This window comes from Burkholderia diffusa (genome assembly GCF_001718315.1).
In the GTDB taxonomy this organism is placed as follows: Bacteria; Pseudomonadota; Gammaproteobacteria; order Burkholderiales; family Burkholderiaceae; genus Burkholderia; species Burkholderia diffusa_B.
Genome location: NZ_CP013363.1, coordinates 1,713,011 through 1,937,972 on the forward strand (window position 1 = coordinate 1,713,011; position 224,962 = coordinate 1,937,972).

Consider the following 224,962-nt stretch of genomic DNA (forward strand, 5'->3'; position numbering starts at 1 on the left):
CCCGCAAATCCCCTGCCTTCGCTCGCCACGAGTTCTTGGTTTTTTCCTTCGGCACGGTCCACCATAGGCCGTCCGCCTCGTCGGCGATTTCGTGCGACTCCATCGAAATGATTTCGCCGCCGCGGGCGCCCGTCCACAGGTACAACGTGATCGCGTCCGAAACCGTTAGGCTCATATTCGGCAGCCAGCGGAGCAGCGTGCCGACCTCATCCTCGCTCAATACCCGCTTTTTTGTGCCCATGGTGACGCCGTCGATCGTGCGCCCCTTGCTGCGAAGCTTGCCGCGCAGGATCATTCGCCACCAGTTCGGCGTGCCATCAGGCAGTCTCCCAGCGTCCATCGCATAGTCCCACGCTCCGCCCAGCTCCATGCGGAGGCGCGCAGCGAGCGCTGGTGTGGGACGATAGGAATTCAAGAATTCGAACGCCTGCGCACGGGTTATCGACGCGGCCGGAATGTTCTCGATCGGGCCGAGCATCGCCTTGAACATCCGCCTAACCTCGATCACGCCCTTGTCCTTGCGGTTCGGCTCCAGATAGCCGCCCATATAGTCGAAGCACACCTGCTTGACGGTGTATGCGTCGACGGCGCGCGAACAGGCAACCGCAGCGCGCTTCTCGCGCTTTGCAGCAGCAGGATCGGCCCCAGCATCACGCTCCGCTCGCTTTTGCTCCCATTCGGAAATCGCCGCGGGGAACCCCATGGCCGGCCATTCGCCGAGCTTCACCTGGCGCATTCGGTCATCAATGGGGGATTTGTATCGGTAGATCCAGGAACGACGGCTCTCGCTGGCCTGGAAGCGGAGCCCCGGGAATCCGTCAAAGGTCATGTGCTGGCCCGCAGGCAGCTTGCTCGCGGTTCGTGCGTCGAATCTCATCAGCGGTCGGCGTAGGTTTTTGTTGGAGGCCGAGACCGCAGCGTAGCTTTTCGGTCTGGCGTAGGAAAATGTTACGCCAGAGTGCCAAGTTTTCGCCTATTTCGTCAAGTGCAGACAAGCCACCTGACAAACGCAACTTTCGGCTCAAACCCTTTGCCAGAAAGGCTCTGGTGTGCAAGAGCCAGATGGAGCAAGGGGCTCCGCAGAGCCCCTTGGTTTCGTTACTCGTTTTCCTCGAAGTAATGCCCGAACTTCGCCTGCTTGGTCCGGATGTAACGTTCGTTTTCCTCGCGTACAGGCACCGCAAGCGCCACGCGTTCGCAGACGGGAATGCCGTGTTTCACGAGCGTGTCGAACTTCTTCGGATTGTTGCTCATCAGTCGCACCGACGTCACGCCAAGGATCCGAAGGATGGCTGCGGCCGAGTCGTATTCGCGGGCGTCATCGGGCAAGCCGAGGTCGAGATTCGCCTCGACGGTGTCGCGCCCCTGCTCCTGCAACGCATATGCACGAATCTTGTTGCTCAGGCCGATGCCGCGCCCTTCGTGACCGCGCAGATACAGCAGCACGCCGCGGTCTTCCGCCGCGATGTAACGCAGCGCGAGATCGAGTTGCTCTCCGCAATCGCAGCGGTAGGAGCCGAACACGTCGCCGGTCAGGCATTCGGAATGAAGCCGCGTCAACACGGACTGCTCGCCAGTGACGTCACCCATCACGAGCGCGAGATGTTCGGCATCGCTGCCCGATACGCGGAACGCGTATGACGTGAACGTACCGTAGCGCGTGGGCAGCGACGCGGTGGCGACGAGTGTCACGCACTCGTCGGCCTGGCCATTGCCCTGCGTGGGCGATTGGGGACGCGAAGACATCATGAATTCAATCGAAACGATCAGGAATGTAGGAGTTGTGTGGATAGTGCGTGACCGGAGTTTACCGCTAATCTGGAAACGTCACGCGACTGCCGCAGCAGGCCCGGCTATACTGGGCCCGTCGGGTGCCGCGCATCACGCCCTGCCTTCCCTGCATCGTCTTGCACACGGAGAAAGCAAATGAGCACGACTGTCGCGCAAATTCTCAAAGCCAAGCCGGATTCCGGCCGCACGATCTACACCGTCACGAAAGCCGATTTCGTCTATGACGCCATCAAGCTGATGGCGGAAAAGGGAATCGGCGCATTGCTGGTCATGGATGGCGACGACATCGCGGGCATCGTTACCGAGCGCGACTACGCGCGCAAGGTCGTGCTGCAGGACCGTTCGTCGAAAGCCACCCGCGTTGAGGAAATCATGACGGCAAAGGTGCGCTACGTAGAACCGTCGCAATCCACCGACGAGTGCATGGCGCTGATGACCGAACACCGGATGCGCCACCTGCCCGTCCTCCAGGACGGCAAGCTCATCGGCCTGATCTCGATCGGCGACCTCGTCAAGAGTGTGATCGCCGACCAGCAATTCACGATCAGCCAGCTCGAACACTATATCCACGGCACCCCGACGGTCACGTCCGCCTGACCCGTCTCAGCAAAAAAGGCCCAAACGCGCGAGCGTCTGGGCGGAAAAGCCGCCGGAATGCGGCGACGGAGGTTCTGCTCGGCTGACGCAGACGCGCGCGACTAGCGCGCGTCCGGTCGGTCACATGCTGTGCTCGGGCAGACCCGGGAATGTTCAGTTGCCGAAGTAGACGGAGTTCACGGGGTTCGGCGCTTCACGCGTCATGCGGCGGCCCGACTGGCCTGCGCCCGTCGCCACCGCACCATAGCCGCTCGTGTCGGCTTGGGCGAGCATCGGCTGGTTCGGCTGGATCCGTTGTTCTGCGGCCTGGATGTTCTGCGGATATTGCGCATCGCTTGCGAGCGGCTTGTAGCCGTTCTGTTCGAGTTGCACGAGTTCGGCCCGTACCTGATCGCGGGTCAAGCCCTGCTCGGACTGCGCGAACGATGCGATCGGGGCGGCAAGGACGGATGCAGCGATCGCTGCGTAGATGATCGACTTCATGATGGACCTCCGAAATATGTTCTCTTTTGGCGTCGCTTCCGGCGGGACTGTCTGAAGCGATGGATCAAGTGTAGTGCTCGCAATACCAAGGGGAAACCCTTGGTTTGAACATACAGCGTTGCATTTTCGGAAAAAATTGGCCACTACCATCATGCAGGATCACTATTACTTAAATCATTTCCACAACAATACCTGACGAAAGGCCGACACCCCGATCACCGATCCGGAAGGTTGTGTTGTAAAATCGTAAGGTTTTATTCGCCTGTCGATACCCTGTCCACCATGCACGCGCCCACGCCTCCCTCGGTTTCGCCGTCCGGCCCCGCCGGCGTGCGCGCGCGCGCCGGCCATCCGGCGCACCCCCGCCTTCGACGCACGGCCCAGGCTCCGCTCGCCCCTGCCCGGCGCCTGATCTGACGGCACGGCCTCCTTCCGGAGCCAGGTCAGACAGGCTCCGGGCGATCCCCATAGGCACGCCACGCCTGCCCCTTGCCGATCATTTGGAGAACTGCCATGAAACAACGCCTTTACCAGTTGACCGAACTCGACGTCGCTCGTCTCGAGAAGCACGCCGAACACAACCCGCGTTTCCAGACGATGCTCGACACGCTGCTCGAGCGCGCAGATATCGTGCGGCCCGACGCCATCAAGGCGAACGTCGTCACGATGAACTCGCAGATCACGCTGCTCGACGAAGCGTCCCAGGAACAGACCACCTGGACGATTGTTTATCCGGATGCCGCCAATCTGGAACTCGGACGCCTGAATGTGTTTTCGCCCGTCGGTATGGCGCTACTGGGCACGCAACGCGGTCAATTGGTGAAGGTGCTGCAGCCGAGTGGCGCCGAAAAACTGATGAAGGTCGCGGCGATCGTGTTCCAGCCGGAAGCCAACGGCGAATATACGCGCTGACCCATCGGGCAGCCGCAATCTGCGCGGAAAGCAAAAAAGCGAGGTCTGTGCCTCGCTTTTTTATCGCAACCATCCGGATGGTCGTCATCGCATTTCACGGAGTCGAAAAAAAGGCGCCCGAAGGCGCCTTTTTCGATGCTGCGAAGCTGGTTACCCAGCCGTCACGCTTAGAAGCGGTGACGCAGACCAACCGTTGCTGCGGTTTGGTTGATCGACGAGCTTGCCGGCGTCGTGTTGTCGCCGTTGTAGATCGACGTGCCGATCGCGTTGCCCTTCGCACCACGCTGGTACACAGCTTGTGCGTACACGTCCGTGCGCTTCGACAGCGAGTAGTCAGCTTGCACGCCGAACTGGTTCCAGTGCGAGCTGCCACCGTCGACCTTCGTGTTCGTGTACGTGTAAGCTGCGCCCAGGCCGAGAGCCGGCGTCAGGTTGTACTTTGCGTTGACTTCGTAGTTGTCCGTGCGGAACGCGCCGGTCAGACCCGGGACGTTATCGATACGCGATTGCGTCCATGCAGCACCGACTTGTGCCGGGCCGAATGCGTAGCCAGCACCTGCACCGTACGTGCGGATACGGCCTTGCGAAGCGATGTTCGTCGCGCCATTGGCGTTGGTACCGTCACCGAGGTTTGCTTGCGAGTACGCTGCACCCAGCTTCAGGCCTTGGAACTGATACGACAGACCGCCGCTGTAAGCGCGGTTGTTGCCGAAGTTCTGGTTGTTCGAGAACGAGTACGTGCCGCCGAACTGCAGGCCAGCGTAGTTAGCGCTCGTGAACTTGACCGAGTTGTTCAGTGCGACGTCGCCGTTCGTGCTCAGGCGGTCGTTGTTGCCCGGGTGCGCGAAGTACGTGCCGCCCCACGTGCCCGTTGCCGTCAGCGGCGCGAGGTAGTCTTGCGTTGCGTCGTACTGCTTGCCCAGCGTGACCGTGCCGTACTGGCTCGACAGGCCAACGAATGCTTGACGGTTGAACATGCCGCCGTTGTTGCCCAGCTTGCCGTTACCGATGCCGAAGCCGCTTTCCAACGTGAAGATTGCCTTCAGGCCGCCACCGAGGTCTTCCGAACCACGCAGGCCGAAACGGCTCTGGTCGATACCCGAGCCCATCGACCACAGCGACTTGCCGGCGACGTTGCTTTGGTAGGTGATGCCTGCGTCCAGCACGCCGTACAGCGTGACGCTGCTTTGCGCGTGAGCGACGGTAGCGAACGATGCTGCAGCTGCTGCAACGATCAGAGTCTTGTTCATTCGTGGAGCTCCCTTCTAAAAAGAGGCAGGTCTCGCGACCTTGTTCATAAACGGTCTGCAACCGCCCGGGAACGCCATCGGTCCTTCTGGCCGCGCCCGGATAGTTGCCCGTTTGGGAACCGTGAGTTTAGGGGTGTACCCTAGGGGCGCGATCTGCAAATAAAGAAATAAGCTTTTCCAGAACTAGAAATAATGAAAGTGGTGATTCGTTATAAGTATTTGTTTTAACGTGTTTTTTTGACCGATTGACGGATGCTTTTTGGTGCCTTTCATCCCACCATTCTTTCGTGTCATCGTCTTGACGGTTGCATAGAAACAACAAGCGGAATCGATGGAACCACGCAAAAACGGCAATTTTTACTCAAATCGATCTCAAATATTGGGCCTGCTGACCTAAAACGCTGCGATCGAGCTGTAAACACTTGGGGCGGGCGGCCGTAGCCGACCCTATTGGCCCGGCAGCGACTGCAGCGTGGGACCGGTGTGGGCGCCCCGGCTGCCAGGGGAGCAGGTCGTCGTGACATGCAGTAACAGCCTTAACGGCCCGCGTAACCCGGCAGCGGAATCAGCAAGCTAATGTAAGGCAGCCCCGATTACAGATCAGATAGAGGACCTGCCATGCATCGACGCTCGCTGCTGCACGCCATCGGACTGGCCGTCGCCCTCGCCGCCGCCGGCGGTTGGCTGCGCACCGCCTCGGCCCAATCCGCACCGCCCGGATACCGCCCTCCCGGACCGCCGCCGGACCCCGGCAGGCCGCCTTATTCGGATCGCCCGCGCTTCGCGCCGCCTGCACTGCGGCATGATCGCCGGCCACCGCCGCCGCGGCCGCACGGCTATGTTTGGACCGACGGCTACTGGCGTTGGCAGCGCGGCCGCTATATATGGGTGCCTGGACGCTGGGTTGCCCGCCGCCCCGGGCATGGATGGGTGCCCGGATACTGGCGGCGCCAGGGGCAAGTGTGGGTCTACGTCGACGGTACCTGGCGATGAGTCGCCCCGCGCCGGCCGCCGGTCGGCGCGGAGCCGTCGCTTCCAAGCCCTTGTCACTCGACACGCCGCCCCGTCCGGCACATGAACTGGCCGGCCGGGTGAATACGGATTGCGCCGGCCGCAGCCGCGACAGTTCATGTTCTTCAAACGCCGATTGCCGCGCGTGTGTCACGCCCTTCTTCGCGACGCCGCACACGTAAGCAACGCGCTCAAAACGTTTGGATAACGAAATCGTTCGATGCTGCCGCAACACGCGCACACAGTTGCGGATCGCCACACGCCCGCACGACGCACTCCGCTCAAGGCCCGCTGCTCTCCAGCCCGCGCGCACGGCGACGTGCGGCGCATATCGCACGATGATGTGCGTCGGCCGAGCCGATAATCGCGCCCATCGGCGTCGGGAACGAACACGTGAGATCCGTCAACGCTTAATCGACGCGCGGCGGCACCTCGGCATACAGCGTGCGGCTGACAAAGCCGTGGCGGACTCGCCATCACGTGCCGCATCGCACGCGGGCATCGCGCCGGTCGCCCCACGCCAACCCGAGCTCGAGCGATGCTCGAACCCGGGCGCGCGTATCAGGCGACGTCGAGCGCGAGCACCTGCTCGGTCGTCAGCACGTCGCCGAACGTGTCCGACAGCGCGCCGAGCGTGGCGCGATGGAGGTCGCGGTGCGGCACCGTGCCGCCGTCCGCGACATCGAGGTCGCGTGTTGCACACGCGTCGTCGACAACGATCACCGCGTAGCCCAGCGGCACGGCATCGCGGGCCGCGCCGGCGACGCACGCATGCGTCATCAGCCCGGTGACGATCAGCGTGTCGACGCCGGCCTCCCGCAGGCGCGCGTCGATGTCCGTCGTCGGGAACACGCTCACCGACGTCTTCTTCACGACCGCGTGATGCGGCGCAGGCTGCAGGTCCGGGTGAAAGCGGAAGCCGTCGCTGCCATCTGCAAAGAGCGGGCCGTCGGCCGCGCCCACGTGCTGGATGTGGAATACCGGGATGCCCGCGCGATCGGCGAACGCAATCACACGCTGCGCATTGCCGAGCGCGCGCGGCCCGTCGGGAATCGGCAGGCGGCCGCTGAAATATTCATTCTGGAAATCGATCACCAGCAGCGCGGTGCGGCCGACGTCGATCGACGTCGGCGCGCTCGCGCCGGCCAGGGTACGGATGGTCGGATGTTGCATAGGTCGCTCTCTGCTCCAGGTTGGCACATCGAACGGAACGGCGCCCAGCAGGCCGGCGCTGCCGCATGCGGCCCGCTGGGCGTTGGATCCTGCCTTGACCGCGAGGCGTCAGTGTCGGGCCATGCGACCCCGCGCGACAGCGGCCCGCAGGACAACGTCCGACAGGATCGGGCCAACCTGCATCAGAAAGCACACCACTGCCGGCAACGCGATGTTGCGCCGGCGCGCGGCGTCCCGAATGGCGGCCAAGCGGCCGGACGCGCCCACTCGCGTCTCGTCCATCGCGCCGGGCCCGCCGCTAGTCCGTTTGGATGGCACGAAGCGCCAGGTTTATTGCCATCATGGCCATCATTCGCCGCATGCCCTATCGAACGGCGCAGCGCACGCTCGCGCATGCCATTGCCGAAACACGCGCATGGGATCGCGCCGATCCGGTCCGCATCGTCGACGCGTCGGCCACCGCACGAGCGAGCTCGTGCGTCCCTTTCACTCCATTGGAGCAAACACGATGAAACGACTCGAAGGCAAAGTGGCGCTGATCACGGGCGGTGCTCGCGGCCAGGGCGAGGCGGAGGCGCGCCGGTTCGTCGCCGAAGGCGCACGCGTGGTGATTGCCGACGTGCTGGACGACGCCGGCCAACGCGTCGCCGCCGAACTCGGCAGCGCCGCGCGCTACCAGCATCTCGACGTGACGAGCGAAGACGACTGGCACACCGCCGTTCATGCCACGCTCGCACACTTCGGCCGGCTGGACATCCTCGTGAACAACGCAGCGATCCTGAAACTCGTGCCGATCGAGTCCTGCTCGCTCGACGACTATCGCAAGGTAATCGACGTCAACCAGGTCGGCTGCTGGCTCGGCATGAAGTCTGCACTGGCCGCGCTGAAGGACGCGGGCGGCGGCTCGATCGTCAACGTGTCGTCGACGGCCGGAATGGAAGGCGTGGCCGGCGGCACCGCGTATGTGTCGAGCAAGTTCGCGGTGCGCGGGATGACGAAGGCCGCCGCGCTCGAATTCGGCCGCCATGGAATCCGCGTGAACTCGGTTCATCCCGGCGGCATCGACACCGTGATGGCACGCCCGCCGGAATACGCCGATTTCGACCCATCGTCGATCTACAGCGGGCTGCCGATCGCGCGCATCGGCAAACCCGACGAAGTGGCGAGCCTAGTGCTGTTTCTCGCGTCCGACGAATCCGCGTATTGCACGGGCTCGGAATTCATCGTCGACGGCGGGATGCTCGCGGGCAGCACGTTCCACTGATCCGCAGCGGCATCAACGAACTGGTCCGGCCTCTCATCCGCCCCCGTCATCACGCATCCGGGAACGATCATGCCGCCGCCGGCATTCCCTCGCAGCGGCACGATGGCTTCCGAACGGAAGCGGCAAGCGATGCGACGCTCAATACCCCTTCGGCTGGATAGCCGGCGCGCCGACACCGCGCGCCGCCTGCCTGCAGCCGCGCACGAGGAAGCGGCCGTGCGGGCCGTACACACCTTCCGCTTCCGGATGCACCATCAGCAAGACTAAATACAGCAATCCGCCAACCAGCAGCGACACCGGCACGCTGAGATCGAGCCCGCCCGCCAGATTGCCGAGCGGCCCGACGAACTGGCCCGGCAGGTTCACGAACGACAGCCCGATGAACGCCGCCGGCAACCACGCGCCCATCGCGCGCAGGTTCCAGCCGTGCGTGAACCAGTAGTGGCCGCCGCGCAGCCCGCGGTTGAACACCTGCAGGTCGTCGGCGAGATAGAAGCCGCGGCGCGTCACGTAGCCGATCACCATGATCGCCATCCACGGGCAGCTGAACGTGTCGATCAGCGTCGAGAACGTCGCGACGCTTTCGACGAGGTTGAACCAGAAACGGCCGACGAAGATGAACGCGATCGCGATCGTGCCGATCAGCAGCGTCGCACGCACGCGGTTCAGGACGTGCGGAAACATGCTCGACACGTCGAGGCCCGTGCCGTATAGCGCGGTCGTGCCGGTCGACATCCCGCCGATGATCGCGATCAGGCACATCGGCAGCAGGAACCAGCGCGGCGACACGGCGAGCAGCCCGCCGACGTAGTCGTTCGACGCGATGAACGCGGGCGCCTTCGACGCGATGATCGTCGCGGTCGCCAGGCCGAAGAAGAACGGCACGAAGGTCGCGATCTGCGCGGCGAACACGGCGCCCATCACGCGCCGCTTCGGCGTCTGTTGCGGGATGTAGCGCGCCCAGTCGCCGAGCGTCGACGCGAACGACACCGGGTTGCTCAACGCGACCAGCACCGCGCCGACGAACGCGGCCCAGAAACCGGCACTGCCCCGGCTCAGCGTGCCCGCATAGTTCATGTCGAACATCCCCGCGAACGCAAGCAGGCCGGCGACGAACAACAAGCTCGCCGCCCACACGGCTATCTTGTTGACCCACAACATGAAGCGGAAACCGTAGATGCAGACGATCAGCACGAGCACCGCGAACACCATGTACGCGGCGCCGAGCGTGAAGCCGTTGACCGGCACGCCGACCATGTTGTGCGCGCCGCCGACGAGCGCATCGCCGGAACTCCACACCGCGAGCGAGAAGAACGCGATCGACGTGAGCAGCGCGAGGAAGGAACCGACGATCCGGCCGTGGATGCCGAAATGCGCGCCGGACGACACGGGGTCGCTCGTACCATTGCGCGGACCGAACAGGCTCATCGGCGCGAGGATGCAGGTGCCGGCGAGCACGCCGAGCACGATCGCGCACACCCCCGCCTTGAACGACAGCCCGACCAGCACGGGGAAGCTGCCGAGCACCGACGTGGAAAATGTATTGCAGCCGCCGAACAGCAACCGAAACAGATCGATCGGACGCGCATAGCGCGATGCGTCTGGAATCCGCTCGAAACCGAACGATTCAACTTGCGTAATCCTGCCTTCAGCCATTTGTCTCCGACTCCTCTGGTGCATCGGTACGGCACGCGACTTCGGCCATACGACACATCGTCATCAATTTGCGGCCACTCTAACCCTGATCGGGCGGCGCAAATATCACGCATTCGAGACGTTTACGACGAAGGGGAACAATGTTTCGCAGCGGGGAATCGGCCGGTTGCCGCACCGCGCATGCGGTGCGGGCAATGCAAGGCAAGTGCGATGGCGAAGCGTGGAACTGCAGCCGGCGGACCTCGGTTCGGTGCTCGGCAATGCGCTGGCCGCGCCCAAATGCAACTTCCGGCGCGGGGATGAGAACAGCATGATGCCTTGCGACGGGTTAAACTGCCGCGCAGCATAAAAGTTGAAGTTAACTTCAAATCAAGCATTCCCGGAGGGCGTCATGGGTACCGACGAAACGCCGCAATGGCCGCTGATGTCGATCCGCGAAGTGGCCGCGCGCAGCGGCGTGCCGGCATCGACGTTGCGCTTCTACGAGAAGCGCGGGCTCATCAGGTCGCATCGCAACGGCTCGAGCCATCGCCACTATTCGCGTGCGGTGCTGCGACTGATTGCGTTCATCGTGTTCGCGCAGAAGATCGGCTATTCGCTCGACGAGATCGCCGAACAACTCGCGAGCCTGCCGGAAGACACAGCGCCGACCAACAAGGACTGGCAGCGGCTATCGCGCGGCTGGAAGCAGCGCGTCGCGAACCGGATCGAGGAATTGCAGCGGCTTTACATCAACCTCGACGAGTGCATCGGTTGCGGCTGCCTGTCGCTGAAGCGCTGCAAACTGGCCAATCCCGATGACCGCGCGGGCCGCAACGGGCCAGGCGCACGGCGCTGGCTCGGTGATAAACCGCTCACGGACCGCAAATGACGCGCGGCACGCAGTGAGCGAACTGGAGCGGGTTGCCGCGAAGCCGTCGCGCGTTGCACGCGGCACTCAGTCGCCGACGAGATTGAACACGACGTCGACCACGGCCCGCCGGAACGCGTCCCGCTGCGTGGGCAGCGACGTGAACGCCAGCATCATGTGACTGTACGACACCGTCATGCCGATCGCGCTTGCGATCATGAAGAACAGCACGTTCGGATCGACCGCGCGGATCGCGCCGGCCTCGACGGCGTCGGACAGCAGCGGGAACATCACATCGTGATACGGCCGCACGAGGCGCTCCTGAAGCCGGTCGAGCCGCGCTCCCTCCTCGGTCGCCGCGGTCGAGAAGAACATGCCCATGTCGGGCTCGTCGAACTCGTGATCGACGCACAGCTCGATCGCACGCCGCACGCGCTCGCGATGCGGCAATGACGACGTACGCAGCGCGCGCAATGCGTCGAACATCGGCTCCGCGAGATCAACGATCTGCTCGACGACGGCCAGCCACAGCGTTTCCTTCGTGCCGAAATGATGGGCGATCAGCGCCGCGTCGATGCCCAGCTCGCGCGCGACCTCGCGCACGCTCGTCGCATCGTAGCCGCGCTTCGCGAACGTGCGGCGCGCGGCACGCAATATCACGTCCGGACCGACGGACGCCTCCGCCAGCGGCCGCCCGCGCGTACGCCGCTTCGACGGCGCGCGCTCAGTGACTTCAGCCACGTTTTCCTGCTCCCGTTGAATGAATCGAATGCCCGTGTTCCGGCCCCGCTTCCACATCGCCGAACCGGGCTGCCTGCCCGCTCCGTTGACACGCGAAGCCGGGAAGCGCTAGGATCATACCTTATTCATCACGTGATGATTTATCCATGACAACCCGTACTCGCATCGTGATCGTCGGCGGCGGCATCGCCGGGTTGCAGCTCGCGACCCGCCTTGGCGAGCGTCTCGGCCGCACCGGGCACGCCCAGGTCACCGTCGTCGACCGCAGCCCGACCCATGTCTGGAAGCCGATGCTGCACACGCTCGCGGCCGGTACCCGCGACGTGCAGCAACAGCAGGTGATCTTCCTTGCCCATGCGCGCGATCACGGCTACACGTACCAGCCTGGCGAATTGAAAGGGCTCGATCGCGCTCGCCGTCGCGTGCAGCTCGGCGAGATTCGCTCGCAGAGCGGCGAACGGGTGATCGACGCGCGCGAACTCGAATACGACGTGCTGATCCTCGCGCTCGGCAGCCAGGCCAACGATTTCGGCGTGCCGGGCGTGCGCGAGCACTGCTACTTCATCGACAGCCAGCAACAGGCCGAGACCTTCAACGAAGCATTGCGGATGCGCGTGTTTCGCAGCGTCGCGCACGACGAGCCGTTTCGCGTCGCGATCGTCGGTGCGGGCGCAACGGGCGTGGAGCTCGCAGCGGAATTGAGCCGGCTGCTGGAAGTGGCGCAGGCGTACGGCGACGAGACGGTGCGTGAACGGCTGCAGCTCACGCTGCTCGAAAGCGGCCCGCGCATCCTCGCCGCGTTTCCGCCGAGGATTTCCGCGTCGGCGCAGCGGCGGCTCGAGCAGATCGGCTTTCGCGTACTGACGTCGACGCGCGTGACGGCGGCCGATGCGAACGGGTTTCACTATGGCGACGGCTCGTTCGCGGAAGCAGATCTGATGGTATGGGCGGCCGGCGTGAAGGCGCCGGATTTCATGCAGGCACTGGGCGGGCTCGACACGAACCGCGCGAACCAGATCCTGGTCGGGCCCACATTGCAGGCCACGGCCGACGAGCACGTGTTCGCGATCGGCGATTGCGCGAGCCTGCAGCCCGACGGCCACGAGCGGCCGCTGCCGCCCACCGGGCAGGTCGCGGCCCAGCAGGCCGAGCATCTCGCGAAGCACTTGCCTGCATGGCTCGACGGCAAACCGCTGCCGCCGTTCGCGTTCCACGATTTCGGCGCACTCGTGTCGATCAGCGACTACGACGCGTTCGGCACGCTCGGGCAATTCGGCTTCTTTCGCGGCGGCTTCATTCAGGGGCGTTTCGCACAATTCAGCCACCTGATGCTGTACCGGCGCCACCAGCAGGCGCTGCACGGATTTTCCAAGGCGACGCTGCTGTGGATCGCCGAACGGATCAACGGCTGCGTGCAGCCGCGCATCCGCTTGTCGTGATGCCGCATGTCGCGTCATCACGTAACGTTTCGAGGGAAATAAGGATGAGCAACAGTGCAATTGCCTGGCTCAAGACGGTCGCCGCGATCGGCAGCTTCGACATGCCGTCTGTTTCATTGGCCGCGCCGCGTCGGCGTACCGTCACACGCGATCGCCTGCCGTCGTGGGACGCGACGAGCCAGCCGACGATCAGCGTGCTCGAGCGCCCCACGGCCGACACCGTGATGATTTCGTGGTGCGACGCATGCACCGGCCACTATGGTTACCAGAAGTGGCGGCTGTTCACGACGCGCAAGCGCGGCGTCTGTGCGCTGTCGGGGCAGCCGATCGCGCCAGGCGACAGCGTGTATGCGCCGCAATTGCTGGGCTCGGCGCCGGGCAACGCCGCCGCGATGGTGCTGGCGGCGTCCATCGACGAGGCGTGTGCCGCTTAAGCGGACGTCGCCTGACCGGCACCATAGGCCGGATCGCAGTTCTGCCGATCCAGTTCCGCGTCGAGATGCGCGGCATGCGCGAGCGCTTCGGACTCCGACATCAGTTCGCCCTCCCACTTCGCGACCACTGCGCTCGCAATCGAATTGCCCACCGCATTGGTGGCCGAGCGGCCCATGTCGAGGAACGTGTCGACGCCGAGGATCAGCAACAGCCCCGCTTCCGGGATATCGAACTGGTGCAGCGTCGCCGCGATCACGACGAGCGATGCGCGCGGCACGCCGGCCATCCCCTTCGACGTCAGCATCAGCACCAGCAGCATCGTGATCTGCGTGCCGAGCGACAGGTGGATGTTGTACGCCTGCGCGATGAACAGCGACGCGAACGTGCAGTACATCATCGAGCCGTCGAGGTTGAACGAATAACCCATCGGCATCACGAAGCTCGAGATCTTGCGCCGCACGCCGAACCGGTCGAGCGCGTCGAGGATCTTCGGGTACGCGGCTTCCGAGCTGGCCGTCGCGAACGACAGCATGAACGCTTCCTTGATCAGCACCAGCAGCTTGAATACGCGCCGGCCGAGGAACAGCAGGCCGGCGAGCACGAGCGTGCTCCACAACAGGAACAGGCTCACGTAGAAGTCGCCCATGAACACCGCGAACTTCAGCAACACCGACAGCCCGTTAACCGCGACGGTCGCGGCCATCGCCGCCAGCACCGCGAGCGGCGCGAGCTTCATCACGTAGCCGGTGATCTTCAGCATCACGTGCGCCAGCTGGTCGATTGCGGCGACGAGGATCTTGCCGCGCTCGCCGAGCGCGGCGAGCGCCACGCCGAAGAACATCGAGAACACGACGATCTGCAGGATCTCGTTGTTCGCCGGAAACACTCGCCAACGCCGAAATCAACGCTGCCGAGGTTTCTCGATTCTTCACTGGTTAGCGGCGTGATGGTTGGTCTTTCACGCCGGAATTTATCGAAACACCTACGCGCACAGTATCCGAAACTGAAGTATTACGGAAAATTTCTTAACTATTGTCACGACGATTTCAGGCCATCACTCAACTGAAATCGGCAAATCAAACAGTCCACTCAATATCTCGCGCTCAAACAGCCGGAGCGATTGACACTTTGAATACATCTTCAAAAGAATAATCGTGGCGTCGGCAACGATATTCCCGTTTCTTTCGCCGCCTCTGCCTCGCACCTTCCAGAAGCGGCAATTGACATTTCACTTCACCATCGATTCTCGATTTGCCTCGCAACCGCTGCGCCCGTCCATCTCAAAAATGGCGTGTCCAATTTGCAACATCGCATCGACGTCAGGTTGCGATTCAGAGAAACGAGAACCATGGATTTCTGAAAAAAGCAGGGACGGACGCGCTGCAAATGTCCCGGCTTCCTGCTTCGAACCGTGGCACGCGTCCGAACCGGAACCGGACGCATGCCCCAATCGTCTGCATCCGAATCAGTTCTCGACGTCCTCGAGGCTGAACACTTCCGTCTTGTCGTTGTACGAAAAGACTTCGCCGTAACGCCCCCAGTCGATCACCGCGTCGAGCGTTTCCTCGGCTGCCTCGTCCGACAGGAAATCCTCGAGTTCCTGCTCGAAGCGCACGCGCGGCGCGCGATGGCCGGGGCGCTCGTTCAGCACCTTCCTGATTCGCGCCGCGAGCGGCACGTGCTTCAACAGATGATCCGCGAACATCAGCTTGCGCTCCTGCGTGCCGAATTCCGCAAACACGCGCGCGGGCGGCGTGAGAAACACGTCACCTTCGCGCACGTCGGCAAAGCCGAGGTACTGCAGCACTTCGGCGATCGGGAACAGTTCGTCCACTTCCAGATGCAGCGTACGCGCGATTTCCGGCATGTCGGCGCGGCCGTGATACGGTGCCATCGCGAGCGTCTCGATCAGGCCGGCCATCAGGTTGGTCGACACGCGCGGCATCCAGCTGCCGAGCTCGAGCCCCTTCTTCGTCGCCTCGCCGGTCTGGCGTGCGGTCATCTTCGCGTAGATGTCGTCGACGAGCTTGCGGAAATCCGGATCCAGCCGGTTGCGCGGATGCTTGAACGGCACCTTGATCTCGGCGATCACGCGGCCCGGATTCGACGACAGCACCAGAATGCGGTCACACATGAACACCGCTTCCTCGATGTTGTGCGTGACGATCAGCACCGACTTGATCGGCATGCGGCCTTGCGTCCAAAGGTCGAGCAGGTCGGTGCGCAGCGTTTCGGCCGTCAGCACGTCGAGCGCCGAGAACGGCTCGTCCATCAGCAGGATCGTCGGGTCGACGACGAGCGCGCGCGCAAAGCCCACGCGCTGGCGCATGCCGCCCGACAGCTCGCGCGGATACGCGTTCTCGAAGCCGTCCAGACCGATCAGGTCGATCGCGGCGAGCGCGCGCTCGCGACGCTCGCGCGCACCGACGCCGAGCGCTTCCAGACCGGCTTCCACGTTCTGCAGCACGGTCAGCCACGGGAACAGCGCGAAGGTCTGGAACACCATCGCGACGCCTTCGGCCGGCCCGGTCAGCGGCTTGCCGAGGTAGGTCACTTCACCGCCGGTCGGTTCGATCAGCCCGGCGATGATTCGCAGCAGCGTGGATTTGCCCGAGCCCGAACGGCCGAGCAGCCCGACGATCTCGCCTTCGCGCAGCGACAGGTTCGCGTCGTCGAGCACCAGCAGTTCGCCCTGCGACTTGTTGAAGCCGCGGCAGACGTGATCGACGCGCAGGATCTCCTCGCCGAGTCGCGGCGGATGAAGCGGCTGGGACGTCTGGGCGGGGGCGTTGATTACGGTCGAATTTTGCATCGCGCTTACTCTCAATCGAGACGGAGCCGGGATTCCGCATAGGCGTACATCGGACGCCACAGCAGACGGTTGAACAAGGTAACGAACAAGGACATCACGGCGATGCCCAGGATGATCTTCGGAAAGTCGCCGGCGGCCGTCGTCTGTGCAATATACGAGCCGAGACCATGCGCGACGACCTTCGTGTCGCCCCACTGCACGAACTCGGACACGATGCTCGCGTTCCACGCGCCACCCGACGCGGTGATCGCACCGGTCACGTAATACGGGAAGATGCCGGGCAGCATCGCCTGCCGCCACCACTGCCAGCCGCGAATGCGGAAATTCTTCGTCGCTTCCTTGTAGTCGTTCGGATAGGACATCGCGCCGGCGATCACGTTGAACAGGATGTACCACTGCGTGCCGAGCACGATCAGCGGCGACAGCCAGATGTCGGCATTCAGATGGAAGTGGACGATCACGATCACGAACACCGGGAACAGCAGGTTCGCCGGGAACGCGGCGAGGAACTGCGCGAGCGGCTGGATCTTCTCGGCCAGCGCGGGGCGCAGCCCGATCAGTACGCCGAGCGGCACCCACACCACCGACGCGATCGCGATCAGCACGATCACGCGCAGCAGCGTGATCAGCCCGAGCGTCAGCACGTGGCCGACCTCGCTCATCGTCACGCCGGTCGCGACGAAACTGACGACGCGCCACGCAACGTACACGGTCAGCAGGATCACGAACGCGCCCCATACGATGTCGCCGATCCGCGACGGGCGGCGGCTCGATACGCCGCGGACGCCGACACCGCCGAACGACGGCACGCGCAGCGGAATCCGCGCGGCCTGCGACAGCAGCCAGCCGGCCGGCACCAGCAACTGATGGATCAGGTGCGTGCGGCGCAGCATGTCGAGCAGCCAGGATTGCGGCGCGTCGCCTGACGCGGTGTTCTCCATCCGGAACTTGTCGGCCCATGCGACGAGCGGACGGAACAGGAACTGGTCGTACGCAAGGATCACGACCGACATCGCGACGATCACCCAGCCCACCGCGCCGAGGTTCTTGTCGGCGATCGCCTGCGCGAGATACGCGCCGATGCCGGGCAGCGTGATGGTCTGGTTGCCGACGGTGATGGCCTCCGACGCGACGACGAAGAACCAGCCGCCCGACATCGACATCATCATGTTCCAGATCAGCCCCGGCATCGAGAACGGCACCTCGAGCTTCCAGAAGCGCTGCCACGACGTCAGGTGAAAGCCGCGCGACACTTCGCTCAGATCGCGCGGCACCGTGCGCAGCGACTGGTAGAAGCTGAACGTCATGTTCCACGCCTGGCTCGTGAAGATCGCGAAGATCGCGGCCAGTTCAGCGCCGAGCACGCGGCCCGGAAACAGTGCAAGGAAGAACGTGACCGTAAACGAGATATAGCCGAGCACCGGCACCGACTGCAGGATGTCGAGGATCGGGATCAGCACCATGCCGGCGCGACGGCTCTTCGCGGCGAGCGTGCCGTAGACGAGCGTGAACGCGAGCGACGCGACCATCGCGGCGAGCATTCGCAGCGTGGTGCGCAATGCGTATTCGGGCAGGTTCGACGGATCGAGCGAGATCTTCTGCGTCTGCAGGGTGGCGATCGGCGCCATCGTCTCGTGGAAGCCGACGATCGCCATCGCGAGTATGCCGATGATCAGCGGAAACGCGACCGCATCCCAGCGGTTGGGGAGCACGCGCCACGCGGACGCGTTGGCGGTGCGATTCGGATCGAAGAAACTGATATCCATCGGTAGCGTCTTGGTCGAATTGAAAATCGATGGGGCCGGCCGCGTGCCGCGCGACCGCGTATGACATCGGCCGGCGCGGCTCAGAACAGCGTGTGCAGCGCCCGATACCGTGCCGCCGACGGCGCGACGGCGAGCAGCACGAACGGCAGGACCAAGCTTGCCCGGACCGAACCGTGATCCACGCTCGGCTGAGCGCCGACGTGGACGATGCCGCTGGCAACGATCAGAAAGAACAACGCGAGGCTGAGGGTGCGCGTGCTTCGACCGCCCGCACGACTGATTTCCGTTGCCGCGAGATTCGGCATGAGGGGCTCCGGAGAAGTGATTCGGTGTCGCAGGCTATCGGGCGGACATGACGCAAACGTGACGTGTCACTTACAGGACATTGACAAGTCATCCGCGAACGATCCGTCATTGCTCGCAAGACTCGAACGGCCGCCTTCCGCGCAAGCAAGCGGGAATAAACCCGTCACCGCATCGGTATGGCATGCGAAAGCGCCGGCTAATTCCAGGACGATCCGGCCGTCCGGTTCCGTCATACGAATGCGAGGCTCACATGTCTTCATCGACTCCCACCCGCCCGTCGCGCCGCAAGGCCCTGCAATGCATGGCATTCGGCGGCCTCGGCACGCTGTTTACGCTGTCGGGCGGCATCCTCACGCCGTTCGATCTCGCGCTGGCGCAAAGCGGCGCCGCACTCCCCGCGAACGCGGGCCGGCCGCTGTTCGTGCAGATCAGCGACACGCACATCGGCTTCAACAAGGACGCGAATCCCGACGTCGCGGCCACGTTGCGGCAGACGATCGATCTGGTCAACGGGATGCCTGCCGCGCCCGCGCTCGCGATTCACACCGGCGACATCACACACCTGTCCAAGGCGGAAGAATTCGACCACGCGTCGCAACTGCTGTCCGCGCTGCGCGTGCCCGAGCTGCATACGGTGCCCGGCGAACACGACGTGACCGACGGCTCGGGCGCGGAATATTTCAGCCGATTCGGCAAGGCGTCCGACAACCGCGGCTACTACAGCTTCGATCATGCGGGCGTGCATTTCGTCGCGCTCGTCAACGTGATGCATTTCAAGCCCAACGGGCTCGGCAGCTTCGGCGACGAGCAACTCGCGTGGCTCGCGCAGGATCTGAAGGGGCAATCGTCGAGCACGCCGATCGTCGTGTTCTCGCACATGCCGATGTGGACTATCTACGAGCCGTGGGGCTGGGGCACCGGCGACGCGCCGCAAACGATGGCGCTGCTGCGCCGCTTCGGCTCCGTCACCGTGCTGAACGGGCACATCCACCAGATCGTGTCGAAGGTCGAGGGCAACGTGACGTTCCACACCGCGCGCTCCACCGCGTTCCCGCAGCCGACCGCCGGCAACGGCCCGGGTCCGGTGCCGCTCACGGTGCCGCACGACCGGCTGCCCGCGATGCTCGGCGTGACGACCGTCGATTTCGCCGGCCATCCCGTCGCCGCGTCGCTGCACGACACGACGCTCGCCTGATCCTGATACGCAAGGAGACCGACATGACCATCCTCAAGCGCTCGACGCTGGCCGCCGCGCTCCTGTGCGCGGCCGCGGCCGGCACGCCGCTCGCCGCCCTCGCGCAAACCCCGGCCGGCCCGCTCGTGACGATTCGCAATTTCATGTTTTCGCCGATGTCGACCACGATCAAGGCCGGCACGACGGTCACGTGGAAAAACCTCGACGCCGAACCGCATACCGTCGTCAACGACGCGGGCATCTTCCACTCGAAAGCGCTCGACCAGGACGAGACCTACTCGTTTCGTTTCGACAAGCCGGGCGTCTACAAGGTGTTCTGCGGGATTCATCCGTACATGAAGGAGACCATCACCGTGGAATGACGCGGCGCGCCGCATGGCCCGCGAACGTCCAACCGCGCGGACGCCGCCCGACGATCGCCTACACTGGTTCCATCCGGCCGGCCCCCCGCCGGCCGTCACCGACCACGAGGCAAGCGATGACGGCAAGTCAACCCGCACATCCGGCACTGCCGGGCCAGGTCGTGCTCGTGCTCCAGGGCGGCGGCGCGCTGGGCGCATACCAGCTCGGCGTATTCGAGGCGATGGACGCGGCGGGCATTCAGCCCGACTGGGTCATCGGCACGTCGATCGGCGCGATCAACGCGGCGCTGATCGCCGGCAACGCGCCTGGACACCGCGCGCAACGGATGGGCGAATTCTGGCGTCACGTCACCGAACGGCCCGCCGTGAACGTGCCGGGCTTTCCCACGAGCTGGGACAAGATCGGCTCGGAACTCGCGGTCATCGGCGCGGGCCTGCCGGGATTCTTCCGGCCGAATCCCGCTGCATGGCTCGGGCCGCTCGCGCGGGTCGGCGTCGAGCGCGCGTCTTACTACGTGGTCGAGCCGCTGCGCGACACGCTTGCGTCGCTCGTCGACCTTGACCTGATGAACGCGGGCCGGCCACGACTGACCGTCGGCGCGGTCAACGCGTGCACGGGCACGATGCGCTATTTCGATTCGCGCGAGCGGCCGCTCGGCATCGAGCACGTGATGAGTTCGGGCGCGCTGCCGCCCGCGTTCCCCGCCGTGCGGGTCGACGGCACGCCCTACTGGGACGGCGGCATCTACTCGAATACGCCGGTCGAGGTCGTTCTGGACGACGCCCCGCGTCGCAGCTCGGTGATTTTCTCGGTGCAGATGTGGAATCCGGTCGGGCCGGAGCCGCAAAGCATCTGGCAGGTGTCGGAGCGGCAGAAGGACATCCAGTATGCGAGCCGCACGGACAGCAACATCGCGCGGCAGCAGCAGATTCACCGGCTGCGCCACGTGATCCGTGAACTGGTGATGCGGCTGCCGGAGGCGGAGCGCACGACGGCCGATGTGAAAGCACTCGCCGCGTGGGGATGCCAGACCACGATGCACGTGATCAAGCTCGCGGCGCCGCGACTCGACGGCGACGATCAGTGGAAGGACATCGATTTCACACCCGCCGGTATCGCGGCGCGCCGGCAGGCCGGGTTCGACGCGACCATGCAGGCGATCGCCGCGCGGCCCTGGGATCTGCCGATGGACCCGACGGAAGGGCTCAGCGTCTGGAGTCCGGAAGAAAACCGGATCGGCGAGCGGCATAACTGACGCCGCGGGCGCCGTGCCGCGCGTTGCGCTTACAGTGCGCGCACGATCCCGCCGTCGACCCGAATGTTCTGGCCGGTGATGTAGCCGGCGCCTTCCGACAGCAGAAACGTCACCGTCTGCGCGATCTCCTGCGTTCTGCCGAAGCGGCCGACCGGAATGCGCGCGACGATCTCGGGCGTCTCCGGCCAGCTGTCGATGAAGCCGGGCAGCACCGAATTGATGCGGATGTTGTCCTTCGCATATCGATCGGCGTACAGGCGCGTGACGGAACTCAGCGCCGCGCGCAGCGCGGACGACACCGGCATCGCCTGCTCGGGTGCATCGGCCGCGAAGCTCGAGATGTTGACCACCGCGCCGCCGCCCTGCTTCAGGAAGACGGGCGTCACCCGGCGCAGCACGCGAACGACGTTGAGCACGATCAGGTCGAGCCCCGCGTGCCATTTGTCGTCCTCGATCGCGAGCAGGTCGCCCTTTGGCGGATGCCCGGTGTTGTTGACGACCGCGTCGATGCGGCCGTACTTCGCGAGCGTCCCGTTCACGAAACGCTCGATGTCGGCATCTTCCGTGACGGAGCCAGCCATGCCGAAACCGCCGAGTTCCCCGGCAAGCTCTACCGCGCTGCCGGACGGCGACATCAGCGCCACGCGATAACCGCTGCTCGCAAGATCCCGCGCGATTGCAGCGCCCATGCCCTTGCCCGCCGCCGTCACCAATGCCACTTTCTCTACAGTCATGCTGTTCTCCCGGATAGGTCGGCTCAGCGCCGCGATGTTCGTCATGAAGCGCTACTCTAGGACTCTATAATCGCCCTGTCGAACGATGATTTCTCCACACACACTGTAGATTTTCTACTGCATGAAGGTTCTGTCGCGTACCCGTCGGTTCCCGCCGCTCAATGCACTTCGCGCGTTCGAGGCCGCCGCGCGTCACCTCAATTTCCGGCTGGCCGCCGACGAACTCGGCGTGACCCAGGGCGCGGTGGCGCAGCAGGTCAGGCATCTGGAGGACGTCGTGGAGATTCAGCTGTTCCGGCGGCTGCCCAGGGGGCTGGCGCTGACGCGCGAAGGGCTCGAGTACTTTTCGTCGGTCCAGCGCGCGCTTCAGATCATCGCCGATGCGACGGACGCCCTGGGCCAGCGTCCCATGGTCCTGACGGTCAGCACGACGCCATCGTTCGCGTCGAAGTGGCTGATCCCGCGCCTGTCGGACTTCGGCCGCCTGCACCCCGACATCGAGGTTCGCGTCATCGCCGACGAACGCCTTGCGTCGTTCCGGGCCGACGGCGTCGACATCGCGATCCGGCTCGGCAAGCCGCCGTTCCCGGCCAGCCTCGTCGCGCAATTGCTGTTTCCGCTCGACATCTTCGCCGTCGCCAGCCCGACACTGCTGGACAGCGCCCCGCCGATCCGAACACCCGTTGATTTGTCGAAGCATGCGCTGTTGCACGACGCGCACGACCTGTGGCCGGAGTTCATCGAGAAGCTCGGCGGAAAGGGGCAGACCGATCCGACGAAAGGGCCGCGGTTCAGCCAGTCGCTGCTCGCCATCGACGCCGCCATCGCGGGTCAAGGCATCGCGCTGACCAGCGAGCCGCTCGTCGAACGCGATATCGCGGAAGGCCGGCTGCGCCGCGTGTTCGATTTTTCGTTTCCGATGTCGCTCGGGTTTTACGTCGTCTTTCCGCAGGCCAGCGCCCATTCGGAAGCGCTCGAGGCCATGCGCCGCTGGCTGTTCGCGCAATACGCGGACGCGTGACGCGCTGATGCCCCGACCGATCAACAACCCCACTCGCGTCAGTGCCTTCGCGCATATCGCATTTTTCCGATATATGATTCGCCCATCGACGATACCCGTTTGCACCGGTTTTCCAGCAGAACGCCCCGAACGCCATACCCTTCCATGCCGACCGAACTCGACATCGACGCGATCCTGAAAGCGCTTTCGAACCCCGTGCGCCGGGAAATCCTCGTCTGGCTGAAAACGCCGGGCGCGCATTTCCCGGAGCAGACGCTGCCGTACGACCACGGCGTCTGTGCCGGACAGATCGACGCGCGCTGCGGGCTGTCGCAGTCGACCGTCTCCGCGCATCTGGCGACGCTGCAGCGCGCCGGGCTCGTGACGTCGACGCGGATCGGCCAGTGGGCGTTCTTCAAGCGCAACGAGGCCGTCATCGACGCATTTCTCGACGCTCTGCGCCGCGAACTCTGACCCAGGCCATGCGGGCCGCACGCCGCGCACGACGCGGCGGTCATCCCGCCTTTCTGAAGAGGTTATCTGCCATGCCCACCCTGTTCGATCCCGTTACCCTCGGCGACCTGACCCTGCCGAACCGCGTCGTGATGGCGCCGCTCACCCGTGCCCGCGCCGGCAGCGCGCGCGTGCCCAACGACCTGATGGCCCGCTATTACGCCGAGCGCGCGTCGGCCGGCCTGATCATCAGCGAAGCGACCTCGGTCACGCCGCAAGGCGTCGGATACGCGGACACGCCGGGCATCTGGTCCGACGAGCAGGTGGAAGGCTGGAAGCGCGTGACGCAGGCCGTGCACGCGGCCGGCGGCCGCATCGTGCTGCAGCTCTGGCACGTCGGCCGGATTTCCGACCCGATGTTCCTGAACGGCGACCTGCCGGTCGCGCCGAGCGCGATCGCCGCCGGCGGCCATGTGAGCCTCGTGCGGCCGCCGCGCCCGTTCGTGACCCCGCGCGCGCTCGAACTTGATGAAATTCCGGGCATCGTCGCCGCGTACCGCAACGGTGCCGAGAATGCGAAGAAGGCCGGGTTCGACGGCGTCGAGATCCACGGCGCGAACGGCTACCTGCTCGACCAGTTCCTGCAGGACAGCACCAACCACCGCACGGACGCATACGGCGGCCCGATCGAGAACCGCGCGCGCCTGCTGCTCGAGGTGGTCGACGCGGCGATCGACGTGTGGGGCGCGGGCCGGGTCGGCGTGCATCTCGCGCCGCGCGGCGACGCGCATACGATGGGCGATTCCGATCCGGCCGCGACGTTCGGTTACGTCGCGCGCGAACTCGGCCGCCGCAAGATCGCGTTCATCTTCACGCGCGAATCGTATTCGGGCGACCAGTTGAGCCCGCGTCTGAAGGAAGCGTTCGGCGGCCCGCTGATCGCGAACGAGCAGTTCACGCTCGACTCGGCGCAGGAAACGCTCGCGAGCGGCCAAGCCGACGCGATCGCGTGGGGCAAGCTGTTCATCGCGAACCCGGACCTGCCGCGTCGCCTCGAGCTCGGCGCGCCGCTGAACAAGCCGGTGCCGGAGACGTTCTACGCCGAAGGCGAAACGGGTTACACCGACTACCCGGCGCTCAGCGACGCGGCCTGACGGCCGGCGACACGTTCATGCGCGCACGTCCGCGCGCATGAACACGCGCTGCGTCTCGTCGAGCCCGCGTGCAACGTGATGCGCGCGAATGGCGCGCAGCGTGTCGTCGAGCGACGCGTCATCGATGATGTCGAAGCCGAGGCGCACGTAGTACGGCGCATTCCAAGGCGCGGCGCGGAACGTCGACAGCACGACTTCGGCGATGCCGTCTTGCGCGGCGCGCGTCATGACCCGTTCGATCAGGCGCGCGCCGATCCGCTGCCCGGCGTGCGACGGCGCGACATCCACCTCCTCCAGATAAAGCCGCCGCGCATCGAGCAGCCGGTAGAACGCAAAGCCCACGCACGCCCCCGCTTCGTCCGTCGCGACATACGCACGACCGTCGTCAATGCGCATCCGCACGTCGGCCGCGTCGGTCGGCTCGCCTTCTGCGATGTCGGGCATGCCGATGTCGCGAAAGCGCTGGGCGGCGGCCACTTCCACGACGGCCATCGCGGCCGCGTCTTCCCGCGTGGCGGGACGAATCCGGATCGATATTGTCATCACGACGAGGTAGGCAGGCAGGAACGGCCGTCACTATAATCGAAAGCTCATACGTTTCGAACGCCCTGCCCACGAGGTTCGTCATGACGCTGTCCGCGCTCGCCGTGTTCGCCATCGCCCTGCTCGTCACCGCCGGCACGCCCGGCCCAAGCGTCGCCGCGCTCGTCGCGCGCGTGTTGACGAACGGCGTGCGAGACGTGCTGCCGTTCCTCGCCGCGATGTGGATCGGCGAGGCGCTGTGGCTCACGCTGGCCGTCACGGGGCTTTCCGCGTTCGCGCGCACGTTCGAGACCGGCCTGCTCGTGCTCAAGCTGCTCGGCGTCGCATACCTGCTGTTCCTCGCGTGGAAGATGTGGACCGCGCCGACCGACACGCCGGCGGGCGACCTGCCGCGCGGCCAGTCGCCGTCGCGCATGTTCGTCGCGGGCACGCTGGTCACGCTCGGCAATCCGAAGATCGGTCTCTTCTATCTTGCGCTGCTGCCGACCATCATCGACGTGACGCGCGTCAGCATCATTGGTTGGGCCGAACTCGTCGCCACGATGCTCGCCGTGCTGATCACCGCGGATTGCGCGTGGGCGTTCGTCGCGACGCGCGTGCGCAAATTCATCATCACGCGGCGTGCGATCAAGATCGCAAACCGCACCAGCGCCGCCGCAATGGCGGGTGCCGCCGTTTCCATCGCCACGCGGTAATCCACCACGGCGAAGCAACCGAAGTGCAAGGTCTACAGCCGCCTCCGTTTTTTCTGACGCGAAGCAGGCTGCGGGGCAGCAGCGCCGAATGACTCGATGGTTGTCATCAGCCAAGAGCAGCGGAAGCATTTGCAGCGTTGGTTTGCGGTCGTCGACACGAAGAATCATCTTCATGATCCACATCAATAGTTAGGAACGCAAATATTCCCCCGGGCTCGCAAACCGATTCTGGTTTGCCTCCTGGTTTTCGTGCGCACCAGTGTTGCGACACAGACGATAGCCGATGAGAAGATGATCCGTGCCACGTATCTTCCGACGGACGGAAAGTCCAAAAAGCAAAGAATCGAGCGAGGTCGCGAATCACATACGCTCGGTGATCTCGCTGAATGACGAGTTGGAAGTAGACCGCGAGGAGGTGACGAGACCGGTGCGTCGCCGCGACGCATAGCGCCTGGCGATGGGGCTGTGGAGGGTCGGGCGGCCCTCCAAGCGAACAAGTGTTGCCTTTAACCGCGCGCGTCAACCCAGTTACGTGCCCAGCGTGCCGAGTGCTGCAACGCCTGCTTCTCACTCGAGAAATAATCGAGCGAATAGAATTGGTAGCGGTCTTCACCGCACGCGCTGCCAGTGCGTTCGAGCAGCAAGTTGGATGAAAAACTACCGTCCGGCAAGCGATGTGCCGAGGGTTGGACGGCATAGCCGTTGTACTGTTGAATTCGTTTGTGTTGCATTGTAATTTTAATGATTGTCGAGTGCGCGCGTGCCCGATGAAATGTGCACCGGTTCAGAGCCATTGCGAGCTGAATCCGAAGCAGTCGGGGAGCGCAAAAGAGACGCTGCTGCCAGAGCGGAGTGTGACGTGCAGCGAGGTATGTGGCGCGTGGAAAGCTGCGGAATAAGCTGAAGCAGCTGAAAGCGATTGCGCCAACTTTAGGAGTCGATGCTCCGTGAGGGTGTCGCTGCGGCCCGGCGTCCGTCGTGGGAGGCCGGGCGCTTCAAACTTACAGCGGCTTGATATTGGCCGCTTGCAACCCCTTCGGGCCTTGCTTCGTTTCGAAGCTCACTTTTTGATTTTCAGCGAGCGTCTTGAAGCCGTCGGCACGAATTTCGGAGAAGTGTGCGAAAAGATCGTCGCCGCCGTTGTCCGGAGCGATGAAGCCAAAGCCTTTGCTGTCGTTGAACCACTTAACGATACCGGTATCCATGATGAATCCTTGAGTTAGATATAAGAAAATTTGCTCGGGTGAAGAGCACATGAAGCGTCAAGGAGGGAAAGGACAACGAATACCGCTGAGGAGGAGCGAGAAATTGATGAGCAGCAATCGGACTTCTTGGAACTTCGAAACGAACACTAACTGCCGATGACGGCAGAGTCAATAACTATCTTGTAACTGTGTCGCTAGCCAGCACGCATCGAGGACGAGGCGATATGGCACTACGCATCGCCAACGCGTCGTCGAGAGGACAACCGCTCCGACCCCACGTCTCGATCGCTACCGACCGTTCACTATCATCCGGAGCATCCCTCCTCAGTGCGGTCCGCCCCTCTTCACCGTGACGCGCTTCTTTCCGAAAAACCGATGGTAAATCAGGCGCGCAACGGCGCGGTTCACTCAATTGCCTTGGCACCCTGGCAGGGTTTTCAAAAATCGACGACCGAAGCTCCGGTTACCTTTCCGTCGATGATGTCCTTTCCCTGCTGCCGGGCGGCACGCCTCGCGACTCCAAAATCGGAGAATGTGTCGGCTTGGTTCAGCCGGAAAACGCGGCTTGCGGACGAGCCTGTGATCGAGGCCGGGCGGCATATTCGCACCGCAATGTCGTACCCTTCCACGTAACGAGAATGCCTGTCAAAGCGCTTGAATGTACGGGGGAAGACGAGAGGGTGAAGTTCGTACCCCTTGTAGAGAAGAAACGGATATGTCGGCATGGCGGTCACTCCACAGGGGGGAAGCTCACTATACATGGGAACAGGTAACGTAGGGCGGGTGGATTTTCTGAATTGGATTGACGGAAGATGCCCTCGCGCGTATCGCGATCGCCCAGTCTGCAAGCGGGGGCCATCACAGATGACGCCAGCCATCAGCCAGCGCTGCCCCATACGCATGGAGTCAGATCGGCGATCGTCGGCGCCTGCAAGCAGCAGCAATCGAGGTTATCGAGCTGACATGCCGCTCCGTCGACCTCGATGTGCCACGTACATCCAGATCGCCTAAGACTTTCCGCGCCCTGTCATCGCCGAGCAGCCCGCGCACTATATCGCCCCATTTCCGCAACGGGTCGTCGCGGGTCAGGCTCGCTCATTTTCGTCCGAGTGTCGCGCCATATTTGTTAGCAGTCTTTCAGAAATAGCCTGTCACGCACGCAGAAATCGGAGACGGGCGCTTCGATGATGCTTCGCGACATACCTCTCCTCCGCCTTGCGACGATGACGACCCAAAGCCTACCGTTGAAGAAACGAAATCGGCTCGCGCGTATGCACTGGCATCGATCGACGAAGCCATGGACGCTGTTTCGGCCAGCAAACAACGACTAGCGCGATAGCAGACGAGAAAACAAAGCACTCCATACGATCATGTTTTACCCTCCTCCAAGAGCACGCTCCTTGACTAAACTGGAATGGCGCAAGCAGACACGGAACCCGGCATGAACGGACACGAAGCATGTTCGACTCGACCGAAAACGCTTGACACCATCCTTGACGGCGCGTACTGTCGGCCACGAAGTACTCAAGAAGCGCGACTGCCACCCATCCTCGACCGCAGCCTGCGGTATTCGTTGCTCTTTCCCTCCTTGATTATTTTTTCGCGTCGATTCGCGACGCGTACGCTCGTCCATTTTCAGGAGATCTAACATGGATACCGGTACCGTTAAGTGGTTCAACGATGGCAAGGGCTTCGGCTTCATCACACCCGACAGCGGTGGAGACGATTTGTTCGCTCACTTCTCCGAGATTCGCGGCGACGGTTTCAAGACGCTAGCCGAAGGACAGAAAGTCAGCTACGAAACCAAGAGCGGGCCCAAAGGCCTGCAGGCGTCGAACATTACCCCGCTGTAACGGTTTCAGGCGCCGACGCCACTGACGGAGCGGCGCGATACTGCCGCTCCTTTGTCTTTGTATCAGGCACTGCCCGTGCACAAGGCCCCTCGTAGTGAGTATGTTCAACCAACCATGCGCGGTTCGATGAATCATGCTCAGTGGGTCGCGCACGCGACGCAACAGGAGAACTTCCATGACCGGAAATCGGTCTAGTGGCAAGAAGGTGCCTCCACGCGCCAAACAGCTGATGATGTTGCCCAGGCTCGGAACGGCGTTGAAATGGGTGCCGCCCAAACAGCCGTCGAACGCGAAAGTCCATCAAAAGAAGCGCACGACGTCTGTGCGATAGCAATCGAGATCACTGCCGCACAAGCAGCGGCGGGCTTCGTGCAATGCGGCTTCAACGTGGCGCGAAGCCGGCTTCTCAGTCTGACTTCATGTGCGATGGCATAACGCTCGCGCGTCCTTGGAGGCAGCACAGAATATGTTGGACGCCCAACAAACGATGCGCGTATGATGGACTCATCCGAGCGATCACAAGCATTCCGAGCGCTCCCCCACCGCCATCCGCATGCGGCATCGCCGCGCCCTGCATTACCACGTTATCCTCTTCACCTCCCGGTTCGCCCGATGACGGACGAATACCGGCCGGACCAGTTCGGCCATGCCATTCGCCTGGTCGAACGTCAGGAGTTTTCATGAGCATTCACTTCTACCGTGGATTCGAAATCCATCCACTGATTTACCCGCATGTGCCTGCATTGAATGGCGCCCCGCACAACTACGACGCCGGCTTCGACGCGGCAGTCAAGATTTTTCTTCGAGACGCCACGGATACGCTAACGCAAAGCCAGACTTTCAGGCTTCGTGCCAACGCGCCCTTCAATACCGCCGGGGACGCACGCCGTGCATCGCTGCGCTATGCCGAGAACCTTATCGACGACAATCGTGAAACACACGAGTTCTTCCCAAATGCGGCCTGAAGCGGCTCGCGATGTCGGTCCGACATACCGACATCGTGGGATGTCGAAACGCTAGTCGATGAATTGTGCGACTTGGTAAGACGGCACGAAATCGCGTGGACCGACGCGGCCTCGCTCACGGGGATGTCGGCTTCGACGCCGTGTCGTCGGCAAGAACCGCACATGGACGTAGCGGTTCATGCGTGCCGATTGGCGCCCGATCTTCGGAGTTCAAAGCGGACGAGATAGCGAGTGCCGTCGTCACGACACGACTCGACCAATTTTTCATTGGAACATTTGTACACAGGAATCCATGACGACCGTTACCTTGAAAGTCAACGAACCCATCGACGTCGCGCTGCGACGATTCCGCCGCAGCATCGAGAAAATCGGCTTGATTCGCGAATTGCGCAGTCGGACCAGCTACGAGAAGCCCACGACGGAACGCAAGCGCAAGAAGGCCAGTGCCGTGTCCAGGCAGCGCCTGCTGGCGAAGCGCATGTTACCGCCCCGCAAAATGTACTAGGAGAACATCGTGTTCAACTTGCCGGCCGACGTCCCTCCGTTTTTCCCGCTGACGAAATGCGAAGTGGATTTCGATCGAAAGAAGGACATGGTGACGCTACTGCCGAGCTTCTATGCGTTCGGATGTGAGTACACCAGCCGCGGCCTCCTGATCGGCCGCGACGACGCATTCAAATTGATCGCGGCAATAGAGAAGGCGCTCAGTACGCACGGATGATACGGGTACGGGCGCATTCACGAATATCGAAACAAGAAGACCATCATGCGCTTTGCGACCAGGTACGTGGATTTGCTCTGTTTCCTTGTTGCAATGCAACTCGTCACCAAAAGGAAAACTCGTGAGTGGCTGTCGCCGTTTCAGCTTGTTGAATCGTTGCAGGCATGGCTTGTCGTCCATCGCGCGAAATGCGAGTGGCGTGATCGTGTCTGGATAGGTCACGCCTCTCTTCAGATCGCGAAGTCAGTCAGCTCCGTGGACAAAACCGCGTGCGCGGAACAGTTTCTCGGCATGGAAGATGGCTCGCCAATCCGCCCGCGAAGCGCGTTCGCGAATCGGCTGAGCCTGCGGTCGAAGTGTATCCACTACCTTCGGGAACACGTCTGATCGTGACCGCACTTGCACGGGGCCAAACTTCCGGGCAACAGCAGCCAGCCAGCGAGATGCCGTCCTCATCGCCGGCTCGATCGTCGCGCATAGGACAACAGCTCGTTATGCCGGGTTCTATTTCCGACTGTTCCGTCGACGCGTAGTTCGCCGCGACAACGCAATCTGGAGGCGTATGCTCTTCAATTCGACACGATTCCGCATCGATCCGGCGCCACGCAGGGCTGACGGGCAGTACGTCGCACACGCGAGAATTACCACGATACTTGTAGACGGATCCGAATGGGAAGTACATGCTAGTGGCGATCTGGCCGCCTTCAATCGTCGCGACGATGCAGTTGAGTACGCAACGAAATGGGCGGAGGGGTGGCTGACGTCACAGTTTGGTTGAAGAACCGCAATGTCGGCCCACGAACGGAAAAAAAACGGCATACCTCCTTCTTCTTCCGCATCGCAACCCTATATCGATGGCCGTATCGGAAGGGATCTGACTTGCTAACGCCATCTCGAGAAAAGGTAACGCCGGTGATGACAATCGACCAAAGTTCCATACCCCACTACGTAGTTGTGTTGGGCGGCTGGCGGCCCTATGTGTTGGATATGGACCGTATCGTTATCCGACGCGACGCAAGCCGGTTGTTGCTTGCCTTTGCGCGCACCCGCGGAAAACTCGAGCGTATCGACGGTGACGAATGGAACATGTTTTCCGAGACGCAGAATCTTTCATTGCTTGAGCGTCGCGAGGCACGGTTTTACGCACTCGTAAACGGGACCGAGACCCTGCACCAACTGCGGCTGCTTGCGATTCTCTGACATCAGCATCGCGGATGGGGACAGGGTGCCCTACACCTGAAAGTGTTCGAAGCGTGACGATGGCGCCGGTGCAGTCGCTAACGGGCATGCATTCGCGACTTCCGAATTCGGGTCTTTGTCTAACGTCCATCAAGAAGCTACGCTACTCGACACAATCGGCCCGCCCGCCCTGCCAGTCCCTCACCCACACCCCGCTGGCCTGCACCCGTTACCCGGCTCGGGCACGTGATCGTTGCACTCGACCAACGCCCGCACCAACGCCCAGTCATCGTCGTCGCAGAAGTCGAGCAGCATCGCGCCATACGAACCAGGTTGCGCGCGCAACCGCTGCGCGAGCCGCGCGTGAATCCCGTGCACCCTGCCGTCGCCACGCGCGACCACCGACGGATTCGCGCCCATCCCCGTACCGCTGCAGAAATTGATCGCCCAACGGCTGCTTTCCGGCGACGGCATGCCGGTCAGCAGCGCATCGATCACGCGCCACTTGTAGTTGATCGACCCGGCAACAGGCACGCGGTATTCGTCCTGGATCACGAACGCCGCATCAGGATGATCGATCGTGAACGTCGCGTTGTCGGGCCACGCGGTCAGGTCGATGCCCAGCGGCCGGCTGCTGCGGAACCGCCGCAACAGCACCACCGCGCCGCGCACGTCGCCGAGCGCCGGCAGCGCGCCACCTCCATGCCAGCGCAATCGCGGATGCCGCGCACGATGCGCATCGAACGTTGCATCGAAACTGCGCGTGCACGCCTGGCCGGGCCATTCGTCCTTCACCGACATCACGATGCACTCGCCCGGATGCGCATCGAGAAAGCGCGTACAGTCCGCGAGCACATCGTCGAACGACACGCCGAGCGCGATTCCACCGTGATGGATGTCGAACGCATCGCACCGGTGCCGGCAGCGGATGTCGAGCAGCCGCACGCCGTGCGCGAGCTGCGCGGCAAGCGGCGCGCGCTGCGTGCGCACGAGGGGATCGTCGACCGTATACGCACAGGTGTCATGGCTGCCCGGTAGGGTCAGCGTATGCAGCGGCCGCGCGTCGTCGAGCGCCGACATCCAGTCGGCCAGCGGCGTGGAAGCTTCGTGTCGCGAAGGGATCATGAATCGATGACTGACAAGGAAAGAAAAACGTGGGTGACCGCATCGGATGTCGCCGCGCGGGCCGGCGTGTCGCGCTCCGCGGTGTCGCGCGCGTTCTCGCCCACGGCGAGCATCGCACCCGAAACGCGCGAACGTGTGATGGTGGCCGCGCGTGCGCTGGGCTACCAGGTCAACCTGATCGCGCGCGACATGATCACGCAGCGCAGCAGCATGATCGGCGTCGTGACGGCCGGGTTCGAGAATCCGTTCCGCGCGCGGCTGCTGTCGGACCTGATGGCCGCGCTCGGTCAGCGCGCGTTCACGCCGCTCGTCACCAATGCGGACGATCCGCACCAGGTCCGGCAATCGCTCGAACGCCTGCTCAGCTATCGGATCGCGGGCCTCGTGATGACGTCCGCGTCGCCGCCGCTGTCGGTCGCGCGGCAGTATCTCGATCACCGGATTCCCGTCGTGATGATCAATCGCGAAGCGAACCTGCCGGGTGCGGATGTCGTCATCAGCGACAACGCGGCGGGCGCGGCCCATGCCGCGCAACGGCTCGTGCGCGCCGGCGCGCGCCGGCTCGCGTTCGTCGGGCCGCGTAGTACGAGCTATAGCGCGCGCGCCCGGTCGGACGCGTTCGAGCAGGCACTTCATCGCGGCGACGTGTTCGATGCGACGCTCGCACGCATGATCGATACGCGCTCCGACACGCATGCGTGCGGCATCGACGCCGCGCGGCAACTGTTCGCATCCGGCGAGCGCCCGGACGGCGTGTTCTGCTCGTCCGACCTGCTCGCGCTCGGCGTGATCGACGCCGCCCGCGACGCATTCGGCCTGCGCGTGCCCGGCGACCTGCGCGTGATCGGCTTCGACGACATCCCCGCCGCCGAATACGGCGCGTATCGACTCACGACGTTGCGCCAGGACACGCAAGGCCTCGCGCATGCGGCCGTCGATCTGCTCGCCGACCGGATCCAGACGTTCGACGGCGCATCGCGCATGCGCGTCGTGCCCGTTACGCATGTGGTCCGGCACAGCTGCACGTAACGCGACGCGTCACTTCAGCCCGCCCGCGAAGCCGCGCAGCAGGTAGCGCTGAACGTAGCCGGCCACGGCAAGCGTTGGCAGCGACGCCAGCAACCCCGCGCTCATCAGGTCGCCCCAGTCGATGCCGTTCTCCGTCACGTAGCCGGCAATCGCGAGCGGCAGCGTGAAGCGGCTCGGCGTCGACATGAACAGCAGCGCAATCAGGAACTCGTTCCAGGCGACGATGAACACGAAGATCGCGGTCGCGATCAACCCCGGCGCGCACAGCGGCAGCACGATCTGCACAAGCCGCCGCGCGAGCCCAGCCCCGTCGATGCACGCCGCCTCCTCGTATTCGAGCGGCACGTCGCGCACGAACGCGAGCAGCATCCAGATCGCCATCGGCAACGCGTAGATCTGGTAAGCGAGCATCAGCCCGAGCGTCGAATCGAGCAGATGCAGCCGCTTCGCGAGCGCGAACAGCGGCACCGCGATCGTGATCGGCGGCATCAGCTTCAATGCCAGCACGAGCATCAGGAACAGCACGTCCAGCCGCGCCGGAAACCGCAGCCGAACGAGCGCATACGCGGCCGGAAACGCGAGCGTCAGCGCGAGCAGCGTCGTGCCGAACCCAACCAGCAGCGAATTGGCGAGCGGCGCGCCGATGCCGTTCGACCAGACCGACGCGAAATGCTCGAGCGTCGGCGCGGTCGGCAAGATCCGCAGCGGATGATCGAGGCGTTCGAGCGTCGGCATGAACGCCGCGCCGGCCATCCACAGGCACGGCAACAGCAACAGCGCGAGTGCGATGGCGCGCAGAATCCAAGGCATCGCACGGCCGAATGCGGCCCCCGCTCGCGCGTGCACGATGCCTGCGGATCGCGCCGTCATGCGCGCCGCTTGCGAACCGTCTGCCATACGTACCCCGAAACAAGCAGCGCGGACGCCGCGAGCATCAGCACCGACGCGGCACTCGCCGGCCCGACGTTGAAGAAGCGGAAGCCCGTGTCGTAGATGTAGGTCGACAGCGTCTGCGTCGCGTTGCCGGGGCCGCCCCCCGTCAGCGCATAGACCTTATCGAACAGCTTGAACGTGTCGATCGAGCGCAGCAGCAGCGCAAGGCCGATCTGCGGCGCCGCGAGCGGCAACGTGATGTCGCGCAGACACTGCCACTCGCTCGCGCCGTCGGTGCGCGCGGCTTCGTACAGCTCCTGCGGGATCGACTGCAATCCGGCCAGCACGATCAGGAACGCCATCGGCGTCCACTGCCACACGTCGACGAGCGCGAGCGACCACAGCGCGAGATGCGGATCGGACAGCCAGCGCACGCCTTCGACGCCGCACGCGGCGAGCAGCGCGTTGAGAAACCCGTCGAAATTGAGCCAGTTGCGCCAGATCGCCGAGCACACGAGCGTGGACAGCATCATCGGCAGGATCGCGAGCGGCAACGCAATGCGCCGCCCCGGAAAAGCGCGCACGAACAGCAGCGCGAGCCCGAAGCCGAGTGCGACTTCGACGAGCGACGCCGCGATCGTGAAGCGCAGCGTGTTGCCGAAGCCGGCCGCGAATGCGTCGTCGCCGAGTACCGCGCGATAGTTCGCGAACCCTGCGAACGCGCGTCGGCCGGCCGTGTAGTCGACCTGGCAGAACGAGTCGATCAGCACCTGCGCGACGGGGTACAGCGCGAGCGCGGCCAGCACCAGGAGTGCTGGCCCGAGCAGCGCGACGAACGGCATGCTTCGGCCGAGGGCTTTCATGCGCGGATTCCTGACGATACGCGGCGGCGAGCCGTCACTTGCCGGCCGTGGCCATCGCCTGCGCGATCTTCTGCTGCGCCTGGCGCAGCGCGGCATCAGGCGCGGCCTGCCCGGTCAGCGCGAGCTGCAGCTCGTCGCCGAGAATGCTCTCGACCTGCTGCCAGTCCTTCACGCGCGGCCGCGCACGGCCGGCCTCGAGCGCCTTCAGCTGATCGGGATACCAGCGGTACTGGCGCACCAGCGCAGGATCGGCGAACACGCTGCGGCGCGTCGGCGGAATGCCGATTCCGGCGAGGCGCGTTTGCGTGTCGCGCGAGCTCAGGTAGGCCAGGAAGTCCTGTGCGAGCTTCGCGTGCGGCGCATCCTTCGGAATGCCCATCTGCCAGATGCCAAGCATCGGTGCCGGCCCGGCCGTCTGTCCGGGCGGCGGCTGCAACGCGATCTGCCCGACCACGCGCGACTGCTTCGGATCGTCGAGCGCCGGAATCCACGCCGGCCACACCTCGATCGACTGCGCGGCCGTGCCGCGCTGCAGCGCATCGCGCACTTCGGCGGCGCCGTACACGTCGACATCCTTCGGTGCGGAGGCCTTCAGTGCGAGAAAGGTCTTCAGCGCAGCCTGCGACTCGCGCGAATCGATCGTCACGTTGCCGGCACGGTCGAACACGTCGCCGCTATACGCCCACAGGATCGGCAGGAAGCCTGTCACGACCGGATTGCCCTTGGTACCGCGGAACACGACGCCCGACATGCTCTTGTCCGCGCCACCGACGGTCTGCGCGATCTTCAGCACGTCGTCCCAGTTGCGCGGCGGCTGCAGCTTGTATTTCGCGAGCAAATCCTTCCGGTACGCGAACATCTCGACGTTGCCGACGATCGGCAGCGCGTACAACGCGCCCGCCGCGTTGCGGCCGAGCGCGACCGCCGACGGCACGAGATCGGCGTCCGCGAGCGATGCCGGCAGCGGCTTCAGCCAGCCGTTGCCGATGAATTCGGGCGCCCACGTGTCGTCCATCATCACGAGGTCGTACGTGCCGGTGCCTTCGCGCATCGACAGTTTCAGCTTCTGGTACAGGTTCGCGTTCGGCAGCTTGAGCAGCTCGACGTCGGTGCCCGGATGCAGCTTGATGAAGCCTGCGACGGCGTCGGCGAGCCCCTTGCCATAGATGTCGTCGCGGCCCGCGATGACGAGATCCGCCGCGAAGGCGTGCGAGGCGGCAAGGGACAGCGCAACGGCGGCGGACAGCGCGCGCAGGCGGCTCAGCAGGGTCATGTGGTCTCTCTCGATCGGCGTGGTGGCGGGTCGGCCTCGCGTTGCACACGTGTGCAACGCGAGGCGTCGCTTCGGGCGCCCCGAAGCGAACGCCATTGTTCACGTCGATCGTTAAGAATTTGTGGCACGCGGCGCCACTGGCCGGCCATCGCAGCCGGCCGCTGCGCCCGCTTCGCCACATGCGCGCCGTCAGAAATTCACGCGAATCCCGGCCATCACCGCGAGCTGCCGGCTCGAATTGCTGTTCGCGAGCACCGGAATCTGCGCGTAATTCACGGCATTGCCGTTTGCGTCGCTGCCGAGCCCCGTGCCGCTCGCGATCTGGCCGATCGCGACCGCATACAGCGCGGTGCGCTTCGACAGGCTGTAGTTCGTGCCGACGTTGACCTGATGGAAGCGCGTCGCGCCGCGCCCGTCGGTGTGCGCGGCATTGAAGATGTACGCGACGCCGCCCTGCAGCGCGGGCGTGAACATGTACGTGACATTCAGCTCGCCGATGTCGAACGTGAATGCTTGCCTGCGTGGCTGCGCGTCGGTCGAGAAATAGCGGCTGTCGCCCAGGCGTGTGTGCGTGTAAGTCAGCGCGATCGTCGCCGCGCCGAGCGTCACCGAGCCACCGGCGCCGAACGCGCGCATCGAGCCGGCGTCCTGCAACAGGCAGTACATCGCGCCCGGGTTGCTGCACGCGAAGTCGCCAATGTAGCCGCTCGCGCCGCCGAGCGCCGCGTCGAGCGGCTGGTGCAGGTCGAGATAGCCGACCGAGAACGCGACCGGCGCACGCGTGTAGGTCGCGGCGACCGCATAGCCGCGCTTCGCGGAAAAATCGCCGGCCTGCCCGCCGAAGCTGAACGTGCCGCCGAACGTGAGGCCGTTGAAGTCCGCGCTGGTGAACTTGACCGCGTTGTTGAAGTTGAATGCGGCGTTCAGGTTGTCGACGTCGCCGAGATGCGAGCCGTACGGCGTCGCCCAGTTGTTGCTCGACACGTACGCGCCGAGCATGTCCGTGTACGAGTCGTATTGCCGGCCGAAGCCGAGCGTGCCGATCGAATCCTGGCGCAGCCCGACCCACGCCTGCCGGCTGAACGCGGTGCCGCCCTGCAGCGCCTGCCCGTTCGCGGACAGGAATTGCTGCTCGAGCGAAAACACCGCGTCGAGCCCGCCGCCGAGCGGCTCGGCGCCCTGAAAGCCGAAACGGGACGGCACGAGGTTGCCGCCGCCCATCTGCCACGCATGACCGCTGCCCGTGCTGCCGTCGGCCCGCGTGAACTGCTGGTTGGTCGAATAGATGATGCCGGTGTCCACGGTGCCGTACAGCGTCACGCTGCCGGAAGTCTGCGCCTGTGCGTGCATGCAACCCAGCGTGGCCGCGGCCGCCGCCAGGCTTCGTCCGATCTTCATGTCCCGCCCCTCTGATGTCATCGATTCGCAGTGCAGACCGATGGAGTTGTCGATATGGGTGACAGGACTCTATCCAGCGAAAATTCCGGACCTCTATCCCAAATCAGCAAACGGTGCAGCGAACGGACGCCATGCGGCGGCGGCCGCACCGTCGCGATACGCGGACGTCATTCCGGACGCAAGGTTTGCGACGGCAGCTCGCCGAACAGGTCGCGATACTCGCGTGCGAAATAGCCGAGATGGGTGAAGCCCCAGCGGGCGGCGGCCTCGCCGACGCCGAGTTGCCGCGCCGAGGTCGTGCGCAGCAGGCGCCGCACCGCATTCAGCCGGATCGTGCGCAGATAGCCGACGGGCGTGACGTCGGCGACGCGCTGAAAGCTCGTCTGCAGCGTGCGGCGGCTGCAGCGCAGTGCGCGGCACAGTTCGAGCACGGTGACGGGTTCCTCGGGTCGCTCGCGGAGGTGTTTCTCGCAACGGCTGACGATATCGCTGTAGGTCGCGTGCGTGATGTCGCGGCGCTCGGCGCCGATGCCCTGATCGAGGGCATCGAGGAACATGCCGAGCATCGCGTCGCGGAACATCTTGCGGGTGGCCGCGTATTCGAGGCAGTCGGGATTGCGCTGCGCATCGTCGATCAGCGACGACAGCCGCACGCCGAGCGCGACGCCTTGCGCATCCGACAGCCGCGTGACGTGCCGCAGCTTGCGCGCGCCGGCCGCGCCGAACTCGGCTTCGCAGAGCTCTTCGATCATGTCCGACGCGGCGCTGATCCCGACCAGCCCCATCCCTTCCGGCGTGTGGAATTCGAAATCCTCGCCGGCGCGCAGCGCGAGCAGCGCATAGCCGTCGACCGGCTGGCTCTGGAACGTGCCGGCGAGCGGCATCGACAGCGGCACCGCGAGCGACGTGCGTCCGGCCGGCGCGACACCGGTTTGCGCGACCCGCCGATTGGTCGTCTCGCGGAAGAAATGGAACTCGTCGTACAGCACCTGCGTGACGGTGCCCCTGAACCGGCCCGGCGTCATCTGGCGGTAGACCTGATGCCAACCCGCGATCGCGAGCCCGTGGTCGTGCACGTCTTCGTGTGAGCGTGACTGGAACAGCATCGGCATCTCCGGTGAAACCCTGAATCCACGTTGCGCCCGCACGGCGCGCAACGGCACAGCTTACCCTTGCAAAATTCCGTGCAGCGCAGTTTCGAATGCAACGCAAGCCGCCGACAGCGCGGCGGCCTGGTCGCCGGTCAGCCGAACATAACGGCGAAACGACGGCATCCGGTTCACGACCTCGCTGCCGCCGAACGGCACGACGGCGAGCGTCCAGCGCCCATCGCGCGCGGCGATCGTGCAGTCGGTCAGGTGCAGCGGACGCAGCGCGTCGGCAAGTGACGAATCGGCGACGAGCGCGGCCACTGCCCGCATGAAGCCGGGGTCGCATCCCGGCGCGGTCTCGGCCGCGATGCCGGTGCGCCGCAGCCAGCCGGTCTGCAGCACGCGCGCATGGCCGTGCCCGGCCGGGCCATCTGCGTCGATCGACACCCGTACCGCGACCGTATGCATCAGGAACTGACGGTCGACGCATTCGTCGATACGCACGCGCACGCCGTTCGGCAGCCGGGCCAGCGCTTCCGCAGTGCCTCCGTTCGCATCGCGTACCGCACCGAGGTCCGCCAGCACGCGCGCGGCGACCGCGCCTGGCCGATGGCCGGGCGGCGGGGAGTCGGGCGCCCTGCGCCACCGGGCGAAGGCGAGCCTCACGACGCGACGTGCTCGTTGCGCAGCACTTCCTCGACCGGCACCGGTTTGAACGGATGCCGGCGCTGCACGACGACCGTCCAGAACAGCGCATACAGCGCGGTGAGCCCGAGCATCGCGCCGAACGGCACGTAGATGTCGCGCGCGTTCATGCCGGGCGGCGTGATGTACCAGATCGCGAGCACGATGCCGACGCTCGACACGATCTGCGGCAGCGGAAACAGCGGCGAGCGATACGGGCGCGGCAAGTCCGGGCGACGAATGCGCAGCATCACGACCGACGCGGTGACGAGCAGATACGCGGTGCCCCACGCGCAGGTCGCGGCGAGCACGAGGTGCAGGATGCTGTCGAGGTTGCCGTTGATCAGCCACGCATGGAAGATCGGCACGATCGCCGACGCGACGATGCCGACCACCGGCGTCTTGAAGCGCGGATGCAGATACGCGAAGCAGCGCGGCAGCGCGCCGTCGATCGCCATCCCGTACAGGATGCGCGGCAGCCCGGCCATCAGCGTGTTGATCGTCGCGGCGCCCGCGCACAGGAACGCGATGCCGAACCACACGCGGCCGAAGGGCCCGAGCACCTGCAGCGCGAATGCGGGAATCGCGCCGGGCGTATCGAGCAGATGCGTGAGGCCGTCGGCGCTCACCGGCACGTTCGCGACCTGGCGGCGGATCGCCGCGCCGTACAGGAACATGCAGATCGCGACGCCGACGAGGCCGAGCGCCATCGCGCGCGGGATCGTGCGGCCGGGCGCCTTCATTTCCGGCGCGAGCGGTGTGACGAATTCGCAGCCGACGAACATGAACATCGCCATCCCGACCAGCGACAGCACGGCCGGCACCGACGTGCCGACTTCCGAGCCGCCGAACCAGCCGTCGAGATGCACGGCCGGCGCCGCGGCGAGCCCGAGGATGCCGAAGATCATCAACGAAAGCCACATGCCGGCCGTCAGCACGATCTCGAGCTTGCTGAACACCTTGATGCCGATGATGTTGGTGATCGCGAACGTGACGACGAGCCCGACGCCGACCAGCCACGAGCTGTTGTGCTTCTCGAACGCGGCGTTCAGCGACTCGAAGTTCACGAGCGCCATGATGCCGCTGAGGATCGTCTCCGCCGTGCCGGCGAACACGTGCACAAGGAAATACGCGGAAATCGTGCCGGTGATCGCCCAGAAGCGGCCGAGCCCGCACGACAGGTAATCGTAAACCGAGCCGGCGGTCGGCAGCATCGCGGCGGCTTCGGAGAACGTCGTCGCCTGCGCCTGCATCATCACGAACGCGATGATCATCGCGACCGCGAACGCCCAGCCGCCCATTCCGAAGCCCGACGTCGCGGTGAGAATCACCGGGCTCGCCATGATGAGGCCGACGGCGCTCGCCAGCGCGGTCGGAAAACCGACCGCGCCCGCCTTCAGCACCGTGCCGCCGCCTGCTTCAGCCGACGCACCGGCGGGCGTATCGCCTGCGGCGCCGGTCACTCCAGACCATCCCGACATCTTCGTCTCCTTCCTTTTTCAGGCCGGAGCGCGCGCCACGGCGCCCGCTCCGTTCCATGCTTCGCGATTGGCCCGGGGTGGCGCTTCAGCGCGTCACCACCCGGCCCCTGTCGATCCAATCCTGATCCGATGTCGAAAAAATACGCAGGCAAAATAATCCGTTCATAGCGCAAATCGGCAAACCGGCGATGGCGCACGGGTTATCCCGCCCCCACCGCCGGTTCGGCGTCATGCGATTTCCGCGTCACGGCCTCACGCGAACGGCACGGCCTCGAAGCCTGCCGCGAGCGCATCGACGATCCTGTCGAGCTGCTCGCGCTGGATCACGAGCGGCGGCGACAGGATGATCTTCGTGCCGACCGGGCGCACCAGTACGCCGTGCTCGCGCGCCACTTCCGCGACCGCGTTCGCATAGCCGGAAAGCGGGTCGATCGGCTCGCGGGTCTGCTTGTTCGCGACGAGATCGAGCGCGAGCATCAGCCCCTTGCCACGCACCTCGCCGACCGCCGCGAAGCGTTCGGGGAACGATCGCAGCGCTTCGAGCAGATACGCGCCCTGCTTCGCCGCATTCGCCGGCAGGTCTTCCTTCACGACGATGTCGAGGCTTGCGATCGCGGCCGCACATGCGACCGGGTGCCCGGCGTACGTGTAACCGTGCATGATCGCGCCGCCGAAGTCGGCATTCGCGGCGAACGCATCCTCGATCCGCGCGTTCACGGCCGTCGCGCCGAGCGGCACGTAACCGGACGAGATTCCCTTCGCGAGACACATGATGTCCGGGCGCACGCCCCAGCCGCGGCTGCCGAACAGGCTGCCGCTGCGGCCGAAGCCCGTCACGACTTCGTCGGCGATCAGCAGCACGCCGTAGCGGTCGCACACCTCGCGCACGAGCGGCCAGTAGTTGGCCGGCGGCACGATCACGCCGCCCGCGCCCTGCACCGGCTCGGCAATGAACGCGGCGACCGTGTCCGGGCTCTGGAACTGGATTTCGCGCTCCAGCATTTCTGCGCAGATCCGGCCGAGTTCCTCCGGATCCTGCGTGAACGGATTGCGGTACAGCCACGGCGTCTCGACGTGGAAGCAGCCGGGCAGGTTCGGTTCGTAATTGCGGCGGAACACGGTATTGCCGTTCACCGACGCGCCGCCAAAGTGCGTGCCGTGATACCCCTGCTTCAGCGAGATGAACTTCGTGCGATCGGCCTGGCCGCGCACCTTCCAGTACTGGCGCGCGATCTTCAGTGCCGTCTCGATCGAATCGGAGCCGCCCGAGCTGTACAGCACGCGCCGCATCCCTTCCGGCTCCAGCATGTCGATCAGCTTCTTCGACAGCTCTTCCGCGCGCGGATGCGAGATGCCGTCGAACAGCTGGAAGTATTCGAGCTCGTCGAGCTGGCGCACGATCGCGTCCTTCACTTCCTGGCGGTTGTGGCCGACGTTCACGTTCCACAGCCCCGCGACGCCATCGACCAGCTGCTTGCCGGTTTCGTCGAACACATAGCAGCCGTCGCCGCGCACGATGCGGATCGGCTTGCGCCGTTTCATTTCGTTCGGGTGCAGCATCGGGTGCCAGAATTTTGCTTCGTTGTAGCTCATTGCAGTCTCCACTTTCGGATAGTTCGAGCCCCGATCGAGCGATCGAGGATTGAAGTTCGAGGTTGCCGGGATGTTCGGAACGGGCGCCGCGCGTCAGTGCGCGATGCACACGGATTTGGTTTCGGTGAAACCGTCGATCGCGTACTGGCCGAATTCGCGGCCGATGCCCGACTGCTTGTAGCCGCCGAACGGCATCGACGGGTCGAGCGGAATGTGGCAGTTCACCCATACGGTGCCGGCTTCGATCTGCGGCACGAGGTTCATCACGCGTTTCAGGTCGTTGCTCCAGATGCTCGCGGCGAGGCCGTACGGCGACGCGTTCGCGAGACGCACGGCGTCGGCCGCATCGTCGAACGGCACGACGACGATCACCGGGCCGAACACCTCGTCGCGCACGATCGCGCTGTCGGGATGCGGATCGGCGATCACGGCCGGCTTCACGTAGTAGCCGGGCAGGTCGTCGGCCGGCGTGCCGCCCGCGAGAAACGTGAGGCCCGCGCGGCGCGCGCCCTCGATGTGCTGGACGACCTTGTCGCGGTGGTGCGCGGAGACGAGCGGGTTGATCTGCGCGGTGGTGTCGAGGCCCGCGCCGAGCTTCATCGACTGCGCGACGCTCGCGAGGCCGTCCGCGAGCTGCGCGAACTTGCTGCGGTGCACATAGATGCGCGACGCGGCCGCGCACACCTGCCCCTGGTTGAAGAACGCGCCAGCGGCGACGCCGTCGAGCGCCTGCCCGACGTCGACGTCGTCGAGCATCACGATCGGGTTCTTGCCGCCGAGCTCGAGCGAGAAGCGCGTCATGTTCTGCACGGCCGCCGCGCCGACCAGCTTGCCGGTCGCGGTCGAACCCGTGAACGAGATCTTCGCGATCGACGGGTGGCTCGACAGCGCGGCGCCACACGTGCGCCCGCCGGTGACGACGTTGAACACGCCGGGCGGCACGCCGGCGTCGCGGGCGAGTTCGGCCAGGCGCAGCGCGGTGAGCGGCGTTTCCGGCGACGGCTTCAGCACGATCGTGCAGCCGGCCGCGAGGGCTGGAATCAGCTTCCACACGGCGATCATCAGCGGAAAATTCCACGGCACGATCGCGGCGACCACGCCGACCGGCTCCTTGCGCGTATAGGCCGTATAGCGCGCGCCGGGCGGGAACGGGATCGACACGTCGAGCGTCTGGCCCGTGATCTTGGTCGCCCAGCCGGCCATGTAGCGCACGTATTCGACGCTCGCGCCGACCTCGATCGCGCGCGACACGTGGATCGACTTGCCCTGGTTCAGCGTTTCGAGCTGCGCGAGCGTTTCGGCGTCGGCTTCGATCAGGTCGGCGAGCTTCAGCAGGATGCGCTCGCGGTCGGCCGGACGCAGCCCGCTCCACACGCGCGTGTCGAATGCATGCTTCGCGCTGGCGACCGCGCGTTCGACGTCGTGCGCGTCGGCGTCCGCGACCGTCGCGAGCCGCTCGCCCGTCGCCGGGTCATGCACGTCGAGCCGCGCGGCCGCGTGCGCGGGCTGCATTTGACCGTCGATGAAGAGGCCGAAGTCGCGTGCGACAAAGGTGCGCACGGTGTCGCTGACCGCGACGAAGTTCGTGGTGCTCATGGGCGTCTCGATGATTGTCATGGCTGGGCCGCGTGCGCTTCGGCATGCGGGTGTCGAACCACTGTATCGACGAGGGATCGCGCCCGGTGAGCGCAAATTGGCAAGCGCGTGAGGATCGAAAAGCAGGTGAGCCAGGAACGTGGAATGGCGGCGTGCGAGCGCCGCGCTATCGTCGGATGAATCGCGCGGGGGGCATGCGGGTGCGGCGCGGAAAGAACTACAGGAACAACGCGCCGACGAGCTCGGTGCGGTTCGACACGCCGAGCTTCCGGTACATGCGCATGAGATGCGTCTTGATGGTCGGCTGACCGAGCGCGAGATCGCGCGCGATCTCCTTGTTCGAGCGGCCGTCGCGCACGAGGCGGGCGATCTGCTCCTCGCGATAGGTCAACCGCTCGTCGCAACCGATCCGGTGAATCCCGCGCCGCGCGCGCAGCAACGGGGCCAGCGCGGCTTCGGCGACTGGCTGCAACCGCGCCAGCGCATCGATCTCGCCCGGCGCGAACCGGCCCGCCGTGCCGTTGCCGGGGCCGCCGCCCGCATTGATCTTCCCGAAGCGCAGCAGCGAAAACGCGCCGACCGTCCGGCCCGCGTCGTCGCGCAGCCAGATCTCGACAACGTCGGCGACATCGTGCCGCCGCAGGAAACGGGTCCAGTACGCGGACGCATCGCGTCTTTCGTCAGGCAATTGGGAAGCAAGCGTCACGACGGCGTGAGCGCCTGCCGCGCAGCGCGACGGATGCAGCGGATCGAGCATCCGGTAGCGCGCGATGTAGGTGCGATGCATCGACTCGGGCATGCCGAACAGCTCGAAATCGGCCGGCTCTCCGCTCAGGTCGAGCCGGTAGAACACGATCGCCGACGGGCTCGCGAACGCGTCGAACGCGTCGACGCACGCGCGCAGCGCACGCTGCCAGTCGGCGGCTTCTTGATCGGCGGAAACGGGTGAGGTCGGCATGATGGCAGCGGCCGGCGGCCGAACGCGTCGAAGTTCCGGCCAGCCTACCGGCGCCGAAATGGGCCGGTGAGCACAAATCGGCAATTCATCCGTGCGTGGCGGAAGGATCCCCGCCGTATCGCGACGACGCCGAAAATCAGCGATCGCCCCGCCGGCAGCCGCATGCTCGGCGGGTCGGCGCTTCGGCGCTTCGGCGCTTCGGCGCTTCGGCGGTTCGGCGCTTCGGCGGTTCGGCGCTTCGGCGGTTCGGCGCTTCGGCGGTTCGGCGGTTCGGCGGGTCAGCGGGTCAGCGGGTCAGCGGGTCAGCGGGTCGGGACGGCAATCGTGCCGTGTGACACATCGCGCACGCGAACCGCGCGCGATCAGAACGATCGGCGAATTGCGCGCAAGCGCCTGCACTCGCCGCCTCGCGACGCAAGCGCGGCGAACGCGCCCGCCCTGTCCGCGTCAGTGCGCGTTCGCGGCGAACGTGTCGCAGGCGCTCAGTTCGCCCGATTCCATCCCGCGCCGCAGCCAGTACACGCGCTGCTCGCTGGTGCCGTGCGTGAAGCTTTCCGGCACGACGTAGCCCTGCCCTTGCTGCTGCAGCCGATCGTCGCCGATCGCGGCGGCCGCCTTCAGCCCCTGTTCGAAATCGCCGGGCTCCATCAGCCGCTGGTTCGCGCGCTGCGCGTTGTTCGCCCACACGCCGGCGAAGCAGTCGGCCTGCAGTTCCATCCGCACCGACAGCGCGTTCGAGCGCGCTTCGCTCGAACGGCGGCGCGCGGCATCGACCTTGTCCGAAATGCCGAGCAGGTTCTGCACATGATGGCCGACTTCGTGCGCGATCACGTAGGCCTGCGCGAAATCGCCGCCCGCGCCGAATCGCTTGCGCAGTTCGTCGTAGAAGCCGAGATCGATGTAGACATTGCGGTCGCCCGGACAGTAGAACGGCCCCATCGCGGTCTGACCGGTGCCGCATGCGGTCGGCGTCGAGTTCGTGAACATCACGAGCTTCGGCGGTTGGTACTGCGCATGCAACTGGGTGTTGAAGACGTCCGTCCACGTGCGCTCGATGTTGCCGAGCACCTTGCGCGTGAACACCGCGCCGGGATCGTTCGCCGGTGCACCCTGGCGCTGCGTGGGCGCGGGCTGGGCCTGCTGCTGCCGGCCCTGCAGCGCGGAGGCGCCCTCCAGCACGACGCGCGGGTCGATCCCGAAGAAATACGATGCGGCCAGCGCGACCACGATCGTGCCGATGCCGATCGTCGCGCGCCCGCCGCCGAACCCGCCGCCGCCGCGTCGATCTTCGACGTTCACGCTTTCTCTTTCGTCGTCCAGCCTCATTGCCGGCCCCTCCCTGTTCTTGTCGATGGTCCGGCCGCGCGATGCGCGACCGGGCGATCAGCCACCGCGCCCTGCGCCACCGGCAGACGCGATGCATCCGGATCGGGCGCGTTCGCACGCCGATCTTGCCGCCCGCCGCTCCGCTTGCACGACGGAATCGGCCGGCCGTCGCGCCACGCACCGATGCGCGGGCGCGCCCGCGCCATTTTGCCGGGCTTTTGCGACTTATCGCAAAAATACGGAGGATAGAGCGATTCGGCGCCGAACATCGTCAGCCTTTGCAAAATGATCGCGACCTGGCGAATCGGCCCCGTGCGGGATACCGCCCTCGACCGTTCGGCCGGTTCGCGTTCATCCTTTCGGCGGATACCGGCGTGCGGCGGCGCGGCCTAAAGTGACCGGAAACGATGCTCTTCCGGAGAACGACATGACGCACCCGCAACCCCGTACGATCGCGATCACCGGCGCAGGCACCGGCATCGGCGCCGCGTGCGCGCGCCGCTTCTCCGCCTGCGGCGATCGCGTCGTGCTGATCGGGCGGCGTCGGGCGCCGCTCGACGCGCTCGCCGCCGAGACGGGCGGCCTCGCGCTCGCCGGCGACGCCGCGAGCACGGCCGACTGGGCCCGTTTCCTGCCCGAGATCGCCGCACGGTTCGGCCCCGTCGATGCGCTCGTCGCATGCGCGGGCGGCCACGGTCTCGGCCGCGCGGACGAAACCGGCGACGCGCAATGGCGCGACGCGATGCATGCGAACCTCGACACCGCGTTCGTCAGCGCGCGCGCGTGCCTGCCCGACCTGATCGCGCGGCGCGGCAGCATCGTGCTCGTCGCATCGATCGCCGCGCTGGCGGCCGGGCCCGGCGTATGCGGCTATACGGTCGGCAAGCATGCGCTGCTCGGGCTCACGCGTTCGCTTGCACGCGACTACGGCCCGCATGGTGTGCGCGCGAACGCGGTGTGCCCGGGCTGGGTTCGCACGCCGATGGCCGATGCGGAAATGGAACCGCTGATGTCCGCGTACGGCGACACGCTCGACGGCGCTTATGCGCGCGTCAGTGCCGACGTGCCGTTGCGGCGCGCGGCCGATCCGGACGAGATCGCGGCCGTGTGCGCGTTCCTGGCCTCGCCCGACGCATCGTTCGTGACCGGCGCGACGCTCGTGGCCGACGGCGGCGCGATGGTCGTCGATGTGCCGACGCTCGCGTTCGACAAGCCGTGACGCCTGGAGACACGAAGCCCGCGTGACACCTCGTTGCAGGCGGCCGCGCGACGTTGGGCGCGTGCATTCCTGCACTCGAATGCCCGCTCCCCTGCTCCGACACACGCCGCGCACGTCTCCCGCCCCGGAAATCCGCTAACATCGGCCGATCCCGCCGCCCCCGCGCGGCCCTGCCTCACCGCTCGGAATGCGATGAACATCCGGTTTCTTGAAACCTTCGTCTGGCTCGCGAAGCTGGAGAATTTCCGGCTCACGGCCGAGAAACTGCACACGACGCAGGCGGCCGTATCGAGCCGCATCGCGTCGCTGGAAGAGGCGTTCGACGTGCGTCTGTTCGACCGCAACACGCGCTCGGCCACGCTCACGCCCGCGGGCCGGCGCATGCTCGCGTACGCGGAGCGGATCGTGCGGCTCGACAGCGAGATGCGGCGCGACATCGACGCGGCGAGCGACGCGGGCCTGATCCGGATCGGCGTGATCGAGTCGATCGTGCACAGCTGGTTTCCGGCGTTGATGGCGCACTTGCGCGAGCGCTATCCGCGCCTCGACGTCGAAATCACGAGCGACACGACGCTGCACCTGATCCGCCTGCTCAGCACCGACGGCGTCGACCTGATCCTGCAGACCGACCCGGTGCCGGGCCCCGACTTCACGAATCTGCCGCTGTGCGAATTCCCGGTGCGCTGGGCGGCGAGCCCGCGCCTCGGGCTCGGCGGCCAACGGCTCGACGTCGCGCGGCTTGCCGCGTACCCGATCATCAGCTTCTCACGTCATTCGGGGCCTCACGCAACGATCGAACGGCTGTTCGCGGCCGTCGAACGGCCGGCCAGCATCAATTGCATCACGTCGGTCGCCGCGATGATCCGGCTCGTCGCCGACGGCTTCGGCGTGGCTGCGCTGCCGCCCGCGATCATCGGGCGCGAACTGCAGGAAGGCGCGCTCGAACTGCTCGACGTCGAACCCGAGTTCCCGGCGCTGCCGCTCGTCGCGTCGTATCGCACGCAGGGCCTGCCGGTCGCCGCGCGCATCGCCGAACTGGCGAGCGAAGTGGCGCGCGCGATGCCGGCCGCATCGGGTCATGCGAAGACGGGCGCATCGGCAAAGGCAAGAGCCGATGTCGATGTCGCCAACGCTCCGGCCCGCTCGGCAAGAAAAACCGGGACCGAGGCGGCAAAACGCACGCCGAAATCCGCACCGCCCGCCACCCCGGCGAAACGCCGTCCGCCCCGCTCATAAGAAAACCTGTTCACCGCGAATTTGTTTTCTTGTTGGACGGGTGCGGCCCGTCTTCGGGACACTGCGGTTCCAGACACACCCCGTCACGAAGAACCCGCAATGACCCGCCTTTCCCTTCCACACGGCCAGCTCTGCGTCTGGACGGACATCGACCCCGCGCACGAAGCCGATTTCAACGCGTGGTACGACCGCGAGCACATGCAGGAGCGTGTCGCGATTCCCGGCTTCACGCATGCGCGGCGGTTTCGCGCGACCGACGGCGGCCCGCGCAAGTATCTGGCGCTGTACGTGACGGACACGCTCGACGTGTTCCGCAGCGACGCGTATCGGCGCGCATTCACCCAGCAAACCGCGTGGTCGCTCGCGAATTTCGAACGGATGACGGGCACGCAGCGGCGCGTCGGCGACCTGACGATCGAGGCCGGCGACGGCGAAGGCACGCATCTCGCGCTGTTCGTGCTGCCGCCCGAGCGCATCGACGTGCCGCACCTGCGCGAGCGCTTCGATGCGGTGCTGACAGAAACCGGCATCCATGCGGCACGGCTGTTCCGCACCGTGCCCGACCTGTCCGCGCCGATCGGCGCCGATGCGGCCGCGCGTCCGGCGGCCGACGCGCTCGTGCTGATCGAGGGCAGCGATGCGGCGGCCGCGCGCCGCGTCGCCACCGCCATCGCCGGTCACGACGAGGTGCGCAGCTTCGACCTGCTGTGGCGCGCCGCCGCGCCGCTGCCGGCTGCCGGCCGCGATGCCGCAACGAAGCCGGCGGCCACCGCGCTGCCCGCCTGAACGCCGATTTCGCCACCGGCCGCGTCGTCGGTCATCGGCACGCGCGCCATCCCGTCATCCTTCACGACATGCCCGACATCATGAGCACTCTCGCCCAGCCCGCCGCTCACGCACCCCGCCGCGTCCGCAACAGCCGACTCGCGACCGCGAGCATGATCGGCACGTCGCTCGAGTGGTACGACTTCACGATCTACAACACGCTCGCCGCGCTCGTGTTCAACCATCTTTTCTTTCCGTCGGTCGATCCGCTGGCCGGCACGATCCTCGCGTTCTCGACCTATGCGGTGGGCTACGTGTCGCGTCCGCTCGGCGGCTTCGTGTTCGGCAACCTCGGTGACCGCATCGGCCGCCGCGCGGTGCTGATGCTCACGCTCGTGCTGATGGGCGTGACGACCGCGCTGATGGGCGCGCTGCCGACCTATGCGCAGGCCGGCATCCTGAGCCCGATCCTGCTCGTCGCGCTGCGCTTCGTGCAGGGCGTCGCGCTCGGCGGCGAATGGGCCGGCGCGGTGCTGCTGTCGGTCGAGCACGGCGACCAGAAGCGCCGCGGGCTGTCCGCGTCGTGGACGCAGATCGGCCCGTCGTTCGGCACGCTGCTCGGCACCGGCTGCATCGCGCTCGTCACGCTTTCCACCACGTCCGACACTTTCCTGTCGTGGGGCTGGCGCGTGCCGTTCGCGGCCAGCGCGCTGCTCGTCGTGTTCGGTTTCTGGCTGCGGCGCGGCGTCGACGAAACGCCTCAGTTCGAGCAACTCGCGCAATCGCACGCGACCGCCGAGGTGCCCGTCGCCGAAGTGCTGAAGTGTCACTGGCGGCGCCTGCTGATCGCCGGCGGCTCGCGGATCGGTTCCGACGTGCTGTACGCGCTGATCGTCGTGTTCACGCTGACCTACGTGACGACCGTGCTGCACCTGTCGCGCCCGGTCGCGCTGACGGCCGTGATGGTCGGCACGGCCTGCAACGCGCTCGCGGTGCCGTTCTTCGGCGCACTGTCGGACCGCTTCGGACGCCGCCCGGTGTACCTCGCCGGCGCGATCGCCGGGATCGTGTGGGCGTTCGTGTTCTTCACGATGCTCGATTCGGCGCGGCCCGGCGCGATCGTCGCGGCGGTGGCGATCGGCCTCGTGATCCATGCGGTGATGTACGGCCCGCAAGGCGCGTTCGTCACCGAACAGTTCCCGACGCGCGTGCGTTACGCGGGCTCGTCGCTGGCCTACACGCTCGCGGGCATCGTCGGCGGCGGCTTCGCGCCGCTCGTGATCGCGACCCTGTTCCGCCAGACGGGCACGACGACGGCCGTGTCGCTGTACGTCACCGCGGCGCTCGTCGTCACGTCGATCGCACTGCTGGCCGCGCGCGAGACCGCGCACCGGCCGCTCGCGGATTGACCCTCCTGCCGATCGTCTCGTTCATTCGCACTTCAAACGGATACCCGCATGCAAGCCCTGTCGTTCAACGTAATGTCCGCGCACGGCGCACCGGCCCAGGTGGACGTCGAGATCGAACGCGCCGTGATCGCCGGCTGGGCCGGCCGCGATCCGGACGCGATCCGCGCGCACATCGACGAACTCGCGGCGCTCGGCGTCGCGCCGCCGTCGACCACGCCGTGCTTCTACCGCGTGTCGTCCGCGCTGCTCACGCAGGCGCCGTCGATCGGCGTGCTCGGCGCGCGCTCGGGCGGCGAGATCGAGTGCGTGCTGGTCGACAGCCCGGTCGGTACGCTGGTGACCGTCGGTTCCGATCATACGGATCGGGAAGTCGAGGCCTACGGCGTCGCGGTGTCGAAGCAGGTATGCGCGAAACCGCTCGGCCGCGATGCGTGGCGCCATGCGGACGTCGCCGAGCACTGGGACGCGATCGAAATGCGCTCATGGCTGGTCAAGCCCGGTGGCGAACGCGTCGTGTATCAGCACGGCGCCGTCAGCGGGCTGCTTGCGCCCGATTCGCTGTGGCAGCGCTTCGACGACCGGCGCACGATGCCCGCGCGCTGCGCGATGTTCGGCGGCACGGTCGCCGTGCACGGCGCGATCGCGGCGATGGGCGACGGTGATGCGTTCGAGATGGAGCTGCACGATCCGGTGCTCGGGCGCAGTCTTCGGCATCGATATGCGGTCGAGGTGTTGCCGGTCGTCGCGTGACGAACGGTGGCCGGTGCGCCTGCGATCAACGACATGAACCGCATGCACGCGCGCCATCCGCCTGCGCGGCTCGATGTCATCGCAAGCAGCCCAGCCCGGCCAGCGTCGCCTCCACCGCGGTATCGAGCGGCGTCATCGGCTCGTGGCCCAGCACCGCCGTTACCCGCGCGTTGTCCATCCGGAGCGGCTCGCGCCACAGATAGCGCATTTCGAGCATCTCGCGCATCGTCGTGACGAACGGTGCCGCGGCCCACACGAGCCACCAAGGGAACCGCCGCACCGTCGGCCGCATCCCGTACCGCTGCGCGACGCGGCGCACGGCCTGCGCCATCTGCGTGCCATCGGCATCCCAGTGCCCGCCGAGATGGAAGCGCGCGAACGGCTCCAGCGTGTCGCGTCGCTCGAGCAGTTCAACCATCGTGCGCGCGACGTCAGGCAGGTACGCCCATTGATGGCCGACGCCGGGCCGGCCCGGCACGCTGATGGCCGCGACGGGCCGGCCGGCCTTGACGAGCCCCTGCCCGAACCAGTTGTTGCCCGCGTGCGCCCCGAAGAAATCGCCGGCCCGCACGATGATCGTGCGGACGCCGTGCGCGGTCGCCGCCTGCAACCGCCGCTCCATCTCGACGCGGATCGCGCCCTTGCGCGTCACCGGATGCTGCGGCGCCTCTTCGCGCAACACGGGAAACGCGTCGGGACCGTAGTTGTAGATCGTCCCCGGCAGCACGATGGTCGCCTGAGCCGCCGTCGCCGCCGCGATCGTGTTGTCGAGCATCGGCAACACCTGCGTCGACCAGTTCCGGTAGCCGGGCGGGTTCACCGCGTGCACGATCACAGTGCAGCCGCGCGCCGCGCGGACCACCGCGCCGCGGTCGAGCGCGTCGCCGCGCATCCATGCGATCCCGTCGCGCTCCGCCGTCTCGGCGGCGAGCCCGCGCTTGAGCGCGCGCACCTGCCAGCCGGCATCGCGCAACTGGCGCGCGACCTCGCCGCCGATGCCTCCGCTCGCGCCGAGCACGAGTGCCTGTCGTTGCGTTCCGCCTGCGTTCACCGCCATGGCCGTTCTCCGTGAATGAACCGTTGTCTGCACGCATTCTGGCGTGGGCCGGCCTGACAAGGAATTGCCGAACCCAATGGATCGGCTATACATTTATGCATGACCACCGATCTGAACTGGGAACGCTACCGCACCTTCCTCGCCGTGCTGACGGAAGGCTCGCTGTCGGGCGCGGCGCGGGCGCTCGGCATCACGCAGCCGACGGCCGGCCGGCACGTCGCGGCGCTCGAGGCCGCGTTCGGCCAGACGCTGTTCACGCGCTCGCCGTCGGGGCTGCTGCCGACCGAGGCGGCGCTCGCGCTGCGCGGTCACGCCGAGGCGCTGCGCAGCGCGGCCGCCGCGTTCGAGCGCGCGGCCGCGAGCCACGGCGCGGGCGTGCGCGGCACCGTGCGGATCTCGGCCAGCGACGTGATCGCGGTCGAGGTGCTGCCGTCGATGCTTGCGCAGTTGCGGCGCGACCATCCTGGGCTCGTCATCGAACTGGTGCCGACCGATCGCATCCAGGACATCCTGAACCGCGAGGCCGACATCGCGGTGCGGATGGCGCCGCCCGCGCAGGAAGCGCTCGTCGCACGGCGCATCGGCGAGATCGACGTCGCGCTGCATGCCCGCGACGACTACCTGGCGCGCAACGGAACGCCGTCGTCGGCGGACGAACTCGCGCATCACGCGCTGATCGGCTTCGATACGGTGACGCCGTTCATCCGCTCGGCGGGGCGCGCGATGCCGCTGTGGAAGCGCGATGCGTTCGCGCTGCGCACCGACAGCAATCTCGCGCAGCTCGCGATGATTCGCGCGGGCTGCGGGATCGGCTTCTGCCAGAACCGGCTCGCGCAGCGCGATGCGCGGCTCGTGCGCGTGCTGCCGGACGGACCCGCGATGAAACTGGAAACCTGGGTGGTCATGCACGAGGATCTGCGGGCGAGCCCGCGTTGCAGGGCCGTGTTCGACGCGCTGGCGAACGGGCTGCGCGCGTATGCCGAAGGGACGGCCGACTAGGCCGTTCGCACTCGCCGCGCACGGGCATCGTCGCGACGCGCGCTATTCGTAAATCTTGCCGGCGAACAGGATGTCGGCCATGCGTCGCCACGGGTTGTCGGGCACGTCGTAGCCGCGCAGCCCGTCCTCGGACGCCTCGGCCCAGTCGACCATCGCCTCCAGGTACTCGCCGATCGAGCGGTTTTCCCAGCCGAGCGCGGCTGCCGCGAACGGCGACGGCGGCACGTCGGCGTCGAGCTGGCGCTCCTTGTGCCAGTCATGGCCGAGCACGCGCAGGAAATGAATCAGCGTGCGTTCGTCGATCACCCGCTCGAGCGCGTGCTGCAGCCGCGCGGCCATCTCGCCTTTCAGTTCGTCGTTCATGCGTATCGCCCCTGCTACGCAACGTTCAGAAAGCTTCCACCTCGCACCAGCCGGGATACGTTTGCTCGACGATGAAGCAATCGTCGAAGCAGACGTGCCCGAGGCGCTCGAGCGACCTCATGCACGCATCCGCAGCATCGCCGCCGAAGAACGGGCCGAGCGACACCAGCCGGTCCGACTCGTCGAAACAGTCGGCGAAATTGAATTCGCGCATGACCGCGGACAGGTCGACCGCTTTCTCGGCCAGCGCCGCGCGCCGAGCGACGATTCCGAAATCTCTCGATATTTTCATCGGCACCGACTCCCGTCGAATACGTTCTTGCGCGCCGACGCGCATGCCTGCTTCACATCAGCAATTGCCGCGACAGCACCTCGCGCGCCTGCGTGACCGTCTCGCGTTCACCCGGCATCGGCGGCGTCAGCGAGAACACGGCGTCGGGCAGCGCCGGCAGCCGGTATTTCGCGCCGAGCCGCACGAGGCCCTCGCCGATCGCCGACGCGCACAGGCAGCCGACACCGAGCCCCGCCGCCAGCATCGACTGCAGCCCCGCGACGCCCGACGCGCTGTGCACGAGCACGTACGGCGCATGCTGCTCGTCAAGCGAGCGCACGGCGATCTGATGCATCATGCAGTCGTCCGGCAGCAGCACGAGCGGCAACGGCTCGGGCAACTGCTCGGCGAGCGCGGGCGATGCGACCCACGACAGCGGCTCGCGTCGCAACACCCAGCGCGTATCGGCCGACGCGGGCCGGAACGGGCCGCTCGACAGGTTCATGACGACGCCGAGATCGATCTGTCCGCGCGCATGCGCGGCTTCGATTTCCGCGCTCTTCATCGCGCTCACGTGCAGGCTCAGTTGCGGGTAGCACTCCCGCAACCGCGCGAGCAGGCCCGCGACTTCATGCGTCCGGTAGTAATCGGTGATCGCGACGCGCAACTCGCCCTTGATCGCCTGTCCGCGAACTTCGTCGAACGCTGCCTCGTTCAATGCAACGATGCGCCGCGCATGCTGCAACAAACGTGCGCCGGCCGGTGTCGGCTCCACGCCGCGCTTGCTGCGCACGAACAGCGGCACGCCGGCGCGCGATTCGAGCTTGCGCACCTGCTCGCTCACCGTCGACTGTGACAGATGCAGCAGCGGCGCGGCCGCCGTAAGGCTGCCCGCATCCGCCACCGCCGCGAAAGTGCGCAACTGATCCAGGTCGAAACCACGCATCGCCCTCTCCATCCATCGAGTAATCCGATGGATGCTACCACCAATTCCCGCTTTTCCGATTCATCGGCAATCCGCAGAATGTTGGTTCAACGGCCCGCGCGCGCCCGATCCAACGGTTTCGACCTGCGTTGCAGCCCTCATCCTTCCGGACTTCCGTTCATGACCGACAACACCCTCGCCCCTTGCGCGCCGGCCGGCACGGCCGCCGCGGCACCGCCGCGCAGCCATCATGGCTGGGCGCTCGTGGTCCTGCTGGTCGGCGCCATTCTGCCGCCGCTCGACTACTTCATCGTGAATCTCGCGCTGCCGGCCATCCGCGACGGCATCGGCGCACGACCGGCCGAGCTGCAGCTCGTCGTGTCGGCCTATGCGTGCGCGAACGCGGTCGTTCAGATTACCGGCGGGCGTCTGGGCGACCTGTACGGCCGCAAGCGGATGTTCATGATCGGGATGGCCGGTTTCGTCGTCGCATCGACGCTGTGCGGGCTCGCCGGCAGCGGCGCGGTGCTGGTCGGCGGCCGCGTGCTGCAGGGCCTCTTCGCAGCGATCCTCGCGCCGCAAGTGCTCGCGACGATCCGCAGCGTGTTCAGCCCGCAGGAGCAGGTGCGCGTGATGGGTTTCTACGGTTTCGTGTTCGGCCTCGCGGCCGTGATCGGCCAGCTGGGCGGCGGCGCATTGATCAGCCTGCACCCGTTCGGGCTTGGCTGGCGCGCGATCTTCCTGGTCAACGTGCCGATCGGCATCCTCGCGCTGCTCGGCAGCTGGCGCTTCATCCCGGAAAGCCGGCCGCCGCGCGGCCAGCGCATCGACGCGCCCGGCATGGCGCTGATGTCGCTGTTCCTGCTGATGCTCGTCTATCCGCTCACGCACGGACGCGAGGCGGGCTGGCCGCTGTGGATGGTCGCGTGCGTCGCCGGCGCGCTGCCGATGCTCGGCGCGCTGCTGGCGGTCGAAGCGCGCCGGCTCGCCGCCGGCGGGGAGCCGCTGCTCGACGTGCGCCTGTTGCGCAACCCGGTCGTCGCGCTCGGGCTCGCGCTCGCGTTCCTGTTCTACATGCTGAGCGCATTCTTCCTGAGCTACGGAATCTATCTGCAGGGCTGCCTGAACTGGTCGCCGCTCGCGTCGGGGCTGGCGATCCTGCCGCTCGGCATCGGCTTCCTCGCGAGCCCGCTGCTGATGCCGCGCCTCGTCGACCGGTTCGGCGGCCACCGCGTGCTCACACTCGGCTTCACGATGCTCGCGGCCGGCGTCGCGACCGCCGCCGCACTGGCCGGCGAACGCGCGCCCGGCCCGGGCTTTTACGCGGGCATCGCGGCGATCGGCATCGGGCAAGGTCTCGTGCTGCCGTCGGTCGTGCGGATCGTGCTCGCGGAAGTCGACGCGGCGCGCGCCGGGGTCGCATCGGGCATGGTCAGCACGATGCTGCAGATCGGCGCGGCCGTCGGGGCGGCGACACTCGGCGGGCTGTTCTTCGCGCGGCTCGGCGCGCAGCCGGGTGCGCCCGACTATGTGCGGGGGTTCAGCACGGCAATGTGGGCGCTGACGGTCGTGCTGCTCGTGTGCGTCGCGTTGTCGGCAGCGCTCGGGCCGCTGCATCGTCGGGTGCGGGCCGGCGCGTGACGACACGGGCCCGATGACGGATCGCCGGCAGCCAATCAGGGCAAGCGCGGCCGCTTGCCCGCATCAAACTCACTTGTGGTGCTTGCGTTGCGCGTGCCGCGCTTCCCATTCGGCCAGCTCGACGCGATAGCGCGCGAGCGCTTCGTCGTACAGATCGAACACGCACGGCGAGCAGCCGCTGTTGCAGCAGTCTTCCAGTTCGGGTTGTTCGGGCGGGGTCGGACGCGGATCGTCGGCGAGCGTATCCGCGGAGGCAGGCTTGGTCACGGCTTCAGTCACATGATGTCGAACGATCAGTATACGGTGATGGTCGGCGGCATGCAGGCATGCCGGCCATACGCGGCGGAGCAACCCGCCGATCGAAAGCGCGGCGATCGCGGCAATTCCGCGTGTACTTCGCGCGCTCTCGCGTCGTACTCGGGTGCGATCGCCCGCCAACCGCTACGCCACGCGACCACTCACGGGAATCGATGCGCCGGTGATCGCCTGCGCGTCCGTCGACAGCAGGAATCCGATCGTCGCGGCGATCTGTTCGGGCCGGACCCAGCGCGTGAAATCCGCATCGGGCATGTCCGCACGGTTTGGCGGCGTGTCGATGATGCTCGGCAACAGCGCATTGACGGTCACGCCGCGATCGAGCAGTTCCGCCGCCAGCGCCTCGGTGAGTCGCGCGACGCCCGCCTTCGCGGCCGCATACGCGCCCATCCCCGCGCCGGCCTTGAACGCCGCGCCCGCGCCGATGTTGACGATGCGGCCCGCCGGGCTCGCCACCAGGTACGGCAGCGCGGCCTTCGACGCGTTCAGCGCCGTCTTCACGTTCAGTTCGTACATGCGGTCCCACGTGGCCGCGTCGCCGTCGGCGATCGTCTGCCACACGAACGCGCCTGCAATGTTCAGCAGCGCGTCGACCCGGCCGAATTCGCGATTCACGGTGTCAAGCGCGCGCGCAGCTGCCTGCGGATCGACGAGATCGATGCCGCCAATGCGCAGCGCATCGGCCGGCACGCCGGGCAACGCCTGCGCGTCCGGCGCTGCGCCACGGCCGATCAGCGCGACGCGAGCGCCGTGCTGGCCAAGCCACGCGGCTGTTGCGCCGCCGAGATGGCCGAATCCGCCGGTAATCGCGACTGCCTTGCCTTTCAGGTCGTGTTCCATTGAAGTGCTCTCCTGGATCGAAGGGAGGTGGATGATACGCGGTTCGGTGCGCGGCCGGCCGCGACACGGACGTGCCCGGCGGCGTTTCGACAGCGTAGCGCCGTTCGCGCTGCCCTGCGTTCTGCGACAGATGCGTCACCGTCGACGAAATCGCCCGGTTGATCCGCCGCAGGCCTGCATGTGCTCATCGCGCATGACGGCATGTGGCCGGGCATAATGCGCGATCACGGTGCGGCGCGCCATGCGCCGTGATCGCGTCGGAACCTTGAACGGCCCGCGCCGTTTCCGTATCGAAACCCGAACCTCGAATCCGTCTACCCCATGCAAGTACTCGTCGTTGGCACCGGCAAGCTGGCAACCGAGCTGCTCGGCTCGCACCGGCTCGACCCGGCAACCTGTCGCGTGATGGCCTGGTCGGCCCCCGCACGTGGCAACGACCGTTCGATCGTCGTTCACGCCGGATCCGGCCGCGAGCTGCCTGCCGCGATCGAATTCTGCCGCGCAACCGGCTCGACGCTCGTCGAGCTGTCCACCGGCTCCGACCTCGAAACCGGATCGCACGACTTCCCCGTCGTGCTCTGTCCGAATACGAACATCCTGATGCTCAAGTTCATGAGCATGCTGGAAACCAGCGGCCATCTGTTTCGCGACTGCCGCATCAGCGTGACGGAGTCGCACCAGGCCAGCAAGACGTCCGTGCCCGGCACCGCGGTCGGCATCGGTCAGTCGCTCGGCGTTCGGGCGCAGGACATCCGTTCCGTGCGGGACCCCGCCGAGCAGCGCGATGCATTGCAGATTCCCGACGATCAGCTCGGCCGCCATGCGTTCCACCGGATCCGCATCGAGGACGGCGCATGCAGCCTTCAATTCGAATCCCGCGTGTACGGCGCGTCGCCTTACGCGGACGGCGTGTCGCGGATCGTCGAGGCCGTCCGGCAGCACGAACTCGAACCGCGCCGGTATTCGATCGTCGAGTTCATTCACAACGGCTGGCTGTAGGCGCGACGGTGCGCGGATCGCGCGGACGGCCCCTGCCGACACGCTCGACGGCCGTGATCGCACGATCGCGCATGCGCGCCCTTACCCGTCACCCAGCACGGCCCCGCTCTCCGGCAACGTCGCGCCGCCGTCGACGACGATCGTCTGCCCGGTGATATACGCCGCATCGGCCGACGCGAGAAACAGCATCGCGTTCGCGATGTCCTCCGGCTCGCCCATCCGCGCGAGCGGAATGTCGCGCGCGATCTGCGCGGCGACCGACGCATCGCCGAGATTGCCGGCCGCCGGCGTGCGGATCATCCCCGGCTCGACACCGTTGACCGTCACGTTGCGGCGCGCGAGTTCGAGCGCCGCTGCGCGAATGAAGCCGTTCACGCCTGCCTTCGACGCCGCGTAGTGCGCGAGCCCCGGATAGGCCACGCGCGGCCCGGTCACCGACGACGTGACGAGCAACCGACCCGCCCCCGCACGCTCGAATGCCGGCAGCGCGGCCTGGGCGAGCCAGAACAGCGCCGACAGGTTGACCGACAGCGTGCGCTCGAGCACCGGTGCATCGATCTGCTCGAACGGAGTCAGCGGGAAGTACGCGGCGTTGTGAACGACGATGTCGAGCCGTTCGCTGTCGCGCTCGACCGCCGCGACGAGCGCGACGAGTTCGTCGCGGCTCGCGGCGTCGACGCGATACGCGCGCGCATCGCCGCCCGCGCAGACGAGCGCGTCCGCCTGAGCGGCAGCGGCATCGATGTTGAGATCGGCGAGCGCGACGCGTGCGCCGGATTGCGCGAAACGGCGCGCGATTGCCGCGCCGATCCCCTGAGCGGCGCCCGTGACGAGCACGACTCGGCCGCTGAAATCCGCACGCAGGCGGCCGCTGCCCAGCACGGCGTTCATCACTGCGCCTCGCCAGCGAGCCGATGCACGGTTTCGTTCAGCACCTGCGCATGCGCGCCGATCGGGAAGTTCGACAGCGTGCCGAAATCGGTGCCCTGGTATCCGAATATCTTGCCGTCCGTCTTGCATTGCGCGAGGTCGATCAGTACGACGCCGAGCGTCGGCACCACCTTCTCGCGCCATACGAACAGATACAGCTGCTCGGCGAGCCTGAAGTAATGGCAGCGGTCCACGTCGGCCAGCCCGCCTTCGACGCCCTGCAGACATTGCCATGCATAGAAGTTCTCGTTCAGGTAGATGTGCTCGTAGCATTCGGTCGGGCTGTAGCGATACATCGTCCGCTTGCCGATCAGTTCGCGCGTGGGCCCGTGCAGCGGGCCCGGTTGCGCATGGCCACCGAGCGTGCCGTGCCGGAAAGTCGCATCGACGCCTGTCAGCGGCAGCCCGCGCTTGACGCGCGTGAACGCGTCGACATGCGTATCGGTTTCGGTCGGCAGCGTGCCGATCACCGACGTCCACACGCCGTCGCCGACATCGATCACGAGACTGACCGACGTCGCGCGTGCTGCCGGGTCGATGTAGTCGACGAAGTACAGGTCGTCGCGCAGCCGCGTGACACGGCAACGCGCACGGCCGCCCGCGCCGGTCGCCGCGTCGCGCCATTTCAGCGCGCCCGCCTCGAACGTATAGATGCGCCATGCGCCCGCTGCGTCGCCGAGGGTCAGCGACCGCCCGACGAGCGCGTCCACGGGCGCGAGGACGTTCGCGTCCGGCGCGAAGCCGTCCGCGAGCGCGCCAACCTGAATGAATACCGGATCCAGTTGTTCCACCTGCCGTCTCCTGCGCAGCTTCATGCCCGGCGGGCCGTGTACGCTGCTCGTGTGCACATGGTGCGGGCTGCGCGCGACGCGCGGTATCGGCCAAAAGGATGAAGGGCGCGCGGCGCCGGAACGCGCTAAAGTGCACGTGATCCGCGCCGCTGCCGGCGCGAGGAGCGCCCATGCACCGTGTCACCCATTACCGACGCACCGATGAAGGCATCGAGGCGATCAGCCTCGAGTCCGACCGCGCGTTTCCGCGGCATGCGCACGACGAATTCGGGGTCGGCGTGATCGTCAGCGGCGCGCACCGGTCCTGGAGCGGCCGCGGGCAGGTCGATGCACTGGCCGGCGACGCGATCATGGTCAATCCTGGCGAGATGCACGACGGCATGCCAATCGAAACGGGAACCGGCCGGCGCTGGCGGATGCTGTATCTCGCGCCCGCGCTGGTCGCGGGCGTCGCGGCGGAAGAAGGCCTCGGCGGTGTCGAGCTCGCGCATCCGGCCGTGCGTGATGCTCGGCTCGCAGCCGCGTTCGGCCGGCTGCACGCACGGATCGTCGCAAGCAACACGCTGCCGCTCGCCCGCGACGAGGCGCTCGTGACACTGGTCGCCGGGCTGCTTGCGCGGCACTCCAATCGCGTGCTGCCGCCCGCCGGCGTCGCACCGGCGATCCGCGTCGCCCGCGAGCGGCTCGATGCCGCACCGGCCGTACCCGTTTCGCTGGCCGAACTCGCCGGCCTGAGCGGCGTGAGCCGCTTCCAGTTGCTGCGCGGATTCGCACGCGAGCTCGGCATCACGCCGCACGCGTATCTGATGCAGTCGCGCACGCGGCTGGCGCGCGCGCTGCTCGCAAACGGCCGGCCGATCGCGGATGCCGCGGCCGAAGCCGGTTTTGCCGACCAGAGCCACCTGACGCGCGCATTCGCACGTCAGTTCGGAATCACGCCCGGACGATTCACGCAGGCCGGCTGACGAGCCTCGCGGTCGCGTCGTGGCACCTGGCGCACGACGATGTCGCTCGTCGCCGTTCGGCGGCAGCGGCTCCCGATGAGCGCGCGACCGGTCAGCCGGCGACACCGGACACATCGCCGTTCCGCTCACCCGGCTTACCCGCCGACGCCGCTGCAATTTCGTTCAAGACGCCCGCGCCGCCGCACGAGACGATGCGGCACATGAAAACACGACTGATCGGCTATCTCTATCTCGCCGCTGCAATGGCGGGCGTCGGCAGCACCGTCATCGCGAGCCGCCTCGCGGCCGGCGGCCTGCCGCCGTTCGCGGCCACCGCGCTGCGCTTCCTGATCGCAACCCCGCTGCTGTTCGCGCTGATGCGCGCGCAGCGAATGCGATGGCCCCGGGTCTCCACACGCGACGCCGTGCTGCTGCTCGTGCAGGCTGCAGCGGGCGGTGTCGGCTATACGGTGCTGCTGATCAGCGGCACGAAGCTGTCGTCGCCCGTCGATGCAGGCGTGATGCTGGGCACGCTGCCGGCGATGTCGACGCTGATCGCGGCGGTCGTGCTGCGCGAGCGGCAAACGCCGCGCGACTGGGGCGCGGCCGCGCTCGCCACCGCCGGCGTCCTGTTCGTCACGTTCGCGCCCGGCCAGGCCATGCCGTCGCTCCGGACGCTCGCCGGCGACGCGCTGGTGCTGGCCGCCGTCGCCTGCGAGGCCGTGTTCATCCTGCTCAACCGGCGGCTGTCGGCGCCGTTGCCGCCGCTCGCGCTATCGACGGCGATGTCCGGCCTCGGCTTCGTGCTCGCGCTGGTGCCGGCCGCGTTCGAATGGCACGCGCTGACGACCGGCTGGAACATCGGCGCGGTGTTGGCGATCGCGTACTACGCGCTGGTGCCGACCGTGCTCGGCTATCTGTGCTGGTACGCGGGTTCGGCTCGCACGAGCGGCACCGAAGCCGCGCTGTTCACGGCGGTCGCGCCGGTCTCGGCCGTGCTGTTCGCGGTCGCGCTGTTCGGCGAGACGCTCGGCGGCACGCGCCTGCTCGGCATCGCACTCGTCGTCGCGGGGATGCTGGTGGGTGCGACGCGGCGACGCGCGCCGCCGGCACGCGTCACGTCAGCCGGTTGTCTCGATGGCTAGCCCGTTCGTCAATCAACAACGACTGTAGGAATGTGTCCGCTCGCGGCAAAATCGTTGCGTACCGTCGCGCAAGATGCAATATTCGCGTGGCCGGGCCATATATACGACAACCATCGAACAACAATTCGCATCGCCATGAACAAGAAGGAAGCCAAAACAAGAATCGCGGCGCTGCTGTCCGCGGGCGCGAGGAAAGCCGACGTGCTGGCCGAACTGGCCGGACAGGGCCTCAAGGAGAGCGTGCTCGCGCGCCTGATCGCGTCACGCCCCGACCCGGAACTGTGCAGGAAGAACAAAGTGCATACCCGGGTCCTGATCGCGCTTGGCATCGCGCAGTTGTTGATCAGTCTCGCGCTCGCCTATCTCCTCCGGACGGAGGGGCTCAGCGCCGGCGCCGTGATGCTGTTCCTCGCCCTGACGGTACCGCTGTCGCTGCTGTTCATCTGGGGCTTTGCAACCCATCGCGTCGGTGCGTATCACGCGTTCATCATTCTGTCGCTGCTGCAAGTGCCGAAAACTATCGCCGATCTCGGCCGCGATCCGTCGGCCGCGCTGCCGACCCTCGCGGTGACGGTCATCCTGGTCGGCTACGTCTGGTTCGTCCGCAACCGGCTGTTTCCGGACTTCGTCTGGTTGACGCCGCGCAAGGTCGAGGGTCGCTACGCGTTCGTGGAAAGCGCCTGACGCCGCCGCGTACCATGAAAAAGGCGCCGGGCCGTTCCGCGATCGCGGAACGGCCCGGCGCCTTCTGCATTCCGGAACCCGGTGGTTTACTTGGCCTTCTCGGCCGTATCGCTAATGGCCTGGCCACCCTTCGAAATGTCCTGCCCCATGCCTGCAACGGTATTGCAACCGGCGAGCGCGGCGGTCACTACCAGTAGCACTGCAGCAATCGTACGCGTCATTCTCATTCTCCTTCGAGTCAACATGCCCGACCGGGCGAATCGTATGCGGCGTGGTGGCCTGCGGCGCGCAGGACACGGGGCCTGACCTGATTATACGGAGACAACCGCCGCGCGCCAGTATCGGCCAAGCCGACGTGATGCAGGCCACACGCGCCGCCGCGCAGATTTTCCTTGACTTCAGCCGGCCGCGAACTAATATACGCATCGCGTATATTTTTCATCAGGTGCCGCCGATGACCGTTCCCCAGCAAGCCTTCCTGCGCGACGCGATGCGCCGCCTCAACATGACCCGCGAAGCGTTCGCGAACCGTATCGGTGTAAGCCGTCGTGCACTGGATACGTGGCTGTTGCCCGACGATTCGCAGGAATCTCGCGGCATGCCCGAGATCGTCGAGCGCTTCGTGTCCGAAATCGTCGAACGCCCGGCACCGGAAGGCATGGACTATACGCAAAGCGTAGAAAAGCAGGGGCTCGCTAAGCAATTTCTGTTCGAAGGCAAGCCGCAGCTGATTTCCGTGGATCAGTTCTCACGGGATTCGGTCGAGGCGCTGTTCCGCGTCGCCGACGTGATGCAGCCGATCGCGCGCCGCCACAAGATCTCACGCGTACTCGAGGGCGCCGTGCTCGGCAACCTGTTCTTCGAGGCCAGCACGCGCACGCGCGTGTCGTTCGGCGCGGCCTTCTGCCGGCTCGGCGGCTCGGTGTGCGACACGACCGGCTTCACATTCTCGTCGATGGCCAAGGGCGAATCGATCTACGACACGAGCCGCGTGATGGCCGGCTACGTCGACGCGCTCGTGATCCGCCATCCGGAGAAAGGCTCGGTCGCCGAGTTCGCGCGCGCGACCAACCTGCCGGTGATCAACGGCGGCGACGGCCCGGGCGAACACCCGAGTCAGGCGCTCCTCGATCTCTATACGATCCAGCGCGAGTTCTCGCGGCTTGGCAAGATCGTCGACGGCGCGCATATCGCGCTCGTCGGCGACCTGAAATACGGCCGCACCGTGCACTCGCTCGTCAAGCTGCTCGCGCTGTACCGCGGGCTGAAGTTCACGCTCGTGTCGCCGCCGACGCTCGAAATGCCCGCATACATCATCGACCAGATCGCGACGAACGGGCATGTGATCGAGCAAACGAACGACCTCGCGGCCGGCCTGCGCGGCGCGGACGTCGTCTATGCGACGCGGATCCAGAAGGAGCGCTTCACCGACGAGTCGTTCGAGGGCTACACGCCGGATTTCCAGATCAACCAGGCGCTCGTCGACTCCGTGTGCAAGCCCGACACGCTGATCATGCACCCGCTGCCGCGCGACAGCCGGCCCGGCGCGAACGACCTGTCGGTCGACCTGAACCGCGATCCGCGGCTCGCGATCTTCCGGCAGACCGACAACGGCATTCCGGTGCGGATGGCGATATTCGCGGTACTGCTCGGCGTCGAGAACCTGGTTCAACATTCGATGCGCGACGCGACGTGGCGCCCGCCTGCGTACCTCGGGCCGGAGGATGCGGTGTTTCACGGAATCGATTGACGCGCATCCGGTGTCGCGCGCAGACGTAACGCATACAACGCGCCGCCTTGCACGGCGCGTTTTTCATTTCGACGCGGATGATGCAGGGAGCCGCCAACCTCGCGTCAGCCGGCCCACGGATCGATCACGCGCAGGCCCGCAGCTTCGAACGGCTTGACGTCGTGCTTGCCGTCAAGCCCTCTGCAACATTCGTCAACATTCCCATCACAAACGCGAACAAGAACGCTTCTCATTTAACAAGAAATTACATAGAATGCCGGCTGAAAACAAATCGTAATAATTCCCGGCGGCATGCACATTTCCGTTGCGAGTCGTTCCCGGGACCACACCGCGAGGTCGAAGCGCACCATGAAGTCCCGTCCTGAAGAGCTGAAACTCGGCAAATTCACCACCCTGTGCAGCGTGCTCGCCGCGAGCCCCGCGTTCGCCGACGGCACGCCGCCGGCCGCCCCGGTCGGCACCGAAGGCCATCTCGCGCCGATCGAGGTCCAGGGCAAGACCGAGCACAGCTACAAGGCCGACTTTTCCGCATCCACGAAATTCACCGCGCCGCTCGTCGACACGCCGAAGTCCGTGACCGTGATCCCGCAGGAGCTGATCCAGAACAGCGGCGCGGCAACGCTGACCGAGGCGCTGCGCACCGTGCCCGGCATCACGTTCGGCGCCGGCGAAGGCGGCAACCCGCTCGGCGATCGTCCGTTCATCCGCGGCTACGACACGCAAGGCAGCATGTTCGTCGACGGGATGCGCGACACGGGCGCGACCACCCGCGAGATCTTCAACACCGAGCGCGTCGAGATCACCAAGGGCTCCGACGGCGCATACGGCGGCCGCGGCGGCGCGGGCGGCAGCATCAACCTGATCACGAAAGCGCCGCACCTCGGCACGACCGCGGCCGCGAGCGCCGGCCTCGGCACCGACCGCTACCGCCGCTTCACCGCCGACGGCAACTGGCAGTTCGCCGATCACGCGGCGTTCCGCCTGAACCTGATGAGCCACAACAACGACGTCGCCGGCCGCGACGCCGTCAACAACGAGCGCTGGGGCGTCGCGCCGTCGATCGCGTTCGGTCTCGGCACGCCGACGCGCGTGACCGCGAGCTACTACCACCTGTCGACCGACGACATGCCCGACGGCGGCATTCCGTACTTCTACACGACGTCGAACAAGCCCGCGAACGTCGACACGATTTATCCGGCGCCCGTCGATCGCCACAACTTCTACGGCCTGATCGACCGCGACTTCCGCAAGACCACGTCGGACATCAGCACGATCAGGATCGAGCACGACATCACGTCGAACCTCACAATGCGCAACACCACGCGCTACACGGAATCGACCCAGGACTACATCTGGACGCAGCCCGACGACAGCCAGGGCAACGTGGTCAACGGCAAGGTCTGGCGTCGCAACAACAACCGCAACAGCTCGATCAACAGCCTCGCGAACCTGACCGAACTGTTCGGCGAATTTCGCACCGGCCCGTTCAAACATAGCTTCACGACGGGCATCGAGCTGTCGCGCGAATGGGGAAAGCGCGATTCGTACACCGTTGCGACCGACAAGGGCACGATCTGCCAGCAAGGCATCGGCGCGCCGTCCGGCTACAACTGCACGAGCCTGTGGTCACCCAACCCGAACGATCCGTGGGCCGGCGCCATCACGCGCAACAACGACTATGCGCATGCGCGCACCACCACCAAGTCGATCTACGGTTTCGACACGATCGAGCTCACGCCGCGCTGGCAAGTGAACGCCGGCGTGCGCGTCGACGACTACTCGACCCGCTTCACCGACACCCGGGCGAACGGCGGCAAGACCTACACGCGCGACGACACGCTCGTGAACTGGCAGGCAGGCCTCGTGTTCAAGCCCGCGCGCAACGGCAGTATCTATGCGTCGTATGCGACGTCGTCGACGCCCGCCGGCATGCTGCTGGGCGAAGGCAGCGAAACGCAATCGCTCACGCCCGGCCGGGGCGGCGTCGGCTCGAACGCCGATCAGCTGTCGCCCGAGAAGAACCGCAGCATCGAGCTCGGCACGAAGTGGAACGTGCTCGACGACAAGCTGTCGCTGACCGCCGCGCTGTTCCAGATCGACACGACGAATGCACGCGTGACGCTGCCGAACAACCAGTACGCGATGGTCGGCAACAAGCGCTTGCAGGGTCTCGAGTTGGGCGTCGCCGGACAGATCACGAAGCAGTGGCAGGTATTCGGCGGCTATACGTACATGAAGAGCGAACTGCGCGACAACGGCAAGGATGCCGCGAACAACGGCCACCGGTTCCCCAATACGCCGAAGCACAGCCTGACGATGTGGTCGAATTACGACGTGACGCCGAAATTCACCGTCGGCGGCGGCGCGTTCTACATGTCGGAAGTGTTCGGCGATCCCGCGAACCTGCGTGCGGTGCCTTCGTACTGGCGCTTCGACGCGATGGCGCAATACCGGATCAACAAGAAGCTCGACCTGCAACTGAACGTGAACAACCTGTTCAACCGCACGTACTTCGATCAGGCGTACCCGGCGCATTACGCGTCGATCGCGCCGGGCCGCTCGGCGTTCGTCACGCTGAACGCGCGCTACTGATCGATGGAAACCGTCTCGCTGAAAGCGCTCGCGTCGGTGTCGCCGCGCGCGTTCGCCGACATCCTCGCCGGGCCGCCCGCGCGCGCCGCCGCGTGGGTCGCGGCAGCCGCCGATAACGGGATCGTCGATGCGCAGGCCGTCTACGGCCAGTACCTGCTCGACGGGCACGGCGTCGCGCGCGATCCGGCCGCCGCATTCGGCTGGTTCCGGCATGCGGCGCGAGCCGGGCACCCGATGGCGATGAACATGCTCGGCCGATGCTACGAGTTCGGCTGGGGCACAGCCGCGTGCGCGGCGGTAGCGGTGTACTGGTACCGGCTCGCCGCGCAGGCCGGCCTTGATTGGGGCATGTACAACTATGCGACGGCGCTCGCACTCGGCAACGGCATCGACGAGGATCGCACCGCCGCGCTCGACTGGTTTCGCCGCGCCGCCGCGCTCGGCCATGCGAAATCGATCAACCTGATCGGCGGCTTTTACGAGGACGGCTGGGTCGTGGCCGTCGATGTCGATGCCGCGTTCGACCACTATCGTCGCGCCGCCGAGGCAGGCGATTTTCGCGGCCAGTTCAACTACGCGCGGCTGCTCGCCGATCGCGGGCGCGTCGACGAAGCCCTCGTCTGGCTCGCGCGCGTGCCGGCCACCGCCACCCCCGCGTTCGTCGCGAAGATGCGCGCGTATCTCGCGTCGTCGCCGCTCGATGCGTTGCGCGCGGCGGCGATGCAATTGCCGTCTCATGGCATGGAATCCGAATCATGATGCTTCATATCCCCGGCGTACTGACCTGCGCACAGGTCGCGCAATGCCGCGAGATGCTCGATGCCGCCGAGTGGATCGACGGCAACGCGACGTCCGGCACGCAGTCCGCACTCACGAAACGCAACCGGCAGTTGCCGGAAGGCTCGCCGGCCGCGCGCGCGGTCGGCGATGCGATCCAGGATGCGCTCGCGCGGCATCCGCTGTTCTTTTCGGCGGCGCTGCCGCTGAAGGTGTTTCCGCCGCTGTTCAATCGTTACGAAGGCGGCGAGACGTTCGGCACGCACGTCGACAACGCGATCCGGCTGCTGCGCGGCACGGATTTTCGCGTGCGCAGCGACCTGTCGGCGACGTTGTTTCTCGAGGAACCGCACGCGTACGACGGCGGCGAGCTTTGCGTGGAAGATACATACGGCGTGCATCGCGCGAAGCTGCCGGCGGGCGATCTCGTGCTGTATCCGGCGTCGAGCCTGCATCATGTGACGCCGGTCACGCGAGGCGAGCGCGTCGCGTCGTTCTTCTGGATTCAAAGCATGGTGCGCGACGACGGCGACCGCACGCTGCTGTTTCAGCTCGATACGCAGATTCAGGCGTTGTCGGCGGAAAAAGGCGCGCAGGATCCCATGGTCATTTCGCTGACGGGGATTTATCACAACCTGTTGAGGAAGTGGGCGGATGCGTAATCGCGGCAATCATGCCCGATACGCATGAGCCATGCGCAAGCATGTGGGCCAACGCCCCTACCCGCGCGCCGGCATTCATCTAACGAAATCGCCCATGACGAACCACGCGCGGTGCACCGCACTCACCGACGCCGGTTTCATCGATTGCCCGTCGGAATGGTCGGCATCGATCGTTCGGCGACCGCCATCGACTCGCGATGCAGGGCGAATCGCCCGCCATACGCCCCCCGTCGAGGAAACCTTCCCCGACGAACGCACCCGCCGACATTCTTTCCGACGACAACACGCCCTCATCGGTAACATCCGCACTTGCCGATCTCCGCCCGCTCCCGCACAATCGGGCCACCTGCCTCCCTCCCCCCGCGCCGATGTCCTATGCGTCACTCGCCACCGGCGTCCTGCTCGCCGGCGGTCTCGGTCAACGCTTCGACCCAAGCGGTCTGCACAGCAAACTGCTCGCGCTGCTTCCCGACGGCACGCCGGTTGCGGTCGCGGCTGCCCGTCGCCTCGCCGCGGCCACGGCCGACGTGATCGCCGTCGTGCGTCCCGGCGCGGAAAAACTCGCGATTCTGCTCAACGAAGCCGGCTGCCAGGTCGTCTATGCGCCCGACGCGATGCGCGGCATGGGCGCAAGCCTTGCAGCCGGCGTCCGCGCGACGCCGGAAGCAACCGGCTGGCTGGTCGCGCTCGGCGATATGCCCTGGATCGCGGCATCCACCTACGAAGCGGTCACGCGCGCGCTCGACGCCGACGACGCATCGATCGTCGCCCCCGTCCATCGCGGCGTACGCGGTCATCCGGTCGGCTTCGCCGCGCACCATTACGATGCGCTGGCCGCGCTCGACGGCGATACGGGCGCCCGCGCGTTGTTCGCGAGCGCACCGGTCAACCTGCTCGCCGTCGACGATCCCGGCATCCTGCGCGACGTCGATACGCCCGCGGATCTACGCTGACATCGGAACGCGCAGGCCGCACTGCGCATCGCGGATGCCGCCTTCGCGCGATCCGGCGCGATACCTGCGCAGGCTCGCATGTCGCCGGCAATCCGCATGCCGCCGCGAGAATCCCGCTGCAAACACCCGCCCGATTGCCTATAACGGAGACGAGGCGCACCCGCCGCGCCACCGCCACCACGCATTGCGCGAGTTCCTCATGGACCACACGACCCCGATGCCCGAGCCCCCGGCCGATCCGAACCGCGATCCGGAAGACGATCCGTTGTCGCCACCGCCGCCGGGGCATCCCCACGACAATCCACAGCAACCCGACGGACCGCCGAGCAAAGACCCGGTCTAGGCGGCATCGACCCACGCGATCTGGCCGGCGCCGGCACTCGGCCGACAGCCGCCTGCGGCCAGCCGTGCCTGTGGCGCCGCGAGCGTCCGCTACCGCGCCGTATACCCGCCATCGATTGCCAGCGACACGCCGCTGATCATCGATGCCGCGTCGCTGAGCAGGAACAGGATCGGCTCGACCACCTCGTCCGGCTCCGCGAAGCGCCCGAGCGGAATCGCCGCGAGCATCGGTGCGCGCTTCTCCGGCTCGCTCCACGCGAACTGCGCCATTGGCGTGAGCGTAACGGTCGGGTTCACGCTGTTCACGCGAATCCCGTGCGCGCCGAGTTCGATGCAGAGCACACGCGTCATCGCGTCGAGCGCCGCCTTCGACGCGCAATAGCTCAGATGCGCGGGCAGGCCGACGAGCGCGGCCTGGCTCGACACGTTGACGATGCTGCCCCGCGCGTGTGCCGCGCCTCGCCCCGCGCGTTCGATCATCTTCCGCGCGACGGCCCGCGCGACCAGCGCCGCGCCGCGCGCATTGACGGCCATCACGTGATCGAAGTGCGCCGCACTGACCTCGAGCGCCGGTTCGAGCGACGCGACTCCCGCGCAATTGATGAGCCCGTCGAACGCATCGTGCACGGCGAGCGCCGCATCGATCGCGTGTTCGTCGCCGCCGATATCGATGCGCAAGGTTTCGCATGCGATCTCGCTGGCCAGCGAATCGAGCGCGGCCGTATCGCGCCCCGCCGCGACGACCCGCGCGCCTGCATGGGCCAGCGCAACCGCGCAGGCGCGCCCGATCCCGCTCGACGCACCGGTAACGAGCACCCGCGCACTGCTGAAATCGAATCGTGTCTTCATGATGCCGCGCGCAGTTGGTGCATGATCGGCTTGAGTGCCGGATACAACGCCGTGTAAAGCGCGAAGCGCGCCGCATACGCATTCGCGCGCGCGGCATCGGGACGCGCGCGTTCGACGAGCGTGACCCAGCCGCCCTGCGCGTCGCCGTGCGACACCAGCCCGGCGCCGACGCCCGCGAGCAGCGCGGCGCCCATCGCGGCTTCGACGTCCTGCTCGATCGTCCATACCGGAAAGCCCGTCACGTCCGCGATGATCTGCATCCACAGCGCCGAATGCGCGGCACCGCCGACGACGATCAACCGGTCGTCCAGCGCCACCGCACCGCGCCGGCCGGCCTCGATGTTGTGCCGCAGCGCGAACGCGACGCCTTCGAGCACCGCGCGATACAGGTGCGCGCGCGTGTGCGCGAGGCTCAGCCCGACGAATGCGCCGCTCGCCTTCGCGTCCCACACCGGGCTGCGTTCGCCCATCAGGTATGGGAGGAACAGCACGCCGTCCGCGCCGGGCGGCACGCTTTCGGCCGCTTCCTCGAGCAGCACGTGCGGATCGCCGTGCGGCAGCAATCGCGCCGCGTCGATCTCCGCATGACAGAACTGATCGCGGAACCACGCGACCGATGCACCGGCGGTGATCGCGCCGCCGAACACGTACAGGTCGCGCTGACCATTGAACACGTGCGGCATGCTGACGAGCCCGTGCCGCGCATCGACGTGCTGGTTCACGTAGCCCCAGCACATGCTGGTGCCGATCATCGCGACATGCTGGCCGGTGCGCGTCGCGCCAGCCGCGAAGGTCGCGACGGCCGCATCCACACCGCCCGCGACGATCGACGTGCCGGCGGGCAGGCCGAGCTGTTCCGTCCATTGCGACAGCAGCCCGCCGACGACGTCGGTCGATTCGACGAGCCGCTCGGGCATCATCGTCGCGGGGATGCCGAGCATGTCGAGTGCATCATCGGACCACTCGCGGCGCGCGATGTCATACACGCCGCCGATGTTGCCGGCCGAACTGTGGTCGACCGCGACTTCGCCGGTCAGCAGATAGATCACGTACGCATTCGGCGGCAGGAAATAACGCACGTTCGCCCATACGTCCGGGCGCTGCTCGCGCAGCCACAGCATCTTCGTGAACCCGTAATAGCTGTCGACGCCGTTGCCCGTGATCACGCGCAGCCGCTCGACGTTCACGTTCTCGTTCACCCAGTCGACCTCCGCGGTCGCGCGCCGGTCCATCCAGATCAGGCACGGGTGCAGCGGACGCATGTCGCTGTCGACCGGAATGCCGGAGCCGCCGTACAGGCTGCTCACGCACACGGCGCGGATCGAGTCGGCCGGCACGCCTTGCGCGCGCGCGTCGCTCACGCAGCCCGCGACGCAGTCGCGCACCGCATCGAACCACACCTGCGGCCACTGCTCGGCCCACAACGGGCGCGGCGTATCGGGCTGGTAGCCGGCCGAACGGCGCGCGACGATCGTGCCATGCCGGTCGACGAGCAGCGCCTTGGTGCTCTGCGTGCCGATGTCGACGCCTATCACGTATTCCATGATGTCTCCGGTGAGAAGTCGCACGCGCGTCGTTCAACGCGCCGGCTTCAGCAGCACCTTGATCGATTCGGGCGACTTCGCGACGCGGATCGCGTCGTCCCAGTCCTCGAGCGCGAAGCCGTGCGTGACGATGCCTTTCGACGTGACGAGCCCGCGCGCGAGCAGGTCGATCGCGACCGGATAGCAGTACGGCCCCAGATGCGCGCCGCGCACGTCGAGCTCCTTGCGGTCGCCGATGATCGACCAGTCGGCGGTCGTGTCCTCGCCGAACACGCTGAACTCGACGAAACGGCCGAGCTTGCGGATCAGTTCCAGCCCCTGGTTCACGCCGACCGGCGCGCCGGTCGTCTCGATGTACACGTCGCATCCGTAGCCGTCGGTCAGCGCGCGTACGATCTCGCGCGCATCGTCGCGTGTCGGATTGATCGTCACGTCCGCGCCGTATTGCCGCGCAAGTTCGAGCCGCTCGTCGATCAGGTCGATCACGACGAGCTTCTTCGGCGTCTTCAGGTGCGCGACCTGCGTCATCATCAGGCCCAGCGGGCCCGCGCCCGCGATCACGACGACGTCGTCGAGCTGAAGGTCGCCACGGTTCACGGTATGGATCGCGCACGACAGCGGCTCGATGATCGCTGCATCCTCCAGCGACACGCCAAGCGGAATCTTGTGCACGATCGCGGTCGGCGGAATGCGCATGTACTCGGCCATCCCGCCGTCGGCAACCTCGCGCTGGAAGCCGAAGATGTTATGCACCTCGCACATCCAGTATTGGCCCGACTTGCAGTAGCGGCACTTGCCGCACGGCACGATCTGCTCGGCGATCACGCGGTCGCCCGACGCGACGCCGAAATGCTCGGCCGCGCCGTCGCCGAGCGCCTCGACGTAGCCGAAGAATTCGTGGCCGGGAATCACGGGGGCCTTTACCCACGGGCTCGGGCCACCCCAGAACATCTTCGCGCCCGTATAGCACTTGCAATCGCTCGCGCAGATTCCGCACGCGGCGATGCGGATCACGAGCTCGTTCGCGCCCGCGCGCGGCTTCGCGACCTGCTCGACGCGATAGTCCTCGGGGCCGTGGCAAACCACCGCGGTCATGCGCGGCTGGGTTTCGGGTGTCGTCATGAGTTGTCTCTTCCGTTGATGATTCGGATGGCTGATGAATGAATCGTTACCGCGAACGTTCGCGGCTGATGTAGATCGCGAGCAGGATGATTCCGCCCTTGATCACGTTCTGCACATACGGGTTCACGCCGATCATGTTCAGCCCGTTGTTGAGCACGCCGAGCAGCAGCGCACCGACGAGCGTGCCGAGAATCGCGCCGCGCCCGCCGGAGATCGACGTGCCGCCCATCACGACGGCCGCGATCGCGTCGAGCTCGAAGCCGACGCCGGCGTTCGGCTGCCCGCTCATCAGACGCCCGGTCAGCACGATCGCGGCAAGCGCCGACGTGAGTCCGGCCAGCGTGTAAACGATCAGCTTCACGCGCGCGACGCGCACGCCGGTGAGCCGCGTCGCCTGCTCGTTGCCGCCGATCGCATACACGTAGCGGCCGAACGGCATGCGATCGAGCAGCAGCCACGCGATCGCATAGACGACCAGCATGATCAGCACCGGCGCCTGGATGCCGAGCACCTTGCCGCTGCCGAAGAACGCGACCCAGTCGGGCAGCCCGTCGATCGGATAACCGCCCGTATAGATCAGCGCGAGGCCGCGCGCGATGCCCATCGTCGCAAGCGTGACGATGATCGGCGGCATCCCGGCGAACGCGACGAACACACCGTTCAGGAAGCCGAATCCGAAGCCCACCGCGATGCCGATCGCGAGCGCGGCGACCGCATTCATGCCGGCGACCATCAGCCCGGCCGCGAGCGTGCCGGACAGCGCCATGACCGAGCCGACCGACAGGTCGATCCCGCCGGTCAGGATCACGCAGGTCATGCCGACCGCGATGATCGCGTTGATCGACACCTGGCGCAGCACGTTCTCCAGGTTCGCGGCGGACAGGAAGCTGGGGCTCGCGATCATCATCGCGACGCACACGACGATCAGCCCGACGAGCGGATAGAACAGCGTCGAACGCCGAAATTGCGTCCACGTCGCGCGTGGCGGCGGCGCGTCGCCGGGCGCGGCCGCGAGTGTCGGGGAAGACGGGGAAGAAGAATCAGGCAGGTTCATGGGTCGCTCCTCGCGTGCCGGCCGTGGCATGGGTCATGACCGTGTCGGGATCGATCTCGTCGCCTTCGAGCGTCGCCTCGATGCGGCCCTGCCGGAACACGGCGACGCGATCGCACATGCCGACGATCTCCGGCAGCTCGGACGAGATCATGATGATGGCGTAGCCGCGCGCGGTGAGTTCGCGCATCAGCCCGTAGATTTCCGCTTTCGCGCCGACATCGATACCGCGTGTCGGCTCGTCGAAGATCAGCACCGTCGCGTGGTGATTCAGCCAGCGCGCGATCACGACCTTCTGTTGGTTGCCACCCGACAGCGTCGCGACCTCGGTGTGGATCGACGGCGCCTTCACGCCGACGCGCCGCATCACGTCGTGCGTCGTGCGCGCTTCGCCGCGGCGATCGATCAGCCAGCGCATCGACCGGTACTTGCCGAGATTGTTCAGCGAAATGTTGTCGCGAATCGAGAACGACGTCACGAGCCCTTCCGTCTTGCGGCTCTCCGGCAGCAGGCCGATGCCCGCGCGCAGCGCGTCGGCCGGATCGGCAAGCTTCGCCGCCGCGCCGCGCACGCGCACGTCCTTGCGGTGCGCGCGCGTCGCGCCGATCACCGCGAGCGCGGTCTCCGTGCGGCCCGAACCGACGAGCCCCGCAAAGCCCAGAATCTCGCCCGCATGCAGCGCGAATCGGTTGACCGGGCCATCGCGCTCGATCTGCAGCGCGTCGACTTCGAGCACGGCGGGCGCATCGGCGGCGCGCGCCGGCTTCGGCGGGAAGCTGCTTTCGAGCCGGCGGCCGACCATCATCCGCACCAGTTGCTCGACATCCGTGCGCGCGACGTCGGTGGTCGCGACATACTGGCCGTCGCGCAGCACCGTGATGCGATCGCACACCGTGAAAATTTCGTCGAGGTGATGCGAGATGAAGATCATCGCGACACCCTGCCGCTTCAGCTCGCGCATGATCGAGAACAGGTGTTCGGCCTCGGCCGGCGTGAGGGTTGCGGTCGGCTCGTCGAGGATCAGGATTCTCGCGTCGAGCGACAGTGCCTTGCCGATCTCGACGAACTGCTGCTGCGCGACCGACAGCGTACGCAGCGGCGCGTCGAGATCGATCGTCACGCCGAGCCGTGCGAAGATGCCGGCCGCCACGCGCCGCATCCGCGCGCGATCGCGCACACCCCAGCGGGTGCGCAGCTCGCGACCGAGGAACAGGTTATCGACGGCATCGAGGTGCGGGATCAGGCTGAATTCCTGAAACACGATGCCGATGCCGGCCGCGACCGCGTCGTGATAACTCGCGAAATGCCGCGCGCTGCCGTCGATCTCGATCGTGCCGGTATCCGGCTGGTGGATCCCGCAGAGAATCTTCATCAGCGTCGACTTGCCGGCCCCGTTCTCGCCGAGCAGCGCATGAATCTCGCCGCGCGCGATCTCGAGGTGAATGTCCGACAGCGCCTTCACGCCCGGAAAGCTTTTCGTGATGTGACTGAGCGTCAGTATCGTGTCCATCGGCTTCTCCGTGTGAAGGACGCCGGCCCGGCCGCCGCCCTTCACGTCGCGTTGCGCGTCGCTCACCAGCTGAATCCCTTCGCGTTGCCGCGATCGACGACCTTCACGTCGACTGGAATCGCCTTCGGCACCGTCGCGCCCCACTTGCGCGCGATCGCGATGCCGAGCGCGATGCGCACCTGGTCGGCCGGAAACTGCGCGGTCGTCTCGATGAACTTCGAGTTCGGCTTCTGGATCGCCGCGATCGCCTCGGGCGCGCCGTCGACGCTGGTGAGCCTGATGTCCTTGCCCGATCCCTCGATTGCCGCGAGCGCGCCCATCGACCCGCCGTCGTTCACGCTGAAGATGCCCTTCAGGTTCGGATGCGCGGAGATCATGTTCTCCGTCACCGACAACGCGGTCGCGCGCTCCTGCTTGCCGTTCTGCGTGTCGACCAGCTTCACGTTCGGGAATTTCGCGAGGCCGGCCTTGCAGCCACGCACGCGTTCGAGAATCGGCACGACCGGAATGCCGTCGAGAATCGCCACCTCGCCACTGCCGCCGATCGCCTTCGCGAGGTATTCGCACGACATCACGCCCGCGTCGTAGTTCTTCGAGCCGACGAACGAATCGACCGGGCCGTTCGCATTCGCGTCGACGGCCACGACCACCGCGCCGGCCTTCTTCGCCTGCGTGATCGCCGACTGGATACCGGTCGAATCGGTCGGATTCACGAGCAGGATGTCGATCTTCTTCTGCAGCATGTCCTCGACGTCGCTCACCTGCTTGCTGACGTCGTGATGCGCGTCCGTCACGACGACCTGCGCGCCGATCGACGCGGCCGCGTCGTTCAACGCCTTCTGCATCGTCACGAAATACGGATTGTTCAGCTCCTGGAAGGTCATGCCGATCCGCAGCGGCGCCGCATGCGTGACCATCGGGAACCAGGTTGCGGCGGCGGCCGCGGCAACGGCCGCGAGGCGGGCGGCGCGGCGGCGGGATGAAGCGGGCGATGCGTGCGTCATGACGGTGTCTCCGGTTATGTGCGGTTTTTTCGTGGATGAGCGAGCCCCTCGCGACGCGAACGGCGCGATCGGCCTGGTAAAACGGCAGGAAAAGTCAGGTGGGCGAGCGCCCGGCGATCATCCGGGTTGCGGCGCGAGCCCGCGTGCGCCTGCCGCGACCACGCGCGGCGGCGTCGGATTGCCGGTAAGCGGCGCGTGCAGCGCGAGTTCGCGGCTGCGTGCATTCAACCGCTGCAGCGCGCGAAACTCGGACGGTGCCATCCCCTTCACCGCGCGGAACTGGCGGTTGAAGTTGGACACGTTGTTGAAGCCGGCCTGGAAGCAGATGTCGGTGATGTTCGCGTCCTCGGCGAGCAGCATCTGGCACGCGGATTCGATCCGCAGCCGGTTTACGTACTGGACGAACGGCAACCCGGTATGACGATGGAACGCGCGCGAGAATGCGCTGACGCTCTGCCCGGTCAGCTGCGCGAGATCGGATTCGCGCAGCTCGGACGCGAGGTTCTTGCCGATGTACGACAGTGCGTGACTGAGCCGCGTCGGCGTCACGTGCGCCTGGTCGTACGCGGGGCTCGCGAGCAGCGTGCGTTCGGCCGCGCCGCACAGCCGCTCGAGGATCGCCATGAACAGCGCGATGCGGCGCATCCCGCGCGCGCCCAGCAATTCGTCGAACAGCGGCGCGATCGCCGCGCTCGTGTCGTCATCGAAACCGACGCCGCGCCGCGCGTCGTCGAGCAGTGCCTGCGCGTCGCGGCATTCGGGAAACGCGTCCATGCAGCGGCGCACGAACGACGGATCGAACTGGATTACCAGATTGCGACGCTCGACCGTTTCGCCTTCGGCCATGTCGCTGACCCAGTTGTGCGGCAGGTTCGGGCCGAGCAGCACGAGATGGCCGGGGCCGAACGACCCGATATGGTCGCCGACGAAATACTTGCCGCGTGTCGCGACGATCAGGTGCAGTTCGAATTCGGGATGGAAATGCCAGCGAATCGTGCGGTACGGATAGCCGTGCGACCAGACCTTGAACGACTCGTCGCGTCGCACGTCGACCACTTCCAGATCGGGATGCATCATGCTGGCGTCTCCATTCCCATGTCTCGCTGACCAGGCCGTTCGGCGTTTCGCCTCGTTCGCCGCGTGAGTCTTGCGGCAACGCGACCGGTCGCATGGGAAGCAATGTAGGTCGATCGCGTGCGCGGCTCCACCAACTTTACGCCTGATTTTCGATACTTTTTTGCGCGTTACGGGTAGAAAGGGACACGAAGCGCAAAATTGTGCAGTGCCGCACCCGTCGACCGAGCGCCGGCGCGAAGCATGCGCGCGGCCGGAGAACGGCCGCTGGGCGCGTCGGCGACGGCCGTCGCCACGGCTATGCCGCCCCGCTTTCCCGCGCGACACGCACCTCGTACACCTTCAGGTGGTTGTACGCGATTCGCAGCAACGACAACGCATCCGCCGCCTGCGGGTCACGGCGCGCAAGGAGGTCGCCGATCACGTGATCGGCTTCGACCGGTGCGCGGTTTTCGACGTCGCGCAGCATCGACGCGGTCAGCGGCGACGGCGTCAGCACCATCCGCCGCATCCGCTCGACGGCGGCGGAATCGGGCCGGTAACCGTTGTGCGCGGCGATCGCACTGCATTCGTCGAGCATCGTTTCGAGCAGGCGGCGACCGTCCGGCGCGGCAAGAATGTCGCCGACCGAACCGCGAAACAGCGACGTGCTCGCCGCGAGCGTGGCGAGGAACACCCACTTGTCCCACATCCGCGCGGCAATGTCGTCGCTGAGCGTCGCGTCGAAACCCGCGCCGCCGAGCACGTCGGCCACCGCGCGCACACGCGCCGATTCGCCGCCGGCAAGTTCGCCAAACGACAGGCCCGCCGTGTCGTTCAGGTGCACGATCCGCTGCTCGCGATCGAGCGTCGCCGCGATCACGCACAGGCCGCCGAGCACTTGCGCGGCGCCGAACCGGCCGCGCAGCACGTCGAGATGGCGCATCCCGTTGAGCATCGGCAGGATCAGCGTCGACGGCCCGACGAACGGCGCGAACGATGCAATCGCATCGTCGAGGCTGTAAGCCTTGCAGCTCAGCAGCACCAGGTCGAACGGCGCGGCCGCGTCGCTCGCACGCAGCGTCTGCACGTTCGCGAGCGTCAGGTCGCCGCGCGGGCTGCGGATCAAGAGCCCGTCGCGCGCGAGCGCGGCCGCGCGGCCCTCGCGCACCAGGAACGTCACGTCGCGCCCCGCCGCCGCTAGCCGGCCGCCGAAGTATCCGCCGACCGCGCCGGCCCCCACCACCAGAATTCGCATCGTTGCCTCCTTTCGGGTTCGTTCGACGCCGCCGTCCGCCCGACCATCGGGGCACGACGCGCAATCGCCATCGCCCGACAGTATAGCGATGCCGCATATGTATATGCATAGATACCCGCACCGCGCTCGGCGGTATCGAGCCGCTGCCGTTTCTAAGGGATTTCCCGTCTACGGCAACGTCGGTTTCACGCCGTCAAAGAGTTATCCCGTCACGCCGTTCCGGCGCGCTTGTTCGACCGACCGACCTCACTACCCATGCGCACCCTTTCCCTGAACCAGAAACTCGCCTCGATGATCGTCATCCTGTGGCTCGGCCTGCTCGTGATCGCCGGCATCGGCGCGTGGCAGACACGCGCGTCGATGATCACGGACCGCCGCGACCAGCTTGCGTCGCTGGTTGCGCAGGCGACGAACGTCGCCGACCACTACTACAAGCTGTCGCAACAGAACGCCTTGCCGGAAGCCGACGCGAAGCAGAAGGCGCTCGAGGCGATCGCCGCGATGCGCTACGGCGCCGACGGCTACATTTCGATCAACGATTCGAAACCGGTGATCGTGATGCACCCGATCAAGACCGAGCTGAACGGCAAGGACGTGTCGAATTTCACCGATCCGAACGGCAAGCACCTGTTCGTCGAAATCGTGAAGGCCGGCAACCTGGACGGCGGCAAGGGTTTCGTCGAATATCTGTGGCCCAAGCCGGGCGCCGACAAGCCGCAGGACAAGACCAGCGCGGTGCAGCGCTTCGCGCCGTGGGACTGGTATCTCGTGACGGGCATGTACATGAACGACGTACGCTCGGCCGTGCTCGCGAGCGTCGGCCGCTGGCTCGCGATGACGGCCGTGCTCGGCGCGATCTCGACCGTCGTGATGGTGCTCGTGCTGAAAAGCGTGCGCGCGAACCTTGGCGGCGAGCTCGAAGTGGCGCTCGACGCCGCGCGGCGTATCGCGCAGGGCGACCTGACCGCGCGCGTGAGCGTGAAGCACGACGATCGCGGGAGCCTGCTGCATGCGCTGCATACGATGCAGAGCGGGCTGATCGACATGGTGTCGCGCGTGCGGACGGGCACGGAGAACATCAACGTCGGCGCGAGCGAGATCGCGTCGGGCAACACCGATCTGTCGCAGCGCACCGAGGAACAGGCAGCCGCGCTCGTGCAGACCGCGTCGAGCATGGACCAGATGACCGCGAACGTGAAGCAGAACGCGGACAGCGCCGCCCAGGCCGCGACGCTCGCGGGCCAGGCCGCGCAAGTCGCGACGCGCGGCAGCGCCGTGGTCGACGATGTGGTGCGCACGATGAACGAGATCACCGGCCGCTCGCACAAGATCGGCGACATCATCGGCGTGATCGACGGGATCGCGTTCCAGACCAACATCCTCGCGCTGAACGCGGCCGTCGAAGCGGCGCGCGCGGGCGAACAGGGCCGCGGCTTCGCGGTGGTCGCGGCCGAGGTGCGCTCGCTCGCGCAACGCTCGGCCACGGCCGCGAAGGAGATCAAGTCGCTGATCGTGTCGTCGAACGAAACGGTCGAGCACGGCGCGACGCTCGTCACGCACGCGGGCGAGACGATGGCCGAGATCGTGCAGTCCGTGCGGCGCGTGAACGAGATCCTCGACGAGATCAGCCATGCCTCGCGCGAGCAGAGCGCGGGGATCGAGCAGGTCAACCGCGCGGTGGGCGAGATGGACCAGGTCACGCAGCAGAACGCGGCCCTCGTCGAGCAAGCCGCGGCCGCCGCGCATTCGTTGCGCGATCAGGCCGAAGCGCTGCGCGACGCCGTCACGCGATTCGCGTTGCCGGCCTGACGTCGCCTCATCCGTCGGCATCCCGCCCGATTCCGACGGATTTCGCCTGACGAGCCGGCAAGGCGGGGCCGGCCCCTGCACGACGCAGGCCCTCCCGCGCTTGTTCCGCGCTTGTTCCGCGCTTGTTCCGAGCTTAGCCCGCTCCGCCCGGCCGGCTCACGGCCTCGACACCGCCGAACCCCATCCCGGCCGCCCGCTGCACCAGCTCGACGTCGTTGGTCACGCCGAGCTTCTTCATCGCGCTGATCTTCTGCGCGCTGACCGTCTGCTTCCCCTTGTTCAACCGCTGCGCGATCGTCTTGATCGGCAGGCCGGCCAGATAAAGGCGTATCACCTCGATCTCGCGCGTCGACAGTTTCACCGGCGGCTGGTCGTGCCCGGCGACGGCATCGAGCGCACGCCGGACGAGCGGCGACTGATAACGCCCGCCGCTGTAGGTCGAATGGATCGCGGTGACGATGTGGCCGACTTCGTCGAACTTGCTGACGAGGCTCGCGCCGCCTTTCGCCAGAATCGAGCGGAAGAGCACCGGATTCTCGTTCCCGACCAGCGCGACGATCCCGACGTTCGGGCGCGTGCTGTGCAGCCAGTCGAACAGTGCGAGACCGTCCATCTCCACGTCGCCGCGAATCGGATAGTCGACCAGCACGATGTCGCATTCGACGCGGCCGAGCGTCTCGATCAGATCGCCCGAGGTTCGGGAGACGCCGACGAGATCGATTGCGCACGCGTCGCAGGCAATGTGCTCCATACCTGCGAGCGTCAGCGGCGAGTCGTACGCGAAAACAGTGCGAATTCTGAATTTCCCCATGCGCAGTCCAAGAAGGTTCGCCGGGCCGCACGATGCGGAATGCGCGCGCGGCCGGATCGGCATTGAATCGACATTCAGGATATTTTTATCCCGAACATCATTCTAGGCAGCAACGCACGGTCGGGATATGGGGCGGCGTCTGAATTGATCGATGCAGGCGTGATACGAGTTTGATCTCGGCGCCGGTCGGAACGTTCGGCGGCGGCCGGGGTCGGCCGAACGGCCGACGTTGCGGGCCGCGCGGGCCGTACGGGTGTCACGCGGGGTAAAATTGCGGCCTTTGCATGCCACCCCGGGCGAACGGCCGGCGGCAGCGCGCCCTTTCCGGCCGCGCGCCCGCCCGTTCGCCGGCTGCCCGTACTCCCCGCTTCCCCATGACCGAATCCGACCTGCAATCCGACGACACCACCATCCACGAAGACGGCCTCTGGCGCGACAACGGCTGGACGGCCCGCATCATCAAGAACGAGGACGACGACGGCTGGGCCGTCGAGATGATCAAGGACGGCGAAGCCGAGCCCGCGCTCGTCGGCCCGTGGACGATGGGTCGCGACAAGAAGAATCCGAAGCCGATGGACGCGAACGCGTTCCGCACGCTGGTGAAGACCGTGACCGAGGTGCTGATGCGGCACGAACAGCAACGCCGTGCGATGCTGCACAAGGAAGTGACGGTGCAGGACGACGACGGGCAGGATGTGTCGGTCACGCTCGACATCGTGCCGGACGAGTTCGAGCCGTATGCGCAACTGAAGGCGTTCGACCCGTACGGCGAGCTGCTGGCCGACGCGAAGGTCTCCGCCGGGTTCAAGCTCAACAAGGCCAGTGCCGCACGCTGGGTCGAATCGGGCTTCGAACGGCCGGCCTGACGCCGCCGGCCGGCGCCCGCGCGACGCCGGGCTGCATGCCGCGCGGGCGCAACCGGCGTCAGCCGTGCAGGCCGTGCGCGGTCATCAGGCGGTACAGCGTCGCGCGCGAGACACCGAGTTCCGCCGCGACGTCGGCATGCTGGCGCCGATGCCGCAACAACGTCTCCTCGATCGTGCGCCGCTCCGCCTGGCGGCGCGATTCCGCGAGCGTCGGCAGCCGGTGCGACGTGTACTGGTTCAGTTCGAGATCGACGGCCGAGATCAGCGGGCCATTCGTCATCACGACCGCGAAGCGGATCCGGTTGATCAGCTCGCGCACGTTGCCGGGCCATGCATAGTTGTGGATCGCCTCGATCGCGCACGGCATGAAGCCGCGAATCCGGTGCGCACTGTCGCCGCGATAGCGCTGCAATATGTGGTCGGCGAGCAGCATGATGTCGCGGCCGCGCGCGCGCAGCGGCGGCTCGTCGATACGCAGCACGCAGAGCCGGTAGTACAGGTCCGCGCGGAACCGTCCCGCCCGCATCGCGGCCTCGAGATCGACGTGGGTCGCCGACACGATCCGCACATCGACCGGAATCGACGCGTGCCCGCCAAGCCGCTCGACCTTGCCCTCCTGCAGGAACCGCAGCAGGCTCGCCTGGCTCTCGAACGGCATGTCGCCGATTTCATCGAGGAACAGCGTACCGCCGTGCGCGGCCTCGATACGGCCGATCTTGCGCTGATGCGCGCCGGTGAACGCGCCGCGTTCATGCCCGAACAGTTCGGCCTGCAGCAGCGTCGTCGGAATCGCCGCGCAATTCACGGCGACGAACGGCGCGTCGGCGCGCGACGAATGCAGGTGGATCGCCGACGCCGTCAACTCCTTGCCGGTGCCGGATTCGCCGGCGATGAACACGGTGGCGTCGGTGTTCGCGACCTTGCGGATCGTCGCGAACAGACGGCGCATCGCGTCGCACGCGCCGATCATCGATCCGCCGGGCGGCACGGCATCGACGGCCGGATCGCTTTCCGCCAGTTTCAGCATCCCGTACGCATGGCCGACGAGATAACCGATCGTCGTATAGGCCGTCGCATTGCGCACGTAGCCGAAGCAGCACTGGCGGATCAGGCGCGCGATGGTGGCGTCGCGCAGTCGCGGGTCGTCGGCGAGCGCGACCCAGCCGATCCTCGGATCGCGCAGCAGCGCCTCGAACGACGCGACGTCGGGCGACGCGAAGTCGTCGAAATCCACGATGCCCGCATGCAGGCGGTTCGCCTTCACGAGATTGGATGCGTCCGCAACGGATTTCGCGCGCCACACGTCCCAGCCGCGCGACGCGAGAGAATCGACGAGCCCCGCATCGGGACGCTGCGACAGATACACGAGCGGGCGTGACGGCACGCCATGGTGACGCCGGACCGCAACGAACGGTGGCGTGCATGCGGCTCGTTCGCTCTCCTGCGGGTCTGACAGTCTGATCGGGCAGCAATGGTTCACGATGGCCTCGCCGCATGGGGTTGTCTGGCGGAACGGGCGGCGCGAAACGGTGCGGCGGCAGGCCTCCCTGCCCGCGCGCGACGCTGCCGGCATGTCCGCTCGGGAAAAATTCATCGGCAGAACACGACACGCTGCATGTAGATCTGCGGTTCGACGACGGGCCGCGCGGCCTGGTTGAGATCCTCGCGATAAGCACGGTAGGTCTTGCCGTTTACCGTCACTTCCGTCGCAGGCGCCGTCTCGATCGTGTTCAGCCCTTTGCTCTGCCACTCGCTGACTCGCGCCGACGCGGACAAGCTCGATTCGCCGGCGATCTTCTGCGTGATCGTGCTGCTGTCGCTCCACGGCTGCGTCTGCATGTCCTGTGCGTGCTGCATCGTGCCGATCGTCTTGCCGGTCGGCGTCGGTCCGTTCTGCGCTTCGAACGGCGCACCACGCCCGTACACCGGCGATTGCCACGACGGTGCGTGACCTTCCGCCGGCATCATGTAGATCATCTGCGGATCGCCGACCATCATCATCGGCACGCATGCCGTGTTGTCCGGGCGGCCGAGCGTCGTCAGCGCCTGCTGGACGCTCGCGGCATTCGCGAGGGTCTGCTCGCTCAGGATGACGAAGACCGCAGGGTTCTGGAAAACCGACTGCGCGGCGGCTTGTGTGCCGTACAGCAGCAGCGCGATCAGAAAGATCCTCATGATTGAGGCCTCCTTGTACCCTCGTCAGGCAAAAAGAGGTGTTGACCTCGGGGATGGGACCAACACCCGTCAAACTTGCGACGTGCGTCGCGCCGCGGACCCCGGCCGCTTCCATGCGACCGGCGTGCCGATCGCACGGAAGCGTTGTCCGCATGCTTACGACGACGTGCTCGTCGAGATGACGGTCGGCGCCGGCATCGACGGCGCGGCCGGGGCGGCCTGCTGGTCAACCGCGGCCGGCGTGTCGGCGGACGGCGCGGGCGCGGCAGCGGATTCGCCCGCGTCCATCGCCTTCGCATCGGCGACCGGCGTGTCGGCAGCAGCAGCCGCTGGGGCCGGCTGCGCGGCTTCCGGCACAGGCGCTTCGGCTGCTGCCTGCGCTGCCGGTTCGGCCGCCTTCGCATCGACCGCCGGCGCGGACGTTGCGGCGTTCGCGGCCTGCGGTGCGGCGTCGGCAGCGGCCGGTTCGGATTGCACGATGTCCGGCGTCTTCGTGTCGGCGGCCGGCGCTGCCGCGGCTTGCGCGGCACTGTCGGTTGCAGCCGGTGCAGGTTCCGGGGCCTTGTCGGCGACGGCCGGCGCGGGTTGTTCCGGCGCCTTCGTGTCGACCGCAGGCGCCGCCGCGGCCTGCGCCGTGGTGTCGGTTGCGGCCGGCGCGGGTTCCGGGGCCTTGTCGGCAACCGCCGGCTCGGGTTCCTTCGCCTTCGTGTCGACCGCAGGCGCCGCCGCGGCTTTCGCCGTGGCGTCGGTTGCGGCTGGCGCGGGTTCCGGGGCCTTGTCGGCGACCGCCGGCGCTGCGACGACGGCGGCAGCCGGCACCGCGCTCACCGCAGCCGGTGCAACGGCAGGCGCCGCACTCACTGCCGGTGCTGCCGCGGCAACCGGTGCGGCAACGGCGGCAGGCGCGAGGGCGGCCGCTTGCGTTGCCTTCACGGCGGCCGCTTGCGCTGCAGCAGGCACCGTGCTGACGGCGGGCGGGGCGATCGACGGCGCGGGCACCGGGATCGGCGCCGCCTGGACCGCGGTCGTCGCCACAGGGCGCGTCTGGACGGGCGCGGCGGCGTCGAGCGGCGGCAGGCCCATGCGGCTGCGCACCAGCGGATCGCGATACTTCACGTCGTCGGCGACGGTCGCTTCGGCGGCGGGCGCCACGTTCGAGCGCGCGAGCGGCGCGGTCGTGCCCGGGCACAGGTGACCGGTCGCTTCCACCGCACGCCGGTTCGCATCGCTTTGGCAAAGCAGCGCGAGCGCGACGTCGGTCAGCCCCATCGCACGGAATTCGCGCGCGTCGAGACGACGCACGCATGCCTGGTCGACCAGGGTCGTGCCGCCCGTCGCGCCGAAGCCCGGAAACGACACGCCGACGCTCACCGAGCCCATGCAGGTATCGGACAGCGTGGTCGTGAGGCCCGGCGCCTGGATCGCCGGATTCGTCTTGATCGTCTGGGTACCCGAGTAGTTGACGTTTTCCGCCGTCTGGGTGTTGTACGGGCTGGTGCCGGGCGCGCCGGCCGCGAGCGAGCTCGTGCTCTGCGGCGTCACGTTCGAGCCGCCACTCGTGGAAGACGGCAGATTCAAGTTCACCTGCACGCTCGAATTGCCGCTGCTGCGAATGCCGCTGCTGCTCGTGGCATTGCCGCCGGTCGTGGTATTCGTGTTCATGCTCGCGCCGCCGCCGAGGCTGACTGCCGTCGACGACGTCGAGGACTGCGCGCTTGAAGTCGAGTCGGCGGTCTGCGCTTGGGCACCGATCGTGGCCATCGCGAACATTGCCGCACATGCCACCCTGATCTTGTTGCTGTTCATTTCAATCTCCGGACGAGGTTTGACCTCCCACCCAGGCAACCGTATTAGTTCCCCTGAATTCCTTCAGCTTTGCCTGCTTCCCCGAACTGCTTCCAGCCACTGCCCAGCTGGGACCATGAACCGCCCGACATGCCCGGCCATTGCGGGGCCGCCGATGCGCCGATGGCACTGCCCGACGAAAGCGCGTGTTGTTGTGACGGTTTGGTTGTCTGGTCAGGGTTGTTTGACGTCTGCACATTCGATTGCACGTCGTCGGCAGCACGGTCAGCGCCATACGCCGTCAGAGACGCGAGCATCAGAGCGGCGGCAATCAGTTTCGGCTTCATGCCAACTCCTTACGGTGACAACAAGGCGAGGAAAGAGACCAGCATCGTTGGGAAGCTGGCCCCCCCGACACCCGAATCAGGGACTGCCGGCGGTCGCGCCGGAGCTGCCCTGGCTGCCGCCCGATGCGAACGGCGATCCGGCCGGACCGGTGCCCCATACCGTCGACGAGTTGATGTGGTTCGAGCCCGCGACCGTTCCCGACCACCCACTGCCCGCCATGCCGGCGGCACCCGCATTGGCCATGCCGTTGTCGTTCCCGCCGGTTGCCGTGTAGTGGTTCGCGCCGAGTACGATCGTGGCGGTCACCCCTCCCGACAGCGCATTGGCGTTCTCGCTCGTGTTGCCGTTTCCACCGAACGAGCCTGCGGCACCGATACCGCCGCCTGCCGCGAATGCGCCCCCGTTCGTGCCCCAGCCGCTGGCCGTCGAAGTCGAGTCGTGATAGGCGGATGCCGTGCCGGTGGATCCGGCGGGTGTCACGGTACTTCCGGCGTTCGCGCCCGCTACCGAAGTCGAGTTGCTCGTGTAGCTGCCGGTACCGACCAGCACCGAACCCGACACGCCTGCCGCGACGGACTGCGTCTGGTTGAATGTGGACGGTCCGGACGCCAGCACGGCAGACGAGAGGACAGTGAGCGCTGTCGCTAAAATGACGTTGGCTTTCATAGCAATTCCTTGCTGTGAGGAAGTTCGGTGGCCAGACCGCCGGGTCCGCCCCAGCAGGACGAAACCCGGCATCCGTGCCACCTGCCCATGACGAACGCTATGCGCCGCGGCTTAGTAGTGATACATCGTCCAGCCGGTCGAGCCGGCATTCGCGCCGCTCGACCCGCCGGCTTGTGCGCCGCCGAAGCCGAAGCCGCCCACCGTCGACGTGTTGGTGTGGTTCGTGTACGAGATCGAGCTGCTCGCACCGCCACCGGCCGTTGCACCGGCCGCGCCGAGCGCTGCGCCCGAATCGGTCGCGGTAAAGCTGCCGAACCCGACGACACCGGCCATCGTCTGGCCACCGCTCGACGAGTTGCTGGTCGAAACCGTGCCGCTCGCTGCAAACGCTGCACCCGAGACCGCCATAACTGCTGCTGCAATCAGAAGCTTCTTCATGGTCGACTCCATAACGGCGTGGACGGAACAAGCGAGGAAAGCTGCACGCCTTCAACTTCCCTGCCTCGAGTAATCCCTAAAAATAAGGATCACTATCCAATCACAAAGAAACGATTCATCTCGAATCGAGACCACGTAACGTTTGGCCAGTTGAAGTTCAGGTTCGAATTTTTTGATTTTTTCGCGGTTTTTATTGAAATTTCGATATCGCATATCGATTTTTTAATAACGGAAGACAAATTGCCTCACGCACCCGAATACAGGCATTCGCCATTCGGGACTGTTTTTTTTCGAAATTCGCACCCCGCGACATACCAGCACACGGCATTCGCTTCGGCGATCGAAAATGCGTGAAAATGGCTAACTACCGAAAATGCAGCGCCATCGAAAAAATGCACGTCATCGCGGCGATAACGGGCCTGCATTACGGTCAGTCGGCATCGCGTCTCCCTGAGCTATCGATCAACGATCTTCCGGTCAATCGGGCCTGCGCCCGCATTTGCCCGGCGCAATCGATACGGCCCTGCACGGATGAAGTCGGATCGGGGTCACGCTGTCCGGCATGTACAGCCCGGTCCGCCCGGATGCGCTGAATGAAGGGGAGCACCGCTGTCGGCCGGTCGTCATGCGGAACGACAGGCGTTCCAGCACGTGCAACACGCGGATGCCGGGAAACCGGCAACGCGCCCGCGAGGCTGGCACTGCATCGCGAGCCGTACTCCGAGCTGTCCGGCTACCCCACGGATGCGCAAGGAATGCGCGGAACGAATGACTGCTTCTGATCTTCATCGCTGTTTCCCCGACCGCTTATTGACGAACGCGTCGCCCCCCATCTTTGTCGCATCAGGTCGACCGCTCGCCGGTGCGTTCAATGTCGCAAGCGGCATGCCATGCGTGATTCCGCCGTCGGTTGCATGACGCATACCGTCCGCGACGCCCGCCCGTATCGCCTGGAATCGCATTTTTTGTTTCAGGAATGTATCGCGACAACGGTGGGCAACTTGCGCCGATCATTGAATACGGCGAAGCAATGCCGGAAAAGACGGACGAATGCGGCCCATGGAGCCTCGCTCGACGGGGTGGCGAACGGGCGTTTCATACTTGAGAAGTACGGGGTCGCACATTGCGGCCGATCTGCACATCGGCCGCGCCAAACCGCCTGCCGCCGCCCGTTCGACAGCATTCGCACGCCGGGAAAACGACGAACCGAAATGCGCGGCCCCCGGTGCAGCGGAGCCCGCACGGCGGATATGGGCAAGCTTCCGGATGTGCATGCCAGCCGCCACGCAATGCAATTGATTCATCCGTGAAAATACCGACGGGATCAGGTGTCGGCTAACAGTGCGAACGTGCGGCAAGAAAACGGCAATTGCAGTGCGGATCGACATGGCTTTCGCGCCGCCTGCCGATCGGAAAAAGTGACGGCATGTGCCGCACGAACCCTTCAACATCCTTTATCGACTTTTACTGCCGTCATTCAATTCGACGACATTCAATGTCAATAGCCGTCGTGCTCCAATCGCCGGATGGCGGCACACGATGCGCACGAGAAACATTTCCGATGCGATATCGGCCGAGAATCTCATCGCTGAAACATGTTCGTGCAAAGCACGATCCATGCGGAATATGCGTGACGGCACAACTTTTTTTCCGTTTCGACCGGCCGATTCGTGTGCCGCCTGGCAGCTGCCGCACTGGTTCGCGCAATCCGGAGATGCATGCGTGAAACAGAAGTTCGCGCGCGGCGCGGCAACGCTGTTCGCGGCCCGCTCGCACCCGCATCCGGCGACCCTGGCACGCCGATTGAATGTCGTCCCGATTCGGCCGACCGCGCATCGCGCGACGAAGCCAGGCGCGATGCAATCGCAATGAACCGCGCTGCCGCTATGTGCCGAGCAATTCCTTCTTGCGCAGGTGCACGACGTCGCGCATCGGCGGCGCACCGAACAGCCGGCTGTATTCGCGGCTGAACTGCGACGCGCTTTCGTAGCCGACGGTCGCGGCCACGGAGCCGACATCGCCGCCCTGCCGCAGCAATAGCCGTCGTGCTTCGTGCAGTCGCAGCTGCTTCTGATACTGCAGCGGGCTCAGCGTGGTCACGTGCTTGAAGTGATGGTGCAGTGACGACACGCTCATGTTGACCGCCTGCGCGAGCGTGTCGACGCGCATCGGCTCCGCGTAGTGATCGCGGATCCATTCGATCGCGCGTGCGATCCGGTGCGTCTGGCTGCCGGCGACGGCCATGTGCCGCAGCCGCGTGCCCTGCCCGCTCGTCATCAGACGGTACAGCAGCTCCTTTTCGATCAGCGGCGCGACCACCGGAATGTCGGCCGGCGTATCGAGCAGCCGCAACAGCCGCAACGCGGCATCGAGCAGCGGCGGCGTCAGCTCGGCAAGTGCGATGCCCTCGCCTTCGGGGCCGGCGTCGGGCTCCGGCAGCCGCATCTCGGCCGCGAGTTCGACGATGCGCTGCGGATCGAGCGTGAGCGACAGGCACAGGTAAGGCGCGTCCGGCGACGCCTCCGTGACCCGCGAGAGAATCGGCAAGTCGATCGACGTAATCAGGCAGTTCCGCGTGTCGTATTCGTAAGCCTGGCCGGCCACGATCACGCGCTTCGCGCCCTGTGCGGCGATCACGAGCGCGGCGCGCGACACGCCGCAGCCGAGATCGACCGGATGCCCATGCCGATGCAGCATCAGCGCCGGCACGGCCGTCGAGTGGGAGCCGTCCGTCGGCGCGAAGCGGGCGATCAGCGATGCCAGTTCGCGCCGCCCGGACTCGCGCGACGTCGCGATATCGGTCATGTCCATGACGGGTTCCTCGCTTCGTTTCCCTGAATCGCGCGAGCATAGCGAATCGCTCGCCGCCGCGCCGGGGATTTGCAGGATTGTTCAATAAATTTGCAGGAATGGGTAGACGCAAAAAACGCGCGCTCGCGCACACTGCCCGCTAACCGGGCGCATGCCGGGTTTTCCCCATGGAGACATACAAAAATGCCTACCTCGTTCGTCCTCAACGGCAAGAACGTTACGCTCGACGCCGATCCGTCGATGCCCGTCCTCTGGGCAATCCGCGAGCACGCGGGGCTGACCGGCACGAAGTTCGGCTGCGGCATGGCGCAGTGCGGCGCGTGCACCGTCCATCTCGAAGGCCAGGCCGTGCGCTCGTGCGTGCTGCCGCTCGCCGGTATCGCGGGCAAGCACGTCACCACGATCGAAGGGCTGCAGAGCAAGCCGGCACAGGCCGTGCAGGCCGCCTGGGTGAAGCTGCAGGTGCCGCAGTGCGGCTATTGCCAGTCCGGCCAGATCATGTCGGCCACCGCCTTGCTCGAACAGAATCCGAAGCCGACCGACGCGGACATCGACGCCGCGATGAACGGCAACATCTGCCGCTGCGCGACCTACGCCCGCATCCGGGCCGCGATCCACGACGCGGCCGCGACGCTGGGAGCCTGACCATGACGATCGAACTCGACAATCGCGATTCGGTGCGCCCGTCGCGCCGCACCTTTCTGAAGGCCGCGAGCGCCGCGGCCGCCGTCAGCCTGACGATCGGCTTCGAATGGGCCGGCCTCGGCCGCCGCGCGCTCGCCGCGACGGCGCCCGCCGCCGACTTCGCGCCGAACGCATTCCTGCGCATCACACCCGATGGCGCGGTCACCGTCGTCGCGAAACACGTGGAAATGGGCCAGGGCGCATATACGGGCATTGCGACGATCGTCGCCGAGGAGCTCGACGCCGACTGGTCGAGCGTGCGCGTCGAAAGCGCGCCGGCCGATGCGAAACGCTATGCGAACCTCGCGTTCGGCACGATGCAGGGCACGGGCGGCAGCTCGGCCATGTCGAACTCGTGGCAGCAACTGCGCGAAGCGGGCGGCAAGGCGCGCGCAATGCTCGTGTCGGCCGCGGCGGCACGCTGGAAGGTGCCGGCCGGCGAGCTGACCACCGCCAACGGCGTCGTCGCGCATGCGAAGAGCGGCAAGACGGCCGCCTACGGCACGCTGGTTGCCGACGCGGCGAAGCTGCCGGTGCCCGACAAGGTCGCGTTGAAGCAGCCGGCCGACTTCAAGCTGATCGGCCATCGCATTCCGCGCGTCGACGGGTCGGCCAAGTCGAACGGCACCGCGCATTTCACGCTGGATACGACCTTCCCCGGCATGCGCGTCGCGCTGCTGCAGCGCCCGCCGCGCTTCGGCGCGACGGTCAAGTCGTTCGACGCGACGGCCGCGAAGGCCGTGCCGGGCGTGGTGTCGGTCGTGCAGGTGCCGGGGGGCGTGGCGGTCGTCGCGACCGGCTTCTGGGCCGCGAAACAGGGCCGCGACGCGCTGAAGATCGACTGGGACGAAACGAACGCCGAAAAGCGCGGTTCGGACGAGATCATGCGCGAATACCGGCAGCTCGCAGCGAAGCCCGGCGCGTCGGCGCGCAAGGACGGCGACGCCGACGCCGCGATCGCGGGCGCCGCGCGCAAGATCAGCGCGACGTACGAATTCCCGTATCTCGCGCACGCGCCGATGGAGCCGCTCGACGCGGTCGTCAAGCTGACCGCGAACAGCTGCGAGATCTGGGCCGGCGACCAGTTTCAGACGGTCGACCAGGGCAACGCCGCCAGAGTCGCGGGCTTGAAGCCCGAGCAGGTGCAGATCCACACGCTGTACGCGGGCGGCAGCTTCGGCCGCCGCGCGAACGCATGGTCGGACTACGTGGTCGAGGCCGTGTCGATCGCGAAGGCACTCGGTGCGGACGGCAAACCGGTCAAGCTGCAGTGGACGCGCGAGGACGACATCCAGGGCGGCTTCTATCGCCCGATGTACTTCCACAAGCTCGACGCGGGGTTGACCGACGACGGGAAGCTGGTCGGCTGGCGCCACCGGATCGTCGGCCAGTCGATTCTCGCCGGCACGCCGTTCGAAGCGTTCATGGTCAAGAACGGGATCGACGCGACGTCGGTCGAGGGCGCGGCGAACCTGCCTTACGCGGTACCGAACGTGTCGGTCGAACTCACGACCACCAAGGTCGGCCTGCCCGTGCTGTGGTGGCGCGTGGTCGGCAGCTCGCACACGGCCTACGCGGTCGAGGCGTTCATCGACGAAGCCGCGCACGCGGCCGGCAAGGACCCGTACCTGTTCCGCCGCGACCTGCTCGCGAAGGAGCCGCGGATGCGCGCGGTGCTCGAGCTGGCCGCGCAGAAGGCCGGCTGGGATCCGGCGAAGCCGCTGCCGAAGGGCCGCGGGCGCGGGATCGCGGTGGCCGAGGCGTTCAAGAGCTATGTCGCGCAGGTCGCGGAAGTGTCGGTCGACGCCGACGGCAAGGTGAAGGTCGAGCGCGTGGTGTGCGCGGTCGACTGCGGGATCGCGATCAACCCCGACATCGTTGCCGCGCAGATGGAAGGCGGCATCGGCTTCGGGCTCGGCGCGGCGCTGCACAGCGCGATCACGCTGAAGGACGGCCAGGTCGAGCAGCGCAATTTCGACGGCTATCACGTGCTGCGGATGGCGGAAATGCCGAAGGTCGACGTGCATATCGTGCCATCGGCCGAGGCACCGACCGGTGTCGGCGAGCCGGGCGTCGCGCCCGTTGGACCGGCGGTCGCCAACGCGATCTTCGCGGCAACCGGCAAACGGCATTATGTGCTGCCGTTCGATTCGGGCGACACGGCGAAGGCTTGACGGGTGGGTGAAACGCCGGCCGCGCGGCGGAAGTGCCCGCGGCCGTTTTTTCCCTGTGTGCGGCAGGCTCCGATGTAGGGTTCGAAGTCGGCAAAAATCCGCACCAACCTATTGATTTGACTCCGCAATCCGTCCTGCTCGGGAGGGTTCGATGTCGGGTTCGCCGTCCGCCCGAAACCCTGCACGATCGGCGGAAATCGCCCGCCCCTCCCCGTAACACCCCCGTAACGCCCGTAACGTTCCCGCAGGATGCTACGTAACAATCCTTCAATATTGCTCCGACCCTTCCGAAGCGCGTCGCGCGTCCCGCGTTAAAAATTCTTTTAGATTCAAGGCCGGCGCGCCGCCAGCCCCGCCCACATCGCCCGCCGATGCCTGACAAATCCTCCCTGGCCCGGAAGTTGCGGTACATGACTCGCAAACACTCCTTTACGGACATGCGAGGGCCAACATGGATTGCAAATACCTGTACATCGACAATATAAAAATCAACTTCGTGCGCCGCACGATCGAAATCGACAACAAAGTCGTCGACGTCACGCCACGGGAGTTCGACGTCGTCGAATTCCTGCTCGACAACATGAACAAGATCGTGCCGCGGCAAGCGATCCAGGAAGCGGTCTGGGGCCGCGAGCTCGGCGTGTCGTCGCGCACGCTCGATACCCATATCTCGCGCATCCGTTCGAAGCTGCAGCTCGATCACGACAAGAACCTGCGGATCATTCCGATCTATGCGGTCGGCTATCGGCTGGTGCTGTTCGGCGCGGCCATGACGCACGTCGAGCGCCACGACGCCGCGCCGATCCTGCGCGGCGCGCCGCAGCCGGCGCTGGCTGCCGACTACGCGTAACGCGTAGCGGCTCATCCGCGCGTCGCCCCTGCGCGTCGCGCCTGCAACGCTCCCTACCGCGCCGCACGGCCGACGTGCGGCGCCTCGCGGCCCGGCACGCATCCTCCCGCCGCGCCATCACCGCCGTCTCCGGGCGGCGGCCGCATTTTCTGCGCGCGGCGCGGCGCACGCGGCCACGCCGCCGCGCAGCAGGCTTCGTAGCTCGCCACCGCCCGCGCGGCCGGCGGACGCACACCACTACGGATTCCGGCGCGGCGCACGCTCGGCGCCGTCCCTACAATCGACGCATCAGCCGCGCGCCCCCGGCGCCGCCGGCCACAACCACCCGTCGAACCAACGCCGAATCCGCCCCGATCCCGCCGTGCCTGCGCTGTCCCTGACGAATGCCGACGCCGGCGACGCCGCGAACCGGGCCTCGCCCGCCGCCGCCCCGGCCGCCCCGGCCGCCGCCGCGCCCGCCATCCCGCCGCCGGCCGCCGTCGCGCTCGACGCGTCGCCCTGGCTGCCACGCGTGTCCGCCGCCGCCGCGCGCGGGCTGTCGCATGCATACGGCGCGACGGCCGAGGTCCCGGTCACGCTCGGTGAACACGCGTACGAAGTGCGCTGGCGCGTCGATGCCGAACCGGCCGCCGACGCCCGCGCGTACCGCTTCGTCATCGGCCCTGCCGCCGGCACGCTATGGATCGATCCGGTCGCGGAAGGGGCATGGCTCGGCGACGCGGCCGACCCGGCCGTGCCGGCCGTGATCCGCGCGGCGTTGCTCGCCGATCTCGCCGCACCGCTGTCGGCCGTGCTGCAGGCCGCGACACGGCAGCGCGTGGAATTGCTGCCGCCGCCGGCGAGCGTGCCCGCATGGCGCACGGCGCCGGCCGCGCTACGCTTCGAACTGCGTCGCGCCGACGGCGCCTGGCGCTGCCACGGCGCGCTGCTGTTCGACGCGCCGGACGCGCTCGCGGTGTTCTTCGCGACGCCGGCGGCCGCGCGGCCCGACACGCGCGCCGCGTATGCCAGCCTGCCGGTGCCGCTGGTATTCGAGATCGGCCGGACCGAGCTGACGATGGCCGAGCTGGCCGACGTCGTCGGCGGCGACATCATCGCGATCGAGCGCTGGCGCGCGCACGAGCAGAACCTGCTGTGCGTCGCACGGGTGCCGGCCGCGCCGGCGTGGGAGATCACCGGACGGCCATCGGGCAACCGGCTGACCGTCGAACGAATCAGGGAGATGCCTTTGGAACCGACCCGCACCGACACCCCGCCCGCGACCGCGCAGGATGCGCCGCCGGACGATGCGCCGCGCTCGCTCGACGGCCTCGCGGTCGACCTGCGTTTCGAATTGCCGCCCACGTCGATCCCGCTCGGCGAACTCGGCGCACTGCAGCCGGGCGCGGTAATCGAACTGCAGCAAGGCATCAACCAGAGCGTGATCCATCTCGTCGCGAACGGGATGCTGATCGGCACCGGCCATCTGATCGCGGTCGGCCAGAAGCTCGGCGTGCGCGTCGTCACGCTGACGCAGCCCGCGCCGCGCGAGCGCTGACCGATGGGCAGCCTGCCGAATCCGGTCGCGCTGATCGCGGTGATCGCGGCTCTCGGCATCGCGCCGTTCGCGGCGCTGATGGTGACGAGCTACACGAAGCTCGTGGTCGTGCTCGGCCTGCTGCGCTCCGCGCTCGGCATCCAGCAAGTGCCGCCGAATCTCGTGCTCAACGGCATCGCTCTGATCCTGTCGCTGTTCATCATGGCGCCGGTCGGGATGTCGATCCGCGACGCGCTGCAGGCGCGCCACTTCGATGCATCCGGGCAGCTGTCGACCGCCGACATCGGCGCGCTCGCCGATGCGGCGCTGCCGCCGGTCAAGGATTTCCTGGTGTCGCATACGCGGCAGCGCGATCGCGAATTCTTCGTGCGCACGGCCACGTCGGTCTGGCCGAAGAACCGCGCCGACGGCATCAAGGACGACGACCTGCTCGTGCTGGTGCCGAGCTTCACGCTCGCCGAGCTGACCAAGGCGTTCCAGATCGGTTTCGTGATCTACATCGTATTCATCGTCGTCGATCTGCTGGTCGCGAACATCCTGCTTGCATTGGGGATGCAAATGATCTCGCCGACGACGATCTCGGTGCCGTTCAAGCTGCTGCTGTTCGTCGCGCTCGATGGGTGGTCGCTGCTCGTGCACGGGCTCGTGCTGTCGTACCGCGTGGCGGGGGCGGGATGAGCGCGCGCGGCCCCCGCGGCATCGCCGCGAGCCTGTGCGCGCTGCTCGCGCTGGCGCTCGCATGCGCGGGCATGCAGCCGCGCGGCGCGCACGCGGCAGGTAGCGCCGCGGGCTTCGCGCAGCTTGCGCACGCGTGCGCGCCGAACGTCGATCCCGACACGCTCGCCGCGCTGGTGCGCACCGAATCCGGCTTCAATCCCTATGCGATCGGCGTGGTTGGCGGCCACCTGACGCGCCAGCCAGCGTCGCTCGACGAAGCGCGCGCGACCGTGGGCGAGCTGGCCGCGCGCGGGTTCAGCTACAGCGTCGGCCTCGCTCAGGTCAACGTACGAAATTTTGCGAAATACGGCCTCGACGACACGACGATGTTCGAACCGTGCCGCAACTTGCGGGCTGGCGGCGCGATCCTGACTGAATGCTTCGCGCGCTCGTCGAACACCGGTCGCCCAGCGCAGGCCGCGCTACGCGCGGCGCTGTCGTGCTACTACAGCGGCAACTTCACGACCGGGTTCTCAAGCGGCTATGTGAGCCGCGTCGTCGCCAGCGCGCAGCGCAATGCGCGCGAAGGCGGCGTCGAACCGATTCCGGTGGTGCGCGACATGCCGCCGCCCGCGCGACAACGGCGCATGGACGCGGCCGCGACCACGCCGCCCGAACGCGCGCGCAGGCTCGCGTCGCCCGCGGCTTCCGGCGACGCGCCGTCGTGCCATGCGCGACCGGTCGTGATGATGTGCCGCGGATTATCGGCGAGCCAGGCGAAGCGGCTGTGCGTGCGGTGTCTCGATCAGTAAGCGAGCGACGAACGCGGCGCATGACGTGACGCCGCTCGCCTGGCCATCCTGCTTCATGCCGCGCGCTGATGCTCCAGCCACGCCTGGAACATCAGCACCGTCCACAGCTGATGCTGCCAGTTCATCCGGCCCGTCAGGTGCTGCCGCCACAAGCGCTCGACGGCCTGCGCGTCGAAGAAGCCCTCGTCGCGCAAGCGCGACGGCTGCAGCAGCGCGTCGGCCCAGTCGCGCAGCGCGCCGCGCAGCCAGTGATCGACGGGCGCACAAAAGCCCTGCTTCGGCCGGTCGATCAGCGCCGACGGCACGTACTGGTCCAGCAGCCGGCGCAACAGCGCTTTCGACTGCCCTTCCGGCAAGCGCACCGACGCGGGCAGCCGCCATGCGAATTCGACGACGTGATGATCGAGGAACGGCATGCGCGTCTCGAGACTCACCGCCATCGCTGCGCGATCGACCTTCGCGAGGATGTCGGTCGGCAAGTACGTGAGCGTGTCGATCGCCATCGCCTGCTCGGCGAAGCTCAGGTGCGCGGGCCATGCGGACACCGTATCGAGCAGCGTGGGCGGCTCCTGTCCGGCGAGCGCGATGCGCTCCGGATGATGCACCGACGACATCAGCAGCCGGTACAGCCCGATGCGGCTCTCGGCCGTCATTACGTGGCCGAGCTTGTGCAGCCGGTCGCCGATGCGGGTCGCCGAGTCGCGCGCTTCCACGCCGCCCCATGCGCCCTGCGCGACCGCCGCGAGCTGGTCCGCGTGATCGGGGCGCAGCGCGTGCAGCGCGGCGGCGATCCGCGCACGCACCGCCGCCGGCACGCGATGCAGCTTGCGCCACAGGCGCGGCGTCAGGAAGTAGCGCGTATAGCCGCCGAACAGTTCGTCGCCGCCGTCGCCGGACAGGCTCACCTTCACGTGCCGACGCGTCAGCTCCGACACGAGGAAGGTCGGAATCTGCGATGCATCGGAGAACGGCTCGTCGTAGATCGCCGGCAGTTTCGGCACGACGCCGAGCGCATGATCGGCCGTCACGTAGAGCTCGGTATGGCGCGTACCGAGATGACGCGCGACCGCCTTCGCATAGCCGGCCTCGTCGTAGCCGGCCTCGTGAAAGCCGATCGTGAACGTATCGACCGGGTTCGCCGACTGCGCCTGCATCAGCGCGACGATCGCCGACGAATCGATGCCGCCCGACAGGAACGCGCCAAGCGGCACGTCGGCTTCCATCTGCCGCGCGACGGCCTGGCGCAGCACCGCGTCGAGCTGCCCGACGGCCTCGTCGGCGCTGCCCTCGAACGGCCGCTCGCGGCCGGCTTCGATCGCCTGCTCGAGCGTCCAGTACGCTCGCACGCGCGGCGTGTCGCGCGCATGCTCGAACTGGATGTAGGTGCCTGGCGGCAGCTTGCTGATGCCGCGATAGATCGTATGCGGCGCGGGCACACTCGATTGGCGCAGGTACAGGCACAGCGCGTCGCGATCGATCGTGCCGTCGAAGCCCGGATAGCCGCGCAGCGCCTTCAGCTCCGACGCGAACACCAATGCGTCGCCGATCCGCCCGTAGTAGAGCGGCTTCTCGCCGATCCGGTCGCGCGCAAGCGTCAGCACGCGCGACGCGCGATTCCACAGCGCGAACGCGAACATGCCGGTCGCGCGCCGCAGCGTCGCCTCGACGCCCCACGCGACGATCGCCGCGATCAGCACCTCGCTGTCGGAGTGGCCGCGCCACGCCGGCGCGCGACCCGCGCGCTCGAGCTCCGCGCGCAACTCGCGATGGTTATAGATTTCGCCGTTGAAGACCATGACGTAGCGGCCGCACGCGGACGCCATCGGCTGCCGGCCGTGGACCGACAGATCGACGACAGCAAGCCGCCGGTGACCGAGCGCGATACCGGCTTCCGGGTCGACCCAGAGGCCCTGCCCGTCGGGCCCGCGATGCGCGAGGCTCGCCGTCATTCGCGCGAGCGTGCCGCGCGCTGTCTCCTCATCGAAGGCGACGCTATTCAGAAAGCCGTCGATTCCGCACATTGATTTGTCTGCCCCTGTTGACCTGTTCCGTCAGCGGCGGCGCAACCTCGCAGTCCGCCGCCCGGCTGACGGTCGAGCCATATTACGAAGAAATAAATCAGCAATAATTCATGGGTGAATGTCGGACAAATCCGGAAAAAAAACGGCGTCAAGCCCGATGTGCGACCGGCCTGGCGAAGCGGAAACGGGTCCGCATCACGGCGCATCGGCGAATCGCGTGCATGCGGACGTTCCGCGCCACGCGGGCCGTACGCGTCATGCCGCGCCGGTCGCCCACTTCAGCAGTTGCGCGACCTCGCGGAAATGCTGCTGCTGGATCGTGCCCTTTTCCGGTGTGCTCTCGTACAGCGCCTGCGCAAGGCCGGCGTTCGCGAGGGTCGGACGCAGCGCGTCGCGCGCGAGCCGCACGATCCGCTCGGCCGCCTCGCCCTCGCCGCGCGCGAGCACCCACGGCAGCGTGCCAGCGCCGCCGTAATAGAGCGCGACCGCGACGCTCGACGAATAAACCACCACCGATGCGAAACCGATCCGGTCGGGCAGCGACGAGAACTGTGCTTCGCGCGCGAGCTGCCGGCGCTTCGCCTCGATGTGCGGATCGCCTTCGTCCTCCTTGTATTCGCGCCGCACTTCCTCGATCGACATCTTCATCTTCTGGCTGAACTCGCGGCGCTGGTGAACGATGTCGATCAGCGCCATCACGATATAGATCAGCGCGGCCCAGCCGAACAGCAGCATCAGCAGCTTCACGATCAGCGCGAGAATCGACATCGGCCGCGTGAAACCGGACTGCACCGACGGGTCGAGCGATTCGACGATCAGCCAGCCGAGCGTCGCGACCAGCAGCACGGTCTTCAGCAGCATCTTCGCGAGGTTCACGAGGTTGCGCATCGACCACATGTTCTTCAGCCCCTCGGCCGGATTGAGCCGCGACAGCTGCGGCACGAGTCGGCTCCACGCCATCACGCCGCCCACCTGCACGAAACCCGCGAGCAGTCCGGCCAGCAGCCCGGCCGCGACGATCTGCGCGGACAGCAGCGCCCAGTCGCGCGCGGCGCCGTCGATCAGCGCCGCGAGCCGAGCGGACGGATCGGCCGCGCCGGCCGCATCGAACACGAGCCGGAACAGCGCCTGCAGCCGCGCGAACAGCGTGCCGAGCCCGACCGCGAGCGCGACGCACACGCCGACGAAGAACGCCGACGAGATCGTCTCCGCGCTCTTCGGCACGTCGCCTTTCCGGCGCGCCTCGCGCAGGCGCTTCGCGGTCGGCTGCTGATTCTTCTCGGACATGGGCGCTGCGGCTCCGGCCCGCCGTCACGCGCCGCCGTGCGCGGCGAACAGCGCGCGCAACAACGCCATCAGCCCGCTGTCGGGGCTCAGCAGCGCATGCAGCGACGCGTAGACCACCGGCAGGAACAGCACCATCATCAGCACCGCGAGCGCGCTCTTCACCGGCTGCGCGAACACGAAGATGTTCAGCTGCGGCACCGCGCGTCCGACGAGACCGATGCCGAGCTCGACGAGCACCAGCACGATGATGACGGGCGCGACGAGCTTCACCATCCATTCGAAGATCGTGTCGGTCTGCCGCACGACGAAGGTCTCCAGCATCGACGAAAAATCGGGGCCGAGCGAGCCGATCGGCCACCACGCATACGACTGCGCGAACAGCTGCACCAGCACCTGCAGGCCGCCCGCGGTGACGAACAGCGCGATCGCGACGAAATTGAGGAACCCTGACGTCGGGCCACCCTCGTGCCCGCCCATCGGATCGAAGAACGCGGCGCTGCCGCTGCCGGTCTGGAAATCGATCAGGTAGCCAACGCCCTGGATCGCGAACAGCACCGCGCTGAATGCCCCTGCGAGCAGCATGCCGACCACCGCCTCCTTCGCGACGAGCAGGCACCACATCAGGAACGGCAGCGCGGCGACCTGCGCCGGGTCGATCACCGGTGCGACGAACGCGGCGATCACCACCGCGATTCCATTGCGCACGAGGCCCGTGACGATCTGCTCGTTGAACACAGGCACGACGAACATGATCGGCAGCAGGCGCGGCATCACGTAAAGCAACGGCCGCAGCGTGCCGGCGATGTCGTTGAAGTTCGCTGCGTGGTCTAGCATCGGCGGTCCGCCGCGGCGTGTGCCGGAGCATCGGCGCAAGCGGTCGAGTCGCGCGTGTCGATCGCGCCGGCCGCTTCCGTCATGTCGGCATCCGCCGGCCGCGACACCATCTCCGCATCGAACGCGGCGGCCATCTCCGGCTGCCCCGACGCCTGCTCCCGCGCGTCGCCCGCCCACACGCCGGCTGTCGCGAAACGCCGCACCGCATGCGCATCCGCGACTTCGTCAGCGTCGCGCTCGACCCGCGCGGCACGCGCCTGCAATGCCTTCTCGCCTGCCTTGTCGAGCTTGTCCTCGGCGGCCTTCGCCTTGCGCGCGGCGCGCTGCAGGTCCGCGAGCGTCGCCTCGTGATCGCGATGCACGTGCGCGGCTTCGCTGACGGACGCGTTCGCGACGCCGATGTGGCGATCGAACGTGCGCGTGTCGGCCGCGGCGTTCTGCAGCGCACGCGCCTCGCGCACGTCGTCTGCGAGACGCGTCTGGATCGCGGCCTTCGCGGCGACCTGCTGCGCGAGCTGCGCATGCGCCGCATCGAGCGCGCGCCGGCTCTGCGCGGCGATGCCCTGCTGGCGCGCGGCCGCGACCCGCGCGATCTGGCTGCGCATCTCGCGCACGCGCTTCAGGCGCGCGAGCGTCGCGAGCACGAGACGGTCGTCGGCTTCAGACATGGTCGTTCGCGAGTTTCGTCAGCTTCGCGAGCAGCGCGTCGAAACGCACGTCCTCGTGCGACGCCTGCGCGCAGAACGCGCCGATCGCATCGCGCGCCCGCAGCGCGAGATCGCCGAGCCGGTCGCTGCCTTCGCGGTACTCGCCGATCTGCACGAGCAGCTCGATCTCCTGGTACTTCGCGATCAACTCGCGCACGCGCGCGGCCGACTGCAGATGCGCGCGGCTCGCGACGAGCGGCATCACGCGCGACAGGCTCGCGAGCACGTCGATCGCCGGATAGCGGTTCGCGAGCGCGATCTTGCGCGACAGCACGATGTGGCCGTCGAGAATCGATCGCACTTCCTCGGCGATCGGATCGGATTCCTCATCGCCTTCGACGAGCACCGTGTACAGCGCGGTGATCGAGCCGGTCGCGCCCTGCCCCGCGCGTTCGAGCAGGCGCGGCAGCACGGCGAACGTCGACGGCGGGAAGCTGCGCCGCGTCGGCGGCTCGCCGCTCGCGAGGCCGACCTCGCGCTGCGCGCGCGCGAAACGCGTCAGCGAATCGACCAGCAGCAGCACACGCTTGCCCGCATCGCGGAAATGCTCGGCGATCGCGGTCGCAACCAGCGCGGATTTCACGCGCTCCATCGCGGGACGATCGGACGTCGACACGACGACGATCGAGCGCGCGCGCACCTCGGGCGACAGGCTGTGCTCGATGAACTCGCGCACTTCGCGGCCGCGTTCGCCGACCAGCGCGATCACGTTCACGTCGGCCTGCGCACCGCGCGCGATCATTCCGAGCAGTGTGCTCTTGCCAACGCCGGACGGTGCGAAGATGCCGACGCGCTGGCCGATGCCGAGCGTCATCAGCCCGTCGATCACGCGCACGCCGGTCGGGAACGGCGTGTCGATCATCTTGCGCGCGAGCGGATTCGGCGGGTCCTGCTGCGTCGACACCCACGCGGCGCCCGTCACGGGGCCGCGATCGTCGAGCGGCCGGCCGAGCCCGTCGAGCACGCGGCCGAACAGCGCTTCGCCGACCGGAAACACGTGCTCGCGCCCGGACGGCACGACGGTCGTCTCCGGCGACAGCCCGGCCACGTCGCCGAGCGGCGTAAGCAGCGTGGTCTGCCGCGAGAAGCCGACCACTTCGGCGAGCAGCGTCGGCTGGTTCGGCGTGCGCAGCTCGCAGATCTCCCCGAGCCGCGCACGAATGCCCGTCGCGTTGAGGATCTGCCCGACCGCGTGATTGACGCGGCCCTGCACCGACACCGGCGAGAAGAACGCGAGCCCGGCATCGAGATCGCCGACGAGGCGCCCGCGATCGAACGGCGCGGCATCGTCGTCGTCGGCGCCGCCGGTCGACTGCGGATCGTCGAGCGGCGCGTTCATCGCGTGGTGCCCTTCAGCGCGTCGCGGCGGATCGCCTGGCGCAGCGCGTCGATCTGCAAGTCGAGGCTCGCGTCGATGCGCCCGGACGGTGTCTCGACCGTGCACGCGTGACGTTCGAGTTGCGCATCCGCGACGATGCGGATCCGTTGCCGGTTCGACTGTCCGGCGAACGCGCGATCGAGCGCATCGCGCATCTCGTCCTCGCGGCCCGGCGCGACCCGCACGATCAGGAACGCCTCGTCGCGCACGAGCGGCGCGATCCGCGCGAGCGCGGCCTCGTACAGCTTCTGCGTGCCCATCTCGCCGACGATAGCGCGCACGGCCTTCACCACGATCTCGGCCATCGAATCCTTCATCGACTCCATCGTGCGCGCGGCGGCCAGCGCCTGCGTATACGCCTGCGCCGCATGCTCGCGCTGCGCACGGCGCATTCCTTCGTCGTAGCCCGCCGCCTGGCGCTTGTCGAATTCGCGCTGCGCATCGGCGACGATGCGCGCGGCCTCGTCGCGCGCGGTCGCGATCACCGCGGAGGCGTCGAGCAGCGCCGCGTATTCGCGCTCCTTGAGCACCTTGCGCTCCGACAGCAACTGCAGGTTGTCGCTCGTGATCAGAAAAGCCAGTCCCATGACGCAAGCCTCTCGGGAATCAGAAACAGGAACAGCAATTCGCCGAACTGGTCGCGCTGCGCGCGGTTCAGCCAGTACGGCGCCTCGTCGTCGATCGCGCGGTTGAATTTCAGGCGCGCGCGCCGCGCGACCGCGTCGCCAGCCACGCCGACGAAATCCGCGAGCAGCCGAGCGCCGCGCGCACGGATCACCCCCGGCAGCGCGGCCGGATCGGCACGCCACGGCTCGAGCGTGTCCGCGAGCGCGCCGAATTCCGGTGCGCGCTCGAGCGCGAGCTCCAGCGCGTCGCCGCCGAGCTTCGCGGCGATCTCCGCGCGAATGCGGCGCACGGTCAGCGCGTCGCGCAACCAGCCGCGATGCAGCAGCAATCCCGCATACGACGCAAGCTGCTCGAGCGCCGCGCCGGGCAGCAGCGCGAGCCGCGCACATGGATTCGCGACGTCGAAGTCGTGTTGCTCGGCCACGCCGTTCAGGTCGAGCAGATGGCGCGCAAGCAGCTTGCGGCCGGCGGGGCCGAACGCATCGAACGAGCGGTAGCGCGCCGGCCACTCGGCCGGCACGCGCGTCACGTGCAGATAGCGGTCGGGCCGCAGATTGAATTCGCAGACGAGCGCGTGAAACGCCGCGCGCCGCGCGAGGGGCGGCGGCGCGAGCGGTTGCAGCCACGGCAGCGACGCGGCATCGGGCGTGGCGCCCGGCGGCAGCGCGGCGTGCTCGCTCATGCGCCGTCGCGCGCGCCGTCCGGCGTGCGCAGGCCGCCGCCCGACGACGCAGATGCACCGCCGGCCGCGTTCGCGCCGCGCGGCGTGCCGACCAGCGCGGCGAGACGCGCGCCGAACATCCCGCGCCGCGCAGCCGACAGCGCGATCACCGCGCAGGTCAGCAGGATCAGCGCGAACACCAGCCAGCCGAGCGGCGAGCGCAGCCGCAGGATGTCCGACACCGCGCTGCCGATGCCGTCCACGCGCGTCGTGCGCGCGGCGGCGGGCTGCAGGAACAGCGACACGTTGTCGTACTGCAGCCCCTCGATGCTGTGCGCGACGAGATCCTTGACCATCGGCGCCATCGCGCGCAGGTCCACGCCCGGCCGATAGCGGATGTACACGGCCGCCGACGACGGCTTGATCTTGTCCGCGAGCGGATCGTTCTCCGGAATCACGACCTGCACGCGCGCGACCACCACGCCCTCGATGTCCTGCAGCGTGCGCGACAGGTCCTGCGATACGCCGTACAGGTAGCGCACGCGCTCCTCGGCCGGCGTCGACACGAGCCCCTGCTTCTGGAACAGCTCGCCGAGGCTCGCATAGCTCGGCTTCGGCAGCCCGTTCGCCTGCAGCACGGTGAGCGCCGACTGCATGTCGCCGTCCGCGACGCTCACCTGCCATGCGTTGCGATCCGACGTGTCGCGCGCGTCGTTGTCCTTCGACGCGCTGATGCCCGCATCGCCGAGCACGGCGACCATCTGGTTCGCGTCGCGCTCCGACAGGCCGGAGTACAGCTCCTTCTGGCAGCCGGCCAGCAGCGCGAGCAGTCCCGCGAGCAGCGCACGCGCCGCCCGGCTGCGCCACGCATGCATGCGCGGCGTCGAATCGATCGTCGTCATCGTTTGTCCGCTTCAGGGCGCGCGGCGGCTTCAGGCACACGCACCGGCCTTCGTCACTCCTGCGTCTTCAGCACCGTGTGCGTGAAGCCGTTCGCCGCCTGCGCGACCGACAGGCTCAACTGGTATTCGGAAATCGTCGTGGTCGCAGTCCACTGGAAATCCATCGCCTTCACCATCGTCATCAACGGATCGCTGCGGTTGTCCGCCATCGACGTCAGCATCTCGGTGCGATGCTTGTCGATGTTCGCGTACCGCGTGTCGAGATCGTTGCCGTACGTGCGCAACCGCTCGACCAGCGACGAATGGTTCGCCTGCGCGGGTGTCGCGGGCGTCATCTGCACCGCCGGCGTTGCATCCGCCGGCGCGCGCGACATCGCGACGGCCGACGCCGAAGGCGACGCCGTGGCCGCACCCGGCTGCATCAATGCATCGAACTGGCGCACCTGCGCCGGATCTGACGTCGCGCCCGCCTGCTGCACGGCGCCCGCGAGCGCGGCCGCGCCCGGCGGTGCAGCACCTACGCCTGTTACCGACATGATCGTGTCCTCCTTGACCGGCAGTGCCGGAAACGAGCCGGCCGGCACGCACGCGCGCCCAGCCGGGCGCCCGTCATGGGCGGCCCCGGCATGCGGCGTCGCGCGGCGCGGCCGGCGACCGGCGTCATGCGCGGCCGGCGGAACTCAGGTGTTGCGCAACCTGGGCGTTCGCCGTCCCTTCCTGCGCGGTCACTGCGTTGCTGGTTTCGAACGTCGCGGTCGACTGCTGGACCTGGAAGTTGATCTTCGTCAGCTCGAGCTGCGTCTTGGTCAGGTCGTCCGCCTGCTGCTGGACCTGGTTCGTGTTGTTGGCACCAGTCGGGGGGGTACTCATGTTTCGCTCCTTTTACGTAAACGTCGATGAACTTCGTCCCGCTTCCGGCGGCGGCCCCATGCCCCACCGGCGACGTGACGCGCCGCTTGCGCGGCGTGTCGCGTGCTGCGCGCACCGCGCGACGCGCGATGCGCAAACCCTGTCGCGGCGCTAGTGCGCCGCCTCCTTCGATGCACCGGCGGCCGCGACGGCCGGCGTCGCCGGCGCGTCCGGCAGCAGCGTCGGGCCCGGCACCGGCTGCGCGACACCGGCCGCCGCGCCGCTCGCGAGCGGCGGCACGGGCGGCGCGGGCACCCGCTCGGGCGCGCTCGCGGATGGGCCGCCGAGCGGCATCGTGATGCGCTGGCCGTTGCGCTCGAACACGACTTCGTCCGGTCCGATCGACACGACGGTCGGCCCCTCCTTCAGCCGCGCGCCTTCGAAATAGCGACTGCCGTCGGCCGTCTCGATGTAACGCTGGTCGCCGTCGCCGGCGAACACCGTCGTGATCTCCGGAATTCCCGCGACGCCGCCAAGCGTCGTCGCGGTACGCGGCGCGGCGGCATCGGCGTCGCGCACGTGGTCGACCACCTCCAGCGCCGGGCGCGCATCCTTCATGTAGTTGCGAATGCGCGGCTCGATCTGCGCGCGCTCGGCCGCGCCCGTCAATTCGATCCGCCCGCGGCCCAGATAGGTGACCGTCAGTGCCGTGTCGCTGAAATACGTCTGCGCGGTCGCGACGAGATCGCTGACCACGTAGATGTTGCCGAGCGCCGCGTTGTCGACGCCCGCGACGATCTGCGCGACGCGTTCCCGCGCGGCCGGGTCGCTCACGTAACCCGACACGATCACGCCGTCGTCGCGCGGCGCGACGGCGAGCTCCGGATACGCGTGCAGCAGCTGTTGCAGCCGGTGCGTGCGCGCAAGCACCGACTCGTGCTGCCATGGCAGGCGCCCCGACCACGCGACGAAACCGTAACCGAGCGCGCCGAGCAGCACGCCGATCCACAACGCGACGACCGCGATCACGAGCCGGCGGCTGCCGAGACGCCGCAGGCCGCCGGTGAGCCAGCCGAGCCACGCGGCTTCGCGCGCGGCGTCCGGCGCGTCGGCCTCGTCGGGCACCGCGACGCTCGCCTGCGCGTGACGCGCGATGCCGAGCTTGATCGAGCCGACCGTCACGACGTCCTGCGGCGTCATCGAGCGGCGGCCCGCGCCGAGCGGCTCGTCGTTGAACAGCACGGGCGCGCCGCCGTCGCCGCCGTGGTTCTGCACCGTCACCGCGAGCGCGCCGACCTGCAGGCACACCTGTTTCGCGCCGATCTCGCGATCGGGCAGGATCACTTCGCAGTCGGCCGCGGTGCCGACCCAGTTCGCGCCGCGCGCGAGCGACATCGTGCGGCCGTACATCGGTCCGCTGAGGAAGCACAGGTTCCACGGCGACGCGAGCGCGGCCGCTCCGGCCGCGGCTGCACCGGGCAAAGCGCCGTCGCCGTGCGGGTCAATGATGGTCGTCGACATGAGTGGACGCTCCTGCGGTCGTCGCCACGGGCTGCTCGGCCGAATTCTTCGGCGGCGGCAGCGCGGGCGGGCCGAACTTCGTGCCGGGCAGCGGCGCGGGCGTGAGCGGCACCGCGATGTCGTTGTCCGGCGGGCGATACATCGACGTGCCGTCCGAACCGGCCGGCCCGTCCACGCCCGGATTCACCGGCGAGCCGTCCGGCGCGTACATCGACGCGGTCGTCACCACGCGCGGCGTCAGCAGGTAGAACCGCTCCATGTGGTTGCCCGACTTGTCGGTGTACTTGAACAGGTTGCCGATCAGCGGGATGTCCGACAGCCACGGCACGCCGCTCTTGTTCAGCCGCACCTCGTCGTCGTTGAAACCCGCGATCAGCAGGCTCTTGCCTTCATCGATCATCGTCTTCGTGACGATGTTGCGCTGCTGGATCACCGGCACGTTCGACACGGCCTGCCCCGGCACGATGTTGCCGTCCTGGATGTCGATCGACATCATCACGCTCTGCGGATTGCCGGACACGGCGGCCGCGTTGCGGATCGCCTCGTCGACGATCATCGGCGTCACCTTGATGCTGGTGCCGGTCGTCACGCTGTACAGCGACGAATCCTGGTAGCCCTGCACCTGCACGTAGAACTGCGTAAGGTTCTCGAGAATGGCCTCGGTGTTGTCGAGCGCCAGCACCTTCGGCTTCGAGCGCAGCTGCGCCTGCCCCTTCTGCGCGAGCGCGTTCACGCGCGTGAGCAGGTAGTTGCGCAACGAGCCGCCGATCGACGCGGTCAACGCGATGCCGGTCGGCATGAAGGTGCCGGTCTGCCCGGTTTCCGACGTGCCGATGCCGAACGTAAGCGGCGGATTGCCGGCGCCGTTGAACTGCGTGTTGCCGTTCAGCGGATTCTGGCCGTTGCCGATCTGCACGTCGCCGTGCGTCGTGTGCAGACGCCAGTCGATCCCGAGGCTGTCGAGCGAATCCTCGTTGATGTCGATGATCGTCACGTTGATCTCGACGATGCGCGGCCGCTCATCGAGCTGATTGATCAGCGACTGGTAGCGGTACATGTTCTCCGGCAGGTCGCGCACGATCACCGCGTTGATCGCCGGATCGGCGACGATCTGCGGCAGCGTGTCGCCACCGCCGCCATTCGAGAACGGCGAGAAGCCGCCCGCGCTGCTGTCCGCGCCGCCATAGCCGCCTTGGCGCGGGCCGCCGGAAATGTCCGGGAAGTCGAGCCGCGGCACCGCGATCGTCAACCCCGATCCGAGCTTCACCTGACGCGCCGCCTGCCCGAGCGGCGTGCTCGACGGCAGTTCGTTCGTACCGCCGCCCTTGCCGAACAGCCGGCGCAGGATCGTCGCGACGCCCGGCACCGTCACTTCCTTGCCCGAGCGGTTGATCGTGAAGTCGGACGCCCAGCCGTACCTCAACCGGAACGCGCGGATGTCCGCATGCGCGCCATTCGCCGACGGATCGCCCACCGAGCCGACCGCCTGCCGCACGAGCTCGACGTAGCGGCGCGGGCCGGCCACGTACACGCTGTTCGCGCGATCGTTGATCACGAGCGTGTAGCGCTTGTCGGGAATCTGCATCGCCTGCAGCGCGCGGCCGATCTCGCCGGCCGCGTTCGGCGGGATCGGGATCATCTGCGTCTGCGACTGGTCGGCCGGGTCGACGTACAGGAACGAGCCGTCGTAGTACCACGTGAGCCCGTAGGTCGAGCAGATCGTGTCGAGCGTCTGCTGCGGCGTGCCCGAGAAACGGCCGCTGATCACGCCGTCGACCTTCGGGTCGACCACGGCCGTCACGCCCTGTGACGATGCGAGCTCGCGAATGAAGTCGCCGATCTTCTTGCCGTTCGCGACGATCGTGAACGGCTTGTTGCGCCAGCGCAGGTCCGCCGCGCGAGCCGGGTGCGCGACCGTCATGCACAGCGATGCCGCGAGCAGCGCGGTCGCACACATGGCGAGCGCGGCCCGTTGCAGGCGGCGCGGTTGAAACCGGATCGGGGCGACGCGTCGACGCATCAAAGCACTCCTGTGGAAGAAACGAACATGCGTTCCAGCGCCTGCTGCGCGAAGCGCAGCACCTCGCTGCCGAGCCAGCCCGACAGCAGCACGAGCGCGACCATCACGGCGATCAGCCGCACCGCGATGCCGATGTTGGCGTCCTGCACCTGCGTGACGGCCTGCAGGATCGCGACGACGAGGCCGGTGACGGTGGCGATCAGCACGATCGGCAGCGACAGCAACAGCACCAGCATCAGCGCCTGCCGCGTCAGGTCGAGGATCGTCGAGCTCGTCATTGCGCAGCTCCCGGCGTGCGCACGCCTGCGCCCGCGCCAAGCGTGCCGTCGTCGGGCGGGTTCTTCACCCAGCCGACCGTATGCAGCTGCACGTCCTCCTCGACCTCCTGGTACGACAGCACCGCGAGCTCGGGCAGCACCGGCTGCAGAATCGTCTTCACGTAGCGACGCGCGCCGAGCGCGACCATCACGGCGAGCCGCGCGGCGCCTTGCGGGTTGCCGTGGCCGCCTGCGCCGGCCGCCTGCGCCGCCGTCGCCGCCTGCACGATCGCGCGCACCTGCTCGCCGATGTCCTGCTTGATCGCGCTCGACAGCGCGAGGAAATTGCCCTGCTTCGTGCGCATCACCGCATTCTCGATCCGCTCCTGCAGGTTCTGCTCGAACAGCACGACGCGCAGCTGCCGTGTGGCGCCCGCATGACGATCGGTGATCATCCGGCGCAGGTCGACGCGCACCAGCTCGACCAGCGCGATCACGTCGTCCGGTTCGTTCGGCGCCCATGTGATCAGGCTTTCGAAAATCACGCGCAGATTGCGGATCGGCACCTGTTCGGCAAGCAACCGGCGCAGCACCTCGGTCACGCGCTGCAGCGGCACGAGCCGCGTCAGTTCGCCGACGAGTTCGGGATGCTCGCGGCGCACCAGATGCACGAGCGCCTGCGTTTCCTGGATGCCGAGCAGTTCGTCCGCATGCTGGCGCACGATTTGTTCGACGTGCGCGGCGAGCGCGCCTTCGCTCGTGAGCCACTTGCCGTCCGGCGCCGCACCGTCGGGCTTGATCCATAGCGCGGTCGCGAACGGACCGAACGCCTCGGCCGGCTGGCGCTCCGCGCGCTCCGGCAGCGGCGCGACGCCGTCCCACAGCAGCCAGCCCGGCTTCAGCGCACCCTGCGCGGCGAGCACGTCCTGCAGGTAGATCCGGTACGTGCCGGCTGGCGCCCCCTCGTCGTCGTTCAGCGTGATGCGCGGAAACACCGTGCCGATGTCCGCGTCGACGCGCGCCTTCGCGCTCGACAACGCAGCCTGCAACTGCGCGAGGTTCAGCGTCGTGCGCAGGTCGTCCGACAGCGACACCGCGATCAGCGACGTGACGCCCGCCGCATGCGACACCTTTGCGGGCTGGCCATCGTCCGTCGCGCCGATGCGGCCCGCGATATGAATCAGGTTGAAGCTCGGCGCGGTCGTCTTGCGCTTCAGCTGCGTGAATGCGAACGCGCCGAGGCCGAACGCGATCAGCGCGAACGACCACTTCGGAAAACCCGGCACGACAAGGAAGCCGGCCAGCACCAGCGCCGCGATCAGCAGCGCGCGCGGATGTGCGCCGAGCTGCTCGCCGAGTTGTTCGCCGAGCTGGCGCTGCCGCGTGTCGCGCGTCGCGACGCGCGTCGTCACGATGCCGGCCGCGATCGACACCAGCAGCGACGGAATCTGCGACGCCATCCCGTCGCCGACCGTCAGGATCGCGTAACGTTGCAGCGCCTCGCCGATATCCATGCCGTGCATCAGCGTGCCGACCGCGATACCCGCGACGATGTTGATGAACGCGATCACGAGGCCCGCGATCGCGTCGCCCTTCACGAACTTCATCGCGCCGTCCATCGCGCCGTGCATCTGCGATTCCTGTTCGAGCTTCTCGCGGCGCTCGCGCGCTTCGTCGGCGCTGATGATGCCTGCGCGCAGGTCCGCGTCGATGCTCATCTGCTTGCCCGGCATCGCGTCGAGCGAGAAGCGTGCGCCGACTTCGGCAACCCGCTCGGAGCCTTTCGCGATCACGATGAACTGCACGACCGCGATCACGAGGAACACCACCCCGCCCACCACGACGTTGTTGCCGACCACGAGCCGGCCGAACGCATCGATCACGTGGCCCGCGTTCGCGTGCAACAGGATCAGCTTGCACGACGCGATGTTCAGCGCGAGGCGGAACAGTGTCGTGAACAGCAGCAGCGCGGGAAACGACGAGAAGCTGACCGCCGACGGCACGTAGGTCGACACCGTCAGCAGCACGACGCTCGCGGCGAGGTTCAGCGAGATCATCCCGTCGAGCGCGGCTTGCGGCAGCGGCAGGATGAACAGCGCAACCACCGACACGATGAACGCGGCGAGAAACAGGTCGGCGCGCGGCGATGCCCCGAGACGTCGCCCGGACACGCTGCGGCCGGCGGAGAAGATCCGCTGCCAGTCGCGAGGGAGCGCCTTCGGTTCTGCCATCGTGCCGTCGTCCTGTCGTTGTCGCCGGCGGGCACGGGCCGTCATGCCCCGTGTCGCGCGGACCGTTGAATGGGACGAGTGTAGCGACGCGAAACCGCGCAAAAACGGATGCGCCTCGTAGCGGCGTGGCGGTTTTCCGGCGACGACCGGATCCGACTACGAAACCCGGCGGCGCCTGCTCGCGCGCATCGGCGGAACCGCTTCCATCGCGTGGCGGCGCCGCGCGCGAACAGGGTCAGGACTCCAGACGGCGTGCGGCGAGATACGCGAGCTGCGCGCGATTCTGGACGTTGAAGAGTTTTTCGAGCGAACGGATATGGTGGCCGACCTTGTGCAGCGACGTGCGCAACGCGCTCGCGATCTCCTGGTCGGACAGCCCGTGCACGAGGCGCTCGAGCACCTGCTGCTGCTCGTCGCCGAGCGCGAAGCCGCGCATGCGCGCGATGCGCGCCTCGAGGAACGGCAGCGCGACGCGATGCACGGCGAGGCTCACGGACAGCGCGCCGCCGATCACGCGATCGTCGATCCATTCGGTACCGTGGGCTTCCGACGTGACGTTCACCGCGACGCGCAGGTCGAGCCGCGGTGCCGACAGGCTGAAGATCACGCCGCTGTTCATGGCATGCGCACGCAGATGGCCGGCCAGCGCGAGCACCTTGCGCTCGCCGCTGCCCTGCGCGGCCGACTCGATCTCGTCGAGCCGCCACGCGACCGGGAAGCCGCTTTGCCGCACCTGCGCGAAACGCGGGTCGCTCTCATAGAGCATGCCTTCGATATACGGCTGCATGAACGTCGCGGGCGCGAGGTCGCGCAGCAGATGCGCGCACAGGATGCGCCGCCCGATCATTTCATACGCGCCGTAACCGAGCGTGCTGAAACCGATTTGCCGCAATCGGGCATGGCATTGGGAGAAATCGACAGAAGCGAGGTCGGATTTACCGGATGCGACTTGAATGCCGGTAAAAACGTCGCGCTCGATTGCATGAATTTCTTTCGAATAAGCGGCAGCGGCCGCAATATCGGCTTGCGAGAACCACTCGACGCGTGGCGCGTCGTCAGCGTATGTCATGAGGAGCCCACCCTTTCCCAATATGTGAACCTGCCCCGTCACGATCTGGTCTTTTCTTTATGTTTTTCTGGTCGTCTCTATACCGGTGCGAATATGAACCTTTCGCCCGAATTAGTATTACGGCATATTACGCGCACACAGGCATTTTTGTACAATGCCCCCGCGTTTCGTCTGGATGACGATCGGCGCACATCATAAAGATGCTCGATCGCATCGTCGCGAGTGCCGTGCACGACACGGCGGCCGCCACGCGATGCGCGTCGATTCCGAGGGATGGCACATGTCCGATATTGCAATGCAAGAAGAAGCGGTCGCCTCAACTATGTCCCGTCCGTCGCGGCGGACGGCCGCCTGCGCCGACGCGTCGAGCGCGCGCCCGGTGCAGGTCGTGTGGTGTGACGACGTCAAGCGCGGCGACATCGCGCAGCCGCACGCGCCGAAGCTCGGCGTCGCCGATACGCTCGCGCACGCGCAGAGCACCGCGGAACGCAACCGGATCGTCACAAGCCTGCTGCATCTGACGGGCTTCTCGACGTTCGCATACTTCGCGCTCGAATTCTCGCGGGAGCGCGTCGAAAGTCTCTACCTGCACGAGGCGTTCACGCCGACCACCTATCGCGGCGACTACGTGCGGCACAACCATCACGACATCGATCCGCGCACGCTCGGCGCGCGCGTATGCAACATGCCGATCGTATGGGACCTGCAGCAGTTGCGCCGCGAGCATCGCGAACGCGACGACGGCCCGTGCGTGACGCCGGCGGCGCTCGATGGCTTCCTGCAGACGATGCAGGACGACGGCATGTGCAGCGGCATCATGTATTCGATGGCCGTGCCCGGCACGCGGCTGCATGCGTTCATGAGCTTCACCGCGCCGCGCCGCACGCGCGAGTGGATCACGCCATCGACGATCGAGCAGGCGCTGTCGATCGGGCTGTCGGTTCACAAGTTCGCGTCGCCGCAACTGATCGCGACGTCGCGCGAACGCGCGGTAAACGGCCTCACGCCGTTCGAACAGGAACTGTTGCTGGGCATCGCGGAAGGCGCGTCGGACAAGGAGATCGGCCGGCGCCTCGACACCAGCGCGCACAACGTCGACTACCACCTGCGCAAGCTGCGCAAGCGCTTCGGCGTCGCGAACCGGATCCAGCTCACGTACCTGACGTCGAAGCTCGAACTGATCTGACGCGCGCGACGAACCCGCGTAAACGCACATGCCGGCCTCGCGGGCCGGCATGTGCTCAAATCTGGCGATGACGCCGTGCGGCGTTACTTCAGCAGCGTCATCTGCACGACCTTGACGATCACGAGACCGACCGCGATCACCAGATAGCCGCGCAGCACGGCCATCCAGACGCGGGTCGCGACCGTCATGCTCTGCGGCTCGAGAGAATCGAGCGGCGGCATGCGCCATGTTTCGCGCAGCGCGCGATCGACTCCCGGTTCGACGACGCGCTTGTTGCGGCGAATCAACACCGTCGCGAGATAGCCGGCAATCGCGAGCACGGTGCCGCCGACCAGCACGTCGACGATCGCTTCACCGCTGATGTCCGGGTACATCACCGATGCGGTCAGGATGATCGACAGCAGCACGAGCACCCAGATCACCGCGCCCGTGAACACGTTGAGCTTCGTCGAGTTGACCCACGGGCCGAGCACCTGGCGATCGTTGCAAAGCACGAGCAGGAACACGGTCGCGCTCGGCAGCAGCACGCCGGCAAGCGTCTGCACCGCTTCGGTCAGCAGGCCGAGCGGGCTGCCCGGAATCAGCACGAGCGCGGCAGCGGCCGCGACGATGCCGAAGTAGACGAGATAGAAGCCCTTCGCATCGGACACGCCGCGATGCAGCGAATGGCGGATCTTGAACACGTCGCCGATCGCGTACGCGGTCGACAGCGACACCGCCGCCGCGCCGATGATGCACGCGTCGAGCAGCGCGACCGCGAACAGCGTCGCGCTGGTACGGCCCGCATATTTCTCGAGGCCCGCGATCACGCCGCCCGCGTCGGTGAAGCCGCCCGCTTCCGGATGACCGCCGAACAGCGCGGCGCTGAAGCCGATCATCGCGACCGCGCCGATCAGCACGAACGCGATGCCGATCCACAGGTCGACCTTCTCGTACTTCATGAAGCGCGGCGTGATGCGCTTGTCGATCACGTAGCTCTGCTGGAAGAACAGCTGCCATGGCGCGACCGTGGTGCCAACGATGCCGATCACGAGCAGCATCACGTCGGACAGCTTCGCGTGCGCGGGCCAGTTCGGCACGAAGAAGTCGCGCGACATCTGCGCCACCGGCGGGTGGATCGACACGAGCACCGGCACGAGCAACAGGCTCAACACGCACAGCACGATCGCGAACCGCTCGAAGCGCCTGAAGTCGCCGGTACTCACCGCCGCCATCGTCAATGCGGCCGCCACGCAAACGCCCGCGACCTTCGGGAGCCCGAAGAAAGCCAGCACGAACGTGATGCCGATGAACTCGGTGACGATCGTCAGCGCATTGAGCAGGAACAGGTCGATCACGCTGAATGCGCCCCAGAACTTGCCGAAGCGCTCGAAGATCAGGCGCGCATGGCCGACGCCGGTGACCGCGCCGAGGCGCAGCACCATTTCCTGGTTCACGTACAGCACCGGCACGAGCAGCAGCAGCGTCCACAGCAGCGTCGTGCCGTAGTTCTGGCCGGCCTGCGTATAGGTGCCGAATGCGCCGGCGTCGTTGTCGCCGACCATCACGATCAGGCCGGGGCCGATGATCGCGAGCAGCGTGCGCAGGCGCGCCCACCACGTGCGGCGCGCGGCGGTGTCGTGATGCGCGATGGTGCCGAGCGCGCCGCGGATATCGCCCAGGTGGGCTTCGTCGAGCACGGCGCTGCGTTCGACGGCGATCGGTGGAGAGACGTTCGATGGCGTGGACATGATGAATTCCGTACGGCTGGTTTTTTTATCCGGCAAGCGTGTGGCCTTGGAATACGCGCGCAGAACGGGGCCGCGCGCGCATGCCGAGACGCGCTCGGCGCTTCTTCAGCAGATCAACGACTTCAGCTGGTTCAGCAAACGGGAGAACACCCGCGGACGGGCGTCGAGCGTCAGCATCGCGTCGTAATGCGGACGCGATTCCGCGAGTTGCGGGAGGTTCGACAGCAGAAGGCCGAAGTTCATGGTCTGGCTCCTGGCGGCAACGGCATGCGTGCCGGCCGCGTGATGGGCGCGGGGCCAGTCCGGGGCCTGAACGACGTGTCAGGCTAGTCGGCCGGCATGTCCCTGCGACCCGGGTTCAAAAGGGTCTGTTGGTGCAACGGGCATAAGGGACAACTGTCACTGTCGTTCACGGCGGCTCCTGTACGGTGTTCCGGAGAACACGGTTGACCGCCGTCTGGCGCGGACCTCGTTCGGGTGCATGCGAAACGCATGCGCGAACGCGGCCGCGCGCCGGGCGGCGGCGAAACCGGATGGCGCACGCGAAAACACATCACGCTAACCGGCGCGAATCAGGGTGCACGTAGGGAGTTGCTGCGGAATACTGCTGCGCGCACCGTTTGCCTGAATGACAAACGGCGGCTTCGATGAGGCGCGGACGTCGGTCGCTCAGGCGGAAATTTCGTTCGAAGATCGACTACTGCAGGCGTCCAAGGCGGCGGCCCCAAGAGTGAAGATGCCGGATTCTATGGACCGGCCGAAACGGAAGTCAACCCTCTGGCACGCCGTCCGGGGAAAATTTTTTCCAGCCCCTGCGCGCTGAAAGATTCGCGCCCGGAATGACGCGCCGCAACCTTTCAACGCGTCACGGGGCGCGCGACGCCGATGCGCGCGAGCAACAGTCGCCACGCGACGCCGGCGGGCGGTCGTGCCGGGCAGCGGCCGGCGCGCGGCGTGGCGCCGCAGTCGATGCGATAGGCGCAACGCCGCTGCTTTTTTGCTTGCACCGCAACAAAGCTCGCGACTACAATCCGCCCCAATTCATTGAGGGAGTCCCTTCGTGGACACATGCTCCAGTTGCAGTTCGATGCCGGTCCAGGCCGGCCAAGCCATCGCGAGATAGCAGCCAGACGCATGTCATTCGCCGCTCGCTCGCATTCGTCGGGTTAGCGCGCCTCCCCCGATGCCGGCATAGCCGGCTCGTCCGTCGCACGCTCCGTTACGTTCCAACCGCCGATCGCAGGCCGCGCCATGCACCCGCGTTCGATCACGTCGTCCGGCATGCGCCGGACCGGACGGAGGATCGTCATGTTCTTTCAATCGTTCGCTGCCAGACTCAAGCGACTCGTACACGTCGCGTCCGACCGCTCGCCGGCTTCGGCCCTTTCGCCGCTCGCCCACGCGGTCGGCGGCTGGCGAGGCTGCGCACTCGCACACCTGCCGGCGGCACCGCGCGCGCTCGACTGCGTGCTGATCGGTGCGATGGCGGCCGCCGTCGCGCTCGTCGCACTGCTCTGCACCGCCGGATCGCGCCTCGGCTTCGCGCACGTGTGGCGGATCGGCGGCTGGCTGCCATGACCGGCGGTGCCGAACGCGCGCATGCCTGCGCGCCCCCGCCCGCACCTGCCCCATCGCTTCAAGTTCCCATTTCTTCAGTCAAGCTAATCAATCAAACAACGGAGCCCGCATGAAGAATCGCTTCGAATCCGCACTGCGCACACAACGCCTCGATGCGCTCGCCGCGCTGCTGCTGTCGCTCGCCACCGCGCCCGCGTTCGCGCAATCGGCATCGCCGGCCACCGGCGCCGCCGTGGCCGAACCGGCGGCCGACGTCAGCGACGCCCCCCCCGCACAGGCGGCCGATGCTGCCACGCCCGCGCCCACCGGTTTCTGGGAGCGCTCGAACCTGCTCGGCAACATGGGCGGCCTGCGCGACGTGCTCGGCGATCACGGCGTCACGCTGAACCTGCAGGAAACCAGCGAGTACCTGTACAACACGGCGGGCGGCACGCAGCACGGCGGCGCCTATCAGGGCCTCACGCAATTCGGCTTCAACGTCGATACGGAGAAAGCGATCGGGCTGCCGGGCGGCACGTTCAACGTGTCGGCGCTGCAGATCCACGGCACCAACCTCACGCAGCGCAATTTGCAGACGCTGCAGACCGCGACCGGCATCGAGGCGAATTCGACCACGCGGCTGTGGGAACTCTGGTACCAGCAGGCGTTCCTCGCCGGCAAGGCCGACGTGAGGATCGGCCAGCAAAGCGTCGACCAGGAGTTCATGGTGAGCCAGTACGCGGCGACGTTCATGAACGCGACGTTCGGCTGGCCCGTGCTGCCGTCCACCGACCTGCCGTCCGGCGGCCCCGCGTATCCGCTGTCGTCGCTCGGCGTGCGGCTGCGCGTGAAGCCGGCCGACGCGTGGACCGCGATGGTGGGCGTGTTCGACGGCAACCCGGCCGGCCGCAGCGACGGCGACGCACAGGTGCTGAACGCGCACGGCACCAACTTCAACCTGCGCAGCGGCGCGTTCGTGATCGGCGAACTCCAGTACGCGCTGAACGCGCCGCCGGCCGACCCGAAGGCGCCGCAACCGGCCGGCCTGCCGGGCACGTACAAGCTCGGCTTCTGGTATCAGTCGCAGCACACGAACGATCCGCGCTTCGGCACCGACGGGCTGTCGCTCGCGAATCCGGCCAGCAATGGAATCCCCGCCACGCATCGCGGCAACTACGGTTTCTATGCGGTCGCGGATCAGATGGTGTGGCGGCCGTCGGCGGACAGCCCGCGTTCGGTCGGCGTGTTCGCGCGCGTGATGGGCGCGCCGGGCGATCGCAACGTCGTCGATTTCGCGGCGAATGCGGGCGTGACGCTCAAGGCGCCGTTCAAGGGCCGCGACGACGATACGGCCGGCATCGCGATCGGTTACGCGAAGATCGGTTCGCATGCACGTGCGCTCGACGGCGACACCGGCACGTATACGACGCCCGGCTATCCGGTGCGCCGCGCGGAAACGGTGATCGAGGCGACCTACCAGTATCAGGTCGCACCGTGGTGGCAGCTGCAGGCCGACCTGCAGCACTTCTTCCGGCCGGGCGGCGGCATCCCGAATCCGAACGCGGCCGGCGCGCGCATCGGAGACGAAACGGTGATCGGCGTGCGCACGACGATCACGTTCTGACAGCAGCGCATGCGACACGGGCCGGATCGCCGCGCGAGCGGCAGTCCAGCCCGTGTCCGCCATGTCCGTTCACGTGCCTGCGCTCGACGCACGCGGCTCGTCACTCGCCATACAGCCCGAGCAGTTTCAGCGTGACGCCGTTGGTCCAGCCGAAGCCGTCCTGCAGCGGATATTCGCCGCCACCGCCGCCGCCCTCGCCGGCGCCCTCGACCACGTACTTCTCGACGAGCTTGCCTTCGGTTGCATACACATGCTTCACGTCGGCCAGGAAGCGCGTGCCGATGTCCTTTGCGAGCGCCGGTTCGCCATAGCGGCGCAGCCCGTCGATCGCGATCCACTGCAGCGGCGCCCAGCCGTTCGGCGCGTCCCATTGCTGGCCGGTGTTCTCGGTCGTCGTCGCAAGGCCGCCCGGTTGCAACAGCGTCTTGCGCACCTCGCGCGCGGTCGCCTTCGCGCGTTCGGGCCATGCGACGCCTGCGAACAGCGGATACAGCGCAGCCGCCGTCACGCCGTCGCGCGGCTTGCGCAACTGCCAGTCGTAGTCGCCGTAATAACCGCGGCGATTCCACAGATAGTGATTGATCGCCGCCGCGCGGCGCGCCGCCCGTCCGGAAAAATCCGCCACGCACGCGATGTCGCGCGTGACCGCGCAGCCCTTCACGATCGTCGTCTCGAGATGGAACATCAGGCTGTTCAGGTCGACCGGCACGATCGACGTCGTGCGGATCGTCGCGAGCGTCTTGCCGTCGCCGAACCAGCGCGAGCTATAGTCCCAACCGCTTTCGGCGCCCGCGCGAAGGTCGCGATACACCTCGTTCGCGGGGCGATTCGGTACGGCCTTCGCGGTCGTCACGTCCTCGAGATACGACTCGTCGCGCGGCGTGTCGCTCGCGTCCCAGTAGCGGTTCAGCACCGCGCCGTCCGGCATCGCGACCACGTTGCGCGCGGCTTGGCCGCGCGGCGTCGTGGCTTCGCCCTGCATCCAGTACGCATGTTCCTTGCGCAGCGCCGGCAAGTATTTCTGATAGACCTTGTCGCCTTCCGCCTGCGCGGCGAGCGTGACCATGTATGCGAAGAACGGCGGCTGCGAGCGGCTCGCGTAGTACGTGCGGTTGCCGTTCGGGATATGGCCGACCGTGTCGATCAGATACGCGAAGTTGTCGAGCATGTCGTCGACGAGATCCTCGCGCCCCGACACTTGCAGCCCGAGCATCGTGAAATAGGTATCCCAGTAGTAGCCTTCGCGGAAGCGGCCGCCCGGCACCACGTACGGCTTCGGCATCGCGATCAGCGAGCTGTACGGCGGCACCGTCGTGGTGGTGCGCGTGAGCTGCGGCCACAGCCAGTCGATGTGCTGGCGCAGCGTCTGGTTCGCGGGCGGCGTGACCCCGCCCTCCGGCGGCGGCGTGAAGTACTGGTCGACGAACGCCTTCAGCGAGAAACCCGGCTGCGACTTCTGTTGCTGATACAACTGTACGATCGTCGCAGGATCGGTATTGGGCGTCGCGTCGACGAAGGTCTTCTGATCGGGATAGATTTGAGCCGTCTGCACCGCGACGAACAGGTCGCCGTAGAGCTGGCTCGGCGGCGGCAGCAGCGTGCCGGAAGCCGGGTTCGCGAGCGTGGCGGCGGCGGGCGCGGCGGGCTGGCTGGCCACCTGCATCGAAGTTTGATTCGCGCTGTCGGCCTGCGCCGCACAACCGGCGACGGCGAGGTAAGCGACGGCGAGAATGGCGGCCCAGCGCAGACGCGGCGCGGGAACGGACGGATGCGAGGCAGGATGCGATGCGGTCGATGCGGCGCGGCGTGACGTCATGACGTGTCCCCTCCTTTCGATGACGAATGGTTCGGCAGGGGTCTCGTTCGCGCGTGCGCTCGTCTCGATGGCCGTCGATCGATGCGCGTCGTTGTCTTTCGCAGATGAGTTGCGACTGTCGCACGAAACGCGCATCGCACGCAAGTTTCGCGGCCGCCCTGCGGGCGTGCGTCATGTGTCATGTCATGAACCGCGCTCGCCACCCCGGTCGTCTCTTCTTTCATGCGCGGCAACAGGTACGACTGTTGCAACATGCGGAACAACCGTTGTCTCGCGTGACGCAACGACCACATTGTGGGCATAATGGCGCCTTTACCGCGCGCCCTGCCCATGTCGCCCGTCTTTCTAGCACCGCTCATCGTTGCCTGTGCGTTGTTCATGGAAAGCGTCGACGCGAACATCATCGTCACCGCACTGCCCGCGATGGCGAGGGACTTCGGGCACAATCCCGTCACACTGAACATTGCGATCACGGCCTACGTGGTCGGCCTCGGCGTATTCATCCCGATCTGCGGATGGCTTGCCGACCGGTTCAGCGCACGCTCCGTCTTTCGTACCGCGATCGGCATCTTCGTCGCCGGCTCGCTCATGTGCGCGGCCTCCAACTCGCTCGGCGTGCTGACGTTCGCGCGCTTCGTGCAGGGCGTCGGCGGCGCGATGATGGTGCCGGTGGGCCGGATCATCATCTTCCGCGCGGTGCCGCGCTCCGATCTCGTGCGCGCGATGAACTACCTCGCGATTCCCGCGCTGTTCGGGCCGACGCTCGGGCCGCTCGTCGGCGGCTTCATCACGACCTACCTGCACTGGCGGATGATCTTCTTCATCAACGTGCCGATCGGCATCTACGGGATCTACCTCGCGAGCAAGCACATCGCGAACACGCACGAAGCCGATCCCGGCCCGCTCGACTGGTTCGGCTTCCTGCTGTCCGCGAGCGGCGCCGCGCTGCTGCTGATGGGTCTCACGCTGATCGACGGCTCGCTCACGTCGCGCGGCAACGCGCTCTTGATGTGCGTGGCCGGCGCGGCGATGCTCGCGCTCTACGTGCCGTACGCGCGCCGCAAGGCGCGTCCGGTGCTCGACCTCAGTTTCCTGAGGATCCCGACCTACCACGCGAGCGTGGTCGGCGGGTCGCTGTTCCGCATCGGCCTCGGCGCGGTGCCGTTCCTGCTGCCGCTCGCGCTGCAGGAAGGCCTCGGGATGAGCGCGTTCCACTCCGGGCTGATCACCTGCGCGTCCGCACTCGGCGGCGCGGTAAGCCGCTCGACGGCCACCCATACGCTGCGCCGCTTCGGCTTTCGCACGGTGCTGATCTATAACGCCGCGTTCGCCGGGCTCGCGATCGCCGCCTACGGCGTGTTCCATCCCGGCATGGCGACCTGGGCGATCTGGACGATCGTGCTGGTCGGCGGCATCTTCCCCGCGCTGCAGTTCACCAGCCTGAATTCGATGATCTACGCCGATATTTCGCAGGCCGATGCAGGCCGTGCGACGAGCCTCGGCAGCGTCGTGCAGCAGATGTCGCTCGGGCTCGGCGTGACGGTCGCCGGCCTCGTGCTGCACGTGTCGCACTGGCTGCAGGGGCATTCGACGATGGTGTGGTCGGATTTCTGGCCCGCGTTCGTCGTGGTCGGGCTGTGTTCGTTCGCGTCGATTCCGATCACGCGGCGGCTGCCGCCCGGCGCCGGCGACGAAGTCGCGCGCGGCAAGCGGCAATGAACGTGCTGGCTGAAGAGGGAAAGACGGGCAGCGGAAAAACCGCAAAACCAAAAAAATCAGCGGACATCCACACGGGGCCGGTGCACAGCCGCATGGATGTCCGCTCAGGGCTCCGGGTCTCTCGTTGGGGGTTGAGAATCCCGGATCTGCTTCCTGCGTGCCATGGACATATGTGCGTCGGAAGCCGAATCGTTGCGCGCACATGTCGTCGCGCCATGACTGCACTATAGGGAAAGTCGCGCCGCGCATCTGTCAACCATTGTCAGACGCGTTGCATGCATGCGTCGCACACGTGCGCCGCTTTCGCGCTAAAGTGGTGCCCGACCGCCACCCTCACCCGCCGTTCCGATGCTTACGCTCTCGCCCGCCGCCGCCCGCGCGCTGCATCTCGCCGCGCAGGGCCTGCTGACCCCGCCCCGCCGCAAGGCCACCAAGGCCGACGTGCTCGACACGATCCGGCGGATGGCGCAGTTGCAGATCGATACCATTCATGTCGTCGCGCGCAGCCCGTATCTCGTGCTGTTCAGTCGCCTCGGCGACTTCGCCCCGCAGTGGCTCGACGAACATCTCGCCGAGGCACGCCTGTTCGAATACTGGTCGCACGAGGCGTGCTTCCTGCCGATCGAGCAATTCGGGCTGATGCGCTACAAGATGCTCGATCCGTCGGGAATGGGCTGGAAATATGCGGCCGAATGGCACGAACAGAATCGCGCGGAAATCGAACGGATGCTCGCGCGGATTCGCGACGAAGGCCCCGTGCGGTCGGCGGATTTCATTCGCGAAGACGGCGCGAAGGGCAACGGATGGTGGGACCGCAAGCCCGAGAAAAAGCACCTGGAGGTGCTGTTCACGACCGGCGACCTGATGGTGTCCGAACGTCGCAACTTTCAGCGGATCTACGACGTGCGCGAGCGCGTGCTGCCCGGCTGGGACGATGCACGCGACCTGCCGCCGCGCGACGCGGTGCTGCCGGCGCTGCTCGACTACACATGCCGCGCGCTCGGCATCGTGCGCGCGGACTGGGTGGCCGATTACTATCGGCTGCCGCGCCGTTCGTACCGCGCCGAGCTCGAGCGGCTCGCGGATGCGGGCGAGCTGATTCCGGTGGAGATCGCCGGCTGGAAGGAACCGGCCTACGTGCATCGCTCGCTCGAAGCGCTGCTGCCGGCCGCCGCGGCCGACACGCTGCGCTCGACCGTCACGACGCTGCTGTCGCCGTTCGATCCGGTGGTGTGGGACCGGCGGCGCGCGTCGACGCTATTCGGGTTCGACTACACGATCGAGTGCTATACGCCCGCGCACAAGCGGCGCTACGGCTATTTCTGCCTGCCGGTGCTGCATCGCGGCCGGCTGATCGGGCGCGTCGACGCGAAAGCGCATCGCGCGCTCGGCACGTTCGAATTGAAGACGGTGCATGTCGAGCCGGGCGTGCGGTTCGGCACGGGGCTCGCGGCCGACGTCGCGAAGGCCGTGAAACGGCTGGCGGCGTGGCATGGCACGCCGGAGGTGACGGTCGCGCATGCGCCTGCCGAACTGGTGAAGGCACTGTCCGGCGCGTGAGGCAGGCGCAGCTGCGACGGGCGACGGCGACGCGTGCCGCTTGCGATTGCGCGGCGGCGCGCCCGTCTGCCGCCACCCGCCACGACTCAGTCGCGCAGCTTGCGAAAACGCGGCGTGCCGTCCGGCAGGTTCTCGTTGAACATCGCTTCCGGCCTCACCCACAAGCCGCGCGCATGCGGCCACAGATGCTCGTACACCACCACCGATTCCTCGGTTTCGGAATGGCGGGCGACGCCGATGTAGCGATACAGGCCGCCCTTGTAGTGGCGATGCGTGGCGAGCTGTTCGGCTTCCTGTTCGGTCATGATCTGCTTCCCTTGGGCGAAAACGAAAGCGCGTATTGTATGCGCTCGCCGCGCGTCAGCGTTTCGCGTAGATGTCCGGGCGGCGAATCTCCATCAGCCGCTCGGGATTCGCGGACGGCCCGAAGCCGACCGGCCGGTACAGTTCGTGCGCATCGGTCGTCACGAGCATGATGCGGCGCAGGCCCTGCACCATCGGCTGCGCGAAGACGTGGTCGATCAGCGCGCGGCCATAGCCGTTGCCGCGTTCGGCCGGCAAGACGAAGACGTCGCACAGGTATGCGAACGTCGCATGGTCGGTCACGAGCCGCGCGAATCCGACGAGCCGGTCGCCGACGTATGCGCCGAAGCACAGCGAACCTTCGATCGCACGCTCGACGACGTCGCGCGGAATGCCCTGCGACCAGTACGCATCGCGATGCAGGAAATCGAAGATCGCGTCGATATCGAGTTCGCGCTTGTCGGTGGAAAATCTCAGCGTGGCGGGTATGGCTGCGGGCACGTCGGCTCTCCGGTCTGGGCTGGGGCGGAGCAGCAACGATAGCGCGACGCACGGCGGGCGACAAGCGACGCCGATGCAACCAGGCGCCGCGCGACGACCTCCTCCGGCGGCTCGACCAACCCGCCTCGCCACCGGCACGACTGATCACGCGGGCCACACCGCTCGATTCGGTGATATCGTCACCGGCTCAACGAACTGCCCCATCGCTTCATGCCCTATCGACTCATCGCGTTCGACTTCGACGGCACGCTCGCCGATTCGCTCGACTGCTTTCTCGCGGCGCTGACGGAAGCGTCACGCATGCACGGTTTTCGCGACGCGACGCCCGAACTGCGTCCGGCGCTGCGCGGCATGTCGGCGCGCGAGATCATCCGCGCGCTCGAGGTGCCGATGTGGAAAGTGCCGCGCGTGACGCTCGACATGCGCAGGCTCATGCGGCCACGCATCGCGCACGTGAAGCTGTTCCCCGGTATCGACGCGACCTTCGACGCGCTTGCCGCACGCGGCATCCGCATCGCGATCGCGACGTCGAACAGCGAGGACATCGTGCGCGACCGGCTCGGCCCGCATGCGAGCCGATGCGTCGATACGTTCGCGTGCGGCATTCCGCTGTTCGGCAAGGCACGCCGGCTGCGCGCGCTCGTGCGCGAAGCGGGCATGCAGCCCGACGACGTGCTGTATGTCGGCGACGAAATCCGCGATGCCGAAGCGGCGCGACGCGCGCGGATCGCGTTCCAGGGCGTCGCGTGGGGTTACACGGCCGCCGATGCGTTGCAGGCGCATTGCGCGACGCCGTTGCTGTCGCATCTCGACGCGTTGCTCGATCGCGTGTGAGGATGCCGCGCCCATCGCGCATTCAATTCGACGCGTCGCGGAAACAGCCGATGCGCTCCATGCGCAACACGATGAAACGCCGATGACACGCGCGCACATCGCAGCCATTGCCTGCACGCCGCCCACGCAAAAATTTCCGCTGCGGCGCGCGCAACAGGTACGCCCTACCTGCCCGCCCGCACACACATCGATTCGTCTTACCAACCGTTACACAAACCACAGCGCGGTTGCACCTGCTACCTGGACGCTCTCCTAGAATCAGTCGGGCCGGGAAACACTTCGAACGCCGCCGCGGCAGAGCGGCCATCGAGTCCGGCCCGGGCGCGCCCGGTCTCTCGCACAGCCGCGGATCACGCGATCCGCCCGTTAATCAGAGCCCCGATAGAAAGGAGGTCCCATGAACCGCTTTCCCCAAGTCTCGCGCCTTGCATTGTCTGCCGCTGGCCTGCTTCTCGTCGCCGTGACGGCGACCGCGCAAACCGCGCAACCGGCGCCGTCCGCACCGGCCGCCGCCACGCAAACGCGCATCCATGAAGCCGACCAGACTTTCATCACCGACGGCACGAAAACCGTGTCGACCCAGCACGACGCCGCACGCATCGCCGATTCGCGCACGTCGGACAGCCAGGTGAAGGCGTTCGCGCAGCGCGTGTCGACCGACGACGAGAAGATCATCCAGGCGATGCGCGCGGCCAGCCCGCGCGGCGTCGACGTGCCGGCCAACGACCCCGACACGGCCATGCTGGACAGCATCAAGAACCTGCGTGGCGCGGAATTCGACAAGGCATACATCGAGCAGGTCGCGCTCGCCGGCCAGCAAAAGACGATCTCGGTATTCCAGGCTGAAATCGCTTCCGGCCGCGACACGAAGCTGAAGGAAGTCGCACGCCAGGCGCTGCCGATCCTGCAGGCGCACTACGCGGACGCGCAGAAGCTCGCGCAGCGTCACCACCTCGCATCGACGCAGTAACGCGATGCCTCGCCGCGCATTGCGCGCGGCGCCCCGCTTCCCCGTCGTCGCGCCGCCCCCCCCCTCCGGCGGCGCGACGCCATCGACACCCGGTTCGCATTACGTCGCGAGCTTCGCCCGCAACCGCTCGCTGACGTCCGGCCATTCATCGTCGATGATGCTGAAGCGCACCGAATTGCGCTTGCGGCCATCGGGCATGATCCGCTCGTGACGCACAATCCCTTCCTGCTTCGCGCCGAGCCGCAGAATCGCCGCGCGCGACTTCTCGTTCAGTTCGTCGGTCGTGAACTGCACGCGCACGCAGTGCAGCGTGTCGAACGCGTACGAAAGCAGCAGCCATTTCGCCTCGGTGTTCGCGCGCGTGCGCTGCGCCGATTCGCTCAGCCACGTATGACCGATCTCGAGCTTGCGATTCTTGCGGTCGATCTTCCACAAACGCGTGCTGCCGATTGCGCGGCCCGACGCGCGATCGACGATCACGAACGGCATCACGGTGCCGGCCGCGCGGCCTTGCAGCGCCGCGTCGATATAGGCGTCGACCGTGTCCTCGCCCGGCACGACCGTGACCGTCAGGTTCCATAACCGGCCGTCCGCCGCCGCGTCGAGCAATGCCTGACGGTCGGATGCGTCGAGCGGCCGCAGCACGATGCGCTCGCCGGCAAGCGTCGGTTGTTCGACGGAAGATGAAGCGTCGGTCATGACAGGTTCCGTTTCCATGAAGATGACGACGAGAATGACCCAGCGCGCAGCGAAATGCCCATCATACGGCCAGCGTCAGCCGGGCAGCGCGGCGAGCCGCTCGCGAATCGCATGCGCTTCGCCGCGCAGCGCATCGGCGAATGCGTCGACGAGCAGGCTCTTCGGCCGGTGCTCGGGCACGATCACGCTGACGCGATACGGAAACGAGCGCGTGAGCGGCCGCACGTGCAGGTCGCGGCCGACGAAATCGAGTGCGGTCAGCGGGTTGACGATTGCCGCGCCGAGCCCCTGCCGCACGAACGCGCACACCGACACGGCCGACGGCGTCTCGACGACCGAACGCGGCGCGACGCCGAGCTGCGCGAACGCCTCGTCGATCAGGATCCGGTACGGGTCGTTCAGCGACAGGCTCACGAACGGGCGATCGGCGAGATCCGCGAGATCGATCGCGCGTTGCGCGAGCAGGGGATGGCCGTCGGGCAGCACGCACACCTCATCGACTTCGAGCAACGGCGTGAGAACCGTGCCGGCCGGCGCGATGTCGTGTTCGGTCAGCCCGAGATCGTAGCGCTGCGCGGTCAGCCACTCCTCGAGCACCGGTGACTCCTGCGTCGCGACCGACACGCTGACGCCCGCATGCGCGTCATGGAAACGCCGGCAGGCGCCGGGCAGGATCGCGTGTGAAAACGCCGGCAGCGCAATCACCGACAATTGCCCGTCGCGAAACTCGCGCAGCCGCGCGGCCGTCGCCGCGACGCGCTCGAGCCCCACATACGCGAGCCGCACGTCGTCGAACAGCGTGAGCGCGGCCATCGTCGGCCGCAGCCGGCCGTGCGAGCGCTCGAACAGCGCGAAACCGATCACCTGCTCCATGCGCGCAAGCTCGCGGCTGATCGTCGGCTGCGACGTATAGAGCATCTCGGCCGCACGCGTCGTGCTGCCGGTGACCATCAGCGCGCGGAAGACCTCGATATGCCGATGTGTGAGCATGATCGCCTATATCAAAAATGAATCGAATATCAAAAAACAGGCATTTTACTGTATAGACATTCAGGCGCATCATTCTTCCTGTCCGTTCATTCGATCCGATTCCTCCGCCATGTCTCTCGATTCCCGCCAGCTCGCGGCGCTTGCGCAGCAATACGGCACCCCGCTGTGGGTGTACGACGCCGACGTCATCCGCGATCGCATCGCTCAACTGCGCCAGTTCGACGTGATCCGCTATGCGCAGAAGGCGAACTCGAACCTGCATATCCTGAAGCTGATGCGCGACGAAGGCGCGTGCGTCGATGCCGTGTCGCTCGGCGAAATCGAGCGCAGCCTCGCGGCCGGCTTCAGTCCCGCGGGCGAACCGGAAGGCGTCGTGTTCACGGCCGACCTGATCGACCGCCCGACGCTCGCGGCCGTGCTCAAGCACGGCGTGACCGTGAACGCCGGCTCGCTCGACATGCTCGCGCGCGTGGGCGAGCATGCGCCCGGCCACCGCGTATGGCTGCGCGTGAACCCGGGCTTCGGCCACGGCCACAGCAACAAGACCAACACCGGCGGCCCGCAGAGCAAGCACGGGATCTGGATCGACGACGTGCCGCGCGCGATCGAGATCGTGCGCCAGTACGGGCTGAAGCTGGTCGGCATCCACATGCATATCGGCTCGGGCGTCGACTACGGCCACCTGTCGCAGGTGTGCGACGCGATGGTCGACCTCGTCACGTCGCTCGGCCACGACATCGAAGCCATCTCCGCTGGCGGCGGGCTGTCGATCCCGTATCGCGACGGCGAGCCGCGCGTCGACGTCGGTCACTACTTCAGCCAGTGGGATGCCGCGCGCAAGCGGATCGAACGGCATCTCGGCCATGCGGTGCGCATCGAGATCGAACCGGGCCGCTTCCTCGTCGCGGAAGCCGGCACGCTCGTCACCGAAGTGCAGGCCGTGAACCGCCGGCCGAAGCACGACTTCGTGCTGATCGATGCGGGCTTCAACGACCTGATGCGTCCGTCGATGTACGGCAGCTACCACGCGGTGTCGGTGCACGCGCACGACGGCGCGCTGCCCACCGGCCGGCCGCTCGTCGACATCGCGATCGCGGGGCCGCTGTGCGAGTCCGGCGACGTGTTCACGCAGGACGCGGGGGGCGTGGTCACGCACCGCAAGCTACCGCAACCGCAGATCGGCGATCTGCTGTTCCTGCACGATGCGGGCGCATACGGCGCGTCGATGTCCTCGAACTACAACAGCCGGCCGCTCGCGCCGGAAGTGCTCGTCGATCGTGGCACGCCGAGGCTGATTCGCCGCCGGCAGACGATCGACGAACTGCTTGCGCTCGAAACGTTCGCATAACCCGCGCTCGCGCCGCGTTCGACGAAGCGAACGCCGACGGCCAGGCTTGCCGCTACCGGCATGCCTGGCCGTTTTGCTTTTCGGCGGTTGCTCTCGGGGGCAACTGCTTCGCCACGCCGTAGCACCCGATGCTGCGCACTCCATGCAACCGCAGCAGATCGCTTGCATCGCCTTCCCGGCACGGAGAAAAACTTTCCACGGCACGTGGAAAGTCCGCGCATTTTTGGAAGCACTTTCCTTTTTGACAACACTAAGATCGCCCTCAGTCGTTCAGCATTTGCGTCACCGGACACGCATCGACGATGCAGCCGGCCTACCCCACTCGCAAGCCGCACGGGCACTCATGAACACGATGCTTGAACTCTTCGCCGCGCACCGTTACGCCACCGTGCGCGAACGCATGCCGTAACGCCCCGCGGCACACGGCTCGCGCCGTCTCTCGCCGTACTGTTTCCCGCTTCCCGCCCACGGCGACGCCCGCGTCGCCGCGGACGCGCTCATCCTGAATTTTCGACAACGACGTTTCGACAACGACACCGGAGACAACCATGAAGCCCTTCACCTCGACGCTCAAGCAAGGCCTCGTCGCCGCCCTTCTCTGCGTGACGGCCACGGCATCGCACGCGGCGGACCTGCTCGACACCGTCAAGCAGGCCGGCGTGCTGAAGATCGCACTCGAAGGCACTTACCCGCCGTTCGACTACCGCAATGCCGAAGGACAACTCGAAGGATTCGACGTCGACGTCGCGAAGGCGGTCGCCGCACGGCTCGGCGTGAAGCCGCAGTTCGTGACGACCGAATGGAGCGGGATTCTCGCGGGGCTGCAGGCCGGCAAGTTCGACGTGATCGTCAACCAGGTCGCGATCACGCCGGCGCGCCAGCAGGCACTCGACTTCAGCACGCCCTATGTGTATTCGTCCGCGCAGCTGCTGCAGCGCCAGAACGACGCGCGCGCGTTCAAGTCGCTCGACGAGCTGAAGGGCAAGAAGGTCGGCGTGACGATGGGCAGCAACTACGTCGATCTGGTGAAGACCGTGCCCGCGATAGACCTGCAGGTCTATCCGGGCACACCGGAGAACCTGCGCGACCTCGCGGCGGGTCGCATCGATGCGGCAGTCAACGACCGCCTGATGCTGAGCTATCTGATCAAGAACTCGCACCTGCCGCTGCGCCCCGGCGCCACACTCGCCGGCGGCGAGGACCGGATGGGAATCCCGTTCCGCAAGGGCAACCCGAAGTTCGCAAAGGCGATCGACGACGCGGTCGCGTCGCTGCAACAGGACGGCACGCTGAAAAAAATCTCGATGCAGTGGTTCGGCTCGGACACGACGAAACCGATCGCGCAGTAACGCAGCCGTCACGCGTCCGCGCGCATGCACGCGCGGGCCGGCCGCCGCATCGGCGGCATACGACACACAATCAGGAGACACGCGATGGAAGCACTCGATCTGGTCATTCAAACCCTGCCCGTAATGGTGAAGGGCGCACTGCTCACGCTGAAATTCGCGGTGGCGTCGATGGCGCTCGGCCTCGTCGTCGGGCTCGTGGTCGCGATCATGCGGATCGGCAGCAATCGGTTCGCGTCCGGTTTCGCGCAAGGCTACGTGAGCCTGATGCGCGGCACGCCGCTGCTGGTGCAGATGTTCGTCGTCTACTACGGGCTGCCCGATCTCGGCATCACGCTCGACCCGACGACGGCCGGCATCTTCACGCTCACGCTCAACGCCGGTGCGTACCTGTCGGAAAGCATGCGCGGCGCGATCCTCGGCATAGGCCGCGGACAATGGGCAGCCGCGCACAGCCTCGGCCTCACGCACGTGCAGACGCTGCGCTACATCGTCTGCCCGCAGGCGCTGCGCCTCGCGGTGCCGAGCCTCGGCAACACGCTGATCAGCCTGATCAAGGACACGTCGCTCGTGTCCGTCATCACCGTCACCGAGTTGCTGCGCTCGACGCAGGAAGTGATCGCCGCGACGTTCCAGCCGCTGCCGCTTTACCTCGCGGCGGCCGCGATCTACTGGGTGCTGAGCACGCTGCTCACGCGACTGCAGGGCCGCGTCGAGACGCGCCTCTCGCTGCCGTCCACGCATTGAGCATGTGCACCGTTCAACCCGAACCTCAACCACGGACAACCATGATTACGCTCGACAACGTTTCGAAGTGGTATGGCAAGCATCAGGTCCTTTCCGAATGCAGCGCGGCGGTATCGAAAGGCGAAGTGGTCGTCGTCTGCGGGCCGTCCGGCTCCGGCAAGTCGACACTGATCAAGACGATCAACGGTCTCGAGCCGTTCCAGAAGGGCAGCATCGTCGTCGACGGCATGCGGCTCGGCGATCCCGCCGCGAAACTCGCGCAACTGCGTGCGCGCGTCGGCATGGTGTTCCAGCATTTCGAGCTGTTCCCGCATTTGTCGATCACCGACAACCTGACGCTCGCGCAGGTGAAGGTGCTCGGCCGCCGCAAGGACGAAGCGATCGAGAACGCGATGAAGTTGCTCGATCGCGTCGGCCTGAGGGCGCACGCGCACAAGTATCCGGGGCAGTTGTCGGGCGGGCAGCAGCAACGCGTCGCGATTGCACGCGCGCTGTCGATGAACCCCGTCGCGATGCTGTTCGACGAGCCGACCTCCGCGCTCGATCCCGAGATGATCAACGAAGTGCTCGACGTGATGGTGGAGCTCGCGCGCGACGGCATGACGATGGTTTGCGTCACGCACGAGATGGGCTTCGCGAGGAAGGTCGCGCATCGCGTGATCTTCATGGACCAGGGTGCGGTGGTCGAGGATGCTGCGAGCGAGGCATTCTTCGCCGCGCCGCGCTCCGAACGCGCGCGCGACTTCCTCGACAAGATCCTGCACTGACCGCGCGACAGCCTCTCCGACTTGACCGACTTTCAAAGGACGACATCTTGAACCAACCGCATTCGACCGACACCCTGCTCGCTCACGAAGGCCGCGCACACGGTCAGCCCGGCTCGCCGGTAAACCCGCCCGTGTATCGCCAATCGACGCTGCTCTTTCACGGCACCGACGCGCTCGACGCGGTGCGCGGCACGCCGCTCGCGTACGGTCGCCATGGCAGCCCGACCACGCGGGCGCTCGAAAAGGCGCTCGCGCGCCTCGAAGGCGCGCACACCGCGCTGCTCACGCCGAGCGGGCTGAGCGCGATCACGACCGCGCTGCTCGCGGTGCTCGATCCCGGCGACCATCTGCTGATGGCCGACTCGGTGTACGACCCGACCCGTTCGTTCTGCGACGAGACGCTCGCGCGCCTGGGCATCGAGACGACGTACTACGATCCGTCGATCGGCGCGGGCATCGCGTCGCTGATGCGGCCGAACACGCGCGCGGTCTTTACCGAATCGCCGGGCTCGCTGACGTTCGAGGTGCAGGATATTCCCGCGATCTGCCGCGTCGCGCACCAGCACGATGCGGTCGTGCTGCTCGACAACACATGGGGCACGCCGCTGAATTTCCACTCGTTCTCGCATGGCGTCGACGTGTCGATTCACGCGGCGACCAAGTACATCGCCGGACACTCCGACGTGCTGATGGGCGTGATCCTGACGACCGACGCGCTCGCGCCGAAGGTCACACGCTGCTACCGGCAGCTTGGCATGACCGTCAGCGGCGACGATGCGTATCTCGCGCTGCGCGGTCTGCGTACGCTGTCGGTACGCCTCGAACGCCACCAGCGCAACGCGCACGTGCTGACCGAATGGCTCGCGCGGCGGCCGGAAGTCGCGCAGATCCTGTATCCGGCCCGGCCGGGCGATGCCGGCCACGCGCTGTGGCAGCGCGACTTCACGGGCGCATGCGGATTGTTCGGCCTGGTGCTGCATCCGCAGCCCGACGATGCCGTGCGTGCGCTGCTCGACGGCATGACGTGCTTCGGCATGGGCTACAGCTGGGGCGGCTTCGAGAGCCTGATCATCCCGTCGAATCCGTCGCGCCACCGCACCGCGACGCAATGGCTGCCGGCCGGACCGCTGCTGCGCATCCACGCAGGGCTCGAGCATCCGGACGACATGATCGCCGACCTCGACGCCGGGTTCGCAAGAATGCGCGCCGCCGCGGCCGCGCTCGCGGAAGTCTGACGTCGGGCGCATCGCATACTTCGCCCCCGCACGCCCCTTTTTTTCAACGTTCGACCACCACTGATAGCGAGGCCATCATGAAAGACACGCTGTTCATTCTCCGTCCGGGTTTTTTCAAGGACTCCGAAGGTCCGTTCTACTGCGGCGACTCGGTTGCCGTCGAAGGGCTGCTGAGTTTCTATCCGCAGTTGCGCGACGCCGTCTCGGTCGAGTATGTCGACGCGCCACGGCCGCGCCAGCCGATCGTCGCGCTGATCGGCGAGGACAATCAGTCGGCGCCGGTGCTCGTGCTCGGCGACGGGCACGCGCCGAAGGACGACGCGATCGGAATTCGCGAACACAACGGCCGCCGCTTCATCGATTCGCCGGCCGATATCCGGCGCTACCTGTCCTCGCAATACGGCGTCGCGCACGTCGCGTAAGCACGCCGGCGGCCGCGCACGCGCGACGGCGAACGGGTAAGCCCCCCGTCACGTCGTCGCGCGCCGGCGCGTCAGCCCGCGCGCTGCACGGGCGGCATCTTCGAGAAGTACTTCGCACCCGCGACGCAGCCGACAACCACGACCGTCACGGCAAGCATCGACGGCGGCACCGTCTCGTGCAGCAGCCCGGCCGCGAGAAGGAAACCGAAGAACGGTTGCAGCAACTGAAGTTGGCCGACGCCCGCGATCCCGCCGAGGGCTAGGCCGCGATACCAGAACACGAAGCCGATCAGCATGCTGAACAGGGACACATACGCGAGCCCCCACAGCGCCGCGGCGTCGACGCCGTCGAACGTCGCGGGCCACGTGAACCACGCGGCCGGCAGCATCACCGGCAGCGACAGCACGAGCGCCCACGAAATCACCTGCCAGCCGCCGAGCTGGCGCGACAGGCGCGCGCCTTCCGCATAGCCGAGCCCGCACGCGACGATCGCGGCCAGCATCAACGCATCGCCCACCACCGATGCGCTTGCGCCGTTGCGCAGCGCGAATGCTGCCACCGCACCACTGCCAACTAGCGAGAAGATCCAGAACGGCAGCCGCGGCCGTTCGCCGCCACGCCAGACACCGAACAGCGCGGTCGCGAGCGGCAGCAGCCCGACGAACACGATCGCGTGTGCGGACGTCACATGCTTGAGCGCGAGCGCCGTCAGCAGCGGAAAACCGACCACGACCCCGAGCGCGACGACGCCGAGCGACGCGGTCTCGGCTCGCGTGGGCCGCTTCTGCTTCAGCGCAACGAGCAGGATCAGGCCGAGCACGCCGGCGATCGTCGCGCGCGCGAACGTGAGGAACAGCGGGTCGAGCCCCTGCACGGCGACGCGCGTCGCGGGCAGCGAACCACTGAAGATGATCACGCCCAGCAGGCCGCTGAGCCATCCGTCGGTCGTCTTTTGCACGGGAAATCCTGATCGGAAAAAGTGGATGACCGATGATCCGCCGCCCGTGAAAAGCGCGTAAGCTACAGCCCAATACAATTCGGACAAACTGTACTGGACAACCGTCCGTACAGTTCCCTCTCTCGCCATGAGCCGTCCCGTGCAAGCCCCTGTTCCGCCCGCGCCGTCGCGCACGCGCGTGGAAACCGTGATGGATACGCTGCGCGCACGGATCGCGAGCCGCGCGCTGATGTCCGGCGCGCGCGTGCCGTCGATCCGGATGATGGCCGACGCGCTGCACGTATCGAAATCGACCGTCGTCGATGCATACGAGCGGCTCGCGAGCGAAGGCGTGCTCGTCGCACGGCGCGGCTCCGGCTTCTACGTGTCGGGCCACGCGCCGCCGCTCGCGCTCGCCGAACTCGGCCCGCGCCTCGATCGCGAACTCGATCCGCTGTGGCTGTCGCGCCAGGCCCTCGAGGCGGCGCCGAGCTCGGTGAAGCCCGGCTGCGGCTGGTTGCCGTCGTCGTGGCTGCCGGACGAGAGCCTGCGACGCGCGCTGCGCGCGGTGTCGCGCGACGAACCCGACGCGCTGACCGACTACGCGACACCACTCGGTCTGCCCGCGTTGCGCCAGCAGCTGGCGTGGCGGCTCGCGCAGCACGGCGTCCATGCGGAGCCCGCGCAGATCATGCTGACCGACGGCGGCACGCACGCGCTCGATCTCGTGTGCAGGCTGCTGCTGGAGCCCGGCGACACCGTCGTGCTTGACGATCCGTGCTACTTCAACTTCCAGGCGCTGCTGCGTGCGCATCGCGCGCGTATCGTCAGCGTGCCGTACACGCCCAACGGCCCCGATCTCGCACGCTTCGAGCAGGTGCTCGCCGAGCATCGGCCGCGCCTGTACATCACCAACGCGGCGCTGCACAACCCGACCGGCGCAACGCTCGCGCCGCCGGTCGCGCACCGGCTGCTGACGCTGGCGGCCGAGCATGGCCTGCTGATTGTCGAGGACGACATCTTCGCGGATTTCGAGAGCACGCCCGCGCCGCGCCTCGCGGCATTCGACGGGCTGTCGCGCGTCGTGTCGATCGGCAGCTTCTCGAAGACGCTATCGGCCGCGATCCGCTGCGGCTATGTGGCCGCGCGCCCCGAATGGATCGACGCGCTCGTCGACCTTAAGCTCGCAACGTCGTTCGGCAATGCGCAGATCGGCGCGAACGTCGTGCACCGGCTGCTGGTCGACGGCACCTACCGGCGCCATCTCGACGGTCTGCGTGCGCAACTGGCCGATGCGATGGGCGAAACGATCCGGCGGCTCACGCGCGCCGGGCTCGGGATCTGGACCGAACCGCGCGGCGGCCTATTCGTCTGGGCGGAACTGCCCGACGGGCTCGATGCCGCACGCGTGGCGCGCCATGCACTCGACCGCGATGTGGTGCTCGCACCGGGCAACGTGTTCAGTGCATCGCATGGCGCGACGTCGTTCATGCGCTTCAACGTGTCGCGCTGCAAGGGGCCAGCCGTGTTCGATGCGCTGGCGCGGGCGATGGACATGGCGCGTACGGCGGAACGCGGCGACCGCACGCTAGCCGGCGACCGATGAGCATCCTGGGCTGCGGGGCGCACGAACGCCCCGCCGTCGCACTCACGCTTCCGCCGCGTGCGCCCTCGCCCGCACCTCGGCGAACGTGGTATCGACCGGCATTCGCCCGGTATCGAACACCGTTTCGAGCGCATCGTCCCATTCGCCTTCCAGCGCGCGGTCGTCCCATGCAACGGGCAGTGTCGCGGTCCGATACTCGCCCGTGCGCCGATTGCGCAGCAATGTGAGCCTTCCCTTCTTCGAACGCTTGCCCCGATCGGTGACCGGATCCTTGCGGACGTCGTGCCACACGTCGCCGCGACGGATCGCCGAGCACTTCATCGCGAAGCGCTGCGTGTCGCGGTTCACCTGCTGAAGCAGCGCACCGCCCATGCCGAACACGACGTTGCCGGCCGCATAGCCTGCATCGTCGAGCGCGGAGAGAATCGCTTCGATCGACAGCTCGTCGACGCCGTCGCCCTGGATCACGCGCACACTGTTCAGCACGCGCCGTCCCTTGCCGTTTACGCACGAACCGAACGATGCGTCGAGCGCGCGCACGGTCTGCAGCACGATCGCCACTGGGTCGCCCGAATCGGGACGCACGACCAGCGTCGCGCCCGAACCGAGCACGGCTTGCCGAAGCTCGCCGCCCCACATCTCGAGCGCTGCGAACAGATCGTAGGAGTCCGACACGACCGACACGATTCCCCCGGGCAGGCCGAAGCGGGCAATCATGTTGCGATACGCGTCGGCTTCGTGCTCGCGCCCCCACGACGTGATCGTGCTGTGCTCGGCCGCCGGCACCGAATACGCGGCCATCGGCTCGCGATAGAAGCGGTTCGCGGCCAGCACGCCGAGCACCGTGTCCGAACCCATGAAGCTCACGAGATGCGCGGCGCCGCCGATCGCGGCCGATTCCGCGCTCGATACGCCTCGCGCGCCGAAGTCGTGCAACTTGAACGGCAGTTGCGCGAGATCGTCGTCGGTCTTCTCGAGAAAGCGCCGGATCGTCTGCCGAAGGTGCCAGCTGCGCGTCGCGACCGTCACCGGATACCACACGCGCAGCAGCATCGTCTCCAGATACGACGCGAGCCAGAACACCTTCGGGTCGTCGCATTCGACGGTCATCAGCACGTTATGCACCGGCACGATCGAACCCTCGGGCACCGCGCGAATCTTCACCGGCAGATAGCCGCCGTAGTGCTCGACGATATGGCGCCAGCCGTCCTCGTTGAACGGCTCGCCATGCACCGCGAAGAAACCACGGGCGTCGTCGATCATCGCGTGCGTGACGGGCCGGCACAGATATTCCTTCAGCAGCATCTGCAGGCCGAAGAACAGCGTGCGGTCGTAGCGGCCGCCGCGCGACTCGATGTACGAGAACATCGCCTGCGCGTCGGGCGGATATTGAAGAAAGTGGGAAGCCTTGTACGAATCCGTGTTGAGGATCGGATTGGCGAGAACCGCGGCAAAGCCGCCGGGATCGTTTTGCATGGCTAGAGCTCCTCTAGGCCGTTGAAGTGCCGCCGCGTCTGTCGCGGCGGACCGGATTCCGGGGAATCAGCGTGTCACAGCTTCCCCAGGAAGTGATACGCGATCTCGAAGTGATCCTCGAACATCACGTTGCGCATCTGCGCGAATTCGTTGAGCGGCACCCAGCGCGCCTTGTCGGCGTCGTCGCTGCCCTTCACGCGCGGCAGTTCGCCGGTCGGGAAGTTGAACAGGCATGCGTGCGTGATCGTGCGGCCGCGCAGCGAGCGGAACGGATGATCGAACACCTGGCGATCCTTGATCGAGCCGCGCAGCACGGGCTCCGGCAGCTTCAGGCCGGTTTCCTCGCGCAGTTCGCGGATGCACGCCGCATCGAGCCGCTCGTCCTGGTTCACGAACCCGCCCGGCAGCGCCCACAGGCCGCGGCCCGGTTCGCTGCGCCGGCGCACGAGCAGGATGTGGCCCGAATGCACGACCACCGCGTCGACCGTCACGAACGTGACCGGATACGGCGCGGCGGACCATGCCTTGCGATACGCGGCGATGAATTCGGCCTCGGCCTTCAGCTGCGCGAATTCCGGTTGCGTGCGGAAATGCTCGAGCCAGCCGAACACGGGTTCCGGCACGGCCCATTGCACGAAGCTGTTGGTGCGTTCGGCGAAATACTGGTCGCGGATTTCTGTGGCGGAAATGTCTTCGGTCGCGTCGACGTCGACGAGCTCCCATTGCGGGAACATCCGCAGGTAATACGATGTAGCGTCCTTCTCGTGCCCGATCAGCCCGACCTTGCGCTGCGCGACGTCGCCGAGCGCGGCGGCCACGGCATCCTGCACCCAGCGCACCCAGTCGCCATCGTTGTACGTCGAATCCTGCACGGGCGCGACCGTCACGCGCTCGCGCTCCGACGGCTCGAGCAGCGAAGCCAGCATCTGGCAGCGCTCGTCGAACGAGAACGGATCCTTGATGGTGCGGGGCTTGTCGGTCGACCCGATCAGCACGCACACGCGCTCGGCCCGGCTCAGTGCCGACTTCAGCACGTTCAGGTGACCACGATGCGGGGGCTGGAAACGACCAATGAAAACGAGCGCGTCGAAGCGCCGGTTCTGTTGCGTACTCATGAGGCTCCCTCAAGAGATTGAAACGCTTCGGGTCTGTCCCGAAGGCATGGAATCGATCGTAGGTGAATTCCCGGAGAAGGTCAATCGAGCACGTGCTCAACTTGACGAAGTCTGAAGAAATGCGCGACGCCGGCGCGGTACACTCGATGTCATCCCAATCCGCGCGTTGCGCTCCGCCACCCATCATGAGGATCTCTGTCAGCCGGATCGTCGGTGTCGATCGCAGACGCCTCTTCACGTGGTCGCAGGACTACGCGCGGCGTCTCGTGTGGGACAGCTTCCTCGCCGACGCGTATCTGCTCGACGGGATGACGGCCGACGTCGGCGTCGACGCGTTCTGCCGCAGCCAGTCGGGCGCGACGATGGTGTCGCGCTACACGTCGTATCGTCCGCCGCAGGTCGCGGCCGTCGAAATGGTCGACGGGCCGAAAGTGCTCGAATGCTTCAGCGGCAGCTGGAATTTCACCGAACGCACGCCAGGCACGACCGAAGTGAAGTTCACGTACCACTTCCGCGCGCAGCCGTCCTGGCTGCGCTGGCTGCTCGAACCGCTGATCGGCGCGTTCTATCTCGTGCACACGCGCCGGCGTCTCGATTCGTTCAAGCGCTGGGCCGAAGCGGAAGCGTTGCCGCACTGAGCGTCGCTCACGCGAGGCCGCGCGTCACCTGTTGCCGGACCCGTGCATGCGTGCCGCGTGCGGCGTTGGCGAGAAGCGTCTCGGGCTGCGCGGTGGTGCGCACCACTCGCCGGACGCGGCATGCTCGCCGCCCGACGCATGCTCGGCTGATTGCCGGTCCCCGACTCCGAGCCGCAGCGGTCATTGCGGCGCCGCCGGCAACCGCTATAATCGCGCGACATTCCGACTGCATTGAGCAGGCCGACGGCGCGCGCCATGCGACGCGCCGCATATCCTCCTCAACAACAATAATGACAAACCGAACCGTTCGACGCCTTCGCCCGTTCGTGCGCGCCGCCGCGCGCCTGCTCGCGTGCGCCCCGTTGCTGGGCGCGCCGCTGGCGCCGCATGCGGCCGATGCCGCGAGCCCGGATGCGCAGCCGGCCTCCGGCCGCTATGTCGTCGTCGACACCGGCCATACGCCGGCCCATCCGGGAGCCACCGGCGCGAGCGGCCGCGTCGAATACCGGTACAACCTCGACCTGTCCAGTGCCGTCGCGGAGAAGCTCGCCGCGCACGGCGATCGCGTACTGCGCACGTCGGCCGACGGCCGCGAGATCGCGCTCGACCAACGCTCGACGCAGGCGCCCGACGCTAACCTGTTCGTGTCGATCCATCACGATTCGATGCAGCAGCAGTTCATCGATGCGGGCCGGCAACGTGAATTCCGCGGTTTCGCCGTGTTCGTGTCGGAGCGCAATCCGCACTACGCGGAAAGCCTGCGTTGCGCGAAGGCGATCGCCGAGCGGCTGGTCGCGGCCGGCGAACGGCCGTCGCTATATCACGCGCAGCCGATCAAGGGCGAGAACCGTCCGCTGATCGATCCGCAACTCGGCATCCACCGCTTCGACGATCTCGTCGTGCTGCGCACCGCGCCGATTCCCGCCGTGCTGGTCGAGGCCGGCGTGATCGTCAATCCCGACGAGGAAAAGCGTCTCGCTCAGCGCGAGACAATCCAGCGCCTCGCCACCGCGATCGCGGGCGGGATCGACGCGTGTACGGCAGTCCGGTAAACGCGATGCCGGTCGGTTTCAACGGTTTTCACCCAGTGAGGAGCACCACCATGAAGAAGAAGAATCTGCTCGTATCGTGCGCGCTGCTCGCGCTCGCCGTTCCGTTCGCCGCGCATGCGGCCGGCTGCGGCAAGCCGCGCAGTGCGTTCGACCAGGTGTACTGCAGCAGCAACGAGTTCTCGCAACTCGACCGTGAGCTGAACGACGAATACGGCCGCGTGCGCAAACAGCTGAGCGGTGACCAGCAGGCGAAGCTGAAGACGGGGCAGCTCGCGTGGATGAAGCAGCGCGACGATCGCTGCAGCGAGACGCGCGACGATGGCTACCTCGTGAACCTGCAATGCGCGATCGATGCGACGCAGTCCCGCCTGTCGTTCCTGCGCGAACGCGAGCGCGAGTGCTCGAGCACCGGGTGCGTGACGGCGAAGCTCGGCGAGTAACGGCTGCTCGGGTACCGTGCCGCGAGTCGATTCGCGGCACGGCGCCTTCTTTCGTGCACTATCCGTCATTCGGCAATCCGATGGCATATCGACGACATCGAACATGACGACGATCGACATCCGCGCCGCAACGCCCGTCGACGCACCGGCCATCGCCGAAATTCACGTCGCATCGTGGCGCGCCACCTACCCAGGCATCGTGCCTGCCTCGTACCTCGCCGGCCTGTCGGTCGAACAGCGCACCACCGTCTGGCGCGACGTGTTCGACGCCGGACGGCCACATGTCGCACTCGCGTTCACGGAAGGCGAACCGAGGGGCTGGATCACCTATGGTCCGACGCGCGACACCGACAAGGATTCCACCTGGGGCGAAATCGGAGCGATCTATCTGCATCCGTCGCATTGCGGCCAGGGAATCGGTGCCGCGCTGGTCGCCCATGCGCGCCGATCGCTGCATGACGCGGGGCATGAGTGGGTGTCTCTGTGGGTGCTCGTCGAAAACCGGCGCGCGAAAGCGTTCTACGAACGCGAAGGTTTCGTCGCCGAGCGCGATGCCAAGACGTTCGAGATCGACGGTGTGCCGATCAAGGAAATCCGCTATTGGCGCGCGCTTCCTTAGCGACGCCTTCAGTTCCTTTCCCGTCGGATTGCCGCCGCCTCGCGGCGAAGTCACGCGTCACGCCGTCACAGAAACCACCGATACTCCCGCGCTCCGATCTCGTTGCGAAAATCCAGCTCCTCCTGCCGCTTGTTCTCGCAATACACCATCACGAACTCGCTGCCGAGCCCTTCACGCACGATCGCGTGATCCTGCATCGCCGCGACGGCCGACAGCATCTCCTTCGGAAAATCGATTCCGCTGCCGCGATCGTCATTGAGCGGCGCGATCGGTTCGAGCCGTGCGTCGAGCCCGTGCTCCATCCCGCTGAGGATCGCCGCGAGCACGAGGTACGGATTCGCGTCCGCGCTTGCGAGCCGATGCTCGATGCGCAGATTCCGCGCATCCGATTCCGGAATCCGGATGCACGCATCGCGATCCTCGAAGCCCCAACTTGCACGACTCGCCGCATTCACCATCGATCCATAGCGCCGGAACGCATTGTGATTCGGCGCGAACACCGGCATGCAGTGCGGCAGCAGCGCGAGGCAGCCAGCCACCGCATGCCGCAGCGGCCGCTGCCCGTCCGCCGCGAGCAGGTTGCGGCCTGCGTCGTCGTACAGGCTCACGTGAACGTGCATCCCGCTGCCCGGCGCATGCAGATACGGCTTGCCCATGAAGCTCGCGCGATAGCCATGCTGCAACGCGACGCCGCGCGTGCTGCGGCAGAACAGCGCCGACCAGTCGGCCGCGCGCAACGCGTCGTCGGTATGGCCGAAGTTGATCTCGAACTGGCCCGGCCCGAGCTCGGCCGTGATCACTGTCGCGTCGACGCCCTGCTCGCACGCGGCCTCGACCATCTCGTGCAGCACGTCGGAAAACCGCGACAGGCGTTCGATGTGCATGTTCGGCTGGTCGTCGCGGTCGTCGCTCAGGCGATCGCGCGGATACTGCGGCATCCCGTTGGCGAGCTGCGCGGCGAACAGGTAGAACTCGAGCTCGAACGCGACGACCGGCCGGATGCCGCGCGCCGCGAACCGCCGCAGCACGCGCGCCAGCACTTCGCGCGGTTCGAACTCGATCGGCGCATCCGTGCCGTCGGAGCTGATCAGCATCTGCGCGAGCGGCTGCCGCTCCCAGCGCACCAGCTTCAGCGTGCCGGGAATCAGGCGTCGCGGCGCGTCCGGATCGCCGTCGTTGAAGCAGTAATCGCCGATCTTGTAGAGGCCGCCCTGCGTGCCGAGCAGCACGCAGTTCTGCGGCAGCTTCAGCAGCGAACCCGACGCGACCTTCTCGAGCGCATCGATCGGATAACGCTTGCCGTAGAAATGGCCCGGCAGGTCGAGACAGATCAGGTCGACATAACGAATCTCGGGATGCGCCTGCCGGAATGCGCGGATTTCATCGACCAGCACGGGAACGACGTCAGCCATGTCTCATCCTTTCCATGTCTTGTATGGCGGTGCCGCGACGCGGCGAACCGGACTCATCGGCACGCGGCACGTCACATGCCAGCTGTCGATCAGTACTGCAAACCGGCGGAACGGCACGACGCCCCCTCGGGCCGCCGCCGTAAAGCTCAGGTAAACACCCAGATCACGCGCGCGGGCGCATCGCCCAGGTTCGCGTACCGAAACCGCTTGTGCGCGGGAAGCTGAAATGCGTCGTTCGGGCCGAGCGTGACGGGTGTGTCGTCGCCATCGATCCAGATCGTCAGTTCTCCTTCGAGCACGAATCCACCCTGCTCGTCGCTGTCGTCGACGGAGCGCTCGCCGCTACTCGCGCCGGGCGCAAGATGGCTCTCCAGGATCGAGAACCGCGAACGCATGTTCGGCGACACGAGGATGTCCGTGATGCCGGCCGCGTAATACACGGTGCGCCGCTCGTCGGGCCGCGTGACCCACGGCACGCTGCGCGGTTTGCTGAGACTGTAGAAATACGTGGTCGGCACGCCGAGCGCCTCGCCGATCGCGGTGAGATCAGCGACCGTCGGGCGCGACAGCCCGCGCTCGACCTGCGACAGAAAACCGACCGAGCGGCCGATCCGTTCCGCGAGATCGTTGAGCGTGACCTTGCGATGCTTGCGCAGATCGCGGATCAGGATCGCCAGACTTTCTATCTCTTCCTGTTCGTTCATGATGGATTCCGGGTGCGTCAGACGGTATCGCGCAAACGGTACCAGGCCTTGCCGATCGCTTCCAGCGGCGCGGCCAGGCGGCCGCCGCCGGGGAAGCGCGGGTTGCGGATGCGCTGGTACTGCGCAAGCAGGCGATCGTCGCCGAGCACGGCATCGGCGACCGCGCGCGCGCCGGCGAGCGTCGGCAGCACGCCGTGTCCCGAGAAGCCCTGCAGCCAGAAACGCTGGCCGCGACGGCCGATGTCCGGCGTGCGTCGCATGCTGATGTCGATGTGACCGCCCCACGCGTAGTCGAGCGGCACGCCGGCCAGTTGCGGGAACACGCGCTCGAGGTGCGGGCGCGTCGCGGCCGCGATGTCGGCCGGAATCCCGCCGAGATACGTGCAGCCGCCGCCGAACAGCAGGCGGTTGTCGGGGCTCAGGCGGAAGTAGTCGGGCACGAACTGGTTGTCGATCACGCAACTGTTGCGCGGCAGCAGCGAGCGGGCGACCTCCAGCGCGAGCGGCACGGTCGCGACCTGGTACGTGCCGACCGGCAGCAACCGGCGCGACAGTTCGGAATCGAGCCGGTCGACATATGCGTTGCATGCGAGCACCAGCACGTCCGCGCGCACTTCGCCGTGCGCGGTGCGGGCGACGTGGCCGCCGGCCGTCTCGCGACAGTCGAGCACGCGGCTTTGCTCGAAGATGCGGCCGCCCGCCCGTTCGATCGTCCGCGCCAGACCGAGCGCGAGCTTCAGCGGATTCAGATGGCCGGCCTCGGGATCATGGAGCGCGGCCAGATAGCGCGCGCTGCCGATCCACTCGGGCATCTCGTCCTGCCCGATCACGCGCAGGCGGTCGTAGCCCCAGCGCTGCGCCGCCTCGTCGCGCGCCTGCGCGAGCATCGCGACGCGACGCGGCCGCACCGCGGCCCACAGGCTGCCGGGCCGGTAGTCTATGTCGAAGCCGTGCCGCGCGGGCAGCTCGCGCACTTCGGCCGCGGCCCAGCGCATGCTGTCCCACAGCACGCGCGCGCCGTCGCGGCCGAGCGATTCCTCGAGCGGCTGCATGTCGCACGACCAGCCGAGCAGCGCCTGCCCGCCGTTGCGGCCCGATGCGGCCCACGCGACGCGGCTCGCCTCGAGCACGACCACGCGCTTGCCCGCGAGCGCGAGGCGCAATGCCGTATGCAGCCCGCTGAAGCCCGCGCCGACGACCAGCACGTCTGCGTCGATGCGTTCGTCCAGTTCGGGCCGCTGCGGAATCGGCGCCGGGTAGGTGCCGGCGTAGTAGCTTGCGACGTGACGGTCGGACTGCACAAACATGCGGACTCCCGTGAAATTCTCGCCGGATAATTTCATGAAAAATTAGCATGGCAATTTCACGGAGGCAAGCGGGAGATTGAGGGCGCGCATCGTTGGATAAATGAAAGCCTTGCCGAGTGCCGGCATGACGATTGCGCCGGTCATCGGTATCTTTCCCCATGCGCGGCCGGAGCCGACAATGCATACGGCGACGACCGACGACACCGCACCGATGCAAGGAGGCACCCCGCATGACGACACCGTTCAAACCGGGCGATCACGTCCGCTGGAATTCCGAAGCCGGTTACGTGAACGGCACGATCATCGCGATCCACACGCAGGATTTCGACTACAAGGGCCATCGCCACCGTGCGTCGCCCGACGATCCGCAGTACGAGATCAAGAGCGACCGCACCGACCACATCGCCGCGCATCGCGGCCGCGTACTCGAACGCATTGCCGACAAGGATGACGCGTGATGCTCCCGTTCTACACGATCGGCCATTCGAACCGCACGCTCGACGCGTTCGTCGGGATGCTCGGCGCGGCCGATATCACGCTGCTCGTCGATATCCGGAAAATGACGCGCTCTCGCACCAATCCGCAGTTCAACGAAGCGACGCTTCCCGCCGCGCTGGCCGCGGTCGACATTGCGTACGAGCACATCGCGGCGCTCGGCGGCCTGCGCGGCCAGTCGCGCGGCGTGCCCGACGAGATCAACGGCTTCTGGACGAACCGCAGCTTCCATCGCTACGCCGACTACGCGCTGTCGCCCGAGTTTCGAACGGGCCTCGACCGGCTGATTGCACAAGGGCGCCGGCAGCGCAGCGCGATCATGTGTTCGGAAGCCGTGTGGTGGCGCTGTCATCGGCGCATCGTTTCCGACTATCTGATCGCGCGCGGCGAAACGGTGCTGCACATCATGGGCCCGAATCGGCTGGAGCCCGCGCATCTCACGGCCGGCGCGGTGATCCAGGACGACGGGACGATCGTCTATCCAGACGTCGATGGCGATGCGCCAGCATAAGAAGCCGGCGTGCGGCCCGGCGCGTGACGCGACATCGATCGTGCGCGCGATGCTGTCACGGCATGAACGCGCGAAGGCGCGTCATGCCCGATGCAATGTCGACGTCGAGCGGCCGCGCCCGCTGCGCACCCGAGACGCGGCACGCGCGCCCCGCTTTGCGTCGTCGCGATCCTGCATTACCATCGAGCGTCCACCGCGCGTACTCGCGCGCCCCGCCACTTCCGCACGCCCGCATCGATGCTCGCCCTCATCATCATCGCCGGCCTGTGGGCCGGCCTGCAGAACGCCCTCGCAGGCGGCGGCTCGTTCGTCACGCTGCCCGCACTGATCGTGTCGGGGATGTCGCCGCTCGCGGCGAACATCACATCGACGGTCGCGCTGTTTCCCGGCCAGGTCACGACGGGCTGGGCGAGCCGGAACATGGTGCGCGGCGCGGGCAAGCTGTCGTTCCGCGCGCTGTTCGCGATCAGCGTGGTCGGCGGCGCGCTCGGCGGCCTGCTGCTGCTGAAAACCCCATCGTCGATCTTCTCGCACCTCGTCCCGTGGCTCGTGCTGTTCGCGACGGTCGTGTTCGCATGGGGCAGTTTCTTCCGCAAGGCCGGCGCCGGCACGCAACATATCGGCCCCGTCACCGCCGCGATCTCGCAATTCCTGATCGCGATCTACGGCGGCTACTTCGGCGGCGGCATCGGGTTCCTGATGATGGCTGCGCTGACGATGGCCGGCCTGGCGCCGCGTCACGCGATGTCGACGAAGAATGCGCTCGCGGGCGTGATGAACGCGTCGGCGGTCGTGCTGTTCCTGACCTCGCCGCACCTGCACTGGCGCGAAGCCATCGCGCTCGGCGGCGGCGCGATCGTCGGCGGTCTGCTCGGCGCGTGGGCGCTGCACCGCGTGAACGAGCGCGTGCTGCGGATCGCGATCGTCTGCATCGGCGCCGCGCTGACCGTCGGGCTGTTCGTCAAGCCGATCTGACGCACACGCACGGTCGGCCCGTCGAATTCGCAATGGATGGACAAGCGTGCGCGCGCTGCGCGATGGCGGCGTCACGGCCCGCCTCGATGTCGCGCGCACCTGCGGCGGCTTGCGCGCCCCGCGCTTCAATGCCTGCAGGCGCGAACGTTCAGCCGAACGGCCGCACGCCGATCAGCGGGCCATGCAGGAACAGCGCGAAGACGGCCCATACGACGAGCCCGGCGACGATCGTCACGACATCGCCCGACAGCCTGCCGGCCGGATAGCGGACGCCGTTGCGGCGATCGCGAGCGCGCCACACGACGAAATCGACCAGCGACCATACGAAGAATGCACCGAACAGCACGACCGCGTGCAGCGTGCCGTTCGCGAGCAGGTGCGCGACCGCCCACACCATCACGCCCGCCACCATCGGATGGCCGACGAGCATCTTGATGCGGTTGCGCGGCACGTAGGACGCGGCGATCAGCACGAATGCGATCGCGGTCAGCATCCCGGTGAGATGGCGAACGCCGACAGGCGACACCCACAGCAGCGTTCCGCCCTGGCGTGCGATCCCGTAACCCCAGATGATCAGCACGAAGCCGACGATCGACAGGAGCGCATAGGGGCCCTTCCAGCGTTTCTCGCCGATCTGCTCGATGGTCGCGGATCGCCAGCCGTCCGCGACGATCCGAATCGAATGCACACCGAGGAAGATCGCTAAACCGAGAATCAGGACGAGCATCGGCTATCTCCGTCTGGAACGATGAGTGGGGAATCATTCGCGCGGCTTTCGATGCGCCGTTCGCGAGGCTGGTAGCGAGACCGGCTCGGGTTGCGCCGGGCACGGACGCAATCGCGCCGATCATAAACGCCGGGGCTGCCGTTGTGAAGCAGGCGGAACATGCGGTGCGTCAACCCCGGCGCTTGCGCGCACCTCATGTGGATCGAAGGAAAGGAAAGAAAATATGCCGTCGTATGCCTGGCGCTACGTGCGCTTGCGCGTGGTTTCCGGTTTCGGTGCCGGCTTCGACTTCGGTCGCGCCTTGCGCTTCGGCGCACCGGCGAGCAGCGCGGCACGATACGCACCGCGACACCAGTCGAACAGCGCACCCGCGTCCTCGAGCACGTCGGCCGGCGTTTCGTAATAGCCCTCGAGTGCAACGGTGCGCGTGGGACGCTCATACGAGAACGGCCCCATCCCCGCCGCGACGAACGCGGGACGGTTCACGTCGTCGACACGCAGGAACAGCGACCCGCGCGACATGAAACCGAACATCACGCCGTCGAGCCGCATCGCGGCGCCGCTGAAGAACCGCACGACCTGCACGTTGCCAAGCGGCGCGAGCCGATACGCGATCTCCTCGCCGTGCACCTTTTCCGATTGCCAGCTCACGCGGCCTCCGTGCAGCGCTGCGTCCACGCGTCGAGCTCCGCGTCGTCGAAGCCGACGGCCGCCGCGCTCTCGCCGATCTGCCGCCACGTCGCACGATCGACCGGAATGCCGTCCGCGCCGCGCGCGGCACGGCTCGCCTCCTCCGGCTCGCCGGGCATCCGCACCGGCGCATCGCCTGCCTGCGGAGACCCCTTCGCCCATTCGACGAACGCATCGGCTTCACGCTTCGCATCGGCGGCGTCGAATGCATTCGGATCGATCAGCACCGACAGCATCCCGTTGACGATCGCGCTCGTCTTCTGCAGCGTGTCGCCGTAGGTCGTGTGCCCGCCGACCAGTGCGCCGCCGAAGATCTCGCACATTGTCGCCAGCGCATAACCCTTGTGCAGTCCGAACGGCAGCAGCGAACCGAACGGCTGCTCGTGCATGACGGCCGGATCGTCGGTCGGCTGGCCGCGATGATCGATCAGCGACCCGGCCGGCACGCGCTTGCCCTGGTTGTACGCCACTCGCGTCTTGCCGTACGCGATCGCGCTCGTCGCGAAATCGAGCAGCAGCGGCGGCCGGCCCACGCGCGGATACGCGGCGCAGAACGGATTCGTGCCGAAACGCGGATCAGTGCCGTGCAGCGGCGCGACGAGCAGGTCGCCCGGCACGTTGACGAAATGGAACGACGCAAGCCCGGAGCGCGCGCACTGTTCGGCCCAGTGCCCGATGCGGCCCAGGTGATGGACGTCGCGCAACCCGATCGCGCAGATGCCCATGCGCCGCGCGCGCTCGATCCCTTCGACCATCGCCTCGAACGCGATCACCTGGCCGAAGCCGCGCCCGCCATCGATCGTCAGCACCGCGCCGCCGTCGCGGACGATCGACGCGTGCCCGTTCAATTGCAGCTGCCCCTCCCGCCACGACGCGACGTAGTTCGGGATCATCCCGATCCCGTGCGAATCGTGACCCGCCAGATTCGCGCCGACCAGGTGATCGGCAACGAGCCGTGCCTCGCGCGCACTGCTGCCGGCCCGCTCCCAGAGTGCCGCGACGAATGCATGCAGCGGTTCGGCGCGCATGCGCAGCGGATCGGTATCGGAGATCGGCAGTGCGGTCATCGGCAAGGCTCCGTGAGGTCGGGGGGAATCCGGTTGAATCCGTTCGGGGCGGCCAGCGCGAACGCTCAGCGCGCGGACGCGATCACGTCCGCCACCGCGGCGGTCAGCTTCTTCGCGTACGGCACGTGCAGGAACTCGTTCGGGCCGTGCGCATTCGACTTCGGCCCGAGCACGCCGCACACCATGAACTGCGCGGACGGGAAACCGGCCTGCAGCACATTCATCAGCGGGATCGTGCCGCCGAGGCCCATGTACGCGCAGTCGGCGCCGAAGTGGCGGCGCGACGCGGCGTCGAGCGACGACGCGAGCCACGGCGCGAGGTCCGGCGCGCTCCAGCCGGTCGCGGCGCCCGCGTCCGGCTTGAACGTGACCTTCGCGTTGTACGGCGGATCGAGTTCGAGCAATTCCTTCAGCTGCTGCACGGCCTGCGCGGCGTCGACCAGCGGCGGCAGGCGCAGCGACAGCTTGAACGCGGTGCGCGGACGCAGCACGTTGCCCGCGTCGGCGAGCGCCGGCAGGCCGGCCGCGCCCGTTACGGACAGCGACGGACGCCACGTCGAATTCAGCAGCGCCTCGCGCGGATCGGTCGTGGTCGGCAGCACCGGCTTGCCGTCCGCGCCGCATGCCCACGGCAACCCCTTCCACACGGCGTCGCCGAGGATCGCGGCGGCCGCGTCGGCTTCGCGCACGCGGCTGTCGGGAATCTCGCAATGGAACACGCCCGGCAGCAAGTTGCCGTTCTTCGCATCTTCGAGACGTTCGAACAGCTGGCGCATCACACGGAAGCTCGACGGCGCGATGCCCCCGAAGACGCCGGAGTGAACGCCTTCCTCGAGCACCTCGACCTGCAAGTCGCCGGACACGAGCCCGCGCAGCGACGTCGTGAGCCACATCTGGTCGTAGTTGCCCGCACCCGAATCGAGGCACACGACGAGCGACACCTGGCCGAGCCGGTCGCGAAGCGCGTCGACGTACGGCAGCAGGTCGTAGCTGCCCGACTCCTCGCAGGTCTCGATCAGGCCGACGCAGCGCGGCCGTTCGACGCCCTGCTCGTCGAGCGCGCCGAGCGCCGCGAGGCTTGCGTAGATCGCATAGCCGTCGTCCGCGCCACCGCGGCCGTACAGCTTGCCGTTCTCGAATTTCGGCGTCCACGGGCCGAGATCCGCGCGCCAGCCGTCGAATTCGGGCTGCTTGTCGAGGTGGCCGTACAGCAGGATCGTGTCGGTGCTGCCCGAACGCGTCGCGGGCGTTTCGAAGAAGATCACCGGCGTGCGGCCGGGCAAGCGCACGATCTCGAGCTTCAAGCCCTTCACCGGCTGGCGTTCGGCCCACTGCGCGGCATCGGTGACGACGCGCTCGAGATACCCGCGCTTCGCCCAGTCGGGGTCGAATGCGGGACTCTTCGCGGGGATCGCGATGTAGTCGGTCAGTGCGTGGAGAATTTCATCGTTCCACTTGCGCTCGACGAAGGTAACGAGCTTGTCATGGTCGAGGACGGGGGTAGTGTCGACGGAGGTCATGGTGGGGTGCCTGGATAGGGCTGACGAAAAACCGGATGATACGCCGATGGTTCGCGCCCGTGGCCCTTTCGCCGGCCGTTTCCGGGCCATTCCGGGGCGCGTTCCGCCACCCTGCCCGAACGTGCCGCGCAACCCGCCCATCCCCTTCCCGCGCAAGATCCGATCGAGGATTCGCCGACAGCACGCATTTAACGCACTCGATAATCACCGACAAATTCGATCATGAACGAGCGCATTATTTACATCACACCATGATTTAACCGGTCGGTAAAAAAATCGATTATCCGCCACAAGCCGATTCGACCATTTTCTCGATTTTCCAGAACCCCGCCACACCCCCGCCAGCCTTGATGCTGCCTGGAATCGATCCCATACCGCCGCCTCGAGCTCCGGATTTCAATGACATCCATCAAAATTTAACTCATTAAATTTCAACGTTTACCATTACCTGAAATCATTAACGAGATAACATGGCGTCGTTCAATAAAACGGCGATCCATTCCGGAAAACGTCGAACCGGCGCCGGGCCGCGCCACCTCAACCGCATCACGTCCATTCAAGGAGCCTCGCATGTCCGATGCCAGCTCGTCCTCGTCCCGCTCCACCGCCGCGCCAGCCGCGACCGCCGCGCCGAAAATCGGCGTCATCCCCGCCACGCTGATGGTCGCGGGCAACATGATGGGCTCCGGCGTCTTCATGCTGCCCGCGAACCTCGCCGCCACCGGCGGCATCGCGATCTTCGGCTGGCTGATCACCGTCGTCGGCGCCGTGTCGCTCGCGTTGGTGTTCGCGAAGCTCGCGGCGATCGACCCGGCCGCCGGCGGCCCATACGCGTATGCGCGCAAGTCGTTCGGCCCGTATATCGGCTACCAGACCAACCTGATCTACTGGCTCGCGAACGTGCTCGGCAACGTCGGCCTCGCCGTCGCCGGCCTCGGCTATCTCACGCACTTCTTCCCGATGCTGCGCGACCCGCTGGTATTCGCGCTCGCGCAGATCTTCGTGATCTGGCTGTTCACCTACGCGAACATCCTCGGGCCGAACGTGGTCGGCCGTGTGCAGTCGGTCACGACGATCTTCGCGCTCGTGCCGATCCTCGGCATGGCCGTGTTCGGCTGGTTCTGGTTCAGCAAGGACGTGTACTTCGCCGGCTGGAACGTATCGGGCGCGAGCAGCTTCGGCGCGATCGGCGCGACGCTGAACTTCACGCTGTGGGCGTTCATCGGCGTCGAGAGCGCATCGGTGTCGGCCGGCGTGGTCGAGAACCCGTCGCGCAACGTGCCGATCGCGACCGTCGGCGGCGTCGTGCTCGCGGCCGTCTGCTACGTGCTCAGCTCGACCGTCATCATGGGAATGATTCCGAACAAGGCGCTGCTCGCGTCGAGCGCGCCGTTCGCGGATGCCGCGCGCCTCGCGCTCGGCGACACCGCCGCGAACGCAGTCGCGATCTGCGCGGCGCTCGGCTGCCTCGGCTCGCTCGCCGGCTGGACGCTGCTGGTCGGCCAGACCGCGAAGGCGGCGGCCGACGACGGCCTGTTCGCCGGCGTGTTCGCCCGCGTCAATTCGAAGAACGTGCCGTCGGCCGGCCTCGCGATCGTCGCGATCATCATGTCGGTGCAGGTGCTCGCGACGATGTCGCCGAGCGCGAGCGAGCAGTTCGGCAAGATCGCATCGATCGCCGTGATCATGACACTGCTGCCGTACATCTACTCGTGCATCGCGATCAAGGTGCTCGGCTACGGCAAGATGCCGTCGCACCAGTTCACCTTCTATACGATCGTCGGCCTGATCGGCGCCGTCTACGCGCTGTGGGCGATGGTCGGATCCGACGGCCAGCAGACGCGCTGGTCGCTGATCTTCGTGATCGCGACGATCGTGTTCTACGAGCTGTCAATCAACCGCCAGCGCGAAATCGAGGAAACCCATGTCCATCCGGGCGGCCGCTCGCCGCGCTGGGTGCGCTACCTCGCGCTCGGCGTCACCATCGTCGCGCTCGTCGCGACCTTCTGGATCTCCGTGGGCCGACACGAGGCCGACATCCTTCACGCACGCTCGCCGGCCGCGGGCGTCCAGGCAACCCAGCAAACGGGGGAATAACTCATGACCGCTTCCTTGACCCAACCTGCGTTCCGCCGCCTCGGCATGAAGGCGCTGCTCGTGCAGCACGACATCGACGAACGCACGGCCACCGGACGCGCGGCCACCGCGCTCGTCGAAGAATTGCGCACGCGCCTCGTCGACGTCGTGATCGCGACCTCCGCCGAAGACGCACGCGCGGTGGTCGACGCCGATCCCGCGATCCAGTGCCTGCTGCTCAACTGGGAACTCGGCAACGATCCCGCTCATGCGCCCGCACAAGCCGTGCTCGACGCGATGCGCGCGCGCAATGCGACGGTGCCCGTGTTCCTGCTTGCGAGCCGCGCGAGCGCGGCGGCAATTCCCGTCGACGCGATGCGCAAGGCCGACGACTTCATCTGGATGCTGGAAGACACCACCGCGTTCATCGGCGGGCGCATCGTCGCCGCGATCGAACGCTACCGCGAAACCGTGCTGCCGCCGATGTTCCGTGCGCTCGCGCAGTTCTCGCGCGTGTACGAATACTCGTGGCACACGCCGGGCCACACGGGCGGCACCGCGTTCCTGAAATCGCCGGTCGGCCGCGCGTACTTCGAATTCTTCGGCGAGGCGCTGTTCCGCTCGGACCTGTCGATCTCGGTCGGCGAACTCGGCTCGCTGCTCGACCACTCGGGCCCGATCGGCGAAAGCGAACGCTACGCGGCGCGCGTGTTCGGCGCGCACCGCACGTATCACGTGACGAACGGCTCGTCGATGTCGAACCGCGTGATCCTGATGGCGAGCGTCACGCGCAACCAGGTCGCGCTGTGCGACCGCAACTGCCACAAGTCGGCCGAGCACGCGATGACGATGTCCGGCGCGATTCCGACCTACCTGATTCCGTCGCGCAACCATTACGGGATCATCGGGCCGATCATGCCGGAACGGCTCACGGCCGCCGCCGTGCGTCTCGCGACCGACGCGAACCCGCTGGTGCGCGGCCGCGACGGCATCGATCCGACGCCCGTGCATGCGCTGATCACGAACTCGACGTACGACGGCCTCTGCTACAACGTCGCGCGCGTCGAGGAACTGCTCGGCCAGAGCGTCGACCGATTGCATTTCGACGAAGCGTGGTACGGCTATGCGCGCTTCAATCCGATCTACCGCGATCGTCACGCGATGCACGGCGATCCGGCGCAGCACGACGCGAGCAAGCCGACCGTGTTCGCGACGCAATCGACGCACAAGCTGCTCGCCGCGCTGTCGCAGGCGTCGTTCATCCATGTTCGCAACGGCCGCAACCCGATCGAGCATGCGCGCTTCAACGAGGCGTACATGATGCATGCGTCGACTTCGCCGAACTACGCGATCATCGCATCGAACGACGTGAGCGCCGCGATGATGGACGGCCCCGGCGGCGAGGCGCTGACGACCGACGCGATCCGCGAGGCCGTGTCGTTCCGCCGGATGCTCGCGCGGCTGCATGCGGAATGCGAGGAGAACGACGACTGGTTCTTCAACGGCTGGCAGCCGGACACCGTGGTCGATCGCAAGACGGGCCGGCGCGTGCGCTTCCATGAAGCGGACGAAACGCTGCTCGCCACCGATCCGTCATGCTGGGTGCTGCATCCGGGCGAGACGTGGCACGGTTTCGGCGAGATCGAGGACGACTACTGCATGCTCGATCCGATCAAGGTATCGATCGTCACGCCGGGCGTCGCGCCGCACGGCGGCCTGATGCCGGTCGGCATTCCGGCGTCGGTCGTCACCGCGTATCTGGACCGGCATGGAATCGTCGTCGAGAAGACGACCGACTTCACGATCCTGTTCCTGTTCTCGCTCGGCGTGACGAAGGGCAAGTGGGGCACGCTCGTCAACACGCTGCTCGACTTCAAGCGCGACTACGACGCGAACGCGCCGCTCGAACAGGCGCTGCCGGAACTCGTCGCGCGCTATCCCGACCGCTACGGCAAGCTCGGCCTGCGCGATCTGTGCGACCTGATGTTCAGCGCGATGAGCGACCTGAAGACGACCGAGATGATGTCGCGCGGCTTCTCGACGCTGCCGCGGCCCGACTTCAGCCCGGCCGAGGCATTCGAGCATCTCGTGCACAACGACATCGAGATGCTGGAGCTGTCGGAGATGGAAGGCCGCACGGTTGCTACGGGTGTCGTGCCCTATCCGCCCGGCATTCCGCTGCTGATGCCCGGCGAGAACGCGGGGCCGGCCGACGGCCCGCTGCTCGGCTACCTGAAGGCGCTCGAGCAGTACGACCTGCGCTTCCCCGGCTTCACGCACGACACGCATGGCGTCGAAGTCGAGGACGGCGTGTACCGGATCGCGTGTATCAAGGAAACCGCGCGCGACACCAACACGCGCTGAGCATGCGCGCCGCGACGCCGCGCCGGCAGGACGCGGCCGGCGTCGCGATGCGTGACGACTCGCCGGTCACGCAGGCAGCCGACCGACCCGCGCGGCAAGCTGTGCTTCGTCCTCCTCATCGAGCTTGCCCTTCGGTTCGCCGTACCACGACACGATCGCGTCGGCCGGCTGCGTGGCCTTCGGCGACCGCGATCTTGCGCGTGCCCGAAATCGGCAGGAAACGAACGACAAACAAGCGACGACCGGGGGAAGTCCATGGCGAAGGAAGACGTGGCGCTCACGCGTCCGTGGCCCTCACGCCGCGATCCATCCCGCGCCGGTACGCGGCAGGGCTCGTCGCCGCGATGCGCCGGAAATGCCGGCGCAACGACTCCTCGGAACCGAACCCCGCGCGCGCGGCAATCTGCGCGAGCGAGAGCCCGGGATGGGCTTCGAGCATGTCCTTGGCGACATTCACGCGTTCGCGGATCAGCCACGCGAGCGGCGACATCCCCGTCGCGTCCGCGAATTGCCGCTGCAACGTGCGGGTGCTCATCGCCGCCTGCGCGGCCAGCGACGCGAGCGTGTGCGGCTCGGCCGCATGCGCTCGCATCCAGTCGATCAGCTTCGCGAGCCGGTCGCTGCCGCCCGGCGCGACCGGTCGCGGCACGAATTGCGCCTGGCCGCCGTCGCGATGCGGCGGCAGCACGAGGCGCTGCGCGACCCGGTTCGCGATCGCGCCGCCGTGGTCGCGGCGCACGAGATGCAGCAGCATGTCGAGCCCCGCCGCCGAGCCGGCCGACGTGACGATCTGCCCTTCGTCGACGTACAGCGCGTCGGGATTCACGCGCAGCGCCGGATAGCGCGCCTGCAGGCGCTCGGCGTAGCGCCAGTGCGTCGTGACGGTGAGCCCGTCGAGCACACCGGCCGCCGCGAGCACGAACACCCCCGAGCAGATCGAACAAAGCCGCGCGCCGCGTCGATGCGCGGCACGCAGCTTCTTCAGCAACGGTTCCGGCGGCGGCTCGTCCGGATCGCGCCAGCCGGGAATCACGATGGTGTCCGCGCGATCGAGCATTGCGAGCCGGTACGGCGCGGCGACCGTGATGCCGCCCGCCGCGCGCACGGGCCCCGGCTCGCTCGCGCAGACCGCGAAGCGATACCAGTCGACGCCGAGTTCCGGGCGTTCGAGCGCGAACAGTTCGACCACGCAGCCGAATTCGAAGGTGCAGAGGCGATCGTAGGCGAGCGCGACGACGAGATGATTGTGCATGGCGCGATGTTACCGGAACTTGTCGATCGCGCCACTGCCGCGACGGCCGCCGAACCGCGATACTGCCCTTCATCCCGGCGCATTCCGCGCCGTCCTTCAGGAGCGCCTTTCATGTCTTACGTCACCGACGTCCCCGCCGCCGACAGCGCCGCCGCCCTCGCGCACTTCGAAGCATCGTTGCGCTTCGAGACCGATTGCTGGGACGTGCACGACGCGCTTGCGTCCGGCGCGCCGGATTTCGTGCTGCTCGACGTCCGGGGTCCGGAGCAGTTTGCCGCCGGCCACGTGCCCGGCGCGCGCAACCTGCCGCACCGCAAGATCGTCGCCGGCAAGCTCGCCGACCATCCGGCCGACACGCTGTTCGTCGTCTACTGCGCTGGCCCGCACTGCAACGGCGCCGCGCGCGCGGCGATCCGGCTCGCGCGCCTCGGCCGCCCGGTGAAGCTGATGATCGGCGGCATCACCGGCTGGCTCGACGAAGGTTTCACGTTGCGCAACGAAGTGCAGCCGGAGAATATCGCCACGCGCTGATCGTCATTAAAAACGCAACAATCAATTGCCGGCACACGAACGGGAAAAGCGCGACAATCGGTCTCATTGCAGTTCGGACGGAGCAAGCAACATGCAACACGAAGTCCTGATTCAAACGGCCGGTTCGGTCGCGGCGATCGCGCTCTATTTTCTTCCGGCGATCGTCGCCGACCGGCGCGCCCGGCACGACAAGCTGACGATCGCGATGTTCAACGCCCTGTTCGCGTGGACGGGCATCGGCTGGCTGATGACGCTGTACTGGGCATGCCAGCCGAACCCGCAAACCGACGTCGCGCAAACCATCCTCGCGAAGCGCCGCGGCATCAGCATGCGAACCTTCTCGGCCGGTCTCGTCGAACGCGTGCAGCGCCGCGTTGCTGCCCAGGAACAATGGGCCGAGAAGCAAGGTTGCCGATAGGTCCGGCTATTCCCCTTACCTCGCCGCGCCGAACTTCGGCATCCTGACGTTGGTCGAGGCCCGGTAGTCCCATATCAGCCTGTCGCGCAGCGCGTCACCGCCCGCGCGCAGCCACGCCCCGAACGCCCCCGCCGTCACCGCCAGCGCAATCCGCTCGCCCGGGCAACCGTGCGGCCCCGTGCCGAACCCGAAGTTCGGCCCCGGCGCGCGGCCCGGCAGCAATCGGTTCGGATCGCGATGCACGGCCGGATCGCGGTTCGCCGCCGCAAGCACGACCAGAATGGCCGCACCAGCATCGACGGTCACGCCTTCGATCGTCGTGCGCGACGCGACGAAGCGGCGCGTATTCTGCACCGGCGAATCGAACCGACCGACCTCGGCGACGAATGCATCGAGCGCCGCCGCATCCGGCAGCGTGCCTTCGGCGGCAGTACCGTCCCACGCGACCAGCACATTGCCGAGCCATGCGGCCGTCGCCTCGCACGTCTGCGACAGCAACCCGACGAGATTCGCGACGAGCGCGCCGCTCGCGTGCCAGCCCGCGGCGCCGGCCGCCTGCTGAATCGCCGCGACCCATGTGCCGTCCTGCGCACGCGTGCGCGCGACGCGCTCCGACATCCGGTCGAGCAGTTGCCGCGCGGCCTCGCTCGCGCGGGCCAGCGCCGCGTCGTCCGACAGCGGCGACAGCGCGGCGACGAAGTCGACGACCAGCGCGGCGATATCGTCGAGCTGCGCGTCGTCGAAGCCGAGCAGGTCGGCGACCGCGCACACGGGGACCGTCAGGCACCACGCGTTCAGCGCATCGGCGTCATGCGGTGCGCGCAGCCGGCGGCCGGCGAGTTGCGCGGCCCGCTCGCGCAACGCGCCGGCGTCGATCGGCGCGAACGCCGCGCGCAGCGCCTGCTTCGGCATGTCATGCCGCAATGCGCCGTCGTTCATGCGCACGAGTTCACCGAACAGCGCGCCCGCCGCCGTCCCGCGCAACGCGGGCGGCACCGGCGCATCGAGCGGCCTCACGCGGCACGCCGGGTGACCGAGCACGGCCGTCACGCTCGTCGCCCGGCTCGCGACCCACAGGCCGAGCGACGCGTCAAACGCGAGCGGTGGCCCGTCGACGAGCGTCGAGTAGTAAGGGTAGGGATCGCGGTGCGTGACCGCGGCAATCGGATTGGTCGGGTTCATGCGTTCAGTATCGGCGCGTCGGGCCGCCGCATGTTTCGGGTTGACGTGAAATGTCGCGGATGTCGCGGTCATGCGCATGCCGGCGCCGCGGGCTGCTGCGACGCAACAACCCGCGGCCGGCAAGCGGCGCGGCGGCGTGGCGGACGTGGCGTCAAGCCGCCGACCGGTAGCGGTGCGCCAGCATGCGCATGCGGACGCGCCCGGCGGAAATTGCGCGCGGTTCGGGCACCACCGTTTCGTGATGAAACATTTCCTGGCGGAAATGGCCGCCGTCGTCGAACCACTGGCAGATGAGCCAGTCGGCATCGTCGAACACGACCGGCCCGGCATAGGTGACGGTCATGCGCGGCCCGCCGGTTTCAGCGTAACGACATCGCCGACGCGAAAGCCGTTGCTGCGATTTTCTCGGATTGTCATCGCTCTCTCGATTTTTTATATATTCATTTTCCGGCGGCCCGCTGGCCGGTCATTCGAATCTGTCGCAGATTACCAATCCGACAAATAACCGGCAACTCCCGAAAACCAAAAAACATCGGCCGGAAAATCGCAACGATACGCGACACCGGTTCGCGTGGCGGGTTTCCAGCACCATAAGCGGCGCGGCTTGCGCGCCGATCATGGTCAAACGGCCGGAGTGCGGAGAATAAACGATGAATTTTGCGCCGTCATCGAACTTCAAATCGGCAGCGGTTTCGATTGATTGCTGTCAATCAGTTTGCGGCTGAAAACGTTCTCGCGTTTTATCGGCGCTCATTGTTCAAACCGGACGGACGAATTGTCCGGCGCCGAAAACCAGCGATTGAGGTCGCGCCCCGGCACCGCCGCCTGCGTGAACGTGAACGTGCCGTCGCGCGCCATTTCCATCGCGGCGCGCAGGAACGCGCCGAATGCGGCCCGCGCCAGCGCGCCGCCGACGCTGACGCGCTTCACGCCGAGCGCCGCGAGCGCTTCGAGGCTCAGCAACCCGCCCTGCAGCCCCATCACGACGTTGACCGGCGCACCGACCGCGCGCGTGATCGCCGCGATGTCGTCGGGATCGGTCACACCGGGCGCGTACAGCACGTCGGCGCCCGCGTCGCGGTACGCGACCAGCCGCGCGATCGTGTCGGCAAGGTCGGGGCGGCCGTGCAGATAGTTTTCGCAGCGCGCGGTCAGCGTGAACGGAAACCTCAGCGAACGCGCCGCGTCGACCGCCGCCGCGATACGCTCGACCGCCGCGTCGTGCGGATAGATCGGCGCATCGGCACGGCCGGTCGCATCCTCGATCGAGCCGCCCACCGCGCCGGCGTCAGCCGCCAGGCGGATCGTCTCGGCGACCGTGTCGGGCGCGTCGCCGAAACCGTTCTCGAGATCGGCGCTGACCGGCAGGCCGCCCGCGGCGACGATCTCGGCGATGTGGTCGAGCATTTCGTCGCGGTCGATCGCGTTGTCGGGCCGCCCTCTCGAAAACGCGAAGCCGGCACTCGTGGTGGCGAGCGATTCGAAGCCTGCCATCGCGAGCAGCCGGGCGGAACCGGCATCCCACGGGTTCGGGATGATGAAGGCCCCGGGGCGCGCGTGCAGCGCGCGGAAGGTTTCGGCCTGGCGGAACTGCACGTTGGAATCGGACATCGCGATCTCCTCGGAATGGAGACGTCAGCATACGCGCGCGCGGTACCGCGACGGTTCACGGCGCAGTGAAATATCGATGTGGATGGCAGGATCTCGCGCGCGGCGCGGTGCGCTGCCGATCACGCGGCCGCGCGGGCACCGAGCTTTTTCAGCAGGAAAATGCGCGCATGCCCGGTCGGGTAATCCGGCAGCTCGCCGAAACGGACATAGCCGCGCTTCTCGTAGAACGGCCGCGCCTGAAAGTCGAACGTATCGAGCCACGCGCCATGACAGCCGCGCGCGACGGCTTCCGCCTCGGCGAGATCCATGATGCGCGAGCCGGCCCCCTGGCCGCGCGCCGCCTCGGGCACGACGAGCAGGTCGACATGCAGCCAGCCGAACGCCGTGCTGCCCCACAGGCCGCCCACGACCGTGCCGTCGGCGTCGGTCACGCGCACGGCCAGCGGCCGGAAATCGATCGGGCCGGTCTGGCTTTCGTTGAACCGGACGAGCGGCGCCGCGATCTGCTTGCGGATATTCGCGTCGCCGGCATCGGTCACGTCGTAGCTGAACGTCATCGGTTGCGTCGGATCAGGAAGAAATCGGGAGATGGCAAGACGGGCGAAAACCGCGCGCATCTACACGACGTAAGCGCCCTTCGCATGCAGTTCCGCTTCCGCGCGCTCGAGCGCCGTGATCGCATCGCTGCCTTCGAGTGCCAGCAACTGCGCGACCAGCGCCTCGGTCATCGCATGCGCGGCGACCAGCGACGGAAAGAACGACGGGCTGTCGTGCGTGAAGATCAGCTGCGCGTCCGCATGCAGCGCGATCGGCGACACCGCGCTATCCGTGATCGCGACGATCCTGCTGCCCTGCGCCTTCGCCGCCTGCGCGACGCGCGTCGCTTCCGCGGAATACGGCGCGAAACTGATGATCACCGTTACGCTCTGCTTCGCGATCGTGCGCAGTTCCATTTCGAGCGAGCCGGCGACGCCGTTGAGCAGCGAAACGGTTGGCCGGAACAGCCGATAGCCGTACACGAATCCGAACGCGACCGGATAGCACGACCGAAACCCGGCGACGTGCACGTGCGACGCCTTGCGGATCAGCTTCGCCGCGTCGGCAAGCGCGTGCTCGTTCTGTGCGGCGGTGGCGGCGAGGTTGTGTTGCTGGGCGGCAAGCAGGTCGTGCGCGAGCGACGCCTTCGCGTCGGGCCGCACGAGCGAACGCGCACGCTGCGTGAGCGGCTCGGGACGCGTGCGCACGCGCGCGACGCACAGGTCGCGCAATTCGTTCCAGCCGGGGAAACCGAATTGCTGCGCGAGCCGCACGAGCGACGCGGGTTGAACCTGCGCGCGCTGCGCGACCTTGCGCATCGACGAGGTGGCGACCTCGTCGGGATGATCGAGCAGAAATGCAGCGCCCGCCTGGAATTGCGGGCTCAGTTCGGAAAATTGCGCCCGGATCCGGGACGCGAGTTCATCGAAATTGGCAGCCATCTTGGTGAGAACGGGAACCGGTCGTCCATGGTATCACCGGCCCCGCGCGCACCGGTCAGCGCAGCACTTCGACGTGGTCGGCGTCGACCTTCACCTTGCCCGACCACTTGCGTTCGAACTCGCCCGTCAGCTTCACTTCGCTCTTGTCGCTGACGGGCTGGCCGGCCGCCCACAGCTTCTTGTCGATCTCGACGCGGATCGTGCCGGTTGCATCGGCGAACTCGTAGTCCTCGCCGCCGGTATGCTTGACGATGCGCCCCTGCAGTTGCACGTGCTGGTCGTCCTTGCCATTCGCGAGCAGTTCCTTCACGGTCGTCGTGGTCAGCGTGGACGGCCCCGTGTATTCCGCGTAAACGGCGGCAGGCAGCAGCGCGAGCGTGACGGTCAGGATTCTGGCCAGATGTTTCATGATTGCGTTTCTCCTCTTCCTCGATAACGCGCCGCGTCCGGTTGAACGCAGCGGCCCAAGATTACGGACCGTAAGATTAAGCAAACCTGAAGGCCGTGCCGAAGCGACACGGTGCCGCATCAGGCCCGCACGCAGGCGCGTCGGCCATCGCCGTTTAAGGTCTCCCTAAGACACCTGCGCTTATCATGGGAACCCCGGGCGCCACGCCCGCCAACAGACACGAATCCATGCGCGTACTGCTCGTCGAGGACGATCCGCTGATCGGCAGCGGGCTCGAACAGGGCCTCAAACAGGAAGGCTTCGCGGTCGACTGGGTCAAGGACGGCGACGCCGCAACGCTCGCGCTGCGCTCGACCGGCTACGGCCTGCTGCTGCTCGACCTCGGGCTGCCGAACCGCGACGGCCTGTCGGTGCTCGCGTCGCTGCGTCGCCGCGACGAAACCCTGCCCGCGATCATCATCACCGCGCGCGACGGCGTGCCGGACCGCATCGCCGGCCTCGACAGCGGCGCCGACGACTACCTGGTCAAGCCATTCGTGCTCGAGGAACTGCTCGCGCGCATCCGCGCCGTCAACCGCCGCCACGCGGGGCGCGCGCAGACGACGCTCACGATCGGCCCGCTGCGGCTCGATCCGGTCAAGCACCTGGTCTGGCTCAACGACGACGAAGTCACGCTGTCGCCGAAGGAATTCGTGCTGCTGCACGAGCTGATGCGCGACCCCGGCGCGGTAATTTCGCGCGAACAGTTCGAGGAACGGCTGTACAGCTGGGGCGAGGAAATAGAAAGCAACGCGGTGCAGGTACACATCCACAACCTGCGCAAGAAACTCGGCCACGACATGATTCGCACGGTGCGCGGCGTCGGTTACCGGATCGGTGACGGCGCATGACGCGTCTGCAACATGCGATCGCGCGATGGCGCAGCGCATCGCTGCGCCGGCGCCTGTTGATGTGGCTGTTGCCTGCCGCGTGCGTGATCGGGCTGGTCGCGAGCGCGGGCACCTACTGGGGCGCGTTGCGCGAGCTCGACGATCTCCTCGACGACCAGATGCGCAGCATGTCGCGGCAGATCGTCGTCGGTCCGAACGGCGAGCTGTCGTTCCGCAACCATGGCGACGGCAAGCATGACTTCGAAGCCAGCGATCCCGACGCCGTGCTGCTGCAGGTCTGGCGCAACGGCACGCTGGTTTATTCGACCGATCGCAAGTCCGCGTTGCCGCCGCCCACGCAGACCGGCATCGGAAGTGTCGACGTCGCCGGCCAGCCGTGGCGCACTTACGTGACCGAACGCGGCGGCACGACGATCCGGCTCGCGCAGGCGAGGCATGCGCGCTGGGAAGCGATCGCGGGTATCGCGGTGCATCTGCTCTGGCCGGTGTTCTCGATGCTGCCGGTACTCGCGATCGGGCTGTGGTTCGGCATCGGCGCGGGGCTTCGGCCGCTGCGCACGATCGCATCTGGCCTGAAGCGCAGGAATGCGAACAATCTCGAACCGGTCGACATCGCGTCGATGCCGAACGAGGTCCGCCCGCTCGCCGAAGCGATCAACGACCTGCTTGCGCGGCTCGACCGCTCGTTCACGCTGCAGCGGCACTTCATTGCCGATGCCGCGCACGAGCTGCGCACGCCGATCATGGGGCTGTCGATCCAGTCGCAATTGCTGCGGCGCGCGTCGACGGCCGACGAACGCGAGCAGATCCTCGCGCAGATCCAGGCCGGCACGACGCGCCTCGGCCACCTTGCCGAACAGTTGCTGACGCTCGCGCGCCTCGAACCCGATGCGCAGGCGTCCGTCGCGGCATCCACGCCCGTCGATCTTGCCGCGCTGTGCCGCTCGGTGGTCGCCGACCGCACGCGCGTCGCGGATGCGCACCATATCGACCTCGGCGCGATCGTGTCGTCGCCGGTGATGGCCGCGGGCAACATGGACACGTTGCGCGTGCTGCTGAACAACCTCGTCGACAACGCGATCCGCTACGCTGGCGACGGCGCGCGCGTCGACGTGTCCGCGCGCCTCGACGGCGCGACGCCCGTGCTCGAAGTCGCCGACGACGGCCCCGGCATTCCGGAAGCCGAGCGCACGGACGTATGGGAGCGCTTCTATCGCGGCGAAGGCGCGCAGGCGGCCACGTCGTCGGGCAGCGGGCTCGGCCTGTCGATCGTCAAGCGGATCGCCGAGCAGCATCGCGCAACGGTCGCGCTCGCCACGACGCAAGGCGGGCGCGGGCTGACCGTGACGGTGCGTTTTCCCGTGCCGGCCTGACACGCGCGTGACGGCCGGCTTTTCCACAGATTGTGTTGGCAAGCTTGTGGACAACCGGCTGCCAACGACGGCAAGCGACTGATCCGAAAGGATTTGGCGCTCGTGCGCAGCGAATGCGCCACGCCGCGCCGGACCGGTGCAACGCCCGGTTCGGTCGATCTCGATGCGGCGATTCGCGTGCTGTCGACGATGTCCGCCGCTCATGCGACTACGCGATCCGGGAATCGAGCGACGCGTTTCGCGCGGCCCTTCACGCATCCGAAGTTCGTCGCGAAACCGTCGGCTTACCCAATGTCCGCCGTCGCGAGCCGGCACGGCGCACGATTTGCGCGCGGTGCCGCGCCGCGCGATCGCCACGCGGACTTCTCCACAGAAAATGTTGGCAAGCTTGTGGATATCCTGCGCATCGCGACGCCAAGCCCTTGATCCGACGGACTTTGGCACGCGTGATGCAGACGCGCTGCGCGCCGCACCGTCACACGCGACGGTTCACCCCACTTCGCATCACGATGCCACGCCGATCCGCGTGCGACGCACGTGCGGCATGCGACGCGATCGTCGCGCCACTTGCCCACAGATTTTGTTGGCAAGCTTGTGGATATCCTGCGCACGCATTGCCTAACCCGTTGATCGGCCAATGATTCATGCGCCGCGCCGCCGTTGCGGCAGCGCGGTCCGCTCGCGTGCGCAATCGGACGATCCGGCGCAACGGCGGCATCCTGAACGCAGCTTGACGTTCGTGCATACCACGCGTCAGGATCACACGAGCCGCACGCAGCCGCGCATCGCGCGATTGCATGCGTCGACACCACGTGCGGGCCGTTCGGCCCCGCGTCGGACAACGACACATCATCCGAGGAAGACCATGGAACACTTCACCGCAGGGCAGTTGATCGTCTCGCTCGTGCTCATCGCGATCGTCGTCTATCCGTATGTCCGGATCGTTCGGCGTACCGGACATTCAGGCTGGTGGATCCTGACGATGTTCATCCCGGTCGTGAACTTCATCATGTTGTGGGTGTTCGCGTTCGCGCGCTGGCCCTCGGTCGACGATCGGCATGGCTGACCATCGAGCGGGCTTGTCCACAGATTTTGTTGGCAAGGATGTGGATAGCCTGCGCATACCGCGATCAAGCGCTTGATCCGAAAGACTTTGTCCGCATCGCTTCGAATGCGGCACGCGGCAGGCAATCTGACGTTCGCGCCTCGTCATGCGATGCGACGGACCGCATGTCGCGCGCGCCATACCGCTTGTCCACAGATTTTGTTGGCAAGCGTGTGGATAGCCTGCGCATACCACGCACAAGCGCTTGATCCGAAAGGTTTTGTCCGTGCCGCTTCGAACCGTGCAGGCAGGTCTGGGGTACGCCGCCGCCGTGCCTGCCGCGCGATGAACGCGCCTGCTCGCGGGCTTGTCCACAATTTTTGTTGGCAAGGATGTGGATATCCTGAGCATGCGTGGCCTAAGTCGTTGATCGCACAACGTTTCGAGCTGTCGGTCACGACCGCGGCAGTGCGTGCATCCATCACTTCGTCCGGCCGTCGATGAACGCACGCCGCGCCGCCCGCTCAGGCGAACGTCGCGACCGCGATACGCGCGGCGGCCGCGATCACGTCGTCCTTCGCCTTCGCATCGGCACGCGCCTGCGTGTAGTACACGGCAAGCACGATCGGCGCGCGCGACGGCGGCCAGATCACGCCCGCGTCGTTCGTCGTTCCGTAGTCGCCGGTGCCGGTCTTGTCGGCCACCTGCCATCCGGCCGGCACGCCCGCGCGAATCCGCTTGTCGCCGACCTTGTTGCCGCGCAGCCATGCGACGAGCTGCGCACGCTGCGCCGGCGGCAGCGCGTCGCCGAGCGTGAGCACGCGCATGCTCGCGGCCATCGCGGCGGGCGTCGTCGTGTCGCGCGGGTCGCCCGGCAACGCGGTATTCAGTTCGGTCTCCCAGCGATCGAGCCGGAACGTGTCGTCGCCGATCGAGCGTGCATACGCGGTCACCGCCGCCGGGCCGCCAATCAGCTTCATCGCCAGGTTCGCAGCCGAATTGTCGCTGTACTGGATTGCCGCCTCGCACAACTCGGCGACGGTCATCCCGGCGCCGACGTGCTTGCCCGACACCGGCGAGTAGTTCACGAGATCGGACTGCGCGATCGTCACGCGCTGCTCCAGCAGCCCCGGATGCTCGACGCTCTGCGCGAGCACCGCCGCGCTCAGCATCGCCTTGAACGTGCTGCAGAACGGAAAGCGCTCGTCCGCGCGATGCCGCGCCTGCCGGCCGCTTGCGGTGTCGATCGCGCACACGCCGAGACGGCCGCCGGCCGCGCGCTCGAGCGCGGCAAACGACGTCGCGGACGAAACATCGTGCCCCGCGGCCGGCGGCGACGCGCACGCGGCGACGGTCAGGACGAGCGGCGCCGTCGCGGCGGCCAGCAACAGGGTTCGACGTTGCGATGAGTAAGTCATGTCGTGTCTCTCGTGGTGGAATGGATGCGGAACGGCCGGCCGGCGAGACAGCACTATCGTGACTTTACGGTTGTCTGACAAGCAACGATAATTGAGCGCTGATACAAGAAATTCTTATGACCAAGCTCCGCCCTCATCTTCCGCTGAACGCATTGCGCGCGTTCGAATCGTCGGCACGCCACCTGAACTTCACGCGCGCCGGCCTCGAGTTGAGCGTGACCCAGGCCGCCGTGAGCCAGCAGGTGCGCTCGCTCGAGGAGCGGCTCGGCTGCGCGCTGTTCACCCGGCTGCCGCGCGGCCTCGGGCTCACCGACGAAGGGCGCGCGCTGCTGCCGGTGCTCAGCGATGCATTCAGCCGGATCGAGACCGTGCTCAAGCAGTTCGAGGGCGGACGCTTCCACGAGGTGCTGACGCTCGGCGCGGTCGGCACCTTTGCCATAGGCTGGCTAATGCCACGGCTGAAGCGCTTCGGCGACACGCACCCGTTCGTCGAACTGCGGCTGCGGACCAACAACAACGTCGTCGACCTCGCGGCCGAGGGCCTCGATTTCGCGATCCGCTTCGGGGAAGGCAACTGGCCGGCGACGCGCAACGAGCGGCTGCTCGACGCGCCGCTCACCGCACTGTGCGCGCCGGAGATCGCGCGGCGTCTCGCGCGGCCAGCCGATCTCGCGAACGAAACGCTGCTGCGCTCGTACCGCACCGACGAATGGCTCGGCTGGTTCGACGCCGCGCAGCTCGAACCGTGGGCGGTGAACGGGCCCGTGTTCGATTCGTCGCGGCTGATGGTCGAGGCGGCGATGCAGGGCGCTGGCATCGCGCTCGCGCCGGCCTGCATGTTCGCGCGCGAACTGCAGCTCGGCCAGCTCGCGCGGCCGCTCGACATCGACGTGCGCGCGGGCGGCTACTGGCTCACGTCGCTGAAGTCGAAGCCGCTCACGCCGGCGATGACGCTGTTTCGCGACTGGATCGTTGCGGAAGCGGCCGACGCGGCGCCGGTCGAATAACGGCGGCCTGCTTGTCCACAGATTTTGTTGGCAAGGATGTGGATATCCTGGGTACCCGGGGTCTAACTCGTTGATCGCGCACGAATTACCGCGCCCATCCACGCTTCGGGCAACCGGTGCGCAACGGGTTGAATGCAACGGCCGCCGCGCATCGGATACTCAACCATCAGGAAGCAATCACGTCAGACTTATCCACAGATTTTGTTGGCAAGCCTGTGGATATTCCACCAATGTGACGCGTAACATCCTGATACAAAAGGGGATTCAGTAGATCGGGCCAGACAGGTCAAGGACGCGGCATCGTTTGCGGCCTCACGGCGTCCATCACGCGTCCGGTTCGGGGCCGAATGGGTTCTCCACAGATTGTGTTGGCAAGCTTGTGGATATCCTGCGCATCGGCAGGCTAACTCGTTGAGCGCACGGGCTTTTGTACGCGCCGCGCAGGATTGGGCAGCACCGGCGCGGGCCGTGAGCCAACGCCGGCGCTGCCGGCTCGTCAATGCCGGTCGAGCCCGCCGCGCAATTCGCTCGCCTTGTCGCGCAGCGCCTCGTATCCGGAGCGAGCATGTTCGGGCAGGTCGGGATCGCCGATCAGCGCGCCGAGCGTTTCGATCAGGCTGAACAGGATGCCCTTCGCCGCGCCAGCCGCGATGCTCTGCGACTCGATCGACTTGTGCAGGTGGTCGACCGCCGCTTCCAGATTCTCGAGCTTCTGCTCGCCGTCGTCGGGCCGATTGTCGGTCGTCATCGTAGGTGCCTCCGCCATCGTTCAAGGGTCATGTCACGATTCTATGCCGCTGCGCGCGGACGTGGCGCGACATCGCGCAACGTCCGTGCGCCTGCTCGCGTTATAGCACCGCAACGACCTTCACACGCCCCGGCTGCTCCGCCGATGCAATCACCTGGCCGTCGACGCGGCGGAACATCAGCGCAACACTTTCGTCGCCGACCCGCAGGTCGTCGATACGCAACCAGTCGACGCCTTCAGGCAGCGCCGGGCGCTCGACGCGCACCTCGTGGCGTGCAGCGTCGACGCTTACGCCAAGGCACGCCTGCAGCATCATGAACGGCGCACCGGCCGCCCATGCCTGCGGCAGGCATGCGACCGGATAGGCCGTCGGCGGCTCGCCGCGTCGACGCGGGAACCCGCAGAAGAGCTCCGGCAGCCGCATCTCGAAGCTGACCGCGGCTTCGAACAGCGCGCGCAGCAGGTTCACCGCGGCCGTCTTGTCGCCGTAGCGCGCGAGCCCGCGCGCGATCAGCGCATTGTCGTGCGGCCACACCGAGCCGTTGTGATAGGCCATCGGGTTGAAGCGCGGCTGGCCGGCCGCGAGCGTGCGAATGCCCCAGCCGGTCTGGAACAGCGTCGAGCCCAGCACGCCGGCGACCGCCGCGCCGCGCTCGGCGTCGGGCAGCCCGAACGCGAGCAGATGACCCGCGTTCGACGCGAGCACCCGACACAGGTCGCCGTGACCGTCGAGCGCGATCCCGTAGAACTGGCCCTCCGGCATCCAGAACAGCGCCTCGACCTGGTCGCGCAGCGCCTTCGCGCGCAGCGCGTAGCGGGTCGCGTCGGCCGCGTGGCCGCGCCGGTGCGAGCAGATCGACATCGCGTCGAGCGCCGCGCACGCATACGCCTGCACTTCGACGAGCGCGATCGGTCCGTCGGGGAAGTGGCCGTCCGCGTGGAACACCGAATCGTGGCTGTCCTTCCAGCCCTGGTTCGCGAGGCCGCGCTCCGACGTGCGCTGGTAATCGAGCAACCCGTACGGATTGCGGTCGCACTTGTCGATCACCCACTGCGCGGCGCGCTGGAGCGCGGGCCACAGCTCGTCGATCAGCGCATCGTCACCGGTATGTTCGACGTACGCGCCCGCGAGCACGATGAACAACGGGGTCGTGTCGACGCCGCCGTAATACAGCGCGAACGGCACCTCGCCCGTCGCGGCCATCTCGCTGCGGCGGAACTCGTGCATGATCTTGCCGGGCTCCGCATCGCGAAACGCGGACGTCTCGCGCGCCTGGTGCTCCGCGAGAAAGCGCAGCACGCCGCGCGCGAGCGACGGCTGCAGCCACAGCATCTGCAGCGACGTGATCACCGCGTCGCGGCCGAACGGCGTCGAGAACCATGGAATGCCCGCATACGGATACGGCCCGGTGTCGAGTTGCGTCGTGAGCAGCCCGAGATCCGCGAGCGACCGGTCGAGCCATGCGTCGAACAGCGGATTGCCGGTGTTCACGCGCGCCATCGACTCGCGCCGCGAACGCATCTCGCGATGCACGCCGACGAGTGCGGTGCGCAGCGCGACGCGCCCGCATCCCGGACCTTCACCGTCGTGCGCCGGGCCGAGCGTCGCGTCGACGGTCAGGTAGATCGACACGCACGCCTGCGCGGCGATCGTGAGCGTGTAATCGGCGCGATCGACCGACAGCGCGTCGGGCGCCGGCGAGAAATGCACGGTCACGTTGCGCTCGACCTTGTCGAGGCCGTCGTAGCGCAGCCGCACCGCACCGGCGTCGACGCTCGGCGCGACCACCGTGCCACGCTTCGGGCGCGGCGTGCCGCGCACTTCGAACATGTCCTTGAAATCCGCCGCGAACGACAGCGACAGCGGCACCTCCGCCTCGCTCGCGCCGTAGTTCGTCAATGTCAGCGCTTCGTACAGCACGTCGCCCGCGAGCACGCGCATCCGTTCGATGTGGATCACGCCCTCGGGCGTTTCGCGGCCGCCGAGCGGCGGCAGCGGGCGGTTCGTCAGGTGGGCGGTGAACGACGCGTTGTCCGCGCTCGTCGCCCCCGACAGCAGCGACGGCGCGCGGCCGCCGAAGGTCAGGCGCCACGTCGACAGCACGCGCATGTCATCGACGAACAGCCCGTCGTCATGGCCGCTGATGTCGCCGAGCGCATCGCTGACCACGAATGCGTCGCCGGATTTCAAAACGTACTGGTTGTTGCGTGCGAGCGCCTGCGGATCGGCTTCGGGCGCGATGAACGCGGGGCCCTTCGCCTGGGTCGGTGGAACCGGCGCGACTTGCGGCGCCTGCGTCGTGGTGGCTTCGGCGTGATTCGGCATCGATGCTCCTGTGTCGAGGCGCAACGCGCGGTGCGCGTCGCGTGTTTCGCACAGGATAGGCCAGAACGGGGGCCGCGCGCAGCGACGACAAGGACGCGCCCCCCGCGGCGTTGCCGTCGCCGCGCGGGGTCGCGCACCAGGACATCAGGCGGCGGTCAGAACTTCCACAGGATGTTGCCGAGCACCGCGTTGTCGCGCACGCCGCTGCCGTACTGGCCGCTGAACGTCAGGCCGAGCGTCAGGCGCTTCGTGATGGTCGCGTCGATGCCCGCTTCGAGCACCGCGCTGTCGCGAGCAATCGGCACGCCCGACACCTGGAACGACGTACCGCCGTTTGCGAACGTGAACGCCGACGACGGCTGCACGTTGCCGAACGCATGCCGCCAGCCGACCGTCCCGCGCGCCGTGAACGTGCCGCTCGCGATGGTCCCGAGTTGCGACGCAGCACGCACGCCGAGTGTCGAGAACCCGACGTGGGTCGTCTCGCCGCCGGCCCGCAGCGCGGCCGCACCGCCGCTTTCCGTATAGCCGTCGGTATGCAGGTTCACGTAGGCAAGCCCCGCGAACGGTTCGAGCGCGACCGGCCCGACCGGCAGCGCATAGCCGACTTCGCCGAACACCTGCGCGGAATTCGCGTTGTAGCCGGCCGAATCGTGATCGGAGAAGCCCGCGAAGCCCGGATAGCGGTCGCTGTTGATCCGATACCACGTGTACGACGCGCCGCCGCGCACACCGAGCGCACCGTACTGCGCGCCGCCGTACAGCGACAGGTAGTAGCTGTTGACCGACGCCGACGCGCTCTGATCGTTGTCCAGCGAGCCGTGCGTGACGCCGGCGGCCAGGCCGGCACGCCACTTGTCGTTGAGCGCCATGTCGGCACCGGCGATGAAGCCCGTCATGCTGCGATTGATCGTTGACGTGTTGCCGTCGCCCGCGAGCCTGCTGCGGCCGCCGAACGCCTGCCCCCAGACCACCGGCTGGTACGGCGTGCCGCCACGGCATCCTTCGCGCGAACCGATCCGGCGTTCCGGCAGCAGCGTCGGGTCGACCGCCCCGGCCGTGTTGTCGCCGCATAGCGCGGCGCCGCCCGACGACAGCGCGGCGAGCGGCCCCGATCCCGGCGCAAGGCCCTGGCGCACGCGATCGGTTACGGCATCGCGCACGTAGCGGCTGTCGAGCAGAAGCATGCTCTTCAAGCTCGCCTGCAGTTCGCCGTCGAGCATCCCGTAGGCCCGGCGCGCGGTGGCCGCATCGGTCGTGAGCACCGTGTCGTACAGCGGGTTGCCCGCGCCGAGCGCACCGATCGCGGTGGCGACCGCGCGCTGGTTCGGCGTGGTCGCGACATCGGGCAGCGCCGTGCCGTTCGAGACCAGCTGCAGGTATACGTGGTCCGGATCGTAGCTGAGCGTCGGCATCAGGAACGCGTAGTTCGAATTCACCTGGCTGAACGTGCCCTGCACGCCCGAGGACGCGCTGAGGATCGTGTACTTCGTGGTCGGCTGGTAGCTGGCCTGGTTCGCGAGCACCTGCACGGTGCCGCCGTTCAGCGTGGCCGTGCCGCTCGCCGCGATGCTGCCGCCCTGTTGCGGCGTGACCGCGACCTGCAGCGTCGAGCCGGGCTGGAACGTGACGTTGCCGGCGACGTTCAGCGCCGCGCCCGGCTGCGACACGGCCGCGAACGCGCCGCTCTGCACGACGAGGCCCCCGACCGTGCCGGTGCCCGTCAGCGTCGCGCCGTTCTGCACGGTCACGGTCGACTGGCCAAGCGAACCGTCGACGGCTAGCGTGCCCGCAGCGACGGTGGTGGGGCCGCTCAACGTGCTCGTGCCCGTCAGCGTCAGTTGTCCGCTGCCGGCCTGGGTCAGCGAGCCGGTGCCCGACAGCACGTTCGCGAGCGTCACGTTGGCGGACTGGTTGACGATCAGCGCGCCGTTGTCGACGACATTGCCGACCACGCTGCCCGACGTGCCGCCGTTGCCGAGCTGCAGCGTGCCGCCCGCCGCGATCGTCGTGCCGCCCGTGTACGTGTTGCTGCCGGTCAGCGTCTGGATGCCGGTACCCGCGACCGTCAGGCCGCCGGTGCCGCCGATCACCCCGCCGAACGCGCCGCTGGCGGTTCCGCCCACCGTCAATGCATTGCCGCCGAGGCTCACGTTGCTGCCCGCCACGCCCGACAGCGCGCCGAGCGTTTGCCCACCCGACGCGCCGCTCAGGTCGAGCGTCGCGCCCGCGTTCGCGAGGTTCACCGTGCCGGTCGCCGCCAGGCTGCCGCCCGCGCCGATCGCCAGCGTGCCCGCGTTGATCGTCGTGCCGCCGGTGTACGTGTTCGCGCCCGTGAGCGTCGTGGTCGCCGCGCCGTCCTTCACGAGCGCGCCCGTGCCGGAGATCGCGCCGCCCAATCCGAGCGCATTGCTGCCGCCGAGCGTCAGCGTCGCGCCCGTGCCGAGAGCGACCGCATTCGTCATCGACAGGCTCGCGTTCGTATCGAGCGTCGCCGCGCCGCCGACATTCAGCGCGCCGGCCCCGAGTGCCGACGCGTTGCCGAGCACGAGGCCACCACTATTGAGGTTCGTGCCGCCCGAATAGGTGCTCGCGCCGTTCAGCGTCTGCGTGCCGGTGCCCGCCAGCGTCACGCTGCCAGTCCCGCCGATCGCTCCGCTGAACGTGCCGCCGGCGGTCCCGCCCAGCGTCAGCGCGTTGGCGCCAAGGTTCACGTTCGTGCCGGCCACCCCCGAGAGCGCGCCGAGCGTTTGCGCACCCGACGCGCTGCTCAGATCGAGCGTCGCGCCCGCGTTCGCGAGATTCATCGCGCCAGTCGCCGCCAGGCTGCCGCCCGCGCCGATCGCCAGCGTGCCCGCGTTGATCGTCGTGCCGCCGGTGTACGTGTTCGCGCCGGTCAGCGTCACGGTCGCCGCGCCGTCCTTCACGAGCGCGCCCGCGCCGGAGATCGCACCGCCCAATCCAAGTGCATTGCTGCCGCCGAGCGTCAGCGTCGCGCCCGTGCCGAGATCGACTGCGTTGGTGATCGACAGGCTCGCATTCGTATCGAGCGTCGCCGCGCCGCCGACATTCAGCGCGCCGGTGCCGAGTGCCGACGCGTTGCCGAGCACCAGACCGCCGCTATTGAGATTCGTGCCGCCCGAATACGTGCTCGAGCCGTTCAGCGTCTGCGTGCCGGTGCCCGCCAGCGTCAGGCTGCCGGTCCCGCCGATCGCCCCGCTGAACGTGCCGCCGGCGGTCCCGCCCAGCGTCAGCGCGTTGGCGCCGAGATTCACATTCGTGCCGGCTACGCCGTCCAGCGCGCCGATTGACTGCGCCCCCGTCGCAACGCTCAGATCGAGCGTCGCGCCCGCATTCGCGAGATTCATCGCGCCAGTCGCCGCCAGGCTGCCGCCCGCGCCGATCGCCAGCGTACCGGCGTTGATGGTCGTGCCACCCGTATACGTGTTCGCGCCGGTCAGCGTCACGGTCGCCGCGCCACTCTTCACCACCGCGCCGGCGCCCGAAATCGCGCCACCCAGCCCGAATGCATTGCTGCCGCCCAGCGTAAGCGCCGTGCTCGTGCCGAGGTCGATCGCATTCCCGATCGACAGGTTCGTGGTCGCATCGAGCGTCGCCGCGCCGCCGACGGTCAGCGTGCCGGAACCGAGGGCTGCGGCATTGCCGAGCGCGAGGACGCCGGCGTTCAGCGTCGTGCCGCCCGTGTAATTGTTCGCACCGCTCAGCGTCAGCGTCGCCGCGCCGTTCTTCACGAGCCCGCCGCCGCCGGAGATCGTGCCGCCGAGCCCGAGATCGGTGGTGCCGCCCACCGTCAGCGTCGTGCCCGTGGCGACGTTGATGCCGTTCGCGAGCGACACGCTGGCGGTCGCATCGAGCGTCGACGAGCCGTTGACGTTCACCGAGCCGGTGCCGAGGGCGGTGTTGCTGCCGACGACGAGGCTGCCGCCGTTCAGGTTCGTGCCGCCGCTGTAGACGTTCGTGCCGGTCAGCGATTGCGTCCCGGTGCCGGACAGCGTCACGCTGCCCGCGCCGCCGATCGTGCCCGCGTAGGTCGCATTGACGGTGCCGTCGAGCGTCAGCGAATTGCTGCCGAGGTTCACGTTCGTGCCTGCCGCACCCGCCAGCGCGCCGATCGTCTGCGCGCCCGACGCGCCGCTCAGGTCGAATGTCGCGCCCGCACCGGTCAGGTTCACCGTGCCGGTCGCCGCGAGGCTGCCGCCCGTACCGAGCGCGAGCGTGCCGGCGTTGATCGTCGTGTCGCCGGTGTACGTGTTCGTGCCGCTCAGCGTCAGCGTCGCCGCGCCGTTCTTCACGAGGCCGCCAGCGCCCGCGATCGTGCCGGACAGCCCGAGCGCGTTGCTGCCGCCGACCGTCAGTGTCGTGCCGGTGGCGAGATTGATCGCGTTGCCGAGCGTCACGTTCGTGCTCGCGTCGAGCGACGCCGCCGCATTGACGTTCAGCGCGCCCATGCCGAGCGCCGTATTGTTGCCGACCACCAGGCCGCCGCCGTTCAGGCTCGTGCCCCCGGTATACGTGTTCGCGCCCGACATCGTCAGCGTGCCGCTGTCGTTCTTGGTGAGCGTGCCGCCACCCGCCACCGTGCCCGATAGCGTGAGCCCGGTCGCGCCCTGCACCGTCAGCCCGCCTACGCTGAGATTCACGCTGTTGGCGACATTCAACCCGGTCGTGCCCGCCTGCAGCGCGCCGCCGGTGGCCGCGACGGTGCCCGTGCCGAGCGACGCGCTGTCGTTGATGATCGCGACGCCGCCCGCAAGCGTTGCGTCCTGCGCGGTCGACGCGCCGTTGATCGTCCAGCTGCCGCTCGTGAGGTCGAGGTGATTGAAGTTGATGTAATTGTTGACCGCGATCGTGCCGTTCGCCGTGGCGCCCTGCTGCAGCACCAGCGTGTTGTCGCCGCCCGCGCCGCCGTCGACGACGCCGGTCGCCGCGACGCCGAGCGTGACGGGGCCGATCGTGATGTTGAACGCGCCGCCCGTGCCGCCCGCCGTATTGACCGACGAGCCGGTGACGGCGGTGAACGTATTCGTGCTGTTCGCGCCCATCGACACGCCGCCGTTGATCGTGCCGGAGTTCACGAACGTGTTGCCGACGCCGGCCGTGCCGCTCGAACCGAGCGACACGCGGCCGGTGATCGTGCCGCTGTTCGTCATGTTGACCTGACCGCCGCCGTAAGCGGCGACCACGGGCGCGTCCGCGCCGGCGAGCGTTGCACCGGACAGCGCGGTCGAGCCGATCGTGCCGGTGTTCGAGATGTTGGACACCCCGCCCGTGCCGTTCTGAACCGACAGCGCCATGCCCGTCACGCCGCTGATCGCGACACCGGTCGTGCCCATCATCGTGCCGTTGTTGGTGACGGTCGTGGTACTCGCCGATGCATTGCCGACCACCGTGCCGCTCGACAGGATGCCGAGCCCCGAACCCAGCAACGAAGGATCGATCGTGCCGTTGTTGGTCAGCGTGACGCCGCTGCCGGTCAGCGACATCGCGGTGCCGCCGACGCCGAGCAGCACGCCGAGGCTTGCGCCGGGATTGACCGTGGCGTTCACGTTGTCGGCGCCGTTTGCATAGCTCGGCGCCAGCGGATTCGCGACGCCGGAACAGGTCACCGTGGTGCCTGCCGTGCTGCACGTCGCGTACGCGGGAACGATTCCCGCGCCGGACAATGCCAGCAACACGCCGGTCGGCAACAGGAATCTCGGAAACGGCTCTGCGCTCTTCTTCGAATTCGGAATGTTCATGCTTCCCCTCGTCATCGGCATGACCGCTGAATCGGACCGGCGACGGCGGAATATCGGGTGCAAGCGTGCCCTCCGGCGGTCGCGGAACGACGTCGGTTTATTCGTGGATGAACTGCTGGTTATTCGATCTGCGTTTGCGAAGGCAAAACTAGCCGGATGACATGATCGTGGCCCCTGATTTTTATGCAGCGATTTTCTGGTTGATTTGATTACCGCCCTGCTTTTGTCAGACAAGGCTATATCAAAAAAACAGGGTTTTCCAGTCGATATTTATTTATCGGAGTGCGACCAATGAGATACGTATTTTTTACTTGTCGAAATGCGCAAAACGTCGTGGCACACATGGATTTCGCGGCCGAATCGATGATCAAGCACCGGGGGCCGCGTGATCGGTGAAAACCCGACGCTTCGTTCGGCGTCTCTTCGATTTTCGCAGTGCAATATGAATGACGTCGGCGGCGATCGTCACAAACAATCCGAACCAATTTCATTGGCCTGATCGACGGACGAATTTTTCAACGTTCCACAATGCAAGCTCTGACCGGACGTGTCTCGGGTCGCCGCATTGAAATGCAAACGAAAGGAATGAAATGAATCGAATCCCGGCCGGACTGCGGGGTTACGAAAACAGGCTGATCAAATAAAGCATCGGCCGGAACGACATCGGCCGCGCATCGGGATCGAGCCACAGGCGCAGCGCGTAGATCCCGTATGCGGGCACTTCCCGCCAGCTCGAGTAAATATCGCGCCACTGGAAGTGGTGCGGATACGCGGCGAAGATGTTGGCGGGCGCGATGCCGACCCGCTCGAACGCGAGGCGCGCTCGCGCGAGGTGGTAATACTGGCTGACGATCAGCACGCGCGATATCCGGTGCGCCTGCATGTATGCGCGCGTGTGCTGCGCGGTCGCGAGCGTGTTGTCGCCCTGGTCGTCGACGGCGATCCGGTCGGCCGGCACGCCGCGCGCGACCAGATAATCGCGCATCGCGGTCGCCTCGTTCAGCCCGGGGCCGTCGATCGCACCGCTGACGAGGAACGCCGGACACTGCCCGCTGCGATAGCAGCGCACGCCGACATCGAGCCGCGCTGCGAGCACCGGTTTCGGCGCGCCGCCATCGTCGAGCGCATTGCCGAAGATCACCGCGACGTCGGCCGGCGCGCTCGGCATCCGCAACCCGATTCCGACGAGCACGACGGCCGCGACGATCCACACACACGCGAACGCGGCCAGCACACGGCCGATGCGGGCCGCACGGCCCCGCTTGAAACGCTGGTTCAATATTGTCAGGCTCCGGCAGAAGCGCGCCGCCGGCTCGGGCGGCACGCGGCCCGACATGCTGCCACGGCGCCCGCGCGCGAGTCCATCTGACGGGGCCGGCACCGCGTATTGCGCGTGCCCGGCACGCCCACACGACGGTGAGGACGACGAAGGCGCAGGTTCGAACGACCTTGAAGAACCGTCAACGCGCCTGCCCGGCCCGCGTCAATCCGCTGAACACGTCGCGAGCCGCCCCATCGCCTCCCCCGCGCCGCGCACTGCGCAGGTAGCCGGCTCGTCGGCGACCCGCGCGGCCAGGCCGGTCTCGTCGCGCAGCAGGCGTTCGAGGCCCGCGAGCAGCGCGCCGCCGCCCGTGAGCACCACGCCGCGATGCGCGATGTCGGTCAGGAGTTCGGCCGGCGCATTTTCCAGCACCGACTTCACCGCGCCGATCACCTGCTTGAGCGGTGCGGCCAGCGCGTCCGCCACGTCGTGGTTGGTCAACTCGATCGAGCGCGGCAGGCCGTCCGCGACGCCGCGCCCGATCGCGCGCGTCGACGTGCGCGGCACGGCGCTGGTGGCCGAGCCGATCGTCGTCTTCACACGCTCGGCGGTCTGCTCGCCGAGCAGCACGCCGTACAGGTTGCGCACGTGGTTGACGATCGCCGCATCGAACTGGTTGCCGCCCACGCGGATCGCCTCGCGGTAGACGATGCCGCCGAGCGCGATCACCGCGACTTCGGTCGTCCCGCCACCGATGTCGATCACCATCGAGCCGACCGGCTCGGTCACCGGCAAACCCGCGCCGAGCCCGGCGGCGAGCGCTTCCTCGATCAGTTCGACGTCCGATACACCGGCCGCGAACGCGGCCTCGCGGATCGCGCGGCGCTCGACCGCCGTCGCATCCGACGGCACGCACAGCGTGACTTCGACACGGCGGCCGAAACGCGAGCGCGTGCGCGACATGTCGATGAAGCGGCGGATCATCTGCTCGGCGGCGTGCGCATCGGCGATTACGCCGTGCCGCATGGGCCGCACGGCCTCCAGATGCCCTGGTTCACGGCCGAGCAGCGCCTTCGCCAGCTCGCCGACCGCTTCGAGCGTCGGTCGCGCGTCGGTCGCGCCACCCTTGCGAAAGCAGACGACCGACGGCTGGTTCAGCACCACGCCGCGCTCGTGCGTGTAAATCCGCGTACTCGCCGTTCCAGGGTCGATCGCAACGGGTTGCGCAAACAACTTTCCGAACAGCGGTGTCGACATATCAAGCCTTTTTTTGAACAAACCGGCCGAAACGGCCAGACCGCGTCCCCGCGGCGCGCTTTTCCCGCTCCATCACGGACTTAGCGGCAAATCGTTCCGGTACTTTAGACAATTCCCATGATTTTTTCGCGACGAAATTGCCGAATCCGCGTTTCGCCCCGCTCGCGGCTACGCATCGGCCTCTCGCGTCGCGCTTGTAAAACACGGTAATCTCTCGGTCTTGCCTGCTCCCGGCAGGCGTCCGACGCCCGATCACGCCAGGTATTCCTCCATGACAGCGACCGCTTTTCCCCGCTGGCTCGGGGTGCGCCAACTCGGCGCAACGCTCGTTGCGCTCTGGTGCTGCACCGTTGCCGCGCAGCCCTTGCCGGCCGCCGACACCGCCACCCGCGGCGCAACGACGGCCACTGCCGCCGCGCCGGCCGCCCCCGTCACGACGCCCACCGCCCCCGGCGCCGTCAAGCCCGCGCCGACCTGCAACGCCGACGGCGGTCCGGCCGGACGGCCGGCGATCGGCCTCGTGCTGTCCGGCGGCGGCGCACGCGGATACGCACACCTGGGCGTGCTGAAGGTGCTCGAGGAAAACCGCATTCCGATCGATTGCATCGCCGGCACCAGCATGGGCGCCGTGGTCGGCGGCCTGTATGCGAGCGGGATGGCCGCCGACGAAATGCAGAAGCAGCTGTCGGAAGTGAACCTGGCCGACATCGCGTTCGACGTGACGGACCGCGCCGACCTGCCGCAAAGCAGCCGCGAGGACGAGCGGCTCTACATCAACAGCCTGACGCTCGGCTTCGGCAAGAAAGGCGTGAAGGCGCCGGTCGGCCTCGTGCAGGGCAACCGGCTGCAGGCGCTGCTCGCGAACTGGACGGCCGCCGTGCCGACCAACCAGCCGTTCGACCAGTTGCCGATCCCGTATCGCGCGGTCGCGACCGACCTGCAGACCGGCCAGATGGTCGTGCTGGACCACGGCTCGCTGCCGCTCGCGATTCGCGCGAGCATGGCGATGCCAGGCCTGTTCGCGCCGGCCGAAATCAACGGCCGCGCGCTCGTCGACGGCGGGCTCGTCAGCAACCTGCCCGTCGACACCGCGCGGCAGATGGGCGCGAAGGTCGTGATCGCCGTCGACATCGGCTCGCCGCTGCGTCCGCTCGACGCGCTCGCGTCGCCGGCCGACGTGATGCAGCAGATGGTCGGCATCCTGATCCGCCAGAACGTGACGTCGCAACGCAAGCAGCTCGCCGCGCAGGACGTGCTGCTCACGCCCGACCTCGGCTCGCTCGCGTTCACCGATTTCCAGAACGCGAAGCAGGCAATCGCCGCCGGCGCGGCCGCAGCAACGGCGGCGTTGCCGCGGCTGCGGCACTTCGCGCTCACGCCGGAACAGTACGCGGCCTACCGGGCCGCGCATGCGCAGCCGCTGCCGCCGCCGATCCGCATCACGCGGGTCGAGATCAAGACGACCGGCGGCGTGCCCAAGCGGGTCGTCAGCGACGCGCTGCACGTGAAGCCCGGCGACATCTACGATCCCGCGACCGTCAGCCAGGACCTGCTCGGGCTGACGACAGGCGGCAATTTCGAGAGCGTGACGCAGCAGATCGTGAGCCACGGCGACGAGAACGTGCTCGAGATCGATGCGCGGGAGAAATACTGGGGGCCGAATTTCCTGCTGTTCGGCGTCGGGATGTCGAGCAGCTCGACCGACGAAGGCGGCTTCCGCCTGCACGTCGGCTACCGGCGGCCGTGGCTGACTGAATCGGGCCTCGAGTTCCGCGCGGATACGACGATCGGCAGCGACCTGCAGTCGGCGCGCGTCGAATTGCGCCAGCCGTTGCCGGCCGCGTACGGTTTGTACATTTCGCCCTACGCGGAATATCAGCGTCGCTACGTGAACCTGTACGACAACAGCGGCGAGGTGAAGCTGAATCAATATTTGATGCAGACGGCGCGCACCGGTCTCGATTTCGGCCTGCCGATCGCGCGGCTGGGCGACTTCCGGATGGGTATCGGTTACGCGACCGGGCATGGCTCGCCGAACTACAACCTGCCGTTCCCGTTCGACGACGGCAGCTCGACGCTGATCTGGCCGAGCTTCACGTCGCAGGCGCTGACGGCGCGTGCGCGGCTCGTCATCGATCAGCTCGACGATCCGATGTTCCCGCGCCGCGGCTACTACAGCGAATTCCGGGTCGAACGGTCGCTGTGGTCGCACAACAGCCAGTCCGCCGAAGACCTCGCCGATGCGTCCAACACGCCCTACACCGAGCTGTACGGCAAGGCGATGATCGCGCAGCAGTTCGGCCGGCACAGCATCAGTGCGACGATCGAGGGCGGCAAGAGCATCGGCGGCACCAACCTGATCAACGCGTTCAACTTCACGCTCGGCGGATTCCAGCATCTGGCCGCGTATGCGGCCGACCAGCTGACCGGCAACGAACTCGCGTACGGCAACGTGACCTACATGAACCAGCTGATGACGTTCAACGCGTCGCCGATCAAGGCGCTGTCGATCGGGGCCAGTGCGGAAGTCGGCAACGTATGGTCGAGCGGCGTGAAGGTCGGCGGCGGCGCGCTCAAGCAGAGCTATACGTTCTTCACGAGCCTGTCGACCGCGTTCGGGCCGCTGTACATGGGTGTCGCGCTCGCGCCGGGCGGCCGGCGCAACATCTACCTGCAGCTCGGCCGCACGTACTGACGGCGCTCAGACCGGCCAGCTGATTTCGAAGCGCGCACCGCCGAGTTCGGCCGGATCGACGACCGCGATCCGGCCGTTGTGCGCGTGGAGCACCTGCCGCGTGATCGCGAGCCCGAGCCCGTAGCCGCCGGTGCGGCGGTCCAGGCGCACGAACGCGTCGAAGATCCGCTCGCGCTCGCTCTCCGGCACGCCCGGGCCGTCGTCCTCGACGAAGATCGCAATGTTGCCGTGCTCGATCGCGAGCCCGACCACGATCCGCGACGCCGCATACTTGCTCGCATTGCGCAGCAGGTTGCGCATCGCGTACGACATCAGCCGCCGGTCCATCTTCACGCGCAGGTCCGACTCAATCGCAATGCGCGACTCGATCGCGCGCTCCGGATACAGCAGCTGCGCGTCGCTGATCTGGTGCTCGAACCACGCGACCGGCGCGGTCAGTTCGAGGCTCGACTGCAGCGAGCTGTACTCGAGCCGCGCATACGTGAGGCTCATGTCGATCAGCTCCTCGAGCTCCGTCACGTCCTGCGCGATGCTCTCCAGCGCGCCGTGGTATTCGGCGGCGGAGCCCGGTTCGCGAAGCATTTCGAGCGCGAAGCGCACGCGCGCGAGCGGCGTGCGCAGTTCGTGCGAGATCCCGTTCGTCAGATCCCGCTGCGCGGCGATCAATCGCTCCATGCGCATCGCGAGCGCGTTCAACGTGCGCGCGAGCGGGCCGATGATCACGCTGTGCGACTCCCGCGCGCGCGTGTTGAAGCGCCCGCCGGTGAAGTCGATCGCACGTTCGCGCACCATCACGAGATCCGACCAGACCGGCCGCATCCACCGGTACGCGGCGAGCGCGGGCGCGGCGAACACGAACGCGAGCACGATCCAGATGTCGCCCGGCAGCGCATCGAACGCGTGCCACACGACTTGCGGCGACAACACCACGCACAGCGCGAGCGCCGGCACGAGCGCCGTCAGCAATACGAGGCCGAGCAGGTGCAGATAGGTGCGCACGTACAGGCGCGACCAGCTCGGAATGCGGTCGGCGCGCGTGTCGGTCCACGCGCGGCGAAAATGCAGCCAGCGCCATTTGACGTAGCGCAGCGTCGAAAGCGGCGGTGCATCGGGGTGCGAACGGGTGTGTCGGATCATCGCGGCTTCCGGCTATCGTGCGATGCTGGAATGCGACGGGCGGCGTTGCGCCACGCTGGCGTCATTCCCACGCATGCTTGCTGAACTGGTAACCCTTGCTGCGGATCGTCTTGATCCGCTGCGGGTTGCCCGCGTCGTCGTGGAGCTTGCGTCGCAGCTTCGAGATGCGCCCGTCGATCGTACGATCGAGCCCGTCGAACTCGACGCCGCGCAGTTGCAGCATCAGATCGTCGCGGCTGACGACTTCCCCCGCGTGGCACACCAGCACCCACAGCAGGTCGAACTCGGCCGACGTGAGGTCGGGCGAGTCGCCGCCCGGCAGCACGACCGAGCGGTCGGTGCGGTCGATCGAGAACTGGCCGAACGTGTAGCGCTCCGGCTGCGGCGCGGCGCCGTCGGCCCCTCGCGCGGGAACGCGGCGCAGCTGCGCCTTGATCCGCGCGAGCAGGATGCGCGGCTCGACCGGCTTGTGCACGTAGTCGTCGGCGCCGAATTCCAGGCCCAACAATTCGTCGAACGGCTCGTCGCGCGCCGTCACCATGATGATCACGCCGTCATACTGCTTGCGCGCCTCGCGACAGATCTCGAAGCCGTCCTTGCCCGGCAGGTTCACGTCGAGAATGACGAGATCCGGGCGCGTGGACAGGATCGCCGGCACGGCGGCGTCACCGTGCAGCACAGTGTCGACTTCATAGTCGTTCTTGCGCAGGTAGCCGGCAATCAGCGTGGACAAGCGGGTGTCGTCTTCGACGAGCAGGATGCTAAAAGACATGGGCAACGGTCGGATCATACGGGGAGACCGCGGCGGCGGCGGGCTTGCACCGGCTGCCGGCCATCGGCCGAAACGTACCGCATGATACTGCGCCCGCCGATTGCCTGTTTGAAGATTGGGGAAATAAGGGTGCGATGGCCGCCGCGCTTGACGAATCGGCGCCGAAACGGTTCCATACGGGCTCTCTGAAAACCGGGCCGCGCCCCTGCCCTGCCTCACACACGATGAACTATCAGCCGATCCTCGAACGCATCCATGCCGAACTCGCCCCCTGGATCGGCCAGGGACGCGTCGCCGACTACATTCCGGAACTCGCCAAAGTGCCCGCCGACAAGTTCGGCATGGCCGTCGTGACGCTGGACGGAAACGTTTACACGGTCGGCGACGCGCGGGAGCGCTTCTCGATCCAGAGCATCTCGAAGCTGTTCGCGTGCACGCTCGCGTTCCAGCTGCTCGGCGATGCGCTGTGGGAACGGGTCGGCCGCGAGCCTTCCGGCACCGCGTTCAATTCGCTCGTTCAGCTCGAAAGCGAGCGCGGCAAGCCGCGCAACCCGTTCATCAACGCCGGCGCGCTGGTCGTCACCGACGTGCTGTGCCGCCGCTTCGTCAAGGCCGAAACGGCGCTCGTCGAATTCGTGCGGCGACTGATCGGCGCGAACGACCTCGACTACGATTCGCGCGTCGCGCTGTCGGAGCTGCAGCACGCGGAGCGCAACCGCGCGATGGCGCATTTCATGGCGAGCTTCGGCAACATGCAGATGCCGCCCGACACGGTAGTCGAAGCGTATTGCCGCCAGTGTGCGATCACGATGAACTGCGTCGAGCTCGCGCAAGCGGCGCTGTTCCTCGCGAACGGCGGCGTCGCGCCCGTCACCGGCGAGCGGATCGTCGACGCGAGTTCGGCGAAGCGGCTGTCGGCGCTGATGTTGACGTGCGGGACGTATGACGCGGCGGGCGACTTCGTTTATCGCGTGGGCTTGCCGGCCAAGAGCGGCGTCGGCGGCGGGATCGTCGCGGTGCTGCCGGGCGACATGGCCGTGTGCGTGTGGGCGCCGGGGCTCGATGCGAACGGGAACTCGCTGGCGGGGACGTTGGCGCTGGAGTGGTTGACGACTTATACGGGGAGGTCGATTTTCTGAGGTGTCGGCGTTGGGCGCGCCCCGTTTGGCGCAACGATGGCTGATTCGTATCGGCACTCGCCGGCGTGCTCAACGAGCAATTCGATCATCGGCAGTCGCGCCGTTTGGCCCGACGGGTTCTGGAAGTCAGCGGATACGTCTATCCGAAAACCCGGGCCCACACCGCCCGAAGGCGTCGCGCGCGGTCTTCGAAGAGATATGAGGCCGCAAGCGTCAAGAGACCCGAAATTACACCCGTCACGATGTGCTCGACATAAGGGATACGGTAGTGACTCGTGTGTGAGTAGGCGTCTCCCAATGTTGTCAGGATGCCAACGAGCAGTGCATTGCCGTATCGATGCGCGTAGAGCCTCGCCGCAATCGTGAAAGTCAAAAGTACCGCGAGGAATCCAGTAAGCAGACCTGTTTGAAATGCAATGGTCCAGTGGGAAAGGCTCATGATGTTTCCCCAGCTCCCCGGCATGCAGGTCATGCACGCACTGGTCGGCTGCCAGAAGCGCTGGATAAACAGTCTGACGCGGTGCTTCCACTCGGTTGACATGGTGCATTCCCGGCGATGCCGTCGTCGCGAGGACGTCGCCACACGTATCGTTGAAGCGGTTTCCAAACACTTGGCGAGCTGGCCGCCCTCGTCACGGATGGGTTGGCTGGGTACCGGAGAGGCCTGGCCATGACTTGGGCATGGGGGAATACTACTCCACGAATGGACGGCCGCTGTTTCGGGTGGGACCGGAATTGAATTCTTGCGTATATCGATGCTGCCCTGCTCCGTGACGGGCATGGAACGATGCGACTTCGCGCGAAGGCGACGGCCGGAGCCGACCCTCAAGAGACGTAGAACCCGGCGCTATCTGTACGACCGTGTTGAGCGGTACAACGGTCATCCCTCTATCTGCAGCGGCCACCACATCCCTAGCCGGGTGAGTAACTACCAGAGCGGCGCCATCCACGGGGGCACTCGCTTAGTCGCATGCGATCGTTCGGTAAATTCCAAAATGCCTGCGTGAGCGACTCGGAGCCAGCAGAGCCGCCCCATTCTTGCTTCAGTTGATGGCCGCCCGCCAAAGGCGCGCAAGCTCATGAGCGGGACTGCGGGCATGTCCGTTGCCGGCTTTAACTCGGGCTCATCATCGCACGACGACGAGCCCAGGATTTCCGCGATGGCTACTTGTCGAGCAAGCGTGCATGCAAACTCTCAAGTGTCGACCAGCAAGGAATCGGCATCTTCACGACCTGGGTTGCTTTGCCGCCTCGTTTCACCCACGAACTAGTGACAACCCGCGACGCCTTGCGATCGATCGTGTAGTCGGCCGTGTAGATATCGCTCAGCATGCTCACAATCAGCGTCCCGTCCACACACGGGCATAAGTTGGCGACCTCGGGCCGCTCGAACTGCTTGTCGAAATCGAGATAGATCCATGAAGGATGCGCAATCTTGCCTCTCCTGCATTTGAGCATCGAGGCGTGCGTTGCGCACGCAATACCGCTCTTTCCGAACAGCCAGACATAGTGTGCATCGACGTCGATTCCGTTGTAGCTCTTCCAGCCTTCTGGGCCTTCCACGGTGAACGGCTCAGCCTGTTCCGCCACATACAACCGATTGCTGTTGCGGATCCCGCCATATGTGAGCACCGAGTTCTGTTTGCGCTGGTTGTGGCCGGTCAGGGCGTCGCCGTCCGGGTCATCCGATAAAGCACTCGCAGGAACATACACGGAGCGAATTTCCGCCAGGTCGGCCCGATTAAGCTGGATGTTCAGCCGGGTGCTCTTCCCGTCTTTCCCGATCGTGTAGTAATTCACATAGCGCGCATCGTTCATCTCCCTGTTCTCGATCGCAAGCGAAACGAGCGTCTTGGGGTGCGTGCTGCCTTCAACACCGAATGTGCCATCGTTGAACGCAAGTCCGCTGACGTCGAGGTACGTTTCCGGGTTCTTCCCATTCCGGAGATCGTCGCCGATCACGGGGCCGGTGTCGGACAGGTTGCCACTAACAGAATCGAGAAGAAAGTGCGAAACGCGGGACGGATATTTCTCGACCGCCAGAAGTTCATATTTGGGAGTGAACGAGTCAACTTGGGTCTTGGGGGTATGGATGGAGAGGCTAACAAGCCAACCTGTGTTTCTTTTATAGTCCCACGCGAGGGGGGCGGCTTTGCCGTTGCCCCGGGCGACGTACAGCACGAGATCTTCCATCCAATGTCCAACGTGCACATAGAGTCCACGCTCACGTGCAACAGGCCGTACGGCCGTCACAACCCTAAGCATTTCCTTTCTATCCGCATCCCACGACTCGGGAAATGCGTTCACTAGCGCCCCTAGATCGAGCACAGCGTCATGGCACCGGGCTCTGACGCGATCGGAAAGGGGACTTGTCTTGTTCGACTCCTTGGTTGCCGCCAACACCGCTTCCAGTTTTCTTCGGCTGGGCACGCAACAGAGCATTGTGTTTGCCGTCAGCAACTGGATATAGGTCTGGCACCAGAGGCCGAGCACTTCGGGCCATCCATCCTTGCTCTGGTTCGACTCCTTCTCAAGATATCCCGCCACTTTCCAGTTCGAGAAAATCGGAGTGTCGAGCTTCTCCTGATCCCTCCCAAGCCCCCAACCGAGCCCCTTCAACGCCATCAAGAATGCGTCCACTTCGTCTTCGTTCGTGAGGGGCATGTCGAGAATTTCATTGATGCTTTTTTTTACAGTCTTCCGGAGATGGTACTTGCACGTGCTACCCGACCGCGATGTCTCCGTGTATTCCGTTGCCAGGGTCAAACTCGTATCGCTGTCAATTTTCTCGATCTTGTAGGGTCTTGGCGGCGTATCGCAATCGAACGTGAGCCACTGGCCGATCTCGGTGGTCGTGCTGAAGTTCGTATCGGTGCCAACGACATCCTTTGAATTTCGCGTCAGGGACACTTTACCGGGGAGCGCGACAGCCGCCTCCCACTTATGCTCGCCATTGCATTTCGAACTCAACGACGATGCGTAGCTGCTAACGCCATGGCCGAACCCCTTGATGGACTCGATCTCCTCGTCGGTCTTGAGCTGATCCAGCATTTTCTGAATCTTGCTTTCGAGCGAGGGTTGTTGCGGTGCGAAGAAACTGAGAATCTGTGCCACAACCGAGAGCAGTGCACCGATAAATACGCCTACAGGCCCACTGGTTGCTGTCGCGGCAGTCAATATCGGGAGGACGCTCGCGCAGATGCTCATCAGCGCCGCGGAGCCCGAGACATAGTCACCCTTTTTGAACGCCTTGTCGGCTGCGTAAATGCCATTCACGAGAGCCGGAAGATTCTTCGCGATGGAATCGCTGATGTCCTTGTAGCGGGCGGATTTTTTCCCCTTTTCCACCGCCAGTGCATATTGCTCTTCGATCTCTTGTATATCGTTTTCCAAATTTACCCGGGCGACAGGATCCATGCCATCCAACTTCAATTGCAACAGCAGGTCAATTTGCGCGCGGATTTGTTCCTCTACTGGCGTAGGCATGATTGGGTCCCCCGGCTTGAGTGTTGGATGCAACAGTGGTGTTTCTGCTCATGGATCTCGGTCAGGCAGCGGCATTATTCACCGCATATGCATGATAGCCGGGAATCTTTTCGGAAAATAGTGAGCAATCCCTGTAAGCGAGTCGCCGTTCTGCCGCGACTGGCAACGCTCGCTTCCGAGCCAGGCGTATCAGTCGCACGCTTGACGATGGAACAGGGCCTGAACGCGAAATTGCTATTCAAATTCGGGTTCACCCGTGCTCTGACGTGGACCGCAAAATGGCTGACGAGCGGCCGCTCCCAAATGACATCTTGCCTTTCGAATGGCTCACTACCAGCCTCGGTCGATGTCCGGAAGTGGCCGAACCCGGTCGTCCAAGACGAGCACGGCGCTCGCCCCGTCGGTTGCACCGAAACGAGATAGTCGGTTTATAGTGCGAGAGCTCCAACACGCTCACGCTTGAATAACCAATACCGTCCAACGAGCGATTCGACTCTCTGAAACCACCGAAATGACTCATGGGAGAGCATCAGTCATGCAACCGGAACGCGCTTCAGATCTCGCAACAACGCGCCACGCCGATGTGGAAAGCCGCACACACGCACCGATTCCCCCAATCGTGCGAGCAAAGACCGCGCTGATCGTCATGCACTACCAGACCGACATCCTCGGCCTCTTCCCCTCAGCCGCCCCAACCCTGCTCGCCAACACGCGCAAGCTATGCGATGCAGCCCGTGCCGCCGGCATCCATGTCTGTTTCGCGAATCTCCGCTTCAGCCCCGGCTATCCGGAAGTGAGCCCGCGCAACAAGAACGGGCAAGGCATCAAGCAGCTCGGCCTGTTCATCGACGACGGCCCGTGCCCGGAACTCGGCCGACTCGACAACGAACCGCTGACCATCGCGCATCGCGCGAGCGTGTTCTTCCGCACCGACCTTCAAGCGCGACTCGTCGCGCAGGGCATCGACACGCTGATCCTGGTCGGAATTGCATCGACCGGCGTCGTGCTGTCGTCGGTTGCGCATGCAAGCGACGCGGATTTCCGGCTGTACACGGTAAAGGACTGCTGCTACGACCCGGACGAGGTCGTGCACGAGCATCTGTTCGCGACGGCGTTCGAGACGCGCACGACGGTGCTGTCGCTCGCGGATGCACTGCGGCTTCTCGCATAGACGCGCAACGTCCGCACCACGCCGGCCGGAACGCTCCCGGCCGGCGCCCGCGCGAAGCCTTCCGCGTTACTTCGCGATATACACGCCCGACGTCGGGCACGTCCCCTGCGTATTCCCGTCCGTCACGAGCGACGCCGCGCTCGGAAACTGCGTGGTCGCATTCGTCTTCACCGCGATCCATGCTTCCGTGAAATAGCTGACGCCGTTCGTCTTCGTGCACTTCAGCGACACTGCGCTGCGCGTATTGCTGCCGAACGCACCCTCGAACGCTGACAGCAGCTGGTTGCGCGTCACCGTCTTGCCCGCATTCGCCTGCAGGAACGCATTGAACGACGTGTTGCCCAGCCGGCCGATCATGCCGGCCGCCTCGTTCCAGTATGCGTCCGGCGTCGCCGAATTCGAGCAGGTGCCGTGCTTGAACCATTCGTGCTTGTCGAGGCACGACGCCACGCCCGGCATGTAGGTCGACAGCGTGTTGCGGGTCGCGCTGCTGATCGGATACGCATCCATGCTGCACCACTGGTGCGCGTTGTCGAGATCGATGTCGCTCTGCGGCACGCCGCAGTAGAACGGCTGGTTGCCGTCATACCTGTTCGGCCACAGGCCGTGCAGCGACAGGCTCGTCGCCGCGTACGTGCCGGCGAGGTTCGTGCACTCCGGCGTGTCGTGCGACGCGCAGAAGCCGGGCTCCCACGAAGCCGCGAGCAACAGGTAGTCGTAGCTGGTCTGCGCGACGGCGTGCAGCGAGGCGGATGCGACGGCGAGTGCGGCCGCGGCGCGGGCGAGCGTCTTGAGCATGGCGTTTCCTCGGAAAAGGCTTGCGGTCGCGGAATGCGCCGCAAGATTGTCGAATGTCTGCCCGCGATTGTTGCCTGCGCAACGTGGCATCAATATGAAGGGGGACGAAGGAATTCGTAGTGCAACGCCGAACCTGTTATCACCGGTACCGATACCAACGCTCGCCTTCCTGCGCCTGCGACGCCGGATTGCCCGGCAGCAGCCGCTGTCGCGCCTCGTCCTCGTCCTCGTCCTCGTCCGGCAACGCGGTTATTTCACCGACGCCGCTTCCGATCCACCGGGCGACAGCGCCGCGCTGTCCTGCTCGCGCCACGCGCGGCGCGATGCCATGATCGCCTTCACGGCCGAGCGCGCGACCTTCCACCACGCGAACGGCCGCGGATCGGCGAGCATGCTGAGCGCGCGCGCATAGTCGAGCGTGAGGCCCGGCGTCCAGGCCATCGTCACCGCACGCTTGCGGATCTGCGCGGCAACCCACAGCTCGGGGGTGAGCAGCAGCCGGACGAATGCGCCCCACCCGGCCCGCGTACCCTTGAGCCGCCACACCGCGCCGTCGAGTGCCGCTTCGAGCGCGTTCGACACGGTGCTGGAGCAGTTGCGATGCGTGAGGTTGTACGTGACGTTCTGCCGATACGACGACCAGAATGCGGCCAGCTTCACCGGATCGTAGTTTCGGATCCGCACGCGCACGGTCGACGGGCACCACGCTTTCGACTCGGTCGCATAGTCGGGCTGGAACAGGCCCGGTACGTCGTTCTCACGCGTTGCGCGCAGGATCCGCGTGAATTCATCTGGAGAACGATCGATCTCGACGGCCGGATAGAGGCTGATGTAGATGCCTTCGGGCGACTCGAGCGCCGCATGGCCTGTGGAGATCACACCGTTGACGTCCACCGCCGCGATGTAGCGGTCGATCACCGGATAGCGCTGTGCTTCGGCCTTCGACGTGCCGGTCGGCGTCCAAACGTGCACGGTCAGCGCATGCTCGTGGTCGGCCGGCGGCCCGTCCCACTCGGATTGCGTGAAGCGCGGGATGTCGGGCGCCGCGTCGATGTCGGGCACGATCGACGGCGCCGGCGACGTTACGAATGCCGGGTTGCGCGTCAGCCGCCGCACGCGCGCGGCCAGGCTCAGCATGTGCATCCCGCCGAACATCAGCAGCAGGCCGAGGCAGTACGGCACGGTGCCCGCATAGTGGGTCGGATACGGCTGATAGAAGAAGATCGCGAGCAGGATCTCGACGACGCCCCACGCGAACGCGACATTCCAGCGGCGGTAGCGCACCATCCACGCGGACGTGCACTGCAGCAGCCCGTCGACGAGGAACAACGTGCCGAAGATCATCGACAACAGGAAGTGCCCGTGATGATGGCCCGCGAATACGAGGCCGGCGGCGAGCACGACCGCCACGCCTTTCACGTAGCGCAGGATGCGCTGCCCGCCGACGCCGCTGCCGGCCACCGCGAGCGTAGCGAGCCCTTCGATCAGGAACAGCCACGCGAACAGTTCGATCGGAAAATGCAGCGCACCATCGAGCGCGTCGACGAAGATGCCGACGCCCGCGACGACCCACAGCCAGCCGAGCGCGGTCAGCCCGCGCCAGCGCGTTCGCAAATACTCGATGCCCAGCAGCAGCAAGACCAGTCTTACCATGGCGCCCTCGTATCGTTTTTCGGGATACGCGCTGGCCACGCGTCTCCTGTCGTGCCGACCGCGCATCGTGCGATGCGGAAGTCGGAAGGCGGTAATGCCGACCGGCGCGTCATCCTTCGACATGACCAACGGCGGCCGGCGCGCGCCGCTTTCGCCGAATAATAAGATATGGTGGAGTTTGTCGAAAGCTCGGCGAAAACAATTCCGGCGGGGCCGCTTGCCCGGCGTGCCAACGGAGACCGCGCAAATGGCGGCATTGCGGCGGAGAATTTCCCGTTCGACAACATGCGGTGGATGCGCCAGAATCCCGCAACGAGGATGCCGTAAACCGAACCGCACGAGACGGGACACATCAATGATCACTTCGATCGCATGTCGACGCTGGCTCGTTGCCGCTTTGGCCGCGTGCGGTGTCTCGCTGTCGGGCTGCCAACAGCAGAAGGCCTACGAGAGCCTCCCGTCGTACGGGGATGACGCGCTCAAAGCATTCACCCGGGAACAGTCATACGACGAAGCGGTCTCGGGTTTCATGATCACGGAAGATCGCACGAAGCTGATCGTACTTGGCCGTCCCGTCCACATCGCCCTCGACCTCCCCGACACACTGCGGTCAGCCCTGTCGTCCGGCTACCGGAAAACGCTGCGCTGGATGTTCGTCGACTTCCGGGCCGTTGGCGGCCATGTCAAAGGCCATTACCGCGTCGTGCTGCCGCGCGATGCTTCGACGAGCGACCGGCTGGCCGCGATCGCTGACGGGTTCGTCAAGGTGCAGGACGGTCTTGCGCTCGAAGGCAATATCGTTGGCATGCGCTATTCCACCCAGGGTTTCGACATGCCATCCGCGATGACCGGGCATTTGCTCGACCGCCCGTACACGATCTACGCTCGGCATGTCACGATGTCGATCGTAGGTCTGGATCTCGCGATGCAACGCACACCGATCACCGCTGGCGCCGACGGCACGCTTGCCTTCGACGGCACGAAGCTGGTTCCGGTCGAACTCGCCGTGATCCAGGCATCCCGGCAATGACGGTCCCATTCACCGATTTCGCAACGCGGCGCCCGCGCGGCCCGCGTCCCGAACGGAACACGAACATGCGCGCCTCACCGCTTCACACCCCGCCGCTCGGCCCGCAACTCAAGCGTTGGCGCACGCTGCATCGCGTGAAGCAGAGCCACGCGGCCGAGTTGTTCGGCGTTGCGCAATCGACGATCTCGCGTTGGGAAGCCGGCATCCAGCAGATGTCTGTCGACGAGCGCGCGATGGCCGAACAGCTGCTTGCCGCGCGTCTCGATTCTGCGGGCGATCGTGCGCTCGCCCGGCTGATCGCGGGCAGCACGGCCCGCATGCATCTCGTGTGCGACCTCACGCACCGTCTGCTCGCCTGCTCGCCGTCGCGCGCGGCCGAGTTCTCGCGGCCGCTGTCGACATTGCTCGGCACGTCGCTCTGGCGGTACGCGTCGCCGGAGATCGTCCGCATGGAAGCCGCGCTCGACCCACTCGGCTGGCACGATCGCGCGGGACCGCCGAGCGTCGAATTCGCGACCGGCGCCAATGCGTCGCGCGTCGTGCCGATCCGCGGCAGCACCTGCCGATGGACGCGGATGATGCTGTCGGACGGCTCGGCCGCGCGGCTCGTCGAAACTCTGTAGCCCTTGCGCCAGCTGCTGAACGCAAGCGCGGCGCGCATATTTCATGCGTGGACGGATCGCATCGGCGCGACGTACGCTTGAGCGCTCGATTCACGCACTTCCCTGCCATGAACCTCGACACGATCCACGCGCGGCTGGATTTCCTGCGCGACGCCGAACGCCTGAAAGACGTGCTGCGCAGCGGCCATACGTCGACCGGGCGCGCCGAAAGCACTGCCGAACACAGCTGGCGGCTGTGCCTGATGGCGCTCGTGTTTGCCGATGCACTACCCGACGTCGACACGACGAAGCTGCTGAAGCTGTGCGTCGTCCACGATCTCGGCGAAGCGCTGCACGGCGACATCCCCGCGATCGAGCAGGCCGCACACCCGGACAAGAGCACACACGAACGCGCCGACCTGCTGACGCTGACAGCCGGGCTCGATCGCGCGCTGCGCGACGAGATCGTCGCGCTGTGGGACGAATACGAGGCGGCGGTGTCACCGGAAGCGCGCGCCGCGAAGGCACTCGACAAACTCGAGACGATCCTGCAGCACAACCAGGGCAGCAATCCGCCGGATTTCGACTACGCGTTCAATCTCGGCTACGGCCGGCGCTACACCGACGCGGCGCCGCTGTTCGGCGCGATCCGCGCGATCGTCGACGCGGACACCCAACGCCGGATCGACGCACGCGGCAACGACGCGTAAGCTCGCGGAACCGGCCGAGCGGCACGCGCCGCAGTCGGACGACACGCGAGGCACGCAACATGACGCAGAACATCTACGACGATCCCGCTTTCTTCGAAGGCTACAGCCGCCTGAACCGCTCGGTGCAGGGGCTCGACGGCGCACCCGAATGGCCCGCGCTGCGCGCGCTGCTGCCGGCGCTGCGCGGCCTGAACGTGCTCGATCTCGGCTGCGGCTATGGCTGGTTCAGCCGCTGGGCCGCCGACCAGGGCGCGGCCAGCGTGCTCGGCATCGACGTGTCCGAACGCATGCTCGCGCGCGCGGCATCGATGGCTGCGCATCCGGCCATCACCTACCGCCGTGCGGATCTCGAAACGCTCGCGCTGCCGGATGCCGCATTCGATCTCGCGTACAGCTCGCTCGCATTCCATTACATCGCCCGTCTCGACACGCTGCTGCGCACGATCCACCGTGCGCTCGTGCCGGGCGCGCGGCTCGTGTTCTCGATCGAGCATCCGATCTACACGGCGCCGCGCCGGCCCGGCTTCGTCGTCGATGCGCACGGCGCGCGATCCTGGCCGATCGACGGTTATCAACGTGAAGGCAAACGCGTGACCGACTGGCTCGCGCCAGGCGTCGTCAAGCAACATCGCACGCTCGGCACGCTCGTGAATCTGCTGATCGAGAGCGGCTTCACGCTCACGCACCTGAACGAATGGGGGCCGACACCGGAACAGCTCGCCGCGATGCCCGCGCTCGAAGAAGAACGCGACCGGCCGATGATGGCGATCGTGGCCGCGCAGCGGTAACGTCGCACGCGTCATTCACACACGGCGGCCCGGCGCCTTGCCGGCGCGAACGCCACCGCGCTCGCGGTCGCGAGCACGGCCACGCCGGTCGCGCCGTACACCATCACCCAGCCGAACCCGTGCACGAGCGCCGCGTGCAGCGCCGCACCGGTCGGGTCGGCCTTTGCGAGCGCGGGCGCGATCGCCGATAGCCCGTCGGTGCGGCCCGACGCGATCTGCTGCGCCAGCATGCGCAGCATCCCCGCATCGACCGCGCCCGCGACGCGTGCCTTCAGGCTCGCGACGATCCCCGCGACGAGCACGAAGCCCATCGCCGCGATGTTCAGCGCGAGCGAGATCATCCGCGCGCTCATGTCGATGCCCGACGCCATCCCGGCCCGCGCGCTCGGCACCGCGCCCGTCGTCGTGTTCGTGACCGGCGTGTTGGTGAGCCCGAGCCCGATGCCGGCTATCACGCAGCCGGGCAGCATCGTGAGCCAGCTCGCATGCTCCACGCCGCTGCCGATCCGCATCAGCGCGAAGCCGGCCGCGATCGTGAACAGGCCGCCCGGAATCACGACACCGGGCCCGTAGCGCAGCGCGAGCCGCTCGCCGAACGGCGGCACGACGAGCGTCGGCAGCGTGTACGCGAGCAGCGCGACGCCGGCCGTCACGCTGTCGTAGCCGAGCGCGACCTGGAACCAGATCGGCAGATAGATCATGAACGGCCAGAAGCTGAAGTTCATTCCCATCGATCCGAAGATCGCACCGGTGAACGCGCGAATCCGGAACACGGAGAAGTCGAACATCGGGCGCGCGCTCGTGCGCTCCGCGACGAGGAAGCCGGTCAGCGCGAGCGCAGTCGCACCGAGCACGCCGAGCCCGGCCGCGCTCGTGAGCCCCAGCTCCGCGCTCTGCGTGATATAGAACGCGAGACCGAACACCGCGAGCGACAGGGTGACGATGCCCGCGACGTCGAGCGTGCCCGCGTGCGGATCGCGCGACTCCTGCACCGCGCCGCCGATCAGCACCAGCGCCACGGCCGCGAGCGGTGCATGCACGAGAAACACCCACGGCCAGGTCGCCAGCGCGACGATCGCGCCGCCGACAATCGGCCCGAAGCCGAGACCGATCCCGAACACGATCCCCCAGATCCCGAACGCGCGGCCGCGCTCGCGCCCTTCGCGGAACTGGTGCGACAGCACCGCGATCTGGCAGATCAGCATCGCGCCGCCGCTCGCGCCCTGCAGCAGCCGGCCGGCGACCAGCACCGGCACGTTCGGCGCGAGCCCGCATAGCAACGACGTCGCGCCGAACAGCACGGTGCCGCTCACGTACACGCGCTTGCGGCCGAACCGGTCCGCGAGCGTGCCGGCCGCCATCAGCACCGTCGTGCACGCGATCGTGTACGCGTTCATGATCCACTGCATGCCGTTGAAATCGCCGTGCAGCACGTGTTCGAGCGTCGGCAGGATCACCGGCACGCTCGAGATCTCGAGGCCGAACATCAGCGAAGTGAGACAGACGGCCGCGAGCGCGACCGCATTCCTGCGGGAGTCGGATAGCGTCATGCGTATTGCGCGGCGGCCCGCGACAGGGCCGCGCGCCTCCAGATAAGAAGGATGCGCCGCGTGCGGCCGGCAACGCACGCTGGACGGGAATCGGTACTATAGTGAGAATTTCACTCCCCATTGACGCGTCTATTTCTCCAGACTGGGGAATCAAAGGACGCAATCAGCCATCCCGCCATGACCGACAAACTCGACGGCGTAACGACCTTCGTCCAGGTCGTGGAATCCGGCAGCTTCGCGCTCGCCGCGGAACGGCTCGACATGACGCGCTCGGCGGTCGGCAAGGCGATCGCGCGGCTCGAGAAGCGGCTCGGCGCGCGGCTCCTGCAGCGCACGACCCGCAGCCAGAGCCTGACCGACGACGGCCAGGCGTACTACGACCGCTGCGTGCGCGCGCTGGCGGAGCTGGAAGCGGCCGAAGCCGATCTCGACTGCGGCCGCAACGAAGCGCGCGGCAAGCTGCGGCTGAGCGTGCCGCTCGCGTTCGGGCATCACTGCGTGACGCCGATCGTGCTCGATCTCGCGCGCACTTATCCGCACCTGCGGATCGACGTATCGATCACCGACCGTTTCGTCGATCTGGTCGAGGAAGGGATCGACCTCGCCGTGCGGATCGGCCCGCTCGCGGACAGCACGAGCCTCGCGGTGCGGCGGCTCGGCACGCAATACGGCAGCCTCGGCGCGGCGCCGTCGTATCTCGCGCGCCACGGGATGCCGCAATCGCTCGAGGATCTGAGAAACCACCGGACGATCGCGTATTCACGCTCGGGCGTCGCGCAGCCGTGGGACCTGCGCGCGCCGGACGGCTCGACGGTGCGCATCGACATGCCGCATCAGCTCAGTTTCGACGACGTGCAGGCAATCGCGGCGGCAGGCGCGTCGGGATTCGGGATCGCGTGGCTGCCGAGCTGGCTGCTCGATCATTACGTGAAGCGCGGCGAGATGGTCGTCGTGCTCGACCGCTGCTTCGTCTGCGAAGGCGACATCCACGCGATCTGGCCGAAAACGCGCTATCTGCCGCGCAAGACGCGCTGCGTGATCGATGCGCTCGTGGAGGCGGTGCCGCCAATGATCGAGCGCTGAACGCGGCAGCGCAGCAAGGAAAAGCGTTGAAGCCGACGCGCCGCACGGGCGCGTCGGCGCACGACGTCACATCATGCCGCGCCGAGATCGGCGAGCGGATGCGCGAATAGTTTCCACGGCGACGTCAGGAAATGCCGCACGCGCTCGGCGCGCAGCTCGACGAGCGACGCCGGCGCCCAGCGCGGCTTGCGATCCTTGTCGACGAGATGCGCGCGCACACCTTCGCAGAAGTCGCCCTCCTCGATCGCGCGCGCCACGATGCCGAGCTCCATCCGGAACGACTCGGCAAGCGTCATCTGACGGCCGCGCAGCAGCGCTTCGCGCGTCACGCACAGCATCGTCGGCGAATGCCCGGTGAGTGCGTCGAGCGTCGCCTGCAGCCATTGGCGATGCTCGCGCGTCAACTCGTCGCGTTCGAGATCCTGCTTCAGCGTCGCGACGATCCGCTCGACGGTCGAGCGCTTGTCGAAGTGACGAACGATCCACGGCATCTGGCTGTCGAGCGCCGAATGCGGCACGACGTTGCACGGCGGCTCGAACACCTTGCGCAACGCCGGCAGCACATCACCGTCCCACTTGACGCTCTCGATGCGCGTCTCGAACGTATCGAGCCACGACGACGGCACGCACAGGTCCGCGAGCTTCGCGGTCAGCGCATCGGCGCCCGTCAGCATCGCGCCCGTCAACCCCACGTACAACTCGAGTTCGACCGGCATGCGCGACAGGAAATGCGTCGCGCCGACGTCGGGTACGAGGCCGATGCGCGTCTCCGGCATCGCGATCTTGCTGCGCTCGGTCGCGACGCGCAGCGCCGCGCCTTGCGCAAGACCCATTCCGCCGCCCATCGTCACGCCGTCCATCAGCGCGACAATGGGCTTCGGGAACGTATGGATCGCGTAGTCGAGCCGGTATTCGTCGACGAAGAACGGCAGCCAGGTCTCGCGCTGCGCGACCATCCGGTGCAGCGCGCGCACGTCGCCGCCCGCGCAGAAGCCCTTCTCGCCCGCGCCACGCAGCACGACCGCGACGATCTGGTCGTCGGTGCGGCACCGCTCGAGGCGCGCGGCCAGCTCGCCGATCATCGGATAGGACAACGCATTGAGCGCGGCCGGCCGGTTCAGCGTAATGAGCGCCACGCGGTTCACCACGCGGAACAGCACCTCCGGCGCGGGTTGCGTGACGCTGCCATGAGTCGTGACGGGCGTGCTCATCGTTGCGGCTCTCCATCGGTATGCCATTGCGGCGCGCGCTTGCCGAGAAACGCGGCCACGCCCTCGCGCGGCTCGTTCGTGTCGAACAGGTCGACGAAGCGTTCGCGCTCGACCGCGAGCGCCGCGCCGCGCGGCACGCCGCCGCGCGCGAGGCCGATCAGTTCCTTGCTGTAGGCAACCGCATGCGGGCTCTGCCGCGCGACGTTGCGCGCAAGCGCCAGCGCCGCATCGCGCGCCGCGCCGCTTTCGACCACGTCCTCGACGAGGCCGATTTTGAGCGCGGTGGCCGCATCGACGCGCGTGCCGGCCAGGATGATCTTCTTCGCCCAGCCTTCGCCGACGAGCCACGGCAGCGTCTGCGTGCCGAGGCCGCACGGCAGCAGGCCGACCGACGGTTCGGGTAGCGCCATCTGCGCGTGCGTCTCGGCGATTCGCAGGTCGCACGCGAGCGCGCATTCGAGGCCGCCGCCCATCGCATAGCCGTTGATCGCCGCGATCGTCACGATGCGCGCGTCATGCAGCGCCTCGAACGCCGCGCCGAAGCGCGCGGCCATCGCGCGCGCGACCGCGCGGTCGCCATCGGCGAACGTGTTCAGGTCGGCGCCCGCGCTGAAGAACTTCGGGCCGTCGCCGGTGATCACCAGCGCGCGCACGCGCGGGTTCGCATTCAATTCGGCGACGGTTTCCTGCAGTTGCAGCAGCCCGTCGGCGGTAAAGGCGTTCGCGGGCGGACGCTTGAGCGTCGCGCACGCGATCGCGCCGTCGTCGACGTAGTCCAGTTCGATCATGAGGCGTCCTTCTTCGTGGCCGGTTGGTACAGGCGGATCACCGCCGAGAAATCGAGTTGCCCGTCGCCGCGGCTGCTCATCGTCTGATACAGCTGCTGCGCGAGCGCGCCGAGATAGACCGGCTGGCGCGCCTGCTTCGCGGCGTCGTTCGCCAGGCCAAGATCCTTCAGCATCAGGTCGGTGCCGAAGCCGCCGCTGTAGCCGCGCGACGACGGCGCGGTGTCGATCACGCCCGGATACGGGTTGTAGGTGTCGGAGCTCCAGCAACGGCCCGTGGACGTGTTGACGATGCCGGCCAGCACCTTCGGGTCGATGCCGAGCGCGACGCCGAGCGACATCGCCTCCGACACGGCCGCCATCGAGATGCCGAGCACGAGGTTGTTGCAGACCTTCGCGACCTGCCCCATCCCCGTCGCGCCGCAATGGACGATGTTCTTGCCCATGCCGGCGAGCACGGGCTTCACGCGCTCGAAATCGGCGTCGCTGCCGCCGACCATGAAGGTCAGGGTGCCGGCTGCCGCGCCGCCGGTGCCGCCCGACACGGGCGCATCGACGAACGCGCCGCCGTGCTCGCGCACAAGCGCGCCGAACGCCTGCGCGCTCGCCGGGTCGATCGTGCTCGAATCGATCACGGTCGCGCCGGCGTCGAGACCGGCCAGCACGCCGTTCTCGCCGGCAAGCACCGAGCGCACGTGCGGCGCGGCCGGCAGCATCGTGATCACGAACGCCGCGCCCGATGCGGCGTCGCGCGGCGACGCGGCAACCTGCGCGCCGGCGTCCTGCAGCGCGCGCAATGCGTCGGCGCTCAGGTCGAACGCATGCACTTCATGGCCGGCCTTCAGCAGGTTCAGCGCCATCGGCGCACCCATGTGGCCCAGCCCGATAAATCCGATTTTCATGTTCGTGTCCTCCCCGGCTCAATGCAGCCGGATCGTCGTGTTCACCGGGCCGGCCGTCGCGTCGTCGTCGAACCAGCGCGCGGTGACCGTCTTCGTCTGCGTGTAGAACTGCACGACCTGCTTGCCGTACGGGCCGAGATCGCCGAGCTTCGAGCCGCGCGAGCCGGTGAAGCTGAAGTACGGGACCGGCACCGGAATCGGGATGTTGATGCCGACCTGGCCGACGTCGATCTCGCTCTGGAACTTGCGCGCGGCCGCGCCGCTCTGCGTGAAGATGCCCACGCCGTTGCCCATCGGGTTCGCATTGACGAGCGCGATCGCGTCGTCGAGCGTGTCGGCTTCCATCACGACCAGCACCGGCCCGAAGATTTCATGCGTGTAGATCGTCATGTCGGGCTTCACGCCGGAGAAGATCGTCGGCCCGATGAAGTTGCCTTCCTCGAAGCCGGGCACCTTCACGCCGCGGCCGTCGAGTTCGAGCTTCGCGCCTTCCTTGATGCCCGTTTCGATCAGCGACAGGATGCGTGCCTTCGCGCCGCGCGACACCACCGGCCCGACGTCGGTGCCCGCCTCCGAGCCCGCGTTGACCTTCAGCAGCTTCGCCTTCGCGACGATGTCGGGCAGCCAGTCGCGCGCAGCGCCGACGAGCACCGCGACGGAAGTTGCCATGCAGCGCTGGCCGGCCGCGCCGAAGCCCGCGCCGACCAGCGCGTTGATCGTCTGTTCGCGGTTCGCGTCGGGCAGCAGGATCGCGTGGTTCTTCGCGCCCATCATCGACTGCACACGCTTGCCGTGCTGGCTGCCGAGGTTGTACACGTGCGTGCCGACTGCGGTCGAGCCGACGAACGAGATCGCCTTCACGAGCGGATGCGTGCAGATCGCGTCGACCACTTCCTTGCCGCCGTGCACGACGTTCAGCACGCCTTTCGGAATGCCGGCCTCGATCGCCAGTTCGACGAGTTCCATCGTCGACATCGGATCCTGCTCCGACGGCTTCAGCACGAACGTGTTGCCGCACACGATCGCCATCGGGAACATCCACAGCGGAATCATCGCGGGGAAGTTGAACGGCGTGATGCCCGCGCATACGCCGAGCGGCTGGCGCAGCGTGTAGGTGTCGACGCCACCGGCGACGTTCTCCGCGAATTCGCCGAGTTGCAGCGTGCCGACCGAGCATGCGTGCTCGACCACTTCGAGGCCGCGGAAGATGTCGCCTTCGGCGTCGGGCAGCGTCTTGCCCTGCTCGGCCGTCAGCGTCTTCGCGATGCGCTGCTGGTTCGCGCGCACGAGATCCTGGAACTTCAGCATGATCCGCATGCGCGCGGAAATCGGCGTGTTCTTCCACGTCGCATACGCGGCGTGCGCGGCCTGCACGGCCGCGTCGACTTCCGCGACGGTCGCGAACGGCACGCGCGCGAGAACCTGCTGCGTCGCCGGGTTGACGATGTCGCGCCACTCGCTCGTGGTGGACTCGACGAAGGCGCCGTCGATCAGCAGCTTGACCGTCGGCACGTCTTGCCCCGTGCGGGGCGTCGGATTCGCGTTCATCGAAGCACTCTCCTTGCAGTGGGCCGCGTAGCGTCATGCAACGCGCGGCCGGTTCGATCGGCGCCGCGGGCGACGGCCGCGACGTGCGGCACGCGCGGCCCGCGGCAGGTCATTTCAGTTCCGCGGCGAAATCTTCTTCCCAGTATTCGCCGGGCATCCGCGTGGTCGCATCGTCGCCGCGCTCGATCTCGCGGCGGCGCAGCTCGACACGACGAATCTTCCCCGAGATGGTCTTCGGCAGCTCCGCGAACTGCAGGCGGCGGATGCGCTTGTACGGCGCGAGCTTTTCGCGCGAGAAGCGGAAGATCTCCAGTGCGAGCGCGGGGCTTTCCTCGTAGCCCTGGCGCAGCGTGATGAAGGTCTTCGGCACCGACCGCCGCACCGGGTCCGGGCTCGGCACGACGGCCGCTTCCGCGATCGCCGGATGCTCGATCAGCACGCTTTCCAGTTCGAACGGGCTCAGCCGGTAGTCGGACGACTTGAACACGTCGTCCGCGCGGCCGATGTAGACGTAGTAGCCGTCATCGCGGCGCAGCGCGATGTCCGACGTGCGGTAATGGCCGTCGCGCATCGCGTGGGCCGTCGCGTCGGGATTGTTCGCGTAGCCGGTCATCAGCCCGACCGGGCGCGCCGCGCCCGCGCCGATCGGCAGTGCGACCTCGCCTTCGCTGACGGGCGCGCCGTCCGGGTCGAGCAGCGCGATCCGGTAGCCGGGCAGCGGCCGCCCCATCGATCCGGCGACGACGGGCTGGCCCGGCGTGTTGCCGATCAGGCAGGTCGTCTCGGTCTGGCCGTAGCCGTCGCGAATCGTGATGCCCCACGCCTTCTTCACGCGCTCGATGATCTCGGGATTCAGCGGCTCGCCCGCGCCGACGATCTCGCGCAGCTTCACGTCGAACGACGCGAGCGGCTGCTGCACGAGCATGCGCCACACCGTCGGCGGCGCGCACAGCGTGGTCACCTGGTATTTGACGAGCGCATCGAGCACGACCTTCGGCTCGAAGCGCGCGTAGTTGAACGCGAACACGCACGCCTGTGCATTCCACGGCGCGAAGAAGCAGCTCCACGCATGCTTCGCCCACCCCGGCGAGCTGATGTTCCAGTGAATGTCGCCCGGCTGCAGGCCGACCCAGTACATCGTCGACAGGTGCCCGACCGGATAGGTGCGGTGCGTATGCTCGACGAGCTTCGGCTTCGACGTCGTGCCCGACGTGAAATACAGCAGCATCGGATCGTTCGCGTGCGTGACGGCGTCCGGCTCGAATGCGGCGCTCGCGGCGTAGCCGTCGTTCATCGAGAGCCAGCCCGCGCGTGGCGCGCCGGCGACGATCTTCCGCTCGAGGCCGAGATCGGCTTGCTCGAACTTCGCGGTTTCGTTCTCGTCGACGATCGCGTATTTCGCGCCGCCGATCTGCACGCGATCGCGCACGTCGTCGGCCGACAGCTGCGTGGTCGCGGGCAGCACGATCGCGCCGAGCTTCATCGCGGCGAGCATCGCGTCCCACAGCTCGACACGGTTCGGCAGCATCAGCAGAATCCGGTCGCCGCGGCCGACGCCGATGCCGCGCAGCCAGTTCGCGATTCGCGACGAACGCTCGGACATCTGCGCGAAAGAATACGGGTCGCCCGTGCCGGTTGCCGCGTCGACGATCCACAGCGCGGGCTTGTCGTTGCCGCGCGCCATCGGGTCGAAATAGTCGAGCGCCCAGTTGAACGCATCGAGCACCGGCCATTCGAAATCGCGGCAAGCGGTTTCGTAGTCGGTGCGATGGCGCAGCAGAAAGTCGCGTGCGTCCAGGAATGCCTGTACCGTCATCGTGTCGTCTCCGTCCAGTCTCCATGCCCAGCGGTCAACCGGCTCACGCGCTGCAGCGCATGCCCGGTTCCGTGTTACGCGGCGCACGGTCACGTCGTTGCATGCCGTGCTTGTCGCGCTGCCCTCGTGCCCTGCCTGATTGCGTGCCTGTCTCGTTGTTTGCGTGGTTGCCGGTAGAGCGCCCCGCTCAAAGCTGGCGCGCGATCACCATCCGCTGCACTTCGCTGGTGCCTTCGTAGATCTGCGTGATGCGCGCGTCGCGATAGTGACGCTCGACTTCGTAATCGGCGAGATAGCCGTAGCCGCCGTGGATCTGGATCGCGTCCGAACACACGCGCTCGGCCATCTCCGACGCGAACAGCTTCGCCTGCGATGCTTCGGACAGGCACGGAAGCCCGGCCGTACGCAGCTTCGCCGCGTGATGCACGAGCAGGCGCGCCGCGTTGATCTGCGTGGCCATGTCGGCGAGCTTCTGCTGGATCGCCTGGTGCTCGGCGATCGGCTTGCCGAACTGCACGCGCTCGCCCGCATAGCGGCGCGCCTTGTCGAACGCGGCGCGCGCGATACCGAGCGCCTGCGCGGCAATGCCGATGCGCCCGCCTTCCAGGTTCGACAGCGCGATCTTCAGCCCTTCGCCGCGATTGCCGAGCAGGTTTTCTTCCGGAATCGCGCAGTTCTCGAACGTGATCGGGCACGTATCGGATGCGCGGATGCCCATCTTCTTTTCCGGCTTGCCGACGATGAAGCCCGGCGTGTCGGTCGGCACCAGGAACGCGGAAATGCCGCGCTTGCCGGCTTCCGGGTCGGTCATGGCAAAAACGATCGCGACCCCGGCACGCTGGCCGTTGGTCACGAACTGCTTCGCGCCGTTCAGCACCCACTTGCCGTCGCGCAGTTCCGCCCGCGTGCGCAGGTTGTTCGCCTCGGAGCCGGCCTGCGGCTCGGTCAGGCAGAACGCGCCGATCACGCGGCCCGCCGCCATCTCGGCGAGCCAGCGGTCCTTCTGCGCGGGCGTGCCGAAGCCGAGGATCGGCCCGCAGCCGACCGAGTTGTGCACGCTCATCATCGTCGCGCACGCGGCGTCGCCGGCGGCGATCTCCTCCATCGCCAGCGCGTAGGCGACGTAATCCGTATACGCGCCACCCAGCTCCTGCGGCACGATCATCCCGAGCAGGCCGAGTTCGCCGAGCTGCGCGACGACGGCGTCGGGCAGGTGCGCGTCGTGGTCCCACTGCGCGGCGTTCGGCGCCAGCACTTCGGTGGCAAAAGCGCGCGCGGCGTCGCGGATCATCCGCTGGTCTTCGGTGTAAAGCTCGTCCATGGCGCTGCTGTCTCCCGCGGCCGCGTGCCGCGACCGTCCTTTCGTTTCAATGCAACAAGTGTAGGCAAGCGCGCGCGACTGTTCGATGCTCGCGCCGCTCATTTACACTGAGCGTTTTTGCCATACCGACGGCTTCGATGAAGCAGGAAGACAAGGGAACCATCGCGATCAGCCTCGTCGCCTACAGCCTCGCGCTCGCCACCCGGCGCGGCGTCGCGGCCGAGCCGCTCCTCGCGCAGGCGGGCATCGCGCCCGCGCTGCTCGCGCAACCGCGTTCGCGGGTGTCCGCGCAGCAATACGGCGCGCTGTGGAACGCCATTGCACGCGCGCTCGACGACGAGTTTTTCGGGCAGGATCGCCACCCGATGCGCAGCGGCAGCTTCATCGCGATGAGCCAGGCGGCGCTGTCCGCGCACGACGGGCTGCATGCGATGGCGCGGGCGGTGAACTTCATGCACTGCGTGCTCGACGACCTGCACGCGGAGCTCGACGCCAATCCGCAGCGCGTGCGGCTGCGTTTCGTGCACCGCAACAGCACCGCCGCGCCCGCGATGTTCACGTACGCGACCTATTTCATCATCGTGTACGGGCTCACCTGCTGGCTGATCGGGCGGCGCATTCCGGTGCTGCATGCGAGCTTCCGCTGCGACACCCCGCCCGCTGACCACGAATATCCGTCGATGCTGTGCGACGACATGCGGTTCAACCAGCCCGATTCGTATGTCGATTTCGATCCCGAATTCGCGACGCTGCCGGTGGTGCAGAACGCGAAGACGCTGAAAACGTTTCTGCGCAATGCGCCGGCCAGCTTCATCGTCAAGTACCGCAACCCGAACGCGCTCGCGCAACGCGTGCGCACGGTGCTGCGCGGCATGCCGCCCGCCGCGTGGCCCGGCGCCGACGGGATGGCCGCGCGGCTGCACGTGGCCGAGGCGACGCTGCGCCGCAAGCTGCACCAGGAAGGCCATGCGTACCAGTCGATCAAGGACACGCTGCGGCGCGACCTCGCATTCGAGGCGCTGGCCGATCCGTCACGGACCATCGCCGATGTCGCGGCGGCCACCGGTTTCGCGGAACCGAGCGCGTTCTACCGCGCGTTTCGCAAATGGAGCGGGCGCAGCCCCGCCGAATATCGGGAAGAGGTGCTCGCGCGCGGCGGCGGCGTCGGCTGAATCTGCGGCCCACCGCCCCGCCTTCGCGCTTTCCGCCGAAACCGCCTAATCTTCAAGCATCGGGCCAACGCCCTTTCCGCGAGCCGGACGGCGTGCGGCCGCGCGCCGCCCGGACGCCCCGATGCGCATTCACCGTCATGGGCCGCCGCCTGCATCGTCCGGCGGCCGCCCCCGTCACCCGCTGTCCGCGCGGGTCGCGCGCGCCGCGCTGTTCGCGGCGCTGCTCGTCGTGTGCGCGGCGGTGGCCGCCCCGCCTCCCGCCGCCGCACCCGCGGCCGCGCCGCCGGTGTTCGTGATTCCGGTCAACGGCGCGATCGGGCCGGCCAGCGCCGATTTCATCGTCCGCTCGCTCGACCGCGCGGCGCGCGAGCACGCGCCGCTCGCGATCCTGCAACTCGATACGCCCGGCGGGCTCGACACATCGATGCGGCAGATCATCAAGGCGATCCTCGGCTCGCCGGTGCCGGTCGCCGCGTTCGTCGCGCCGGGCGGTGCGCGGGCCGCGAGCGCCGGTACCTATATCGTCTACGCGAGCCACATCGCCGCGATGGCGCCCGGCACCAACCTCGGCGCCGCGTCGCCGGTGCAGTTCGGTATCGGCGGTGGCGCGCCGGGGACACCCGGTACGCCAGGAACACCGGGGGCAACCCGGCCGTCGCCGGCCGGGGCATCGGGTGCTGCAGGTGCGTCCGGTGCATCCGCGTCGCCGGCCGAGCTGCCGAACGACACGCAATCGACGGAGATCCGCAAGGCGACGCAGGACGCCGCCGCGTACATCCGCGGCCTCGCGCAGTTGCGCGGACGCAATGCCGAATGGGCCGAGCGCGCGGTGCGCGAGGCGTTGAGCCTGTCGGCGACCGAGGCACGCGCGCAACATGTCGTCGACCTGATCGCGCAGGATCCGGCCGACCTCGCGCGCCAGCTCGACGGCCGCACCGTGACGACGACGGCCGGCACGCTGCATGTCGCGACCGCGCATGCGCCGCTCGTCGTGCTCGCACCCGACTGGCGCAGCCGCTTCCTGTCGATCATTGCCGATCCGAACGTCGCGCTGATCCTGCTGACGATCGGCATCTACGGTCTGTTCTTCGAATTCGCGAACCCGGGCTTCGTGCTGCCGGGTGTCGCCGGCACCATCTGCCTGCTGATCGGGCTGTTCGCGATGCAACTGCTGCCGATCAGCTATGCGGGCCTCGGGCTCGTGCTGCTCGGTCTCGGCTGCCTCGTCGCCGAGGCGTTCCTGCCGACCTTCGGCGTGCTCGGGTTCGGGGGAATCGTGTCGTTCACGATCGGCGCGCTGATGCTGATCGACACCGACGTGCCCGGCTACGGCATTCCGTGGCCGGTGATCGCGGGCCTCGCGCTCGGCGGCGGACTGCTCGTCGCGGGCGTGTCGAGCGTCGCGCTGCGCGCGCGGCGGCGACCGGTCGTGACGGGCGCCGAGGCGATGGTCGGCAGCATCGGCGAAGTGCTCGACGACGGCCTGCGCGCCGACCAGCCGCAGGACGCGGCCGGCCCCGCACCGTCGGCCGCGGGCTGGGCGCGCGTGCACGGCGAGCGCTGGCGCGTCGCGAGCAGCACGCCGCTGGCCGCCGGCTGCCGCGTGCGCGTCACCGGCCGCCACGGGCTGACACTCACCGTCGCGCCGCTCTACGACGTGCCGGTACACGAACAACAACACCAGGGAGCACCGTCATGATGGGCTACACGTTTGGCTTCAGCGGCGTCCTGATCGTCTTCGTCGTGGTGCTCGTCGCATCATCGATCCGCATCTTCCGCGAGTACGAACGCGGCGTCGTGTTCATGCTTGGCCGGTTCTGGAAGGTGAAGGGTCCGGGGCTCGTGCTGATCATCCCGATCGTCCAGCAGGTCGTGCGGATCGACCTGCGCACCGTCGTGTTCGACGTGCCCGCGCAGGACGTGATCACGCGCGACAACGTGTCGGTGAAGGTCAATGCGGTGGTGTATTTCCGCGTCGTCGATCCGGAGAAGGCCGTGATCCAGGTCGCGCGCTTCTTCGAGGCGACGAGCCAGCTCGCGCAGACGACGCTGCGCGCGGTGCTCGGCAAGCACGAGCTCGACGCGTTGCTCGCCGAACGCGAGCAGTTGAATGCCGACATCCAGAAGACGCTCGACGCGCAGACGGATGCGTGGGGAATCAAGGTGTCGACGGTCGAGATCAAGCACGTCGACCTGAACGAAACGATGATCCGTGCGATCGCGCGGCAGGCCGAAGCCGAACGCGAACGGCGCGCGAAGGTGATTCACGCGGAAGGCGAATTGCAGGCGTCGGAGAAGCTGCTGCAGGCGGCGCAGCGGCTTGCGCAGCAACCGCAGGCGATGCAGCTGCGCTACCTGCAGACACTGACGACGATCGCGGCCGACAAGAATTCGACGATCGTGTTTCCGCTGCCGGTCGATCTGCTGGGCGCGTTGCTGGATCGTTTGGGGCCGCGGCGCGAGCATTGAGACGCGCGGGCGCCGGCCCGCACGACGCCGCAACCGATATCGCCGGGCGCGGGGCCACCGCGGCCCCGGCGCCCGGCCCCCCGTCAAGCCAGCAGCTTGCGCTCGCTCTTGCCGTACTTGATCGACTTCTCGTCCGGAATCATCAGGCCCGTGTGCTCGTCGCGGCCCTGCAGCAGGAAGCGCGCGTCCGGGTTGCCGATCTGTTCGGCCGCGAGCTTGCTGTCCGCGCCGATCTCGCCCTTCTTCATCCGGTTGACGATCACGCCGGCCGCGGTGTCCTTGAAGTCGCGCAGCATCCACGCATCGCCGTCGCTGTCGCCGAATACGAGCAGCGGGCCGTAGCCCTTCTTCGACGCGAGGACGTTGCGGATGCCCACCGTCTTGCCGGGCCCCCAGTTGAAATGCCAGCCGGCCGGGTACGTGCTCGTGTACTTGCCGTCCTGCATGTCGAGCCGCAGGCCGATCACGTTCTCGGGCGGCACGCCGTAGCCATAGTTAGGATTACCGGCAAATACGCGCACCACGTCGTCGAGCGACGCGGTGCTCACGTACACGTCGATGCCGTTCGCGCGCAGCGTGTGCATCACCGCGCGGATTTCCTCGTGAATGCGGATGCCGTGGAAATGCGTGTCGGCCACCACGCCGGCCTTGCCCGGCAACGACTTCGGGCTTTCGTAACGGACCTTGCGCAGCGCGTCGCCGATACCGTAGTTGTTCGACGCTTCCGCCATCGCCTGCAGCTCGGCGGTCGTCATGTTCTTGTAGAAGTAGATGATCCACTTGTAGCCGACTTCGAGCGGATGCGTGTCGCAGATCGCGTCGTACATGAAGTACAGCTTCGCGCGGAAATCCTTGAACTGATCGGTCTCGCGAATCTCGTCGAGGCTCTTGTCGCCGCCGAGACCCTTGTAGTTCGCATGGAGCCAGCGGTAGTCGGACTCGACGTCGGCGGCGAGATCCTCCATCGTCACCGGCTTGCCGTCGACGGTCGTGTAGTCCTTCATGAACGCGCCCTTCGGCACGTCCTTCCACATCACGCCGACGAACTCGTCGGGCGTCAGCTTGTACTGCAGATGGTTGATCTGGTACATCAGCAACGCCTCTTCGCAGTCGTTCATGATGCACGTGTTGTCCCAGTCGAACACCGCGTACGGGCGGCGCTTTGCGTCGTAGTGCGCGCTCGCGACGCCATGCCGGTCGAGCACCGCCTGCAGGCGCGCGGCGTTGAACGGCGACCAGCGGCCCGGGTCCAGCGCGTCCGGTGCGGTCGCGCTCTTCGCGTCGGCCATGCCGGCCTTGAGCATCAGCGGCGTCGCGGCGGTCGCCGCGACAAGGGTGTTCATGAACTGGCGGCGTTGCATGGTCTGTCTCCGTGGAATGGTCGAATCGGCTTGGATCGCTGCCCCGCACGACGCGCGGCACACCGCCCCGCGAAGCCGGAAGGGCTTCGAATTGGGGGCGAATGATGTGACGAAATTATTTCGGCAATTTGACAGCGTCGCGCCGCCACACGACGCGGAGTTGATCCGGCGCGACATGCCGGGCCGACACCCCAGCCTCGGGAGCCGCTCTCAGGCCTGCTCCCCCGCGCGGCCCACCTGCGCGGCAACGCGCCATCCGGCCCCGACCGCCGAAAACCTAGAGCGTCTCCTCCATTTCGGCCTTCATTAGGAGAAGTCCTCACCTCCGCGTCACGTCGAACCGGCTATGATCTTTACATCGACCAATGACACATTAAATGCTGACTGAATAATTCGCTCCAGGATCACCGGCGGATGCATTCCGGATCAGCGCCCAGCCTTGCACGAGCCCCCGCGTTACCGAGGGGCGAACGCAGGCCGATACATGGAGACGCATCATGCCCGACCATCTGCTGCCGGAAGTCCACCTCGACGAGCTACCGCAATTCCGCGCGGTCCAGCAGCTTGCCTATCGCTGCGTCGAGACCGTCGGCGCGATGCTCTATCCCGGCATCACCGAGAAGGAGGCCGCGCGCCTGCTGACCGAATGGCTGCAGGACAACGGCGTGCGCGACTGGCTGCACAAGCCGTTCGCATGGTTCGGCGATCGCACCGCGTTCGAAGGCTTCTCCGGCCTGAAGCACCTGGGCGGCTTCAACCTCGCGTTCTTCCCGAGCAATCGCCAGCTCGAAACCGACATGCCCGTGATCCTCGACGTCGCGCCCGTGCTCGACGGGATCGTCGCGGACGTCGGCTACGCGCACTGCCTCGGCCACAACCCCATCCTCGAACAGCTTCAGGACGACCTGATGGACCATCGCGACATGATCGTGCGGCTCGTGAAGGAGCGCCGCCCGATGGCCGAGGTCGCGCAGGCGGTCGACGCGCTGTGCCGCCGCCAGGGCGTCGAGCCGCGCCACAAGGCGTATCCGTTCAAGGTGCTCGCGCATCGCGTCGCGAAGATCCACAAGCTGTCGACACCGCGCTTCGTCGCGCGCTTCGGGCTGAACGCGACGCGCAACCTGCTGCTCGACCAGGGCCGCGCGGCGAAGCAGCAAGGCTGGTCGCCGCTGTGGTCGATCGACCGCCGCTCCGAACACGCGCCGGTGCCGGGCCTGTGGGCCGTGGAGCCGCATCTCGGCTTCGCCGGCGTCGGCGCGAAATTCGAGGAACTGCTGGTGATCACCGACGACGACGCGTACTGGCTCGACGACGACCTGCCGCACGTGCGCCGCTGGCACCGCCGCCAGGCCGAACGCGCGCAGGCCGTCGCGAACGTGCAGGCCGCCGCCTGACGCGTGCGTGCCGCACCTTCCTCCCGAATCCCTGAACGACGGACTCACGATGCAGCCTCTTTCCGATGAAGCGCCGCTGGCCCTGTTCGAATCGGTTCACAACGAGACGGCCATCGCCTCCGGCGACCTGACGCTCGCGGTCAGGACCTGGGGCGACCCGGCCCGCTCGCCGGTCGTGCTCGTGCACGGCTACCCCGACGACAGCAGCGTCTGGCAGCAGGTCGCGCCGCTGCTTGCGCGCAAGCACTACGTGATCGCCTACGACGTGCGCGGCGCGGGCCTGTCCGGCGCGCCGAAGCGCACGGCCGACTACCACCTCGCGAAGCTGACGGACGACTTCATCGCGGTGATCGACGCGCTCTGCCCGGGCCGCGCGGTGCACCTGATCGCGCACGACTGGGGCTCGATCCAGGGCTGGGAATTCGTTACGGATCCGCGGCTTGCCGGCCGCATCGCGTCGTATACGTCGTGCTCGGGGCCGTGCCTCGACCACGTCGGCTTCTGGCTGCGCGAACGCGTGCTGCATCCGACGCCCGCGTCGTTGGCCAGGCTCGGCGGCCAGCTCGTGCGCTCGTGGTACGTGTATCTGTTCCATCTGCCGTTCATCCCCGAGCTCGGCTGGCGTCTGTGGCTCGGCCGCGCATGGCCGGGCCTGCTGCGCCGGGTCGAGAAGACCGCCGCCACGCCGCGCGCGACGCAGGCCGACGACGGCGCGCGCGGCGTGCGCCTCTATCGCGCGAACTTCATCCGCTGCCTGTTCGCGCCGCGCGAGCGCTATGCGCATGCGCCGGTGCAGACGATCGTGCCGCTCGGCGACAAGTACGTGAGCCCGGCGCTGTCCGAGAACCTGTCTCGCTGGGTGCCGCAGTATTACCGCCGCGAAGTCGCGGCCGGCCACTGGCTGCCGCTCGCCGATCCCGCGCGCTTCGCGGGCCTCGCCGAGCAACTGATCGACGCGGTCGAATCGGGCGACGAGCCGCCCGCGCTCGCGAACGCGCGTCGCCGCGCGACCAGCGGCCGCTTCAGCGGCAAGGTCGCGGTCGTCACCGGCGCGGGCAGCGGCATCGGCCGCTGCGCGGCCCTCGCATTTGCGCGCGAAGGCGCAACCGTCGTCGCATGCGACATCGATCTCGCGAGCGCCGAGCGCACCGCGCTGCTGCTCGGGCTCACCGGCGCGCACGCGCATGCGAAACGCGTGGACGTCGGCTCCGCCGACGAGATGGAAGCGCTCGCGGCATGGGTCGGCAGCGAACTCGGCGGCGCCGACATCGTGATCAACAACGCGGGCATCGGCATGGCCGGCGGCATTCTCGACACGAGCGAGCGGCACTGGGAGCGCATCCTGCACGTGAATCTGTGGGGCGTGATCCATGGTTCGCGGCTGTTCGCGCAGCAGATGGCCGCACGCGGCACCGGCGGCCACATCGTCAACACGGCGTCGGCCGCCGCGTTCGGGCCGTCGCGCGACCTGCCCGCGTACGCGACGACGAAGGCCGCCGTGCTGATGCTCAGCGAATGCATGCGCGCGGAGCTCGCGGAAAAGGGCATCGGCGTGACGGCCGTCTGCCCCGGCTTCGCGGAAACCGGAATCATGGCGTCGACGCAATACGCGGGCGCCAACGCACAGGACGAGGCACGGCTGCGCAAACGCGCGACGAAGCTGTACCAGATGCGCGGCCTGAAGCCGGAAACCGTCGCTCAGGCGATGGTCGACGGCGTGCTGCGCAACCGGCCGGTCGTGGCCGTGGGCACCGAGGCGCACGCGCTGCGCTTCGTCGGCCGCTTCATGCCATGGCTCGGCCGGATGCTCGCCCGCGTCAGCATGGCATCGCATTGAGGCGCACTGGAACGGAGACACAGATGACCGCTACCGCCGACTATCACAAGATCAAGGCCCGGCACGTGAAGTTCGACTTCAGCGACACGCCGATCACGTGGGTGCCGAACGACCCGGGCAGCACGCACATCATCAACACGCTGAACCTGCTGTTCCCGGAAGGCGAACTCTGGTTCTGCCGCGTGTACAACAAGGCACTGCCGCACATCACCGATGCGCGCCTGCGCGACGAAGCCGAAGGCTTCCTGCGCCAGGAAGCCGTGCATTCGCGCTCGCACGGCGGCGTGCTCAAGCATTACTACGACCGGCACGGGATCGACACGAAGCCGTTCACGCAGAAGCTGAACTGGCTGTTCACGCGCGTGCTGGGCGAAGCACCGTTCGGGCTGAAGATCGGCCACACGCGTTTCTGGCTGCGTCAGCAGCTCGCGGTGATCGCATCGCTCGAGCATTTCTTCGGCTATCTCGGCAACTGGGTGCTCAATGCGCACGGGCTCGACGAAGGCCGTGCCGACCCGACGATGGTCGACCTGCTGCGCTGGCACGGCGCGGAGGAAGTCGAGCACCGGACCGTCGCGTTCGACATTTACAACCACATGGGCGGCAACTACCCGGAGCGCTGCTTGCACATGGCGTTCGTGATCGTGCTGCTGCTCTACTTCATCACGAGCGGCGCGAAGTTCATGTACCGGCGAGATCCCGCCGCCGGCCGCTATCCGGGTTTCGTGCTGTCGTGGTGGAAGGGCTCGCGGCGCGGGCACCTGCCGTCGTTCTGGAAAGTGATCGGCGCGGCGCTGCGCTATTTCAGGCCGGGCTATACGCCGCACCACGAAGGCTCGACCGAGCAGGCGCTCGCGTATCTGGCGCGCTCCCCGGCCGCGCAGGCAGCCGCGCACGGCGGCAACTGGGGCACGACGAAAGGCGCGTAACGGGGCCCGCAAGCGGGTTCGCGACGGTTTCGGCGGGCGCGCCCGCCGAAATGCGTACAATCGCGGCTTCATTTCCCGGAGGTGCCGCGATGGCCATGAAGAAAACCGATCTAGAAAAGAACAAGGCGCTCAAGCTGACGCACGCGATGAAGCAGTCCAGCTCCGCCCGCTTCGGCAAGGGTGCCGAGGACGCGGCGAAGCTCGATCGCCGCGCGCAGCGCAAGCTCGACCAGGAGCAGGGCCTCGTGCCGTTCGCGTGCAAGCTCAACGCCGAACTCGTCGAACAGTTGAAGGCACGCGCCGCCACGCATCCGAACGGGATGACCGGCCTGCTGTCCGAACTGCTCGTCAACGGCCTCGCCCAGCGCGACGCGTGATCGCCACGTATCTCGAAAATAGTCGTTGACAACGCCGCACGACATCGACAAACTCGTTCGCATGCCTACGTTCAAGCTCATCGCCATCGCGAATCATTGCCCGCTGAACATTCGAAAGAATGGATCACGGGAGGCGCTTGTGCGTTAGCATCCGAGCAGTACCGCATGTCACACAAGGCCTCACCGGAAACGGATGAGGCCTTTTTGTTCTGGTGCGCGTCATCCGTCCGGCTCAACGAATGGAGAAGACGATGGACCAGGCAAGCCCGTTGTTCGACCGTCCCGATACGCGCCGCGTCGGTGCGATCGCGTTACCGACCGTCGTGATCCGTTTCGCGGTCGCGCCGCGCACGACACTCACCTGGCGCGCGCCGAGCGATGCGGAAATCCGCGCGCACGGCGCGCCGTTGTGGATCACGCGGCCGCCGAGCGTCGACGACTACTGGGTACAACCCGGCGACGTGCTGCGCATCGCACGCGGCGATCGCATCTGGCTCGGCACCGATGACGACCGGCCGGCCGAAGCGTCGATCACGACGGCATACGTAAGGCGCGGCGAACGGCTGAGACGCACGCTCGCGCGCATGCAACGTTTGCTCGTCGGACGATGGCGAAGACGGGATTGACGATGCGCGTTCACGCGCGCGACGGGATGCCGGAGCGCGCGGAATCACCGCATCCGGAAACGGACGCACCCGCGGCGCAACGCGCCGCAGGTGCGCATCGAATGTCGCGGCACGTGATGCGTGCCGCGAGCGATCGCGCGCCGTGCGCAACGCTTGCATGCATCACGTGCATCAGGTGCTGGCGGCGAGACGCGGGCCCGTGCTGCGAGGCGTGGAATCGAGGTCGGGGCGTTGCGCCGCCTGCGAGGTCACCCACGGGTCGATGCCTTGCTTTTGCACCTCCTCGAGAAATGACACCCGCGTACGCCAGTAATCCGCCTGTAATTTCGCGTCGATGACGCGCTGTTCGGCTGCGAACAGTTCCATGCGCGCCGTCACGAGCATCGACGCAGCGGTTTTTTCCGGCGTGGGGGCGTGCCGCATCGCCCAACGGCTGATCCAGTTCAACATGCTGACCTCCGTGATGACGGACGAACCCGCATCGGGCAATCGCAAACCGGTCGCGCCTGCCCGAATGCGCCGCGACCGTCACCGCGCTTCACCGTCCGGCCTGCACGGACTGCGACTCCCCCGCGTCGGCAACGACTGGCCGGCGTGTGTGCGCGGTGTATCTATCCTAGAAAGACTTGCCGGTTAACGCGATGACGTCTTGCAATCTTTTACACAGAAACCACAGTCGGCCTCGCACCGCGAAATGACAGTTGCGGACGCGACGGCTTCGGCGCAGGATAGCCCGATATCTGCAACCGCCTGGACTGACGAATGGCCGCTGCATACCGCCGCGCACCCGTGCCGGTCGTGCGCGCGCTCGCACGCATTGCGTCCGTCCTTCCCGAGTTCGCCCCGCATGCCGGGCGCGCCATTGCAGCCGCATGTGCTCGCGTGGCGGCCGCACGCCGCATGTCGATCATGCCGTTGCGTCCGCATCGGCCGTCACGGCCCGCCCGCCATCGGATCGTTTCCATCGTATCTGCCTGCCCGCGTCGAGCGAACCGGTAAAATGCGCGCCTTCGTCGCGCGGCCGGCCTGTCCGACCATTCGCGCGAACGCAGCCGATCGTGCCCCGCAACTATATCGTCCGAGCTATCCGCGCTATTACAATCCGCCGATAGCGTCGCAATAGTGGCTGGTTACAGTAGGCCGGCCTCGCGCTGCCTTACAACAATTCGGCATAAACAACAAGCAACACGACAACCCGACCGGAGAAACGCCTTCATGGAATCCATCAAGCGGTATTTCGGCTTCGACGAAGCCGGCACCGACTTCCGCACCGAAATACTCGCGGGCGTCACCACGTTCCTGACGATGGCCTACATCATCTTCGTCAACCCCGCGATCCTCGGCGATGCCGGCATGCCGAAGGAATCCGTGTTCGTCGCGACATGCCTCGTCGCGGCGCTGGCGTCGATCATCATGGGCCTGTACGCGAACTACCCGATCGCCTGCGCGCCCGGCATGGGCCTGAACGCGTATTTCGCGTACACGGTCGTCAAGGGAATGGGCTTCACGTGGCAGGCCGCGCTCGGCGCGGTGTTCATCTCCGGCTGCCTGTTCCTGCTCGTCACGCTGTTCCGCGTGCGCGAGGCAATCGTCAACGGCATTCCGAAATCGCTGCGCATCTCGATCACCGCCGGCATCGGCCTGTTCCTCGGCATCATCTCGTTGAAGACTTCGGGCGTGATCGTCGGCAACCCGGCCACGCTCGTCACGCTCGGCGACCTGCACAAGCACGACACGATCCTCGCGATCATCGGCTTCTTCACGATCGTCACGCTCGACCACCTGCGCGTGCGCGGCGCGATCCTGATCGGCATCATCGGCGTCACGATCCTGTCGTTCTTCTTCGGCGACAACCAGTTCCACGGCGTGTTCTCCGCGCCGCCGTCGATCGACGCGACGCTGTTCAAGCTCGACATCGGCGCCGCGCTGTCGACCGGCATCATCAATGTGATCCTGGTGTTCTTCCTCGTCGAACTGTTCGACGCGACCGGCACGCTGATGGGCGTCGCAAACCGCGCGGGCCTGCTCGTCGAAGGCAAGATGAACCGCCTGAACAAGGCGCTGCTCGCCGACAGCACCGCGATCGTCGCGGGCTCGGTGCTCGGCACGTCGTCGACCACTGCGTATATCGAAAGCGCGTCCGGCGTGCAGGCCGGCGGCCGCACGGGCGTGACGGCAATCACCGTCGCCGTGCTGTTCCTCGCATGCCTGTTCATCGCGCCGCTCGCCGGCGTCGTGCCGGCTTATGCGACCGCACCCGCGTTGTTGTACGTGTCGTGCCTGATGCTGCGCGAGATGGTCGACGTGCCGTGGGACGACGCGACCGAAGCCGTGCCGGCCGCGCTGACCGCGTTGCTGATGCCGTTCACCTACTCGATCGCGAACGGCGTCGCGTTCGGCTTCATCGCATACGGCGGCCTGAAGCTGCTGACGGGCCAGGCCCGCACGGTCAAGCCGGTCGTGTGGATCATCGCGGCCGTGTTCCTGTTCCGCTTCTTCTATCTCGGCAGCGAGTGACGCACGCGCGCCCCGGTGCGCGGCAAGATGAAACGAAAACGCCACCCTGAGGGTGGCGTTTTTGCTTTGTGCTGGTCTGGGCGATGCTCGTGGTGCGAGCGGGCTCCGGTCAAGCGTCCGACTGCCGGAGCACCCAGCGCGCGAAGGTCTGCAACGGCCCCTCGCTCAGTTCCAGCGCCTCGGGCAACACCAGGCAGAAGCGTTTGACCACACCCCGCCCGTCGGGCCAGGGCGCCGCGAGCAATCCTTGCGCGATCTCGGCATCGACATAGAGGCGCGGCACCAGCGCGACGCCGAGCCCGGCCTGCGCCGCCGCGATCAGCATCGAGTAAAGATCGTAGCGTGCGCCGGCAGCCGGGTTGTTGACCGGCAACCCCGTCTCCTGCACGTACGCCGACCACGCGTCAGGCGTCTGGCGCTTGTGCAGGCGCGGCAGCGTGCCCAGCAATATGTCCGGCGGCCCGCCCGAGAGCAGCGACGGATGGCAGACCGGCACCAGCACCTCCTCGCACAACCGGTACGTATGCATCCCGGCCCACGCCGGATGCTCGAAGTGAATCGCCGCATCGAAACCGCTGCCTGCCAGCACGAACGGCTCCGCGCGATCGGCGAAATGCACGGTGATGTTCGGATGCTGCGTCTGGAATCCCTTGAGCCGCGGAATCAGCCAGCGCGTCGCGAAGGTCGGCGTCACGGCGATATCGACGCTGCCGCCGTCGCCCGGCTGCCCCATCATGTACTGGCTGTCGCGCTCGAGCCGGTCCAGCACTTCGCGAACCTGCGCCGCGTAGCGCGCGCCGTTCGGCGCCAACCGCACGCGGTTGCCGACCCGTTCGAACAGCGCGACACCGAGGAACGTCTCCAGCCGGCCGATCTGCCGGCTGATCGCGCCTTCGGTCAACGCCAGTTCGTCGGCGGCGCGCGCGAAGCTGCCGTGCCGCGCCGCGGCCTCGAATGCCATCAATGCCGAATTACTCGGAATCCTGCGTCGCGTCACGATTGCTCCCGGTTCGATCACCGTAGGTCATGGCTTGATTAAATGTCACTGAACGGTGACGAATCATCGTTTTTCGCCAGTCATGACGCTCATTATCATGACAAAAACTCAACCCGTCGAGCCAGCCGATCGATCCAGAAGGCGGCTCGCCCTCGTGGAGAAGTCATGATCTATGCCGTTGAATGCAGCATCGCCGAGCCCGCCGTCGAAGCCGAGTGGAACGACTTCTACAGCCGGGTCAAGTTGCCGGCGCTGATCTCCGTATCCGGCTTTCGCACATCGCAACGCTTTCGCGCGCTCGGCGGCGACGGCCCCGTCTACCTCGCGCTGCATACGATCGACGGCCCGGACGTGCTGACGTCGGCCGAGTATCGCGACAAGGGCGGCGGCAATTTCGCGCGCTGGCAGCCGCACATCGTCGAGTGGCGGCGCAACGTGTATGACTGCGCGGCACCCGCGCCGGACGTCTCCGGTCATCAATGGCTGGCCGTTTGCGACGACCCCGCACCGTTCGCGCGAGCAGGTATCGCAGCCACGGCCATGCATGCGGTCGCGCTGGATCGACGGCCGGCCGCGCGCTGGCTGGCCGTCCTCACGCACGATCAGGCTCGGCTCGGATCCGGTGCCGCGATCCGGCTCTATGCGCCGCTGGGCGACCGTCTCGTCAGCACGCCGATGCCGGCAACCGTACGCTGACCGGAGCCCGACCATGCCCAGCGTCACGATTTTGATCCCCGAGGCGAGCATGCCGGCCAGCACGGCGCTCGACGCGCTGTCGTCGGCCTGCGAGAGGCTCTGCACCGACGTGTTGAGCGCCGCGCCCGGCACGGTTCACGTCGCATACGTCCCGGTCCGGCACGGCTGCGGGCATCCGGTCAGCGCCGAGATCCGCATGCGCACGTCGTCATTTCGCACCACTGAACTGATGGACCGGTTCATGTCCGAGCTGGATCGCGAGATTCTTCGCCACACCGGATTCGTCGCGCGCATCCGCTGCTTCGGCTACGACACCCGTCACCTGCACGCCCGACATTGACCCATGAGCGCCCCCGTTTCCCGCCCTTCATTCCCGCGTCGCCAGATCGGCGATTTCACGGTGACCGCGATCAGCGACGGCACGCTGACGGCCGGCCTCGACCTGCTGTCGAACATCGACGTCGCCGAGGCGACCGGCATCATGCATCGGGCCGGCGTAAATGCGCCATCCGACGTCAACATCAACTGCTATGTCATATGCGGGAACGGGCGCACCGTGCTCGTCGACACTGGCGCCGGCGGCATCCGGAGCTGGGGCGGCCTGCTGCGTCCATCGCTGTCGCAAGCCGGCATCGACGCACGCGACATCGACACGGTCCTGCTGACGCACGCGCATCCGGACCACATCGGCGGCCTGCTCGACTCCGACGGGCATCCGGTCTTTGCGCAAGCGGAGGTGCTCATTCACGAACGGGAACGTGCGTTCTGGCTGGACGACGACATGTACGAGCGGGCAAGCGAGCGCGCTCGCGTCAATTTCCGGATCGCGCGGCGCACGTTCGACGTGTATCACGCGCATCTGCGCACCATCGAGGCAGGCGACGTGCTGCCCGGTATCGTCTCGGTCCCACTTCCGGGGCATACGCCGGGCCACACCGGCTATCGCGTCGAATCGCGCGGCGAGCGCCTGCTGATCTGGGGCGATCTCGTGCATTTCGCGCCGATTCAGGTTGCTCGCCCCGATGTGTCGATCGCGTTCGATCACGATCCGTCGCAGGCAGCATCGACGCGCGCGGCCACGCTCGCTGACGTTGCTTCGGATAACTTGCTGATTGCGGGCATGCACCTCGCCGATACGGGCTTCGCACGCATCGCGCGCACGAACGCTGCAGCCAGCGGCGCGTATGTGCTGATCGGGGCGGATTGAGCGAAACGAATCTCGGGCACACCAGCGTTCGGCACCACGCTCGAATCGTGCCGAACACCGCCGCCGCGCGAGCGCGCGACAGGAAGAGCGCGCCGATATGACACGGGCGCCGGTATCCGGCGCCCGCTCCGTCGCTGTCCGGTCGTCCGGCTCAGCGCCAGTTCGCTTCGTAGAAGCGCACGTAGCCGCTGCGCAGCGTCACGCATTGCGCGCGCGTCTCGGACAGCAACCTCCGTGCGGCTGCCTCGATACGCTCGCGGTGCAGATCGTACGCACCGACCATGTCCTCGAAGCGCGGCGATGCCGCACCGAAATGATCCTCCAGCGCCTCAGCGGTGATCTGACATTGGACGCGCTCGCCATTGACCAGCGCCGTGAAACCAAGCATCAGGTCGCGCCCCGAATATTCGGGCTTCTCATTCGTGAAATGGATCTGCATGGGAGCCGCCTCGCCCGGTAGAACGCAAATGACCGCGTCCGTCGTCCGCTACCGGCCGGACGAAA

Annotated in this window: 212 protein-coding genes and 3 pseudogenes (1 of these 215 only partly in view); 97 read left to right on the top strand and 118 right to left on the bottom strand. The window is 66.9% G+C overall.

The window, feature by feature from the left end; genetic code table 11:
- Together WI26_RS22905 and ribA are read right to left on the bottom strand one after the other, a co-directional pair.
- On the bottom strand, positions 1 to 877 hold the 5' portion of the coding sequence (locus WI26_RS22905) for a tyrosine-type recombinase/integrase (RefSeq protein ID WP_069227293.1). 398 nt of this gene lie to the left of the window's left edge; 877 of the gene's 1,275 nt are visible here — the first part of the coding sequence; the start codon lies at positions 875 to 877; its stop codon lies off the left edge, out of view.
- 221 nt (positions 878 to 1,098) lie between these two features.
- Positions 1,099 to 1,749: a GTP cyclohydrolase II gene (gene ribA / locus WI26_RS22910; RefSeq protein WP_059468449.1), complete on the bottom strand. Its 651-nt coding sequence runs from the start codon at positions 1,747 to 1,749 to the stop codon at positions 1,099 to 1,101.
- A gap of 177 nt (positions 1,750 to 1,926) precedes the next feature.
- On the opposite strand from ribA, the gene WI26_RS22915 reads away from it, so the two are divergent.
- A complete protein-coding gene (locus WI26_RS22915; protein ID WP_059468448.1) occupies positions 1,927 to 2,388 on the top strand; it encodes a CBS domain-containing protein in 462 nt (153 codons plus the stop codon).
- 153 nt (positions 2,389 to 2,541) lie between these two features.
- On the opposite strand, the gene WI26_RS22920 is transcribed toward WI26_RS22915, so the two are convergent.
- Positions 2,542 to 2,871: a DUF4148 domain-containing protein gene (locus tag WI26_RS22920; RefSeq protein ID WP_059468447.1), complete on the bottom strand. Its 330-nt coding sequence runs from the start codon at positions 2,869 to 2,871 to the stop codon at positions 2,542 to 2,544.
- A gap of 513 nt (positions 2,872 to 3,384) precedes the next feature.
- Between WI26_RS22920 and WI26_RS22925 the strand changes: the two genes are divergently transcribed.
- Positions 3,385 to 3,783, top strand: coding sequence for a GreA/GreB family elongation factor (locus WI26_RS22925; RefSeq protein ID WP_059509077.1), 399 nt, complete (start codon positions 3,385 to 3,387; stop codon positions 3,781 to 3,783).
- 167 nt (positions 3,784 to 3,950) lie between these two features.
- Here WI26_RS22925 and WI26_RS22930 read toward each other — a convergent pair whose 3' ends face one another.
- Positions 3,951 to 5,033 carry a porin gene (locus WI26_RS22930; protein ID WP_059594819.1) on the bottom strand — a complete coding sequence of 361 codons (1,083 nt, stop codon included), beginning with the start codon at positions 5,031 to 5,033 and terminating at the stop codon, positions 3,951 to 3,953.
- Between the two features lie 618 nt (positions 5,034 to 5,651).
- Between WI26_RS22930 and WI26_RS31650 the strand changes: the two genes are divergently transcribed.
- Positions 5,652 to 6,026: a YXWGXW repeat-containing protein gene (locus WI26_RS31650; protein WP_081334331.1), complete on the top strand. Its 375-nt coding sequence runs from the start codon at positions 5,652 to 5,654 to the stop codon at positions 6,024 to 6,026.
- A gap of 299 nt (positions 6,027 to 6,325) precedes the next feature.
- Here the strand turns inward: WI26_RS31650 and WI26_RS33100 are convergent.
- Positions 6,326 to 6,505, bottom strand: a pseudogene (locus WI26_RS33100) (transcriptional regulator); the annotation flags it as partial.
- A 100-nt stretch (positions 6,506 to 6,605) separates the two neighbouring features.
- A complete protein-coding gene (locus tag WI26_RS22935; RefSeq protein WP_069227294.1) occupies positions 6,606 to 7,217 on the bottom strand; it encodes a cysteine hydrolase family protein in 612 nt (203 codons plus the stop codon).
- Positions 7,218 to 7,725: 508 nt separating this feature from the next.
- Here WI26_RS22935 and WI26_RS22940 point away from each other — a divergent pair.
- Positions 7,726 to 8,481: a glucose 1-dehydrogenase gene (locus WI26_RS22940; protein ID WP_069227295.1), complete on the top strand. Its 756-nt coding sequence runs from the start codon at positions 7,726 to 7,728 to the stop codon at positions 8,479 to 8,481.
- Between the two features lie 138 nt (positions 8,482 to 8,619).
- On the opposite strand, the gene WI26_RS22945 is transcribed toward WI26_RS22940, so the two are convergent.
- Positions 8,620 to 10,137, bottom strand: coding sequence for a purine-cytosine permease family protein (locus WI26_RS22945; protein WP_236849321.1), 1,518 nt, complete (start codon positions 10,135 to 10,137; stop codon positions 8,620 to 8,622).
- 391 nt (positions 10,138 to 10,528) lie between these two features.
- Here WI26_RS22945 and soxR point away from each other — a divergent pair, with 391 nt between their 5' ends.
- Complete coding sequence (gene soxR, locus WI26_RS22950) at positions 10,529 to 11,008, top strand: redox-sensitive transcriptional activator SoxR (RefSeq protein WP_069227297.1); 480 nt, start codon at positions 10,529 to 10,531, stop codon at positions 11,006 to 11,008.
- A gap of 66 nt (positions 11,009 to 11,074) precedes the next feature.
- On the opposite strand, the gene WI26_RS22955 is transcribed toward soxR, so the two are convergent.
- Positions 11,075 to 11,728, bottom strand: a complete 654-nt coding sequence (locus tag WI26_RS22955) for a TetR/AcrR family transcriptional regulator (protein ID WP_069227839.1) — start codon at positions 11,726 to 11,728, stop codon at positions 11,075 to 11,077.
- Positions 11,729 to 11,874: 146 nt separating this feature from the next.
- On the opposite strand from WI26_RS22955, the gene WI26_RS22960 reads away from it, so the two are divergent.
- Positions 11,875 to 13,167, top strand: coding sequence for an NAD(P)/FAD-dependent oxidoreductase (locus WI26_RS22960; protein WP_069227298.1), 1,293 nt, complete (start codon positions 11,875 to 11,877; stop codon positions 13,165 to 13,167).
- A gap of 44 nt (positions 13,168 to 13,211) precedes the next feature.
- Positions 13,212 to 13,601, top strand: a complete 390-nt coding sequence (locus WI26_RS22965; protein WP_069227299.1) for a DUF3331 domain-containing protein — start codon at positions 13,212 to 13,214, stop codon at positions 13,599 to 13,601.
- On the opposite strand, the pseudogene WI26_RS22970 reads toward WI26_RS22965, so the two are convergent.
- The 4 genes and pseudogenes from WI26_RS22970 to WI26_RS22985 form a co-directional block, all read right to left on the bottom strand.
- A pseudogene (locus tag WI26_RS22970) lies at positions 13,598 to 14,479 on the bottom strand (dicarboxylate/amino acid:cation symporter); the annotation flags it as partial. The gene WI26_RS22965 and the pseudogene WI26_RS22970 overlap by 4 nt on opposite strands.
- Before the next feature lie 588 nt (positions 14,480 to 15,067).
- Positions 15,068 to 16,414, bottom strand: a complete 1,347-nt coding sequence (locus tag WI26_RS22975; RefSeq protein WP_069227300.1) for an AAA-associated domain-containing protein — start codon at positions 16,412 to 16,414, stop codon at positions 15,068 to 15,070.
- Positions 16,415 to 16,425: 11 nt separating this feature from the next.
- The gene (locus tag WI26_RS22980; RefSeq protein ID WP_069227301.1) at positions 16,426 to 18,180 is read right to left on the bottom strand and encodes an ABC transporter permease; all 1,755 of its coding nucleotides are present in this window, start codon (positions 18,178 to 18,180) and stop codon (positions 16,426 to 16,428) included.
- Between the two features lie 80 nt (positions 18,181 to 18,260).
- Complete coding sequence (locus WI26_RS22985; RefSeq protein WP_069227302.1) at positions 18,261 to 18,485, bottom strand: hypothetical protein; 225 nt, start codon at positions 18,483 to 18,485, stop codon at positions 18,261 to 18,263.
- A gap of 251 nt (positions 18,486 to 18,736) precedes the next feature.
- Between WI26_RS22985 and WI26_RS22990 the strand changes: the two genes are divergently transcribed.
- The 3 genes from WI26_RS22990 to WI26_RS23000 all read left to right on the top strand — a co-directional run bounded on the left by WI26_RS22990 (position 18,737) and on the right by WI26_RS23000 (position 21,299).
- Positions 18,737 to 19,681, top strand: a complete 945-nt coding sequence (locus WI26_RS22990) for a metallophosphoesterase family protein (RefSeq protein WP_069227303.1) — start codon at positions 18,737 to 18,739, stop codon at positions 19,679 to 19,681.
- Positions 19,682 to 19,704: 23 nt separating this feature from the next.
- Positions 19,705 to 20,043 (top strand): cupredoxin domain-containing protein, encoded by a 339-nt coding sequence (locus WI26_RS22995; RefSeq protein WP_059468430.1) that lies wholly within the window; start codon positions 19,705 to 19,707, stop codon positions 20,041 to 20,043.
- A 116-nt stretch (positions 20,044 to 20,159) separates the two neighbouring features.
- On the top strand, positions 20,160 to 21,299 hold the full coding sequence (locus WI26_RS23000; RefSeq protein ID WP_069227304.1) for a patatin-like phospholipase family protein: 1,140 nt from the start codon (positions 20,160 to 20,162) through the stop codon (positions 21,297 to 21,299).
- Between the two features lie 29 nt (positions 21,300 to 21,328).
- On the opposite strand, the gene WI26_RS23005 is transcribed toward WI26_RS23000, so the two are convergent.
- The gene (locus tag WI26_RS23005; RefSeq protein WP_059468428.1) at positions 21,329 to 22,033 is read right to left on the bottom strand and encodes an SDR family oxidoreductase; all 705 of its coding nucleotides are present in this window, start codon (positions 22,031 to 22,033) and stop codon (positions 21,329 to 21,331) included.
- A 121-nt stretch (positions 22,034 to 22,154) separates the two neighbouring features.
- Between WI26_RS23005 and gcvA the strand changes: the two genes are divergently transcribed.
- The 3 genes from gcvA (at position 22,155) to WI26_RS23020 (ending at position 24,640) form a co-directional block, all read left to right on the top strand.
- Positions 22,155 to 23,054, top strand: a complete 900-nt coding sequence (gcvA, locus tag WI26_RS23010) for a transcriptional regulator GcvA (protein ID WP_069227305.1) — start codon at positions 22,155 to 22,157, stop codon at positions 23,052 to 23,054.
- A gap of 144 nt (positions 23,055 to 23,198) precedes the next feature.
- The gene (locus WI26_RS23015; protein WP_059468426.1) at positions 23,199 to 23,507 is read left to right on the top strand and encodes an ArsR/SmtB family transcription factor; all 309 of its coding nucleotides are present in this window, start codon (positions 23,199 to 23,201) and stop codon (positions 23,505 to 23,507) included.
- A 71-nt stretch (positions 23,508 to 23,578) separates the two neighbouring features.
- Positions 23,579 to 24,640 (top strand): alkene reductase, encoded by a 1,062-nt coding sequence (locus WI26_RS23020; protein WP_069227306.1) that lies wholly within the window; start codon positions 23,579 to 23,581, stop codon positions 24,638 to 24,640.
- Positions 24,641 to 24,655: 15 nt separating this feature from the next.
- On the opposite strand, the gene WI26_RS23025 is transcribed toward WI26_RS23020, so the two are convergent.
- A complete protein-coding gene (locus tag WI26_RS23025; RefSeq protein WP_069227307.1) occupies positions 24,656 to 25,183 on the bottom strand; it encodes a GNAT family N-acetyltransferase in 528 nt (175 codons plus the stop codon).
- A gap of 83 nt (positions 25,184 to 25,266) precedes the next feature.
- Between WI26_RS23025 and WI26_RS23030 the strand changes: the two genes are divergently transcribed.
- A complete protein-coding gene (locus tag WI26_RS23030) occupies positions 25,267 to 25,878 on the top strand; it encodes a LysE family translocator (protein ID WP_069227308.1) in 612 nt (203 codons plus the stop codon).
- A 506-nt stretch (positions 25,879 to 26,384) separates the two neighbouring features.
- Here the strand turns inward: WI26_RS23030 and WI26_RS31660 are convergent.
- The 3 genes from WI26_RS31660 to WI26_RS23040 form a co-directional block, all read right to left on the bottom strand.
- Entirely contained in the window at positions 26,385 to 26,609 is a 225-nt protein-coding gene (locus tag WI26_RS31660) for a hypothetical protein (RefSeq protein ID WP_081334332.1), read from the bottom strand.
- A gap of 270 nt (positions 26,610 to 26,879) precedes the next feature.
- Positions 26,880 to 27,083: a cold-shock protein gene (locus WI26_RS23035; RefSeq protein WP_059449591.1), complete on the bottom strand. Its 204-nt coding sequence runs from the start codon at positions 27,081 to 27,083 to the stop codon at positions 26,880 to 26,882.
- 437 nt (positions 27,084 to 27,520) lie between these two features.
- Positions 27,521 to 27,808, bottom strand: coding sequence for a hypothetical protein (locus tag WI26_RS23040; RefSeq protein WP_069227309.1), 288 nt, complete (start codon positions 27,806 to 27,808; stop codon positions 27,521 to 27,523).
- Positions 27,809 to 28,732: 924 nt separating this feature from the next.
- Here WI26_RS23040 and WI26_RS23045 point away from each other — a divergent pair.
- The 6 genes from WI26_RS23045 (at position 28,733) to WI26_RS23070 (ending at position 31,822) form a co-directional block, all read left to right on the top strand.
- Positions 28,733 to 28,936 (top strand): cold-shock protein, encoded by a 204-nt coding sequence (locus tag WI26_RS23045; RefSeq protein ID WP_069227310.1) that lies wholly within the window; start codon positions 28,733 to 28,735, stop codon positions 28,934 to 28,936.
- Positions 28,937 to 29,616: 680 nt separating this feature from the next.
- Positions 29,617 to 29,901 (top strand): hypothetical protein, encoded by a 285-nt coding sequence (locus WI26_RS23050; RefSeq protein WP_069227311.1) that lies wholly within the window; start codon positions 29,617 to 29,619, stop codon positions 29,899 to 29,901.
- A 292-nt stretch (positions 29,902 to 30,193) separates the two neighbouring features.
- Positions 30,194 to 30,406, top strand: coding sequence for a 30S ribosomal protein S21 (gene rpsU / locus WI26_RS23055; protein WP_069227312.1), 213 nt, complete (start codon positions 30,194 to 30,196; stop codon positions 30,404 to 30,406).
- Positions 30,407 to 30,415: 9 nt separating this feature from the next.
- Positions 30,416 to 30,622 carry a hypothetical protein gene (locus tag WI26_RS23060; protein ID WP_069227313.1) on the top strand — a complete coding sequence of 69 codons (207 nt, stop codon included), beginning with the start codon at positions 30,416 to 30,418 and terminating at the stop codon, positions 30,620 to 30,622.
- Positions 30,623 to 31,184: 562 nt separating this feature from the next.
- Positions 31,185 to 31,400 carry a hypothetical protein gene (locus tag WI26_RS33105; RefSeq protein ID WP_081334333.1) on the top strand — a complete coding sequence of 72 codons (216 nt, stop codon included), beginning with the start codon at positions 31,185 to 31,187 and terminating at the stop codon, positions 31,398 to 31,400.
- A 137-nt stretch (positions 31,401 to 31,537) separates the two neighbouring features.
- Positions 31,538 to 31,822, top strand: a complete 285-nt coding sequence (locus tag WI26_RS23070) for a hypothetical protein (RefSeq protein ID WP_069227315.1) — start codon at positions 31,538 to 31,540, stop codon at positions 31,820 to 31,822.
- 180 nt (positions 31,823 to 32,002) lie between these two features.
- On the opposite strand, the gene WI26_RS23075 is transcribed toward WI26_RS23070, so the two are convergent.
- Positions 32,003 to 32,926, bottom strand: a complete 924-nt coding sequence (locus WI26_RS23075) for a phosphatidylinositol-specific phospholipase C (RefSeq protein ID WP_155768808.1) — start codon at positions 32,924 to 32,926, stop codon at positions 32,003 to 32,005.
- A gap of 6 nt (positions 32,927 to 32,932) precedes the next feature.
- On the opposite strand from WI26_RS23075, the gene WI26_RS23080 reads away from it, so the two are divergent.
- On the top strand, positions 32,933 to 33,955 hold the full coding sequence (locus WI26_RS23080; protein WP_069227316.1) for a LacI family DNA-binding transcriptional regulator: 1,023 nt from the start codon (positions 32,933 to 32,935) through the stop codon (positions 33,953 to 33,955).
- A 9-nt stretch (positions 33,956 to 33,964) separates the two neighbouring features.
- Here the strand turns inward: WI26_RS23080 and WI26_RS23085 are convergent, their stop codons facing one another.
- From WI26_RS23085 to WI26_RS23135, 11 genes are all read right to left on the bottom strand, one after another.
- The gene (locus WI26_RS23085) at positions 33,965 to 34,825 is read right to left on the bottom strand and encodes a carbohydrate ABC transporter permease (RefSeq protein WP_069227841.1); all 861 of its coding nucleotides are present in this window, start codon (positions 34,823 to 34,825) and stop codon (positions 33,965 to 33,967) included.
- Positions 34,822 to 35,691 (bottom strand): carbohydrate ABC transporter permease, encoded by an 870-nt coding sequence (locus WI26_RS23090; protein ID WP_069227317.1) that lies wholly within the window; start codon positions 35,689 to 35,691, stop codon positions 34,822 to 34,824. The genes WI26_RS23085 and WI26_RS23090 overlap by 4 nt, the downstream gene beginning before the upstream one ends.
- A gap of 34 nt (positions 35,692 to 35,725) precedes the next feature.
- Complete coding sequence (locus tag WI26_RS23095) at positions 35,726 to 36,964, bottom strand: ABC transporter substrate-binding protein (RefSeq protein WP_069227318.1); 1,239 nt, start codon at positions 36,962 to 36,964, stop codon at positions 35,726 to 35,728.
- A 189-nt stretch (positions 36,965 to 37,153) separates the two neighbouring features.
- Positions 37,154 to 38,362: a porin gene (locus WI26_RS23100; protein WP_069227319.1), complete on the bottom strand. Its 1,209-nt coding sequence runs from the start codon at positions 38,360 to 38,362 to the stop codon at positions 37,154 to 37,156.
- A gap of 167 nt (positions 38,363 to 38,529) precedes the next feature.
- Positions 38,530 to 39,468 carry a helix-turn-helix domain-containing protein gene (locus WI26_RS23105; protein ID WP_069227842.1) on the bottom strand — a complete coding sequence of 313 codons (939 nt, stop codon included), beginning with the start codon at positions 39,466 to 39,468 and terminating at the stop codon, positions 38,530 to 38,532.
- A gap of 60 nt (positions 39,469 to 39,528) precedes the next feature.
- Complete coding sequence (locus WI26_RS23110; protein WP_069227320.1) at positions 39,529 to 40,119, bottom strand: DUF3156 family protein; 591 nt, start codon at positions 40,117 to 40,119, stop codon at positions 39,529 to 39,531.
- Positions 40,116 to 41,618: an APC family permease gene (locus WI26_RS23115; RefSeq protein ID WP_059539042.1), complete on the bottom strand. Its 1,503-nt coding sequence runs from the start codon at positions 41,616 to 41,618 to the stop codon at positions 40,116 to 40,118. Before WI26_RS23115 ends, WI26_RS23110 begins: the two co-directional genes overlap by 4 nt.
- Positions 41,619 to 41,870: 252 nt before the next feature.
- Positions 41,871 to 43,211, bottom strand: coding sequence for an aspartate aminotransferase family protein (locus tag WI26_RS23120; RefSeq protein WP_059539041.1), 1,341 nt, complete (start codon positions 43,209 to 43,211; stop codon positions 41,871 to 41,873).
- A 93-nt stretch (positions 43,212 to 43,304) separates the two neighbouring features.
- Positions 43,305 to 44,807, bottom strand: coding sequence for an aldehyde dehydrogenase family protein (locus WI26_RS23125; RefSeq protein ID WP_059509198.1), 1,503 nt, complete (start codon positions 44,805 to 44,807; stop codon positions 43,305 to 43,307).
- Positions 44,808 to 45,024: 217 nt separating this feature from the next.
- Entirely contained in the window at positions 45,025 to 45,765 is a 741-nt protein-coding gene (locus tag WI26_RS23130; protein ID WP_069227321.1) for a helix-turn-helix transcriptional regulator, read from the bottom strand.
- 447 nt (positions 45,766 to 46,212) lie between these two features.
- Positions 46,213 to 47,091, bottom strand: a complete 879-nt coding sequence (locus WI26_RS23135) for a neutral zinc metallopeptidase (protein ID WP_059468414.1) — start codon at positions 47,089 to 47,091, stop codon at positions 46,213 to 46,215.
- Between the two features lie 427 nt (positions 47,092 to 47,518).
- Between WI26_RS23135 and WI26_RS23145 the strand changes: the two genes are divergently transcribed.
- From WI26_RS23145 to WI26_RS23165, 5 genes are all read left to right on the top strand, one after another.
- Positions 47,519 to 48,310 (top strand): SDR family NAD(P)-dependent oxidoreductase, encoded by a 792-nt coding sequence (locus WI26_RS23145; protein WP_069227322.1) that lies wholly within the window; start codon positions 47,519 to 47,521, stop codon positions 48,308 to 48,310.
- Between the two features lie 192 nt (positions 48,311 to 48,502).
- Positions 48,503 to 49,546 carry a LysR family transcriptional regulator gene (locus WI26_RS23150; protein ID WP_069227323.1) on the top strand — a complete coding sequence of 348 codons (1,044 nt, stop codon included), beginning with the start codon at positions 48,503 to 48,505 and terminating at the stop codon, positions 49,544 to 49,546.
- A 99-nt stretch (positions 49,547 to 49,645) separates the two neighbouring features.
- On the top strand, positions 49,646 to 50,332 hold the full coding sequence (locus WI26_RS23155) for a DUF4286 family protein (RefSeq protein ID WP_059468412.1): 687 nt from the start codon (positions 49,646 to 49,648) through the stop codon (positions 50,330 to 50,332).
- Positions 50,333 to 50,400: 68 nt separating this feature from the next.
- Positions 50,401 to 51,720 carry an MFS transporter gene (locus WI26_RS23160; RefSeq protein ID WP_059468461.1) on the top strand — a complete coding sequence of 440 codons (1,320 nt, stop codon included), beginning with the start codon at positions 50,401 to 50,403 and terminating at the stop codon, positions 51,718 to 51,720.
- Between the two features lie 48 nt (positions 51,721 to 51,768).
- Positions 51,769 to 52,470, top strand: coding sequence for a DUF2848 domain-containing protein (locus tag WI26_RS23165; RefSeq protein ID WP_069227324.1), 702 nt, complete (start codon positions 51,769 to 51,771; stop codon positions 52,468 to 52,470).
- A gap of 76 nt (positions 52,471 to 52,546) precedes the next feature.
- On the opposite strand, the gene WI26_RS23170 is transcribed toward WI26_RS23165, so the two are convergent.
- Positions 52,547 to 53,527 carry an NAD-dependent epimerase/dehydratase family protein gene (locus WI26_RS23170; protein WP_069227325.1) on the bottom strand — a complete coding sequence of 327 codons (981 nt, stop codon included), beginning with the start codon at positions 53,525 to 53,527 and terminating at the stop codon, positions 52,547 to 52,549.
- Between the two features lie 99 nt (positions 53,528 to 53,626).
- Between WI26_RS23170 and WI26_RS23175 the strand changes: the two genes are divergently transcribed.
- Positions 53,627 to 54,526 carry a LysR family transcriptional regulator gene (locus WI26_RS23175; RefSeq protein WP_069227326.1) on the top strand — a complete coding sequence of 300 codons (900 nt, stop codon included), beginning with the start codon at positions 53,627 to 53,629 and terminating at the stop codon, positions 54,524 to 54,526.
- 42 nt (positions 54,527 to 54,568) lie between these two features.
- Here the strand turns inward: WI26_RS23175 and WI26_RS23180 are convergent, their stop codons facing one another.
- From WI26_RS23180 to WI26_RS23190, 3 genes are read right to left on the bottom strand one after another with little or no spacing between them, the layout of a single operon-like run.
- Positions 54,569 to 54,889 carry a DUF7660 family protein gene (locus WI26_RS23180; RefSeq protein ID WP_069227327.1) on the bottom strand — a complete coding sequence of 107 codons (321 nt, stop codon included), beginning with the start codon at positions 54,887 to 54,889 and terminating at the stop codon, positions 54,569 to 54,571.
- A gap of 25 nt (positions 54,890 to 54,914) precedes the next feature.
- A complete protein-coding gene (locus WI26_RS23185) occupies positions 54,915 to 55,226 on the bottom strand; it encodes a hypothetical protein (protein WP_069227328.1) in 312 nt (103 codons plus the stop codon).
- A 7-nt stretch (positions 55,227 to 55,233) separates the two neighbouring features.
- A complete protein-coding gene (locus WI26_RS23190) occupies positions 55,234 to 56,106 on the bottom strand; it encodes a LysR family transcriptional regulator (RefSeq protein WP_059509127.1) in 873 nt (290 codons plus the stop codon).
- 159 nt (positions 56,107 to 56,265) lie between these two features.
- Here WI26_RS23190 and WI26_RS23195 point away from each other — a divergent pair, with 159 nt between their 5' ends.
- The gene (locus WI26_RS23195) at positions 56,266 to 57,726 is read left to right on the top strand and encodes an MFS transporter (RefSeq protein WP_069227329.1); all 1,461 of its coding nucleotides are present in this window, start codon (positions 56,266 to 56,268) and stop codon (positions 57,724 to 57,726) included.
- Between the two features lie 69 nt (positions 57,727 to 57,795).
- Here WI26_RS23195 and WI26_RS23200 read toward each other — a convergent pair whose 3' ends face one another.
- Positions 57,796 to 57,993 carry an oxidoreductase-like domain-containing protein gene (locus WI26_RS23200; protein WP_059468460.1) on the bottom strand — a complete coding sequence of 66 codons (198 nt, stop codon included), beginning with the start codon at positions 57,991 to 57,993 and terminating at the stop codon, positions 57,796 to 57,798.
- Positions 57,994 to 58,167: 174 nt separating this feature from the next.
- The gene (locus WI26_RS23205; protein WP_069227330.1) at positions 58,168 to 58,881 is read right to left on the bottom strand and encodes an SDR family NAD(P)-dependent oxidoreductase; all 714 of its coding nucleotides are present in this window, start codon (positions 58,879 to 58,881) and stop codon (positions 58,168 to 58,170) included.
- A gap of 321 nt (positions 58,882 to 59,202) precedes the next feature.
- Here WI26_RS23205 and WI26_RS23210 point away from each other — a divergent pair, with 321 nt between their 5' ends.
- Positions 59,203 to 59,880, top strand: coding sequence for a dihydrodipicolinate reductase C-terminal domain-containing protein (locus tag WI26_RS23210; RefSeq protein WP_060190930.1), 678 nt, complete (start codon positions 59,203 to 59,205; stop codon positions 59,878 to 59,880).
- A gap of 81 nt (positions 59,881 to 59,961) precedes the next feature.
- Here the strand turns inward: WI26_RS23210 and WI26_RS23215 are convergent, their stop codons facing one another.
- Positions 59,962 to 60,771 (bottom strand): SDR family oxidoreductase, encoded by an 810-nt coding sequence (locus WI26_RS23215; protein WP_069227331.1) that lies wholly within the window; start codon positions 60,769 to 60,771, stop codon positions 59,962 to 59,964.
- Positions 60,771 to 61,601 (bottom strand): molybdenum cofactor biosynthesis F family protein, encoded by an 831-nt coding sequence (locus WI26_RS23220; protein ID WP_069227332.1) that lies wholly within the window; start codon positions 61,599 to 61,601, stop codon positions 60,771 to 60,773. The genes WI26_RS23215 and WI26_RS23220 overlap by 1 nt, the downstream gene beginning before the upstream one ends.
- Positions 61,602 to 61,771: 170 nt before the next feature.
- Between WI26_RS23220 and WI26_RS23225 the strand changes: the two genes are divergently transcribed.
- The 3 genes from WI26_RS23225 (at position 61,772) to WI26_RS23235 (ending at position 64,374) form a co-directional block, all read left to right on the top strand.
- Positions 61,772 to 62,566, top strand: coding sequence for an AraC family transcriptional regulator (locus WI26_RS23225; RefSeq protein ID WP_059468400.1), 795 nt, complete (start codon positions 61,772 to 61,774; stop codon positions 62,564 to 62,566).
- A 200-nt stretch (positions 62,567 to 62,766) separates the two neighbouring features.
- Positions 62,767 to 63,690 (top strand): DMT family transporter, encoded by a 924-nt coding sequence (locus tag WI26_RS23230; RefSeq protein ID WP_069227843.1) that lies wholly within the window; start codon positions 62,767 to 62,769, stop codon positions 63,688 to 63,690.
- 135 nt (positions 63,691 to 63,825) lie between these two features.
- Positions 63,826 to 64,374, top strand: coding sequence for a hypothetical protein (locus tag WI26_RS23235; RefSeq protein WP_059468399.1), 549 nt, complete (start codon positions 63,826 to 63,828; stop codon positions 64,372 to 64,374).
- Positions 64,375 to 64,460: 86 nt separating this feature from the next.
- Here WI26_RS23235 and WI26_RS23240 read toward each other — a convergent pair whose 3' ends face one another.
- On the bottom strand, positions 64,461 to 64,595 hold the full coding sequence (locus WI26_RS23240; RefSeq protein WP_059449563.1) for an entericidin A/B family lipoprotein: 135 nt from the start codon (positions 64,593 to 64,595) through the stop codon (positions 64,461 to 64,463).
- A gap of 233 nt (positions 64,596 to 64,828) precedes the next feature.
- On the opposite strand from WI26_RS23240, the gene WI26_RS23245 reads away from it, so the two are divergent.
- From WI26_RS23245 to WI26_RS23265, 5 genes are all read left to right on the top strand, one after another.
- Positions 64,829 to 66,124: an aspartate carbamoyltransferase gene (locus tag WI26_RS23245; RefSeq protein ID WP_059468398.1), complete on the top strand. Its 1,296-nt coding sequence runs from the start codon at positions 64,829 to 64,831 to the stop codon at positions 66,122 to 66,124.
- A 348-nt stretch (positions 66,125 to 66,472) separates the two neighbouring features.
- On the top strand, positions 66,473 to 68,716 hold the full coding sequence (locus WI26_RS23250; RefSeq protein WP_069227333.1) for a TonB-dependent receptor: 2,244 nt from the start codon (positions 66,473 to 66,475) through the stop codon (positions 68,714 to 68,716).
- 3 nt (positions 68,717 to 68,719) lie between these two features.
- Positions 68,720 to 69,475, top strand: coding sequence for a tetratricopeptide repeat protein (locus tag WI26_RS23255; protein ID WP_069227334.1), 756 nt, complete (start codon positions 68,720 to 68,722; stop codon positions 69,473 to 69,475).
- Positions 69,472 to 70,155, top strand: a complete 684-nt coding sequence (locus tag WI26_RS23260) for a Fe2+-dependent dioxygenase (protein WP_069227335.1) — start codon at positions 69,472 to 69,474, stop codon at positions 70,153 to 70,155. Before WI26_RS23255 ends, WI26_RS23260 begins: the two co-directional genes overlap by 4 nt.
- A gap of 368 nt (positions 70,156 to 70,523) precedes the next feature.
- A complete protein-coding gene (locus WI26_RS23265; RefSeq protein WP_069227336.1) occupies positions 70,524 to 71,108 on the top strand; it encodes a nucleotidyltransferase family protein in 585 nt (194 codons plus the stop codon).
- Between the two features lie 432 nt (positions 71,109 to 71,540).
- Here WI26_RS23265 and WI26_RS23270 read toward each other — a convergent pair whose 3' ends face one another.
- The 8 genes from WI26_RS23270 to panE all read right to left on the bottom strand — a co-directional run bounded on the left by WI26_RS23270 (position 71,541) and on the right by panE (position 80,841).
- The gene (locus tag WI26_RS23270; protein ID WP_069227337.1) at positions 71,541 to 72,299 is read right to left on the bottom strand and encodes an SDR family oxidoreductase; all 759 of its coding nucleotides are present in this window, start codon (positions 72,297 to 72,299) and stop codon (positions 71,541 to 71,543) included.
- Positions 72,296 to 73,843 carry an FGGY-family carbohydrate kinase gene (locus WI26_RS23275; RefSeq protein WP_069227338.1) on the bottom strand — a complete coding sequence of 516 codons (1,548 nt, stop codon included), beginning with the start codon at positions 73,841 to 73,843 and terminating at the stop codon, positions 72,296 to 72,298. The genes WI26_RS23270 and WI26_RS23275 overlap by 4 nt, the downstream gene beginning before the upstream one ends.
- 33 nt (positions 73,844 to 73,876) lie before the next feature.
- Positions 73,877 to 74,965 carry an alcohol dehydrogenase catalytic domain-containing protein gene (locus tag WI26_RS23280; RefSeq protein WP_069227339.1) on the bottom strand — a complete coding sequence of 363 codons (1,089 nt, stop codon included), beginning with the start codon at positions 74,963 to 74,965 and terminating at the stop codon, positions 73,877 to 73,879.
- A gap of 46 nt (positions 74,966 to 75,011) precedes the next feature.
- Complete coding sequence (locus WI26_RS23285) at positions 75,012 to 76,019, bottom strand: ABC transporter permease (protein WP_059468390.1); 1,008 nt, start codon at positions 76,017 to 76,019, stop codon at positions 75,012 to 75,014.
- On the bottom strand, positions 76,006 to 77,526 hold the full coding sequence (locus WI26_RS23290) for a sugar ABC transporter ATP-binding protein (protein WP_069227844.1): 1,521 nt from the start codon (positions 77,524 to 77,526) through the stop codon (positions 76,006 to 76,008). The genes WI26_RS23285 and WI26_RS23290 overlap by 14 nt, the downstream gene beginning before the upstream one ends.
- A 62-nt stretch (positions 77,527 to 77,588) precedes the next feature.
- Positions 77,589 to 78,530 carry a substrate-binding domain-containing protein gene (locus WI26_RS23295; RefSeq protein ID WP_059539023.1) on the bottom strand — a complete coding sequence of 314 codons (942 nt, stop codon included), beginning with the start codon at positions 78,528 to 78,530 and terminating at the stop codon, positions 77,589 to 77,591.
- A gap of 117 nt (positions 78,531 to 78,647) precedes the next feature.
- Positions 78,648 to 79,607 carry an AraC family transcriptional regulator gene (locus WI26_RS23300; RefSeq protein WP_059468388.1) on the bottom strand — a complete coding sequence of 320 codons (960 nt, stop codon included), beginning with the start codon at positions 79,605 to 79,607 and terminating at the stop codon, positions 78,648 to 78,650.
- A 295-nt stretch (positions 79,608 to 79,902) separates the two neighbouring features.
- The gene (panE, locus tag WI26_RS23305; RefSeq protein ID WP_069227340.1) at positions 79,903 to 80,841 is read right to left on the bottom strand and encodes a 2-dehydropantoate 2-reductase; all 939 of its coding nucleotides are present in this window, start codon (positions 80,839 to 80,841) and stop codon (positions 79,903 to 79,905) included.
- A gap of 255 nt (positions 80,842 to 81,096) precedes the next feature.
- Between panE and WI26_RS23310 the strand changes: the two genes are divergently transcribed.
- Positions 81,097 to 82,650: a methyl-accepting chemotaxis protein gene (locus tag WI26_RS23310; protein WP_059509139.1), complete on the top strand. Its 1,554-nt coding sequence runs from the start codon at positions 81,097 to 81,099 to the stop codon at positions 82,648 to 82,650.
- A 133-nt stretch (positions 82,651 to 82,783) separates the two neighbouring features.
- Here the strand turns inward: WI26_RS23310 and WI26_RS23315 are convergent, their stop codons facing one another.
- A complete protein-coding gene (locus WI26_RS23315; protein ID WP_069227845.1) occupies positions 82,784 to 83,461 on the bottom strand; it encodes a response regulator transcription factor in 678 nt (225 codons plus the stop codon).
- A gap of 374 nt (positions 83,462 to 83,835) precedes the next feature.
- On the opposite strand from WI26_RS23315, the gene WI26_RS23320 reads away from it, so the two are divergent.
- Positions 83,836 to 84,327 (top strand): hypothetical protein, encoded by a 492-nt coding sequence (locus WI26_RS23320; protein WP_069227341.1) that lies wholly within the window; start codon positions 83,836 to 83,838, stop codon positions 84,325 to 84,327.
- Between the two features lie 58 nt (positions 84,328 to 84,385).
- On the opposite strand, the gene WI26_RS23325 is transcribed toward WI26_RS23320, so the two are convergent.
- The 7 genes from WI26_RS23325 to WI26_RS32385 form a co-directional block, all read right to left on the bottom strand.
- Positions 84,386 to 85,807 carry a sigma-54 dependent transcriptional regulator gene (locus WI26_RS23325; protein WP_069227342.1) on the bottom strand — a complete coding sequence of 474 codons (1,422 nt, stop codon included), beginning with the start codon at positions 85,805 to 85,807 and terminating at the stop codon, positions 84,386 to 84,388.
- Positions 85,808 to 85,917: 110 nt separating this feature from the next.
- The gene (locus WI26_RS23330; RefSeq protein WP_059468383.1) at positions 85,918 to 86,502 is read right to left on the bottom strand and encodes a hypothetical protein; all 585 of its coding nucleotides are present in this window, start codon (positions 86,500 to 86,502) and stop codon (positions 85,918 to 85,920) included.
- 156 nt (positions 86,503 to 86,658) lie between these two features.
- A complete protein-coding gene (locus WI26_RS23335; protein WP_069227343.1) occupies positions 86,659 to 88,308 on the bottom strand; it encodes a chemotaxis protein CheA in 1,650 nt (549 codons plus the stop codon).
- A gap of 44 nt (positions 88,309 to 88,352) precedes the next feature.
- The gene (locus WI26_RS31685; RefSeq protein WP_059542691.1) at positions 88,353 to 88,634 is read right to left on the bottom strand and encodes a hypothetical protein; all 282 of its coding nucleotides are present in this window, start codon (positions 88,632 to 88,634) and stop codon (positions 88,353 to 88,355) included.
- Positions 88,635 to 88,710: 76 nt separating this feature from the next.
- The gene (locus WI26_RS23340) at positions 88,711 to 89,301 is read right to left on the bottom strand and encodes a hypothetical protein (protein ID WP_059509142.1); all 591 of its coding nucleotides are present in this window, start codon (positions 89,299 to 89,301) and stop codon (positions 88,711 to 88,713) included.
- A gap of 111 nt (positions 89,302 to 89,412) precedes the next feature.
- Positions 89,413 to 89,739 carry a hypothetical protein gene (locus WI26_RS23345; RefSeq protein ID WP_059468456.1) on the bottom strand — a complete coding sequence of 109 codons (327 nt, stop codon included), beginning with the start codon at positions 89,737 to 89,739 and terminating at the stop codon, positions 89,413 to 89,415.
- 1,010 nt (positions 89,740 to 90,749) lie between these two features.
- On the bottom strand, positions 90,750 to 91,127 hold the full coding sequence (locus tag WI26_RS32385) for a hypothetical protein (protein WP_155768809.1): 378 nt from the start codon (positions 91,125 to 91,127) through the stop codon (positions 90,750 to 90,752).
- Positions 91,128 to 91,167: 40 nt separating this feature from the next.
- Between WI26_RS32385 and WI26_RS32390 the strand changes: the two genes are divergently transcribed.
- On the top strand, positions 91,168 to 91,611 hold the full coding sequence (locus WI26_RS32390; protein WP_155768810.1) for a hypothetical protein: 444 nt from the start codon (positions 91,168 to 91,170) through the stop codon (positions 91,609 to 91,611).
- 12 nt (positions 91,612 to 91,623) lie between these two features.
- Here WI26_RS32390 and WI26_RS23355 read toward each other — a convergent pair whose 3' ends face one another.
- Positions 91,624 to 92,550, bottom strand: a complete 927-nt coding sequence (locus WI26_RS23355; protein WP_069227345.1) for an AraC family transcriptional regulator — start codon at positions 92,548 to 92,550, stop codon at positions 91,624 to 91,626.
- A 183-nt stretch (positions 92,551 to 92,733) separates the two neighbouring features.
- On the opposite strand from WI26_RS23355, the gene WI26_RS23360 reads away from it, so the two are divergent.
- From WI26_RS23360 to WI26_RS23390, 6 genes are all read left to right on the top strand, one after another.
- On the top strand, positions 92,734 to 93,195 hold the full coding sequence (locus WI26_RS23360) for a (2Fe-2S)-binding protein (protein ID WP_059468378.1): 462 nt from the start codon (positions 92,734 to 92,736) through the stop codon (positions 93,193 to 93,195).
- 2 nt (positions 93,196 to 93,197) lie between these two features.
- Positions 93,198 to 95,408, top strand: coding sequence for a xanthine dehydrogenase family protein molybdopterin-binding subunit (locus WI26_RS23365; RefSeq protein WP_069227346.1), 2,211 nt, complete (start codon positions 93,198 to 93,200; stop codon positions 95,406 to 95,408).
- A gap of 451 nt (positions 95,409 to 95,859) precedes the next feature.
- Positions 95,860 to 96,258 carry a winged helix-turn-helix domain-containing protein gene (locus tag WI26_RS23370; RefSeq protein ID WP_059468376.1) on the top strand — a complete coding sequence of 133 codons (399 nt, stop codon included), beginning with the start codon at positions 95,860 to 95,862 and terminating at the stop codon, positions 96,256 to 96,258.
- Positions 96,259 to 96,619: 361 nt separating this feature from the next.
- Entirely contained in the window at positions 96,620 to 97,795 is a 1,176-nt protein-coding gene (gene sctQ, locus WI26_RS23380) for a type III secretion system cytoplasmic ring protein SctQ (RefSeq protein ID WP_069227348.1), read from the top strand.
- Positions 97,796 to 97,798: 3 nt separating this feature from the next.
- On the top strand, positions 97,799 to 98,473 hold the full coding sequence (sctR, locus tag WI26_RS23385) for a type III secretion system export apparatus subunit SctR (protein WP_044847619.1): 675 nt from the start codon (positions 97,799 to 97,801) through the stop codon (positions 98,471 to 98,473).
- Entirely contained in the window at positions 98,470 to 99,264 is a 795-nt protein-coding gene (locus tag WI26_RS23390) for a lytic transglycosylase domain-containing protein (protein ID WP_069227349.1), read from the top strand. Before sctR ends, WI26_RS23390 begins: the two co-directional genes overlap by 4 nt.
- A 53-nt stretch (positions 99,265 to 99,317) precedes the next feature.
- Here the strand turns inward: WI26_RS23390 and asnB are convergent, their stop codons facing one another.
- The 15 genes from asnB to WI26_RS23465 all read right to left on the bottom strand — a co-directional run bounded on the left by asnB (position 99,318) and on the right by WI26_RS23465 (position 115,628).
- Entirely contained in the window at positions 99,318 to 101,285 is a 1,968-nt protein-coding gene (gene asnB, locus WI26_RS23395; RefSeq protein ID WP_059539018.1) for an asparagine synthase (glutamine-hydrolyzing), read from the bottom strand.
- Positions 101,286 to 101,540: 255 nt separating this feature from the next.
- On the bottom strand, positions 101,541 to 102,572 hold the full coding sequence (locus WI26_RS23400) for an EscU/YscU/HrcU family type III secretion system export apparatus switch protein (protein ID WP_059539017.1): 1,032 nt from the start codon (positions 102,570 to 102,572) through the stop codon (positions 101,541 to 101,543).
- Between the two features lie 24 nt (positions 102,573 to 102,596).
- Entirely contained in the window at positions 102,597 to 103,406 is an 810-nt protein-coding gene (gene sctT, locus WI26_RS23405) for a type III secretion system export apparatus subunit SctT (protein WP_059509148.1), read from the bottom strand.
- Entirely contained in the window at positions 103,400 to 104,074 is a 675-nt protein-coding gene (locus tag WI26_RS23410) for a hypothetical protein (protein ID WP_059468370.1), read from the bottom strand. Before WI26_RS23410 ends, sctT begins: the two co-directional genes overlap by 7 nt.
- Complete coding sequence (sctN, locus tag WI26_RS23415; protein WP_069227350.1) at positions 104,067 to 105,452, bottom strand: type III secretion system ATPase SctN; 1,386 nt, start codon at positions 105,450 to 105,452, stop codon at positions 104,067 to 104,069. The genes WI26_RS23410 and sctN overlap by 8 nt, the downstream gene beginning before the upstream one ends.
- Complete coding sequence (gene sctL, locus WI26_RS23420) at positions 105,449 to 106,078, bottom strand: type III secretion system stator protein SctL (RefSeq protein ID WP_059468368.1); 630 nt, start codon at positions 106,076 to 106,078, stop codon at positions 105,449 to 105,451. Before sctL ends, sctN begins: the two co-directional genes overlap by 4 nt.
- Positions 106,060 to 106,800, bottom strand: coding sequence for a SctK family type III secretion system sorting platform protein (locus WI26_RS23425; protein WP_069227351.1), 741 nt, complete (start codon positions 106,798 to 106,800; stop codon positions 106,060 to 106,062). Before WI26_RS23425 ends, sctL begins: the two co-directional genes overlap by 19 nt.
- Positions 106,797 to 107,681 (bottom strand): type III secretion system inner membrane ring lipoprotein SctJ, encoded by an 885-nt coding sequence (gene sctJ, locus WI26_RS23430; protein WP_059468366.1) that lies wholly within the window; start codon positions 107,679 to 107,681, stop codon positions 106,797 to 106,799. The genes WI26_RS23425 and sctJ overlap by 4 nt, the downstream gene beginning before the upstream one ends.
- Positions 107,682 to 107,734: 53 nt before the next feature.
- Entirely contained in the window at positions 107,735 to 108,217 is a 483-nt protein-coding gene (locus WI26_RS23435; RefSeq protein ID WP_059468455.1) for a hypothetical protein, read from the bottom strand.
- A 124-nt stretch (positions 108,218 to 108,341) separates the two neighbouring features.
- Positions 108,342 to 108,551, bottom strand: a complete 210-nt coding sequence (locus tag WI26_RS23440; RefSeq protein WP_059468365.1) for a hypothetical protein — start codon at positions 108,549 to 108,551, stop codon at positions 108,342 to 108,344.
- Between the two features lie 150 nt (positions 108,552 to 108,701).
- Positions 108,702 to 110,051, bottom strand: coding sequence for a type III secretion system inner membrane ring subunit SctD (sctD, locus tag WI26_RS23445; RefSeq protein ID WP_069227352.1), 1,350 nt, complete (start codon positions 110,049 to 110,051; stop codon positions 108,702 to 108,704).
- The gene (gene sctC, locus WI26_RS23450) at positions 110,032 to 112,071 is read right to left on the bottom strand and encodes a type III secretion system outer membrane ring subunit SctC (protein WP_059539013.1); all 2,040 of its coding nucleotides are present in this window, start codon (positions 112,069 to 112,071) and stop codon (positions 110,032 to 110,034) included. Before sctC ends, sctD begins: the two co-directional genes overlap by 20 nt.
- Positions 112,071 to 112,349, bottom strand: coding sequence for a type III secretion system export apparatus subunit SctS (sctS, locus tag WI26_RS23455; RefSeq protein ID WP_006751731.1), 279 nt, complete (start codon positions 112,347 to 112,349; stop codon positions 112,071 to 112,073). The genes sctC and sctS overlap by 1 nt, the downstream gene beginning before the upstream one ends.
- Entirely contained in the window at positions 112,346 to 114,559 is a 2,214-nt protein-coding gene (sctV, locus tag WI26_RS23460; protein ID WP_059539083.1) for a type III secretion system export apparatus subunit SctV, read from the bottom strand. The genes sctS and sctV overlap by 4 nt, the downstream gene beginning before the upstream one ends.
- 235 nt (positions 114,560 to 114,794) lie before the next feature.
- Complete coding sequence (locus tag WI26_RS23465; RefSeq protein WP_069227353.1) at positions 114,795 to 115,628, bottom strand: helix-turn-helix transcriptional regulator; 834 nt, start codon at positions 115,626 to 115,628, stop codon at positions 114,795 to 114,797.
- Between the two features lie 280 nt (positions 115,629 to 115,908).
- On the opposite strand from WI26_RS23465, the gene WI26_RS23470 reads away from it, so the two are divergent.
- Entirely contained in the window at positions 115,909 to 116,814 is a 906-nt protein-coding gene (locus tag WI26_RS23470; protein WP_069227354.1) for a helix-turn-helix transcriptional regulator, read from the top strand.
- 83 nt (positions 116,815 to 116,897) lie between these two features.
- On the opposite strand, the gene WI26_RS23475 is transcribed toward WI26_RS23470, so the two are convergent.
- Positions 116,898 to 118,544 carry an NRAMP family divalent metal transporter gene (locus WI26_RS23475; protein ID WP_069227355.1) on the bottom strand — a complete coding sequence of 549 codons (1,647 nt, stop codon included), beginning with the start codon at positions 118,542 to 118,544 and terminating at the stop codon, positions 116,898 to 116,900.
- 105 nt (positions 118,545 to 118,649) lie between these two features.
- Positions 118,650 to 118,787 (bottom strand): hypothetical protein, encoded by a 138-nt coding sequence (locus WI26_RS32780; protein WP_167359259.1) that lies wholly within the window; start codon positions 118,785 to 118,787, stop codon positions 118,650 to 118,652.
- A 1,065-nt stretch (positions 118,788 to 119,852) separates the two neighbouring features.
- On the opposite strand from WI26_RS32780, the gene WI26_RS23480 reads away from it, so the two are divergent.
- Together WI26_RS23480 and WI26_RS23485 are read left to right on the top strand one after the other, a co-directional pair.
- Positions 119,853 to 120,122, top strand: a complete 270-nt coding sequence (locus tag WI26_RS23480) for a hypothetical protein (RefSeq protein ID WP_069227846.1) — start codon at positions 119,853 to 119,855, stop codon at positions 120,120 to 120,122.
- Between the two features lie 109 nt (positions 120,123 to 120,231).
- Positions 120,232 to 121,725: a carbohydrate porin gene (locus tag WI26_RS23485; RefSeq protein ID WP_069227356.1), complete on the top strand. Its 1,494-nt coding sequence runs from the start codon at positions 120,232 to 120,234 to the stop codon at positions 121,723 to 121,725.
- A 100-nt stretch (positions 121,726 to 121,825) separates the two neighbouring features.
- On the opposite strand, the gene treA is transcribed toward WI26_RS23485, so the two are convergent.
- Positions 121,826 to 123,541: an alpha,alpha-trehalase TreA gene (gene treA / locus WI26_RS23490; protein ID WP_069227357.1), complete on the bottom strand. Its 1,716-nt coding sequence runs from the start codon at positions 123,539 to 123,541 to the stop codon at positions 121,826 to 121,828.
- A 330-nt stretch (positions 123,542 to 123,871) separates the two neighbouring features.
- Here treA and WI26_RS23495 point away from each other — a divergent pair, with 330 nt between their 5' ends.
- Positions 123,872 to 125,260, top strand: a complete 1,389-nt coding sequence (locus WI26_RS23495) for an MFS transporter (protein WP_059468357.1) — start codon at positions 123,872 to 123,874, stop codon at positions 125,258 to 125,260.
- A 348-nt stretch (positions 125,261 to 125,608) separates the two neighbouring features.
- A complete protein-coding gene (locus tag WI26_RS23500) occupies positions 125,609 to 126,820 on the top strand; it encodes a winged helix-turn-helix domain-containing protein (protein WP_069227358.1) in 1,212 nt (403 codons plus the stop codon).
- 86 nt (positions 126,821 to 126,906) lie between these two features.
- Here WI26_RS23500 and WI26_RS23505 read toward each other — a convergent pair whose 3' ends face one another.
- Both WI26_RS23505 and WI26_RS23510 read right to left on the bottom strand, forming a co-directional pair.
- A complete protein-coding gene (locus WI26_RS23505; protein ID WP_006751720.1) occupies positions 126,907 to 127,125 on the bottom strand; it encodes a DUF1653 domain-containing protein in 219 nt (72 codons plus the stop codon).
- A 55-nt stretch (positions 127,126 to 127,180) separates the two neighbouring features.
- Positions 127,181 to 127,624, bottom strand: coding sequence for a GNAT family N-acetyltransferase (locus WI26_RS23510; RefSeq protein WP_059595954.1), 444 nt, complete (start codon positions 127,622 to 127,624; stop codon positions 127,181 to 127,183).
- A gap of 210 nt (positions 127,625 to 127,834) precedes the next feature.
- On the opposite strand from WI26_RS23510, the gene WI26_RS23515 reads away from it, so the two are divergent.
- Both WI26_RS23515 and WI26_RS23520 read left to right on the top strand, forming a co-directional pair.
- A complete protein-coding gene (locus WI26_RS23515) occupies positions 127,835 to 128,458 on the top strand; it encodes an HAD hydrolase-like protein (RefSeq protein ID WP_069227359.1) in 624 nt (207 codons plus the stop codon).
- Between the two features lie 397 nt (positions 128,459 to 128,855).
- Positions 128,856 to 129,428 (top strand): DUF4142 domain-containing protein, encoded by a 573-nt coding sequence (locus WI26_RS23520; RefSeq protein ID WP_059468353.1) that lies wholly within the window; start codon positions 128,856 to 128,858, stop codon positions 129,426 to 129,428.
- Between the two features lie 99 nt (positions 129,429 to 129,527).
- Here WI26_RS23520 and WI26_RS23525 read toward each other — a convergent pair whose 3' ends face one another.
- Positions 129,528 to 130,127 carry a GNAT family N-acetyltransferase gene (locus WI26_RS23525; protein ID WP_069227847.1) on the bottom strand — a complete coding sequence of 200 codons (600 nt, stop codon included), beginning with the start codon at positions 130,125 to 130,127 and terminating at the stop codon, positions 129,528 to 129,530.
- A gap of 75 nt (positions 130,128 to 130,202) precedes the next feature.
- The gene (locus WI26_RS23530) at positions 130,203 to 131,117 is read right to left on the bottom strand and encodes a LysR family transcriptional regulator (RefSeq protein WP_059468352.1); all 915 of its coding nucleotides are present in this window, start codon (positions 131,115 to 131,117) and stop codon (positions 130,203 to 130,205) included.
- 109 nt (positions 131,118 to 131,226) lie between these two features.
- Between WI26_RS23530 and lysA the strand changes: the two genes are divergently transcribed.
- From lysA to WI26_RS23560, 7 genes are all read left to right on the top strand, one after another.
- A complete protein-coding gene (lysA, locus tag WI26_RS23535; protein ID WP_059468351.1) occupies positions 131,227 to 132,465 on the top strand; it encodes a diaminopimelate decarboxylase in 1,239 nt (412 codons plus the stop codon).
- A gap of 142 nt (positions 132,466 to 132,607) precedes the next feature.
- Positions 132,608 to 132,874, top strand: a complete 267-nt coding sequence (locus WI26_RS32395; protein WP_155626978.1) for a hypothetical protein — start codon at positions 132,608 to 132,610, stop codon at positions 132,872 to 132,874.
- Positions 132,875 to 133,013: 139 nt separating this feature from the next.
- Positions 133,014 to 133,814, top strand: a complete 801-nt coding sequence (locus WI26_RS23540) for a transporter substrate-binding domain-containing protein (protein ID WP_059468350.1) — start codon at positions 133,014 to 133,016, stop codon at positions 133,812 to 133,814.
- A gap of 84 nt (positions 133,815 to 133,898) precedes the next feature.
- Entirely contained in the window at positions 133,899 to 134,558 is a 660-nt protein-coding gene (locus tag WI26_RS23545) for an amino acid ABC transporter permease (RefSeq protein ID WP_059509161.1), read from the top strand.
- A 41-nt stretch (positions 134,559 to 134,599) separates the two neighbouring features.
- Positions 134,600 to 135,325 carry an amino acid ABC transporter ATP-binding protein gene (locus WI26_RS23550; RefSeq protein ID WP_059468348.1) on the top strand — a complete coding sequence of 242 codons (726 nt, stop codon included), beginning with the start codon at positions 134,600 to 134,602 and terminating at the stop codon, positions 135,323 to 135,325.
- Between the two features lie 47 nt (positions 135,326 to 135,372).
- A complete protein-coding gene (gene metC, locus WI26_RS23555) occupies positions 135,373 to 136,560 on the top strand; it encodes a cystathionine beta-lyase (RefSeq protein ID WP_069227360.1) in 1,188 nt (395 codons plus the stop codon).
- A gap of 77 nt (positions 136,561 to 136,637) precedes the next feature.
- Positions 136,638 to 136,982, top strand: coding sequence for a DUF3088 domain-containing protein (locus WI26_RS23560; RefSeq protein ID WP_069227361.1), 345 nt, complete (start codon positions 136,638 to 136,640; stop codon positions 136,980 to 136,982).
- Between the two features lie 71 nt (positions 136,983 to 137,053).
- Here WI26_RS23560 and WI26_RS23565 read toward each other — a convergent pair whose 3' ends face one another.
- The gene (locus WI26_RS23565) at positions 137,054 to 137,941 is read right to left on the bottom strand and encodes a DMT family transporter (protein WP_069227362.1); all 888 of its coding nucleotides are present in this window, start codon (positions 137,939 to 137,941) and stop codon (positions 137,054 to 137,056) included.
- Positions 137,942 to 138,068: 127 nt separating this feature from the next.
- On the opposite strand from WI26_RS23565, the gene WI26_RS23570 reads away from it, so the two are divergent.
- A complete protein-coding gene (locus WI26_RS23570) occupies positions 138,069 to 139,526 on the top strand; it encodes a PLP-dependent aminotransferase family protein (RefSeq protein WP_081334335.1) in 1,458 nt (485 codons plus the stop codon).
- A gap of 42 nt (positions 139,527 to 139,568) precedes the next feature.
- Here WI26_RS23570 and WI26_RS23575 read toward each other — a convergent pair whose 3' ends face one another.
- Positions 139,569 to 141,002 carry a nicotinate phosphoribosyltransferase gene (locus tag WI26_RS23575; protein WP_069227364.1) on the bottom strand — a complete coding sequence of 478 codons (1,434 nt, stop codon included), beginning with the start codon at positions 141,000 to 141,002 and terminating at the stop codon, positions 139,569 to 139,571.
- A 74-nt stretch (positions 141,003 to 141,076) separates the two neighbouring features.
- Entirely contained in the window at positions 141,077 to 142,117 is a 1,041-nt protein-coding gene (locus WI26_RS23580; RefSeq protein ID WP_059468342.1) for a bifunctional nicotinamide-nucleotide adenylyltransferase/Nudix hydroxylase, read from the bottom strand.
- Positions 142,118 to 142,302: 185 nt separating this feature from the next.
- Here WI26_RS23580 and WI26_RS23585 point away from each other — a divergent pair, with 185 nt between their 5' ends.
- From WI26_RS23585 to WI26_RS23600, 4 genes are all read left to right on the top strand, one after another.
- Complete coding sequence (locus WI26_RS23585) at positions 142,303 to 142,755, top strand: type II toxin-antitoxin system RatA family toxin (RefSeq protein WP_069227365.1); 453 nt, start codon at positions 142,303 to 142,305, stop codon at positions 142,753 to 142,755.
- A gap of 290 nt (positions 142,756 to 143,045) precedes the next feature.
- Positions 143,046 to 143,807 carry an N-acetylmuramoyl-L-alanine amidase family protein gene (locus tag WI26_RS23590; protein ID WP_069227366.1) on the top strand — a complete coding sequence of 254 codons (762 nt, stop codon included), beginning with the start codon at positions 143,046 to 143,048 and terminating at the stop codon, positions 143,805 to 143,807.
- A 50-nt stretch (positions 143,808 to 143,857) separates the two neighbouring features.
- On the top strand, positions 143,858 to 144,247 hold the full coding sequence (locus WI26_RS23595) for a lysozyme inhibitor LprI family protein (RefSeq protein WP_069227367.1): 390 nt from the start codon (positions 143,858 to 143,860) through the stop codon (positions 144,245 to 144,247).
- A gap of 103 nt (positions 144,248 to 144,350) precedes the next feature.
- Positions 144,351 to 144,866, top strand: a complete 516-nt coding sequence (locus WI26_RS23600; protein ID WP_069227368.1) for a GNAT family N-acetyltransferase — start codon at positions 144,351 to 144,353, stop codon at positions 144,864 to 144,866.
- A 65-nt stretch (positions 144,867 to 144,931) separates the two neighbouring features.
- Here the strand turns inward: WI26_RS23600 and WI26_RS23605 are convergent, their stop codons facing one another.
- The 3 genes from WI26_RS23605 to WI26_RS23615 all read right to left on the bottom strand — a co-directional run bounded on the left by WI26_RS23605 (position 144,932) and on the right by WI26_RS23615 (position 148,289).
- Positions 144,932 to 146,278, bottom strand: coding sequence for a glutamine synthetase family protein (locus tag WI26_RS23605; RefSeq protein WP_069227369.1), 1,347 nt, complete (start codon positions 146,276 to 146,278; stop codon positions 144,932 to 144,934).
- Positions 146,279 to 146,424: 146 nt separating this feature from the next.
- On the bottom strand, positions 146,425 to 146,982 hold the full coding sequence (locus WI26_RS23610; protein ID WP_044847929.1) for a helix-turn-helix domain-containing protein: 558 nt from the start codon (positions 146,980 to 146,982) through the stop codon (positions 146,425 to 146,427).
- A gap of 17 nt (positions 146,983 to 146,999) precedes the next feature.
- Positions 147,000 to 148,289 (bottom strand): NAD(P)/FAD-dependent oxidoreductase, encoded by a 1,290-nt coding sequence (locus tag WI26_RS23615; protein ID WP_069227370.1) that lies wholly within the window; start codon positions 148,287 to 148,289, stop codon positions 147,000 to 147,002.
- 230 nt (positions 148,290 to 148,519) lie between these two features.
- Between WI26_RS23615 and WI26_RS23620 the strand changes: the two genes are divergently transcribed.
- The 3 genes from WI26_RS23620 (at position 148,520) to WI26_RS23630 (ending at position 150,270) form a co-directional block, all read left to right on the top strand.
- Positions 148,520 to 148,747: a DUF2945 domain-containing protein gene (locus WI26_RS23620; RefSeq protein WP_069227371.1), complete on the top strand. Its 228-nt coding sequence runs from the start codon at positions 148,520 to 148,522 to the stop codon at positions 148,745 to 148,747.
- Entirely contained in the window at positions 148,744 to 149,295 is a 552-nt protein-coding gene (locus WI26_RS23625) for a DUF488 family protein (RefSeq protein ID WP_069227372.1), read from the top strand. The genes WI26_RS23620 and WI26_RS23625 overlap by 4 nt, the downstream gene beginning before the upstream one ends.
- 237 nt (positions 149,296 to 149,532) lie before the next feature.
- Entirely contained in the window at positions 149,533 to 150,270 is a 738-nt protein-coding gene (locus WI26_RS23630) for a sulfite exporter TauE/SafE family protein (RefSeq protein WP_059538994.1), read from the top strand.
- Positions 150,271 to 150,418: 148 nt separating this feature from the next.
- Here WI26_RS23630 and WI26_RS23635 read toward each other — a convergent pair whose 3' ends face one another.
- The 5 genes from WI26_RS23635 to WI26_RS32785 form a co-directional block, all read right to left on the bottom strand.
- Entirely contained in the window at positions 150,419 to 150,997 is a 579-nt protein-coding gene (locus WI26_RS23635) for an NnrU family protein (protein WP_059538993.1), read from the bottom strand.
- A 243-nt stretch (positions 150,998 to 151,240) separates the two neighbouring features.
- Positions 151,241 to 151,648, bottom strand: coding sequence for a TfoX/Sxy family protein (locus WI26_RS23640; protein ID WP_069227848.1), 408 nt, complete (start codon positions 151,646 to 151,648; stop codon positions 151,241 to 151,243).
- On the bottom strand, positions 151,645 to 152,754 hold the full coding sequence (locus WI26_RS23645) for a malate/lactate/ureidoglycolate dehydrogenase (RefSeq protein WP_069227373.1): 1,110 nt from the start codon (positions 152,752 to 152,754) through the stop codon (positions 151,645 to 151,647). Before WI26_RS23645 ends, WI26_RS23640 begins: the two co-directional genes overlap by 4 nt.
- 65 nt (positions 152,755 to 152,819) lie before the next feature.
- Complete coding sequence (locus tag WI26_RS23650) at positions 152,820 to 154,274, bottom strand: M20 family metallopeptidase (protein WP_059506616.1); 1,455 nt, start codon at positions 154,272 to 154,274, stop codon at positions 152,820 to 152,822.
- 431 nt (positions 154,275 to 154,705) lie between these two features.
- Positions 154,706 to 154,951 carry a hypothetical protein gene (locus WI26_RS32785; RefSeq protein ID WP_167359247.1) on the bottom strand — a complete coding sequence of 82 codons (246 nt, stop codon included), beginning with the start codon at positions 154,949 to 154,951 and terminating at the stop codon, positions 154,706 to 154,708.
- On the opposite strand from WI26_RS32785, the gene adiC reads away from it, so the two are divergent.
- On the top strand, positions 154,845 to 156,371 hold the full coding sequence (adiC, locus tag WI26_RS23655; RefSeq protein ID WP_059538991.1) for an arginine/agmatine antiporter: 1,527 nt from the start codon (positions 154,845 to 154,847) through the stop codon (positions 156,369 to 156,371). The genes WI26_RS32785 and adiC overlap by 107 nt on opposite strands.
- Before the next feature lie 3 nt (positions 156,372 to 156,374).
- Positions 156,375 to 158,714: an Orn/Lys/Arg decarboxylase N-terminal domain-containing protein gene (locus WI26_RS23660; protein WP_069227374.1), complete on the top strand. Its 2,340-nt coding sequence runs from the start codon at positions 156,375 to 156,377 to the stop codon at positions 158,712 to 158,714.
- 277 nt (positions 158,715 to 158,991) lie between these two features.
- On the opposite strand, the gene ftrA is transcribed toward WI26_RS23660, so the two are convergent.
- Positions 158,992 to 159,966: a transcriptional regulator FtrA gene (gene ftrA, locus WI26_RS23665; protein ID WP_069227375.1), complete on the bottom strand. Its 975-nt coding sequence runs from the start codon at positions 159,964 to 159,966 to the stop codon at positions 158,992 to 158,994.
- Positions 159,967 to 160,077: 111 nt separating this feature from the next.
- Here ftrA and WI26_RS23670 point away from each other — a divergent pair, with 111 nt between their 5' ends.
- Both WI26_RS23670 and WI26_RS23675 read left to right on the top strand, forming a co-directional pair.
- Positions 160,078 to 160,497 carry a rhodanese-like domain-containing protein gene (locus WI26_RS23670; protein WP_069227376.1) on the top strand — a complete coding sequence of 140 codons (420 nt, stop codon included), beginning with the start codon at positions 160,078 to 160,080 and terminating at the stop codon, positions 160,495 to 160,497.
- Positions 160,498 to 160,588: 91 nt separating this feature from the next.
- Entirely contained in the window at positions 160,589 to 160,915 is a 327-nt protein-coding gene (locus tag WI26_RS23675) for a superinfection immunity protein (protein ID WP_059466743.1), read from the top strand.
- Positions 160,916 to 160,930: 15 nt separating this feature from the next.
- Here WI26_RS23675 and WI26_RS23680 read toward each other — a convergent pair whose 3' ends face one another.
- From WI26_RS23680 to WI26_RS23705, 6 genes and pseudogenes are all read right to left on the bottom strand, one after another.
- Entirely contained in the window at positions 160,931 to 162,097 is a 1,167-nt protein-coding gene (locus tag WI26_RS23680) for a cytochrome P450 (RefSeq protein ID WP_069227849.1), read from the bottom strand.
- A 151-nt stretch (positions 162,098 to 162,248) separates the two neighbouring features.
- A pseudogene (locus WI26_RS23685) lies at positions 162,249 to 162,514 on the bottom strand (YodC family protein).
- A 333-nt stretch (positions 162,515 to 162,847) separates the two neighbouring features.
- Entirely contained in the window at positions 162,848 to 163,708 is an 861-nt protein-coding gene (locus tag WI26_RS23690; RefSeq protein ID WP_059466745.1) for an isocitrate lyase/PEP mutase family protein, read from the bottom strand.
- Between the two features lie 119 nt (positions 163,709 to 163,827).
- Entirely contained in the window at positions 163,828 to 164,265 is a 438-nt protein-coding gene (locus tag WI26_RS23695) for a GNAT family N-acetyltransferase (RefSeq protein WP_069227377.1), read from the bottom strand.
- Between the two features lie 60 nt (positions 164,266 to 164,325).
- Complete coding sequence (locus tag WI26_RS23700) at positions 164,326 to 165,186, bottom strand: MurR/RpiR family transcriptional regulator (RefSeq protein ID WP_059466747.1); 861 nt, start codon at positions 165,184 to 165,186, stop codon at positions 164,326 to 164,328.
- A gap of 55 nt (positions 165,187 to 165,241) precedes the next feature.
- Complete coding sequence (locus WI26_RS23705) at positions 165,242 to 165,595, bottom strand: YgiW/YdeI family stress tolerance OB fold protein (RefSeq protein ID WP_059538985.1); 354 nt, start codon at positions 165,593 to 165,595, stop codon at positions 165,242 to 165,244.
- 227 nt (positions 165,596 to 165,822) lie between these two features.
- Between WI26_RS23705 and WI26_RS23710 the strand changes: the two genes are divergently transcribed.
- The 4 genes from WI26_RS23710 (at position 165,823) to WI26_RS23725 (ending at position 168,924) form a co-directional block, all read left to right on the top strand.
- Positions 165,823 to 166,485, top strand: a complete 663-nt coding sequence (locus WI26_RS23710) for a response regulator (protein WP_059466749.1) — start codon at positions 165,823 to 165,825, stop codon at positions 166,483 to 166,485.
- On the top strand, positions 166,482 to 167,858 hold the full coding sequence (locus tag WI26_RS23715) for a sensor histidine kinase (protein ID WP_069227378.1): 1,377 nt from the start codon (positions 166,482 to 166,484) through the stop codon (positions 167,856 to 167,858). The genes WI26_RS23710 and WI26_RS23715 overlap by 4 nt, the downstream gene beginning before the upstream one ends.
- Before the next feature lie 93 nt (positions 167,859 to 167,951).
- Positions 167,952 to 168,284 carry a hypothetical protein gene (locus tag WI26_RS33110; protein WP_069227379.1) on the top strand — a complete coding sequence of 111 codons (333 nt, stop codon included), beginning with the start codon at positions 167,952 to 167,954 and terminating at the stop codon, positions 168,282 to 168,284.
- A gap of 439 nt (positions 168,285 to 168,723) precedes the next feature.
- Complete coding sequence (locus WI26_RS23725) at positions 168,724 to 168,924, top strand: DUF805 domain-containing protein (protein WP_069227850.1); 201 nt, start codon at positions 168,724 to 168,726, stop codon at positions 168,922 to 168,924.
- A 503-nt stretch (positions 168,925 to 169,427) separates the two neighbouring features.
- Here the strand turns inward: WI26_RS23725 and blaPEN-bcc are convergent.
- Complete coding sequence (gene blaPEN-bcc / locus WI26_RS23730; RefSeq protein ID WP_069227380.1) at positions 169,428 to 170,321, bottom strand: PEN family class A beta-lactamase, Bcc-type; 894 nt, start codon at positions 170,319 to 170,321, stop codon at positions 169,428 to 169,430.
- A gap of 116 nt (positions 170,322 to 170,437) precedes the next feature.
- Between blaPEN-bcc and penR the strand changes: the two genes are divergently transcribed.
- Positions 170,438 to 171,328 carry a beta-lactamase transcriptional regulator PenR gene (gene penR, locus WI26_RS23735; RefSeq protein ID WP_059512040.1) on the top strand — a complete coding sequence of 297 codons (891 nt, stop codon included), beginning with the start codon at positions 170,438 to 170,440 and terminating at the stop codon, positions 171,326 to 171,328.
- A 496-nt stretch (positions 171,329 to 171,824) separates the two neighbouring features.
- Here the strand turns inward: penR and WI26_RS23740 are convergent, their stop codons facing one another.
- The 5 genes from WI26_RS23740 to WI26_RS23760 all read right to left on the bottom strand — a co-directional run bounded on the left by WI26_RS23740 (position 171,825) and on the right by WI26_RS23760 (position 182,679).
- The gene (locus WI26_RS23740; RefSeq protein ID WP_059466930.1) at positions 171,825 to 172,076 is read right to left on the bottom strand and encodes a hypothetical protein; all 252 of its coding nucleotides are present in this window, start codon (positions 172,074 to 172,076) and stop codon (positions 171,825 to 171,827) included.
- A 100-nt stretch (positions 172,077 to 172,176) separates the two neighbouring features.
- Positions 172,177 to 174,402, bottom strand: coding sequence for an amylo-alpha-1,6-glucosidase (locus tag WI26_RS23745; RefSeq protein ID WP_069227381.1), 2,226 nt, complete (start codon positions 174,400 to 174,402; stop codon positions 172,177 to 172,179).
- A gap of 155 nt (positions 174,403 to 174,557) precedes the next feature.
- Positions 174,558 to 180,161, bottom strand: coding sequence for an autotransporter domain-containing protein (locus tag WI26_RS23750; protein WP_069227382.1), 5,604 nt, complete (start codon positions 180,159 to 180,161; stop codon positions 174,558 to 174,560).
- Positions 180,162 to 180,780: 619 nt separating this feature from the next.
- The gene (locus tag WI26_RS23755; RefSeq protein ID WP_069227383.1) at positions 180,781 to 181,440 is read right to left on the bottom strand and encodes a YdcF family protein; all 660 of its coding nucleotides are present in this window, start codon (positions 181,438 to 181,440) and stop codon (positions 180,781 to 180,783) included.
- Positions 181,441 to 181,644: 204 nt separating this feature from the next.
- Complete coding sequence (locus WI26_RS23760; protein ID WP_059466755.1) at positions 181,645 to 182,679, bottom strand: rod shape-determining protein; 1,035 nt, start codon at positions 182,677 to 182,679, stop codon at positions 181,645 to 181,647.
- Between the two features lie 271 nt (positions 182,680 to 182,950).
- On the opposite strand from WI26_RS23760, the gene WI26_RS23765 reads away from it, so the two are divergent.
- Positions 182,951 to 185,374 (top strand): patatin-like phospholipase family protein, encoded by a 2,424-nt coding sequence (locus WI26_RS23765; protein WP_059915190.1) that lies wholly within the window; start codon positions 182,951 to 182,953, stop codon positions 185,372 to 185,374.
- A gap of 6 nt (positions 185,375 to 185,380) precedes the next feature.
- Here the strand turns inward: WI26_RS23765 and WI26_RS23770 are convergent, their stop codons facing one another.
- Both WI26_RS23770 and WI26_RS23775 read right to left on the bottom strand, forming a co-directional pair.
- A complete protein-coding gene (locus tag WI26_RS23770) occupies positions 185,381 to 186,511 on the bottom strand; it encodes an ATP-binding protein (RefSeq protein ID WP_069227384.1) in 1,131 nt (376 codons plus the stop codon).
- Positions 186,512 to 186,572: 61 nt separating this feature from the next.
- On the bottom strand, positions 186,573 to 187,283 hold the full coding sequence (locus tag WI26_RS23775) for a response regulator (RefSeq protein WP_069227385.1): 711 nt from the start codon (positions 187,281 to 187,283) through the stop codon (positions 186,573 to 186,575).
- Positions 187,284 to 187,507: 224 nt separating this feature from the next.
- Here WI26_RS23775 and WI26_RS23780 point away from each other — a divergent pair, with 224 nt between their 5' ends.
- The gene (locus tag WI26_RS23780) at positions 187,508 to 188,422 is read left to right on the top strand and encodes a glutaminase (RefSeq protein ID WP_059466759.1); all 915 of its coding nucleotides are present in this window, start codon (positions 187,508 to 187,510) and stop codon (positions 188,420 to 188,422) included.
- A gap of 139 nt (positions 188,423 to 188,561) precedes the next feature.
- Here WI26_RS23780 and WI26_RS23785 read toward each other — a convergent pair whose 3' ends face one another.
- Positions 188,562 to 188,963 (bottom strand): hypothetical protein, encoded by a 402-nt coding sequence (locus WI26_RS23785; protein ID WP_059538978.1) that lies wholly within the window; start codon positions 188,961 to 188,963, stop codon positions 188,562 to 188,564.
- Between the two features lie 623 nt (positions 188,964 to 189,586).
- Positions 189,587 to 191,908 carry a hypothetical protein gene (locus tag WI26_RS23790; protein WP_069227386.1) on the bottom strand — a complete coding sequence of 774 codons (2,322 nt, stop codon included), beginning with the start codon at positions 191,906 to 191,908 and terminating at the stop codon, positions 189,587 to 189,589.
- 535 nt (positions 191,909 to 192,443) lie between these two features.
- Here WI26_RS23790 and WI26_RS23795 point away from each other — a divergent pair.
- Positions 192,444 to 193,079, top strand: coding sequence for an isochorismatase family cysteine hydrolase (locus tag WI26_RS23795; protein ID WP_069227387.1), 636 nt, complete (start codon positions 192,444 to 192,446; stop codon positions 193,077 to 193,079).
- 66 nt (positions 193,080 to 193,145) lie between these two features.
- Here WI26_RS23795 and WI26_RS23800 read toward each other — a convergent pair whose 3' ends face one another.
- Positions 193,146 to 193,877, bottom strand: a complete 732-nt coding sequence (locus WI26_RS23800) for a ribonuclease T2 (RefSeq protein ID WP_059915184.1) — start codon at positions 193,875 to 193,877, stop codon at positions 193,146 to 193,148.
- Positions 193,878 to 194,126: 249 nt separating this feature from the next.
- On the bottom strand, positions 194,127 to 195,530 hold the full coding sequence (locus tag WI26_RS23805) for an HdeD family acid-resistance protein (RefSeq protein WP_069227851.1): 1,404 nt from the start codon (positions 195,528 to 195,530) through the stop codon (positions 194,127 to 194,129).
- Positions 195,531 to 195,885: 355 nt separating this feature from the next.
- On the opposite strand from WI26_RS23805, the gene WI26_RS23810 reads away from it, so the two are divergent.
- From WI26_RS23810 to WI26_RS23825, 4 genes are all read left to right on the top strand, one after another.
- Positions 195,886 to 196,560 carry a hypothetical protein gene (locus tag WI26_RS23810; RefSeq protein ID WP_069227388.1) on the top strand — a complete coding sequence of 225 codons (675 nt, stop codon included), beginning with the start codon at positions 195,886 to 195,888 and terminating at the stop codon, positions 196,558 to 196,560.
- A gap of 65 nt (positions 196,561 to 196,625) precedes the next feature.
- On the top strand, positions 196,626 to 197,183 hold the full coding sequence (locus WI26_RS23815) for a helix-turn-helix domain-containing protein (RefSeq protein WP_069227852.1): 558 nt from the start codon (positions 196,626 to 196,628) through the stop codon (positions 197,181 to 197,183).
- Positions 197,184 to 197,290: 107 nt separating this feature from the next.
- Positions 197,291 to 197,872 carry an HD domain-containing protein gene (locus WI26_RS23820; RefSeq protein WP_069227389.1) on the top strand — a complete coding sequence of 194 codons (582 nt, stop codon included), beginning with the start codon at positions 197,291 to 197,293 and terminating at the stop codon, positions 197,870 to 197,872.
- 59 nt (positions 197,873 to 197,931) lie between these two features.
- A complete protein-coding gene (locus tag WI26_RS23825; RefSeq protein ID WP_069227390.1) occupies positions 197,932 to 198,660 on the top strand; it encodes a class I SAM-dependent methyltransferase in 729 nt (242 codons plus the stop codon).
- 11 nt (positions 198,661 to 198,671) lie between these two features.
- Here the strand turns inward: WI26_RS23825 and WI26_RS23830 are convergent, their stop codons facing one another.
- Positions 198,672 to 200,210: an MFS transporter gene (locus tag WI26_RS23830; RefSeq protein WP_069227391.1), complete on the bottom strand. Its 1,539-nt coding sequence runs from the start codon at positions 200,208 to 200,210 to the stop codon at positions 198,672 to 198,674.
- A gap of 177 nt (positions 200,211 to 200,387) precedes the next feature.
- Between WI26_RS23830 and WI26_RS23835 the strand changes: the two genes are divergently transcribed.
- The gene (locus WI26_RS23835) at positions 200,388 to 201,293 is read left to right on the top strand and encodes a LysR family transcriptional regulator (RefSeq protein ID WP_059466767.1); all 906 of its coding nucleotides are present in this window, start codon (positions 200,388 to 200,390) and stop codon (positions 201,291 to 201,293) included.
- Positions 201,294 to 201,364: 71 nt separating this feature from the next.
- On the opposite strand, the gene WI26_RS23840 is transcribed toward WI26_RS23835, so the two are convergent.
- The 6 genes from WI26_RS23840 to WI26_RS23865 form a co-directional block, all read right to left on the bottom strand.
- Complete coding sequence (locus tag WI26_RS23840; RefSeq protein ID WP_069227392.1) at positions 201,365 to 202,504, bottom strand: enoyl-CoA hydratase/isomerase family protein; 1,140 nt, start codon at positions 202,502 to 202,504, stop codon at positions 201,365 to 201,367.
- Complete coding sequence (locus WI26_RS23845) at positions 202,501 to 203,292, bottom strand: enoyl-CoA hydratase (RefSeq protein WP_069227393.1); 792 nt, start codon at positions 203,290 to 203,292, stop codon at positions 202,501 to 202,503. The genes WI26_RS23840 and WI26_RS23845 overlap by 4 nt, the downstream gene beginning before the upstream one ends.
- Positions 203,289 to 204,191, bottom strand: a complete 903-nt coding sequence (mmsB, locus tag WI26_RS23850; RefSeq protein WP_059466770.1) for a 3-hydroxyisobutyrate dehydrogenase — start codon at positions 204,189 to 204,191, stop codon at positions 203,289 to 203,291. The genes WI26_RS23845 and mmsB overlap by 4 nt, the downstream gene beginning before the upstream one ends.
- Positions 204,192 to 204,209: 18 nt before the next feature.
- Positions 204,210 to 205,739, bottom strand: a complete 1,530-nt coding sequence (locus tag WI26_RS23855) for a CoA-acylating methylmalonate-semialdehyde dehydrogenase (protein WP_069227394.1) — start codon at positions 205,737 to 205,739, stop codon at positions 204,210 to 204,212.
- Positions 205,740 to 205,848: 109 nt separating this feature from the next.
- Positions 205,849 to 207,555, bottom strand: a complete 1,707-nt coding sequence (locus tag WI26_RS23860) for an AMP-binding protein (RefSeq protein WP_069227395.1) — start codon at positions 207,553 to 207,555, stop codon at positions 205,849 to 205,851.
- 187 nt (positions 207,556 to 207,742) lie between these two features.
- Positions 207,743 to 208,876 carry an acyl-CoA dehydrogenase family protein gene (locus WI26_RS23865; RefSeq protein ID WP_059466933.1) on the bottom strand — a complete coding sequence of 378 codons (1,134 nt, stop codon included), beginning with the start codon at positions 208,874 to 208,876 and terminating at the stop codon, positions 207,743 to 207,745.
- A 137-nt stretch (positions 208,877 to 209,013) separates the two neighbouring features.
- Between WI26_RS23865 and WI26_RS23870 the strand changes: the two genes are divergently transcribed.
- The 3 genes from WI26_RS23870 (at position 209,014) to WI26_RS23880 (ending at position 212,517) form a co-directional block, all read left to right on the top strand.
- On the top strand, positions 209,014 to 210,048 hold the full coding sequence (locus tag WI26_RS23870) for an AraC family transcriptional regulator (protein ID WP_069227396.1): 1,035 nt from the start codon (positions 209,014 to 209,016) through the stop codon (positions 210,046 to 210,048).
- 121 nt (positions 210,049 to 210,169) lie between these two features.
- Positions 210,170 to 211,747, top strand: coding sequence for an NfeD family protein (locus WI26_RS23875; RefSeq protein WP_059466774.1), 1,578 nt, complete (start codon positions 210,170 to 210,172; stop codon positions 211,745 to 211,747).
- Entirely contained in the window at positions 211,744 to 212,517 is a 774-nt protein-coding gene (locus WI26_RS23880; protein WP_059466775.1) for a slipin family protein, read from the top strand. The genes WI26_RS23875 and WI26_RS23880 overlap by 4 nt, the downstream gene beginning before the upstream one ends.
- Before the next feature lie 83 nt (positions 212,518 to 212,600).
- Here the strand turns inward: WI26_RS23880 and WI26_RS23885 are convergent, their stop codons facing one another.
- On the bottom strand, positions 212,601 to 213,878 hold the full coding sequence (locus WI26_RS23885) for a haloacid dehalogenase-like hydrolase (protein WP_059512027.1): 1,278 nt from the start codon (positions 213,876 to 213,878) through the stop codon (positions 212,601 to 212,603).
- 497 nt (positions 213,879 to 214,375) lie between these two features.
- Here WI26_RS23885 and WI26_RS23890 point away from each other — a divergent pair, with 497 nt between their 5' ends.
- From WI26_RS23890 to WI26_RS23910, 5 genes are all read left to right on the top strand, one after another.
- Positions 214,376 to 215,272: a M24 family metallopeptidase gene (locus WI26_RS23890; protein ID WP_069227397.1), complete on the top strand. Its 897-nt coding sequence runs from the start codon at positions 214,376 to 214,378 to the stop codon at positions 215,270 to 215,272.
- 49 nt (positions 215,273 to 215,321) lie between these two features.
- Entirely contained in the window at positions 215,322 to 217,109 is a 1,788-nt protein-coding gene (locus tag WI26_RS23895) for an SDR family oxidoreductase (protein ID WP_069227398.1), read from the top strand.
- 23 nt (positions 217,110 to 217,132) lie between these two features.
- Positions 217,133 to 218,038 carry a metal-dependent hydrolase gene (locus WI26_RS23900; RefSeq protein ID WP_059466779.1) on the top strand — a complete coding sequence of 302 codons (906 nt, stop codon included), beginning with the start codon at positions 217,133 to 217,135 and terminating at the stop codon, positions 218,036 to 218,038.
- Between the two features lie 89 nt (positions 218,039 to 218,127).
- Positions 218,128 to 218,415: a hypothetical protein gene (locus tag WI26_RS23905; RefSeq protein ID WP_044846876.1), complete on the top strand. Its 288-nt coding sequence runs from the start codon at positions 218,128 to 218,130 to the stop codon at positions 218,413 to 218,415.
- A 251-nt stretch (positions 218,416 to 218,666) separates the two neighbouring features.
- Complete coding sequence (locus WI26_RS23910; protein ID WP_069227853.1) at positions 218,667 to 219,041, top strand: DUF2917 domain-containing protein; 375 nt, start codon at positions 218,667 to 218,669, stop codon at positions 219,039 to 219,041.
- Between the two features lie 171 nt (positions 219,042 to 219,212).
- On the opposite strand, the gene WI26_RS23915 is transcribed toward WI26_RS23910, so the two are convergent.
- A complete protein-coding gene (locus WI26_RS23915) occupies positions 219,213 to 219,491 on the bottom strand; it encodes a hypothetical protein (RefSeq protein WP_006480752.1) in 279 nt (92 codons plus the stop codon).
- A 765-nt stretch (positions 219,492 to 220,256) separates the two neighbouring features.
- Here WI26_RS23915 and WI26_RS23920 point away from each other — a divergent pair.
- Positions 220,257 to 221,558: an NCS2 family permease gene (locus WI26_RS23920; RefSeq protein WP_069227399.1), complete on the top strand. Its 1,302-nt coding sequence runs from the start codon at positions 220,257 to 220,259 to the stop codon at positions 221,556 to 221,558.
- A 109-nt stretch (positions 221,559 to 221,667) separates the two neighbouring features.
- On the opposite strand, the gene WI26_RS23925 is transcribed toward WI26_RS23920, so the two are convergent.
- On the bottom strand, positions 221,668 to 222,519 hold the full coding sequence (locus tag WI26_RS23925) for a LysR substrate-binding domain-containing protein (protein ID WP_059512025.1): 852 nt from the start codon (positions 222,517 to 222,519) through the stop codon (positions 221,668 to 221,670).
- 201 nt (positions 222,520 to 222,720) lie between these two features.
- Between WI26_RS23925 and WI26_RS23930 the strand changes: the two genes are divergently transcribed.
- The 3 genes from WI26_RS23930 to WI26_RS23940 are packed head-to-tail and all read left to right on the top strand — an operon-like array spanning position 222,721 to position 224,458.
- Entirely contained in the window at positions 222,721 to 223,251 is a 531-nt protein-coding gene (locus tag WI26_RS23930) for a sugar ABC transporter (protein ID WP_069227400.1), read from the top strand.
- Positions 223,252 to 223,264: 13 nt separating this feature from the next.
- Positions 223,265 to 223,591, top strand: coding sequence for a hypothetical protein (locus tag WI26_RS23935; RefSeq protein ID WP_059915176.1), 327 nt, complete (start codon positions 223,265 to 223,267; stop codon positions 223,589 to 223,591).
- 3 nt (positions 223,592 to 223,594) lie between these two features.
- Positions 223,595 to 224,458 (top strand): MBL fold metallo-hydrolase, encoded by an 864-nt coding sequence (locus WI26_RS23940; protein ID WP_069227401.1) that lies wholly within the window; start codon positions 223,595 to 223,597, stop codon positions 224,456 to 224,458.
- A 151-nt stretch (positions 224,459 to 224,609) separates the two neighbouring features.
- Here the strand turns inward: WI26_RS23940 and WI26_RS23945 are convergent, their stop codons facing one another.
- Positions 224,610 to 224,897 carry a DUF1488 domain-containing protein gene (locus WI26_RS23945; RefSeq protein ID WP_059466785.1) on the bottom strand — a complete coding sequence of 96 codons (288 nt, stop codon included), beginning with the start codon at positions 224,895 to 224,897 and terminating at the stop codon, positions 224,610 to 224,612.
- Positions 224,898 to 224,962 lie beyond the last annotated feature (65 nt).

What these genes read in the sequence shown, in the direction of transcription:
- WI26_RS23855 (WP_069227394.1), bottom strand. Translation starts at nt 205,739, where the DNA reads ATGAACGCGAATCCGACGCCCCGCACGGGGCAAGACGTGCCGACGGTC.
- WI26_RS23465 (WP_069227353.1), bottom strand. Translation starts at nt 115,628, where the DNA reads ATGACATACGCTGACGACGCGCCACGCGTCGAGTGGTTCTCGCAAGCC.
- WI26_RS23090 (WP_069227317.1), bottom strand. Translation starts at nt 35,691, where the DNA reads ATGAAAGCCCTCGGCCGAAGCATGCCGTTCGTCGCGCTGCTCGGGCCA.
- WI26_RS23840 (WP_069227392.1), bottom strand. Translation starts at nt 202,504, where the DNA reads ATGAGCACGCCCGTCACGACTCATGGCAGCGTCACGCAACCCGCGCCG.
- WI26_RS32785 (WP_167359247.1), bottom strand. Translation starts at nt 154,951, where the DNA reads ATGTTGCCCGCGACCATCAGCGTGGCGGGGATGACGCCGATTTTCGGC.
- WI26_RS23775 (WP_069227385.1), bottom strand. Translation starts at nt 187,283, where the DNA reads ATGTCTTTTAGCATCCTGCTCGTCGAAGACGACACCCGCTTGTCCACG.
- WI26_RS23230 (WP_069227843.1), top strand. Translation starts at nt 62,767, where the DNA reads ATGAAAACACGACTGATCGGCTATCTCTATCTCGCCGCTGCAATGGCG.
- WI26_RS23845 (WP_069227393.1), bottom strand. Translation starts at nt 203,292, where the DNA reads ATGATCGAACTGGACTACGTCGACGACGGCGCGATCGCGTGCGCGACG.
- WI26_RS23315 (WP_069227845.1), bottom strand. Translation starts at nt 83,461, where the DNA reads ATGGGGAAATTCAGAATTCGCACTGTTTTCGCGTACGACTCGCCGCTG.
- WI26_RS23295 (WP_059539023.1), bottom strand. Translation starts at nt 78,530, where the DNA reads ATGACGCACGCATCGCCCGCTTCATCCCGCCGCCGCGCCGCCCGCCTC.
- sctD (WP_069227352.1), bottom strand. Translation starts at nt 110,051, where the DNA reads ATGTCGACGACCATCATTGACCCGCACGGCGACGGCGCTTTGCCCGGT.
- WI26_RS23135 (WP_059468414.1), bottom strand. Translation starts at nt 47,091, where the DNA reads ATGAGGCTGGACGACGAAAGAGAAAGCGTGAACGTCGAAGATCGACGC.
- WI26_RS23515 (WP_069227359.1), top strand. Translation starts at nt 127,835, where the DNA reads ATGCCCTATCGACTCATCGCGTTCGACTTCGACGGCACGCTCGCCGAT.
- WI26_RS23865 (WP_059466933.1), bottom strand. Translation starts at nt 208,876, where the DNA reads ATGGACGAGCTTTACACCGAAGACCAGCGGATGATCCGCGACGCCGCG.
- WI26_RS23080 (WP_069227316.1), top strand. Translation starts at nt 32,933, where the DNA reads ATGACTGACAAGGAAAGAAAAACGTGGGTGACCGCATCGGATGTCGCC.
- WI26_RS32780 (WP_167359259.1), bottom strand. Translation starts at nt 118,787, where the DNA reads ATGAACTTCGGCCTTCTGCTGTCGAACCTCCCGCAACTCGCGGAATCG.
- WI26_RS23570 (WP_081334335.1), top strand. Translation starts at nt 138,069, where the DNA reads ATGAGCCGTCCCGTGCAAGCCCCTGTTCCGCCCGCGCCGTCGCGCACG.
- WI26_RS22975 (WP_069227300.1), bottom strand. Translation starts at nt 16,414, where the DNA reads ATGCAAAATTCGACCGTAATCAACGCCCCCGCCCAGACGTCCCAGCCG.
- WI26_RS23255 (WP_069227334.1), top strand. Translation starts at nt 68,720, where the DNA reads ATGGAAACCGTCTCGCTGAAAGCGCTCGCGTCGGTGTCGCCGCGCGCG.
- WI26_RS23885 (WP_059512027.1), bottom strand. Translation starts at nt 213,878, where the DNA reads ATGCAACGCCGCCAGTTCATGAACACCCTTGTCGCGGCGACCGCCGCG.
- WI26_RS23600 (WP_069227368.1), top strand. Translation starts at nt 144,351, where the DNA reads ATGACGACGATCGACATCCGCGCCGCAACGCCCGTCGACGCACCGGCC.
- WI26_RS23175 (WP_069227326.1), top strand. Translation starts at nt 53,627, where the DNA reads ATGACCACCGATCTGAACTGGGAACGCTACCGCACCTTCCTCGCCGTG.
- WI26_RS23895 (WP_069227398.1), top strand. Translation starts at nt 215,322, where the DNA reads ATGCAGCCTCTTTCCGATGAAGCGCCGCTGGCCCTGTTCGAATCGGTT.
- WI26_RS22985 (WP_069227302.1), bottom strand. Translation starts at nt 18,485, where the DNA reads ATGCCGAATCTCGCGGCAACGGAAATCAGTCGTGCGGGCGGTCGAAGC.
- WI26_RS23610 (WP_044847929.1), bottom strand. Translation starts at nt 146,982, where the DNA reads ATGAACGAACAGGAAGAGATAGAAAGTCTGGCGATCCTGATCCGCGAT.
- WI26_RS23635 (WP_059538993.1), bottom strand. Translation starts at nt 150,997, where the DNA reads ATGCTCGTCCTGATTCTCGGTTTAGCGATCTTCCTCGGTGTGCATTCG.
- WI26_RS23520 (WP_059468353.1), top strand. Translation starts at nt 128,856, where the DNA reads ATGAACCGCTTTCCCCAAGTCTCGCGCCTTGCATTGTCTGCCGCTGGC.
- WI26_RS22980 (WP_069227301.1), bottom strand. Translation starts at nt 18,180, where the DNA reads ATGGATATCAGTTTCTTCGATCCGAATCGCACCGCCAACGCGTCCGCG.
- treA (WP_069227357.1), bottom strand. Translation starts at nt 123,541, where the DNA reads ATGACGTCACGCCGCGCCGCATCGACCGCATCGCATCCTGCCTCGCAT.
- WI26_RS23830 (WP_069227391.1), bottom strand. Translation starts at nt 200,210, where the DNA reads ATGACGCTATCCGACTCCCGCAGGAATGCGGTCGCGCTCGCGGCCGTC.
- WI26_RS23825 (WP_069227390.1), top strand. Translation starts at nt 197,932, where the DNA reads ATGACGCAGAACATCTACGACGATCCCGCTTTCTTCGAAGGCTACAGC.
- WI26_RS23265 (WP_069227336.1), top strand. Translation starts at nt 70,524, where the DNA reads ATGTCCTATGCGTCACTCGCCACCGGCGTCCTGCTCGCCGGCGGTCTC.
- WI26_RS23835 (WP_059466767.1), top strand. Translation starts at nt 200,388, where the DNA reads ATGACCGACAAACTCGACGGCGTAACGACCTTCGTCCAGGTCGTGGAA.
- WI26_RS23745 (WP_069227381.1), bottom strand. Translation starts at nt 174,402, where the DNA reads ATGCCGAATCACGCCGAAGCCACCACGACGCAGGCGCCGCAAGTCGCG.
- WI26_RS23560 (WP_069227361.1), top strand. Translation starts at nt 136,638, where the DNA reads ATGAAAGACACGCTGTTCATTCTCCGTCCGGGTTTTTTCAAGGACTCC.
- sctL (WP_059468368.1), bottom strand. Translation starts at nt 106,078, where the DNA reads ATGGGACTGGCTTTTCTGATCACGAGCGACAACCTGCAGTTGCTGTCG.
- WI26_RS23275 (WP_069227338.1), bottom strand. Translation starts at nt 73,843, where the DNA reads ATGGAATACGTGATAGGCGTCGACATCGGCACGCAGAGCACCAAGGCG.
- sctJ (WP_059468366.1), bottom strand. Translation starts at nt 107,681, where the DNA reads ATGACGACGATCGATTCGACGCCGCGCATGCATGCGTGGCGCAGCCGG.
- WI26_RS23785 (WP_059538978.1), bottom strand. Translation starts at nt 188,963, where the DNA reads ATGTCAACCGAGTGGAAGCACCGCGTCAGACTGTTTATCCAGCGCTTC.
- WI26_RS23355 (WP_069227345.1), bottom strand. Translation starts at nt 92,550, where the DNA reads ATGGACATGACCGATATCGCGACGTCGCGCGAGTCCGGGCGGCGCGAA.
- WI26_RS23815 (WP_069227852.1), top strand. Translation starts at nt 196,626, where the DNA reads ATGCGCGCCTCACCGCTTCACACCCCGCCGCTCGGCCCGCAACTCAAG.
- WI26_RS23360 (WP_059468378.1), top strand. Translation starts at nt 92,734, where the DNA reads ATGCCTACCTCGTTCGTCCTCAACGGCAAGAACGTTACGCTCGACGCC.
- WI26_RS23620 (WP_069227371.1), top strand. Translation starts at nt 148,520, where the DNA reads ATGACGACACCGTTCAAACCGGGCGATCACGTCCGCTGGAATTCCGAA.
- WI26_RS23125 (WP_059509198.1), bottom strand. Translation starts at nt 44,807, where the DNA reads ATGAGCACCACGAACTTCGTCGCGGTCAGCGACACCGTGCGCACCTTT.
- WI26_RS23050 (WP_069227311.1), top strand. Translation starts at nt 29,617, where the DNA reads ATGAGCATTCACTTCTACCGTGGATTCGAAATCCATCCACTGATTTAC.
- WI26_RS22915 (WP_059468448.1), top strand. Translation starts at nt 1,927, where the DNA reads ATGAGCACGACTGTCGCGCAAATTCTCAAAGCCAAGCCGGATTCCGGC.
- WI26_RS23130 (WP_069227321.1), bottom strand. Translation starts at nt 45,765, where the DNA reads ATGCCGACCTCACCCGTTTCCGCCGATCAAGAAGCCGCCGACTGGCAG.
- WI26_RS23715 (WP_069227378.1), top strand. Translation starts at nt 166,482, where the DNA reads ATGACGCGTCTGCAACATGCGATCGCGCGATGGCGCAGCGCATCGCTG.
- WI26_RS23205 (WP_069227330.1), bottom strand. Translation starts at nt 58,881, where the DNA reads ATGGAACACGACCTGAAAGGCAAGGCAGTCGCGATTACCGGCGGATTC.
- WI26_RS32385 (WP_155768809.1), bottom strand. Translation starts at nt 91,127, where the DNA reads ATGTCGATCCGCACTGCAATTGCCGTTTTCTTGCCGCACGTTCGCACT.
- WI26_RS23810 (WP_069227388.1), top strand. Translation starts at nt 195,886, where the DNA reads ATGATCACTTCGATCGCATGTCGACGCTGGCTCGTTGCCGCTTTGGCC.
- WI26_RS22960 (WP_069227298.1), top strand. Translation starts at nt 11,875, where the DNA reads ATGACAACCCGTACTCGCATCGTGATCGTCGGCGGCGGCATCGCCGGG.
- WI26_RS23435 (WP_059468455.1), bottom strand. Translation starts at nt 108,217, where the DNA reads ATGTCGGTAACAGGCGTAGGTGCTGCACCGCCGGGCGCGGCCGCGCTC.
- WI26_RS23500 (WP_069227358.1), top strand. Translation starts at nt 125,609, where the DNA reads ATGCTTACGCTCTCGCCCGCCGCCGCCCGCGCGCTGCATCTCGCCGCG.
- WI26_RS23370 (WP_059468376.1), top strand. Translation starts at nt 95,860, where the DNA reads ATGGATTGCAAATACCTGTACATCGACAATATAAAAATCAACTTCGTG.
- WI26_RS23550 (WP_059468348.1), top strand. Translation starts at nt 134,600, where the DNA reads ATGATTACGCTCGACAACGTTTCGAAGTGGTATGGCAAGCATCAGGTC.
- WI26_RS22930 (WP_059594819.1), bottom strand. Translation starts at nt 5,033, where the DNA reads ATGAACAAGACTCTGATCGTTGCAGCAGCTGCAGCATCGTTCGCTACC.
- WI26_RS23160 (WP_059468461.1), top strand. Translation starts at nt 50,401, where the DNA reads ATGCCCGACATCATGAGCACTCTCGCCCAGCCCGCCGCTCACGCACCC.
- WI26_RS23545 (WP_059509161.1), top strand. Translation starts at nt 133,899, where the DNA reads ATGGAAGCACTCGATCTGGTCATTCAAACCCTGCCCGTAATGGTGAAG.
- WI26_RS23930 (WP_069227400.1), top strand. Translation starts at nt 222,721, where the DNA reads ATGATCTATGCCGTTGAATGCAGCATCGCCGAGCCCGCCGTCGAAGCC.
- WI26_RS23480 (WP_069227846.1), top strand. Translation starts at nt 119,853, where the DNA reads ATGTTCTTTCAATCGTTCGCTGCCAGACTCAAGCGACTCGTACACGTC.
- WI26_RS22945 (WP_236849321.1), bottom strand. Translation starts at nt 10,137, where the DNA reads ATGGCTGAAGGCAGGATTACGCAAGTTGAATCGTTCGGTTTCGAGCGG.
- WI26_RS23440 (WP_059468365.1), bottom strand. Translation starts at nt 108,551, where the DNA reads ATGAGTACCCCCCCGACTGGTGCCAACAACACGAACCAGGTCCAGCAG.
- WI26_RS23070 (WP_069227315.1), top strand. Translation starts at nt 31,538, where the DNA reads ATGACAATCGACCAAAGTTCCATACCCCACTACGTAGTTGTGTTGGGC.
- panE (WP_069227340.1), bottom strand. Translation starts at nt 80,841, where the DNA reads ATGCGAATTCTGGTGGTGGGGGCCGGCGCGGTCGGCGGATACTTCGGC.
- WI26_RS23870 (WP_069227396.1), top strand. Translation starts at nt 209,014, where the DNA reads ATGAAGCAGGAAGACAAGGGAACCATCGCGATCAGCCTCGTCGCCTAC.
- WI26_RS23525 (WP_069227847.1), bottom strand. Translation starts at nt 130,127, where the DNA reads ATGACCGACGCTTCATCTTCCGTCGAACAACCGACGCTTGCCGGCGAG.
- WI26_RS23615 (WP_069227370.1), bottom strand. Translation starts at nt 148,289, where the DNA reads ATGTTTGTGCAGTCCGACCGTCACGTCGCAAGCTACTACGCCGGCACC.
- sctT (WP_059509148.1), bottom strand. Translation starts at nt 103,406, where the DNA reads ATGCTAGACCACGCAGCGAACTTCAACGACATCGCCGGCACGCTGCGG.
- WI26_RS23875 (WP_059466774.1), top strand. Translation starts at nt 210,170, where the DNA reads ATGCGCATTCACCGTCATGGGCCGCCGCCTGCATCGTCCGGCGGCCGC.
- WI26_RS23575 (WP_069227364.1), bottom strand. Translation starts at nt 141,002, where the DNA reads ATGCAAAACGATCCCGGCGGCTTTGCCGCGGTTCTCGCCAATCCGATC.
- WI26_RS23940 (WP_069227401.1), top strand. Translation starts at nt 223,595, where the DNA reads ATGAGCGCCCCCGTTTCCCGCCCTTCATTCCCGCGTCGCCAGATCGGC.
- asnB (WP_059539018.1), bottom strand. Translation starts at nt 101,285, where the DNA reads ATGTGCGGAATCGACGGCTTTCTGAATAGCGTCGCCTTCGATGAGGAG.
- WI26_RS23085 (WP_069227841.1), bottom strand. Translation starts at nt 34,825, where the DNA reads ATGACGGCGCGATCCGCAGGCATCGTGCACGCGCGAGCGGGGGCCGCA.
- WI26_RS23540 (WP_059468350.1), top strand. Translation starts at nt 133,014, where the DNA reads ATGAAGCCCTTCACCTCGACGCTCAAGCAAGGCCTCGTCGCCGCCCTT.
- WI26_RS23660 (WP_069227374.1), top strand. Translation starts at nt 156,375, where the DNA reads ATGACCGCTTCCTTGACCCAACCTGCGTTCCGCCGCCTCGGCATGAAG.
- WI26_RS23020 (WP_069227306.1), top strand. Translation starts at nt 23,579, where the DNA reads ATGCCCACCCTGTTCGATCCCGTTACCCTCGGCGACCTGACCCTGCCG.
- WI26_RS23780 (WP_059466759.1), top strand. Translation starts at nt 187,508, where the DNA reads ATGAACTATCAGCCGATCCTCGAACGCATCCATGCCGAACTCGCCCCC.
- WI26_RS23725 (WP_069227850.1), top strand. Translation starts at nt 168,724, where the DNA reads ATGGAACACTTCACCGCAGGGCAGTTGATCGTCTCGCTCGTGCTCATC.
- WI26_RS23330 (WP_059468383.1), bottom strand. Translation starts at nt 86,502, where the DNA reads ATGAGGATCTTTCTGATCGCGCTGCTGCTGTACGGCACACAAGCCGCC.
- WI26_RS23390 (WP_069227349.1), top strand. Translation starts at nt 98,470, where the DNA reads ATGAGCGCGCGCGGCCCCCGCGGCATCGCCGCGAGCCTGTGCGCGCTG.
- WI26_RS23310 (WP_059509139.1), top strand. Translation starts at nt 81,097, where the DNA reads ATGCGCACCCTTTCCCTGAACCAGAAACTCGCCTCGATGATCGTCATC.
- WI26_RS22940 (WP_069227295.1), top strand. Translation starts at nt 7,726, where the DNA reads ATGAAACGACTCGAAGGCAAAGTGGCGCTGATCACGGGCGGTGCTCGC.
- WI26_RS23100 (WP_069227319.1), bottom strand. Translation starts at nt 38,362, where the DNA reads ATGAAGATCGGACGAAGCCTGGCGGCGGCCGCGGCCACGCTGGGTTGC.
- WI26_RS23495 (WP_059468357.1), top strand. Translation starts at nt 123,872, where the DNA reads ATGTCGCCCGTCTTTCTAGCACCGCTCATCGTTGCCTGTGCGTTGTTC.
- WI26_RS23400 (WP_059539017.1), bottom strand. Translation starts at nt 102,572, where the DNA reads ATGTCCGAGAAGAATCAGCAGCCGACCGCGAAGCGCCTGCGCGAGGCG.
- soxR (WP_069227297.1), top strand. Translation starts at nt 10,529, where the DNA reads ATGGGTACCGACGAAACGCCGCAATGGCCGCTGATGTCGATCCGCGAA.
- WI26_RS23145 (WP_069227322.1), top strand. Translation starts at nt 47,519, where the DNA reads ATGACGCACCCGCAACCCCGTACGATCGCGATCACCGGCGCAGGCACC.
- WI26_RS23365 (WP_069227346.1), top strand. Translation starts at nt 93,198, where the DNA reads ATGACGATCGAACTCGACAATCGCGATTCGGTGCGCCCGTCGCGCCGC.
- WI26_RS23905 (WP_044846876.1), top strand. Translation starts at nt 218,128, where the DNA reads ATGGCCATGAAGAAAACCGATCTAGAAAAGAACAAGGCGCTCAAGCTG.
- WI26_RS22995 (WP_059468430.1), top strand. Translation starts at nt 19,705, where the DNA reads ATGACCATCCTCAAGCGCTCGACGCTGGCCGCCGCGCTCCTGTGCGCG.
- WI26_RS23285 (WP_059468390.1), bottom strand. Translation starts at nt 76,019, where the DNA reads ATGAACCTGCCTGATTCTTCTTCCCCGTCTTCCCCGACACTCGCGGCC.
- WI26_RS23045 (WP_069227310.1), top strand. Translation starts at nt 28,733, where the DNA reads ATGGATACCGGTACCGTTAAGTGGTTCAACGATGGCAAGGGCTTCGGC.
- WI26_RS23910 (WP_069227853.1), top strand. Translation starts at nt 218,667, where the DNA reads ATGGACCAGGCAAGCCCGTTGTTCGACCGTCCCGATACGCGCCGCGTC.
- WI26_RS23320 (WP_069227341.1), top strand. Translation starts at nt 83,836, where the DNA reads ATGACCGAATCCGACCTGCAATCCGACGACACCACCATCCACGAAGAC.
- WI26_RS23335 (WP_069227343.1), bottom strand. Translation starts at nt 88,308, where the DNA reads ATGAACAGCAACAAGATCAGGGTGGCATGTGCGGCAATGTTCGCGATG.
- WI26_RS23250 (WP_069227333.1), top strand. Translation starts at nt 66,473, where the DNA reads ATGAAGTCCCGTCCTGAAGAGCTGAAACTCGGCAAATTCACCACCCTG.
- WI26_RS23680 (WP_069227849.1), bottom strand. Translation starts at nt 162,097, where the DNA reads ATGAACCCGACCAATCCGATTGCCGCGGTCACGCACCGCGATCCCTAC.
- WI26_RS23475 (WP_069227355.1), bottom strand. Translation starts at nt 118,544, where the DNA reads ATGTCCACGCCATCGAACGTCTCTCCACCGATCGCCGTCGAACGCAGC.
- WI26_RS22920 (WP_059468447.1), bottom strand. Translation starts at nt 2,871, where the DNA reads ATGAAGTCGATCATCTACGCAGCGATCGCTGCATCCGTCCTTGCCGCC.
- WI26_RS32395 (WP_155626978.1), top strand. Translation starts at nt 132,608, where the DNA reads ATGCAACCGCAGCAGATCGCTTGCATCGCCTTCCCGGCACGGAGAAAA.
- WI26_RS23105 (WP_069227842.1), bottom strand. Translation starts at nt 39,468, where the DNA reads ATGCTGTTCCAGTCACGCTCACACGAAGACGTGCACGACCACGGGCTC.
- WI26_RS23700 (WP_059466747.1), bottom strand. Translation starts at nt 165,186, where the DNA reads ATGGCTGCCAATTTCGATGAACTCGCGTCCCGGATCCGGGCGCAATTT.
- sctS (WP_006751731.1), bottom strand. Translation starts at nt 112,349, where the DNA reads ATGACGAGCTCGACGATCCTCGACCTGACGCGGCAGGCGCTGATGCTG.
- WI26_RS23075 (WP_155768808.1), bottom strand. Translation starts at nt 32,926, where the DNA reads ATGATCCCTTCGCGACACGAAGCTTCCACGCCGCTGGCCGACTGGATG.
- WI26_RS23880 (WP_059466775.1), top strand. Translation starts at nt 211,744, where the DNA reads ATGATGGGCTACACGTTTGGCTTCAGCGGCGTCCTGATCGTCTTCGTC.
- WI26_RS23150 (WP_069227323.1), top strand. Translation starts at nt 48,503, where the DNA reads ATGAACATCCGGTTTCTTGAAACCTTCGTCTGGCTCGCGAAGCTGGAG.
- WI26_RS23650 (WP_059506616.1), bottom strand. Translation starts at nt 154,274, where the DNA reads ATGACCTCCGTCGACACTACCCCCGTCCTCGACCATGACAAGCTCGTT.
- WI26_RS23690 (WP_059466745.1), bottom strand. Translation starts at nt 163,708, where the DNA reads ATGTCCGATTCCAACGTGCAGTTCCGCCAGGCCGAAACCTTCCGCGCG.
- WI26_RS23340 (WP_059509142.1), bottom strand. Translation starts at nt 89,301, where the DNA reads ATGAAAGCCAACGTCATTTTAGCGACAGCGCTCACTGTCCTCTCGTCT.
- WI26_RS31660 (WP_081334332.1), bottom strand. Translation starts at nt 26,609, where the DNA reads ATGCAACACAAACGAATTCAACAGTACAACGGCTATGCCGTCCAACCC.
- WI26_RS23120 (WP_059539041.1), bottom strand. Translation starts at nt 43,211, where the DNA reads ATGAGCTACAACGAAGCAAAATTCTGGCACCCGATGCTGCACCCGAAC.
- WI26_RS23115 (WP_059539042.1), bottom strand. Translation starts at nt 41,618, where the DNA reads ATGTCGGGATGGTCTGGAGTGACCGGCGCCGCAGGCGATACGCCCGCC.
- ftrA (WP_069227375.1), bottom strand. Translation starts at nt 159,966, where the DNA reads ATGCACAATCATCTCGTCGTCGCGCTCGCCTACGATCGCCTCTGCACC.
- WI26_RS23410 (WP_059468370.1), bottom strand. Translation starts at nt 104,074, where the DNA reads ATGTCTGAAGCCGACGACCGTCTCGTGCTCGCGACGCTCGCGCGCCTG.
- WI26_RS23750 (WP_069227382.1), bottom strand. Translation starts at nt 180,161, where the DNA reads ATGAACATTCCGAATTCGAAGAAGAGCGCAGAGCCGTTTCCGAGATTC.
- WI26_RS23290 (WP_069227844.1), bottom strand. Translation starts at nt 77,526, where the DNA reads ATGGACACGATACTGACGCTCAGTCACATCACGAAAAGCTTTCCGGGC.
- WI26_RS23590 (WP_069227366.1), top strand. Translation starts at nt 143,046, where the DNA reads ATGACAAACCGAACCGTTCGACGCCTTCGCCCGTTCGTGCGCGCCGCC.
- WI26_RS23245 (WP_059468398.1), top strand. Translation starts at nt 64,829, where the DNA reads ATGACCGTTCCCCAGCAAGCCTTCCTGCGCGACGCGATGCGCCGCCTC.
- WI26_RS23645 (WP_069227373.1), bottom strand. Translation starts at nt 152,754, where the DNA reads ATGACCGCACTGCCGATCTCCGATACCGATCCGCTGCGCATGCGCGCC.
- WI26_RS23180 (WP_069227327.1), bottom strand. Translation starts at nt 54,889, where the DNA reads ATGAACGACGAACTGAAAGGCGAGATGGCCGCGCGGCTGCAGCACGCG.
- rpsU (WP_069227312.1), top strand. Translation starts at nt 30,194, where the DNA reads ATGACGACCGTTACCTTGAAAGTCAACGAACCCATCGACGTCGCGCTG.
- WI26_RS23235 (WP_059468399.1), top strand. Translation starts at nt 63,826, where the DNA reads ATGAACAAGAAGGAAGCCAAAACAAGAATCGCGGCGCTGCTGTCCGCG.
- WI26_RS23605 (WP_069227369.1), bottom strand. Translation starts at nt 146,278, where the DNA reads ATGGCTGACGTCGTTCCCGTGCTGGTCGATGAAATCCGCGCATTCCGG.
- blaPEN-bcc (WP_069227380.1), bottom strand. Translation starts at nt 170,321, where the DNA reads ATGACTTACTCATCGCAACGTCGAACCCTGTTGCTGGCCGCCGCGACG.
- WI26_RS23935 (WP_059915176.1), top strand. Translation starts at nt 223,265, where the DNA reads ATGCCCAGCGTCACGATTTTGATCCCCGAGGCGAGCATGCCGGCCAGC.
- ribA (WP_059468449.1), bottom strand. Translation starts at nt 1,749, where the DNA reads ATGATGTCTTCGCGTCCCCAATCGCCCACGCAGGGCAATGGCCAGGCC.
- lysA (WP_059468351.1), top strand. Translation starts at nt 131,227, where the DNA reads ATGTCTCTCGATTCCCGCCAGCTCGCGGCGCTTGCGCAGCAATACGGC.
- WI26_RS23790 (WP_069227386.1), bottom strand. Translation starts at nt 191,908, where the DNA reads ATGCCTACGCCAGTAGAGGAACAAATCCGCGCGCAAATTGACCTGCTG.
- sctV (WP_059539083.1), bottom strand. Translation starts at nt 114,559, where the DNA reads ATGGCAGAACCGAAGGCGCTCCCTCGCGACTGGCAGCGGATCTTCTCC.
- WI26_RS23190 (WP_059509127.1), bottom strand. Translation starts at nt 56,106, where the DNA reads ATGCGTGGTTTCGACCTGGATCAGTTGCGCACTTTCGCGGCGGTGGCG.
- WI26_RS23210 (WP_060190930.1), top strand. Translation starts at nt 59,203, where the DNA reads ATGCAAGTACTCGTCGTTGGCACCGGCAAGCTGGCAACCGAGCTGCTC.
- WI26_RS23585 (WP_069227365.1), top strand. Translation starts at nt 142,303, where the DNA reads ATGAGGATCTCTGTCAGCCGGATCGTCGGTGTCGATCGCAGACGCCTC.
- gcvA (WP_069227305.1), top strand. Translation starts at nt 22,155, where the DNA reads ATGAAGGTTCTGTCGCGTACCCGTCGGTTCCCGCCGCTCAATGCACTT.
- WI26_RS23915 (WP_006480752.1), bottom strand. Translation starts at nt 219,491, where the DNA reads ATGTTGAACTGGATCAGCCGTTGGGCGATGCGGCACGCCCCCACGCCG.
- WI26_RS23770 (WP_069227384.1), bottom strand. Translation starts at nt 186,511, where the DNA reads ATGATCCGACACACCCGTTCGCACCCCGATGCACCGCCGCTTTCGACG.
- WI26_RS31650 (WP_081334331.1), top strand. Translation starts at nt 5,652, where the DNA reads ATGCATCGACGCTCGCTGCTGCACGCCATCGGACTGGCCGTCGCCCTC.
- WI26_RS23240 (WP_059449563.1), bottom strand. Translation starts at nt 64,595, where the DNA reads ATGACGCGTACGATTGCTGCAGTGCTACTGGTAGTGACCGCCGCGCTC.
- WI26_RS23765 (WP_059915190.1), top strand. Translation starts at nt 182,951, where the DNA reads ATGACAGCGACCGCTTTTCCCCGCTGGCTCGGGGTGCGCCAACTCGGC.
- WI26_RS23945 (WP_059466785.1), bottom strand. Translation starts at nt 224,897, where the DNA reads ATGCAGATCCATTTCACGAATGAGAAGCCCGAATATTCGGGGCGCGAC.
- WI26_RS23215 (WP_069227331.1), bottom strand. Translation starts at nt 60,771, where the DNA reads ATGAACGCCGTGCTGGGCAGCGGCCGCCTGCGTGCGGATTTCAGCGGC.
- WI26_RS23675 (WP_059466743.1), top strand. Translation starts at nt 160,589, where the DNA reads ATGCAACACGAAGTCCTGATTCAAACGGCCGGTTCGGTCGCGGCGATC.
- WI26_RS23695 (WP_069227377.1), bottom strand. Translation starts at nt 164,265, where the DNA reads ATGACGTTCAGCTACGACGTGACCGATGCCGGCGACGCGAATATCCGC.
- WI26_RS23095 (WP_069227318.1), bottom strand. Translation starts at nt 36,964, where the DNA reads ATGACCCTGCTGAGCCGCCTGCGCGCGCTGTCCGCCGCCGTTGCGCTG.
- WI26_RS22990 (WP_069227303.1), top strand. Translation starts at nt 18,737, where the DNA reads ATGTCTTCATCGACTCCCACCCGCCCGTCGCGCCGCAAGGCCCTGCAA.
- WI26_RS23030 (WP_069227308.1), top strand. Translation starts at nt 25,267, where the DNA reads ATGACGCTGTCCGCGCTCGCCGTGTTCGCCATCGCCCTGCTCGTCACC.
- WI26_RS23530 (WP_059468352.1), bottom strand. Translation starts at nt 131,117, where the DNA reads ATGCTCACACATCGGCATATCGAGGTCTTCCGCGCGCTGATGGTCACC.
- WI26_RS23185 (WP_069227328.1), bottom strand. Translation starts at nt 55,226, where the DNA reads ATGCGCGTCGGCGCGCAAGAACGTATTCGACGGGAGTCGGTGCCGATG.
- WI26_RS23900 (WP_059466779.1), top strand. Translation starts at nt 217,133, where the DNA reads ATGACCGCTACCGCCGACTATCACAAGATCAAGGCCCGGCACGTGAAG.
- WI26_RS23470 (WP_069227354.1), top strand. Translation starts at nt 115,909, where the DNA reads ATGTCCGATATTGCAATGCAAGAAGAAGCGGTCGCCTCAACTATGTCC.
- WI26_RS23300 (WP_059468388.1), bottom strand. Translation starts at nt 79,607, where the DNA reads ATGATGCATCCCGATCTGGAAGTGGTCGACGTGCGACGCGACGAGTCG.
- WI26_RS23595 (WP_069227367.1), top strand. Translation starts at nt 143,858, where the DNA reads ATGAAGAAGAAGAATCTGCTCGTATCGTGCGCGCTGCTCGCGCTCGCC.
- WI26_RS23925 (WP_059512025.1), bottom strand. Translation starts at nt 222,519, where the DNA reads ATGGCATTCGAGGCCGCGGCGCGGCACGGCAGCTTCGCGCGCGCCGCC.
- WI26_RS23800 (WP_059915184.1), bottom strand. Translation starts at nt 193,877, where the DNA reads ATGCTCAAGACGCTCGCCCGCGCCGCGGCCGCACTCGCCGTCGCATCC.
- WI26_RS23890 (WP_069227397.1), top strand. Translation starts at nt 214,376, where the DNA reads ATGCCCGACCATCTGCTGCCGGAAGTCCACCTCGACGAGCTACCGCAA.
- sctR (WP_044847619.1), top strand. Translation starts at nt 97,799, where the DNA reads ATGGGCAGCCTGCCGAATCCGGTCGCGCTGATCGCGGTGATCGCGGCT.
- WI26_RS23820 (WP_069227389.1), top strand. Translation starts at nt 197,291, where the DNA reads ATGAACCTCGACACGATCCACGCGCGGCTGGATTTCCTGCGCGACGCC.
- WI26_RS23170 (WP_069227325.1), bottom strand. Translation starts at nt 53,527, where the DNA reads ATGGCGGTGAACGCAGGCGGAACGCAACGACAGGCACTCGTGCTCGGC.
- WI26_RS23040 (WP_069227309.1), bottom strand. Translation starts at nt 27,808, where the DNA reads ATGCCGACATATCCGTTTCTTCTCTACAAGGGGTACGAACTTCACCCT.
- WI26_RS23630 (WP_059538994.1), top strand. Translation starts at nt 149,533, where the DNA reads ATGCTCGCCCTCATCATCATCGCCGGCCTGTGGGCCGGCCTGCAGAAC.
- WI26_RS33105 (WP_081334333.1), top strand. Translation starts at nt 31,185, where the DNA reads ATGCTCTTCAATTCGACACGATTCCGCATCGATCCGGCGCCACGCAGG.
- WI26_RS23155 (WP_059468412.1), top strand. Translation starts at nt 49,646, where the DNA reads ATGACCCGCCTTTCCCTTCCACACGGCCAGCTCTGCGTCTGGACGGAC.
- WI26_RS23225 (WP_059468400.1), top strand. Translation starts at nt 61,772, where the DNA reads ATGCACCGTGTCACCCATTACCGACGCACCGATGAAGGCATCGAGGCG.
- WI26_RS31685 (WP_059542691.1), bottom strand. Translation starts at nt 88,634, where the DNA reads ATGAAGCCGAAACTGATTGCCGCCGCTCTGATGCTCGCGTCTCTGACG.
- WI26_RS23260 (WP_069227335.1), top strand. Translation starts at nt 69,472, where the DNA reads ATGATGCTTCATATCCCCGGCGTACTGACCTGCGCACAGGTCGCGCAA.
- WI26_RS23025 (WP_069227307.1), bottom strand. Translation starts at nt 25,183, where the DNA reads ATGACAATATCGATCCGGATTCGTCCCGCCACGCGGGAAGACGCGGCC.
- WI26_RS23015 (WP_059468426.1), top strand. Translation starts at nt 23,199, where the DNA reads ATGCCGACCGAACTCGACATCGACGCGATCCTGAAAGCGCTTTCGAAC.
- WI26_RS23425 (WP_069227351.1), bottom strand. Translation starts at nt 106,800, where the DNA reads ATGAGCGAGCACGCCGCGCTGCCGCCGGGCGCCACGCCCGATGCCGCG.
- WI26_RS23505 (WP_006751720.1), bottom strand. Translation starts at nt 127,125, where the DNA reads ATGACCGAACAGGAAGCCGAACAGCTCGCCACGCATCGCCACTACAAG.
- WI26_RS23705 (WP_059538985.1), bottom strand. Translation starts at nt 165,595, where the DNA reads ATGAAACATCTGGCCAGAATCCTGACCGTCACGCTCGCGCTGCTGCCT.
- WI26_RS23485 (WP_069227356.1), top strand. Translation starts at nt 120,232, where the DNA reads ATGAAGAATCGCTTCGAATCCGCACTGCGCACACAACGCCTCGATGCG.
- penR (WP_059512040.1), top strand. Translation starts at nt 170,438, where the DNA reads ATGACCAAGCTCCGCCCTCATCTTCCGCTGAACGCATTGCGCGCGTTC.
- WI26_RS23805 (WP_069227851.1), bottom strand. Translation starts at nt 195,530, where the DNA reads ATGGTAAGACTGGTCTTGCTGCTGCTGGGCATCGAGTATTTGCGAACG.
- WI26_RS23270 (WP_069227337.1), bottom strand. Translation starts at nt 72,299, where the DNA reads ATGAAGACACGATTCGATTTCAGCAGTGCGCGGGTGCTCGTTACCGGT.
- WI26_RS23280 (WP_069227339.1), bottom strand. Translation starts at nt 74,965, where the DNA reads ATGACGACACCCGAAACCCAGCCGCGCATGACCGCGGTGGTTTGCCAC.
- WI26_RS23195 (WP_069227329.1), top strand. Translation starts at nt 56,266, where the DNA reads ATGACCGACAACACCCTCGCCCCTTGCGCGCCGGCCGGCACGGCCGCC.
- WI26_RS23035 (WP_059449591.1), bottom strand. Translation starts at nt 27,083, where the DNA reads ATGGATACCGGTATCGTTAAGTGGTTCAACGACAGCAAAGGCTTTGGC.
- WI26_RS23760 (WP_059466755.1), bottom strand. Translation starts at nt 182,679, where the DNA reads ATGTCGACACCGCTGTTCGGAAAGTTGTTTGCGCAACCCGTTGCGATC.
- WI26_RS23710 (WP_059466749.1), top strand. Translation starts at nt 165,823, where the DNA reads ATGCGCGTACTGCTCGTCGAGGACGATCCGCTGATCGGCAGCGGGCTC.
- WI26_RS23345 (WP_059468456.1), bottom strand. Translation starts at nt 89,739, where the DNA reads ATGAAGAAGCTTCTGATTGCAGCAGCAGTTATGGCGGTCTCGGGTGCA.
- WI26_RS23165 (WP_069227324.1), top strand. Translation starts at nt 51,769, where the DNA reads ATGCAAGCCCTGTCGTTCAACGTAATGTCCGCGCACGGCGCACCGGCC.
- WI26_RS23670 (WP_069227376.1), top strand. Translation starts at nt 160,078, where the DNA reads ATGTCTTACGTCACCGACGTCCCCGCCGCCGACAGCGCCGCCGCCCTC.
- sctC (WP_059539013.1), bottom strand. Translation starts at nt 112,071, where the DNA reads ATGCGTCGACGCGTCGCCCCGATCCGGTTTCAACCGCGCCGCCTGCAA.
- WI26_RS22935 (WP_069227294.1), bottom strand. Translation starts at nt 7,217, where the DNA reads ATGCAACATCCGACCATCCGTACCCTGGCCGGCGCGAGCGCGCCGACG.
- WI26_RS23580 (WP_059468342.1), bottom strand. Translation starts at nt 142,117, where the DNA reads ATGAGTACGCAACAGAACCGGCGCTTCGACGCGCTCGTTTTCATTGGT.
- WI26_RS23740 (WP_059466930.1), bottom strand. Translation starts at nt 172,076, where the DNA reads ATGACGACCGACAATCGGCCCGACGACGGCGAGCAGAAGCTCGAGAAT.
- adiC (WP_059538991.1), top strand. Translation starts at nt 154,845, where the DNA reads ATGTCCGATGCCAGCTCGTCCTCGTCCCGCTCCACCGCCGCGCCAGCC.
- mmsB (WP_059466770.1), bottom strand. Translation starts at nt 204,191, where the DNA reads ATGAAAATCGGATTTATCGGGCTGGGCCACATGGGTGCGCCGATGGCG.
- WI26_RS23005 (WP_059468428.1), bottom strand. Translation starts at nt 22,033, where the DNA reads ATGACTGTAGAGAAAGTGGCATTGGTGACGGCGGCGGGCAAGGGCATG.
- WI26_RS23920 (WP_069227399.1), top strand. Translation starts at nt 220,257, where the DNA reads ATGGAATCCATCAAGCGGTATTTCGGCTTCGACGAAGCCGGCACCGAC.
- WI26_RS22965 (WP_069227299.1), top strand. Translation starts at nt 13,212, where the DNA reads ATGAGCAACAGTGCAATTGCCTGGCTCAAGACGGTCGCCGCGATCGGC.
- WI26_RS22925 (WP_059509077.1), top strand. Translation starts at nt 3,385, where the DNA reads ATGAAACAACGCCTTTACCAGTTGACCGAACTCGACGTCGCTCGTCTC.
- WI26_RS23795 (WP_069227387.1), top strand. Translation starts at nt 192,444, where the DNA reads ATGCAACCGGAACGCGCTTCAGATCTCGCAACAACGCGCCACGCCGAT.
- sctN (WP_069227350.1), bottom strand. Translation starts at nt 105,452, where the DNA reads ATGAACGCGCCGCTCGACGATCCGCAGTCGACCGGCGGCGCCGACGAC.
- WI26_RS23860 (WP_069227395.1), bottom strand. Translation starts at nt 207,555, where the DNA reads ATGACGGTACAGGCATTCCTGGACGCACGCGACTTTCTGCTGCGCCAT.
- WI26_RS23000 (WP_069227304.1), top strand. Translation starts at nt 20,160, where the DNA reads ATGACGGCAAGTCAACCCGCACATCCGGCACTGCCGGGCCAGGTCGTG.